The organism is Mesorhizobium ciceri biovar biserrulae, from assembly GCF_001618845.1.
Classification (GTDB): Bacteria; Pseudomonadota; Alphaproteobacteria; order Rhizobiales; family Rhizobiaceae; genus Mesorhizobium; species Mesorhizobium ciceri.
Genome location: NZ_CP015064.1, coordinates 1,141,705 through 1,372,390 on the forward strand (window position 1 = coordinate 1,141,705; position 230,686 = coordinate 1,372,390).

The 230,686-nt window shown below is 60.5% G+C and carries 194 protein-coding genes, 17 pseudogenes and 1 riboswitch (1 of these 212 cut by a window edge); of the genes and pseudogenes, 113 read left to right on the forward strand and 98 right to left on the reverse strand.

The genetic code is table 11. From position 1 onward, the window contains the following. The first annotated feature begins 184 nt into the window (after positions 1-184). A complete protein-coding gene (locus tag A4R29_RS05070) occupies positions 185-943 on the forward strand; it encodes a class I SAM-dependent methyltransferase (protein WP_063171355.1) in 759 nt (252 codons plus the stop codon). Between the two features lie 862 nt (positions 944-1,805). Here A4R29_RS05070 and A4R29_RS05075 read toward each other — a convergent pair. From A4R29_RS05075 to A4R29_RS05100, 6 genes are all read right to left on the reverse strand, one after another. Continuing rightward, positions 1,806-3,530: a CocE/NonD family hydrolase gene (locus A4R29_RS05075; RefSeq protein WP_244506900.1), complete on the reverse strand. Its 1,725-nt coding sequence runs from the start codon at positions 3,528-3,530 to the stop codon at positions 1,806-1,808. Between the two features lie 72 nt (positions 3,531-3,602). Beyond that, entirely contained in the window at positions 3,603-4,622 is a 1,020-nt protein-coding gene (locus tag A4R29_RS05080) for an ABC transporter ATP-binding protein (RefSeq protein WP_063171357.1), read from the reverse strand. Continuing rightward, positions 4,619-5,632 carry an ABC transporter ATP-binding protein gene (locus A4R29_RS05085; RefSeq protein ID WP_063171358.1) on the reverse strand — a complete coding sequence of 338 codons (1,014 nt, stop codon included), beginning with the start codon at positions 5,630-5,632 and terminating at the stop codon, positions 4,619-4,621. Before A4R29_RS05085 ends, A4R29_RS05080 begins: the two co-directional genes overlap by 4 nt. Then, entirely contained in the window at positions 5,629-6,522 is an 894-nt protein-coding gene (locus A4R29_RS05090) for an ABC transporter permease (protein WP_082827319.1), read from the reverse strand. Before A4R29_RS05090 ends, A4R29_RS05085 begins: the two co-directional genes overlap by 4 nt. A gap of 1 nt (position 6,523) precedes the next feature. Beyond that, complete coding sequence (locus tag A4R29_RS05095) at positions 6,524-7,462, reverse strand: ABC transporter permease (protein ID WP_063171359.1); 939 nt, start codon at positions 7,460-7,462, stop codon at positions 6,524-6,526. Positions 7,463-7,482: 20 nt separating this feature from the next. Next, positions 7,483-9,066: an ABC transporter substrate-binding protein gene (locus A4R29_RS05100; protein WP_063171360.1), complete on the reverse strand. Its 1,584-nt coding sequence runs from the start codon at positions 9,064-9,066 to the stop codon at positions 7,483-7,485. 733 nt (positions 9,067-9,799) lie between these two features. Here A4R29_RS05100 and A4R29_RS32725 point away from each other — a divergent pair. From A4R29_RS32725 to A4R29_RS35575, 10 genes and pseudogenes are all read left to right on the forward strand, one after another. Then, positions 9,800-10,707 (forward strand): annotated as a pseudogene (locus tag A4R29_RS32725) (transposase); the annotation flags it as partial. A 1,050-nt stretch (positions 10,708-11,757) separates the two neighbouring features. Further along, complete coding sequence (locus tag A4R29_RS05115) at positions 11,758-13,092, forward strand: NAD(P)-dependent oxidoreductase (protein WP_063173584.1); 1,335 nt, start codon at positions 11,758-11,760, stop codon at positions 13,090-13,092. Next, positions 13,089-13,796 carry a class I SAM-dependent DNA methyltransferase gene (locus tag A4R29_RS05120; RefSeq protein WP_063171363.1) on the forward strand — a complete coding sequence of 236 codons (708 nt, stop codon included), beginning with the start codon at positions 13,089-13,091 and terminating at the stop codon, positions 13,794-13,796. The genes A4R29_RS05115 and A4R29_RS05120 overlap by 4 nt, the downstream gene beginning before the upstream one ends. Then, a complete protein-coding gene (locus A4R29_RS05125) occupies positions 13,793-14,722 on the forward strand; it encodes a 2-oxoglutarate and iron-dependent oxygenase domain-containing protein (protein ID WP_063171364.1) in 930 nt (309 codons plus the stop codon). The genes A4R29_RS05120 and A4R29_RS05125 overlap by 4 nt, the downstream gene beginning before the upstream one ends. A 257-nt stretch (positions 14,723-14,979) precedes the next feature. Beyond that, positions 14,980-16,083, forward strand: coding sequence for a mandelate racemase/muconate lactonizing enzyme family protein (locus A4R29_RS05130; RefSeq protein ID WP_063171365.1), 1,104 nt, complete (start codon positions 14,980-14,982; stop codon positions 16,081-16,083). A gap of 308 nt (positions 16,084-16,391) precedes the next feature. Continuing rightward, positions 16,392-16,934, forward strand: a complete 543-nt coding sequence (locus A4R29_RS05135; protein WP_244506902.1) for an ATP-binding cassette domain-containing protein — start codon at positions 16,392-16,394, stop codon at positions 16,932-16,934. A 134-nt stretch (positions 16,935-17,068) separates the two neighbouring features. Then, positions 17,069-17,212 (forward strand): hypothetical protein, encoded by a 144-nt coding sequence (locus A4R29_RS34905; protein WP_244506903.1) that lies wholly within the window; start codon positions 17,069-17,071, stop codon positions 17,210-17,212. 15 nt (positions 17,213-17,227) lie between these two features. Next, positions 17,228-17,413 (forward strand): annotated as a pseudogene (locus A4R29_RS34910) (DMT family transporter); the annotation flags it as partial. A gap of 311 nt (positions 17,414-17,724) precedes the next feature. Beyond that, a pseudogene (locus tag A4R29_RS05145) lies at positions 17,725-18,063 on the forward strand (IS110 family transposase); the annotation flags it as partial. 331 nt (positions 18,064-18,394) lie between these two features. Continuing rightward, positions 18,395-19,595: pseudogene (locus A4R29_RS35575) on the forward strand (IS110 family RNA-guided transposase). Here A4R29_RS35575 and A4R29_RS35580 read toward each other — a convergent pair. Beyond that, a pseudogene (locus A4R29_RS35580) lies at positions 19,590-20,641 on the reverse strand (IS256 family transposase). The pseudogenes A4R29_RS35575 and A4R29_RS35580 sit on opposite strands and share 6 nt — an antisense overlap. Before the next feature lie 396 nt (positions 20,642-21,037). Here A4R29_RS35580 and A4R29_RS05160 point away from each other — a divergent pair. Next, positions 21,038-22,264 carry an ATP-grasp domain-containing protein gene (locus tag A4R29_RS05160; RefSeq protein WP_063173585.1) on the forward strand — a complete coding sequence of 409 codons (1,227 nt, stop codon included), beginning with the start codon at positions 21,038-21,040 and terminating at the stop codon, positions 22,262-22,264. A gap of 319 nt (positions 22,265-22,583) precedes the next feature. On the opposite strand, the pseudogene A4R29_RS34925 reads toward A4R29_RS05160, so the two are convergent. Then, a pseudogene (locus A4R29_RS34925) lies at positions 22,584-22,791 on the reverse strand (IS110 family RNA-guided transposase); the annotation flags it as partial. Positions 22,792-23,104: 313 nt separating this feature from the next. On the opposite strand from A4R29_RS34925, the pseudogene A4R29_RS05165 reads away from it, so the two are divergent. After that, positions 23,105-24,043 (forward strand): annotated as a pseudogene (locus A4R29_RS05165) (IS481 family transposase). A 500-nt stretch (positions 24,044-24,543) separates the two neighbouring features. Here A4R29_RS05165 and A4R29_RS34775 read toward each other — a convergent pair. From A4R29_RS34775 to A4R29_RS05170, 3 genes are all read right to left on the reverse strand, one after another. Then, complete coding sequence (locus A4R29_RS34775) at positions 24,544-24,711, reverse strand: hypothetical protein (RefSeq protein ID WP_174564959.1); 168 nt, start codon at positions 24,709-24,711, stop codon at positions 24,544-24,546. Beyond that, positions 24,708-24,884, reverse strand: coding sequence for a hypothetical protein (locus A4R29_RS34780; protein ID WP_174564960.1), 177 nt, complete (start codon positions 24,882-24,884; stop codon positions 24,708-24,710). Before A4R29_RS34780 ends, A4R29_RS34775 begins: the two co-directional genes overlap by 4 nt. A gap of 1,112 nt (positions 24,885-25,996) precedes the next feature. Beyond that, complete coding sequence (locus A4R29_RS05170; RefSeq protein WP_338039854.1) at positions 25,997-26,317, reverse strand: DNA -binding domain-containing protein; 321 nt, start codon at positions 26,315-26,317, stop codon at positions 25,997-25,999. 77 nt (positions 26,318-26,394) lie between these two features. Between A4R29_RS05170 and A4R29_RS05175 the strand changes: the two genes are divergently transcribed. Continuing rightward, positions 26,395-26,628 (forward strand): helix-turn-helix domain-containing protein, encoded by a 234-nt coding sequence (locus A4R29_RS05175; protein WP_063171367.1) that lies wholly within the window; start codon positions 26,395-26,397, stop codon positions 26,626-26,628. A 567-nt stretch (positions 26,629-27,195) separates the two neighbouring features. Here the strand turns inward: A4R29_RS05175 and A4R29_RS35585 are convergent. The 7 genes from A4R29_RS35585 to A4R29_RS05190 form a co-directional block, all read right to left on the reverse strand. After that, positions 27,196-27,384 (reverse strand): prolyl oligopeptidase family serine peptidase, encoded by a 189-nt coding sequence (locus A4R29_RS35585; RefSeq protein ID WP_395316757.1) that lies wholly within the window; start codon positions 27,382-27,384, stop codon positions 27,196-27,198. Positions 27,385-27,425: 41 nt separating this feature from the next. Then, on the reverse strand, positions 27,426-27,668 hold the full coding sequence (locus A4R29_RS35590) for a prolyl oligopeptidase family serine peptidase (protein WP_395316755.1): 243 nt from the start codon (positions 27,666-27,668) through the stop codon (positions 27,426-27,428). A gap of 247 nt (positions 27,669-27,915) precedes the next feature. After that, positions 27,916-28,290 (reverse strand): DPP IV N-terminal domain-containing protein, encoded by a 375-nt coding sequence (locus A4R29_RS35595; RefSeq protein WP_395316753.1) that lies wholly within the window; start codon positions 28,288-28,290, stop codon positions 27,916-27,918. Positions 28,291-28,363: 73 nt separating this feature from the next. Next, complete coding sequence (locus A4R29_RS35600; RefSeq protein WP_395387729.1) at positions 28,364-28,795, reverse strand: DPP IV N-terminal domain-containing protein; 432 nt, start codon at positions 28,793-28,795, stop codon at positions 28,364-28,366. 554 nt (positions 28,796-29,349) lie between these two features. Next, complete coding sequence (locus A4R29_RS34030; RefSeq protein ID WP_145923737.1) at positions 29,350-29,583, reverse strand: hypothetical protein; 234 nt, start codon at positions 29,581-29,583, stop codon at positions 29,350-29,352. A gap of 351 nt (positions 29,584-29,934) precedes the next feature. Beyond that, a complete protein-coding gene (locus A4R29_RS05185; RefSeq protein ID WP_063171368.1) occupies positions 29,935-30,630 on the reverse strand; it encodes an OmpW/AlkL family protein in 696 nt (231 codons plus the stop codon). Positions 30,631-30,775: 145 nt separating this feature from the next. Continuing rightward, positions 30,776-32,899, reverse strand: coding sequence for a prolyl oligopeptidase family serine peptidase (locus A4R29_RS05190; RefSeq protein WP_063171369.1), 2,124 nt, complete (start codon positions 32,897-32,899; stop codon positions 30,776-30,778). A 1,038-nt stretch (positions 32,900-33,937) separates the two neighbouring features. On the opposite strand from A4R29_RS05190, the gene A4R29_RS34940 reads away from it, so the two are divergent. Next, positions 33,938-34,501, forward strand: coding sequence for a transcriptional regulator domain-containing protein (locus A4R29_RS34940; RefSeq protein ID WP_244506906.1), 564 nt, complete (start codon positions 33,938-33,940; stop codon positions 34,499-34,501). Further along, positions 34,494-34,745 carry a DUF2285 domain-containing protein gene (locus A4R29_RS34945; protein ID WP_244506907.1) on the forward strand — a complete coding sequence of 84 codons (252 nt, stop codon included), beginning with the start codon at positions 34,494-34,496 and terminating at the stop codon, positions 34,743-34,745. Before A4R29_RS34940 ends, A4R29_RS34945 begins: the two co-directional genes overlap by 8 nt. Before the next feature lie 1,449 nt (positions 34,746-36,194). Here A4R29_RS34945 and A4R29_RS05195 read toward each other — a convergent pair. The 4 genes from A4R29_RS05195 to A4R29_RS05210 form a co-directional block, all read right to left on the reverse strand. After that, positions 36,195-36,968, reverse strand: coding sequence for an HAD-IIA family hydrolase (locus A4R29_RS05195; protein ID WP_063171370.1), 774 nt, complete (start codon positions 36,966-36,968; stop codon positions 36,195-36,197). A 477-nt stretch (positions 36,969-37,445) separates the two neighbouring features. Then, the gene (locus A4R29_RS05200) at positions 37,446-38,921 is read right to left on the reverse strand and encodes an NAD-dependent succinate-semialdehyde dehydrogenase (RefSeq protein WP_063171371.1); all 1,476 of its coding nucleotides are present in this window, start codon (positions 38,919-38,921) and stop codon (positions 37,446-37,448) included. A 966-nt stretch (positions 38,922-39,887) separates the two neighbouring features. After that, complete coding sequence (locus A4R29_RS05205; protein WP_063171372.1) at positions 39,888-41,273, reverse strand: M16 family metallopeptidase; 1,386 nt, start codon at positions 41,271-41,273, stop codon at positions 39,888-39,890. A gap of 1 nt (position 41,274) precedes the next feature. Continuing rightward, the gene (locus A4R29_RS05210; protein ID WP_063171373.1) at positions 41,275-42,579 is read right to left on the reverse strand and encodes a M16 family metallopeptidase; all 1,305 of its coding nucleotides are present in this window, start codon (positions 42,577-42,579) and stop codon (positions 41,275-41,277) included. Positions 42,580-43,340: 761 nt separating this feature from the next. Between A4R29_RS05210 and A4R29_RS05215 the strand changes: the two genes are divergently transcribed. The 3 genes and pseudogenes from A4R29_RS05215 (at position 43,341) to A4R29_RS35610 (ending at position 44,649) form a co-directional block, all read left to right on the forward strand. Next, positions 43,341-43,553 (forward strand): cold-shock protein, encoded by a 213-nt coding sequence (locus tag A4R29_RS05215; RefSeq protein WP_008874821.1) that lies wholly within the window; start codon positions 43,341-43,343, stop codon positions 43,551-43,553. A 510-nt stretch (positions 43,554-44,063) separates the two neighbouring features. Continuing rightward, positions 44,064-44,279: pseudogene (locus A4R29_RS35605) on the forward strand (prephenate dehydratase domain-containing protein); the annotation flags it as partial. After that, positions 44,230-44,649: a prephenate dehydratase domain-containing protein gene (locus tag A4R29_RS35610; RefSeq protein ID WP_366212697.1), complete on the forward strand. Its 420-nt coding sequence runs from the start codon at positions 44,230-44,232 to the stop codon at positions 44,647-44,649. The pseudogene A4R29_RS35605 and the gene A4R29_RS35610, both read left to right, overlap by 50 nt. A gap of 474 nt (positions 44,650-45,123) precedes the next feature. Here the strand turns inward: A4R29_RS35610 and hemN (A4R29_RS05230) are convergent, their stop codons facing one another. Both hemN (A4R29_RS05230) and A4R29_RS05235 read right to left on the reverse strand, forming a co-directional pair. Further along, on the reverse strand, positions 45,124-46,461 hold the full coding sequence (gene hemN / locus A4R29_RS05230; RefSeq protein WP_063171376.1) for an oxygen-independent coproporphyrinogen III oxidase: 1,338 nt from the start codon (positions 46,459-46,461) through the stop codon (positions 45,124-45,126). Between the two features lie 204 nt (positions 46,462-46,665). Continuing rightward, the gene (locus A4R29_RS05235) at positions 46,666-47,133 is read right to left on the reverse strand and encodes a Ros/MucR family transcriptional regulator (protein WP_063171377.1); all 468 of its coding nucleotides are present in this window, start codon (positions 47,131-47,133) and stop codon (positions 46,666-46,668) included. 534 nt (positions 47,134-47,667) lie between these two features. On the opposite strand from A4R29_RS05235, the gene A4R29_RS05240 reads away from it, so the two are divergent. Beyond that, positions 47,668-48,705: a cytochrome-c peroxidase gene (locus A4R29_RS05240; protein ID WP_063171378.1), complete on the forward strand. Its 1,038-nt coding sequence runs from the start codon at positions 47,668-47,670 to the stop codon at positions 48,703-48,705. Between the two features lie 227 nt (positions 48,706-48,932). Here A4R29_RS05240 and tdh read toward each other — a convergent pair whose 3' ends face one another. From tdh to A4R29_RS05265, 5 genes are all read right to left on the reverse strand, one after another. Continuing rightward, the gene (tdh, locus tag A4R29_RS05245; protein WP_063171379.1) at positions 48,933-49,967 is read right to left on the reverse strand and encodes an L-threonine 3-dehydrogenase; all 1,035 of its coding nucleotides are present in this window, start codon (positions 49,965-49,967) and stop codon (positions 48,933-48,935) included. Between the two features lie 663 nt (positions 49,968-50,630). Beyond that, on the reverse strand, positions 50,631-52,976 hold the full coding sequence (gene metE, locus A4R29_RS05250) for a 5-methyltetrahydropteroyltriglutamate--homocysteine S-methyltransferase (RefSeq protein ID WP_063173587.1): 2,346 nt from the start codon (positions 52,974-52,976) through the stop codon (positions 50,631-50,633). Between the two features lie 115 nt (positions 52,977-53,091). Next, positions 53,092-53,291: riboswitch (cobalamin riboswitch) on the reverse strand. Between the two features lie 393 nt (positions 53,292-53,684). Further along, a complete protein-coding gene (locus A4R29_RS05255; RefSeq protein WP_063171380.1) occupies positions 53,685-54,677 on the reverse strand; it encodes an adenosine kinase in 993 nt (330 codons plus the stop codon). A 107-nt stretch (positions 54,678-54,784) separates the two neighbouring features. Beyond that, the gene (metK, locus tag A4R29_RS05260; RefSeq protein ID WP_063171381.1) at positions 54,785-55,963 is read right to left on the reverse strand and encodes a methionine adenosyltransferase; all 1,179 of its coding nucleotides are present in this window, start codon (positions 55,961-55,963) and stop codon (positions 54,785-54,787) included. Positions 55,964-56,017: 54 nt separating this feature from the next. Next, positions 56,018-57,355 carry a serine hydroxymethyltransferase gene (locus A4R29_RS05265; protein ID WP_063173588.1) on the reverse strand — a complete coding sequence of 446 codons (1,338 nt, stop codon included), beginning with the start codon at positions 57,353-57,355 and terminating at the stop codon, positions 56,018-56,020. A gap of 102 nt (positions 57,356-57,457) precedes the next feature. On the opposite strand from A4R29_RS05265, the gene A4R29_RS34950 reads away from it, so the two are divergent. From A4R29_RS34950 to A4R29_RS34960, 4 genes and pseudogenes are all read left to right on the forward strand, one after another. Continuing rightward, positions 57,458-57,640 (forward strand): hypothetical protein, encoded by a 183-nt coding sequence (locus A4R29_RS34950; protein WP_244506908.1) that lies wholly within the window; start codon positions 57,458-57,460, stop codon positions 57,638-57,640. 377 nt (positions 57,641-58,017) lie between these two features. Continuing rightward, positions 58,018-58,221 (forward strand): hypothetical protein, encoded by a 204-nt coding sequence (locus tag A4R29_RS05275; protein WP_063171383.1) that lies wholly within the window; start codon positions 58,018-58,020, stop codon positions 58,219-58,221. Between the two features lie 65 nt (positions 58,222-58,286). Further along, positions 58,287-58,821, forward strand: a pseudogene (locus A4R29_RS34955) (type IV toxin-antitoxin system AbiEi family antitoxin domain-containing protein). Further along, a pseudogene (locus A4R29_RS34960) lies at positions 58,814-59,118 on the forward strand (nucleotidyl transferase AbiEii/AbiGii toxin family protein); the annotation flags it as partial. The pseudogenes A4R29_RS34955 and A4R29_RS34960, both read left to right, overlap by 8 nt. On the opposite strand, the pseudogene A4R29_RS34965 reads toward A4R29_RS34960, so the two are convergent. The 6 genes and pseudogenes from A4R29_RS34965 to A4R29_RS05305 form a co-directional block, all read right to left on the reverse strand. After that, a pseudogene (locus A4R29_RS34965) lies at positions 59,119-59,225 on the reverse strand (DUF5131 family protein); the annotation flags it as partial. Between the two features lie 33 nt (positions 59,226-59,258). After that, positions 59,259-59,690 carry a PIN domain-containing protein gene (locus A4R29_RS05290; RefSeq protein ID WP_063171384.1) on the reverse strand — a complete coding sequence of 144 codons (432 nt, stop codon included), beginning with the start codon at positions 59,688-59,690 and terminating at the stop codon, positions 59,259-59,261. After that, positions 59,687-59,986 (reverse strand): hypothetical protein, encoded by a 300-nt coding sequence (locus A4R29_RS32760; RefSeq protein ID WP_082827325.1) that lies wholly within the window; start codon positions 59,984-59,986, stop codon positions 59,687-59,689. Before A4R29_RS32760 ends, A4R29_RS05290 begins: the two co-directional genes overlap by 4 nt. A gap of 49 nt (positions 59,987-60,035) precedes the next feature. After that, positions 60,036-60,290 carry a hypothetical protein gene (locus A4R29_RS34035; RefSeq protein WP_145923738.1) on the reverse strand — a complete coding sequence of 85 codons (255 nt, stop codon included), beginning with the start codon at positions 60,288-60,290 and terminating at the stop codon, positions 60,036-60,038. 278 nt (positions 60,291-60,568) lie between these two features. Beyond that, positions 60,569-60,896 (reverse strand): annotated as a pseudogene (locus A4R29_RS05300) (hypothetical protein). Positions 60,897-61,354: 458 nt separating this feature from the next. Further along, positions 61,355-62,263, reverse strand: a complete 909-nt coding sequence (locus A4R29_RS05305) for a BRCT domain-containing protein (RefSeq protein WP_063171386.1) — start codon at positions 62,261-62,263, stop codon at positions 61,355-61,357. A 611-nt stretch (positions 62,264-62,874) separates the two neighbouring features. On the opposite strand from A4R29_RS05305, the gene A4R29_RS05310 reads away from it, so the two are divergent. Beyond that, a complete protein-coding gene (locus A4R29_RS05310) occupies positions 62,875-63,168 on the forward strand; it encodes a hypothetical protein (RefSeq protein ID WP_063171387.1) in 294 nt (97 codons plus the stop codon). Between the two features lie 376 nt (positions 63,169-63,544). On the opposite strand, the gene A4R29_RS05320 is transcribed toward A4R29_RS05310, so the two are convergent. Together A4R29_RS05320 and A4R29_RS34785 are read right to left on the reverse strand one after the other, a co-directional pair. Continuing rightward, positions 63,545-64,066 (reverse strand): helix-turn-helix domain-containing protein, encoded by a 522-nt coding sequence (locus A4R29_RS05320; RefSeq protein ID WP_063171389.1) that lies wholly within the window; start codon positions 64,064-64,066, stop codon positions 63,545-63,547. A gap of 473 nt (positions 64,067-64,539) precedes the next feature. Next, on the reverse strand, positions 64,540-65,088 hold the full coding sequence (locus tag A4R29_RS34785) for a hypothetical protein (protein ID WP_174564961.1): 549 nt from the start codon (positions 65,086-65,088) through the stop codon (positions 64,540-64,542). Here A4R29_RS34785 and A4R29_RS34585 point away from each other — a divergent pair. Next, on the forward strand, positions 65,072-65,926 hold the full coding sequence (locus A4R29_RS34585; RefSeq protein WP_063171390.1) for a DUF6088 family protein: 855 nt from the start codon (positions 65,072-65,074) through the stop codon (positions 65,924-65,926). The two genes, A4R29_RS34785 and A4R29_RS34585, sit on opposite strands and share 17 nt — an antisense overlap. Beyond that, on the forward strand, positions 65,916-66,953 hold the full coding sequence (locus tag A4R29_RS05335) for a nucleotidyl transferase AbiEii/AbiGii toxin family protein (protein WP_082827326.1): 1,038 nt from the start codon (positions 65,916-65,918) through the stop codon (positions 66,951-66,953). The genes A4R29_RS34585 and A4R29_RS05335 overlap by 11 nt, the downstream gene beginning before the upstream one ends. Positions 66,954-67,495: 542 nt before the next feature. On the opposite strand, the gene A4R29_RS34050 is transcribed toward A4R29_RS05335, so the two are convergent. Further along, the gene (locus A4R29_RS34050) at positions 67,496-67,588 is read right to left on the reverse strand and encodes a twin-arginine translocation signal domain-containing protein (RefSeq protein WP_145923739.1); all 93 of its coding nucleotides are present in this window, start codon (positions 67,586-67,588) and stop codon (positions 67,496-67,498) included. 1,867 nt (positions 67,589-69,455) lie between these two features. Between A4R29_RS34050 and A4R29_RS05345 the strand changes: the two genes are divergently transcribed. The 3 genes from A4R29_RS05345 (at position 69,456) to A4R29_RS34790 (ending at position 73,649) form a co-directional block, all read left to right on the forward strand. Beyond that, complete coding sequence (locus A4R29_RS05345) at positions 69,456-70,325, forward strand: hypothetical protein (RefSeq protein WP_063171392.1); 870 nt, start codon at positions 69,456-69,458, stop codon at positions 70,323-70,325. Positions 70,326-70,564: 239 nt separating this feature from the next. Then, a complete protein-coding gene (gene virD4 / locus A4R29_RS05350; protein ID WP_063171393.1) occupies positions 70,565-72,256 on the forward strand; it encodes a type IV secretion system ATPase VirD4 in 1,692 nt (563 codons plus the stop codon). A gap of 352 nt (positions 72,257-72,608) precedes the next feature. After that, entirely contained in the window at positions 72,609-73,649 is a 1,041-nt protein-coding gene (locus A4R29_RS34790; RefSeq protein WP_174564962.1) for a type III secretion protein, read from the forward strand. A gap of 629 nt (positions 73,650-74,278) precedes the next feature. On the opposite strand, the gene A4R29_RS05360 is transcribed toward A4R29_RS34790, so the two are convergent. After that, positions 74,279-74,698 carry a winged helix-turn-helix transcriptional regulator gene (locus A4R29_RS05360; RefSeq protein WP_082827327.1) on the reverse strand — a complete coding sequence of 140 codons (420 nt, stop codon included), beginning with the start codon at positions 74,696-74,698 and terminating at the stop codon, positions 74,279-74,281. Positions 74,699-75,006: 308 nt separating this feature from the next. On the opposite strand from A4R29_RS05360, the gene A4R29_RS05365 reads away from it, so the two are divergent. Further along, positions 75,007-75,510 (forward strand): hypothetical protein, encoded by a 504-nt coding sequence (locus tag A4R29_RS05365; protein WP_063171395.1) that lies wholly within the window; start codon positions 75,007-75,009, stop codon positions 75,508-75,510. Between the two features lie 594 nt (positions 75,511-76,104). Here A4R29_RS05365 and A4R29_RS34970 read toward each other — a convergent pair. Next, positions 76,105-76,290, reverse strand: a complete 186-nt coding sequence (locus A4R29_RS34970; protein WP_027163082.1) for a hypothetical protein — start codon at positions 76,288-76,290, stop codon at positions 76,105-76,107. A gap of 100 nt (positions 76,291-76,390) precedes the next feature. Between A4R29_RS34970 and A4R29_RS05375 the strand changes: the two genes are divergently transcribed. Next, positions 76,391-76,636, forward strand: a complete 246-nt coding sequence (locus A4R29_RS05375) for a hypothetical protein (RefSeq protein WP_063171396.1) — start codon at positions 76,391-76,393, stop codon at positions 76,634-76,636. A 45-nt stretch (positions 76,637-76,681) separates the two neighbouring features. Next, positions 76,682-77,959, forward strand: a complete 1,278-nt coding sequence (gene sbmA, locus A4R29_RS05380; protein WP_063171397.1) for a peptide antibiotic transporter SbmA — start codon at positions 76,682-76,684, stop codon at positions 77,957-77,959. Between the two features lie 26 nt (positions 77,960-77,985). Here sbmA and A4R29_RS32780 read toward each other — a convergent pair. After that, positions 77,986-78,323 (reverse strand): annotated as a pseudogene (locus A4R29_RS32780) (polysaccharide deacetylase family protein); the annotation flags it as partial. A 1,442-nt stretch (positions 78,324-79,765) separates the two neighbouring features. Here A4R29_RS32780 and A4R29_RS05395 point away from each other — a divergent pair. Together A4R29_RS05395 and A4R29_RS05400 are read left to right on the forward strand one after the other, a co-directional pair. Next, a complete protein-coding gene (locus A4R29_RS05395; protein WP_244506909.1) occupies positions 79,766-84,019 on the forward strand; it encodes a Ulp1 family isopeptidase in 4,254 nt (1,417 codons plus the stop codon). A 140-nt stretch (positions 84,020-84,159) separates the two neighbouring features. Continuing rightward, positions 84,160-84,648, forward strand: a pseudogene (locus tag A4R29_RS05400) (IS66 family transposase); the annotation flags it as partial. Between the two features lie 42 nt (positions 84,649-84,690). On the opposite strand, the gene virG reads toward A4R29_RS05400, so the two are convergent. After that, on the reverse strand, positions 84,691-85,416 hold the full coding sequence (virG, locus tag A4R29_RS05405; RefSeq protein WP_027163086.1) for a two-component system response regulator VirG: 726 nt from the start codon (positions 85,414-85,416) through the stop codon (positions 84,691-84,693). A 1,243-nt stretch (positions 85,417-86,659) separates the two neighbouring features. Between virG and A4R29_RS05410 the strand changes: the two genes are divergently transcribed. The 11 genes from A4R29_RS05410 (at position 86,660) to virB11 (ending at position 96,090) form a co-directional block, all read left to right on the forward strand. Beyond that, positions 86,660-87,442: a type IV secretion system lytic transglycosylase VirB1 gene (locus tag A4R29_RS05410; protein ID WP_027163087.1), complete on the forward strand. Its 783-nt coding sequence runs from the start codon at positions 86,660-86,662 to the stop codon at positions 87,440-87,442. A gap of 74 nt (positions 87,443-87,516) precedes the next feature. Beyond that, positions 87,517-87,822, forward strand: a complete 306-nt coding sequence (gene virB2, locus A4R29_RS05415; RefSeq protein WP_395316758.1) for a pilin major subunit VirB2 — start codon at positions 87,517-87,519, stop codon at positions 87,820-87,822. Beyond that, the gene (locus A4R29_RS05420; RefSeq protein WP_027163089.1) at positions 87,822-88,148 is read left to right on the forward strand and encodes a type IV secretion system protein VirB3; all 327 of its coding nucleotides are present in this window, start codon (positions 87,822-87,824) and stop codon (positions 88,146-88,148) included. Before virB2 ends, A4R29_RS05420 begins: the two co-directional genes overlap by 1 nt. Further along, entirely contained in the window at positions 88,148-90,517 is a 2,370-nt protein-coding gene (locus tag A4R29_RS05425; protein WP_027163090.1) for a VirB4 family type IV secretion/conjugal transfer ATPase, read from the forward strand. Before A4R29_RS05420 ends, A4R29_RS05425 begins: the two co-directional genes overlap by 1 nt. A gap of 13 nt (positions 90,518-90,530) precedes the next feature. Beyond that, on the forward strand, positions 90,531-91,211 hold the full coding sequence (locus tag A4R29_RS05430) for a TrbJ/VirB5 family protein (RefSeq protein ID WP_027163091.1): 681 nt from the start codon (positions 90,531-90,533) through the stop codon (positions 91,209-91,211). A gap of 58 nt (positions 91,212-91,269) precedes the next feature. Further along, on the forward strand, positions 91,270-92,154 hold the full coding sequence (locus A4R29_RS05435) for a type IV secretion system protein (RefSeq protein ID WP_063171402.1): 885 nt from the start codon (positions 91,270-91,272) through the stop codon (positions 92,152-92,154). Between the two features lie 26 nt (positions 92,155-92,180). After that, entirely contained in the window at positions 92,181-92,339 is a 159-nt protein-coding gene (locus A4R29_RS32785) for a type IV secretion system lipoprotein VirB7 (protein ID WP_082827328.1), read from the forward strand. Next, positions 92,336-93,049: a type IV secretion system protein VirB8 gene (locus A4R29_RS05440; RefSeq protein ID WP_027163093.1), complete on the forward strand. Its 714-nt coding sequence runs from the start codon at positions 92,336-92,338 to the stop codon at positions 93,047-93,049. Before A4R29_RS32785 ends, A4R29_RS05440 begins: the two co-directional genes overlap by 4 nt. After that, positions 93,046-93,927 carry a TrbG/VirB9 family P-type conjugative transfer protein gene (locus tag A4R29_RS05445; protein ID WP_063171403.1) on the forward strand — a complete coding sequence of 294 codons (882 nt, stop codon included), beginning with the start codon at positions 93,046-93,048 and terminating at the stop codon, positions 93,925-93,927. The genes A4R29_RS05440 and A4R29_RS05445 overlap by 4 nt, the downstream gene beginning before the upstream one ends. After that, positions 93,924-95,066, forward strand: a complete 1,143-nt coding sequence (gene virB10 / locus A4R29_RS05450) for a type IV secretion system protein VirB10 (protein ID WP_063171404.1) — start codon at positions 93,924-93,926, stop codon at positions 95,064-95,066. The genes A4R29_RS05445 and virB10 overlap by 4 nt, the downstream gene beginning before the upstream one ends. After that, entirely contained in the window at positions 95,050-96,090 is a 1,041-nt protein-coding gene (virB11, locus tag A4R29_RS05455; protein WP_063171405.1) for a P-type DNA transfer ATPase VirB11, read from the forward strand. The genes virB10 and virB11 overlap by 17 nt, the downstream gene beginning before the upstream one ends. 120 nt (positions 96,091-96,210) lie before the next feature. Here virB11 and A4R29_RS05460 read toward each other — a convergent pair whose 3' ends face one another. From A4R29_RS05460 to A4R29_RS05470, 3 genes are all read right to left on the reverse strand, one after another. Continuing rightward, positions 96,211-98,682 carry a two-component system VirA-like sensor kinase gene (locus tag A4R29_RS05460; protein WP_244506910.1) on the reverse strand — a complete coding sequence of 824 codons (2,472 nt, stop codon included), beginning with the start codon at positions 98,680-98,682 and terminating at the stop codon, positions 96,211-96,213. Between the two features lie 241 nt (positions 98,683-98,923). Next, positions 98,924-99,676, reverse strand: a complete 753-nt coding sequence (locus A4R29_RS05465; RefSeq protein ID WP_063171407.1) for a carbonic anhydrase — start codon at positions 99,674-99,676, stop codon at positions 98,924-98,926. A 934-nt stretch (positions 99,677-100,610) separates the two neighbouring features. Next, positions 100,611-101,765, reverse strand: coding sequence for a porin (locus A4R29_RS05470; protein ID WP_063171408.1), 1,155 nt, complete (start codon positions 101,763-101,765; stop codon positions 100,611-100,613). 632 nt (positions 101,766-102,397) lie between these two features. Here A4R29_RS05470 and A4R29_RS05475 point away from each other — a divergent pair. Beyond that, positions 102,398-102,730, forward strand: a complete 333-nt coding sequence (locus A4R29_RS05475) for a helix-turn-helix transcriptional regulator (protein ID WP_063171409.1) — start codon at positions 102,398-102,400, stop codon at positions 102,728-102,730. Continuing rightward, positions 102,727-104,013 (forward strand): type II toxin-antitoxin system HipA family toxin, encoded by a 1,287-nt coding sequence (locus A4R29_RS05480; protein ID WP_063171410.1) that lies wholly within the window; start codon positions 102,727-102,729, stop codon positions 104,011-104,013. The genes A4R29_RS05475 and A4R29_RS05480 overlap by 4 nt, the downstream gene beginning before the upstream one ends. Before the next feature lie 442 nt (positions 104,014-104,455). On the opposite strand, the gene A4R29_RS05485 is transcribed toward A4R29_RS05480, so the two are convergent. The 10 genes from A4R29_RS05485 to A4R29_RS05535 all read right to left on the reverse strand — a co-directional run bounded on the left by A4R29_RS05485 (position 104,456) and on the right by A4R29_RS05535 (position 116,068). Further along, positions 104,456-106,102 carry an MFS transporter gene (locus tag A4R29_RS05485; protein WP_063173589.1) on the reverse strand — a complete coding sequence of 549 codons (1,647 nt, stop codon included), beginning with the start codon at positions 106,100-106,102 and terminating at the stop codon, positions 104,456-104,458. 330 nt (positions 106,103-106,432) lie between these two features. Next, positions 106,433-107,416 (reverse strand): beta-ketoacyl-ACP synthase III, encoded by a 984-nt coding sequence (locus A4R29_RS05495; protein ID WP_063171412.1) that lies wholly within the window; start codon positions 107,414-107,416, stop codon positions 106,433-106,435. Next, the gene (locus tag A4R29_RS05500; protein WP_063171413.1) at positions 107,413-108,678 is read right to left on the reverse strand and encodes an adenosylmethionine--8-amino-7-oxononanoate transaminase; all 1,266 of its coding nucleotides are present in this window, start codon (positions 108,676-108,678) and stop codon (positions 107,413-107,415) included. Before A4R29_RS05500 ends, A4R29_RS05495 begins: the two co-directional genes overlap by 4 nt. After that, on the reverse strand, positions 108,678-109,313 hold the full coding sequence (bioD, locus tag A4R29_RS05505; RefSeq protein WP_063171414.1) for a dethiobiotin synthase: 636 nt from the start codon (positions 109,311-109,313) through the stop codon (positions 108,678-108,680). The genes A4R29_RS05500 and bioD overlap by 1 nt, the downstream gene beginning before the upstream one ends. Further along, a complete protein-coding gene (locus tag A4R29_RS05510; protein ID WP_063171415.1) occupies positions 109,310-110,449 on the reverse strand; it encodes an 8-amino-7-oxononanoate synthase in 1,140 nt (379 codons plus the stop codon). The genes bioD and A4R29_RS05510 overlap by 4 nt, the downstream gene beginning before the upstream one ends. Continuing rightward, a complete protein-coding gene (bioB, locus tag A4R29_RS05515; RefSeq protein ID WP_027163108.1) occupies positions 110,446-111,456 on the reverse strand; it encodes a biotin synthase BioB in 1,011 nt (336 codons plus the stop codon). Before bioB ends, A4R29_RS05510 begins: the two co-directional genes overlap by 4 nt. 191 nt (positions 111,457-111,647) lie before the next feature. Next, complete coding sequence (nadC, locus tag A4R29_RS05520) at positions 111,648-112,529, reverse strand: carboxylating nicotinate-nucleotide diphosphorylase (protein ID WP_063171416.1); 882 nt, start codon at positions 112,527-112,529, stop codon at positions 111,648-111,650. Next, the gene (locus tag A4R29_RS05525) at positions 112,526-114,073 is read right to left on the reverse strand and encodes an L-aspartate oxidase (RefSeq protein WP_063171417.1); all 1,548 of its coding nucleotides are present in this window, start codon (positions 114,071-114,073) and stop codon (positions 112,526-112,528) included. Before A4R29_RS05525 ends, nadC begins: the two co-directional genes overlap by 4 nt. Further along, on the reverse strand, positions 114,070-115,044 hold the full coding sequence (gene nadA, locus A4R29_RS05530) for a quinolinate synthase NadA (RefSeq protein ID WP_063171418.1): 975 nt from the start codon (positions 115,042-115,044) through the stop codon (positions 114,070-114,072). Before nadA ends, A4R29_RS05525 begins: the two co-directional genes overlap by 4 nt. Positions 115,045-115,108: 64 nt before the next feature. Continuing rightward, positions 115,109-116,068, reverse strand: coding sequence for an NUDIX hydrolase (locus A4R29_RS05535; RefSeq protein ID WP_027163112.1), 960 nt, complete (start codon positions 116,066-116,068; stop codon positions 115,109-115,111). Positions 116,069-116,243: 175 nt separating this feature from the next. On the opposite strand from A4R29_RS05535, the gene panB reads away from it, so the two are divergent. From panB to A4R29_RS05555, 4 genes are all read left to right on the forward strand, one after another. Further along, positions 116,244-117,080 carry a 3-methyl-2-oxobutanoate hydroxymethyltransferase gene (gene panB, locus A4R29_RS05540; RefSeq protein WP_063171419.1) on the forward strand — a complete coding sequence of 279 codons (837 nt, stop codon included), beginning with the start codon at positions 116,244-116,246 and terminating at the stop codon, positions 117,078-117,080. Next, a complete protein-coding gene (gene panC, locus A4R29_RS05545) occupies positions 117,077-117,940 on the forward strand; it encodes a pantoate--beta-alanine ligase (protein ID WP_027163114.1) in 864 nt (287 codons plus the stop codon). The genes panB and panC overlap by 4 nt, the downstream gene beginning before the upstream one ends. Positions 117,941-118,109: 169 nt before the next feature. Beyond that, positions 118,110-118,835, forward strand: coding sequence for a LuxR family transcriptional regulator (locus A4R29_RS05550; protein WP_063171420.1), 726 nt, complete (start codon positions 118,110-118,112; stop codon positions 118,833-118,835). Positions 118,836-118,929: 94 nt separating this feature from the next. After that, positions 118,930-119,559 carry an acyl-homoserine-lactone synthase gene (locus tag A4R29_RS05555; RefSeq protein ID WP_027163116.1) on the forward strand — a complete coding sequence of 210 codons (630 nt, stop codon included), beginning with the start codon at positions 118,930-118,932 and terminating at the stop codon, positions 119,557-119,559. Between the two features lie 518 nt (positions 119,560-120,077). Here A4R29_RS05555 and A4R29_RS05560 read toward each other — a convergent pair. From A4R29_RS05560 to A4R29_RS05600, 6 genes are all read right to left on the reverse strand, one after another. After that, positions 120,078-121,220: a nucleotidyltransferase-like protein gene (locus tag A4R29_RS05560; RefSeq protein WP_063171421.1), complete on the reverse strand. Its 1,143-nt coding sequence runs from the start codon at positions 121,218-121,220 to the stop codon at positions 120,078-120,080. Between the two features lie 2 nt (positions 121,221-121,222). Further along, on the reverse strand, positions 121,223-121,849 hold the full coding sequence (locus tag A4R29_RS05565; RefSeq protein ID WP_027163118.1) for a Cap15 family cyclic dinucleotide receptor domain-containing protein: 627 nt from the start codon (positions 121,847-121,849) through the stop codon (positions 121,223-121,225). 856 nt (positions 121,850-122,705) lie between these two features. After that, entirely contained in the window at positions 122,706-123,197 is a 492-nt protein-coding gene (locus A4R29_RS05575) for a hypothetical protein (RefSeq protein WP_063171423.1), read from the reverse strand. Positions 123,198-123,767: 570 nt separating this feature from the next. Next, positions 123,768-124,013, reverse strand: coding sequence for a hypothetical protein (locus tag A4R29_RS05590; protein ID WP_027163121.1), 246 nt, complete (start codon positions 124,011-124,013; stop codon positions 123,768-123,770). 147 nt (positions 124,014-124,160) lie between these two features. Continuing rightward, a complete protein-coding gene (locus A4R29_RS05595; RefSeq protein WP_338039859.1) occupies positions 124,161-124,796 on the reverse strand; it encodes a Crp/Fnr family transcriptional regulator in 636 nt (211 codons plus the stop codon). A gap of 394 nt (positions 124,797-125,190) precedes the next feature. Further along, complete coding sequence (locus tag A4R29_RS05600; RefSeq protein WP_082827329.1) at positions 125,191-126,261, reverse strand: GlxA family transcriptional regulator; 1,071 nt, start codon at positions 126,259-126,261, stop codon at positions 125,191-125,193. 98 nt (positions 126,262-126,359) lie between these two features. Between A4R29_RS05600 and A4R29_RS34055 the strand changes: the two genes are divergently transcribed. Beyond that, the gene (locus tag A4R29_RS34055) at positions 126,360-127,436 is read left to right on the forward strand and encodes a GlxA family transcriptional regulator (RefSeq protein ID WP_050596326.1); all 1,077 of its coding nucleotides are present in this window, start codon (positions 126,360-126,362) and stop codon (positions 127,434-127,436) included. 34 nt (positions 127,437-127,470) lie between these two features. Here the strand turns inward: A4R29_RS34055 and A4R29_RS05615 are convergent, their stop codons facing one another. The 3 genes from A4R29_RS05615 to A4R29_RS05625 form a co-directional block, all read right to left on the reverse strand. Beyond that, positions 127,471-128,397, reverse strand: a complete 927-nt coding sequence (locus A4R29_RS05615; RefSeq protein ID WP_050596327.1) for a 2-hydroxyacid dehydrogenase — start codon at positions 128,395-128,397, stop codon at positions 127,471-127,473. 136 nt (positions 128,398-128,533) lie between these two features. Further along, entirely contained in the window at positions 128,534-129,307 is a 774-nt protein-coding gene (locus A4R29_RS05620; protein ID WP_027163123.1) for a class II aldolase/adducin family protein, read from the reverse strand. A 23-nt stretch (positions 129,308-129,330) separates the two neighbouring features. Beyond that, positions 129,331-130,239, reverse strand: coding sequence for an NAD(P)-dependent oxidoreductase (locus A4R29_RS05625; protein WP_063171426.1), 909 nt, complete (start codon positions 130,237-130,239; stop codon positions 129,331-129,333). 144 nt (positions 130,240-130,383) lie between these two features. Between A4R29_RS05625 and A4R29_RS05630 the strand changes: the two genes are divergently transcribed. The 6 genes from A4R29_RS05630 to A4R29_RS05655 all read left to right on the forward strand — a co-directional run bounded on the left by A4R29_RS05630 (position 130,384) and on the right by A4R29_RS05655 (position 136,201). Beyond that, positions 130,384-131,229, forward strand: a complete 846-nt coding sequence (locus A4R29_RS05630) for a LysR family transcriptional regulator (protein WP_063171427.1) — start codon at positions 130,384-130,386, stop codon at positions 131,227-131,229. Positions 131,230-131,255: 26 nt separating this feature from the next. After that, positions 131,256-132,341 carry a mandelate racemase/muconate lactonizing enzyme family protein gene (locus A4R29_RS05635; RefSeq protein ID WP_027163125.1) on the forward strand — a complete coding sequence of 362 codons (1,086 nt, stop codon included), beginning with the start codon at positions 131,256-131,258 and terminating at the stop codon, positions 132,339-132,341. Between the two features lie 145 nt (positions 132,342-132,486). Next, the gene (locus tag A4R29_RS05640) at positions 132,487-133,458 is read left to right on the forward strand and encodes an ABC transporter substrate-binding protein (RefSeq protein WP_063173590.1); all 972 of its coding nucleotides are present in this window, start codon (positions 132,487-132,489) and stop codon (positions 133,456-133,458) included. A 175-nt stretch (positions 133,459-133,633) separates the two neighbouring features. Further along, entirely contained in the window at positions 133,634-134,668 is a 1,035-nt protein-coding gene (locus A4R29_RS05645) for an ABC transporter permease (protein WP_063171428.1), read from the forward strand. Further along, on the forward strand, positions 134,665-135,720 hold the full coding sequence (locus A4R29_RS05650; protein ID WP_201787931.1) for a quaternary amine ABC transporter ATP-binding protein: 1,056 nt from the start codon (positions 134,665-134,667) through the stop codon (positions 135,718-135,720). Before A4R29_RS05645 ends, A4R29_RS05650 begins: the two co-directional genes overlap by 4 nt. 136 nt (positions 135,721-135,856) lie before the next feature. Continuing rightward, positions 135,857-136,201, forward strand: a complete 345-nt coding sequence (locus tag A4R29_RS05655) for a DMT family transporter (protein WP_063171430.1) — start codon at positions 135,857-135,859, stop codon at positions 136,199-136,201. A 403-nt stretch (positions 136,202-136,604) separates the two neighbouring features. On the opposite strand, the gene A4R29_RS05660 is transcribed toward A4R29_RS05655, so the two are convergent. The 5 genes and pseudogenes from A4R29_RS05660 to A4R29_RS05680 all read right to left on the reverse strand — a co-directional run bounded on the left by A4R29_RS05660 (position 136,605) and on the right by A4R29_RS05680 (position 141,284). Continuing rightward, positions 136,605-137,534: an isopenicillin N synthase family dioxygenase gene (locus A4R29_RS05660; protein WP_063171431.1), complete on the reverse strand. Its 930-nt coding sequence runs from the start codon at positions 137,532-137,534 to the stop codon at positions 136,605-136,607. Further along, on the reverse strand, positions 137,531-138,238 hold the full coding sequence (locus A4R29_RS05665) for a class I SAM-dependent DNA methyltransferase (protein WP_027163131.1): 708 nt from the start codon (positions 138,236-138,238) through the stop codon (positions 137,531-137,533). The genes A4R29_RS05660 and A4R29_RS05665 overlap by 4 nt, the downstream gene beginning before the upstream one ends. Then, positions 138,235-139,584, reverse strand: a complete 1,350-nt coding sequence (locus tag A4R29_RS05670; RefSeq protein WP_063171432.1) for an NAD(P)-dependent oxidoreductase — start codon at positions 139,582-139,584, stop codon at positions 138,235-138,237. Before A4R29_RS05670 ends, A4R29_RS05665 begins: the two co-directional genes overlap by 4 nt. A gap of 1,012 nt (positions 139,585-140,596) precedes the next feature. Beyond that, positions 140,597-140,850, reverse strand: a pseudogene (gene groEL / locus A4R29_RS05675) (chaperonin GroEL); the annotation flags it as partial. A gap of 44 nt (positions 140,851-140,894) precedes the next feature. Then, on the reverse strand, positions 140,895-141,284 hold the full coding sequence (locus A4R29_RS05680; RefSeq protein WP_027163134.1) for a hypothetical protein: 390 nt from the start codon (positions 141,282-141,284) through the stop codon (positions 140,895-140,897). Positions 141,285-141,729: 445 nt separating this feature from the next. On the opposite strand from A4R29_RS05680, the gene queC reads away from it, so the two are divergent. The 26 genes from queC (at position 141,730) to A4R29_RS05805 (ending at position 168,109) form a co-directional block, all read left to right on the forward strand. After that, positions 141,730-142,428 carry a 7-cyano-7-deazaguanine synthase QueC gene (gene queC / locus A4R29_RS05685; RefSeq protein WP_063171433.1) on the forward strand — a complete coding sequence of 233 codons (699 nt, stop codon included), beginning with the start codon at positions 141,730-141,732 and terminating at the stop codon, positions 142,426-142,428. Beyond that, positions 142,428-142,784, forward strand: a complete 357-nt coding sequence (gene queD, locus A4R29_RS05690; RefSeq protein WP_063171434.1) for a 6-carboxytetrahydropterin synthase QueD — start codon at positions 142,428-142,430, stop codon at positions 142,782-142,784. The genes queC and queD overlap by 1 nt, the downstream gene beginning before the upstream one ends. Next, positions 142,781-143,515, forward strand: coding sequence for a 7-carboxy-7-deazaguanine synthase QueE (queE, locus tag A4R29_RS05695; protein WP_063171435.1), 735 nt, complete (start codon positions 142,781-142,783; stop codon positions 143,513-143,515). Before queD ends, queE begins: the two co-directional genes overlap by 4 nt. Before the next feature lie 561 nt (positions 143,516-144,076). Beyond that, positions 144,077-144,784 (forward strand): DsbA family protein, encoded by a 708-nt coding sequence (locus tag A4R29_RS05700; RefSeq protein ID WP_063171436.1) that lies wholly within the window; start codon positions 144,077-144,079, stop codon positions 144,782-144,784. A 666-nt stretch (positions 144,785-145,450) separates the two neighbouring features. Then, positions 145,451-146,413 (forward strand): ArdC family protein, encoded by a 963-nt coding sequence (locus tag A4R29_RS05705; RefSeq protein WP_063171437.1) that lies wholly within the window; start codon positions 145,451-145,453, stop codon positions 146,411-146,413. Next, the gene (locus tag A4R29_RS35345; protein ID WP_276327770.1) at positions 146,410-146,544 is read left to right on the forward strand and encodes a hypothetical protein; all 135 of its coding nucleotides are present in this window, start codon (positions 146,410-146,412) and stop codon (positions 146,542-146,544) included. Before A4R29_RS05705 ends, A4R29_RS35345 begins: the two co-directional genes overlap by 4 nt. Then, entirely contained in the window at positions 146,541-146,951 is a 411-nt protein-coding gene (locus A4R29_RS05710) for a DUF2958 domain-containing protein (RefSeq protein WP_063171438.1), read from the forward strand. The genes A4R29_RS35345 and A4R29_RS05710 overlap by 4 nt, the downstream gene beginning before the upstream one ends. An 85-nt stretch (positions 146,952-147,036) precedes the next feature. Continuing rightward, the gene (locus A4R29_RS05715) at positions 147,037-148,764 is read left to right on the forward strand and encodes a ParB/RepB/Spo0J family partition protein (RefSeq protein WP_063171439.1); all 1,728 of its coding nucleotides are present in this window, start codon (positions 147,037-147,039) and stop codon (positions 148,762-148,764) included. A 523-nt stretch (positions 148,765-149,287) separates the two neighbouring features. Further along, complete coding sequence (locus A4R29_RS05720; RefSeq protein WP_013533279.1) at positions 149,288-149,611, forward strand: DUF736 domain-containing protein; 324 nt, start codon at positions 149,288-149,290, stop codon at positions 149,609-149,611. A gap of 150 nt (positions 149,612-149,761) precedes the next feature. Further along, positions 149,762-149,998, forward strand: a complete 237-nt coding sequence (locus tag A4R29_RS05725) for a helix-turn-helix transcriptional regulator (RefSeq protein ID WP_027164081.1) — start codon at positions 149,762-149,764, stop codon at positions 149,996-149,998. Beyond that, positions 149,995-150,543, forward strand: coding sequence for a S26 family signal peptidase (locus tag A4R29_RS05730; protein WP_063171440.1), 549 nt, complete (start codon positions 149,995-149,997; stop codon positions 150,541-150,543). The genes A4R29_RS05725 and A4R29_RS05730 overlap by 4 nt, the downstream gene beginning before the upstream one ends. Further along, entirely contained in the window at positions 150,531-151,214 is a 684-nt protein-coding gene (locus A4R29_RS05735) for a lytic transglycosylase domain-containing protein (RefSeq protein WP_063171441.1), read from the forward strand. Before A4R29_RS05730 ends, A4R29_RS05735 begins: the two co-directional genes overlap by 13 nt. 180 nt (positions 151,215-151,394) lie before the next feature. Further along, on the forward strand, positions 151,395-153,365 hold the full coding sequence (gene rlxS, locus A4R29_RS05740) for a relaxase/mobilization nuclease RlxS (RefSeq protein ID WP_063171442.1): 1,971 nt from the start codon (positions 151,395-151,397) through the stop codon (positions 153,363-153,365). Positions 153,366-154,045: 680 nt separating this feature from the next. Then, on the forward strand, positions 154,046-155,869 hold the full coding sequence (gene glmS / locus A4R29_RS05745; protein WP_063171443.1) for a glutamine--fructose-6-phosphate transaminase (isomerizing): 1,824 nt from the start codon (positions 154,046-154,048) through the stop codon (positions 155,867-155,869). Positions 155,870-156,215: 346 nt separating this feature from the next. Continuing rightward, positions 156,216-158,246, forward strand: coding sequence for a conjugal transfer protein TraG (locus A4R29_RS05750; protein WP_063171444.1), 2,031 nt, complete (start codon positions 156,216-156,218; stop codon positions 158,244-158,246). 117 nt (positions 158,247-158,363) lie between these two features. Then, positions 158,364-158,777 carry a hypothetical protein gene (locus A4R29_RS05755; RefSeq protein WP_063173591.1) on the forward strand — a complete coding sequence of 138 codons (414 nt, stop codon included), beginning with the start codon at positions 158,364-158,366 and terminating at the stop codon, positions 158,775-158,777. Beyond that, on the forward strand, positions 158,774-159,742 hold the full coding sequence (gene trbB, locus A4R29_RS05760) for a P-type conjugative transfer ATPase TrbB (protein WP_063171445.1): 969 nt from the start codon (positions 158,774-158,776) through the stop codon (positions 159,740-159,742). Before A4R29_RS05755 ends, trbB begins: the two co-directional genes overlap by 4 nt. A gap of 11 nt (positions 159,743-159,753) precedes the next feature. Next, entirely contained in the window at positions 159,754-160,062 is a 309-nt protein-coding gene (locus A4R29_RS05765) for a TrbC/VirB2 family type IV secretion system protein (protein ID WP_027164073.1), read from the forward strand. Then, positions 160,062-160,331 carry a VirB3 family type IV secretion system protein gene (locus tag A4R29_RS05770; RefSeq protein ID WP_027164072.1) on the forward strand — a complete coding sequence of 90 codons (270 nt, stop codon included), beginning with the start codon at positions 160,062-160,064 and terminating at the stop codon, positions 160,329-160,331. Before A4R29_RS05765 ends, A4R29_RS05770 begins: the two co-directional genes overlap by 1 nt. After that, positions 160,325-162,775 carry a conjugal transfer protein TrbE gene (trbE, locus tag A4R29_RS05775; protein WP_063171446.1) on the forward strand — a complete coding sequence of 817 codons (2,451 nt, stop codon included), beginning with the start codon at positions 160,325-160,327 and terminating at the stop codon, positions 162,773-162,775. Before A4R29_RS05770 ends, trbE begins: the two co-directional genes overlap by 7 nt. Next, positions 162,772-163,497 carry a P-type conjugative transfer protein TrbJ gene (gene trbJ / locus A4R29_RS05780; protein ID WP_063171447.1) on the forward strand — a complete coding sequence of 242 codons (726 nt, stop codon included), beginning with the start codon at positions 162,772-162,774 and terminating at the stop codon, positions 163,495-163,497. Before trbE ends, trbJ begins: the two co-directional genes overlap by 4 nt. A 30-nt stretch (positions 163,498-163,527) precedes the next feature. Further along, positions 163,528-164,850: a P-type conjugative transfer protein TrbL gene (trbL, locus tag A4R29_RS05785; RefSeq protein WP_063171448.1), complete on the forward strand. Its 1,323-nt coding sequence runs from the start codon at positions 163,528-163,530 to the stop codon at positions 164,848-164,850. Continuing rightward, positions 164,851-165,582 (forward strand): conjugal transfer protein TrbF, encoded by a 732-nt coding sequence (gene trbF, locus A4R29_RS05790; RefSeq protein ID WP_063171449.1) that lies wholly within the window; start codon positions 164,851-164,853, stop codon positions 165,580-165,582. After that, positions 165,572-166,600, forward strand: a complete 1,029-nt coding sequence (trbG, locus tag A4R29_RS05795) for a P-type conjugative transfer protein TrbG (RefSeq protein ID WP_063171450.1) — start codon at positions 165,572-165,574, stop codon at positions 166,598-166,600. The genes trbF and trbG overlap by 11 nt, the downstream gene beginning before the upstream one ends. Before the next feature lie 13 nt (positions 166,601-166,613). Continuing rightward, complete coding sequence (locus tag A4R29_RS05800) at positions 166,614-167,834, forward strand: TraB/TrbI/VirB10 family type IV secretion system protein (protein ID WP_063171451.1); 1,221 nt, start codon at positions 166,614-166,616, stop codon at positions 167,832-167,834. Between the two features lie 2 nt (positions 167,835-167,836). Continuing rightward, complete coding sequence (locus A4R29_RS05805) at positions 167,837-168,109, forward strand: DUF2274 domain-containing protein (protein ID WP_063171452.1); 273 nt, start codon at positions 167,837-167,839, stop codon at positions 168,107-168,109. A 320-nt stretch (positions 168,110-168,429) separates the two neighbouring features. On the opposite strand, the gene hemN (A4R29_RS05810) is transcribed toward A4R29_RS05805, so the two are convergent. Beyond that, positions 168,430-169,779 carry an oxygen-independent coproporphyrinogen III oxidase gene (gene hemN / locus A4R29_RS05810; RefSeq protein WP_063171453.1) on the reverse strand — a complete coding sequence of 450 codons (1,350 nt, stop codon included), beginning with the start codon at positions 169,777-169,779 and terminating at the stop codon, positions 168,430-168,432. A gap of 155 nt (positions 169,780-169,934) precedes the next feature. On the opposite strand from hemN (A4R29_RS05810), the gene A4R29_RS05815 reads away from it, so the two are divergent. From A4R29_RS05815 to A4R29_RS32810, 23 genes and pseudogenes are all read left to right on the forward strand, one after another. After that, positions 169,935-170,684: a Crp/Fnr family transcriptional regulator gene (locus A4R29_RS05815; protein ID WP_063171454.1), complete on the forward strand. Its 750-nt coding sequence runs from the start codon at positions 169,935-169,937 to the stop codon at positions 170,682-170,684. A gap of 505 nt (positions 170,685-171,189) precedes the next feature. After that, complete coding sequence (gene ccoN, locus A4R29_RS05820; RefSeq protein WP_063171455.1) at positions 171,190-172,818, forward strand: cytochrome-c oxidase, cbb3-type subunit I; 1,629 nt, start codon at positions 171,190-171,192, stop codon at positions 172,816-172,818. Continuing rightward, positions 172,809-173,540 (forward strand): cytochrome-c oxidase, cbb3-type subunit II, encoded by a 732-nt coding sequence (gene ccoO / locus A4R29_RS05825; protein ID WP_027164060.1) that lies wholly within the window; start codon positions 172,809-172,811, stop codon positions 173,538-173,540. The genes ccoN and ccoO overlap by 10 nt, the downstream gene beginning before the upstream one ends. Positions 173,541-173,552: 12 nt before the next feature. Next, positions 173,553-173,702: a CcoQ/FixQ family Cbb3-type cytochrome c oxidase assembly chaperone gene (locus tag A4R29_RS05830; RefSeq protein ID WP_027164059.1), complete on the forward strand. Its 150-nt coding sequence runs from the start codon at positions 173,553-173,555 to the stop codon at positions 173,700-173,702. Between the two features lie 2 nt (positions 173,703-173,704). Next, positions 173,705-174,568 carry a cytochrome-c oxidase, cbb3-type subunit III gene (gene ccoP, locus A4R29_RS05835; RefSeq protein ID WP_027164058.1) on the forward strand — a complete coding sequence of 288 codons (864 nt, stop codon included), beginning with the start codon at positions 173,705-173,707 and terminating at the stop codon, positions 174,566-174,568. Between the two features lie 176 nt (positions 174,569-174,744). After that, on the forward strand, positions 174,745-176,262 hold the full coding sequence (ccoG, locus tag A4R29_RS05840) for a cytochrome c oxidase accessory protein CcoG (RefSeq protein ID WP_063171456.1): 1,518 nt from the start codon (positions 174,745-174,747) through the stop codon (positions 176,260-176,262). Beyond that, the gene (locus tag A4R29_RS05845) at positions 176,259-176,756 is read left to right on the forward strand and encodes a FixH family protein (RefSeq protein WP_063171457.1); all 498 of its coding nucleotides are present in this window, start codon (positions 176,259-176,261) and stop codon (positions 176,754-176,756) included. Before ccoG ends, A4R29_RS05845 begins: the two co-directional genes overlap by 4 nt. Continuing rightward, positions 176,753-179,041 (forward strand): cation-translocating P-type ATPase, encoded by a 2,289-nt coding sequence (locus A4R29_RS05850; protein ID WP_063171458.1) that lies wholly within the window; start codon positions 176,753-176,755, stop codon positions 179,039-179,041. The genes A4R29_RS05845 and A4R29_RS05850 overlap by 4 nt, the downstream gene beginning before the upstream one ends. Further along, complete coding sequence (gene ccoS / locus A4R29_RS05855) at positions 179,038-179,193, forward strand: cbb3-type cytochrome oxidase assembly protein CcoS (RefSeq protein WP_063171459.1); 156 nt, start codon at positions 179,038-179,040, stop codon at positions 179,191-179,193. Before A4R29_RS05850 ends, ccoS begins: the two co-directional genes overlap by 4 nt. Positions 179,194-179,940: 747 nt before the next feature. Continuing rightward, on the forward strand, positions 179,941-181,122 hold the full coding sequence (gene ubiM, locus A4R29_RS05860) for a 5-demethoxyubiquinol-8 5-hydroxylase UbiM (RefSeq protein ID WP_063171460.1): 1,182 nt from the start codon (positions 179,941-179,943) through the stop codon (positions 181,120-181,122). Positions 181,123-181,233: 111 nt separating this feature from the next. Then, positions 181,234-181,943 (forward strand): annotated as a pseudogene (locus A4R29_RS35615) (isopentenyl transferase family protein). Positions 181,944-182,761: 818 nt separating this feature from the next. After that, entirely contained in the window at positions 182,762-183,964 is a 1,203-nt protein-coding gene (locus tag A4R29_RS05870) for a cytochrome P450 (protein WP_063171462.1), read from the forward strand. A gap of 88 nt (positions 183,965-184,052) precedes the next feature. Next, complete coding sequence (locus tag A4R29_RS05875) at positions 184,053-185,342, forward strand: cytochrome P450 (protein WP_063171463.1); 1,290 nt, start codon at positions 184,053-184,055, stop codon at positions 185,340-185,342. Between the two features lies 1 nt (position 185,343). After that, positions 185,344-185,652, forward strand: coding sequence for a ferredoxin (locus A4R29_RS05880; RefSeq protein WP_063173592.1), 309 nt, complete (start codon positions 185,344-185,346; stop codon positions 185,650-185,652). Next, positions 185,639-186,484 carry an SDR family oxidoreductase gene (locus tag A4R29_RS05885; protein ID WP_027164048.1) on the forward strand — a complete coding sequence of 282 codons (846 nt, stop codon included), beginning with the start codon at positions 185,639-185,641 and terminating at the stop codon, positions 186,482-186,484. Before A4R29_RS05880 ends, A4R29_RS05885 begins: the two co-directional genes overlap by 14 nt. Further along, the gene (locus tag A4R29_RS05890) at positions 186,484-187,827 is read left to right on the forward strand and encodes a cytochrome P450 (RefSeq protein ID WP_027164047.1); all 1,344 of its coding nucleotides are present in this window, start codon (positions 186,484-186,486) and stop codon (positions 187,825-187,827) included. Before A4R29_RS05885 ends, A4R29_RS05890 begins: the two co-directional genes overlap by 1 nt. A 107-nt stretch (positions 187,828-187,934) precedes the next feature. Beyond that, on the forward strand, positions 187,935-188,933 hold the full coding sequence (locus A4R29_RS05895; RefSeq protein ID WP_063173593.1) for a polyprenyl synthetase family protein: 999 nt from the start codon (positions 187,935-187,937) through the stop codon (positions 188,931-188,933). 294 nt (positions 188,934-189,227) lie between these two features. Next, positions 189,228-190,775: a hypothetical protein gene (locus A4R29_RS05905; RefSeq protein WP_063171465.1), complete on the forward strand. Its 1,548-nt coding sequence runs from the start codon at positions 189,228-189,230 to the stop codon at positions 190,773-190,775. Beyond that, positions 190,772-191,665 carry a terpene synthase family protein gene (locus A4R29_RS05910; protein ID WP_063171466.1) on the forward strand — a complete coding sequence of 298 codons (894 nt, stop codon included), beginning with the start codon at positions 190,772-190,774 and terminating at the stop codon, positions 191,663-191,665. The genes A4R29_RS05905 and A4R29_RS05910 overlap by 4 nt, the downstream gene beginning before the upstream one ends. 88 nt (positions 191,666-191,753) lie before the next feature. After that, on the forward strand, positions 191,754-192,803 hold the full coding sequence (gene fni, locus A4R29_RS05915; protein WP_063173594.1) for a type 2 isopentenyl-diphosphate Delta-isomerase: 1,050 nt from the start codon (positions 191,754-191,756) through the stop codon (positions 192,801-192,803). Between the two features lie 1,124 nt (positions 192,804-193,927). Next, a complete protein-coding gene (locus A4R29_RS05920; RefSeq protein ID WP_013533227.1) occupies positions 193,928-194,131 on the forward strand; it encodes a CsbD family protein in 204 nt (67 codons plus the stop codon). A gap of 538 nt (positions 194,132-194,669) precedes the next feature. Then, positions 194,670-194,993: a hypothetical protein gene (locus tag A4R29_RS32805; protein WP_013533226.1), complete on the forward strand. Its 324-nt coding sequence runs from the start codon at positions 194,670-194,672 to the stop codon at positions 194,991-194,993. A 70-nt stretch (positions 194,994-195,063) separates the two neighbouring features. After that, positions 195,064-195,489, forward strand: coding sequence for a c-type cytochrome (locus A4R29_RS32810; RefSeq protein WP_082827331.1), 426 nt, complete (start codon positions 195,064-195,066; stop codon positions 195,487-195,489). Here A4R29_RS32810 and A4R29_RS05930 read toward each other — a convergent pair. From A4R29_RS05930 to A4R29_RS05965, 8 genes and pseudogenes are all read right to left on the reverse strand, one after another. Further along, on the reverse strand, positions 195,461-196,912 hold the full coding sequence (locus A4R29_RS05930) for a c-type cytochrome (protein WP_167355169.1): 1,452 nt from the start codon (positions 196,910-196,912) through the stop codon (positions 195,461-195,463). The genes A4R29_RS32810 and A4R29_RS05930 overlap by 29 nt on opposite strands. A 20-nt stretch (positions 196,913-196,932) precedes the next feature. Next, complete coding sequence (locus A4R29_RS05935; protein ID WP_063171469.1) at positions 196,933-197,274, reverse strand: hypothetical protein; 342 nt, start codon at positions 197,272-197,274, stop codon at positions 196,933-196,935. Between the two features lies 1 nt (position 197,275). Beyond that, on the reverse strand, positions 197,276-197,878 hold the full coding sequence (locus A4R29_RS05940; RefSeq protein ID WP_063171470.1) for a cytochrome c oxidase subunit 3: 603 nt from the start codon (positions 197,876-197,878) through the stop codon (positions 197,276-197,278). Next, positions 197,875-199,815, reverse strand: coding sequence for a cytochrome c oxidase subunit I (gene ctaD / locus A4R29_RS05945; RefSeq protein ID WP_063171471.1), 1,941 nt, complete (start codon positions 199,813-199,815; stop codon positions 197,875-197,877). The genes A4R29_RS05940 and ctaD overlap by 4 nt, the downstream gene beginning before the upstream one ends. After that, a complete protein-coding gene (gene coxB / locus A4R29_RS05950) occupies positions 199,812-200,888 on the reverse strand; it encodes a cytochrome c oxidase subunit II (RefSeq protein ID WP_420891091.1) in 1,077 nt (358 codons plus the stop codon). Before coxB ends, ctaD begins: the two co-directional genes overlap by 4 nt. A gap of 152 nt (positions 200,889-201,040) precedes the next feature. Continuing rightward, positions 201,041-201,922: a cytochrome c oxidase assembly protein gene (locus A4R29_RS05955; protein WP_063173595.1), complete on the reverse strand. Its 882-nt coding sequence runs from the start codon at positions 201,920-201,922 to the stop codon at positions 201,041-201,043. A 94-nt stretch (positions 201,923-202,016) separates the two neighbouring features. After that, positions 202,017-203,773 (reverse strand): annotated as a pseudogene (locus A4R29_RS05960) (thiamine pyrophosphate-dependent enzyme). Between the two features lie 106 nt (positions 203,774-203,879). After that, positions 203,880-204,890 carry an ATP-dependent DNA ligase gene (locus A4R29_RS05965; RefSeq protein ID WP_024502350.1) on the reverse strand — a complete coding sequence of 337 codons (1,011 nt, stop codon included), beginning with the start codon at positions 204,888-204,890 and terminating at the stop codon, positions 203,880-203,882. 223 nt (positions 204,891-205,113) lie between these two features. Between A4R29_RS05965 and A4R29_RS05970 the strand changes: the two genes are divergently transcribed. From A4R29_RS05970 to A4R29_RS05980, 3 genes are all read left to right on the forward strand, one after another. Continuing rightward, complete coding sequence (locus tag A4R29_RS05970; protein ID WP_127368134.1) at positions 205,114-205,704, forward strand: LysE family translocator; 591 nt, start codon at positions 205,114-205,116, stop codon at positions 205,702-205,704. Positions 205,705-205,948: 244 nt separating this feature from the next. After that, on the forward strand, positions 205,949-207,244 hold the full coding sequence (locus A4R29_RS05975; RefSeq protein WP_063171473.1) for an Nramp family divalent metal transporter: 1,296 nt from the start codon (positions 205,949-205,951) through the stop codon (positions 207,242-207,244). Positions 207,245-207,331: 87 nt separating this feature from the next. Then, positions 207,332-207,826, forward strand: a complete 495-nt coding sequence (locus tag A4R29_RS05980; protein WP_013533214.1) for a hypothetical protein — start codon at positions 207,332-207,334, stop codon at positions 207,824-207,826. 74 nt (positions 207,827-207,900) lie between these two features. On the opposite strand, the gene katE is transcribed toward A4R29_RS05980, so the two are convergent. Further along, a complete protein-coding gene (gene katE / locus A4R29_RS05985; protein WP_063171474.1) occupies positions 207,901-210,012 on the reverse strand; it encodes a catalase in 2,112 nt (703 codons plus the stop codon). Between the two features lie 290 nt (positions 210,013-210,302). Here katE and A4R29_RS05990 point away from each other — a divergent pair, with 290 nt between their 5' ends. Then, complete coding sequence (locus A4R29_RS05990; protein WP_013533212.1) at positions 210,303-210,866, forward strand: sigma-70 family RNA polymerase sigma factor; 564 nt, start codon at positions 210,303-210,305, stop codon at positions 210,864-210,866. Here A4R29_RS05990 and A4R29_RS32815 read toward each other — a convergent pair whose 3' ends face one another. From A4R29_RS32815 to A4R29_RS06035, 10 genes are all read right to left on the reverse strand, one after another. Further along, the gene (locus A4R29_RS32815; protein WP_013533211.1) at positions 210,867-211,043 is read right to left on the reverse strand and encodes a hypothetical protein; all 177 of its coding nucleotides are present in this window, start codon (positions 211,041-211,043) and stop codon (positions 210,867-210,869) included. It lies immediately after the preceding gene. Between the two features lie 305 nt (positions 211,044-211,348). Further along, positions 211,349-212,263 (reverse strand): class I SAM-dependent methyltransferase, encoded by a 915-nt coding sequence (locus A4R29_RS05995; RefSeq protein WP_063171475.1) that lies wholly within the window; start codon positions 212,261-212,263, stop codon positions 211,349-211,351. 3 nt (positions 212,264-212,266) lie between these two features. Then, entirely contained in the window at positions 212,267-213,253 is a 987-nt protein-coding gene (locus A4R29_RS06000) for a GNAT family N-acetyltransferase (protein ID WP_063171476.1), read from the reverse strand. After that, positions 213,250-214,398: a glycosyltransferase gene (locus A4R29_RS06005; RefSeq protein ID WP_082827333.1), complete on the reverse strand. Its 1,149-nt coding sequence runs from the start codon at positions 214,396-214,398 to the stop codon at positions 213,250-213,252. The genes A4R29_RS06000 and A4R29_RS06005 overlap by 4 nt, the downstream gene beginning before the upstream one ends. Positions 214,399-214,405: 7 nt before the next feature. Continuing rightward, positions 214,406-215,338, reverse strand: coding sequence for a glycoside hydrolase 5 family protein (locus A4R29_RS06010; RefSeq protein ID WP_013533207.1), 933 nt, complete (start codon positions 215,336-215,338; stop codon positions 214,406-214,408). After that, positions 215,331-216,092 (reverse strand): TIGR04290 family methyltransferase, encoded by a 762-nt coding sequence (locus A4R29_RS06015; RefSeq protein ID WP_013533206.1) that lies wholly within the window; start codon positions 216,090-216,092, stop codon positions 215,331-215,333. Before A4R29_RS06015 ends, A4R29_RS06010 begins: the two co-directional genes overlap by 8 nt. A 2-nt stretch (positions 216,093-216,094) precedes the next feature. Next, a complete protein-coding gene (locus A4R29_RS06020) occupies positions 216,095-216,898 on the reverse strand; it encodes a sugar phosphate nucleotidyltransferase (protein WP_024502357.1) in 804 nt (267 codons plus the stop codon). Beyond that, on the reverse strand, positions 216,898-217,998 hold the full coding sequence (locus tag A4R29_RS06025) for a CgeB family protein (protein WP_063170150.1): 1,101 nt from the start codon (positions 217,996-217,998) through the stop codon (positions 216,898-216,900). The genes A4R29_RS06020 and A4R29_RS06025 overlap by 1 nt, the downstream gene beginning before the upstream one ends. A gap of 14 nt (positions 217,999-218,012) precedes the next feature. After that, on the reverse strand, positions 218,013-218,609 hold the full coding sequence (locus A4R29_RS06030) for a histidine phosphatase family protein (protein ID WP_013533203.1): 597 nt from the start codon (positions 218,607-218,609) through the stop codon (positions 218,013-218,015). After that, entirely contained in the window at positions 218,606-219,709 is a 1,104-nt protein-coding gene (locus A4R29_RS06035; protein ID WP_013533202.1) for an inositol-3-phosphate synthase, read from the reverse strand. The genes A4R29_RS06030 and A4R29_RS06035 overlap by 4 nt, the downstream gene beginning before the upstream one ends. Before the next feature lie 155 nt (positions 219,710-219,864). Between A4R29_RS06035 and A4R29_RS06040 the strand changes: the two genes are divergently transcribed. Continuing rightward, positions 219,865-221,607, forward strand: a complete 1,743-nt coding sequence (locus A4R29_RS06040) for a hypothetical protein (RefSeq protein ID WP_063173597.1) — start codon at positions 219,865-219,867, stop codon at positions 221,605-221,607. A 9-nt stretch (positions 221,608-221,616) separates the two neighbouring features. Here the strand turns inward: A4R29_RS06040 and A4R29_RS06045 are convergent, their stop codons facing one another. The 9 genes from A4R29_RS06045 to A4R29_RS06085 form a co-directional block, all read right to left on the reverse strand. After that, complete coding sequence (locus tag A4R29_RS06045) at positions 221,617-221,802, reverse strand: hypothetical protein (protein ID WP_013533200.1); 186 nt, start codon at positions 221,800-221,802, stop codon at positions 221,617-221,619. 93 nt (positions 221,803-221,895) lie between these two features. Next, positions 221,896-222,942, reverse strand: coding sequence for a UDP-glucuronic acid decarboxylase family protein (locus tag A4R29_RS06050; RefSeq protein ID WP_013533199.1), 1,047 nt, complete (start codon positions 222,940-222,942; stop codon positions 221,896-221,898). A 23-nt stretch (positions 222,943-222,965) separates the two neighbouring features. Then, entirely contained in the window at positions 222,966-224,069 is a 1,104-nt protein-coding gene (locus tag A4R29_RS06055; protein WP_063171477.1) for a CgeB family protein, read from the reverse strand. Continuing rightward, complete coding sequence (locus A4R29_RS06060) at positions 224,066-225,160, reverse strand: CgeB family protein (RefSeq protein WP_013533197.1); 1,095 nt, start codon at positions 225,158-225,160, stop codon at positions 224,066-224,068. The genes A4R29_RS06055 and A4R29_RS06060 overlap by 4 nt, the downstream gene beginning before the upstream one ends. After that, the gene (locus A4R29_RS06065; RefSeq protein ID WP_063171478.1) at positions 225,157-226,287 is read right to left on the reverse strand and encodes a CgeB family protein; all 1,131 of its coding nucleotides are present in this window, start codon (positions 226,285-226,287) and stop codon (positions 225,157-225,159) included. Before A4R29_RS06065 ends, A4R29_RS06060 begins: the two co-directional genes overlap by 4 nt. Before the next feature lie 2 nt (positions 226,288-226,289). After that, a complete protein-coding gene (locus tag A4R29_RS06070; protein WP_063171479.1) occupies positions 226,290-227,390 on the reverse strand; it encodes a glycosyltransferase family 4 protein in 1,101 nt (366 codons plus the stop codon). Beyond that, positions 227,375-228,667 (reverse strand): TIGR04295 family B12-binding domain-containing radical SAM protein, encoded by a 1,293-nt coding sequence (locus A4R29_RS06075; protein WP_013533194.1) that lies wholly within the window; start codon positions 228,665-228,667, stop codon positions 227,375-227,377. The genes A4R29_RS06070 and A4R29_RS06075 overlap by 16 nt, the downstream gene beginning before the upstream one ends. Further along, entirely contained in the window at positions 228,664-229,737 is a 1,074-nt protein-coding gene (locus tag A4R29_RS06080) for an NAD-dependent epimerase/dehydratase family protein (RefSeq protein WP_063171480.1), read from the reverse strand. Before A4R29_RS06080 ends, A4R29_RS06075 begins: the two co-directional genes overlap by 4 nt. After that, on the reverse strand, positions 229,734-230,686 hold the 3' portion of the coding sequence (locus A4R29_RS06085; RefSeq protein ID WP_024502367.1) for an NAD-dependent epimerase/dehydratase family protein. 154 nt of this gene lie beyond the right edge of the window; the window shows 953 of its 1,107 coding nt (coding positions 155-1,107); its start codon lies off the right edge, out of view — the gene reads right to left on this strand; the stop codon is at positions 229,734-229,736. Before A4R29_RS06085 ends, A4R29_RS06080 begins: the two co-directional genes overlap by 4 nt.

Here is a 230,686-nt window from a genome sequence, read left to right on the forward strand (position 1 = left end):
GAAAGCTAAACCTTCACCGACGTTTACTATCTATTTCTGCGTATTGCAAAACTTAACGAAACATTAACAAATATTTTCTTTCAACATATCCGGTTACATGCCAAAACAATGCAGGCATTCAAGATATCCTCTTTCGCAGATCGAATAATCCAAACGAAGCACAACGCCAACAGGGACTACTCAAATGGACGATGCCGCAGCGCTACATGCCCCATCTGAACTTGAAACGTACTTCAGTGAAGATTATTTGCATTTCGCCGACCTCGTCAATCCGCCTGAGAAAAGCGACCGGGAAGCAGGAGCGATCTGGAAGCTTCTTTCACTTGGACATGGCAGCCCAGTTCTTGAACTCGGATGCGGGTATGGGCGGATTACCAATCGGTTGGCGGAAAAAGGCGCGCGAGTAACGGGCTTGGATACCTCGCCGATTTTGCTGAAAAAAGCGGAAGCGGATGCGGCTGAACGGAACGTGGATGTTGAGTATGTTCTTGGCGACATGCGCTCACTCCCCTGGCGGGATCGGTTTGACGCCGCCTTTCTGTGGTATTCGACGTTTGGCTATTTCGATGAAGCTGATAATGAGAGAGTCCTTTATGAAGCCGCTGCTTCACTTCGAAAGGGCGGTCGTCTGCTGATCGATCAGATCAATCGCTACTCTTTGCTGCGCAAGCAGTCGCCTAGCTATGCCATACTGCAGCGCGACGATGATCTAAGAATTGACACAGACAACAACGACCCGCTGACCGATCGTCTAAACTGCGAAAGGATCGTCGTCCGTGGTGGTTCCGTGAGACGTATGCGTCTTTCTGTCAGACAATATGGGTATTCCGAATGCGTTCGTATGTTGCAAAGCGCGGGGCTCGATTCTGTTGAAGTCTATGGACAGGAAGGCGCAGAGTTTACACCCTATGGCCCGCGTCTTGTCGTAATCGCGTATAAGTAGATGGCTGCGAGCCGTGCTGCTTGCCGGCCGAAGGCGCCGGCCAGCCACGACCTGCCGTTTCCGGTCTGACGCGGAGCACAGCTTCAACAGCCGCTTCCCGCTCGGGGCGCGGCCTATACACACGTTTTACTAAGGGCGAAGAGCTTAAGTATTGTTACGTGAGGCAATATGCACTCTCACGTTGATTGCCGCGCCGCACTTGCGCGATGAGCTCTTGAACAAGAAATTGTTCCTCGGCCTGGATTACGCCCGCAGTTGCTAAATGGATGGAGGACTTCAACACTGCGAGGCCTCGCTAAGCCACCAGACCCCGGCAGCCTATGCCGAGGTCATCACCGCAACCGGCTCCGACGCTGCGCTGATCGAAGGTCCGCATTTCGCCGGACTCAACTCAACCCGCTCCCCTATCTCGAAACCCGGACTCAACTCAACCCGCTCCCCTATCTCGAAACAAAGTCAGTGCCATCTCTCATGGGCAGATAGGCGAAGGTGATCAACCTCGGGTCCTGCGGCCGCACAACCATGGCTTCGCGAAAATCCGCTTTATTCCACCGCTTTCCGATTGCCTTTCCAGGAACGTCTCGAAGACAATTTTCATGTTTGCATATCCGACGTCATGACTTGAACTCAATGTGTATCTGTGGACTGGAGAAGAGCGTGATTGCGCTGTGCCGGATCGGGAGGCGGCCACGACGGTCAATCAGTATGATCGCCTTTTTGCAGAACTTTCCCCACACAACCACATCATGCGCTGTGATGGTAGCCGGATCACCACGACGGGTGGCAAAAGCAGGTCGGCTCACCGTATATTGCTATCTTGCCGGTTGGGAGCCTACTAATCCGCTCCAGGACGAGGGGTTGCCTACATCGAAGGCCACGGAATCGGCAGCCCTCCGTGGACAAACCGCATGCCCTTTCGAAAGGGCTGGCCTTGCAGGGTGCCGCATTCGGGTGCAGGCGCTTGCGCCTTCGCCGAGGGTATGATGGGAAGGAGGATCCTTGAGGTATACTTCTCCGAGTGATAGACTTTGTTAACCGAAACGTCGCCTGCAGGAATGCTGGCTGCTTCCCGGTGCGGAATCGGATTTGGTGCGCCGATAGTCAGTTCGAGACTGTGGCCTCGGCGGACGACGTGAGCGATTGGCGAAAGCAAAGACATCCGAATCTCATAGATTTCGCCGGGTACGAGCTTTTCGCTCTGGGTAAATAAGTGAACAACTTCGTCCTCGTACGTCCGCTCTTTGTCGATGGCGCGCAGCGAAGCACGTAGCAGGCCCGATTGCAGGAAGAGTTGGTTGCCTTCGGGGTCGATATCTTTCAGTGTCAATTCGAAGTCGGCGTCATCTCCGTTATCGATGCTGACATAGAGAGTGACCTCCGGGTTTCCAAGCAAGACTATATCTGAGGTGGCCGGGGCCATCCGGTAGTTCAATACTCCTGTCTGATGGGGTCGAACCTGGAATTTTTGGCTGTCTCCGTGAATGTCTCCGTAACCGAGGAGTTCCACACCCGTCGGATAGAGGTACGCTCGGAAGCCAGCGTTGGGGCTACCACAAGGCATGTCAGGAGAAATCTTGGCGTCAGCCGTGAGGTAGAAGGGACGGCGCTCGACCGCCGGTTCTGGCCAGGTGTTGTGATGTGTAACCCACCCCGCAACCGACTTCTTAGGATCGCCACCGGCCATCTGTACCTCCCAATAGACGGTCACTGGCGGCTCGTTTTCTATACCATTCTTGACACCCTTTACCCAACGGTCCAGCCACTTCATCCGTTCGGCATCTATAATGCTATAGCTGTTATAGCCGTTAAGCGTAGTGGCTGAGTGGTCGCCGTTCGCCATGACAAGTCGTTTGTGGGGCACGTCCCGCATGAGCTGAGTAAATATCCGGGCACTTTGCCGAGCGGCTGCGCCCCATTCGTCTTGTGACGCCGCCATCATTAGCGTGGGGACATTGACCCTGCCGGCGACATCCTTGCAGGCCACAGAAACTGATTCCCACCATTCATCCTTCAGGGGGTGCCTTCGCATCTCCTCAAAAAATGAATGCTTAACGACCTGCCTTTTGCTTCCGCGGATTGCAGAACACTCCGTATCGCCCAGAATGATCCGCTGCTGTGCGCCGTTCGGACCCTCGACTAACTCAGTGGTGATGGCCCAATCCATCATGCCCAGCATCATCATACCACCGACGTAGGTCATATCCTCATAGCCGTCGCCGATGCCCCCCGGCGTGATGGCCCTTAAGTGAGGGGGACGCTCTGCCGCGACTTTAAACTGAGAGACGCCGCCGAATGAGTTGCCGACCATCCCCACATTGCCGTCGCTCCAGGGCTGTTTGGCGATCCATTCGACCACTTCGGCGCCTGACTCTCCAACTTTGCGGTCATACCACGTGTCGATGAGACCTTCCGAGCAACCCGTCCCGGGAAAATTGGCTCCGACGAAAGCATAGCCTGCGTCCAAAAAGTGCTTCGCGAGGTCGAACGGTCGTATACTTGACGAATACGGAGTATACTCAAAAACCGTCGGATAGCAGCTGGCTTTCGGTCGATATGAAACGTAAGCAATGCGCATTCCGTCCTTCATGGGCACGTAGCCAATATCGCACGCGACGTCAGGCTCACCAACGCTGCAGCTAACTACCATTTGCGGATCCTCCTATTTATTTGTCGTTGCTCCCAGCGGCGCTGTTTCGCCCCCGAGGGGGAAATGGCATTTGAAGCTGTGATGCGTGTCATCGGGGTTTGTTGATGGTTCGGGGAAGACGCGGCTGCAGATATCCTGCGCGTAACGGCAACGGGTGTGGAACTCGCAGCCGGATGGCCGTCGCATCAGGCTCGGCACCTCACCCTTGAGCTCTATTCGGTTCAGCACCGCGTCCGGATCAGGCTCGGGATTGGCCGCAAGCAACGCCTCGGTGTAGGGATGACGCGGGTGCTCAAAGATCCGCTCGGTTGAGCCAACCTCAATAAACCGGCCGAGATACATGATTGCCATTCGATCGGTCATATGGCGCACGACGTTGAGATTGTGCGTGATAATCAGGATCGCCATGCCGAGTTCGCCCTGAAGCCGCGAGAGAAGATTGAGCACCTCGCCCTGCACTGACACGTCGAGGCCCGCCGTCGGCTCATCGGCAATGATCAAGTCCGGATTCAGCGCAAGAGCACGCGCGATGCCGATGCGCCTAGCCTGACCACCGGAAAGCTGATAGGGATAGCGGCGAGCGAAATCCGCCGGCAAGCCGACCATCCGAAGCAGACGCTCGGCTTCGGCTCCGGCATTGCGATCCTTTAATCCATGGATCCGGAAAGGCTCGGTCAGCAGCGATCGAACCGTCAGCCTAGGCGAAAGTGAGCCGACCGGATCCTGGAACATCATCGCCATGCGGCGCAAGTAGGGCTTGCGTTCGGCCGCGCTGAGCGCCTCAATTTCCTGCCCGTCGAAGCTGATGCTGCCGCTCACAGCCCGCTGCAAGCCGATGATCGTGCGCGCAATCGTAGATTTGCCTGAACCGCTTTCACCGACAAGTGCCAGTGTCTCGCCCTTGCGGATTTCAAACGACACACCGCATACTGCGTCGATGAAAGGGGCTTTGGTGCCGGAAGCGAGCGCTTTCAGCGGACCCATAGTGCGGAAGCGGACGCGCAGGTCCTCAACCCGAAGCAGCGCTCTCATGCCGAAGCCGACCTTCCTTGGTCGAGGAGATGGCATTGGGCGACTTGGTCCACGCCGATGCGGTACTCGACCGGATTATCTTGCACACAGCGATTGAACGCTTGCCCGCAACGTGAGCGAAAGAGGCAGCCTTGTTTGCTGCCCAGCAGATTGGGCACCTCGCCGGGTATGGTCGGCAAAGTGCGTGTGCTTTTTTTTAAACGCCCGGGATCGCACTCAAGCAGCGCGCGCGTGTAGGGGTGACCGGGATTGTGGAAGATGTCCCGTACGGACCCCTGCTCAACCACTTCGCCCGCATACATAACAGCGACCCGGTCGCACAGCTCAGCCACCGCGCCGAGATGGTGGGATACGAAAAGGACCGAACAACCGATCTCTTTTTGCAAGTCTTTGAGAAGGTGAATGATCTGCACTTCCAGCGTTGCATCGAGCGCAGTGGTTGGCTCGTCGGCGACGAGGATCGCTGGTTTCACAAGAAGCGCCATGGCAATGCAAACGCGCTGACGCATGCCGCCAGAGAAGTGATGCGGATAGGCGCCGATACGGCTTTGGGGATCGGGAATTCCGACCCGGTGAAGCATCTCGATGGCACGAGCGCGCTTTTCGCTGCGGCTTCCTTGTTCGTGGTGCTGGATATCGATCATCTGACTCTCGACGGTCCGCACGGGATTGAGCGCGGTCATCGGGTCCTGGAAAATCATCGAAAGTCTATCGCCGAGCAGGCTCCGGCGCTCCTGAGTGGGAATTTTGAGCAGATCTTTACCTTCGAACAGAATGCTGCCGGCTGTCACATCTGCATTTTCGGAAAGGAGGCCCATCACTGTATATGCGAGCGTCGATTTTCCAGATCCACTCTCACCGACTATCCCAACCACCTGGGCGGCAGGGACGTCGAGCGAAACGTTACGCAGGGCATGGACACGCCCACGCGGCGTACCGAACTCGAGATTCAAGCCACGGATCTCAAGAAGCGGTCGGCACGTATACCGTATCAGATCGTCGCGTCTCATAGGTCTTTCCGCAATTTGGGATCGAATATGTCGCGCAGCGCCTCGCCTAGGAATGTGAAGCCAAGCGTGGCGACGACGATCGGAATGCCGCCGGCGATGACCAGCCAGGGCGTCGCATTGATGTAGTTATAACCATCGTTGAGGATAGCTCCCCAATCAGGGGTCGGCGGGCGCACGCCCATGCCGAGAAAGCTAAGACCCGCCTCCACGGCGATGACGGCCGGCACGTCCATGCTCACCAGAATGAGAAGCGGGCCGAGGACATTGGGCAGTACGTGCACGGCCAGGATGCGCGTCGTGCCGGCGCCCATGCTGCGCTCTGCGGCGATGTACTCACTGCTACGTAGCGCTTCTGTCTGGGTGCGTACGACACGCGCATAAATGGGCATGGACGTGATTGCGATGACTAGAACGACGCTCCCCAGGCTTGGTCCCAGGAGCGCGATCATGGCCAGCGCGAAAATGATACTTGGAAACGAGCGGATTGTATCGAAGAAAAGCAGGAGCAAATTGTCGAGCCAGCGAGGACCGAACCCTGCAAGCAAACCGAGGACTAGGCCGACCGCCAGTGAACTGCCGAGAGAGGCGAAAGCAACGAGCAGCGGGATGCGGCCGCCCATAACCATTCGCGAGAATGTGTCTCGACCGAGCTGATCCGTGCCGAGCAAAAAATCCAGTGAAGGTGCGGAAAGACGGGGTCCGACCATGATCCGGATCGGATCATGCGTGATCATCAGCGGAGCGAAGATCGCGCTTGCTGCTATGAGTATGACAAGCACTGCTCCGAGCATGCCCAAAGGGTTTTTGCGAAATTGCTGGAAAAAGGAGCGAAAGGCGCCGGTAGCCATTGCATCGTTGGGTTCGGGACGGATGGCTTCAACCCTTACCATGTCAAAGCTTTTCCCGGGTTCGCGGATCGAGAAATGCGTTGACCAGATCGGAGAGCGTCGTAGCGGCAAGGATAAGGAACGTGCTGACGAGCACTGTGCCCATCACTATCGGATAGTTTCGCGTATTGACCGCATTCACGATTAACGCGCCGATGCCGGGTCTCGCGAAGACCACCTCGATAAAGACAGCGGACGAAAGCAGCCACGCTATGCCTACCCCGAGTATGGTGACGGTCGGCAGGATGGCGAGCGGCAGTGCATAACGCGCAGCGATGCGCCATTCCGAAATCCCGAATGAGCGGGCCATTCGTATGTGGTTTTCACCCATCACCTCAAGCATCGACGCGCGCACCAGTCGGGAAATGTAGCCGACCCAGCCAATCCCTATGGCGAAGCCTGGCAGGATGAGATGGACAAGCCCATCGCAGATGCCATTGCCGGCTCCGATGGCTGGCAACCAGCGCAGAGTCACGGCAAAAATCAGCAGCGCGTAGACCGCCACCACGAAGGAAGGAATTGCGATCGAGGCGACTGTAATAATCCCGGCCACCTGGTCTACCAAAGAGTTGCGCCGCATCGCCGAGTAGCAGCCGAGCGGCACAGCTACTACGACCGCCCAGAAGATCGAGACCAAAATCAGTTCTATCGTATAGGGCAGTTGCTCGAATACGATGTCGGCCACAGGTCTACGGCTGAATACGTCGAAGCCGAGATCGCCGTGGAGCAGCCCGCCGAAGAAAGTAGCGATCTGCACGATAAAGGGCTTGTCCAGTCCCATCTGCTGATGAAGCTGCGCCTTCATTTCGAGCGTCGCGCGCGGACCGAGCATAACCGCGGCAGGATCGCCGGGCACTGCCCTGATCATCAGGAACAGTAACATCACCGCAATCGCAATAATTGCGACCGCGAGGACGATCCTTTTGAGGAGGTAGAGCCACATATTTCCTAGGTCGCTTGGAGCTAAGCCGGCTTGAACTCGAGGAACAGGGGGTACCCGTCCGGACGAGTTGCGGCCTGCATCTGCGTGGTGCGATACATCACCGGATATCCACCATGGGTCAGGAACCGGTAGGCGCCCGATTCCTCCATGAGATCCTGCATCTCATAGTAAAGCTTCGCTCGCTCGTTCGGATCGCTGACCGTGACTGCCTTAGCGCTGAGCTCGTCAAAACGCTCGCTGCGGAAGCGCTCCCAGTTCCATACGCCGACCTGCTCTCGCACGAACCAGGCGGTAAAATAATATGGGTCAGGCAGACTGGAGCCGCCAGTGACGAAGAGCTGCAAATCCTTCCAGCGCTCGCCTTCCGATTCCATGCCGAGAGTCCAAAACGAGCCGGACTCCTGGACCCTGATCTCAGTTGCGATGCCGATCTGCGACAATTGCGCCTGCACAGTCTGAGCCACGGTCGAAGAAGAGCTCTCGTTCAGGCAATCGATGGTCAAGCTCAGATCACTCGCACCGGCCTTTGACAGGAATTCCTTAGCTTTCATGAGATCGCCTTCCGGTGGGACGAGCGCCTTCTCGCGGTGTCCCACAATGCCCGGAGGAATGATGCCAGTTGCAACCTCCGCTTGTCCCGAATATGCAGCATCCAGGATCTGCGGCACATTGATCGCCCATTGGATCGCCTTGCGGACATTGATGTCCTTCAGCTTCGGATGATCCAGATTCATGCCGATCCAGTTGTAAGAGAGCGAGGGATGTTCCTCGACCTTCGTGTCGGCGGGCGGATTGCTCTTGAACGTCGCGAGCGAATCCAGACTGATAAGAGTGAAATCGATGTCGCCCGCCTGATAGGCGCGTTCCGCCGTCTTGTCGTCGTTAATCGGAATAATGCGGATTTCGTCAAAGCCCGGCTTTGGCCCCGACCAGTCCGGATTGCGTATTAAGATCGCATGCTGGCTTGGCTTGATGTCGGCGAGCACATATGGCCCGGAGAAAGCCGGCGGCTTCATGCCGAAATCACCACCGTCCTTGCTCGCCTTCATGACCGCCTCCTCGGAAAGGACGTGGCCAACCCCATAGGGAAGTGCAATGTTCCAAACGGGCATGAACGGCGTCTTGAATACGATCACGCCAGTATAGTCGTCCTCGATCTCGACACGGTCCAACGAACCCCAATCGGGTTTTACCGGCGAATTGTGCTGGATCACGCGCTCGAAGGAGAATTTGACGTCTTTGGCGGTCATCTCGCCGTAACTGCCGGTGAACTTGATACCTTTCTTCAGACGGAACCGAATATGGGTGGGGTCGACCTGCTCGATTTTTTCTGCCGCCTCCAATTCCCAGCCCCATCCGGCACCCGGTTTATAGCGTGTGAGCTTCGAATAGATGCAGTTCATCACTTCGACATCCGGTGGACCCTGGTAGAAGCCCGGATCAAGTTTGGCGATGTCACGGGCGGCGCGCGCCTTGAGCACCTTGCCCTCGGCAGCCCAGATAGCCTGTGAGAGCGGCATACCGGCGGCTACCATCCCACCACCGAACACGGCGCCGGTCTTAAGAACGGCACGGCGGCTCACCCTGCCTACGGTGTCATTCATGATCTGTTCCTCCCCTTTCCTTCCGCGGTACCCCCCACAGATCCCATCCTGATTTTCTGCGATCGCTGCCGTGGAGGTTCACACAGAGAGAATTATAGCAACAGCCGGCATTTAACTAACGAATTTAATTCAAGGCTCACATCGGCTTTCTCGATGCCACGTTGCTTCTTGCAATTTGCCAATGGCACCGCAACTATGGATCCGCCCGCCGATAAACACATGAATCATTGTGCCTTTTTCTTCAGTCGAATGGAGCACGGCGTACGTGCTGCGGGAGTCCAGCTTTGCCAATTCTACGAGCCCGTGCCCAGTGGGCCAGACGGTGGTGTCAGAATTACTTACCGCTCGCGATTTCGCGACGGCGGGCTCCCCCGAATTGACATTTGCATCGCCGCAGCCGAATAGGCGGTAGAACGAATAGAGTAGCTGTCCCGCATCTTTCGCGGCCAGACTGAAAATCGGCTGCCCAGCGTAACCCGATCCGGGATGGGGTTGTTCTGGGTAAGGGCTATCACCAGCATCTGACGGCCGTCATGGGAGGAAGCCGCCTAGAGCGCCTCATCGGGGACAGACCTGGGCGACAATCCTGATCGCCCTGCCGCAGCCGCCTACATGCCGCCGTTATGACGCTCAGTTTCGATAGACTCCAGCAGGATCTTGAAAAAGTCGCTCGCCCTTGGTCGCGGTTGTGATTCATTTTCTCTGAAGAGATTCGGGGGATGAATCGTGCGCGCTGTCGGCGCTGGCGGAGGATTTCGCGGCGCTGTATTTGCCAATCGGGCGACCTTCGATTCTGCCGGAGAAGCTCTTGAGGGCGATGCTTCTGCAGGCATCTACCCGATCCGCTCGGAACGGCTGCTGATGGAGCGGCTGGAATATGATCTCCTGTTTCGCTGGTTTGTCGGCATCCGCCTCGACGATCCGGCCTTGGGACCATTCGGAGTTCTCGAGATTGTGGCAAAGCTTTCGAGTGATCACTTCTCGGTCGACGGTACCCCTGATCCAGCCGTGTGCCTCGATGAAGAGCGTCTAGGGTGAGCCACCTACAGACGGCGGGCGCAATGTTGAAGCGGACTGCGACGGGCAGAAACGGTCCACGACGCCTGCTTCAACCACCGATCTCGACACCTGGCTCTACCGCAAGGGACGCGGCAAGGAAGCAAAGCTTGTTTCATGGGGCATGGGCTGATGGAGAACCGCCACGGCCTTTTGGACGACGCCGCCTGACATTCGCCGACGGCCATGCTGAGCGGGTGGCGGCACTGCACATGATTGAGCCGCACGACCGGCCGCAAGCGATCACGCTCGGTGCCGATAAGGCCGATGATGCGGAAGCAATGGACTGCGCTCGATGAAGGTGACGCCGCACGGGCGCGGAACACAGGCGGGCGCAGTTCGGCAATCGACGGCCTCCCGCGCGTGGATGATCGGCGTGTGCCGAACGGCATTTTCTGGATCGCGACGCGCCTCTTCTCGGTGGGACAGCGGGATCGGGTTGACATGGTGGCGACATATTTCAGCATCGCGAGGGGCGGAATGTCGGCTGCTGCCAGCGCCGACCTGGATGTCGCATCACGCAAAGCTGAATGGCGGAGCCGAGCTTATTGTGCTCGCCGCGGGCGCAGGTCAATCTCGAGGTGATTAGCCGCGGACAATGACTGCCGGAGCGCTGCGGACCGCGCACCACCTTTTAAGAACGCTTCGTCGTCATTGCTCAACTCCGCACAAACCAACCGTCGCTGTTGCCGCTGGCAAGGCGCAAGATTCTGAAGGGTCGGACCGGAGCTTTTCGGTTCCGGCTGATAGGACTACATTGCGTGCCCATGATCTGTTTTGACCTCAGAAGCTAGACAGCTCGGATCTTCGCGCCGCGCTCTTGTCGGCAATGGACGCGGCCGCAATGTCCGACAGGCGCTTGGATTGTGAATGCCATCGTTACCGCGCTGCGAGAACTCGGAGGGGCTCCATAAGGTGCTCGAGCTTAATGCGGCGATCGGTCAGACCCGCCTCCATGGCCTGCAGTCGGTGCCGGAAGCGCCTGCGGCTTCAAATCGGATTGGTTGACCGTGCGAATGGCATTCCTGCGCACACTCGGGATCGATCCTGTTTTACGGGCGCGCGGCTTCCGGGCCTCCACGAACCGTACCGCACCGTGTGAGTGACGAATTGGTAAAGGTGCCTGCCTTCCCATCCCATCGCGACCTGAAGGAGCTAATGATACTCGCGTAGCGTGATCGACGAGAGAACCCAACCCTGCACCACCTGATCGGGTTCACGCTCGCAGCCAGATCCGAAATCGCAGGATGAAAATCTCATCCTTCGAGGCTGCCTCTCCGCCAGTTTTCGTCGCTGCCCGTTTGCCCTCCCATTACGCCGGCCCTGTCGAAATTTAACGGTGACGACATACTTCGTTCCAGTCCGCCTCACAAGTCCTCATGCGCCCGAAGCCCGACTACTTGCCACCCTTTGTCAAAGAGGCGCTATCAACAAAATTACCTCCCTAATTCCGCCCTTACTCGACGCTCAATTGTGAAATTTTTCCACCCACGAAATTAAATCCTTAAATTAACCGCAACAAAAATGTAAATTGTCTTTACATATATTATATTGCTTCTACCGTAATTTCGGTATCTATTTCATATTTAATGCTGTTGAGGGTAAGGCGCATCTCTACTGGTGAAAGGAAGCATAGTGTCTGCTGCAGGGGCTGTAAGCGCCGCTCATTTCCGCAACGTCGAACGCATCGGATTCATTGGTACCGGCAGCATGGGGCGGCCAATGATCGCCAAGCTCCTGCAAGCCGGCTTTCAAGTGCACGTCTATGATATCAATGCCGCAGCATCGACAGACGTGCTCGAAAAGGGAGCCCGGTGGCATGACACACCCAGCGAAGCGGCTCGCGATTGCGAAATTGTCATCACCTGCCTGCCGCTGCCACATGACGTCTTTGACAACATGACAGGCGAGCGGGGCGCGTTGGCCGGAATGACACCGGGCAGCGTGTGGATCGATATGTCCACCACCGACTACCACAACACGGTCGAGATCGCCCGTCGGGCGGCAGCAATTGGCGTCGATTCGCTAGAAGCACCCGCGAGTAACTTGTCCCACATGGGGGTCGATTTCGCCAATGTCAGCTTCTTCGTCGGCGGGCCATCGGAGGCCTATGTGCGTTCCGAGACGGTGTTGCAAACCATCGGAGCTGTCCCCTTCCATGTCGGAGACATCGGTCAGGGCCAGTCAGCCAAATTGCTGACGAACCTGCTCTTTTACACTGCAGCCGTGGCGAGCGGCCACGCACTCTGCCAAAGCGTGCGAGAGGGCGTTCCAGCGCAGCAGGCGTGGCATAAGTTTGTCGCGTCGTCCGCAAACTCCGTTGCAATCGAGCAGTTCGTCCCGTTTCTCCTGGATGGCAGCTACGATCGCTCGTGCACTCTGGAGATCGCGGTGAAGGATATGGGCTTGACGGTCCAACTGGCGGACGAACTCGGCGTGGAATTGCCGATCGGGCGCGCGGTCGAAAGGCGCTATAGCGAGGCGGGACGGAAGTTCGACCGACACGACAGCCATCTGCGAGTCGTCGCGCTGGCGGAGATGGTCTTCGGCGTTCGACTGCAAGTGCCGGGCTATCGCGCGCCATCCAGGTACGGTGCTGACCCCAGGCATCCGCCAGACCAAGAATTCCTGACCGATCACATCGGAAGGATCAAACCCAAGCGTGAGCATGTGTTCCCGCTCGACGACGTCCCACTCACTGACATCCAGATCCGCTTGCTCAAGTCTCTGGTCGACGAGCTCACCCACGTCAATCGCCTGATCCTTGACGAGGCGTTTGATCTTGGACGCGGCATGGGCCTGAGCGATGTCTTGATCCACGACGTTATCACTTGGAGCGTGGGCGCCTCCGCATGGTCGGATAGCCATGCTCAGCAATACGGCAGCGAGCGGCTTGTGCATCTAGCCGGTGCCATTTCGCCGCTGACGATGCCGCATCTCATTTGCCCCCGAATGGAGGAACTGTCATGACCACCCTCGATCAGCAGACGGCATTGGCGCAAGCCGCGCGAAAGCGCATCAAGGATTCCCATACCCTCGATGGCGATGCCGGTAACTTGGTCCACTTCTATCGCGGATGGGCCAATTCTTACGAGTTGGATGTCGGTCGCGATGGATACTGCGGGCCGACGATCGTTGCGGAATTGGCGGGCACCGTGCAGACAGCGTATTTGGCCAATAAGCGAGCAGCCATCGCAATCCTGGACGCTGGGTGCGGAACAGGTCTCGTTGGCGTGGAACTGAAACGCCTCGGCTTCCAGTTGATTGACGGGATCGACCTCTCCGAGGAGATGGCCGAAAAGGCCCGGAAAACCCGCGCCTACCGGCACATCCAAGCCAAGGTCGACCTTAACGGGCCGCTCTCCGACTGCTCCAGTGCGACCTACGATATCACGGTTTGCTGCGGCGTCTTCACGGTCGGTCACATCCGACCGGACGCACTGCGCGAACTGGCTCGCGTCACGCGTCCCAACGGATTCATCATCGTAAGCACCCGCAAGAGCTATGCGGAGGCTTCGTCCTTTGAAGGTGAGGTGCGTCGTCTGGAGGATGCGGGCGTGCTTGTGACGACCCAGCGTCTAAACGATGGCAAATACATCGCGGAGGAGGGCGCACACTACTGGGTCTTCCAGGTACCCGATAAAGCCACAGCACCAACGGAGAAACAGCTATGACTACACTACCGCAAATCTCACTGGCGAAACTGACAGCCGATGCAACGCGAAACGAAGAGCGCGAACGCCTGCGCCTGGCCTGCGAAGAGTATGGGTTCTTCTATCTTGAGCACGGAATCCCGAAGGAACAGATCGCAAATGCGATCTACGCTTCCCGGCGGTTCTTCGCGTTGCCACAGTCCACAAAGGAACGTTACGGTCACTCCGCCCAATACGTGTACCCCGCCACCGCCCGTGGATACAGTCCATTGTATGGCGAGGCTCTACATCCCGAGGCCGGCCCTGATCCAAAGGAGATGTTCGACCTCGGAATCGAGAATGAAGGTGACCGGCGTCCGTTTGCTGGTCGCACGCGCCTTCCGGATGACGCATTGGCTCCTGGTTTCGCTCGAAGCCTGCTAGCTTTGCAGGCGACCGTGGTTAACGAGGTTGTGCCGCAGCTCGGGACCGCACTTGCTGACTTGCTCGATATGGGAGAGGGCTGGTTCCAGCGCTATTTCAGCCCACCGACGGTACTCCAGCGTGTGATCCGATATCCATCCGCTGGTGGCACAGCCGGAAAGCATACCGACAACGGGTTCTTTACGTTGCTGCTGCAGGAGGAACTCCCCACGCGCTCCTTGCAGGTGTGGTTCGGGGGACGCTGGGTGCCGGCGCCGAGCTTGCCCGACTGTCTCGTTGTGAATCTGGGCGACATGCTTCAGGCTTTGAGCGATGACCAATTCAAGAGCACGCCCCATCAGGTCGTGCACACCGGTCCAGCCGAACGAATTTCCCTTCCGTTCTTTATCTATCCCGACATTGACGCTCGCCTGACTTCCCAGCAAGGGAAGCACACCTTTAGCGTCGCGGAAGTGATGCTGCGCAACTTCGACTCGATCTGGCAAACCGGAAACGGCGCCGGACGGGCGCGAGAGTTGCGGTAGGCGTCTGGTTTTCTCAGAATAAATTGCGACACAGGCAAAGCAATGCCTAACGATTTAGTCGTGAAGAGCCTGAGTTCACCCGGGGAGAGGACGGACAAAGTCGACGACTTGCAGCGTCGTGGCCGTGGCATGATCTGCCATCTCACGCAAACTGCTGGTGCGCCAATGCTACCAGGGATCTACCTCTGGCGCGGCGAACTTGTAGAAAAACAATCAATGTTAGGTCTCTATAGCGGGTGATATGCGAGGTAATTTAAATGAGAATCACACGAATTGTGGTTTGGCAAGTGCCATTGACCAGCCGTGTTCCGTATCACATGGCGGGTGGAAAGACCTGCGATGCCGTGACCTCAATATTGCTTCGCGTCGATACCGACGAGAGTATCTCCGGGTGGGGTGAGGTTTGTCCGATTCCTCACTATCTGCCGGCCTATGCTGAAGGCGTCCGTCCTGCACTGGAATATCTTGCACCTGAAATCATTGGAGCTGATCCAATCGGGCCGGAAGCGTTAATGGGCCGGATTGACAGTTGGCTGCAGGGGCATGTCTACGCAAAATCTGCCCTTGACCTGGCTCTTTGGGACATCACAGGCAAAGTAGCGAAGCTGCCTCTTTATAAGCTTCTCGGTGGTCGCCAGATGGCTCGGATACCAGTCTACCACTCGATAACCTGTATTGCACCCCATGAAATGGCCGTCATCGCTAGAGAGGCGCAGGCAGAGGGTCTGGCGCAGTTTCAGGTCAAGTTAGGTGCCGACAACAACTGGGAGGCCGACGTCGCCCGGCTACGACTAGTACGAGAGGCTGTTGGGAAGGGGCCGCTCGTTTATGGCGACTGGAACTGCGGGGCTTCTCGCCTTGATGCAACGCGTGTTGGCAAGTACGTAGCAGCCTATGACATCATGCTGGAGCAACCCTGTGCAACACTTGAAGAGTGTGCCGCTGTTCGTGTGGCGACCGGGCTGCCGATGAAGATCGACGAGAACGCGCACGATACGGCTTCGCTGCTTAGGGCGTATGAGCTTGGTTGCATGGATGCCGTCGCCCTAAAGCTCTCCAAATCAGGAGGACTCAGTGCGATCCGGCGACTTCGCGATCTGTGTCTGCATCTCGGCCCCCGGATGTGCATTGAAGATACGTGGGGGACTGATGTTACCACGGGAGCATTCCTCCACTTGGCAGCATCGACCCCGCAAAACCGAATAATGAATACATGCGATCTGTCCGGTTATGTTGCTCCGCGACTCGATCCCTACGCTCCATCTCGCAGCAGTGGCCACATCGCGCCGCCTGAAGGCCCAGGCATTGGAATCAATCCAGATTCTGGAGTGCTTGGCCAACCCGTTGCCATCATAGACTAGCTCCGGTCCATACGCAGAAGCGTTGATTTACTTTCTTGGATCATGTCACTGCTTCGCTTCCAAAGCCTGCCACCGCTGCAGACCTCGGCGTTCTCACCGCGCACACAGAACCGCGGGTAAGCAGTTACCATACCAATTCAGTGGTCATGTGTAAGTCCAAGTTGTCTTGGCAGGACATTGATAGCTTGAAAAGAGGGCAAACTACATCAAGATCTTCTGCCCCGCCGACGGATGAACCGACGGACCGTTAAGTCCGCCGCATTGCGCGGGCGTTGAACGACCCACCAGAGGGCCGGGAAACAGTTTCTATGCAGCAGCGCATTGGCCTCGCCCGGGCTCTGACGTCGAACTCCGAGCTGATGCTCATGGACGAAGCCTATTCAGCGCTGGACCCGCTCATCCGGTCGAGCATGCAGGACCTTCTCCTCGAGCTGCAGAAGGACCTTCAGAAGACCGTCGTATTCATCACCCATGACCTCGATGAGGCTCTCAAGCTTGCGGACCACCTGGTGATCCTGAAGGACGGCGAGATCGTGCAGCAGGGGGAGCCGCAATACATCCTCCTCAACCCGGCCGACCCTTACATTGAAGACTTCGTCAGTGATATCAACCGCGCACGCGTCCTGCGCGTCCGATCGGTAATGGAGAAGACGATCACGGAGGACGATGGCTATGAGATCCTCGACGGGGACGAGACCCTGGAACGGGCGATCCTGCGATCCCACGGCGCCGCCGACAAATTCTTCGCGGTGCACTCGGACGGAGTTCGGGTGGGCACGCTCAACATGACGGACGTTCTTAAGGCGCTTGTACCCACTGCCTCGACAGGGCGGAACCACAGCAACATGTAGTTAGGACACGACAATGGGATTCCCATGGCGCTCCCCAACCGAATGGACCTCACTGTTGCCGCGAAAATGCCGTACGCCTTGGCTGCGGACCTTTCTGGAGAGGCTTGTCAGGCGTTGCTCGGGAAGGTGACTTCATGAACCCTCTGGTCATAGCTTACAGCGCCCTGGTGCTGGGCATTGTATCCGAAGTCATCGATTCATCGCTGTTGCCCGAAACACGGCAATTCACGAAGCTTGGACCTACTGCAGCTGCCATCGCCAGCTTCGTCGTCGCGTAGTTCTTTCTCTCCCATGCCCTCAAATTGATTCCCCTGGGTGTCACATACGCAATCTGGTGCGGCGTCGGCATCGTGCTGACAACCATAGTGAGCGTTCAGGTCTATAGGACGCCACTTGATCTGCCTGCGGTATTGGGGATCATCCTGATTATTTGCGGCGTCGTAGTGATCAACGTTTTCTCCAAGACTGTTGGTCACTGATCACGAGTTTTCGTTTGGTCGCCTTGGCGGTCGAGCGTAGGAACGTTTGGCCGAACTCATATCCGGTATGTATCTGTGGTGCCCTTTCGTCCTGCTGTTCTTGTTTTGGAACGGTCTTATGGTGAGCCCATCCGGGATGTGGGGCACCGGGAGCACGAAAGTGCGGGCAGGCCGTCTTAGACCGTGGGCTGAGAGCCCGAGCTCGTTACATGGCCCGCCCCTCGCGACTTTCCCGGACGCGCTGCGAGCGCGGATTGTCGTGTTGCCCGTCAGCTCCCGTCTTTCACCGAGCCAGGAAGGAGGGAATACGCATGCGCATCGTGGGACTGGATATCCATCGCGACTTCGCCGAGGCGGTGGCATGGGAGGACGGCAAGCTCAGGCGGCTGGGTCGTGTCGACATGCGGCGCGATCTGCTGGACGCCTTCGCCGCAAATCTGTCGCCGAGCGATATCGTCGTGATCGAGGCCACTGGCAACGCGTCCTCGGCCGCCGCAGTTGTCGCGCCGCACGTGGAGAAAGTGGTGATCGCAAACCCGATGCAGGTGCACATCTTTGCCTATGCCAAGATCAAGACGGACACGATCGATGCCGGCGTTCTGGCGCAGCTCTATGCCAGCGGCTTCCTGCCGGAAGTCTTGCCGGACGATCTGATTGCGCCGCGTCACCTGCCGGCGCAGAGTCTGTGTCGGTTCGTCCGGAATCCAGGATGGCGTTGGTAACCGGTATGATCATGACGGTGCCATCCGATCCCCGCTGGAGATGATCGGTTTTCGGCGTATGGTGCGACCATCCGGGACAGGGGCACCGGGAGCACGCCAAGTGCGGGCAGGCCGATCTATTCGATGAGCTGCGAGCTCGCGTTAGTAGCTGGCCCCCCCGCGACCTGCCCGGTTGCGCCGAGAGCACGGATCCGTAGGTGTCGCGTCGCCCGCCGGCTCCCGACTGTTTGAGGAGGAGCCGATGAGACGCTTGATTGGAATGGACATCCACCGCACCTTTGCGGAGGTGGTGGTTTGGGAAGATGGCCAACTGCGCCATCACCGATGGGTCGACATGACCCGGTCGGGACTGGAAGGGTTCGGCCGCAGTTTGCGAAGGACTGATGAGAGTGTCGTCGAGGCAACGGCAACGCCATGGCGGTGGTGCGGGTTCTGTCGCCCTATGTCGGCCGGGTGATCGTCGCCAACCCGATGCAGGTGAAGGCGATCGCCCATGCCAGGATCAAGACCGACAAGATCGATGCCGGGGTTCTGGCGCAGCTCCATACCAGCGGCATTCTGCCGGAGGCCTGGGTTCCCGATAAGGAGACTGAGCGGCTTCGCCGCCTCGTCCGTCGTGCGGCATCGCACGCGCGTGAAGAACGAGTGCATGGCATCCTGCAGGCGCACCTCGTGCCGAAGTGCCCGCATGCCGATCTATTCAACCGTCGGGGTCGCGCCTGGCTCGAGCGGCAGGTGCTTCCCGACGACGAGCGGGCCGCTATCGCCCGCCACATCCGCGAGATCGACCGCCTGGCCGAGGATCTGGCTGACCTCGATCGGGAGATCGCCCGGGAAGCGGTTGATGACGTGCAAATCCGGCGACTTCAGACCATCACCGGCGTCGACGCCATCGTCGCGAGCGGTATATCGCCGCCGTCGGCGACATCCGGCGGTTCCGCGAAGCGCAGAAACTGGTGAGCTACTTCGGCCTCAATCCGCCTGTGCGCCAGTCGGGACTTGGCATAGCTCAGTACGGTCGGATCAGCAAACATGAGCATTCCCATGCCCGCGCCATTGCTGGTCGAGGCCGCCTGGGCGGCGGCGAAGGCGCCCGGATCGCTCAGGGCCTTCTTCCTGCGCATCCGCAACGAGCGCGGCCATCAGGTCGCAGCCGTGGTGCTCGCCCGCAAGCTCGCCGTGTTGATCTGGCATCTGCTCACAAAGGAGCAGGACTACTTCTGGGCTCGCCCGGCGCTGGTGGCGGCAAAGCAGAGGCAGCTCGCTCTCAAGGCTGGCGCGCCAGGCGAGCGCAGTGTCGGTCGCCGCGGTTCGGCTTACGCCTACAACGTGAAGGAGTTGCGAAACAGCGAGAAGCCGCGGCCGAGAATGCCGAACGTACCTACGAGCTGATGGTTCGGCATTGGCGGTCACGAGGGCCTAAGCGGCGCACGGACGCCACAAACGAGGAACGACTATAACGGCTGCGTGGCGGCACTCTCATCCTCTCCCACCACTCTTTGCCACGTGGTCGTCCGTGCCGGACAAATATAGCACAAGGAAATGTGGCGGCACGACCGACGCCTCGGTCCGCTCCAGAATGGCGCCGTGCTCGACGCCATCAAGGCGTGGCCTGGAGACCTCGCAGCCGCCCGTGGCGCCAATCGCACCGGCCAGCCTTGACTGCGTCTCGACATGCTCGCACGGGAAATCCTGTAGGCGGGGGCGAAAAAACAGCTCACCTGAAGCCGAACAAAGAAACGCACAGGAGAGCCGAAATCACGCTTGTCGATGTCATCCGTGGTGTAGATGATGCGGCGCACGCTTTCAGGGAAGGCGAAGAACGGCACAACGTGCTGCCAGTTGCGTCGCCAGCTCTGCGTGATGACCGGATATATCTGGCCCCAATAGCCGGCGTCGAACGCATCGAGTGCGGCCAGGCCGGCTTCCACGTCCTTGGCCCGGTAGATAGCGCGCAGCCGTCGTCGGGCTTGCGGTCCTTCCACGACACGAACTCGAGCGAATGACGGATCAGATGCACGATACAGGTCTGGACTACGGTTTGAGGGAAGACGGTGTTGATCGCCTTGGGGAAGCCCTTCAGCCCGTCGGCGACGGCGATCAGGATGTCGCCGGCGCTACGGCTCTTCAGTTCGTTCATGACGCGCAGCCAGAACTTGGCGCCCTCGGTCTGCTCGATCCAAATGCCGAGAATCTCCTTGGTGCCATCGGGCAGGATGCCGAGCGCGATGTAGATGGCTTTGTTGCGAACGAAGCCATTGTCCCTGATCTTGACCCGGATGGCATCGAAGAAGACCAGTGGATAGCAGATGTCGAGCGGCCGGTTCTGCCATTCGGCCACTCGTCCAGGACAGCATCGCTGATGGCCGAGATCAGGTCCGGCGACACCCTCGGTGCCATAGAGCTCTTCGAGATGACCACGGATCTCGCGAACGGTCATGCCGCGCGTACGTAGAGATGATCTTGTCGTCGAAGTCCGGAATCGGCGCTTGTATTTGACAATCAACTTCGGATCGAATGTTCGTTGGCCAACAATCCACTACAGCGCCCTTGTCGAGCATGTCTTCGCCCAGAAATCCAAATGTCCCTGTGCGTGCGGACCATCGGTATCACGCCATCCTCGACGAAGAATGGCATGGCCATCTCGCCAGCTATGTCTGGCACGCTGAGCGAACTCGCGTTGTTGAACATCGCAACCCCCACAATTCGTTGAGACACCCTTTGCCACAGCCGGGAACTACGGCGTGCAACAGATCCTTCAACTAAGATCACAGACTGTTTGCAACCGCAGAGCGCCGACGATGGTACCTTCATCGCAAGTCTGAGGGAGGGCACGGCTAAAAAGCTAAGCCGATCTATACACTCTGACCACCAACAACTCGCAACAGAAGGTCTACAGCAGATGAAAACAAGAGCGCTCATCCTGGTTGAAGGCGGTCCATGGGGTTGTGGTCAGCTATGTGTCCAAGCAGCCCAGCGTCTTGGACTTCATCCAATTACTCTTTCGGCTGATCCAACTGGCAACCGATATCTCGTGACGGAAGGGAGTGAGGCAATCCGTGTCGATACAAGCAACCTCGATGCGCTGATCAGCGAATGTTCCCGGCTACGTGCGATCTACGATATTGCTGGGATTATGGGCAGATCAGTATTCTATGCGACAGTCGGCAAGCTCTGCCGGCACTTCGATCTACCGGGACCGAACCCTGCATCCATTGAACGATGCGAAGACAAATTCACTCAACGTCAGCTCCTTGCGGAGGCCGGTGTTCCAATGCCGGCCTATCGCTTGGCGACGAATGCGCGCGATGCTGCAAGCTCTGCCGCGGAGATCGGCCTGCCGGTGATTCTTAAGCCAGCGGTAGACGGCGGCAGCATCGGAGTCCGATTGTGCCGCAACGTCGACGAGGTAGCCGAACATACGGCCTATCTGTTGGGCGGGGAGTACATATGGCAGTCCTCGCCAAGGATACTTGTCGAAGAATTCGCACAGGGTCCTTACTACGAAGCTGACATAATGGGAAAGGACGTCATTGCGATTGGCGCCGGGGACTTCGGCCCTCCACCGCACTTCGTCTATCGCGAGTACATCTATCCGGCGCCTCTGACTGATGAGGAGTATACCTGTATCGCTGATATTTCGTTGAGCTGTCTGCGAGCTCTCGACCTCGGCTTTGGGGCGATATGCATTGAATTCCGCTGGACGAAGCGTGGCCCAGTTGTCATTGAAGTCAATCCGCGTATGGCTGGCACGCCCGCTCCCCAACTGGTTCATCTTGCTTACGGTATCGATTTAATCGCCGAGCACATCAAGCTATTCACCGGCGACAAATGCGATTTGCGCAGAAGGCACTCCCATATAGCGGCCGCGCGGTTCCTGGTTGCTGATCGCGATGGTGTCCTCGATTGGATCGGTGACGAAAGGCGAGCGGCTGCTGTGTCAGGTGTCGCCGAGGTTAAATTCTACGTCGAACCAAAAACGCCGATCATCAGGAAAGGTGATTTCCGAGACACGATCGGACATGTAATCGCGGCTTCATCCAGCCGTGCTCAGACCGAGGCAACACTGCAGCGTGCCGTCGACATGGTCGATTGGTCGATCACACCATTTCCTACCCTTGGCGAATAGGAACGATCTGCCCTGTTACCTTGGGGCGCCAAGTGGCGGCGCCCCTTTGCGTGAATGCCAGCCGTTTTGCAACGAAGAACCTGAAGCATTGGGCATGTGATCGAGTGCGGTCATGTGTCAGGCCTTGATTTGCGGCCATTCCATATGCCGCGGGCCGGTATGGTTATGCGCGGATCAGGTCCAAATCAACAAAGCGAGCTTGCGTAGGCTCTCAACTTGTCTCTGGTTTACCTGACCCCGATCTGGTCGACCATTTGTCCATGCAGTTCATGCCTTCGTCACATCCCCAACGTCCTGGTCTCAGGTGCGTTGTTGGACGTCACGCAGGCACCGTCGCCGGATCCCGGTAGTCCTCCTGTTTCGTCAGCATGGCCCAGATGCCACGCGCCATCTTGTTGGCCAGCGCGATTGCCACCAGCGTGCGGGGTTTCTTCAACATCAAGCGGGCAAGGCCAGGAACTGTCGGGCGCGCGCCTCCGAGACGCCCATCGAACCACGGCCATGACGCCGACGATGGGCAACCGCCGAAATCGTAAACGGATCCTCCCCGGTGTCCAATGCAATTTGCGAACCAACGAAGAGGCTGTGCGAGTAATATAGAAAACAGTGTGTTTCGCCCGTTACGCGGAACATTTGCGCGCCAGCGTCTCAGGCACCGAACATATACGTCTTCAACCGCACACTTCACGCGACTGTCGTCTCTCGGCACCTTCGAGCAGAAATTCGACTTCGGGACGATCAATCCCGATGACTCTTTGCTGAGCTTTCGGGAGGTTGTCCATTCGGATCGAACCGAGGAGACTGGAGTTACCAGGCTTCAGCACTCAACGGAGGGTCCGAATGAACATCCACAAGAATTCCCGTCTCACGCCGCTGCATCGAGAGGAGATGGCGCTGTCGGTGACAGAAGGCGTCTTAGCCCATGCGGCGCGTGTCTACGGCGTGTCGGCCAAGATCGTGGCGCGCTGGTTCGAGCGCTATAAGGCCGAAGGGCGTGCAGGCATGATCGACCGTTCCTCGCGGCCCGCCCATATGCCACAGGCCACCGCTGCGTCGATCGCCGAGCGCATCGTTGCGTTGCGGCGGCAACGCTGGACCGGCAAGCACATCGCTCATGAGGTCGGCGTCTCGCCCGCTACCGTCAGCCGGGTTCTCAAGCGTGCCGGACTGTCGCGGCTGAGCGACATCGAACCGGCCGAGCCGATCCGACGCTACGAGCGCGAGCATCCCGGCGAGATGATCCATATCGACATCAAGAAGCTCGGTCGCTTCAGCCAGGTCGGCCATCGCATCACCGGCGATCCGCAAAAGGGCAAGTCCCGTGGCGCTGGCTGGGAGTCCGTCCATGTCTGCATCGACGACGCCTCCCGCATCGCCTTCTCGCAGATCCTGCCCGACGAGAAAAAGAGAGCGCCATCTTCCTCAAGGCGGCGGTTGCCTATTACCCAAGCCTCGGCGTCGCGATCGCCCGCGTCATGACCGACAACGGCTCCTGCTACAGATCGAAGGCCTTCGCCACCAGGGCCTGCTATCTCGGTCTCAAGCACGTCAGAGGCCCTATATGCCCAAGACCAATGGCAAGGCCGACGCTTCATCCAAACGGCGCTGCGCGAATGGGCCTATGCCGTCGCCTATCCAACTTCAGATCACCGCGCCGCCGAACTGCCTGTCTGGCTGCACAGATACAATTGGCATCGCCCACACGGCAGCCTAAAGTCCAAACCACCCATCAGTCGCCTCGGATCGACCGAGGACAACCTGTTGAGGCTCCACACTTAGCCCAGGCGCCGGCTCTTCTGGTTGCGCCGTCTTAGCCACCGCAGCGGTCTCCGGCGCACTGCCGATTTCAGCGCTGGATAGTTGAGTTGGCAGCCGTAGAGTCAAAGCAAAACGGCGGCGAACCACCTGTGCTGCGCTTGTGCGGCCGTCCGTGAGCCGATTCGGCCCGGTTGCCACCAATGCCGAACCATCAACTTCTAGTCACGCTTAGCATTCTCGGCCGCGGCTTTCTCGCTTTTTCGCAACTCGTTCACGTTGTAGCGTAAGCTGAACCGCAGCGACCGACACCGCGCTCGCCCGGCGCGCCAGCTGAGCGAGCTACCTCCGCTTTGCCGCCACCAGCGCCGGGCTGGCCCGGAAGTAGTTCTGCTCTTTTGGTCAGCACGTGCCAAATCAACTCTGCGAGCCTGCCGGCGACCGCCACATCTGCGACCTGCGCCAGCTGACCTCGATCGCGACATCGCCCGGGAAGCGGTTGATGATGTGCAAGTCCGGCGGCTTCAGACGATCACCGGCGTCAATGCCATCGTTGAGATGTAGCGGGCGATAGCAGCCCGCTCGTCGTCGGGAAGCACCTGCCGCTCGAGCCAGGCACGACCCCGACGGTTGAATAGATCGGCATGCGGGCACTTCGGCACGAGGTGCGCCTGCAGCACCTCGTCCTTCACCCGCGTGCGATGCCGCACGACCTGGCGCGCCGCGCGACGAGGCGGCGAAGCCGGTCGGTCCCCTCATCGGGAACCCAGACCTCCGGCAGAAAGCCGCTCGCATGAGCTGCACAGAACGCCGCATCGATCTTGTCGGTCTTGATCCTGGCATGGGCGATCGCGCTCACCTGCATCGGGTTGGCGACAATCCCCGGTCGACATAGGGCGACAGAACCCGCACCAACGCCATGGCGTTGCCCGTAGCCTCGACGACAATCCCTTCCGTTCGTCGCAATCTGCGACCGAACCCCTCCAGCCCCGAGCGGGTCATGTCGACCGTCGTGATGGGCGCAGCCGCCATCTTCCCAAACTACCACCTCCGCAAAGGTGCGGATGTCTATTCCAATCACATGTCTCATCGCATCCCTACTCAAACAGTTGTGAGCCGGCGAGCGACGCGACACCTGCGGATCCGCGCTCTCGTCGCAACCGTACAGGCGCCGGCCGGGGCGGCCAGCTACTAACTCCAGCTAGCAGCTTATCGATTGATCCCGCCGGCCCGCACTTAGCTGGGAACGGAGGGCACCGTCATGATCACACCGGTTACTAGACCGCTCAGCTGACTCTGCGCGGGAGGGCCTGGGAGTTCTTGCGGCGCAATCCGGCATTCCAGCCTGATCTGGTCCGGCAGTTAAAATTCGCCGCCCGGAACTTCCGTCGAGGTGATCGCGTCGGCTGGCGAGCTGTCGAGCTGACTTGTTTCGCTGAATCCCAGGCGGCGCGGCGGCGCCTCTGGTGGGCGCCGGTGCGCTCAAGTGCTCCCGTCATTGCGGACCAGCCGTCCTCGTCGTCGACGGCGTCGCCGTTCGAACTTGCGACATTGCCTTGTCGTGCCGCAGTCGTGCCGAGGCCCGACAACAGCCAGCATGTCCTTCTTGGCAATGCGCAGCGCAGCGTCCAGATCGCTGTTACCGGTGCGGACATCCTGCAGCCAGTTCACCTGTGCCGATGCGGTGGCCCGCGGCGGCGTTGGAGAATCGCCTGAGGGCGCTCGAGTGCCTCTTACGGCGAATTTGCCTCCTGCTTGTTTCCGCAAAAAACGCGGCCACGATTGAACATCGTTCTTCAGGTCCCGACCGATTGCTCGCCGGACCTTCACAATCGCCAGATCGCATCCGCGCCGACTGGATGGATCCTGGCGATCACCTCCGCGACCGCATTCGGCGCGCGTCTCTCGGGTCCTGCGCTCAGGAATGGGGACTGTCGTGAGTTCCCTGCCGGAAAACGTGACAGACCGAGCCGTGCGTCAGCCAGCGAACAGTTCCTTGTAGCCTGACGTCACCATCCAGTTCGCCCGATCGATATGGCTGCGAGCCGCATTGAGGGCGCGTACCGGTTCAAGGACGGGGTCGATGTCGAGAATGAGTTCGGCCACTTCCTCTACGCTGGCATTGTCGGCGCAGGCGTCGAGGATGCGCAGGTAGATGGTCGAATTCTGCCTGTCGTAGCTCGTGATGCTGTCTGACCAGGGGACCTCGTCGCGCAGTGTTGAGCTTTGAGACCCATCTGTTCCCGTTGGCCGATTCATGTCTGCCGCGAACCTCGCCATGTTGATCGCTGGATTCAAGACAGCATATCCCAAAATGGGATAATCCGGAACCGGGATTAGTGGCTGAGCCGATCTTTACCTGACCGGTTCGCTAAATGCCCAAATCTCTTCGATCTGTCCGCCACCATAGGTTTCTGGCCCAGTTGATATCGCTGCGCAAGGCCAAGGGCATGACCCAGGCGCAGGTAGCCGAGAAGCTTGGCCGGCCGCAATCCTTCGTGGCCAAGTATGAAGGTGGAGAGCGGCGCCTCGATGTCTTTGAGTTTCTCGATGTAACTGCAGTGCTTGACACCGACCCTTGTGAGATTCTGTCCGGCCTGCGTTCATAGCTGGCGCCGGCGGACCAGCCGCTTTTCTTCTTTTTGGCCCCCCGGCGGAGCTTAGGGTAGGCGGCACTCCTTTCTAGGCCTGCCGCGGCATCCCGCAAACCCTTCGCTCTCGCTTCGGGTCCTTCTCTTCGTTCCGTTCCTTCGGATAGCGTCCACCTGGAAGGCGGTCCTTCCGATCGCAGCTCGCCGCCCACCCCAGCTTCCGTGCTTCCGGGCAAAGCCGCGATAGGCGAGCGGAGGCAAACGAAGCATGCCGGACCGAAGCGTACCGTCATTGAATAAGCAGGCAGAGGACGGGCGCCCTGTCCTCAATTCCGCTTTGCGGCCGTCGAGCGTCGGAATCGTTCCTGTTTCCGTCTAGCTTAGGCCGGTTGCGCAGGAATCGGCGCAGGTCCTCGTCCGACCGGTTCTCCGCTCGCTCGCTATCAGGATGCGAGGATTGCCACAGGCAGAAGCTGCCGAAGCGATCATCGTGACGATTTGTTTTTTCAGCTCGGTTCGTTCAGCGTCCCAGTCGGGTGGGGTCTGACCGAGAATGTTGCGAACGAAGAAGTCCGGGATTTGCGCTCAGTATAGATACTTTGGCGCGCCGTGATCGGCACCAGGCACATAGACCATGTCGAAATCTTTTCCCGCCTTGATGAGTCGGTCGGCAAGCTCGAGCGAGGAGGACGGGTCGACATCGTGGTCCATTTCGCCGACGACGATCATCAGCGTGCCCCGCAGCCTGTAAGCATTGTCGCGGAGGATTGGCAATATTCAATGCTGACTGGCCACCCCATCCACTGTTCGTTCCACTAAATCTTGTCTATTCGGTTGTCATAGCAGCCGCTGTTGGCCACCGCGATTTTATAGAATTCGGGATGGAAGAGCAGCGCGCCCACCGCGCTCTGACCGCCTCCCGACCAGCCGAAAATGCCGACATTGGAGATATCGTACCACGGATACCTCGCGGCGGCCGCCCTGTGCCATAGGATGCGATCGGGAAAGCCTGCGTCCTTGAGATTTTTCCAGGCAAACGTCATAAAAGGCGCGAGCATTGTTGGTCCCCATGCGATCGATCTGGACAACGACGAAGCCCAGCTGCATGAGCGGCTCTGTCCGCCTTGAGAAGGATTTTGGGACGAAGGAGCCCAGGGGTCCGGCATAGATATTCTCGCCACTCAGCTTCCATGCCAAGGGGCGCGACGGCGAGACCGATAGCTGGGGCGTGATCCACCTGCCCGCCAATTTCGATCCGAAGAAGAAGTACCCGGTCGTGGAGATTGTCGCTGGCGCGGTAGAGTATCAGTTGAGGCGGCAGATCGATGCGTGACCATAGATCGACATAATAGCGACCGTGGGAAGAGAACTTGACATGGTGTTGGCCGGCTCGGGCGTGAGCTCGGTCAGCCCCTCACCATCGAAGCCGATGCCGTACGCATGGACGAAATACGGGTCCTCCCCCAGGTTCCTCCCGCTCGCTTCGAACCAGATCTGGCGCTCGACCGGATCGACATAGTTGACCGCCCGGACGACCCACTCACCGCTGGTGATCCGCCCGCCCGTCTGGCCGTCAAACAGATACAGGTGCTCGTGCCCATCGCGCTCGGATGCCCGGATGATCTCCTTCCCTTCGTCGACATCGTAACGAAAGATTTTCCCGGTATCTTCCTGATGCATCACCAGACGCTGGTAGTCTACAAATGTCTTGCTGGTCTCGTCGATGATCAGCGGGCACGGGCCGTGGCGGCCTCTACCTCGACCAGCCGATAGAGCTGATGCCCGCGTTGGTTATATTCGAAGTGAAGCGGCGACCGTCCGCCCACCACCGGAGAGGAGAAAGTTCGAAGGGATTGGAAAACAGAGCGTTGTCGATAACGATCTGCGGCGGCGCGGCATTTAGATCGAACAGGACCGGCTGGGGCCACGGAAGGACATCGCCCGGCTTGGGATAGACCAGTGTTGAAGGTTCGCGCTGCAACTGGTCCGTCGACGAATTGAGGTATTGGAGCTCCCGCTTGAAGCCGGGGCGAACACGGTAAGCCGCGAGACGGCGCGAGTCGGGCGACCAGCTCAGTGTCGAAAAGACGTAGTAATTTCCCTCGGATCCATCCCGGCTCAGCGCAACGTCCTGCGATCCGTCCTTGCTGAGCAGGAAAACATTGTAGTTCCTTATATAGACGATCCATTTGCCGTCGGGCGAGACGCTCCTCTGGTCTTATTCTCAGCCGGTGGCGTGTAGTGGTGGCTGAGCTGAAAGTCCGGGGCGTCCACATCCAGTTGTGTGCTGGTGCAGGCATAGCTTGCAAGATCGCAGCTCACCGGACCTCCAACCAGGAAGTCGAGCCTGCGACCATCCTCGGTCAGTTCGAAACGCTCGAAGGGAAGATCGTCGGCCTGATAGCTCGTGTGGCTCGGTTCATTTAGCGCCGCCAGACGGGCCTGATCAAGGCGGCCCGTTACAAGCCCGTGGCAGCATCGACCCGCATGAACTGCTGCTCGCCGTGGGTAGTCCGGCGGTATGTGAACACGTTGGCTCCAGTCAGCCAGAACGCCCTTCGGGGACATTTACGGTGAGCCCGCAGTAGCGATCGTCGATCGTCAGTGCCGCTCCAAATCGTTCAGCGCTAGCGGTGGATGCGCACCGTTCGAATTGTTGGCCAGCGCCCGAGGTCGCCGATCCCGATGCCTCTTGAATTGATAAGCGAGCACGAAAGCGCCGATCTTAAACATATCTGTTCACCTCTTTCGGTTTTCGGAAAACGCTTTGTTGGAGTCTGGCTTTTCATCCCCGGCGTGCAGCAGCGTTGAGTGTTGCTTGAAGGAGTCAGCACGTGGGTCCAGCCGGCAGTCACCATGACTCATATCCAGGAACTGGCCGGGTGAACCAGACTGAAGAGTTGGCATCCGAGCCAGCAGGGTATTTTCCGTCTCCACAATGATGGAATATTCAAAGCCCGATGACGCTTGCACTCATTCGTCCTTCTTTTTTCTGAAGCTAGAAGCGCCGGAATTGCGCCCGGCACAAAGCGTTGGCTTTTCGACATTCTCTGCATGGCTGTCGTCGGTCCGTTGATCCGTGTCTGCATGAACGATGCAATATCCCCGCCAAAGGAAATCCTTTAAATCAAGGCGATCGATCGGACCGGCTGTGTCGGATGACCACATTAACGTCGCATATCCGACAGCTCGGACACCCCAAGTCACATTGACCTTGGGCTATATCGGGTTGACAAGAGTAGAAGTCGGAGCCGACGGCAAAAGGGCGCACGAGGCGCCCTTCATTCGACTCGGCTGTGAGTAAGCCGCGTTCGCCTTCCGTTGTCAGAAACGGTAGGTGACGCCTGCGCCTATTAGCCACGGATCGAGCGCCGCTTTCCCGGCCAGCTTGCCGCCGGCCACCGTAACATCGAAGTCTGGCTTGAGGAATAGCTTCTTCACGTCGAAATTGACGCCCCAGTGTTGGTCCACCATGTAGTCGAACCCGACCTGCAGTGCGGTGCCGAACGTGTTCTTCACCTTTAGATCATCGGCGCTGCCGGCTTCCTGATGATAGAAGATCGTATAGTTCACGCCGGCGCCGACATAGGGCTTGAAAGCACCGAAATCGGTAAAATGGTACTGCAATGTCAGCGTCGGCGGCAGCAGCCAAACCTTGCCGATATTGCCCAGCCCACCGATCGAACCCTGGCCCGTGATATTGGCATAGGTGGTGCCGAGGATAAGCTCGGCGGCGACGTTGTCCGTGAAGAAGTACGAGATGTCGAGCTCCGGCGTCACGGTGTTCGAATAGGAAAGACCAGAGCCGGGCACCGCATCAACGTAGCCCGAATCCTCAGTGATGACCCCCAAGGCGCGCAGGCGGATCTGCCAAGGGCTAGCCGATTCCCGCACCCAGGCACCCTCGTCGGGGTCGCACGGGACCTCTGGAACGTCAGCCGCAGCCGCCTGCTCTCCGACCAGGATCAGCGTGATGGCCGCTATTAGCCCCCGCGCAACGTTCAATTGCCTTGTTGCCATCGTATTCTCTCCTTGCTCTTCAGAAATGTGGACTGAACGTATGGTCAGGCTGTATTGACCGAGAGCGACAGAGCGATGGCGCATTTTGCGCAAGCAGTGCTCGCATTTGTAGCTTTGCCGCAGCCGTGAACCTGCACTCACTCGCTCACTGTAGTTTGCTCTTATCTGGCTCCCCGCCGTTTACGACGCTGTCAGCGTGCCAGCCGATCGCGTTGCGAAGAAAATTGATGCCAAGACTGATGAACGCTGCTCGCTCGCGATTGTCCTTGCCGTAGCCGTGCCCACCGGCGCTGGGCTCGTAAAAGTAAGCGGCATAGCCAAGCGCTTGCAGTTTTGCGGCCATCTTACGCGCATGGCCCGGATGGACGCGGTCGTCGCGTTTCATACTGGCGAGTAGGATAGGCGGATACGGCTGTCCCGGAGTGGCAGTGTGATAGGCGGAGATTTCCTTCAGGAAAGCCCAATCGTCAGCCTTGTCGGGATCGCCATATTCGTCGATCCAGCTCGCGCCTGCCAGGAGCTTGCTGTACCGTCGCATGTCGATAAGGGGAACTGTGCAGAACAGCGCGCCGAATTGCTCGGGATAGCGCGTTAGCATGTTGGCGATCAGAAGGCCGCCGTTCGAGCCGCCCTGCGCGGCAATGCGCCTCGACAGTGTAATGCCCCTTCGTACCAAGTCGGCGGCAACGGCGGCGAAATCGTCATGGGCGAGACGTTTGCCCTGCCTGCGCCCGGCATCGTGCCAGCGGGTGCCGAACTCGCCGCCCCCGCGGATGTTCGCCACCACACAGGTGCCGCCGCGTTCGAGCCACAGCTTGCCGAGCGAGGAGTTGTAGGAGGGCAGGAGCGATACGCCGAATCCACCATAGGCGGAAAGGTGAACCGGGGCATCACCCTTCCCGTTCCGCGGACCGACCTGCGTGTAGGGGATCATCTCGCCATCGATCGACACTGCCTCATGGCGCGTGACCACCAGTCCGGATGCGTCGAAATTCTCCGGGCTGCGCTTTAGGATTACCTGAGCGCTGACATGCGGCGCGGCTTCGAGATCTAACAGGGAAAGCTGGGGCGGAGTGGTCGGGTCCTGGGCCAAGACCAGAAGCTCTCCATTGCTCTCGTGAACCGCGGCATCGAGTGACCAGAGGTGAACAGTCCCTTGCGCTGGCACGGTGTCCAGCACTCGGCGCGTCCATTCCTGCGGACCTGGGATAAACATCTCAAATTTTCGGCCGAGGTTCGCCAGGTAGGTGATGATGAGCTTTCCATCAGTCCAGAAGAATGATTGCAGGCAGCGCCGCTCGGCCGGTTCAAACAGGGTACGAAAACGTCGCTCGCCGGCGATGAAAGAGGAAAGCGACATGCCGATCAGCACGTCGGCGCAATAGGTCGTCCCTGCAACCGTCCATGCTTTGCGCGGCTTTACCGCGAGCCAATCGCCAAAGTTAACCCACCTGGCATCCTTGGGAAGGTCGATCTCAATCTTCGGGCCGCTTCTGTCGCCAATGCGTACCAGCTTCTCGAAGCAGCCCAGTTGCTCGACGAACCATAGGCGCTCGGTCGCGGCGGTGCGGTCCAGATGGCCAGACACACCGAGGTTTTCGTAACCGGTCTTGAAGATTACCGGCGCGGTGAGGGGATCCGCGCCACGCTTCCACAGCCGCACGGTGCGCGCATAGCCGGAGCGAGTTGCCATGCCCTGACCAAGCGCGCTGGAAAGCAGAAGGGTGTTGGGGTCGAGCCAATGAACGCCGCCCTTGGCTTCGGGAAGATTGAAGCCGTCGGCGACAAAGCTCAGAGAGCTCAGGTCGAATTCACGATGCACGACTGCGTCGCCGCCGCCGCGCGACAAGCGCAGAATGGCTCTTTCCCGTACCTCCGGCTCGATCGACGCGCCGCCCCAGATCCAGTCCTCTGCGTCGGTAGCAGCGAGGGCGTCAAGGTCGAGCAGCAGCTCCCATCGGGGATCCGCCTCCATATAGACAGAAAGGGTGGTCCGGCGCCACAGCCCGCGCGGATTTCCGGCATCCTGCCAAAAATTGTACAGGTACTGACCGCGGCGCGTGATTAGGGGCATCCGATCTGGGTGGTCAAAAATCACTGTCAGCGCCGCCCGGTCGCGCTCAAACTGCCCTCCACCGAAATGCTTCAGGGTCTTTGCCGACTGGCCCACCGTCCACGCAAGTGCCCGTTCGCCTTCTACATCTTCAAGCCAAAGGTGGGGGTCATCGTCGGGTGCATTCACAGTTGGCCGGAAATCGAATTCGGTCATGTCCCGATAACCGGACGATTAAAAGCGCAATGGTTTCGGTCTGCTCGGGAATGCTCAGTGTTGGCTGGCGCGCCAGCATCTTCGAAAAGCGTGATCATCAGAGGGTTCTTCTCAGTTGGCGGCGCCAGAGTGCTCTTGCGCACAGGACTGCATCTGTCGTGCCAACTGTGAAATCGTTCAAAACAATGGGATGACTCTAGTTGCGCTATGTCACATGGCCGACATAGTCGAGAATCCGACAGCGAGCGCACCCGTAGTCGCCGGATCAAGCTACGCCGGCGAGTTCGGCGACACAGTCAGAACTCAGGCGCCTCAAAATGACTTGGCTGGACCGCAACATCTTCGCGTCGGAACGCTTAAACGCTTCCGGATCCAATTGGCAAACGACACCACGACTCGATGGCCGCCATGGAGGAACGAATCGTCTGTGGGTCTAGAGACCAGAGCGGTAAAAAAATCGAAGTCCAGGGCTCGTTCCGCTGGCTTTGATGGTTGGTCAAGCCCCTGCCACCGCGCGCATCCCGACCGCGTGCTCCAGGTGCAAGCCGCTCCCAAAGGCCCGGCGTGAGCACCACCTGAAAGGAATTGCCCACCTCGCCGTTCGTGTTTTGCGGTCGGCTCAACAGTCAGCTTACCTGTACACCTATACAGGCTGCCATAGCCTGGAACTTGGCCTCCAATGGCGGGAGCTTCCCCTAGGAGACCTCCCATGACTACGCTTACAACGCCCGCACTTCGACGACCGTCGCACAATCAACGCACCCACCGCCGCAGCACGGGATCTTCAAGGAACGTTAGGAAAGCGGCGAAGGAGCCGACCACTGGCCTCGAGCCAACCCACTTGGCCTGCTCGGGCCGTGCTGGCTGCGCTGGTTCGATCAAGTCGCCGCTATTTGCCTGCGTGTTCTGCCCCGAACGGTGCCGACCTCACACGCTTCGACGAAACACATCCATCGAGGGCTGGTGGCCCGGGCGCCGGTGCTTCGCTAGCTGGCGTGATGTTTCGACTTGCCTGGGGGCGGGCAGGGGAGCACAACAATGCCTGCAGTTCTCGTGAAAGGCGCAGACGAGGCGGATTGGCGCGATGAAAGATCATACGATTACACTGCTGGTCTGACGCCGCGCGAGTGGGCCTGGGAGTTCTTACGTCGCAATCCAGCATTCCAGCGCGACGTGATCGCTGCAAGCCAGCACGCCAGTACTTTGTCCTACGGACCCTCTCTCGACGTAGTCTCGTCGACCGGTAACCTGTCACGGTGGGGCGTCCTGTTTCGCCGAGTCTTACGGGCGCAATTCGGTCGTATTCTGGTCTCCGCTATGGTGCGCTTACGTGCTGCCGGTGATTGCAGAACAGCTGTCTGCTCGGTCGGCGACAAGGCCGCTCGAGCTCTCGGCATTGCCATGCCGTGCGGCGGTCCTGCTGGCGCCAGACAAGGGCCAGCATGTTCTTCTTCGCAACGCAGAGCATACGCTCCAGCTCGCCGTCTCTGGCGCGGATATCCTGCACCCCGTTTGCCTCCGGACCGAGGCCATTTGGCCCGCGACCCTTTCGAAGCACCGCCTGAGGGCGCTCAAGTGCCTCAATGCCCTAAACTTGGGTGAGCACCTGCCCGCCCGCTTGTTTCCGCCGGAAAAACGGGGTCTCCGTTTGACCTTCGTTCTTCGTGCGCTCGACGGATCGCTTGCTGGGGCGTCACATCGCGAGCTCGCTGAAGCGCTGATTGGTCAACGGCGCGTCCATGCCGACTGGAGGGATCCTCGCGATCATCTGCGCGACCGCATTCGCCGCGCTGTCACTCGTGGCCGCGCCCTCATGCATGGAGGGTACAGGGATTTCCTTCTTTGAAAAGGGATAGTCCGACTTGTACATCAGCCGGCGAACAGTTCGAAGCTACAACTGGTCACCGCCAGTTCGTCAGTCGACTTGGAGAGGAACGGCCTTAAGAGGTGCGCTCTGGTTCAGGCGTCGGTCGATGCTGAGAGGCACGTTAGACATTGTCCGATAGGTGACAATGTCGAGTACGCAACAGAGAAAAAACCTATCGCGTCGGGTCTTTTAAAACGATTTTTGCCTTGGCACGGAACATGCGCGCTAGCAAAACGCGCGGACTGAGTGGTTCCCCCCTCCACGAAGGTCGCGGACTTACGCCACCTCCCAAGGCGTACCCGGCCCGGCAGCGAGCTCAGTCTCCTGCCGGGCATGCGGGTTCAGCCGTGCTTGCGTTCAGGACTTTAAAATCAGACACGCAATGTTTCGCTTCCGACTATGCGGGCTTGGTGCCGAAAGTTGAGGTGGCGGAACGTGGCGCTGCGTCTGACATGATTACGTGAATGAAGCGCAAGGCCTGAATAAATTGTCAGACTTCGAGCGCGGTCGTTGTGGCTCTGTGTTCACGGCAGCGACTATTTTGGCCGTTGCCAACCCGAGATCCGCCTTTGAAGTAAATGCGGAAAGGCTCACTCGCAGCGTAGTCTTGGCACCTCATAGCTGATCCTCGTCAGCACACGCGACGGAGCGTGAGCGCGGCAGGCGAACCTGTGGAGAGACAGGTTTCGCGATCGCATCGGTGTCACACCATGAATTGGTCAAGGAGCACGTATTTGGAAGGCGCGATGCTTGAACCCAATACATGCGGCAGGCGATTGCTCAATTGAAAGTTGTCTTGAAGCGCTTCGATGCCGCTCACTACCCGCAGCCGCCGAGCCGCCTATTCCTCGGCAGTCCGTCGGCTGCTGCGCTATTCAGCAGCCGCGCTGTTGCCCGTCCTGTTCACCACAAAAGTGAGGCGCAACCACTCCCTAATGAGCAACGCGCCCACGCCTTACGGGCTGTGGAATTTATGCGCCAATGGGTGAGCAGATCGACTTCGACAAACTCGTCTCTCAAAGCGATGCGATACGACCAACAACCTGCGTCCACGTATAGGATCGCCTCCGAAAGCACGCGGCGAAGAAAATGGGTCAAAATCCAGTGGTTGAATGACTCCCTTCTTGTTGTTTGAAGCCACGACAGCGGACGGGCGTGAGTTTCGCAGCGAACGCATCTGGTTCGATCCAACCTGACGCATTCGCTGGACGCAGCCTACTTCGGCGCATGCGGCTCTTCGGTCGAAGACTGCTTGCTTCATAGAGACCAGAAACGGCCTGCATTGGACTACATGGGTGTACTTCAACTAGGTTGTCTCGCTTATCACTTTCTTTGCGGCCAGCTGTTGCTCCAGAAAATGCCCAGGCTGAACGGCCGTCATTCGGAATGTAGCGGGAGCGTTCAGTTTTCGTGTAGTGGTCGTTGGGCTTATTGTTTCGCTACGATCTGGCCCAGATCGGCAAGGCGCTCGACCACGTAGTCCGGTCTGAATGGAAACCGCTCTATGTCAGCCCGTTTGGTCACCCCCGTAAGCACAAGGGCTGTTTTCAGGCCCGATTCCAGCCCTGCAAGCACGTCGGTGTCCATGCGGTCACCGACCATGATCGCATCGACAGCTCGTACTCCCAGCCGATCGAGCGCGTTGCGCATCATGAACGGGTTCGGCTTGCCAACGAAGTAGGGCTGACGGCCGGTGGCCTTCTCGATTAGTGCTGCGACTGCCCCGCACGCCGGATGGGAGCCCCGCTCGGTCGGGCCAGTCGCATCCGGATTGGTGGCGAGAAAACGCGCGCCCCTGGCCACAAGCTCGGCGCCAGTTGCGATCTGCTCGTAATGGTACGAAATCGTGTCCCCGAGGACCACGAATTCGGGGGCAACCTCCGTTATCCGGCAGCCTGCCTGCCGCAGGGCCTCGACGAGACCGTGGTCGCCGATGACATAGGCAGATGATTCCTGCTTTTGCAGTTCCATGAACCGCGCCGTGGCGAGCGCCGAGGTGTAGATGTGCTCTGGCTGCACGGCGAAGCCGACCGCTCTTAGACGCTCGGCATGATCTTCGGGCGTGAAGCGCGAGTTATTGGTGAAGATCTGAAACGGCTCACCCCTGGCGATTAGCGCGGCGACATAGCCGACGGAGCCAGCAATCGGTTGACCGCCCCGGACCAGGACCCCGTCCATGTCGAGCAGATGCGCTTTAATCATTGGATCTCAACCCTCAATGTCTTTCGTGCATGCACGGCCTGGGCACGTCTTGTGTCACTGAATCTTCTCCAGGCGAGAATGCCGGCGACTGTACCGAATGAGAGCGATGCGCGAAGGGCGCTCAATTGGCCGTGCGGCAATAGGGAGGCTGCGGCGTAAACGTATCGGTGGCATCCGCGGACCCTGCGGACGCCATGCACCGTCGGCTGATGACAATCGCGTTCTATTTTCTGTGAACCACTAGCCTGGCGAGACGTGCCGCGCTTGCATAGGATGAGCAACCTGCAGTCTGCTAGCGGCGCCTTGCCTCCTCGCCGTAGAGGGGGTTCAAGGTAGCTGGGCGTCTAGATCTCACTTAAGGCGCACAGGCCGCGGGTCGCGGTGAACGACCCCGAAACCAGCCAATAGAAGGTTCGCCAAAGCGCTCGCTCATGCCTTTGGTTCATTTTGCGCCTGAGGTATCCATCCACATAGAGATCAGATGCCGCCCATGCAGAGGTATTTCATTTCGAGGTAGTCTTCGAGCCCGTGGCGGGATCCTTCTCGCCCAATGCCGGACTGCTTCATGCCGCCAAAGGGCGCCGCTTCCGAAGACATACGCCCGGTGTTGATGCCAACCATGCCGTATTCCAATGCCTCGGCAACGCGCCAAACACGCTTCAGATTCGAGGCATAGAAATAAGCGGCGAGACCGTAGATCGTGTCGTTGGCCTCACGCACAACCTGATCCGCATCATGGAAGCGAATGATCGGGGCGAGCGGCCCGAAAGTCTCCTCTTGCGCAACCGCCATAATGCTGGTGATTTCAGTGAGGACTGTGGGTTTGAAGAAGGTCCCATCCTTGCCGATGCGTTCCCCACCGCATCGAATTGCGCCACCCTTGGCAACGGCATCTGCGATGTGGGACTCGATCTTTGCCAAAGCATGCACGTCGATGAGCGGTCCGACGTCCACTGCCGGAGCGAAGCCGTCGCCAACCGACAAAGACCGGACTTTCTCCACGAATTTTTCAACGAACTCATCGTGAACGCTCGATTGGACGTAAAGACGGTTCGCTGAAACACAGGTCTGCCCGGCGTTGCGGAACTTCGCCTGGATCGCGCCGTCAACCGCAGCGTCGATATCGGCGTCGTCAAAGACGATGAACGGCGCATTGCCGCCGAGCTCGAGGCTGACCTTCTTGATCTGGTCCGAACACCGGCGCATGAGCAGCCTGCCAACCTCGGTCGAGCCTGTAAAGCTGATCTTTCGGACCTTCGGGTTGGAGCAAAGTTCACGTCCGACGCCATCACCTTCAGACGCATAAATTAGATTCACCACGCCGTCGGGAAAGCCGGCTTGGTGGGCGAGGGCGAACATTGCACCTGCCACGAGCGGCGTCTGTTCAGCAGGCTTAAGCACGATCGTGCAGCCCGCCGCCAGGGCCGGCGAGATCTTGCGCGCCACCATCGAGGCCGGGAAATTCCATGGCGTAATCGTGCCGACCACACCGATGGGCTGCTTGATCACCAGCATGCGACGGTCTGTCGACGGTGCGGAGATCGTCTCGCCATAGATGCGATTGGCTTCTTCGGCGTACCATTGCAAATACGCTGCCGCGTGCGAAACCTCCGACTTGGCTTCGGCAAACGGCTTGCCCATCTCTGCAGTGAGTATCGCGGCAAGATCATTGGCGTGGTCAATGATCAGCTCATGCCATCGCCACAAAACGTCACTGCGTTCTCGGGCGGTCAGCCCCGCCCATCGAGGCTGCGCTACACAGGCCCTGTCGATCGCAGCGCGTGTCTCCTCCACACCCATGTCGGGAAGTGCCGCCAGGACTTCACCGCTCGACGGATTGAGGACCTCGAATGTCCGCTCGCTAATCGGCGTGCCGAGCGCCGGCAAGCGATCAATGGCGCCAAACAGGTCCGGGGATTTCAAGTGGCGGATCATCGGCAGGCACAGGGGCAATACCGGATTCCTCTCAAATTCGGCTGATATGTATGTCGACAGGGCGTCGATTGGTACGCCGCACCTTCGGGTTGCTTATAGGGCCTCGGCCAGACGGCTGGTAGACCATTGCACTCAGCTCACCGCTAGAATTTTCTATTCTTCTGTCGATGACTCGCGGTTCACGAGAGGTGCGAGCTGAACAACAGGCATCGGCTTCCCCACCGCGGCCAGCGCTGCGGATCAAGATCGGAGTCCTCGGGCCAATGCTAAGGTGAGGCTGATTGTATAACGATCACTGAACAAAAAATTGGGGTCTGGAGCTTCCTTCCAAAAAGTTGCTCTGCACGCTTCTTCCAAGCTTCTTCTGGGCACCGGTTGAGGCTCGTGTGGAAAGATCGATCGGTCCGGCAGCCCTAGTAAAGTCGCGACTCCGAACGGAAGTCGGCGCCGCCGCCGCTTGTGCGAACAGGGCACTAGCCTAGATCGCGCATTACGTTGAATCAGTGAGAGAAACGGCTATACCCAATAGGTGGCTCCATAAAATGCTCAAAAGAAACGAACCTGGTTGCGGAGTATGTCGGATACTCTGGCAGGCTCACCGAACCGCAAGGGTGCGCTTCGGCCACAGCAGGTGACGATCCCGAGTTGGAAAACAGCACTTCTCGTCGGGGGCCGTGGAGTCCCGTGTCCCGCCATCTGCGTGTGGCACTTCGCCGGCTGCCGTCTTGACCGATCTTGTCATTGCAGCCGGCCCGTGTCTCGGCCCTTTGCCTGGGCGCAAGCGCTGACGCTCATTGGGCTACTTCTTTTCCCTGCCAAGAGCTCCTTCGATCTCCCGACCGGCTCCCACGTAAACAGAGATCCCAACTTCGCGTCTTACGGGAAAGTTGGAATCCCTTGCTTGCCAATGGTTAGCCACTCGGCATTTACGCAGTTCCGAAGACGATCAGCGCGGACCCTGGCAGAGCGCGAGACTGCTGGTCGTCACGGGGCTGGGGCAAGCCCCGGGCCAATGCCCAAAATGGCGGGCTCGGCCGAAAGCATTTTCTTCGCCGCCGCCCTGACCTGGTCGATCGTCACTTGTTGGATGAGGGCCTGGCGCCGTTGAATGTAGTCTATGCCGCGCTTGTCAAGTTGCAACGCGAGAAGCGTGGCTGAAATAGATCTGGAGGAACCCAGATGGTCGATAGTAAAGGCGCCGATCAGATGCTTCTTGCTCGCATCGAGCTCGGCCGCTGTTGGGCCCGTGTCCGCCAGCTCCTTGATTATCTGTCTTATCAGGCCGAGCGTCTCGGCCGCCCTGTCGGCGCGCGTCGATGTGGCCACGACAAGCGTGTTGGAATGCTGGTGGCTTCCCAAGCTAGAGGAGACACCATAGGCAAGGCCACGCTGTTCGCGTACTTCCCGGTACAGCCGTGAGGTAGATGACCCACCTAATATATCGTTTATCAGCTGCGCAGCATAGAATTCCGGCTCGGTGCGCCCGATGCCGGGAAAAGCCAGCCGGAGCGAAGTCTGGGGCAGGGCGTATGCGACCCAGGTCAACCGGCCGAGCTTCGGCGTGACATCAGGCACCGGCGCAAGCGTCTGGTTCGGGGGCAAATCGCCGAACAACTCGTCGAGCCTTGCGCTCAGGGACTTGGCATCTATGTCGCCCACGACCGCGACGTGCAGCCCGCCGCGGGCGAAAGCGGCCTTGTGGAAGGCGCTTAGATCGGTGGGCGTAATGCGGGTCAGGCTTTCCTTGGTGCCCTCGGGCGGCCTCGAATACGGGTGCGTGCCATAGATACTGCGCCGCCAGGCATCCTCGCCGATAGCGTGAGGTTCGCGCTCGTTGGCGATGATGCCGGAGAGAAGCTGAGCGCGGATTCGATCAAAGGGTTCCTGATCGAAGCGGGGCCTGTTCAACGCGAGCCTGATGAGATCGAAAGCGGCGTCCTGGCGCAGGGAAAGCATGCGCACCGAGCCATGAATGCCATCACGCCCCGCGTGGAAGCCCATCTCAGCGCCGGCATCATCGAGCCGCACCTGAAAGGAGTCGCCGCCGTAATCGCCTGCGCCCTCGTCGAACAAGCCCGCCATCAATTCGGCAAGCCCCTCCTTACCGGCCGGGTCTTGACTTGTGCCGCCGTCGAACACGAACTGGAGCGTGATGATCGGCAGCGTATGGTCTTCCACCAGCCAGGCGGTGATCCCCTGTTCAGATTTCACCTCCTGGATGTTCAGGGCAGCACGCGCGGTAAGTGCCGGGAGAGTGAGGAACAAAATGGCAAGGCAAAGCACAGCCAGCGAAGAGGCGAGGCGCCAGCCTTGTCCAAAAGGAGAGGGCAATGCCTGTGGAATGGCCCTGCGGTAGAGGTTCGTCATCATGTCAATTTTCCTTGGGCAGGAGATAGCCGGTTGTCGAATGGTCAGACACGAGGTAGCGGGCCGCCACGGCCTTAACCTGATCGGCCGTGACCTTGCGGATGCGGTCCGGCCATTCCTCGACGTCTTTCACATTGCCGCCCGTGGCAAGCGTGGCGCCATACAAGCGGGCGACGGTGCCCTGCTCGTCATGGCCGAAGATGAACGAGCGGATATAGCGGTTTTTCGTCTGCTCCAGTTCGTCGTTGGTGACGCCGTTGCTGGCGATGCGCGCTATCTCGGCGTCGACGGCAGCCTCGACATCCGCAAGCTCGGCGTCGCCGCGCGGCCAGCCTCGGATGCTGAACTTGCCAGCATCCAGCATGTTGCCTTGGAAATCAGCGTAGGCCGCGGCGGCTATGCCTTGCTCCACAACGAGCTCCTGGTAAAGCCGGCTTCGGTTGCCGCCGCCGAGGATCTCCGCCAAGAGGTCCAGCGCTTCGGCTTCGCCAGGCTCGGCGGTGCGATAGGACGGCACGACCCAATGTCTGGAGAAGAGGGGGACCAAAACGCGGTCGTCGCTCAGCGTCAATACGCGCTTGGTGTTCTGCACCGGCTCAGAGGCGCGCTCACGCGTCGGCAGCTCAGGTCCACGTGGGAGCTTGCCATAGATCCTCTCGGCAAGCGCCCTCACGCTCTCCGGTTCGACATCGCCCGCCACCACCAGCACGGCATTGTTCGGCCAGTAGTGTTTGTAATAAAACGTGATGGCGTCGCTGCGATTCAACTTCTCGATCTCATGCATCCAGCCGATCACCGGGATGCGGTAAGGTTGGCTCTGCCAAAGCGTCGTGACGACCTCCTCATCGAGAAGCGCCTGCGGATTGTTGTCGACCCTCAGGCGACGCTCCTCGCGGACCACGTCCCGCTCGGCGTCGATGACGTCATCTGTGAGGGTGAGATTGCGCATGCGATCAGCCTCGTAGCTCATCATCTGCTCCAGTGCCGAAGGCGGCACTATTTCGTAGAAGGCAGTATAATCGTAAGAGGTGAAGGCGTTGAGCGAGCCCCCGATCTCGGCCACCGCGCGGTCCAACTCGCCGGCGCCGTGATCGGCCGTCTCTTTGAACATCAGATGCTCGAAGAAATGCGCGATGCCGGATTTGCCCGGAGGCTCGTCGGCGCTGCCGACCTTGTACCACAGCATATGTTTGACGATGGGCGCGCGGTGATCGGGTATGACGACAACCTCCATGCCATTTTCGAGCAGGAAATTCGTTGCCTTGATGCCATTGGCAGCCGCCGCAGGCTCGGTCGTCAGAAATGCCATAGCGGTCGCAAAAAGTGCCCCCCGCAGCCATGCAGACGGTCGCTTCGGTTTTGGTGACGGGGCGATGGACAAGGCTCGAACGGAAGTGAGTTGTCCGTCATTTTCAAGGTGCTGCGTCCCTGGCGCCCTCACGGGGAGAAGGCGGATCGGTGGGCAGCGCCGGTCCAGACGAGCCCTGACAATGCTGCCAGGCCCCGCTCGGGTGTCAATTTTGAGTAGGTCGGCGAAAGGTGGGACGGCATTTTTCTGTTTGGGGATCATGGGACGTCTCTCCTGCGCGTTTGCATAAACCCGCGCACGAGCCGTGCCAGATGAGGAAAGCCGTTTCGGCGATGCGATCCACCGGAATCTGTGTTGCGGTACCCCTGACATTGTCCGACGTCAGACACCGCCTGGGAGTTTAAGAGTTGCTAGGTGCATCCTTCGCAGAGGGGCGCGAATATGGTGACGTTAGCGCGCAGTTGCTGGTCGTCAGCGTGCTCTTGCTAACATCGGCCGATCGGTGGTCCCCTAACACGGCTCCGAACCGGCGATAGACGCGGTTCTTGAATTTACCGGAGCGTTGCAGAACTTGTGTTTGCCATTCGGAGCGCCAGCGGGAGACGCTGTCTGCGACAGGCGGTCACGATGGAGCTCTCGAGCCGATTTGCGATTTGACCGGGGCTTTTGCTATTTTCGCTTTTGCTGTCCCTAAAATCTCGGATATGAAGCGGACCTGGCTTATAGCCTGTCTACATTGGATGGTTACAAAGGAATACGTTATGGCGACTGGAACGGTGAAGTGGTTCAACAGCACCAAGGGATTCGGTTTTATCCAGCCTGACAACGGAGGTCAGGACGTTTTCGTACACATTTCCGCTGTCGAACGAGCGGGCCTTTCGACCCTCAATGAGGGCCAGAAGATTAACTACGAGGTCGAACAGGACCGCCGTACCGGCAAGTCCTCCGCAGGCAGTCTCAGCAAAGCTGGCTGATCTTTTTCTGCTTCTGCCCGGCAAGAGCCGGGCAGAAGGGCCACTGACCGCGCCATATGAGCGGGCAAGAACACGGATCTCCCGCTGACCGGGCGGGGGATTGCGGCAATCTGCTAAGTTCTGCTGAAACAGATTTTTGCAAGCGAAGAGAGCGGGTCCCAGCCCTCTTATTGTCTACAATAGTTCTTACGTAGCAGATGCCGACGGCGACCGCGCGTATCAGAACAAATGAGATCAAGCTGCGGGCTTCTTGTGGGCCGGGTCGCCTCACACCAATCACTGCTATATGTTCGGTCATGAACCCCGTGCGTGTGATTTCATGAATGAGGGCTCTGACGCATTCTCGATCGATCGTGCCGAGGAAATGAAGGAGCAATTCAGCCAGCCTCCAGCCATCGACACCTCCGCAATCAAGAGGGCAGGGTACATTGGCCCTGAGGGGACCTGGTCCCATCAATCCTCGCTGGACCTCTTGGTGACCGAGTTGAACTCATCCCGTTCGGCGACGGATTGTTCGAAGCGTATGAGAATGGCTGCGTCGACGTCGTATGCGTCCCAGCTATGACCTCTCTGGTCGGAGCCACTCCCTACTTCGACCAAGTTCTGCGCTTGACGTCTCCCAGGATCATAGCCGAGTACACGAAGATCCTGAGCTACAGCCTGATGGCCAGCAGAGATGCGAGTTTCTCGATGGCCACTAAGGTGGTCGGCCACCCCGTGGCCCTGCAGGAGGTGGCCGGGGTGGCTCGACGAGAACATGCCCCACGTCGAGCGAGAGAGCCGTGGGGGAGCGACATGTTTCCTGGCTGAGCAAAACTCTCCCTCGATAGCGGCATGCGGTCCTGCTCTTGGTGCCGAGCTCTACAATCTGCAGATATTGCGAGCAGGAATTGAAGAAGGCCTGCATAACGTTGAGCGTTGGTGGGTGCTCGGGCGCAGGAGCCCTGCGCCAACAGGATTTGACCGGACAAAACTTCACCTCCGCGTTTCAGAGCAAAATCTCAGTTGTGTCCTGCCCAGGTTCTCGAAGCACAATTTAGCCGTGCTCAATGTCTACCAGCGTCCGATATGCGAGCTGCTGGACAGCCATCAATAGGTCCTCGATGTCGCAGGCCACGTTTTGCCGCACCCGGCGCTGGCCGCATTGGCGGAGATTGGTGGCCTGAGAATTCTCGGATCCTACCACGTCGCTATTAGCTGGCTTAGGCTAGTTTCCGCCCATAGTCCCAAAACTGTTGATCCTCATTACTGACGAACAGGGGACCGCCGCATCGAAGTTTCATGCGATGTGCACGAGCGTGCCTCGGGAAGTGGACGAGATCATCGCGCCGACGATCTTTCGTCGACCCAATTTCTTGCCTGCGAAACAGTGGTATTCATAGGCACGGATGTCGACCCATCGGGCGCGAACCAGTCACCGTTGTCACACTATGATCCTACGGCAAGCTCGCCCATTCGGGAACGTCAAACGCTTAATCCGCGCAGGGCGCCGTGACGGGGGCCTGCGGCGGCTTTACGAGAAGGCCGTTTGGCACGAGCTATCGCTTTGGCCCCCTCATGCTTGGCTGTGCTATGGGACAGCCCGGTCGAGAAAAGCATCGAATGCGGCAGCAACAGCGCGAATTACGAAGCGATGTTCCTGACGCACCCGGATGAAACCCTTTTCGATGTCCATTATCCCATCCTCGGCCAGCTTCGCCAGGCGTTCAGCAGCCGAATCGAGAAGGCGAGTTGGATCGAATCCATAGGCCGCACAAATTGCCGGCACATCGGCCTGCAAATCGCACATCAGCCGCTCGATGATTGTGGCTCGCGCGCGGTCTTCATCTGTGAGTCGGTAGCCTTTTGACGTTGCCAGACGGCCAACTGCTATGTGCCGGATGTAGGACTCACGTGTCACCTCGTTCTGGACGTAGCCCTCGCCGACCCGCCCGATAGAGGACGCGCCGAAGCCGATCAGGGTTCTGCAGGTGTCGGCCGAGTAACCCAGCGAGTTACGCCGTAGGCGACCGCTGGTCTGCGCCAGCGAAAGTTCGTCGTCCGGCAAGGCGAAATGGTCGAGGCCGATTTCACGGTAGCCGGCCGCAACCAGCGTCTCTGCCACGGCGGCAGCCTGTTCGGCGCAGGCGACGCTGTCCGGCAGCGCAGTCTTCTCGATCAGGCGCTGATTTCTTATCACCGATGGAATGTGGGAGTAGGCGAACACCGCAAGTCGGCTTGGACGCATGGCGACAGTCGCCGCCGCAGTCTGGACGCAGGACTCTAGCGTCTGGTTCGGGAGACCGAAAATGAGATCGAAGTTGATGCCGCTCACGCCGTGCCGGCGCAGCTTTTCGACGGCAGCGGCCGTCTGCGCCTCGCTCTGGACCCGGTTGATCGCTTTTTGAACGATCGGATCAAAGCTCTGCACCCCCAGACTCGCGCGGCTTACGTTCGCTGCTCCCAACGCTTCGGCGATCTCGGCTGTGAAGGTGCGCGGATCAATTTCGACGGCGATCGTGGCGGCTTCCCTGAACGCGAAGCGGTGGCGCAGGAGTTCTATAGTGGCCAGGAACTCGGCTGCCCCGATCAGGGTCGGGGTTCCACCGCCAAAATGCACGTCGTTAACCACGAGCCCCTGCTGCACTTTCTCCGAGACCAAACGGATCTCGTTACGCAGAATCTCCACATAGTTGAGGATCGGCCCCTGATTGCGGGCAATCGTGGTCGGGAAGCCGCAAAACCAGCAAATCGATTGGCAGAATGGAATGTGGAGATAGAGCGACACCGAATCGTCAGCAGGCAGACCTCTTAGCCAATCCTCATAGCTTTCGGCCCCGACGCTGGCGGTGAACTCCGCTACAGTCGGATAGATGGTGTACCAAGGCAGGAGAGCCTCGCGATATTCTTTCAGGATAGAGGTCTGCAACGGTTTCCGTCCCAAGCTGAAAAGTTGGTCCTTTTACCGCTGCGGTCTCCTGTGTCTCTGCGCTATGTCAGTTCCATTCCGGTTCGCGGCATGTCATCACACCGTGCACGGAAAAAGGCGGGATCTTGATCCCGCCTTTCGAGTGTTTCGCTCACATCTTGCTGATCGAGCCGCCAGCCCCACAACGGGTCTGGATTGGGGAAGTCACGCTGGTACCTTCTTTCTAGACCGCTTCTCGGGCGTCGAGACCTCAGGCTCTTTCGGTTTGCGGCCGAGTCCCATTGTCTTGGCCAACGCAGAGCGCGCAGCCGAGTAGTTCGACGCGACCATGGGATAGTCTGATGGCAGACCCCATTTGGCGCGATACTCGTTGGGGGTCAGCCCGTAATGGGTCGCCAGATGACGCTTTAACGATTTGAATTTCTTGCCGTCCTCAAGGGAGACAATGTAGTCCGGTGTCACCGATTTCCTGATCGGGACGGCCGGCGTCAACACCGTCGGCTCTTGTGGCGAGACGCGACCAGATGCCGTGCGTTTCAAAGCTTCGTGCACTTGGCCGATCAGGGTAGACAGTTCGCCCACCGGCACGGGATTGTTGGAAACATAGGCTGAGACAACATCCGCGGTAAGGTCGATGAGGTTGTTGGCGTTTTCAAAGTCTTCTTCTGGCATGAAACTCTCCGGTGGATTGGTCTGCGGAGCGGTCGCTTCTAGTGGTGATTTCTGATGAAAGCAACAAATCTCGCGACAGGATTGTTCGTTGCTCGGCCAGGATTGAGGTCTATAGCGCCACTTCACGCTGTCGTGACACTGATCGGCGCGTCAACCGCTGTCCATAACTGCGCCCATATCCGCCATTCAGTCCCGATCGCGTCGGTCTGAATTGCAAACGCAAGACGCAGAAACCTTAAAAGCACTATGAGCCGTGCATGCCCTGGGGGCAGAAACCTTGCGCGTATGAACAGGTTGGCGTTGCGGCAGCATGTGGCGACGGGACACGGAACCGACCAAACCTCAGGCGAACACAGCGATTGCGCGCGCGCTCACCATTGGAATCCGCCGTCGGGGCGATGAATCGCAGTCACTGTCCCGGCGCTCGATCGGCTTGGTCGCAGGCACGATTCCCTCGATCCGCTGATCTAGCGCAGGGCGTTCCCGGGCCGCATGTGGAGAGTGGTTTCCGTGCACATCGTAAGGACTCCATTTATGAAAATTCTATTTCCTGCGGGGGCTGTTGCGTTGGCGGCAGCCACAGCTTTTGCTGCGCAGTCCATTCCGCCAGACCTCAGAGAAACGGCACTGGCCATGTTCAAGCCCTTGCCATTCATCCCGGAGGTCACCAACAACCCGAGCATGCCGGAGAGGATTGCCCTCGGCAAGGCCCTGTTCTTCGATCCACGCCTCTCGTCCTCAGGCGTTTTCTCCTGCAACTCGTGCCACAACCTGGCCACCGGGGGCGACGACAATCGTGAAACTTCGATTGGCCATGGTTGGCAGAAGGGGCAGCGCAACGCGCCGACGGTGTTTAACTCTGTCTTCAACAAATCGCAGTTCTGGGACGGTCGCGCCGAAGACCTGAAAGCTCAGGCCAAAGGGCCGATACAGGCCGGTGCCGAGATGGCCAACACATCGCACCAAGTGGTCGAGACGTTCAAATCGATGCCGCAATATGTGGAGTGGTTCCGTTCAGCTTTCCCGCGGGAGGCCGACCCCCTCACCTTCGATAACCTAGCCACCGCACTCGCAGATTATGAGGCGACGCTGGTCACGCCGGCCCCCTTCGACGCCTACCTCAATGGCGATGACACCGCCATCGGCCCCGAAGCGAAACAGGGCCTGGCCCTTTTCATCGAAAAGGGCTGCTCGTCCTGCCATTCCGGTGTCAATCTTGGTGGGGATGGTTATTATCCATTCGGCCTCGTTGAGAAGCCTAGCGCCGACATTCTGCCGGAGAACGACAAGGGACGATTTGCCGTCACCAGCGTACCAGAGGATTCCTATGTTTTCCGCGTGCCGTCGCTGCGCAACGTAGCAATCACCGCGCCATACTTTCATTCGGGCAAGGTCTGGGACCTGAGAGAGGCGGTCGCTATTATGGGCACCACCCAGCTTGGCCAAGAGCTAACGCATATCGAAATCGATCAGATCGTTGCGTACCTTCATTCGCTGACCGGCAAGCGACCGGAGATCACATATCCCATCTTACCGCCTGAAACGCCCGGGACACCTCGGCCTCGATCCTAGGCATGGGGGAAGAAGACGATCACGTCGGGGCCGTCACCATTTGTTGCCCGATTTGGGCGACCTGCCACGAGCGTGGTCGGATAGGGCCGCGATACGCCCCCCACGGTTGAGCGGCGCACGTTGGAGGGGTGCCATTGCGTTGCACCAGCCATGCTCCCGCGCGAGGAGATCGTCGGCAGGCGAAGGTGTCCCGTCACCACCTTCGCAAAATCACGCCGGCCATCGCCCTACCAGTCCATCACCACCTTGCCGGAACTGCCGCTGCGCATCGCATCGAAGCCGGCCTGAAAATCGTCGATGCCGATGCGGTGCGTAATCAACCCGGAAACGTCGAGCGGACCTTGCACCAGGGCGATCATCTTGTACCAGGTCTCGAACATCTCGCGGCCGTAGATGCCCTTGAGATGCAGCATCTTGAAGATGACCTTGTTCCAGTCGATCTCGAAACCGGTCGGCGCGATGCCCAGGATGGCGATCTTGCCGCCATTGTTCATGGTGTCGATCATGTCGCGAAAAGCGGGGGCGGCGCCTGACATTTCGAGGCCGACATCAAAACCCTCGGTCATGCCGAGCGCCGGCATGACGTCGCGCAGTTTTTCCTTCGAGGCGTCGACAACATGCTGGACGCCGAGTTTTTTGGCCAGCGCCAGCCGCACCGGGTTGATGTCGGTGATGACGACTTTTCGCGCGCCCACACATTGCGCCACCAGCGCGCCCATGATCCCGATCGGCCCGGCGCCGGTAACCAGCACGTCCTCGCCGACCAGATCGAAGGAGAGTGCCGTGTGCACGGCATTGCCCAACGGATCGAAGATCGCCGCGATCTCGTCGGGCACATCATCGGGGATCGGCATGACATTGTGCTGCGGGATCGCCAGATACTCGCCGAAGGCGCCGGGCCGGTTGACTCCGACGCCGAGCGTGTTGCGGCACAGATGCCCTCGCCCGGCGCGACAGTTGCGGCAATGGCCGCAGACGATGTGGCCTTCGCCAGACACGCGCTGGCCGACCTTGTATTCGGTGACCGCTGCGCCGAAATCCGCGACCGTGCCGACGAATTCATGGCCGGTGACCATCGGCACCGGCACCGTCTTCTGCGCCCACTGGTCCCAATTGTAGATGTGCACGTCGGTGCCGCAGATCGCCGTCTTCTTGATCTTGATCAGCATGTCGTTAGGGCCGATCTCCGGCACCGGCACCTCTTCCATCCAGATGCCCGGTTCGGCCTTGGCCTTCACCAGTGCCTTCATCATGTTAGACATCAGGTGCTCCTTACAACTTGGTTGGTTCCACTCCTCCCGACTGCTCGGGTAGCCTGCATGACGGAAAGATAGGCTCGGAGGAGCACAGCTGAATTCTTGGACCGATCGTAATGTCCACGGGGGCGTTTGTGTCGAAGCAACACACCACCGCGAGCCGTGCGCGCGTGAAAAGCTCTGTCCTAGCGGAACTTCAGCAGGAGCGGAGCACACGCCGTGCCAGATGCAGCCGGCTTCAATTCAAACGATGAGGAATGGTCGCAGCTTGCGGCTGGGCGGTATGGCTATTTTGTCGATGTCCGCCACATGCGACGCAGTCAAATCGACACCGACGCTCTTGATGGGTCGACCTCGCCGCCGATATCTCGATAGTGCCAGTGCCCAGGCGGCATCTGCAAGCGTTGATCCCTCGCGTCTGTCGGCCGCTGGCCCTGTGAGGCAGAAGCTCACGGACAAAACCGCCTTCCTCCATTTCGTGGCCGAAATCATCCGTCCTCGGACCAGAATCGGCGTCCCAAATCCTGCCCCGCCGCTCAGCCGTCCAGCGGCCTTCGGCTGGACGACAAGGGTGGACTCGCACGCGTCGACCGACGTCTTCGCGGCTTTTCGATGCCGTCCTTTCTGCTTCAAATTATCCGCGAGGCCCGCGGGTCACATGTTTGCCGGTCACAGTGGCCCAGCGGCCTGCGCCTGCACCTTCTCCCGCAGCGCGCAGGCTGCAGCGATCATGTTGATGAGGGCAGGGCGGACCTCTTCCCATTTCCTTGTCTTGAGGCCGCAGTCCGGATTCACCCACAGCTGGCTGTCCGACAGTCGCTCGCGAGCAAGTTGGGCGAGATGCAAAATCTCGCCGACCTCTGGGACACGTGGTGAGTGAATATCGTAGACGCCGGGACCGATTTCGTTCGGATATTTGGACTTGGTGAAGGCGTCCAGCAGTTCCATTTTGGAGCGCGACGTCTCTATTGAAATCACGTCCGCGTCCAGTTCAGCGATCGAGTCGATGATTTCATTGAACTCCGAATAGCACATGTGGGTGTGAATTTGAGTCGCGTCCTCTACACCCGTCGAGGCGAGCCGGAAGCATTCGACAGCCCAGCCGAGATAATGTTTCCAATCGGACTTCCGCAGGGGCAAGCCTTCGCGAAACGCGGCCTCATCGATCTGGATCACCCTTGCGCCAGCTTTTTCGAGGTCGGCCACTTCATCGCGGATGGCGAATGCGATCTGGCGGCAGACCTCGGCACGGGGTACGTCGTCGCGCACAAAAGACCAGTTAAGAATCGTCACTGGGCCAGTGAGCATGCCCTTCACCGGCTTTTTCGTCAGCGACTGGGCAAATTGCCACCAGAGAACCGTCATCGGATTGGGCCGCGATACGTCGCCGAAGATGATGGGAGGGCGCACGAGCCGGGAGCCGTAACTTTGCACCCAGCCATGCTGGGTGAAGGCGAGGCCGGACAACTGCTCGCCAAAATGCTGCACCATGTCGTTTCGTTCGAACTCGCCATGTACCAGCACGTCGAGCCCGATCTCCTCCTGCCAACGGACGGCCCACTCAGTCTCCTTCTTCAGGAAGGTCTGATAGTCGATATAGCTCAGCCGACCCTTCGCATGAGCGGAGCGTGCCCTGCGCACCTCGGGCGTCTGCGGGAAGGACCCGATGGTCGTCGTCGGGAACAACGGCAGGGCGAGCGTGTCAGCCTGGACTCTCGAGCGCTTGGCAAATGCGCTCTTTCGTTGCTTCATGGCGCCGTCAATGCTGCTGACTCGCCCGCGGACGAGCGGATCATGGGCCTTTGTCGACATTGCGCGCGCGGCGGCCGCCTCATCAGAAGCCTTCAGCCCGCCTGTTACGGCCTCCCAGCCTTCGGACAAGGCTTGGGCCAGCACGAGCAGCTCTTCAGTCTTCTGGGCGGCGAATGCCAGCCACGAACGGACGTCTACATCGAGCGCGGTCTCCATCCGCAGGTCCATCGGCACGTGAAGCAGCGAGCAGGAAGGCGCAATTTCGACGCGGTCCAGCGGCCAACCGGCGATGACCGGCTTGATGCGGTCGAGAATGGCGGTCAGGTTCGCGCGCCAGACATTGCGGCCATCAATCAGGCCAAGTGAGAGCACCAGATCCTTCGGTGCGAGCCGACCAATCGTCTCCAATTGCTCGGGAGCGCGCACGAGGTCGAGATGCAGGCCCGCCAGGCGCAGCGAAAGCGCGGTCTCGAGATTGTCTCCCAGCGGCCCGAAATAGGTAGCCAGCATAATTTTCAACTTGGGCGCGGCTTTCGACAGCTGCCCGTAGGTGAATTCGAAGGCAGCTCTTTCGTTCGGGTTGAGATCGAGCACAAGCGCCGGCTCGTCAATTTGCACCCAGTCGGCCCCCGAGAGCTCCAGCCTCTGCAGCAGTTGCTCGTAGACGGGCAGCAGCCGCGGTAGCAGCGCTATGGGATTAAAGCCCTGATCGGGAGACTTCGCCAGCTTGAGGAAGGTCACCGGTCCAAGGATGACCGGGCGTGTATGGATGCCGAGCTCTTTTGCCTCCAGAAAGTGATCGACTGGTTTGGTTGACGAGAGGGCGAATGTCTGATCGTCGCCCAGCTCCGGCACGATGTAGTGGTAGTTCGTGTCGAACCATTTGGTCATTTCCATCGCGGTTACGCGCTGCCCCTGAACTGCATGCCCGTGACTGGCCTGTCCGCAACCCGCGGTATCGCCTTGCGTGCCGCGCGCCATCGCGAAGTAGATGTCGAGCGGGACCTCGCCGCCCGTCCAGCCGTAACGAGCTGGCACGGCGCCGACCATTGCCGCGGTGTCGAGCACATGGTCATAAAGTGAGAAATCGTTCGACGGGATTTTCGACACGCCGCGGTCGTGCTGCTCGCTCCAACTGGCGGCACGCAGTGCCTTCGCCGTCGCCAGAAGGTTGGCAGCAGACGATTTTCCGGACCAGTAGCTTTCGAGCGCGAATTTCAGTTCTCGCCGGCGACCGATACGCGGCACGCCAAGCGTTGCTATGGGAACTTGCCGGGAGACATTCATTCCATACCCCGATGGTTGGGGCGGGGACAAGGAAGGCGCTAGCAGGCCGGCATCGACGCCGAGCTGCCGCGGCCACCAGACACCCCGCCTGTGGACGTTGTTTACCGAGGCAGGTCTCCTGGCTCGCGGGTCACAGCCTCTGCCCCGTCTTCCCGGGGCAGTTCGCCCCAGTGACATTGATGGGTTTGGCTCGCCGCTTACAGTTGCGGGGCAGCGCCGGCATTGCACCGGCTTCCCACTTAGCTCCGCTACGGCAACACCTTGCGGAGAACCACGACATGCGGACAATCGCAGTAGCCCACTTTCTTGTCAATGCCGTATAAAGAAATGTTTATGTCTTTATGTGAATTGTTAGCCTGCGGCGTGCTTCCAAATTCCATGTCGCCGTCGAGCTGAGCCTTCTGCGCGACTCTCCGGTGTGTGCAGACTGTGGCTGGCCCCTCGGGCGATCTGCCTTTTGTACGATCCCGTCTCAAAACGATTTCATCAAAAACGGCGCGTGTTGGCATTCATGATGGGGCGGTAGTACTGGACCGAAGTGCGACAACGTTCCTCAGCCTCAACAATTAGAAATTGGGAGAAAAACCGGCATCCTTCTCGAACTGGTACGCGTTCGATTTAAACGCGCTTGTCTGGACAGCCTGCACAACGGGAAGGTGGGCAATACGTGGCCGAAAAGCTGCCCTACAACAGCCCCGCCTGCTCAGCCTCGCGGCGCAGATTCTGCCGGGGCCTCGGGCCGATCTGCTGGATCACCAATCCGGCGGCCAGCGAGCCAAGGTCGCCGCAGGTCTGCAGATCGCGGCCTTGCGTGTAGCCATGCAAGAAGCCGGCAGCATAGAGATCGCCGGCACCCGTTGTGTCGACCAGTTCATTGATGGCGGTCGCCTTGATCACCACGGTCTCGTCGCCGCGCACGATCACCGAACCTTTTTCCGAGCGGGTCACGGCGGCGATGCGGCAATCCTTGCGGATCTGCGCCAGCGCCTCGTCGAACGAGGATGTCTGGTAGAGCGATTTGATCTCGTGGCTGTTGGCAAAGACGATGTCGACCGTGCCCGAACGCATCAGCTCGAGGAATTCGTCGCGGTAGCGGTCGACGCAGAACGAATCCGACAGGGTCATCGACACTTCGCGGCCCGCCGCGTGCGCCAGCTTTGCCGTCTGCCGGATCGCCTCCTTGGCGCGCGGCGGATCCCACAGATAGCCTTCGAAATAGGTGACCTTGGCGCCCGAGGCCTTGTCGGCCTCGACGTCTTCCGGGCCGAGCTCGACGCAGGCGCCGAGATAGGTGTTCATCGAACGCTCGCCATCGGGGGTGACGAAGATCATCGAGCGCGCCGTCGGCGGCTCGCCCTTGAGCGGCTTGGTGTCGAAGGCAACACCCTGGGCATGGATGTCATGGGCATAGATTTCGCCGAGCGGATCGTTGGACACCTTGCCGAAGAAGGCGGCACGGCCGCCGAAACTGGCGACACCGGCTGCGGTGTTGCCGGCGCTGCCGCCGGACGCTTCGATCGCCGGCCCCATGCGGCTGTAGAGCAGTTCGGCGCGCCTTGTGTCGATCAGGTTCATCGCGCCCTTGATGATGCCGTTCGTCTCCAGGAACGCCTCGTCGCACTGGGCGATGATGTCGACAATGGCATTACCGATACAAAGCACGTCATAGCTCGGCATCAAAATCTCCGCCAAACACCCGAGCCGGCTTCTTGCCACGCCTTAGCGGGTGTTTCTTACGAGTGTGGAATGGGTCGCCCTATGCCGACGGATCCGATAACCGTGCATCACGCAGCTGCCGGTCCTGCCTCTCGCAACAGCTCGTCAGCTCTGTCCGTCTTTTCCCAGGTGAACTCCGGCTCTTCGCGGCCGAAGTGTCCGTATGTCGCGGTCTTGCGGTAAATCGGCCGTAAGAGATCAAGCGCCTTGATGATGCCTTTCGGCCGGAGATCGAAAAGCTCAAGGACGGCGCGCTCGATCCTTTTTTCATCAACCTTTGCGGTTCCGAATGTATTGACGAGGACTGACACCGGTGCGGCGACACCGATCGCATAAGCAAGCTGAACCTCGCACACCTCCGCAAGGCCGCTGGCAACGACGTTTTTTGCGACGTACCGCGCCGCATAGGCAGCAGATCGATCGACCTTCGACGGATCCTTGCCCGAAAAGGCGCCACCGCCGTGACGCCCCATCCCGCCGTAGGTATCGACGATGATCTTGCGTCCGGTGAGCCCGCAGTCGCCGCGCGGCCCACCGACCACGAACCGGCCTGTTGGATTGACCAGGAACCTTATCCTCGTCGTATCCAGGTCGTCGTGAGGCAAGACCGGCCTTATGATCTCCTCAATGACGCCTTCGCGGACCGTGGCTTGTGAGACCTCCTCGTCATGCTGCGTCGACAGGACTATGGTATCAAGCGCTACCGGGCGCAAACCCTCATAGCGGACGGAGACTTGAGATTTAACGTCCGGGCGAAGCCAGCCAAGGCGTCCGGTTTGGCGCACCTCTGCCTGTTTTTTTGTCAAATCGTGAGCAAGTTGGATTGGCAACGGCATCAATGTTTCGGTCTCGTTGCACGCGTACCCGAACATGAGGCCCTGATCCCCTGCTCCCTGATCGAGATCCTGCCCTCGTCCCTCGTCGACGCCCTGGCTGATGTCGGGCGACTGCTCGGTCAAGGCCAAAATCACGGCGCAACGACGGCCGTCAAAGCCGATCGCATCGTCGTCATATCCAATGTCCAAAATGATATCGCGGGCAACTTGGCTGTAATCGATCTGCGTGTGGCTGGTGATCTCGCCAGCCAGAACGACCATCCCTGACTTCACCAACGCTTCACAAGCAACTCGGGCCTTAGGATCCTTGCGAAGGATCGCATCAAGCACGCCATCTGAGATATTGTCGGCCATCTTGTCGGGATGTCCCGCGCCGACGGATTCGGAAGAGAACACGAATTGTCTGGTCATGGAATGTCCTCGCTTCAAACGTTGGAATTGGATGTGACAGTTGATCCGGCCGCCTTACCTGTCGGAGATGCCAGGCACGTCGAACGCAGCGCAGAAATCGGCAACGTCTCTGCGGACGCGGGCATGGACGTCCGAATCATCGGGCTGGCGGCAAACCAGGTCGATGAAGGCTGCGATCTGCACCATCTCCGCCTCGCGCATGCCCACAGACGTTACTGCTGGCGTGCCTAAGCGTATGCCGCTGGTGAGCGCGGGATGGCGCCGGTCGCCCGGCACCATGTTGAAGTTCGTAATGATCCCTGCTTGCGACAATCGCTCGGCATAGTCTTTCCCAGACAGCGGCCGGTCCCTAAGATCAAGGATCAGCATGTGATTGTCAGTGCCCCCAGTGACGAGTTCATAACCTCGCTCCAGAAGCGCCTGGGCCAGAGCCTTGGCGTTGTTGACGATCTGCTGACCGTACACACGGAAGGATGCATTGCCTGCTTCGTGCAGAGCGACAGCAAGCGCGGCAATCGTATTCATGTGCGGTCCGCCCTGGAGGAGAGGGAACACGGCACGGTCTATGCGTTTGGCCAGATTGTGTTTGCTCTTGGAATGGTAGAGCGCTTGATAGCGGTCTTCATTCCTTGACAAGATGAAGCCACCGCGAGGGCCGCGGAGCGATTTGTGAGAGGTGCTGGTGACAACATCGCAACGGCCAACAGGGTTTGGATGCACTCCTGCGACAACGAGACCGCTGATGTGGGCGATGTCGGCCACCAGATAGGCGTTCACCTCCGAAGCGATTTCGGCCATTGCCTCATAGTCAAAGATACGCGGATAAGCAGTTCCGCCGACCCAAATGAGCTTCGGTCGTTCCCGTTTGGCCGTCTCGCGCAAGCGGTCATGGTCAATCTGCTGCGTCTTTTCGTCCAGCCCGTACGGAACTCGCTGATAGTCAGTGCCGGAGAAGTTCACGGCCCAACCGTGCGTCAGATGCCCTCCGCCGGGGAGGGTCAAGCCCATCATCTTGTCTCCCGGACACAACAGCGCTCGACAGACAGCCTGATTGGCCGGCGAGCCGGAATAAGGCTGCACGTTGGCGTGTTCACAGCCGAACAGCGCCTTCAATCGCTCTATGGCGAGGTTTTCAAGCTCATCGACAATCTCGTTTCCGGCGTAGTAGCGCGCGCCGGGATATCCCTCGGCATACTTGTTGGTGAAAATAGACCCGGTCGCTTCCAGCACCGCGGAGGACGCGAAGTTCTCCGAGGCGATAAGTTTGAGGGTCGTCCGCTCCTGGCGCTCCTGTCTTAAAAGCAGCTCGTGAACGCGAGAATCTGCGACAGCCAGGTGAGGCCACTCGCAAGTGTCAAGCTCCGCGATCGCGCCGCCAGTCGAATTGTTCATATCAGCTTCGCGCTCCATTGAGACTAAGTTTCAGGACAAGCAGGCGGCCACCTTGGACCGCGCGCCCTGTATCGCCTCCAGGCGCTGTAGGTCTTGTCTGTGATGGCCATCGCCGTGCGGCAGGAGATCAACCAACAATTGAACCAAGCCGCCGTCCGCGCCTCCTGCTTCGAGGTGGTACGAAGGCCAAGGACGCTGTTCGTTGCCGAGAAGAAAGCCGGCTCTGGCGAGCTGGCGGACGTGTGCGACCACGTGCTCGCGAGACAGACTCAGAACTTCTGCTAGCTCGCAGACGGTCAGGTCCGCATGCGCACAAAGTCCCAGGATTCGAAGTCGATCAAGATGAGCCGCGGCCTTTAGGCGCCTGACCAGTGTCATCATCGGCCGGCACTCCTTATATTGACTTCCTCCATTTGGCTCCTCCCACTCTTTCAGAGGCAATCTTGCCATCCGACGAGGTCAATACGCCTGACCGCATCGTAGATCGTTTCCAATACGTCACGGTCTCGACCCGCAGCCCAAATGGTAGGCTCAACGTACATATTCTCAGCGCTTTAGAGTGCTAAAAGTCCGCGATTTTCTTTGAAGGATCTGTTGCGGCACGTGCATACCGGATGCGCCCCAGCACAACGGCGGCTGCGCGGTAAGGCCGGCTTGCGAAGATGCGGCGTGCAGCCGAGGCGCTTCATGCGCCGGTCGCCGCGCGATGGGACGCTCAGCATCGCGGGGATGAAATCCATCTTGTCCATGGCTCCGATCTCTATTCCGATGGACCACCTCCCAAGGAAACCGATATCCTGCTCGAAGGCGTCGCCGTCCACGGCGAGCTCAAAGCATGGCTGCGGCGCAAGGCTCAATGCGGCTGACGATTGGCTTCCATTGATTCTCAAAGGTGATACAAATCCTCAGACTGTAACCCCTTAGTTCCGAGATGTCGTATCAGCCAGAGCCCGCTGCCCAGCGCCAAATCGCCCACGCAGTTCTGACAGTGCGCGAACTCGCCCGTCTCGCGGAGCTGCGCAACGCCGGCGTAACAGCGGCCACGATGAGTCGCATGGAACGGGATGGGGAGGTGCTCCGGCTCGCACGCGGCCTCCACCAACTCTCCGATGCGCCGCTCGACGCTAATCATAGCCTAGCCGAGGCTGCCAAGCGCGTACCCAAAGGCGTTGTCTGCCTTGTGTCAGCCCTGGCATTCCACCAGCTGACAGATCAGCTGTCCGAGACAGGTATGGTGGCCATCGGCCAGAAAGACTGGGCTCCCAAACCCGAGGCACACCCATTCGCATCGTGCGTCTTACCGAAATCTGCTCAACGACAGCGTCGAAACTCATGTTGTCGAGGGCGTGACCGCAAAGGTCTTTGGGGTTGTCGAAACAATCGGCGAAATTGCCAGGCAGGCTGAGCGTGGCGGTGTCGCCACGGTCATCCGGCCGTATATCGAGGCGCTGACTGCCAATGGCTAAAGAGATCAAGAACATCGGCGCCTCAGTGCGCGCACGTCTGCTGCAACTCGCCAAGGCAAGTGGCCAGACCTCGATCTGGTTCTGACCCGCTTCGCCCTCGAGCGGCTGCTTTCCCGGCTTAGCCAGTCACCCCACGCTGACCGCTTCGTGCTGAAGGGCGCGATGCTGATGATGAGCTGTTCGAATGATCCGCACCGCGGCACACGCGACCTTGACCTGCTCGGTTTTGGCGATCCGAGCGCGGAGACGATGCTGGCGACGTTTCGGGAGGTCCTGGCGCAGGACGCTGGCGATGGCGCGTTTGGCCATCTCCATTGCATAACAATGGGCGCAGCCTGCCGTAACGATCGAGCATCCTGCGACTGAGTTCCAAGCGGAGTCCACTCTATCTGAGTTTCAGCCATACCGTCCCGAGCATTCCTGGACCCGCCGCCGCATCAGACCGCTCCGCGTATCGGATTGACGACCTCGAGCCCGGCAAAGTGTTTTTCGTTATCCGTTACCAGCACGCACTCGTTCGCTCCGGCGACAGCGGCGATGATCATGTCGAGCCCGCTGCGCGGCTTGCCAGCCGCTTTTCCTCCTGCCATCAGCCGCGCCCAGATCAGCCCGGCCTTGTCGTCGAACGAGAGGATGCGGCCCGCAAACAGCGCCTGCGGCCCCTCAGGCCCAGAGAACCATTTGTCGAGTGCGTCGCGTTTTTTCCCGCGCGGCTTCTCCAGAACGCCGCGAAGAATTTCCGCAACGGTCAGCGAAGCGATAAACAAATCCTCGTCACGCTGACTCGACATCCATGCCAGGAGCGATTCCGACGGCTGCGATTTGACGACATTGCTGATGATGTTGGTATCGAGGAGGTAGCGTGTCACAGGTCGATCTTCCGTCCCTCTTCATGGGAGCGGGAAAGATCGAGGTCGGCTCCCACCAGCGGCGAACGACGCAATGCGGCGAGGATCCCGCCAGGCTTGGGTGGCTCGCCCGCGATGGTCTGGCTGACAGCAGCGCGCAGGCTAGAGGCATCCGGCCCATCTTCGGCCAGGCGGCGAGCCAAAGATCGAATAAGGTCGCGATCGGCATCGCGGCCAAGCACTTCGAAGCGCGCCAAGCCGCGCTCGCTAAGGCGAGATCGATAGCTTTGAATGGCGCGTCTTTGCGAGCTGCCCATAGTTGCCTCCGACATATTTCCAGTAATATAACCAGAACGCAGGGTTTGATCAAGGCGCTGGCAGTCCGGCCGGTACCCCCTTACGGTTGGATGGCATCGGTCTAGGACGCACGATATATGTTGGGCGACGGTATTTTTTGACGAGCGTCGAGCAGGCCGCCGGGCGGCCGCGAGGTGCAAAATCGTCCAGCCGGTCGCGATAGTTGACGAAACCTCCAAATATTTTTTCGGCGATTTTCCCTAAAATCAAAAGCGTGACTTTTTGACGCCTCAGGGTCGGAATGTTCTCGTTGCCAGAAAACATTTGGCAGTAACTTCAATGCGTCGTTGTTTTAACAACCGCGTGACCTTCGTTGAGGGGCTTCGATCCGGCTCCTGTTCCGAGCGGAGGACTATCCCCGCTGACATGCGCCCGACGTGTGGGCTGAGCGCTGCAATCACGGCGCAGGCAAGAGCCGGCCTCCGGCGAGAAGCGGTCCGGATCCTCAAGCCATGCACCGTCATGCTCGAAGAGAATGGTCTCGTTGATCCTCGCCAGTCCGATCGGCGTGTGCGGCCGTCCAAACGATATGGGCCTCGAAGTCAGCCATTGCTGGACGAGCCGGTTGGCCGCTTGAGGTGGACATGCTTGGGCAGGTCGGCGCTGGCGAGCGCCTGACCGAGCTGTCGTTGCTGATGTCGGCTACCTGGCTCAGGCCGTCGAGGAGACCGAGCGCTTGCAGAACGCCGGCATAAATGCCGACGCTGACGTTGGTTTCTCCGGACTCGACCCTTTGCAGCGTCGAGCGAGACGTGAAGGCGCGGTCGACCGCCATAGGCAGCCGCGGCGTCGACGGGCATCATGGATGTCCGCCCCAAGCTTGCGCAGCGCGTGCCGCACCGCAGCAGGAGGACTGTGTGGAGTGGGCATTCTCTCACCTTGGTGCTACAGATTCACCCATTATGTAGCACGAAGATTACAAATCTAGCCTTGAGGCCCCATCTCAATAAAGAACCAAGGTTCTATCTTACCGCCGTCGTGACGGCTCGATCGGGACCTCCGGACGTCGGCGATCGCGGCGACCGTGGTTTTCACGTCAGCGGAGCTCGCTGGGCCGACCGTCGACGTGAGTGAAAGGGCCGTCTGTCTCCGTCAGTATCCGATCGATGGGCAAGTCGCACACGAGAGAGCGGCCACGATCCGAACGGTCATCTCGGCATTGACGGAGGAATAGCACGTCGAGCCAGTTTTGCTTAAAAGTGTGGCGAGCGCCCAGAGCCCCGTATCACGATTCACTAAGGCTCAGGTGTTCAGGCTCCGCGCTTCCGACCAGGCTCTGAAGCTGCACCTCCAAGACAATTGGGTTTCCCTTTGCCGTATGGAGGCGGTCAAAAACCCAACGCTTTGGCCAGCATCGGTTCAAGAACCAGATCCGGCCGACCTCCCTTTTCGCGAAGCTCCATTGCCCTGATGATCTTCGTGCCTTCGTGGCTGTGCTTCCAGTCCCGAGACGCTTCGGCCGCGACGACGAGGTAGTCGGTCTGGCCGCAGACGGTGTCCTTCCAATCACCGCCGCGTTCGCAAATCATCGCAGCGATTGCCTTTCGCGGGCCGATGGCGAATTTTCCCGTGAGGACGAACATCCGGCTCGGAATCACGAACTGGCTTGCATCCTCCAAGGCACCGGCAATGACACCCACATTGCCGAAGGTAGGCAGCCCCGTGTCTGTCGCGCTGTCGCCGACAAGACGGGCAATCCACCCGCATATGTCTTCTGCCTCCTCGGCGGTTATGCGACCGTCAGCAAAAGACCTTCTGGCAGTTTCTCCGAGAGATGCCACGCGGCTGTCTCTGCGCAGGACCACACTCGAGTCCAACCTGGACAGCAGTTTTTCGACCTCTGCTGGCGTGATGGAGTTGTCGCAGGCGATGCCGGCACAGAATCCGTAGAACTCGTTTACTTCGTCCTTGTCGTCAGCGGCGATCAACTCCCGTGAGCGTATGCCGATTATTGTTTCAAGGACCGCGTAGATCTCTTCGGGCGCGTTACCCCAAATATCCAGATCGCGGATGAGCTCGGCAGCATCATCGTCGTGAAGAAGGGACAGGAACTGCTCAGCTTCGACCCTGAGTGGCGGCATCTCCGCCCGCTCCACCTGCTCGCTGGCCATCACGCCCTTCAAGAACCCGAGCCAGTACCCCAACGCCTTGCGGTGATTTGCCTGCGCATGGACTCTACCGAGCGCGGCCCCTTCGTGCTCGAGTTTACCGCTCCTTCCGCGGAACACTTCAACCATTGTCGCCCCCCTCGACTCTACTTCTCGATTGTAGCAGACATCACAACACTCATCTATCCGCCGACTAGACAAGGCGTGCCGAGACCGGAAGGCTTAATCCCCTTAGCTCCTTGCTTTCGAAATGGTAAGGCCAGGTTGCCACCGCCAGAAACGGCGTTTCGCCCGAGCGGCCGACCAAAGAAGGCTCTGGACTCACCAAGGATCAGGCGGCCTGAACCCGCTCCGCCTCCGACGCGCTCTGTCCCTCGCGCAGCCGTGCTCGTCCTCAAGGGAACGCTCCGCTCAAGCCCTTGCGGAGTGCGCGCGCCTGCGCTTGACGAGACGCGCGACGGCGGCTCCGGGGATCAGGCTTGGTTCCAGACCGCTTCGCGCGGGAACCTTAAGCTCGCAGACCGCTTTCGCCCACTATGCCGACACTGTTCTGTCCCTGGCGCAGCCGTGCTTGTCACCTTTGATTGCATCTGCCGAATTCTCGCGTATCCTGCGGCTGCGCATGTGAGCACAAGGTGGCGCCTGGCGCTTCGACGAGCCACCCCAGCAAGAACCAGCGTCGGCATGGCGACCGAAAATGCTGAGGCAAGAGAAGGCCACTCCAGAAGGAAACGTTCGTCATGGATTCCCATGCCGTTATTGCGTCCCTGCCAGTCGCCGGGGCCGACCGTAACTTGCTTATCGATGCCGCCAACACCGCGTTCGAAAGGGTCATTGAGCGGATTGAGCCGGCCAACGGGAAGCTGACTCGGACCCTTTGGGACGCCGAGTCCTATATCGATAATGAAATCACGGCAGACATGTTGCCTATTTCCTGGGACGAGGCTGCGTACCTCGTCGATGTGTTCGCGGTGCATCATGTCATCGGACTAGCTGTCGCAGCAGACGAGGAGGCCGCTGAACCCCGGCCGTGAACCTCCCCGGAGGCAGCTGGATCTGCCTGCAACAATCTCGCGGGCAGCGCGATCAATGCAGTGACCTTTGCCACAACTCTTCAAGGGTGGCGGTTTGGCGTTTTATTTGCGAGGCGGTGGCGGCCAGTTCCGGGCCGTAGCGGTGGCGAGATATTCCCGGTTCTGGCTAAGGGACTGGAGATGCTTGGCCGTCTTCGCGCGAAGGCGCAGGCCCGCCTCCAGGGCGTGCTCCGTGCGTCTCGACAGGTCGTGCTGGATCTGATTGGGATTATGCCCACCATGGGGCAAAGCGCGGTCGGGCTAGAGTTCATTGGCATGCCGAGTAGCCGCGCGATGGAGGGGCCGTTCCGACGGCCCTCTTCCCAGACTTAGATTACTAGGGAGACGGCGCCGCCACTTCGTCCTCCATGTCGAGCGATTTTTCGACTGCCTCCGGATTCCGGGCGATGGTCCAAAGCAGAGTATTCGCCGCTGCATCCGGTTCCGAGCGACCTTGCTCCCAGTTTCGAAGCGTTGCCAGATCGAGGCCATACCTCACGGAGAACGCCTCCTGGGACAGCTTGGTGCTATCCCGAACTTCGCGAACGCTTATCGGCCGCGGCGCATGAACCTTCGCGATCACTCCTGCGGACGAGAGTTCGTCCTTCAGTGCCCGCAGGTCGTCGACGCAAGGAACAGTCACGAACGCCTTGCCCTGATCGACCATCTCCGTGAGGACCGCATGGGCCGTCCTCAGCGGCAGCTGTCTCCTGACGAGAACCCGAGCAGCCTCAGGAGTATTCGCGCCGTGTAGAAAGCTGAGGCTCAGCCGGACGGGAGAGCCTGACGACACCTGGACGACGTCCCGGGTTCGCACCCGTTGTCCGAACCGCTCCATGAACTTCGATGTAGTCGACATTAAGCTTCTCCGCGATCACTCGACCGAGCTTGCGCAATTTGGACCAACCCCATTGGACCTGCGCATCGCCCCCAATATGGAGGTCACGGACAACAATGGTTGCTGCCCATCTCCACATCCCCCAATAGCTGAAGCACGCCATCGGGCGTGACGACATCAAAGAGGAGGCATGGGTCCTCCGAAATTTCAACGTCCACAATGAGTTCGATATCATCGGGCTGCACACGCGTTCCCTACGCAAATTGCTTATGGAAAGTATGTCGGGTGCTGGCGAGGGTCAAGGCCTCACCGGTCTTCGAATTGGCGCGATGCTAGCAACTCCCGAATCGTGTCAACTTGGGGCTGCCGGGCCGCCCGGATGAGGTGAAAACTCACAGCTGCGAGCTTGGCCCGGGAGCGCCTACGACCTGATGCTTCGAGAAGACTCCGCCATCGGTCGCTTGCAGCCCTGACATCCCTCCTTTTGGAGACCTTCAGCAACGCAACCTCCAGGGCTGCCAACGACCGCTTTTATTTCGGGTTGAAAAATTCACGTGCCTGCGATGTTGTCTAAAATCGATAAACGGGACCTGCGAGGAACCCCGATGACGAAGACAGCTGTACGTATGCGTCGCGGCCAAGGATCCGTGGGCAAGCGAACGAGAACCGTTCTCAAATTGGCTGAGAAATTGCAGATGCGTCGCTTGGCCAGGATTAACGCCGTCCTGCAGAGGGCGGAAGAATCCGGCCTGCGCGCTGAGAAGGACCGCAGGATTGCGGGACGGGTGAGTGCTGAGCTCATTAAGAAGGCCAAAGCTCGAACCGGATTGATATCTGATGCCGAGCTCCGTCGAATTTGCGTTGGCCAATGTGGCTTTGGAAGACGACTTCGCCGAGACCTTCAGGAAAACCGGGGAACTGTGGATGCGGCGCTGAAGCTCGGATTCTGATTGGCCGATTTCGACTTGGTGCGGCCGTAAGATGGTCGCGATTTGATTCCAAAAAACCTTGAGCCCCGGCCCCGACATGGAGCTGCCGATCATCGGCAACCTCGTCGGGCCTGAAGTTCCGGGCGAAGGCGGCAATGATCCAGCGATCTTCGGCAGTCGCCTGACCCGGGATGCCTCATTGGTCCACGCAGGAAGGCTCAAAGACCTGCTAATTTGGTGGGATATAGCGCCCAGATTTGGCCATAGCTCCATCTTGAACTGTTTCTTTGCAATCAATATGATAAGAGCCAATTCGGTCAGAAACTCGAATCTTCTCTCTGACAGGAGCTATGCCATGGAAGAGGTCACGCGAGCGGTTCAAATGCGTGCGAAAAGAGCCAAGGAAGGTGCTTTGCTCACTTCCAAGGAATTCGTTGGCTCTGGAAACCGTGCGGCAGCCGATCAAGCTCTGAGCAGACTTGCGAAAAAGGGCGAACTGGCGCGCGTCTACAGGGGAATGTACACGCCCTCCAGGAAAACGCCGTATGGATATGTGCTGCCGGAAGCGGAAGCCGTCGTGAAGTCGTACGCTTCGTTGTCAGGTGAGAAGGTCGTCAATTCCGGTGCTACGGCGGCGAACCAGCTGGGCCTGACGACACAAGTTCCGGTTCAAAAAGTCTTTCTCACAACCGGAAAGTCGAAGAACCTGAAACTTGGCCGCCGCACAATACGCCTCAAGCACGCGCCCGCTTGGATCACGAGCCTGCCAAAAAACAGGTCGGGCGAAGCCATCCGGGCAATCGCGCACCTTGGCCGGGCTAACGGTGTCCACTACGCGAAATTGCTCAAGAACAGACTGACCCCCGAGGAATGGACTCGCGTAGTCGCTCTCAAGGCGAAAGTGCCCGCTTGGGTACATGCGGCGATCTCGAAAGCAGAAAATGAGCGGTGAATCCTTCTTCGATTTGAAACGTAGCCAGCAAAGAGACGCTCTTCTGGCCGCTTCGGAAACATTGGGACGCGAGCCGCATATCCTTGAAAAGGATATCATGGTCGTCGCGACGCTTGACGCTATCTACACATCCGCAGTCAGGGACCTCCTGTATTTCAAAGGGGGAACATCGCTTTCCAAAGTCTATCGGCTGATCGACAGATTCTCTGAGGACTTGGATCTGACCTATGACATGACAAAGTTCCTTGAGGGTGGGAACTTTGACGAGGACGGCATTCCTCCGAGCGGATCGCAGGCGAGCAAGCTAACTGAGATGGTCAGGAAGCGCTTGCCGGAGTGGATCAAAGACGAATTCGCTCCGATGATGGAGAAATCCATGGCCGACAAGGGCATCAAGGTTACCCTGGCCTATAATTCCTCGGAAACGCTCAATGTCGATTTTGAGAGTCGTTTCGATGGTCACTCTTACGTTCGCTCATCGGTTCTCTTGGAGTTCGGCGCTCGGTCCACGGGGCGGCCCGCCGAAGAACACGCAATAGCTTGCGATGCGGCTCAGGCGAACACGGGTCTCGTGTTTCCGACGGCGTCAGTCCACGCGATGGCGGTGGAGCGCACCTTCTGGGAGAAGGCGACAGCGGCTCACGTTTATTGTCTTCAGCAGAACCTCAAGAAAGACCGCTTCTCGAGGCACTGGCATGATCTCCATTATATCTACAAGTCGAAACATTGGGCGTCTGCGCTCGAAGACGCGGAGCTCGCGAGGAAGGTCGCGCGCCACAAGTCATTTTTCTTCAAGGAGAAGGACAAGGACGGCCAGATCGTGGACTACGGCAAGGCGGTCTCCGGCGAGATCGTTATGGTACCTTCTGGCACCGCCTTGAAAGAACTGGAGAAGGACTACCGCGTCATGCAGGAAAGCGGCATCACAGCCGCAGACGCGCCGGATTTCGGGGCGGTCGTGCAGAGCTGCAAGGAGATGGAAGTTGCCATCAACAGTGCCTTGGGTTCGGCGGGAAAGAAGGCGTGAACTGTGCGGGTTGCCTGCTACTCCTTGTATGAACGCGCCGGTCAGTGGCATTGTCGGGAAAAGCATCTAGCGCACGCAACTTTAAACGCTGGTCGGCAATCCTGAAGCGCCGTTTCATCCCGATGATCCGCTGTTGCTCGACGCGCGCGCTATCGCGACACCTTGGTGTCAGCTGAAGCCGCCAAGCTTCCAACGCTGCCGTCGGAAGGGCATCTTTGGGATCGCGCGGTAACACTGATCGATGTCAGCATTTTTCTATGGCCCAGTCGGCCAGTAAACAAGACTTTACCAGGCACACCGACAGCAAGCGTAATGAACCGCGATGCGAGGCGTGCCGCGCAAGCGCAGGCACGGACGAGAACCAGTTGACCGTATGTGGCAACCAAAGGGGACAGGTCTGGGCCCGGAAACAGAGCGCCCGTATTGGCTGCACGCGACCTGATGCATGCCGCAGGCCAAATATCCAGAACGCCTCATCGCCGGACCTCAACCCTTTACCAGGCCGGGCGTGCTCAGGATCACGTGACGGACCGCAATAGCGGCTATGCGGGCCGGCCCAGAAAACCGATCTTGACCGCGATCCCCGCGCCAGCCGCCGCTGCGATGAACTGGCGCCGCGAAACCCTGCCGTTCATGCCGTCTTCCCCAACGGTCTATAGCCCGATCCCACACTCGGCCGGCTCGCCTCATCTGCATAGTCCCGACTTGGGCCGGTTCCGTCATTCCGGCATCGGCAACAAACGGGACGGCCTTGCCCGGTCACGAAAATCGGCGAGCCTTTTGCATCAGCCCGCAAGATTGAAGCGAATGACTTCTGCTTCGGATGCCAATGTCCTGATACACCCATCCTCGTTGTGAGCCCTTCCGAAGGAGATGGTCGAGCTGGATGTGGTCGCGCAACGCCGGCTGGCGTGAGTTGGTGAGACGTCCGGCGCCCCGCGGAAACAACAGCCGCCCACCTGCAGAGCTCCCGACAAAGCCCAGCAGCGCCCCGCGGTTTCCGAAACGTCCAGTCACGTTTGCAATACGCGTGTTGGAAACGGTGAATCTGGGACACATTGCCGCCACGATTTGGCCGCGGGGATGCCACACGTTCCGACGACATAGCCGGCGTTGCCCAGACGGTTCGGTTCGGCACCGGCTCAACAAGCCCCCCGCCCTAGGGTCAGTGCCGGACCGAACCACTCTCATCTTGAGGGACTCAGGTCCGAACCGTGAATGCGCTCAGCAGAAGCAAGCTGATTCACTTCATTGACGCGCGGTCTCCTAAATCGCACAGGGCTGCAAACACCTGCACAGGTTTGAGGCGCGCCTCGGCTTCAGGCAAGAGGCACCTAGGCCGGCTCTACGACCCTCAGTGTGAGAGGCTCCTTCAAGTAGCAACTGACGCTTAGTCGCTAAGCACGCCTGCATACCGGTGGCCGCTCCCGATGCTCCCCTCATGGTTGGTATCCTCAACCGTGCCTGCTGATCCAACGATCTCGTCGATTTGATCCTGGTAGATCTCGGTCACTGTGCCTGGGCTCTGGCTGCAGATTAGCTCCCTGTTCCCGTAGGTCGTGTTCGAAAAAAGTTGGAACCGCGTCAGACTCATGCACAGTTGGCCCCGGACAGGAGCGCGATAAACTGACCGTTTTGGTGAATGAAGTTTTCCGTGAGTCCTGCATCGTCAAGAGCGTGGAAGGCGAGGGGATGTTGCAGCAAAGGATGTTAGTCGGCGCCTGCATCAATGCGGTAGGGCGCAAAGCTGCGCGGCAATTGCAGCCGGTCATGTTGCTGCGGAACTGGTGCTGAATATACCGTCCCGTTCCAAGATGGCGGCGCCAGGCGACTCCCGTTGAGAAAAGCCGGGCACAAAGGGATTGGAGACGTCGCGATCGCCCAGCCGGCGGTTGGCTCGCCAGCGGCTGGTGCGACGACGGCGGCACTCACATCGACAGGCGGCGGTCGAGGACGGGGTGGCATTGCCGTGCAATCCGCCCGCGCGATCTTTCCCGTCGAACCTTTGCTCCTCGACTGGCGCCGGCTGCGACAGGAGATTGCCGCCGCCTTCAGTAGGAATGCCTTGGTCGTGGCACGCTACAGCGGTGGCATTGGCGCGGTGCTGCGCAAATTGCCGATCAGGTCCGACTGATTTCCCTTTCAGACGACACGACAGCTCGGCCGCGCTGATCAGCCGGAGTAAGCGATCCCCGTCATCGAGACCTCGAGCATGCAAGCCTGCGCTCAAAGGAAAAGCTGCTGCGCGCGATATCATGCCTCTGCAAGGATCGGAGCAGTAGGCGAGAGGCGGCATCGGCGTGCCACGCGTGCCGTCGGGCTGCGAAACACGCATCGCCTTTGAGGCCAACTTCATACTTGTTTGGATAGATGGGCTCTCGGCGTGGCCCGGAGAGCTGGGAGAAGCCTCTGCAAGACTACAAGTGTAACACCATATTGGTTTAGCAGATCAAGCTTCGGTGGTAACCACCATGAAGTGGAAAACGCCTTGGAGGCCGAGCAATGGATCGCGATAGCAAACGTGCAGCTGGAAGTTCATCCCGCGAGGGGAGGAGGGCCGACCGGCGCAACCACGATGGCCTTCCGGGCGGGCCACTGACCAATATTGCAGAACGGCTAGTAACTGCTAACCCGCGCGACACAGGACGCGATCTTGGGAGCTTCAAATCCACCGAGAGGCAAATGCGACGTGCCGTTCAGGACATGGCACCCGGGCAAGAATCTGACCTCAGCAGATTTGATAGGCGCAACAACCAGCTCGGAGGATCAGCCAACGTTCTGGCCGACAGATTGACGGCCGGATTGGGGTTCAACTCGGCTGATTTTGCATTGTTCCAAGTCCAATCTGCTAGTAATGTAGCCCATTTTTTGGGACCCCAGAAGCAGACTGCTCTTATTAATCGCATTGGCGACATGGACCCAATGGAGAAAGCTCTAGGGGTCATGTTTGTGTCGCAAAACTTCAGTAAGTTTAATGATGAAAATAAATCTCGCATTTTTGACCAGGCGATTGAATTGGCTGCTGATCCTCATCAGCACCAAATGGTCAAGGCGACCGCCCAAAATGCTATTGTCGCTGTGTATCACCAGTTAGACGCAAATCAACAAGCGCAAGCTAACTCACTTCCCCACCTGCATGGCCTGTTGCAGAACATGCCTCCGCCGCAACATGCAGCGGAGGAACGGAATGCGAATCTGGACGGCCACATAGCAGGTCTTGAAGCTGAAGTCCGTGAGACAGTAGGCCCGCCAACCTCCCGTCAACAGCTGCGGCGGGGTGGTGAAATCGGGCAGTCCCTAAGTCACGCCTATAATCACGCCCGCGAGGATCTGATGGCTGCCTCCAGAAGCAGAGATCGCTCCGGCCGTTGAGGTCTCGGGCATGGTAGTGACGCCTTCTCCCCGAATTCCGTTCGGCCTTGCCATTTCCAATGCGCTGGCCGTGGATGTACCTGCCTTTCGGTAACTTTCAGAAACACGTCTGCCGGGTGGTGCGATGCAAGCATCGCATCACCCGCTGAGGCATCGATCTGTGGAGCGCGACATCGCGCGACGTCGGTTCGGTGTCTGAGAAAGCGCAGCATTAGCTACGCTAATCCGGCAATGGAACAATGCCTTCAACAAAAACGACGCCCCCCAACATAGCCATTAGCATCGCGTGCTCACTCGCCTTGGGCTTCTGCGCGGCAAGTCTGTACGCAACGTTTCGCCATGGTGGTAGCGGCGAGGCTTTGATGACGTTTGACATCCGTGCCTTTTGGTTCGAGACGCCGTTCTATCTGGGTTTCGCAACTCCTGTCTTCTATCGGGGCGTAGCTATCGTGCTCGCCACGTCGGCGGTCGTCTTGCTGATTCAGCAGATCGTATTGCGGCGCAAACTCGAACATCACGGGACGGCGCGCTGGGCGCGAGTGGATGAGATGCGACGAACCGGATATCTGCGACGATATCGTGGCGTGACAGGGCCGGTATTTGGGAAGACAAGTGGCCCTTTCTGGCCTGGCTACTACCTGACCAATGGCGAGCAGCCTCACAGCCTCATCGTTGCACCGACCCGCGCCGGCAAGGGCGTCGGCATAGTCATTCCAACGCTACTTACATTCAAAGGTTCGGTGATAGCTCTGGACGTCAAGGGGGAGCTCTTTGAGCTTACCTCGAGGGCGCGCAAAGCCGCAGGCGACAACGTGTTCAAATTCGCGCCGCTGGATTCGGAGCGGCGCACCAACTGCTACAATCCGCTGTTGGATCTTATAGCGCTGCCTCCACAGCTGCAATTCACCGAAGCCCGCCGCTTGGCCGCAAACCTGATCACGGCCAAGGGGGAGGGCGCGGAAGGTTTCGTCAGCGGCGCGCGAGATATCTTTGTCGCGGGGATTCTTACCTGTATCGAGCGGGGCACGCCAACAATCGGCGCCGTCTATGACCTCTTCGCCCAGCCGGGGGAGAAGTTCAAGCTCTTCGCGCAACTTGCCATGGAGACCCGGAACAAAGAGGCACAACGCATCTTCGACGACATGGCGGGGAACGATACAAAAATCCTGACCTCCTACACGTCCGTCCTCGGCGATGGCGGGCTCAATCTGTGGGCGGATCCGGCTGTAAAGGCAGCTACAAGTCGCTCGGACTTTTCGGTCTATGATCTTCGCCGTCGCAGAACGTGCATCTATCTGTGCGTGGGTCCGAACGACCTTGAGGTGATCGCGCCTTTGGTACGCCTGTTCTTTCAGCAAATCGTTTCAATCCTACAGCGGTCGCTGCCCCGCCAAGATGAAAAGAACGAGGTTCTCTTTCTGCTCGACGAGTTCAAGCACTTGGGTAAGTTGGAGGCGATCGAGACCGCAATTACGACCATCGCGGGCTACAAGGGCCGTTTCATGCTCATCATCCAAAGCCTTTCGGCACTGACGGGGGCTTATGGAGAGGCTGGCAAGCAGAATTTTCTCAGCAATACCGGCCTGCAAGTGTTTATGGCCACTGCCGATGACGAGACCCCAACCTACATTTCTAAAGCCATCGGTGAATACACGTTTGAAGCCAAGTCGATTTCCTACAGCCAGGCGCGAACGTTCGATTGGAACATTCAGAATTCGCATCAAGGTGCACCCCTGTTGCGTCCCGAACAGGTTCGGCTGCTCGATGAAGACTACGAGATTGTTCTCATCAAAGGCCTGCCACCATTGCAATTGAGGAAGGTGCGATATTTTTCGGACCGCATCCTTAAACGCATCTTCGAAAGCCAGACAGGCGCCCTCCCGGAGCCGGCACCCTTGATGGAAGCTCATCCAGATGACACTGACGGTTAATCGCCCGTTCGCGTATCCCGTCCTCGGCGATCAGAAACTCCACAACAGGTGAACGGCTATGGGAATTTGCATCTCCAAATCCTCCGGATCGACTCGACATGCCACACATGACACGGAAGAGTCCCCGCGAGAATCCACGGCAGCGCTGAGGGTCTCCCTGGGCACACCTGCCGACAGGTTGCGACGGGGCGGAGATGCGCCTCTGGAGCCACATCAGGTCCAGCAGGCCGCCTACCATATGGGAGCGTGTGTCGTCGGTGACGAGGTCACCAGCCCGACAAGACTCGCGACAGCGGGGCAAACAGTTCACGACGTTCGCGTGCTGCTCAAGCATGGCCGGGGAAACGTTAAGGTGGACGACATTCCCTCTCACGGCCACAACAGCATCGGATCGGCGGTTGCAATGGTGGGAGCAGACGCCAACATTAAGGTTGCATTGGCCGTAGTCATGGGAGCGGCGTGCTGCAATCAGACCGCTCCCCTTTCCGCTATCGTCCACGCCCCACACATGGCGGCCGACGAGCGGAGTGTGACCTCTAGTGCTTCCGTGTCAATGAAAGAGATAACCCACGAAGGTGATGAGATCCCAGTCAAGACGGGTCACATTTGGAACGAACTGCGGCGCGGAAGCCGCGACCCGAGGTCGACCGTGGTTATGGATGCCTGGGCCAACGGTCCCGCTGTTCGGTTGAAAGACAGCGCATGGAGTGGAGTGCCGGTCAAGGAAGGTCATTGGTCGATGGACAAAAGCGACGCCGAATTCCTGAAAAACCGTGTTGAGGGGTTGATTCCGTTCGTGCATCCGGACACAAATGAACAGACTGCCCACGATTTGCGCCGGAAGCAAAACGCACCCGTATCATGGGAAAAATATGCAGAAGTACAAGTGATCTCACCCGAGTTCGCTGATAGTGTACGCAACGCATTGTCCCGTATTCCTGGAGACCATCAAAAGGAAATCGCATCACTGATGATTCAGGAATCCTACGGAATGGATCCTTCCTCGCGCACGCACCAAGACGCAGTGGAATCAGTTCTGGTGGCCGTCAACCAACTGGACTCGCTGCCCCGGCCTCCTGTCGAGCCGCCGCAATTGGCGGCGTATCACCAGTTCGACGCAAATCAACAGGCCCAAGCTTACGCAGTTCCCGGCATGCAAGATGTCTTGCCGCACATGCCTCCGCCGCAGCATGCAGCAGAGGAACGGAATGCGAATCTGGACGGCCACATAGCAGATATTGCAGCTTCATTCCGTGATACAGTAGGCCCGCAAACCTCCCATCGACAGCTGCGGCGGGGTGGTGAAATCGGGCAGTCCCTAAGTCACGCCTATAATCACGCCCGCGAGGATCTAATGGCTGCCTCCAGAAGCAGAGATCGCTCAGGCCGTTGAGGTCTCGGCCATGGTAAGTGACGCCTTCTCCCCGAATTCCGTTCACGGCCTTGCCCTTTCCAATGCGCTGGCCGTTGATGTACCTGCCTTAGGGTAACTTTCAGAAACACGTCTGCCGCTGGTGCGATGCAGCATCGCACCACACGCTCCGGCATCGATCTGTGGAGCGGCGACAGCGCGGGGCGTCGCTCCGGTGTCAGAGAATGGCTAATCCGGCACTGGAACGCTAATCCGGCACTGGAACAATGCCTTCAACAAAAAATGACGCCCTCCAACATAGCTTTTTGAGCTTTTCACCGGCACGGACAACTGGCCGGGTTCTTCAGCACCCTCGGTCGCACGGTTGTCCAGGACGACCGCGGTACGGAGCGGGTCGTCGATGCCTACAACGGCGAGGATTCAGGATCTCGATCGGCTAGCCAACGTTTGTTGAACCATTCGATGTTCCAACGTTGGCAGTGGTGCCCTCTTTGATGAATCGTGAACGGTGAGCCGATCAACTCAGGCTCCAAGACGATATAACGCCGGCAGACCACCCTCAGGCGGTGCCGCGCTCTTAGGGTGGTGGAGGCACGAAGCTGGCCTTGGGAGATGCACCCGAACCGACAATGGCATTTGGCCTCGATCCTCTACGAGCGCCTTGACGATGTGTGATCCCGATCGGCGGATGCACGCGGTCGGGCGACCTCAAGTGCTTCGCCGTCAGGCCCGCAAACAAGGCCGTTTGGGGCGGCAAACGCCTCGCCCCACTCCTTCATCGCGTTCAGGACCGGCGCGAGCGTCTTCCCGAACTCTGTGAGAGAGTACTCCATGCGGGGCGGCACTTCGGCAAAGACCTGGCGTTCGACCACGCCGTCGGTTTCGAGTTGTCGGAGTTGCATCGTGATGGAGCGCTGGCTCGGCTCGCCCACCATGCCCCGGAGTTCACCACGTCGTGGGCCGTTGAGGAGTTCGTAGATGATCAGCGGTTTCCACTTTCCGCCGGCCACGTCGACCGTCACCTCCACGGCACAGTTGTAGGCGAAGCTCCAATAATGTACTTTATACACCTATAGGCAAATATTGCCTACAAGAACACTTGTGGCATCGATATCCCTTTGGTCATTGGCAATTGTCAGGAGACCGAGAATGAGAGCTGCTTTCTACTACGGGCGGGGTTCCGCGAAGGGCGTCCTCCAGATAGGTTCTCTTCCTGATTCCGAGCCCAATTCGGCGAGGTCCGGGTCAAGGTGGCCGTCTCCGGCCTGAACCCCTCGGATGTCAAGACAAGAACGGGCTTAGGCGGCAGGCCGATCCCCTTTCCCCGTGTGGTTCCCCATCAGGTGCGGCCGGGATCATCGACAAGGTTGGGCCGGGCATGTCCGAGGAGCGGATCGGCGAACGGGTCTGCGTTTTCAAGGCTCAGACAGGCCAGGCGTTCGGATCCGCGGACGAGTTCGTGTTGGTTCCTTCCTCCCATGCGCCCCCTCTTCCCGAGAATGCGTCGTTTGATGTCTGGGCATCGCGGCCATCACCGCCCATCGCTGCCTCTTCGCAGATGGTGATCTGCGCGGAAAGCGCGTTCTCGTCCAAGGCGGCGCGGGAGCCGTCGGCACGGCGGCCATCGTCCTCGCCAAATGGGCGGGAGGATCCGACCGTCAGGTTGTCGATGCCGTTCCTATCGACGATGTTCGGGGGCTATGCCTTCCGCTTCATATTCTTCTACACGATCCCTGAGGATGCGTTCCGCCAAGCAGAAGAGGACTCCGCCTGCGGGGCGGCTGGGGCCTACTGGACGCAGATCGCGATGAAGCTGCCGCTCGACCGCTTGCCGAAGCGCATGAGGCACAGGAGAGGGGCAAGGCAGTCGGCAAGATCCTGATCGAAATCTGATCTGATCTTGCATTTTGGCGACGGAGCGTGCCACCCATCCCTCACTCGGAGTCGGGGCACATTTGCTGATTTCCTGCACGGCCTAAAAGCAGTCGTTCAGAAGATCGTCAACGGGCGGCTTCGAAAGCGCCGCCGGTTAGTCGTTGGGCGTCAAGCCGACGATCCGGACCATGTCGGGATACGAGACCCAGTAGGTGCTGGGAGGATGACCTCGTCGCTTTCGCCGACGGGTGCCATCAAGGCGTTGTAGATGACCTGCTTCGATCCCACCCGTCACCTGATCGAGGTCGCAACGGGGCTTTGCGATGATGGCTGGCGCAGCGCCGGCGCATCGTTCACGGGCGTCTACCGCGTCTTGCCTGCTGCGAGGCGGCCAGGACCGCATCCTTGGGCCTCCTGTTGGCGCACGAGCGCCGTCGGCTGGGTAGCCAGCATCGCCCGCCGCCACCGAGACCGGCAACTGCTACGCAGAAGGACGAAGCCGATGCCACACATCCATTCCGCAAATCTTTCTATCTAACAATTCGATTTCCCCGATTATCTGATGAGGAATATGAGGGCGCCAGGTGGCGTGGTGGGAGGCTCATCGGCCGATCACGAGGATTGGATGGCGGGTGACGAGGGCAATGACCGGCTTGAGCGTCGTCGCGGCAATGACAAGATCGAAGGTGGCGATGGCGATGATCACGGCATCGGCTGCGAGGGAAATGACTGAATCTGGGGCGGAACGGGCGACGACTATCTTCGCGGCGACAACGGCCGCTTCCAACGCGTCTCGTCGGCGAGGATCATGACAAGCTCTTCGGCGGTCCCGGCTACGATCTGCTCTCGTGGGTGACGCCAATGACAATTTGACCGGGGGGCCGGCAATGACACGTTTCTGTTCCAGTTCACAATTCGATCCACGGAGTAGTCGTAGGGACGGCGGACATTACCACTACAGCGATTTCAACGCGAAGGAGGACACTTTCGCCTTCGATGCGGTGGGCCGCTGCGACGACAGTTTTGGCGCGAACTTCGTCAACAAAGCCGCCGCAAAGTCTGGCAGCCCGTCTGCGGGTGCGAAGGGCAAGCATGTGGTGGTGATCACTGACCCGTATGTCACCTCCCGCTGACAGCAACGCTGCTGATTTGCGCTTCAACCGAGGAGTTACCTCAACGTGTTCGTATCCTTCTTCCCGCAGCCGAAGCCTTTTTTCATCTCGGCCGCCGTCTGGAGCCTTCTGCTCGTCCTCCTGTGGTTTTTCGGCGGCGAACACCTTGGCACGATGCTCGGCATGCCGCCGGTCGATCCGCAGGCAGAACTCGTCATCAGCCCAATCAGATTCCTGACGCCGGCATTCCTCTGGTTTTACGGATATTTCTTCGTCGGTATAGGCGTATTCTACCTTTTCTGGGCGCTGTATTCCCCGCATCACTGGCAGAACTGGTCGATCCTTGGCTCTGGTTTGATCATTTTCGTCACCAATTTCATCGTCCAGCTCAGCGTGGCGCTCAATGACTGGCGCGGCATGTTTTACGACATGGTGCAGAGGGCACTCACCACACCGGGCTCCGTTTCCGCTGCCGAGCTTTACTACGGCGTATGGCAGTTTCTGTCCTTGGCTCTGGTCTATATGAGCATTGCCGTTCTGAACGTCTTTTTTGTCAGGCACTATGTGTTTCGCTGGCGCACCGCGATGAACAATTATTTTACCGCCTACTGGCCGCGGCTGCGCCATCTCGAAGGGGCGTCGCAGCGCGTTCAGGACGACACGATGCGCTTCTCCGGCACAATGCAGGGGCTCGGAGTGAACTTCATCGACTCCATCATGACCCTGATTGCATTCCTGCCTTTGCTGGCCTCCCTGTCCCTCCATGTCTCAACGCTTCCAATCGTCGGCGCAATCCCTTATCCACTGGTCATCGCGGCGGTCGGGTGGTCGCTGTTTGGCACCGGCTTGCTGGCAATCGTCGGCATCAAGCTTCCCGGCCTGGAATTTCGCAATCAGCGCGTTGAAGCCGCTCTGCGCAAGGAACTTGTCCTCGGCGAGGACGATACGGCACGCGCGCAGCCACCAACGCTGGCCGAGCTTTTCAGAAATGTTCGGAAGAACTATTTCACGTTATACACTCATTATGTCTACTTCGACATGGTCCGCTATCTCTATCTCCAAGTCGACAACGTTTTTGCTACCTTTCTTCTTGTTCCGACCTTAGCTCTTGGCAAGATAACATTTGGCGTTTTCCAGCAAATTGTCACCGCGTTTTCCCAAGTCGCCAGTTCGTTCCAATATCTCGTGAATTCCTGGCCGACCATCGTCGAGCTGATATCCATCTACAAACGCCTGCGCGCCTTCGAGGCGACGCTTGAAGGGGCGCCGCTAACGGAAATCGACCAAGACTATTTGGCGCGAGAGCGGGCCGGCTTGCGCCTTGAGGATCAGCCGGTAAGCTGAGCGTGGCGGGCGGCGGGCGCTTCTCGTCAGCCACCCACCGACGTCTGCTTTTCGCCGTCACGTCGCCGTGAAACATAGTCGCAATAGCTGATGCACTCGACATCGGGCTTAATGCAGACCTCGCCGGCAAAGCGCTCCAGCGCATGCCAGTAGGCGCTGTCATTCATCAGCGTGAAATTGGACCGAGTTCCAACGGAATGCGTTTGTCCTGGTACTGCATATCGAAGGCGGTGCGGAAGGGTCTGTCCGGTCGGCGAATTCGTCCGCCTTGCTCGGCCGCTCGAAGCCGCCGGAATAAGAGGTAATCCATCGCGATCACCCGCGTTGTGTCGGGAGCTTCCGGAATCTGCGGCAGCGAGAAGCGCTCCCCCGGCTGGGCAAAGAGGGCCCCGATAGCGGACAGGAGTTGCGAAACCCAGATAGAACGGCGTCTCGAACCAAAAGGCACGGATGTCAAACGTCATCAAAGCCTCGCCGCTACCCCCCTGGCGGAACGTTGCGTACAGACTTGCCGCGCAGAAGCCCAAGGCGAGTGAGCACGCGATGCTAAAAGCCGCGCCGCATCTGCGTTGCCGGTTTGCGCCTCCAGTTCCAGAGCAGCGGCGATCGCCGAGAACTTGATGCCTTCGTTCGACTTGTCTTCTTTCGCCGTATGGTGAAGCGCTACGAGCTCCGTCATTCATTGCCGCCGCGCCCTAACTGCCCGCCTCGGTGTCCGACTGATATTGGACGACCTGGGTGTTTTGGAGCACCACCGTGTTATTGCGGATCGCGACTTCCTTAAGGCGTCCGGCCAGACCCTTGATGCCCAGTCCGCAGCGCTCTTGGGCACGAGGCCGGCGTCGGGCCACCCACCGTTTGCTGCTCGTGCGAAAGATTTGCGCTAATCTGCCATCTGGTGCCCCGAACCAGAAGTGATGTGCAACCTATAATCGTCGGAAACGACGGAATGTTACCGTTGTGCAGACGGTCGGCCAAACCGCTGCGTCGGCTTGGACTATCCCCAGGTAGCGCCGGCTGCGGCAACCTCATCGCCGTTCCTTTCGGGGTTCATGGGCGTGTCTCGCAGACCTGGCTGTGGCCGTCAAAGTCGATGGCGATGATCTGGCGCCGCCGCGAGAGGAGACCAGTGACCTGCGCCATAGCAGCAATCGGCATTGAACTTACGGGCAAGAACGACGATGGGTTTGTCCTCGCCGAAGGACTCACGATGCCCTTCGGCCGACAGGGCTCACGCTCATCCGACGTCGCGTCCCAAGTTGGAGTACCGCGTCGGACCCACCAGCGGTCTGTATCTTGTCTTGGATTCCGTAGAATTTGAGCGGAGGCTTTGTAGTGTTGTTTTGTGTTTAATCGCCCAAAAGTGGCATAAGATTGCAGTGAGGAACGCCGGTCTACAGATTTGTTCCCCTGAGGGGCGCGAACCTTGTGCTCACCTGTTCTCGGTCACGGCTCTCGGCGTGACCCAGAGAGCTGCGAGAAGTCTCTGCGAGACTACAAGTGTAACACCATATTGGTTTAGCGGATCAAGCTTCGGGGGTAACCTCATGGGGTAGAGATACGACTCCTGGAAGCCGAGCAATGGATCGCGATAGCACACGGACACGTGCAGCTGGAAGTTCATCCCGCGACGGGAGGAGGGCCGAGCAACGGCGCACCGCTGCGCGGATTGGCGCAGAATATGACGATACAGTTTGATGTGAGGCTAGTGTGAACCCGCGAAATAGTAACCCATCCCGTGTAACAGCTTTGTCGCAGGTGCAGGGCGCCGGCTTGGGAGAGGGGCAGGCGGACCAGGCCCGGCAAGTGGGCTATAACCAGCACCTTGCCGAGGCCCGCAGGCTGTTGGATCAAGCTGACGAGTCGCCAACGAATCCAGAAGAGGTTCTGCGACTTGAACAGGGCTTCCGCGAAGTGCTTCAGCTACGGCAGCATGATCAAGCCGCCTCGTCCTTTTTCAGCGACCCAGGGATGCCCGCTCGACGGGGTGACCTAAACAGCATCGTTGCCGACGCTTTCGCAGCCACCGGCTCTGGGCACGCCGGAGTTGAGGCCGCTGCCCCGCCGCCGTTAGCTGCCAGCCAACAGCAGACTCGGCCCTGGCCGGAAGCGCTTGACCAGAGCAATCGCCTGCTACCCGAGTGGGTGATCATCAACGACGAACATTACACAGCGCTGGTGCGGCCAGCCGAGAGGCAGAGGGTCCTGAATACGCCGCAAGCCGCCGCCATTCAGCCGCCGCGGAGCGAAATCGGCAATTCAGGCGGCCGCGTGCCGATGCAGCCCCTCGTGCAGCAATTGGGTGAATTGCCATTGGAAGCGGTACCCGTTCAAGGGAGAGGGTCCGAGCACACCCGAAGGCTGCATGCAGAGGCCGCGCCCTTCGCAAGGTCTGAGGCGCCCCCCGCTGCCATCGAGTACTCCATCAACGTCTCATTCGCCGTGCCCAAAGACTTCTCCCACGGGATTCAACGCGTCCCAGACGCAATGCTCTCTTTCGTGGACCGCCATGACCCCTTGCCGAATGCGGGCCGGACCCGGCAAGCGAGACTTGAGCAGCACGTGGCCGAGCCGCGCCGAGCGAGCGGCGACCCTGCTACCCGCTATCCCCATCTGTCCGACGAACATCGGGACGTGATTGATAAGGCGATCGCCGATGCTGAGGCTCAGCAACACCATAGCGCGGGGACGCTCCGAATATACTCGGCTGCGCTTCGCCGATTGGCGAATGATCTCGGCGCTCGTGGCCAAGCGACTGATCTAAAAAATCACCAGTCCCTGGTCGATCACGTAGATGCTTTCCTTCCGAAAAACGGTGATATAAAGACGGCTTTGAACTTCCTACGTGCATATCATGAGCCGGGCTATTCGGCGCCTGGCCGGCGGCCAGTGCCGTCGAAGGCAGACGCGCATCTCTTGGAACAAGTGGCCAATGACAGCAGGTTGGCCCCAGGCAGCCGTGCTGTCTATGGTCGTAAGCTTCGCAGATTTTCTGAGGCGCTGGAGAGTCAGGGTCGGACGATCTCTGGGCTGGATCATGATTCGCGGATCGAATTCGCCGAGAGGTTGTTTCCAGGCAACCGCAATCTGCTCTCCGCGCTGCAACGGGTTAGCGATACGGAACCCGCGTCAGACAGGATCATGGCGGACGCTTTCGCAGCGGCCGGCTTTGGACACGCCGGAGTTGAGGCCGCCGCCCCGCCAACGTTAGCTGCCAGCCAACACCGGCCCTGGCCGGATGCGCTTGATCAGGGCAACCACCTGCCACCCGAGCGGGTCATCATCAACGACGAACATTACACAGCGCTGGTGCGGCCAGCGGAGACGCAGAGGGCCCTGAATACGCCGCAAGCCGCCGCCATTCAGCAGCCGCCGAGCGAAATCGGCATTTCAGGCGGCCGCGTGCCGATGCAGCCCCCCATGCAGCAGCTGGGTGAATTGCCATTGGAAGCGGTACCCGTTCAAGGGACAGGGTCCGAATACACCCGAAGGCTGCATGCAGAGGCCGCGCCCTCCGCAAGGTATGAGGCACTCCCCGCTGCGATCGAGGACTCCATAAACGTCTCATTTGCTGTCCCCAAAGGCTTCTATCATGGGACTCAACCCGTCCCAGACGCGATGCTCCCTTTCGTGGGCCGCAACGACCCCTTGCCTGATGCGGGCCAGGCCCGGCAAGCGGGCTTTGAGCCGCACGTGGCCGAGCCGCGCCGAGGCGGACCTGTCGCGAGTGGCGCCCGTGCCACCGGCTATCCCCATCTGTCCGACGAACACCGGGATCTTATCGATAAGGCGATCGCCCACGCTGCGGCTCAGCAAAAATTGAGCGTGAGAACCCTCCAAAATTATAGGCGTACACTTCGCCGATTGGCGAATGATCTCGGCGCTCGTGGCCAAGCGACTGATCTAAAAAATCACCAATCCCTGGTCGATCACGTCGATGCTTTCTTTCCGAAAAACGATGAAATGAAGCCGGCGTTGAGCGTTCTGCGTGCGTATCATGAGCCGGGCTATTCGGCTACTCGCGGGTGGCGAGTGCCGGTGCCCTCAAAGGCAGACGTGCATCTCTTGGAACAAGTGGCCAATGACAGCAGGTTGGCTCCAAGCAGCCGTGCTGTCTATGGTAGTATTCTTCGCAGATTTTCTGAGGTGCTGGAGAGTCAGGGTCTGACGATCTCTGGGCTGGATCATGATTCGCGGATCGAATTCGCCGAGAGGTTGTTTCCAGGCTACCGCAATCTGCTCTCCGCGCTGCAACGGGTTGGCGATGCGGAACCCGCGTCAGACAGGATCATGGCGGACGCTTTCGCAGCGGCCGGCTCTGGACACGCCGGAGTTGAGGCCGCCGCCCCGCCAACGTTAGCTGCCAGCCAACACCGGCCCTGGCCGGACGCGCTTGATCAGGGCAACCACCTGCCACCCGAGCGGTTCATCATCAACAATGAACATGACACAGCGCCGTTGCGGCCGACGGAGAGGCAGTGGGCCCTGAATCCGCTGCAAGCCGCCGCCATTCAGCAGCCGCTGAGCGAAGGCGGCCGCGTTCCGATGCAGCCCCCCATGCAGCACTTGGGTGAATTGCCATTGGCAGGGGTACCTGTTCAAGGCACAGGGTCCGAACACATTGGAAGCCTGCATGCGGAGGCCGGGTCCTTTGCAAGGTCTGACGCACCCCCCGCTGCGGTCGAGGACTTCATCAACATCCCATTCGCCGTCCCTGAAGGCTTCTCCCATGGGACTCAACGCGTCCCAGACGCGATGCTCTCTTCCTTGTACCATCATGGCCTCTTGCCGGACGCAGACCAGCCGGAATGGAACTATGAGATTAAAGGTCAGGGCTACACCGCCCGGAGGCCAGAGGGAGGCAACGACGTTTGGCTTGTCCATCGCGGTGCGATGAGGGAAGCTGCAGCCGCAGCAGTACTGGCAAGGGCTCCAGGACACGCCTTGCCTGCGACCGCCATGCTGTCAGACACCTATCGCGGTGTTCCGTTCGTCGATCTGACCAGCTCTTCCGATGCACGGATCGGAGCTTCTCCGTCAGGCTCGTCCAACCTCCCCGAGGGGGCGGTGCTCGGCGCCGACCTGCTGGGCGACGCCCATATCCACAGAGATTACCGGTTGCTGGAGCAGGACCTGCAGGTGGCCCACCCAGCGCTCGCCGCCCGAACGCGGTTGGTGGATCCGTTGGTCTCCCAGCAACTGCGCCGTCACGACCGGGACGCGCAACTTACATTGCTGTCCATCTATCATCACAGCGACGTCGCAGCCGACTTCGTGTTCCTGCCGGTGAACAGTGGCAATCCTTTGGCTACGGGGGAGAATCAGGGACGCACTGAGCATTGGTCGCTGCTGCTCGTTGATCGCCGCGACCCGGAAAGAGCGGTCGCCTATCACTACGACTCCATCCATCAGCGCGATGGACGGGGATACAATGACGCGCCTGCACGAGAGCTCGCAGCAAGACTGGACGCGACCGCCCTGGTGACACCCGAAATGGCCCGGCAGAACAACGGTGTTGATTGCGGCGTCTTCATGTTGGACGGCACGCGCGCGCTGGTTCAGAGATTGGCGAACCAAGAGTGGCCGGAACGGCAGCGGCCGCTGCACCTCGACAAGCTCGTCGCCGATCGGCAGGCGCTGCAAAACCGACTGAGGCAGGGCCGCTTGCCGCACGAGCTTGCCGCAATCCCCGCGGAAGCCTTGGGAGCAGCCGGGTCGCAGGTGCAACACGCCGTGTTGCAAGAGCAGCAAGCCCGACAAGTCGCGCCAGCGCCGTTTGACCAGCACTTGAGCAAGTCGCGCGAGGCCCCTAACGAGCTGCCGAGCCCACCTGACGGCAGCAACCGCGTGAACAGCGGGGGCGTCATCATCAACACTGAACATTACACAGCGCTGGTGAGACCGGCGAAGAGGCAGAGGACAGAGAATCCGCAAAGCCTCGCCATGGGGCGCCAGGCGAGCGAAGCAGACACGTCTTCCATCAGGCGTGACTCCGATCAAGCCCGAGCGGACCTCATGGCTTCCTCCAGAAGCCGAGAGCGCTCCGACGCAGGGCGTTGAGCTCGATGGCCAGGATGAAGTAGAACAGCTCTTTTGGCGACGGAGAGGCTGATGGGATCCCCGGACCGGTAGCTGTCGCCGCAATTGATCAGGCTGCCATTGCCACGTGATTGTAGACCTGGAAACGCGCCGATCGCCGCCAGGCGCTGAGACGGATCGCCGACCTCTACAGGATCGAGCCAGCGAACGACCGGCCGATAGACGCGGTGCGACGCGTCAGGAAAATAGCCGCTCTATTGTTGCCGACCTTGAACCTTTGGCTGCACGAAAGCTCGGCCTGATCGGTCACAAGACAAAGCTCGCCCGGTCAATACACGCTCTCACGTTGGGAAGGCGTTCCGCGCTTCATTAATGAAGGCCGCATCGAGATCGACAGCAACACCGTCGAGCGCTCAATCCGTCCGATTCGCGTTCAACCGCAAGAACGCGCTCTTCGCTGGCTCGAACGGCGGTGTCGAACACTGGGGCAGTCATGCATCGCTGAACGAAACCCGCAAGCATAATCGTGTCGAGCCACTCGGCTATCTCGCCGACGTCCTCAGCAGCATCGTCGACAGCCATCCAAGCAGCCAAATCCACGATCTGCGCCTGCCTACACCCGGGCGCCCGAGCTGAAGCCTGTGGCCTGAGAACGCTGCTTTCGCTTGATCAGCCTCGTCTGCTAGCTCCTGTCACGCGGCCAAGCTGCCTCCGTAGCTGACGTCAACGTCAGCGTTGAAGAAGTACCCCGCACCACGACACGTCTTGACCAGGCGAGGATTGGCCGCATCAGCCTCGAGCTTTCGGCGCAAGCGCAAGATCAGGACATCGATACTTCGATCGTAGACCTCTTCTCCACGCACACGGCTCGCGAGCAAAAGCCGTTCTCTGGATAGTACGCTGCGGGGGTTCTCCAGGAACGCGATCAAGAGATTGAACTCACATGCGGTAAGCTTGACCTCGCCACGCTCTGCACAGATCAGCCGCCGCTGCTTGACGCTGAGCTTCCAGGCTCCAAACCGGAACGAGCGATGATCTTTCGTTCGCGGACTGGCAAGGCGCTGGCGTAGCGCTACGCGAATGCGGGCCAGAAACTCGCGCAGCCCGAAAGGCTTGGGAATGAAATCGGTTGCGCCGAGCTCCAGTGCAACGACTTTTTCCGCCTCATCAAGCCGGTCCCCGCTGATCACTATGATGGGTAAATCCGATTTTGTCGCCAGATTGCGGACGATCGCAAGCCCATCCTCCCGGCCTAGATTGAGGTCAACCACCACGAGGTCGACAGGCTCATGGGATAGAACGTAGTTAAACTGCTTGCTATCGTTGACTGCGGTCACCTTCAAGGCATGCATCATGAGATACTCGGCGATGAGGCGTCGCATTGCGGCATCATCGTCAATGACAAGAACATGTTTCAACGGCTCACCTTCAATTTTGAATCCTGTCTAAAGCTGTTGCCGAGCAACCCTGGGGCGCCCACGCAGAACAGCTGCCCCTTGCTACCACTCGCCGTGGCGTGCGGCCAATGTGAGGCCGTGCTCGTCTTGGTCTTCTCATCCACAGCCAATTGACCGCACCAAGGCAGCCCGTGGCGACCAGAGGGTTCCAAGCGCCGGCATGACCCTGCCGTGGGCCCATTCGCTTTGTCGCTTCGAGCTCGAATGCAGGCCTGTCAAACCACTCGACTTCGTCGGCACGGAGGCCCAGCTGTTTGCCATGTCCTTGCGTCGTCGCGGTTCTGACGCTTGCGGAGCTGGATCATCTCGAAACAAAACCCGGTCGCGTGTCCGGCTCCGACGGCGGTGGAGCAGCGCGGCGTTTGATTGATTGTAGAGGCGGCGGGCGCAAGAATGGCCGTCTCTGCTATAGTGGCCTTGGCCAATGGAATGTTTCCCGCCCACGGCGGGTTCTTACGATGCGGCCGGCGGCGCCAAGCCCGGTGCGCGCGACCGGCAGGTCGGTGCGGCTACCATCCGAGCTAACATTTCTCTGTTGAATGCACACACTCCCTTTGAGCCAGTCACTATGCCTGCCGGTTGCGCCGTCGGACGCCGCCGATGGCGTGCGGTCATGTGCCGGTGGACTGTACATGATCCCCTGTGGCGGCCGGCCGAACAGCTGAATCAGGCTCGCACCAGGCTGGGCACCCGACGTCTTCCGATTGACCATCGCGCCGGGGATTTGCGCCTAGCTTCGCGGATGAGCTCGCGGTGTCGATGACCTGACCATGCAAGGCCGCGCATGACCATCCCCTTAAAGCAAATCGCAGCATACGCAACGTTGGGCAGCTTGGCGCCTCTCGGTTCTCCCATTCGATTGACCCACGGCACCCGCAGCCCGAATAAGCCGCCGAGCTTCCATTTGCTTTTGACCAGGCGCCCGTAGACGACCCCATCACCATCCATGACGCCGAAGCCGCGGCTTACGGTTCAGGAGCAACGGACCGTCGGTACGGGCCAAAATGCCTTGGATGTAGCCGGCTGATCGCGCCCGCGCCACCCACGCATGGGCAAGACTCACCACGCGGAGACCAACACGCACTTTCCTTCAAATGAAACCGAAAAGCTGAACTTGAACATCACGCAGTAACAAACCTCCCCGATAAGCGCGTGCCGGACAGGGCCAGAACCCGCCGCGGCTCGGAAAAGGGAGGTGTAGGAAATGTTTATTGCAGCTTGGCCGCTGGCCATTGTCCTGTTGACATCCATCTCACTCCCAGCCGAGCCCGCGCCACTTTCGCCCCGTGAGTTCCACAGCCTATCGCGCAAATGCGCTCCCTGGGTTGCGCCGTCCACCCTCGCAGCGATTGCCAAGATTGAAAGTGGCTTTGAAACGCTGGTGGCCCATGACAACACCACAGGTGAGCAGCTTCGCTGGATAGATCACCTGCAAGCCACGCGGGGCATCAAGGACCGTCTCGAAGCACAACATTCTGTCGACGTTGGATTGATGCAGATAAACAGCAAGAATTTTCCCAGGCTCAATCTCACGCCGGAAAAGGCTTTCGAGCCCTGCGCCTCGCTTTCGGCTGCCGCTCATTTGCTTGAGAGCCGGTATGCCGGCGGCACGACTGCTCCAGCGCAGCAACTGGCGCTTCGCCGTGCCATCTCGGCCTACAACACCGGCGACGTCACGCGTGGCTTCGCCAACGGTTACGTACGCAAGGTCGAGTCGGCCGCGAAGGACGTCTCAGGTCACCTTGGAACAACGCAGGAGCCGACCACTCAACCTGCGCCACACGATGAGGCACCCGGGCGGAAAGCCGTGCCGCCTCTGCTCCAACAGGGCCAACAGGCCAGTAGAAAGCAGCCCAACCAAAATTCCTGGGACATCTGGGGCTCCTATCAGCCAAACCGCTCCGGGGCCGATCCCTCCGGTCCGACCGGCAGCCAGGCTGCGCAAGAGCGGGAACCCTCGAACCCGAACAAACTCGTATTCGATTGAATCATGGAGATACAATGATGAAGCCACTCAAAATACTTCGTGCGCTTAAAACGCGTGTTCCTTCGCCTTTGTCCATGCTGCGCATGGCGGCTGAATATGTACCGGCCGCTGCTGCGGGCGTCGCATGGACGGTCTTCTCCGGCGGGCCAGCCGCGGCCCAGGTGACCGGAGGGACGGATCCTGCCAAGATGATCCAGAATATCAGCACCTTCATACTTGGCCCCTTCGGACAATCGCTTGCCGTGCTCGGACTCGTGGCCATCGGCATCTCGTGGATGTTCGGTCGTGCTTCACTTGGTCTGGTTGCGGGTGTCGTTGGAGGAATCGTCATCATGTTTGGCGCCAGCTTCCTGGGCAAGGCGCTCATAGGCGGCGGCTGATGAGCGACCGGTTGGAAGTGAGCACCCTCTATGTGGCGGCGACACGCCCCGCACTGTTTCTGGGGGTGCCGCTGACGCTGGCCGGAGCGCTCATGATGTTGGCGGGGCTCGTCATCATCATCCTTAAGAACCCGCTTTATGAAGTCGTGCTCGTGCCACTCTGGTTCGGAGCACGGCTGATTGTTGAGCGTGACTATAACGCCGCAAGCGTCGTGTTCCTCTATTTGCAGACCGCCGGCAGAAGCGTGGACGGACAGGTCTGGGGCGGCGCGAGCGTCAGCGCCAATCCGATTAGAGTGCCAAAACGCGGAAGAGGAATGGTGTAATGTTTGGCGCCAGTGGCCGGACCGAGAGATCTGGCGAGATCTACCTTCCGTATGTCGGTCATCTAAGCGATCAGGTTGTCCTTCTGGAGGACGGATCGATCATGGCCATGGCACATTTGAACGGACTGCCGTTTGATTTGGAAGACGCTGAGATGCGCAACTCGCGCTGCCGCGCGTTCAACACTCTCTTGCGCAACATAGCCGACGACAATGTCACGCTATACGCACACCTTGTGCGAAACAACGATGTGCCGGAGCCGGTATCGCGCCAGTTTCAAAGCGCATTCGCTGGCAGTCTGAGCGAGGCCTATGAGAGCCGTGTGCTGTCGGGCAAGCTGTTTCGCAACGATCACTTCCTCACTGTCATCGTGTTCCCCCGCACCGCCATCGGCAAGATCGGCTGGCGCATTGCCAAATCCCCCAGACGCGATGACAACGATCTGACCACACAAATGCGAAGCTTGGAGGACCTCTGGCAGATCATTTCTGGGTCACTCGGCGGCTACGGTCTGCGCCGGTTGGGTATTCGTGAGAAAGGCGACGTGCTCTTCACGGAAATCGGTGAGGCGCTTCGGCTGATAATGACGTGCCGGTTTCTTCCGGTTCCGATGGTTACCGGCTCACTTGGTGCCGCGATCTACACTGACCAGGTCATCTGCGGTAAGCGGGCGCTTGAGATTCGAAGACCCGGGGGTGGCTCCGTGGGATCATTGTTTTCGTTGCGTGAATATCCGGCGACCACGCGGCCAGGCATGCTAAATCCGTTGCTGTCCGCCAACTTCCCGCTTGTCCTTAGCCAGAGCTTTTCCTTCCTCACTCGGCCACAAGCTCATGCGAAGCTTAGCCTTAAGTCCAGCCAGATGACGAGCGCCGGCGACAAGGCTCTCACCCAGATCAATGAACTTGCCGAAGCAGAGGACGCACTGGCAAGCAACGAGTTCGTCATGGGTTCACATCATTTGAGCCTGTGCGTCTATGCCGACAGCCTCAACAGCCTTGGAGATCGCGCAGCAAATGCCCGCGCAAGGCTGGCCGACACGGGCGCCGTTATCGTCCAAGAGGGGATCGGCATGGAGGCCGCGTACTGGTCCCAGCTTCCGGGAAACAACAGGTGGCGAACACGCCCCGGGGCGATCACCTCGCACAATTTTGCCGGGCTTGTCTCCTTTGAGAACTTCCCAAGCGGTTCCACTTCCGGCCACTGGGGCAAAGCTCTTGCGCGCTTTCGCACGAACGGTGGAACTTCTTTCGACTACATCCCCCATGAGAACGACGTCGGCATGACGGCGATATTCGGGCCCGTCGGCAAAGGCAAGACGACGCTGATGACCTTTATCCTCGCGATGCTTGAGCAAAGCGTAGTCGACCGCGATGGTGCCATCGTCTTTTTCGATAAGGACCGGGGTGGTGAACTGCTGGTGCGAGCCACGGGAGGGACATATCTGGCGTTGCGCAGAGGCGCTCCGAGCGGCTTGGCCCCTCTGCGTGGACTGGACAACACCTCCGCCTCGTTGGACTTTCTGCGCGAATGGTTGATGGCTCTAATCGAGAGTGACGGCCGTGGCCCGATCTCGCCGGAGGAAAGCCGTCGACTGGAGCGTGGCATTGTTCGTCAACTTTCGTTCGAACCCGTCATGCGCTCAATTGCGGGCCTGCGCGAATTCCTGCTGCACGGCCCCTCCGAGGGCGCTGGAGCGCGGCTGCAGCGGTGGTGTAGAGGGAATGCACTTGGATGGGCCTTTGACGGCGATGTCGACGAAGTAAGGCTGGATGCCTGCATTACCGGCTTCGACATGACGCAGCTCCTGGAATTTGAGGAGGTCTGTGCGCCCGCCGCCGCGTATCTTCTGCATCGCGTGGGCGCTGTTGTCGATGGGCGTCGGTTCGTCATGAGCTGCGACGAATTTCGCTTCTATCTGCTCAACCCCCAGTTCTCGGCTGTTATCGACAAGTTCTTGCTCACCGTCCGCAAGAATAATGGGATGTTGATACTCGCAACGCAGCAGCCTGAACACGTGCTTGAATCGCCTCTCGGAGCCAGTCTCGTTGCACAATGCATGACGAAGATTTTCTACCCATCACCGACGGCGGATCGGGCTGCGTATGTCGATGGCTTGAAGTGCACCACGCAGGAGTTCGAGGCAATCCGCCAGGGAATGGCAATTGGCAGCCGCAAATTTCTGCTTAAGCGCGACAGTGGGAGTGTTGTTTGCGAATTCGACCTTGGCCAGATGCGCGAGTACGTAGCCGTACTGTCGGGGCGGGCCAACAGCGTGCGCTTTGCCGACCAGCTTCGTGACCAGCACGGAGATGCCCCAAGTGGGTGGCTCGATAAGTTCATGGCTCGTTACCACGAAGTTCAAGACTGACGGAGGAATATTCATGAGATTTGCCAAGCTTGGAGCGACGACGCTCGCTGCTTCCCTTCTGCTTAGCACACAGGCCCGGTCACAATTTGTTGTCAGCGACCCGATAACAGAAGCACAATCGATCTTAACAGCGGGTTCCACTGCGGCGATCCTTGTAAAGTCAATTGAGACGCTCGCTTTCACGATGGAAATGGTGCAGGTGCTAACGTCGTCATTCGGTGTCACGGGACTGTTGGGCGCACTTAACCAAGGAAATCACTACCCGTCGAGCAATAAGCTGGAGGGGCAGATGTTTGATGCACGGGCGCCAGTTTCGATCATGGCGCGTAACATTGCGCAAGACCCAACTCGGATAGTCACCGGCACCGATGCAGAAGGGAAACTGTTAGAGGGGCAAATCGCTGGTGCCGCCAATACCGCAGGTCTTGCAGCCGACACTCTGGACGTAATGGACAAGCGCCTTAAGGCGAACGACAACACGCTTGGTCAGCTTTCCAGTTCGAGAAATATTGTGCAGGCCACGGTGACCAACGGTCTGGTCCTCAAGCAGATTCACGATGCAATCATCCAAAATGTCCAGGCCACCAGTCTGCTGACGATGGCCACTGCACAAGGGAGCCTTCACGCAGTGGAGGAGGCCGCCACGCAGCGTCGGGAACGCCAGGACACCGCCAAGATGTTCAGCCTGCCGTGAACCACGCAGAGTTCATCCGGCTCAGTTCCGCTGATCAGGGACAAATCAGGCTCATGCCATGAGTTTCAGGATTCCCGCGCCATTCACGGCCATACACACGGTCTTTCATGTGGCTTTCACGTCAGGGCTGCACAACGTGCTTGAAAAGATCCAAGAGGCGATCAGCGCACCTTTGGTTGCGTGTGTGACGCTTTGGATAATAATCCAAGGCTGTCTGGTCATGCGTGGTCAAGTCGATGCGCGTGGAGGTATCTCTCGCGTAATCATGGTGTCGATTGTCGTCGGCCTTATCTTAGGGCAGGCCAACTACCAGAAATACATTGAAACGGTGTTCGACGACACGATTCCAAGGCTTGCTCACCAGATGAGTAGCAGCGACTTGCCCTTCATCGATATTCCCCGGAAGCTCGACTGGATGTTTGCTTCAACTCAGTATGCCTTTCAGATGATTGCATCCGAAATTGGGCCTATGAACGGCCAGGACACACTGGCATTCGAAGGAGCGCAATGGATTTTCTACGGCTCGCTGTGGACAGCGTTCGAAATCTATGATGCCGTTGGAATTTTGACGAAAGTACTCTTGGCGATCGGCCCCCTGGTTCTTGTCGGCTACCTTTTTGATCACACTCGAGACATGGCTACCAGATGGATCGGCCAACTGCTCTCGTACGGGCTGCTGCTTCTCCTTCTCAACATCGTTGCGACGATAGTTATCGCGGCCGAAGCAGCCTCGCTGGTGCTCATGCTTGGTATAATCAAATACTCGAGCACGACAGCAGCCAAGATCATCGGGCTTTACGAGATCGACATGCTTTTCCTGGCTGGCGACGCTCTGATCGTCGCACTTCCGACGATCGCCAGCAGCATCGGCGGCTCTTGGGCAGGGGCGAACCGAGCTCCAAACAACCTCAATCGCTACTTTGCCAAAACGGGACGTGGTTAATCAATAACAAGCGAGGTGTCAAAAACATGAAACGCTATCTACTGTTGTCAATCCTCGCTTTGGCGGCCTGCAAGACAACCGATCGGCTTGCGACCTGTACGGGTACGCCATTCCAGCTGAACGCGGGACAATGGGAAACCACACCTGAGGATCTTCAGGTTGAGTGTACGGAAGAGCCCAAGTGAAATTTCCTGAACATGCCCTTCTGGTGGAGAGAGAAACGCTAGCCGCTCACTACAAGAAGGTGGAAGCGTTTCAAACTTCACGAGCGAAGTCTGCGCGGCGCTTGTCAAAGGCCCTTATAGCCTTTGCGGCAGCGGCGGTCCTCGGAAATGTTGCCCAGGCATTTACCATCGCTGCCATGGTCCCGTTGGCCAAGCTCGTACCTGTGTTCCTCTGGGTACGGCCGGACGGGACCGTAGACAGCGAAGTGTCAATCTCTCGACTGCCCGCAACCCAAGACCGAGCCGTCATAAATGCTTCGCTATGGGAATATGTACGCCTGCGTGAGGGCTACACAGCAGATACAGCCCAATACGCCTATGACCTCGTGTCCAGTTTCAGCGCACCGACCGTGCAACAGCAATATCAAGATTTCTTCAACTATCCCAATCCCACCTCGCCGCAAGTCACGGTCGGCAAGCGCGGCAAGCTCGAAGTCGGGCATATCTCCTCAAACGACCTCAGTCCCGACGTTCAGCAGATCCGATACAAACGTATGCTTGTTATCGATGGGCAGACGCCGATAGTTACCACCTGGACAGCTACCATCCGCTACGAGCGCCTGACGGCTCTGCCGGGGCAATCGAGGCTCACCAATCCGGGCGGTCTACTCGTCACGTCCTATCAAGCCTCGGAAGATACCGTATCGAACCTGGGCAACGTGCAGCCATGACAAAAAGAGCATTTCTCGCCCTGGCCTGTTCACTCTTCCTAACGATGGGAGCGTGCGCGGAAGACACGCCACTTGCCGGCAAGCACGATGCGCGGATGCGCTACCTGGCCTACCGCCCCGACGAAGTGGTGCGCCTGTCGACTGCAGTGGGGGCAACGCTGGTTGTCACATTCGCGGCCAACGAGACTGTCGCAGCCGTGGCCGTTTCCAATAGCAAAGACCTGGCTGCGCTCCCGCGCGCCAACTATCTCTTTTTCAAGGCTAGCCGGATGCTGTCGCCACAGCCGGTCATCGTGCTGGCCGAGAGCGAGTCCGGTACACGCAGATACGTCTTCAGTATTTCAACCAAGCCGATGCCCAAACTTGATGAGAAGCAACCAGACCTATACTACAGTGTCCAGTTCACCTATCCAGGTGATGAGGCTGCTGCTCAGAGAAAGGAAGCAGAAAGACGCTCGTTTCTTGGCCAGGCCCGGGCGAAAGTGCTGCAAGACGAGAGAGTTCAGGATTTGTTGAATCGCCCCGCCGCAACTGCCAGTCGGGACGAAGGCAATTTTCATTACGTCGCAAAGGGCGATCGATCGCTGGCGCCGCTGGAAGTTTTCGATAACGGCTTTACGACCGTATTTGGCTTCGCAAGCAATTCCCGCATACCTTCCCTCTACGTTATCAATCCCGACGGCAAGGAAGCCGCTGCCAATTACACGGTCAAAGGCGACTATGTTGAAGTATCCGCAGTCGCTCGGGAATGGCGTCTGAGAGATGGCAACACGGTCTTGTCCATTTTCAACAGGGCTTATGACCCTGTGGGACGAGCGCCAGGGACCGGTACGGTGACACCCAACGTGTGGCGCGTTTTGAAAGGCTCGGGACGATGAATGAAACCGGCCCACAGGCGGGACATGATGTCCATGCATCCGGATCGCTGGTCTCGGAGCCGGCCCGCCGGCATGTTTCGGGATCGCAGAAGTTGGCCGTCGCTGCTCTTGTTCTCATCTCGTCTTTATCGCTCATCTGGCTCGGAGGTCGTTCCAGCACACAAGACGAGCCACCTCAGCCAAAACCGCCAATTGTCGACAACGCCGAGCCATTCCGCCCCGTGCCGATCGAGATTGCTCCTGAACCTCCAGCACCCGTACAGGCGGCGCAGGCGGCAGATCCTGCGCCATCCACGCCGCCCCAAACGGCGCCAGCTGAAACGCCACCGGAGGAAACACCAATTTTCGCCTACAGTGGCAGCGGTCAAATGCCCAATGACGATCAGCGGAGCGAAGACAAGCATAAGGATGCTCCGGCGACCGCGGATGAGATTTCAAACGGTGGCGATCTGTCAGGCCGATTGAAGCCAGACATACAGGAGCCGAGCCGGGCCACACTTTTGCCGCACCCTGATCTCGTGATTACTCAAGGAACGATCATTCCCTGCATTTTGCAAACGGCGGTCGACACAAATCTACCCGGGTATGTGAAGTGCGTCTTACCCAAAGCCGTCCGCGGCGCCACCAACAATGTCGTGCTCTTGGATCGCGGGACGACCGTGATTGGCGAGATCCAGCGCGGTCTCCAGCAGGGGGATGCGCGTGTCTTCGTGCTGTGGACGCGCATCGAAACACCTGACCATGCCCTCGTTTCGATAGCATCGCCGGGCGCTGACGAGCTCGGCCGCTCCGGAATGCCTGGCACGGTGGACAATCATTTCCGGGAACGCTTTGGCGGCGCGATTCTCATGAGCGTGATCCAAGGCGCGTTTCAGGCGGCTGGTCAATATGCGGCCAGCTCTGGCGGAGGAAGCGGCATCAACAGCTTCCAAAGCAATGGTGGACAAGCCGTCGAGACGACATTGAGAGCGACGATCAACCTTCCCCCCACCCTGAAGAAAAACCAGGGAGATGCCGTATCCATCTTTGTGGCTCGGGACCTCGACTTCTCGGATGTATACGATCTTAGAGCGACTGCCGTGGCGCCACCCCCCCAACATCGTGGACGCCGGAGAGACAACAATGCAATCGGAGGCTGATCCTCAATTGCGGTTGCTTCTCGAGCCCGTTCTGAAATGGCTTGAGGAGCCAACAACCGAAGAGGTCGCGATCAACCGACCTGGGGAAGCCTTTGTCCGACAGGCCGGCGTTTTCACGAAACACCCGCTGCCACTGTCTTATGACGATCTTGAGGACATCGCGATCCTCGCTGGAGCGCTGCGCAAGCAAGATGTCGGACCTCAAAGCCCCCTATGTGCGACTGAGTTGCCGAACGGAGAGCGGCTGCAGATCTGTTTGCCACCCGCTGTACCCTCAGGAACAATAAGCCTGACGATACGGCGTCCCTCAAGTCGTGTTAGCGAACTCAAGGAAGTTTCTTCTCGCTACGAATACTCGCGTTGGAATCAATGGCGCTCACGAAAAGAGCGCCAAGAGCGGCAGGACGAAACGATTCTACAGCACTACGACCATGGTGACTTGGAGCAATTTTTGCGAGCCTGCGTCTGCGGGCGGCTCACCATGCTGCTTTGCGGAGCTACTGGAAGCGGCAAAACGACAATGAGCAAGACTTTGATCGACGCTATACCCCCGCAAGAGAGGTTGATCAGTATCGAGGACACGCTCGAACTTGCAATCCCGCACGAGAACCATGTCCGGCTACTCTATCCGAAGGACCGAGCAGGCGCAGGTGCGGTGACGGCCGAGCAACTGTTGCAAGCCAGCTTGCGCATGCGCCCCGATCGGATTTTGCTTGGCGAGATGCGCGATGATGCCGCTTGGGCCTACCTTAGCGAAGTCGTTTCCGGCCATGCGGGATCGATATCAACGATTCATGGGGCTGATCCAGTACAAGGTTTCAAAAAGCTCTTTTCACTCGTCAAGAGCAGCGCGCAAGGAGCCGCTGTGGAAGACCGCACGCTTCTTGACATGCTCTCGGCTGCTATTGACGTCATCGTACCGTTCCGTACCCAAGGCGACGTGTATGAGGTGGGAGAGGTATGGCTCGCCGCCGATGCCCGGCGACGGGGAGAGACAGTGGCCGACCTTCTCGACAAGCACTAAGGCTGGAACAACTTCTGGGGATCGATAAGTTGGTGAACGTGACGCGTCATTTTGTTCTGCTTCGATGTCTTTTGACGGGCTTTCTCGGAATGCTTGGATAGCCCGAGCGTGTCGGCGGCATCATGTCATCATCATCGTACGAACCGCATGCTCCATTGTCCGGGACGAGACCGGCTTCGCTAGCCACAGGACGAAAGCCGGATTAGCCGATGTGACGGGCATGGGGTCAATTTCACCGACGACTATGACAGGCACCGTCATGAGGGTGGGGCATGCGGACTCTGCCTGTTCCCGCTGGAGGAAAGGCATTTTACCCAAGATCAGCAGGTCAGCTGCCTTCCCGCTCTCGATCCAGCCGCAAAGATTTTGGAAGGTCGCGAAGCCGACTGGCTTGTAGCCCAGCGCGGCGACCTTGTTCTTGTAGATCTCCAACTCTGCTGAATCGGGCTCCACGACTGCAACGATTTCTCCGTTGCCAGGTGATCCGTCGTATGGGCCGAAAGCGATGTCAGCGTTGACTGGCTCCTCCTCGCAGGCCGGTAAGTAGATATCAAAGCGCGTCCCTCGGCCAACAGCCGAGGTGACGTCAAGGCAGCCTGCGAGCGCGCTCACGTGCCTGTCCACCGCGGCAAGACCCAGCCCGGTCCCGCCGACGCGAGAGCGCGTGGTAAAAAAGGGCTCAAAGACATGCGGAAGGATCGAACTTGCGATTCCTGTGCCATCGTCGCTGATGGAGAGGAGAACGTAATCTCCAGGTCTCAAGGTTCCCTGAGCCAGCGGCCTTGTTTGGCACACCTGGGCGCGAGAAACGCTAACCTCGACACGGCCCTCCTTCAAGACAGCTTCCGACGCGTTCTTGCACAGATTCATGAGGATCTGCTGTATTTCGGTTGGGCTGCCCTCGATCACCGTTTGCCACTCGTTGATCTTGAAGTTCAACTGAACATCCGCACGAACTGTAAGCCGCAGCAATGGCGCAAGATCCATAACAATTTCGGAGACATTGAAAGGCACTGGCACGCGCTTTCGGTTTCGGCTGAGGGACAAGATCTGGTCAACGATCAGCTTGGCTCGGTGGCCAGCTAAGATGATTTGGTCGATGTGGTTCCGAATTCGAGAGGGGCGACGCACCAGACTTTGGGCAATTTCTGAATATCCGATTATTGCGCCTAAAATATTGTTGAACTCATGTGTGGCGCCGCTTGCAATCGTGCCGACAGTCCTCAGCCTTTCCACATGCTCCCATCGACTCACCAGAATGTCGCGTTCGTCATTTACACGTTGCATTTCAAGATGGTTGCTCAAACGCACAATGGCACTGGCAAGAACTCGCAGGTCGTCTGCTGAGGGGAGTGAGCGATCTCGTTCAAAAACAAGGATGCAAACCACAGCCTGCTGATCGGAGGCCCTGCAAGCTACAATTTGACAAAAGCCGGTCGTGCCTGGTGCGATCCGAACGATTTCAGCCGCCGGAACAACGTGAAACACTGGTCGTCCGGCGCGGACAAGTGAAACGACTTCATCAATAAGCGAGAGGTTCCAGACGGGTATGCACGTGTTCGCCACAAAGCACTCGGTCTGCCTGCTGAGACTCGGATCCACCAGAGCGAGCGCGCATTGATGCGAATCGAAAACGCGTTGAACGAGTCTAAGCGCTGCTTCGGTGGAAAGGCGCGCCGAGGCATTCTTTGCCTTACTATCGTTGAAGCGAGATTCGATCTCACGCATTGCCTCTTCAAGCTCCAACCGCCTTTTCAGCCGGTTCATCCGCAGATGCTGCCTGGAGGACCGAAGGATCGCAAACATGCAGAGGCATATGGACAGCAAGCCAAGGAAAAATCGCGTACGCTGCGCTTGCGCGCTGGCCAAAGCGTAGCCTTTCAAATGCTCTCGCTCCAGTTCGGCGGCCTTGGAGGATGTGTCGAGGGATGCGATCTGATTGGCAGCTTGGTCCCACCTCCACAATGAAGACGCGGCAGCGCCGGCCTTGCCTACAACATCCGCGGCAGCCCGGGCCTGGCTCGGAGCAAATCGGTCGGGAGGCTGATCCATCTGTGATGCGAGGGCGAGCCCCGGTTCGGCCGAACTCGCGATCAGCTTGGAAAGTACAACCCTGCGTGACGGTGCCCCCCCAAGGCGACCAAGCGAGCGAGCGAGATCAGCGAGACAGTTTTGCAAAAGCTGATCTTGCTTGACCAAGGCTGAGACGGCAGCCTCCTTGTCTTCGATCGAGTTTATGAGCTGCGCGCGCAATCTGGCTTGCCCAGAGCTCTCATCGGGCGAAACCCCGGGAGAGCGTTGCAAGTTTTCACGATTCCTTTGCAATGCCTGTCCGGCAGAAGCAACCGACCGGGAGTCCAATGCCATATCCGTCCGAGCGCGGGCGACGTCGCGCCGGAGCAATGCATCGTTGATCTGAATCGGTCGCAGTTGACTTAGGATCGCATCGTTGATCTGCGGGGGCTGCCCCTGCGTCCCGACCAAGAGCGCAACCGAGGCGGCTAGGGCGATTACAATTGCTTTGTCGGAGCTGAGCCGTGTTTCCCAAGGAAACGGCGTTTGATCCGCGGTGCACGCCTTGCGAAGGTCCAACCTGAAGTCCAGCTCGCCAGGCGTTCGGTATGCGGCCGGATGCTGCTGGAATAGGAAAGCCACGCCTACCTCTCACCCTTACGAGGACGGTTCAACACCGTCGCCAAACTTGGTTTTCGGTCACTTCCAGAACGAGAATGAGCGTCCAAAGGACCCCCGCGATGCGGAGCACATCGTTGCGTGGAAGCAGATGAATACAACGCGCAGGCGGTGCTTCGACCCTTCGCGGCTTCAGGGGTCCTCAGCTGAGGCCCAGGATGAAGCGCCGATTGGGTGAACGGATAGGGCGCGCGTTTCGGGGATACAGCGAGGTAAATCGCTCCATGTCTGCTGGGTCGACCTCAACCGGTTCCCTCGCCACCATCCAGTCGACGTTTTCCGTGCATGGTGGTGTTGTCAAAGATCCTTCATATGTCCAGTAGCCAAGCGAAGCCGGCAGAAGCTCGTTCGGATCGACGTCGTCGACCGTTGCCTCATCGCCTGACGTTGCTGGAAAAGCTGCAGCAAGCCTGGCAAAACTGGCATTTGTCGCGCCTGGTGTCAGAAACACGCCCAGCACACCCAAAGTATCGCTGTCGCGGTCCTTATGGACGAAATGCGCTTCCATCGGGAAACTCTTGCCTGCGACGTGGTGCTCGCTTGGCGCATGGAAGTGGAACTGTAGCAACTCACTGACGCGATCCCCTCGAGTGAGCGTGCTGCCTTGTTGCAGGTTGATTTGAATGGTGTGGCCGTTGTTCACCATCCTGCCGCCGCCCCTGTGCCAGCCTATGGCAATGCGCGGAATATCCGCTTTGACCGCGCCCTTGATATCGACCGGCGATTGCTGCATGCCCGCCGAGCAGACCAAATTCCTCTTGTCCAGATGCCCCCATTGTTCGGGTCCGACCGGGCCGGCATATCCCCATTCGGTGCTGGCCGTCCGCGCGGCTTCAGCGCAAATAGGACACGCGCCCAGTACAATGAACCCCTTGATCAGATTACGACGGTGCATATGCTTTGGCTCCTACTGAACACGTCAATTTGGCGCTGGCACGGGGGGACTGCAGGCGCAGCTGTGATGTGGGCGACGTCGTCGCATTTTGCGGTCCGAACAGTTCGGTACGCTACCATCGCGGACTTCAGCTCGGCCGACATGCGGTGTGATCAGTTATTTTCACCCGGCAGATGGTCCCTGCTACTTGAAAGCCATTGTCTCCACGACGGCCAATTGCCGTTGGGTCGCAGATCATATGGTCGACCCCTCCGAAGATCGCCTCGGCACCCTGGCCGCACTGGACAAGCGATTCCATGCAACGACTCCGACGGCGCCCACCACGCCAAGTGCTTCATATTCATCATTGGACAGCCAGAAAAATCGATTGCTTCGATAAGAACATCCATGACGTGGATGCATTGATGCCCGATTTGCGGTGCTGCTGAGGACACCGGCTCCACATCGGAGCGTCCGCCATATGTCGGCGACAATGACGCGGCGGAGAACTAGGCAAGGCAGCAAGAACGCGGAGCAAAGTGACTTATGCTGTCACGGTCCGCTGCGACTCAGACACGAATTGAATTGCCCTTGAAGATGGCCCGACCAGAACAAGATTCTTGGTGAATAGAACTGATTTTGCAACGACGCCCGCCGAAAACTGATCCTGAACCACTGAGGAAACTTGACGAGTGCCTGGACGGAGCGTCCAGGTGTCTACCGTTCTTGCCGTGCTGCCGAAGCTCTCGATATCGAGCAGCTCATCGCAATGGGGGTAGCACAAGTGGGATACAGATGGACGCACCCGGTGCTGAGCGCTCTATGCGAGCCTCGCTGAGCAGGCTATGAAGTCCACCAACACGTCGGGGCATGATCTTCCAAGACAACATCTTGAACGTCGCAAGGTCAGATCCCGAGGCCACCTGTCGGCCCTCTGACATTCAGATTCGTTGCGTTAGAATGAGCTTTGGAATCGCAGTACGCCGCCGAGGCTGTCCGCTTTGCCGACGTGAATCGGATTCATGCCGGCACGGTCGACGGCAGCGAACTTGGCATAATGGACATAGTCGACTTCGGCTGTGACTGTGAAACCTGGAATGGCCATATACGCGACGTTTGCAGCCAGTCCGGAGTTCCGGAGCTGATCACCGGAGACCTGGAAATTCAACGCCGTTTTCTCGTCGAGCGTATAGGTGGCGCCCACCCACAAAGCCCAATCGCCGCTCCAATTCTTGTAAAAGCCGCGACCATGAGCGGCGACAGCGTTGGTTGGGTCGTCGTTGAGATTGCCAATGGAGCCGTAGCCGAACATACCGAATAGCGACAGGTCATCTGTGACATTGACGTCGATGCGGACCTTGCCGGCCAAAGCGTCGTAGTTGCTGTCACGAGCGATTACGCCGGTGATCGCGCCGCCGGCCTGCGTCTGTCTCACGCCTAGTACAACGTGGGGAACATGGCTGTCGAGAGAACCGACCTCACTTACCCCTTGTTCAAGTGAAACCAGAGCTGAAAAGCCACTGGCGGAATCCAGATAGTACTGAACCACGTTGGTATCGAAGTCGCCATACGGAACAAGTGCGTTATTGAGGATGTTCCCGGCGTATCCGATAAATGTGTCGAAGGCCGATTCGTCCTTCCCGACTCGGAGACCACCAAGCTGGATCCAGGCGGAAGTCAACTTGGTGCCGCTGTTGAAGGCATGGTTCTGAGCGCTGTCCGGACCCGGATAAGGGTTGCGGTTGCCGAAGTTCAGGCGGCTTTCAGTATAGGTCTTCAGGGGTCCGATTTCGGTTTCCTGGCGCGTCCAAGTCTTGAACGTGAAACGCGTGTTGTTTCGCCAGGTGCCCTGAGCCTCCCCGGTTCTCGCACTGGATGTTCTTGCCCCCTCATGCGAACGGACACCGCCGATGCCGACGTCGTATCGGATGTAGCCGCCGATGCGCAGGCAGGTGTCGGTGTTGGGGACATGGAAGTAGCCCGGACCGTAGACGTCGCAGATCTGGACGTATTCGGTCCGGTCCGACGCGGGAATTTCGTCCGCCGCGCGAGCCACCGAAACGGAGATCAGGGCCGCAACCGAGCCGGGAAGAAGGCTGCTTACGTTCATTCTGGATCTCCATTCAAAAGGGGATCGCATTCTTCTTTGCAATCTGAGGAATGCGGAATACCCGCTGAGCAGGGGCACAGGGGAGGGGCAGCCCTTGTGAATCAATCGCCATTATTATCTCCGCTGTTCGTGGGCTAGCAGTGTGCGTTCCATGCGGAGCAGCAAGCGACGTGCCATTCCGACGAACCGGCTCCGCGACATTCAAATTGGCGGCTGCTGCTCGTGGCGCTCTCTTGTCGGCGCAGGCTGAGCACGAGAACCAGACGTTGGGACAACTTCGTATGTTTGGAATGTGACACTTTCGCTCGATGCCGACAGCCTTTGCTCGCTATGAAGGGTGGGGTCGAAAGAGCGTGCGTGGCTGCTCTGTGCTTCCGGCGCGCAACCGGAATCGAGTCAAGCATGGCCCGTTCCGTTTTGCAGCGGCGAATTCCGGGGCAAAGTTGACACCCTGTGCAGCTTATCTGGCGAATGCGGATTGGGTGGATGCATGCTCACGAGATTGGCGCGTCTGGTGGCAGCGCCAATACCCTTTTGGGACCGACAGTTATCTGGCCTACTCTCGACAGATCCCAGGTTTGGGTTTATATAAAAGACCTAAAATAAGTTAAGGTCGTTTTTATGAGACAAAGATGCGCTCGACGGTGACCGACACATTGCCCCCCAGAGTCAAGCGGGCGCTTGGCAAGCTGGGCACCGACATTGCGCTCGCCCGCAAAAAACGCAGCCTGACGGTGATGATGATGGCGGAACGACTGGGCATCGCAAAGAGCACCTATCTGAAGATCGAAAAAGGAGACCCGACAGTTGCTATGGGTGCTTACGCCATGACCTTTTTTGTTCTGGGCTTTGACGAGGCTCTGACTAAGATCGTCGACCCCCAGCGCGACGAACAAGGCCTGCTCCTCGATGCCGAACGTTTGCCCAAAAGGGTAAGGGTGCGTAGGCCGCCCGGTGCAATATGAGACGTTCTATTGCTGTTCACCTCGGCGAGGAAGCGACGCCACTGGGCACGTTGCGCTATGATCAGCAGGGTGCGCGTGAAAGCGCTGCCTTTGAATACGATGCAGGTTGGCTGAGAGCAGCGGAAGGCTTCTCGATCGAACCCGGTCTGCCACTCGTTACCGGCCCTCAGTTCCATCGAAAGACCGGCGACGGATCGGTGTTCCACAACGCGATCGCCGACACCGAGCCGGACGGATGGGGCCGGCGTGTCATCCAGCGCGACCACGCCAAGCGTCGCCAAGAGGCGCGCCGGGCTGGGAATGTCGCTGAAACGCCGCCTCTGAACGCTATGGATTACCTCTTGGCAGTGGACGACATGAGCCGCATTGGTGCGCTCCGGTTGAAGGACGAAGCAGGGCGTTATCAAAGAACGACCGAGGAGGGTCGACGCACCACGCCGCCGCTCATTGAAGTCGGTCAACTCCTCGCGGCCACACACGCCGTCGAGACGAACACCGAAACGGCAGCGGATCTCGCCTATTTGCGTGGACGTGGCACGTCCCTTGGGGGACTTCGTCCGAAATGCTCTGTCGTCGATGATGACGGACGCCTCGCTATCGGTAAGTTTCCGAGCATTGCCGATGATCGATCTGTCACAAAAGGCGAAGTGCTCGCCATGATTCTGGCCAGAAAAGCCGGCGTGGAGGCTGCCGAGACACGTTTGCTCGACAGCGACGGCGCTCCAGTCGCGCTCATCCGGCGCTTCGATCGGACCCCAAACGGAAATCGGCTTATGTATGTCTCCGCCGCCACCATGATCGCCGCCGAGTCAGGCGACGCGGGCGAGCATAGCTATACTGAACTCGTGGATGTGCTCCGTCAGCACGGCAGCCAGCCAGCGGCCAATATAGCAGAACTTTGGCGGCGCATCGCCTTCTCAATCCTTATCACTAATGTCGATGACCACCTCCACAATCACGGCTTTATCCATGTGCATCGCGGGCAATGGCGCTTGGCGCCTGCCTTCGACATCAACCCGTTCCCAGAGCAGGTGCGAGAACTGAAAACCTGGGTATCGGAGGAAACCGGACCGGAAGCGACGATCGACGCGTTGATGTCCGTCACTGCCTATTTCCGGATCAAGACCGATCGAGCGAAGACGATCCTCGCAGAAGTCGAGAGGGCGGTCGCCACATGGCGTGAGGAGGGGCGCGCGCTTGGGATGACCCACCAAGAACTCGATAGCTTCACCGACGCGTTCGAACATCGCGAAAGGCAAGCCGCCCAAAGAGCGCAGCAATGATACTGAACGCGTTCTCGTTCCGCGGGGCCACCCTTCAAGGGCGTCAAATCTCTGTCTGGCCACCATCTCCGGCGCTGAAAGCTCGAGGCCATGCGTGCGCCAATTCGAAACGCTTGGGCTCGAACAGCCCCCGGTTCTGGCTGGCCAGCGCCTGCCTGGAGCGAGTCAGATCCTCTTGCCGGCCATCCGGGCCGCATAACTGGCTGAACTGCCCGCCGAAGGGCGCCGCCGGCGATCACCACCACTCAAGACTCATGCGCTTCTTGCCGTCTCGCGCCGCCTGGCGGAACGACCAGAGCGCAGTTCCCCGGCCTCGACACGCGGGGCAATTCTCAAGAGAGCGCCGGCCGCATCAGCTCGTGTACTGCCTGGGACCTTCACGGTCCTCGAACTCGACTGGCGCCACAGATCCAATGCCGGATGCGATCGCTCTTGTATCACGTCATCTCGGAGGGCGAGAAAAAAGTGTCGGGGAACGGGTACGAGCTGCCTCAGTCGTGCGTTCGATGGAAAGCACTGTGTGAGGCGGACGCTCCCCATCATGCAGTGACAGGAGATGATCACCGATTTCCTTATCCGCTGCCGTGAGCCGATGATTGAGGCGAAGAAAATCCATCCAGGTTGGAGTGCGGAATGTCTCTGTCCAAATTGATGGCGTTTGAAGATTTCGCTGCAGTGTCCAGTTTCGCGCACCGGCACGGCTCTGAACATGCCGCCTTGCGCGCATGTAGCCCAGAAAGGTCTCGATATTCTTTTCGGATATACGATATTCCACCTTCACCACTATGGGTCCACTTCTGGCCTTCAAGTCGAGTGCCAGCTCCGGCGGCCGAAAATCCGAACTTTCCTGATCCGTTTCCTCCCATGGACCGACCGGAAACAGCATTCCCGCAGCTGCAACCAGCAACAGAGCGCCTGCGGCACCCTGCAAAGCCCAGCCTAAGGAGTAGTTCTGTGCGACAGTGCCCCAGATCCAGCTGCCAGCCGCCATCCCGCCTGCGCTCAAGGCGTAGTAGATCGACAGGGTGCGGCCGACCACCCATCTGGGGCTTGCCAGCTGCACCGAAACGTCGATGCCAGTCCAGGTGATAAGCCAACCCGCGCCGCCAAGTGCCAGCGAAACGGCCGCCACGGGGACCGACGACGTGAGTGCAAGCGAAAGGCAACATGCCGCACAAGCAACAGAGGCGAAGGACACCAGCCTGTTTTGAGACGTGGCCCGCCTTAGAAAGCTATTGCTCATGCCCGCGATGAAAGCCCCCATGCCAAAGCCGGCCAGCAAGATGCCGTAGATGATAGGTCCGCTTTTCAGCTGATCCCGGACGACCAAAGGGAGCAGCGCAAGGATGGAGATGCTTGCCAGGCCGAAAAGGGTTGCACGGGCAATCGCTGCCCTGATCTCCAAGGACATTACGGTGAAGCGCACTCCGTCATGAATTGCCATCGTCATGCGCTCACGAGGGAGAGGGGACGTGCGGACATTCCATCGAGTGCGCCATATTGCGGTTAGTGGCGCCAGATCACTCAGCGCTGCCAACGCGAAAGCGGCCAGCGGTCCAAGGAATGCCAAGACCACGCCCCCCAAAGCCGGACCTACGCTGCGCACAATGTTGTATCCGACAGACATAAGCGTCACCGCAGCCGGGATGTCGCGCTTGTGAAGAATATCGCCGACAGAAGCGTGCCAGGCCGGATCATTCAAGGCAAAGCCGCAGCCGGCCAGGAAACCCAATCCGAGAATTAGCCACGGACTGGCAAATCCCAGACCCACAGAAATCATCAGCGTCGTTGACGCCAAGGCTATCAGGCAGTGTCCCGCAAACATCACCCATCGGCGGCTGAAGTTGTCGGCAATGGCTCCTGCCAGGATCGAAAGGAGAAATACCGGCAAGGTGGATGCAGCCTGCACGAGTGCAACCATCAGATCCGAAGCGGAAATCGTGGCCATCAGCCAGCTGATGGCGACCGTTTGCACGAGCCAGCCGAGGCTGGATATTTGTGTAGCCGTCCAGATCGAGCGAAACACCGGATTTCGAAAGGGAGCGAGCGTTGTTGAGGAAGGCAGATGGGTATTGTTTTCGGACTGCATGATGATGCCTTCGAGGGGCCTCTTATTCAAATTCTCGGCTGCACTGCTGCCGCTACAATGTTGATCTATGCATCAGAAGGACCTGCCTATCGACCAGGATGACTCGTCGAACGAGGAAGCTGTCTATGAGCCGCTCCGCTCCCAGGCTGGCGCCGACAACCCTTGCGGCAAGATAACATTGCCGATTGTGCTGATCGACAGAATCGCCTGCAACTTTGATCGCTCTGGCGTCACCGCGCCAGCGCCCGTGAAGCTTGCCGGCGACCGTTTTTTGGCAGGCCCGTTTGCTCGTGTCATCCCTGACCACTCCTGTGCACGACCGCCGTGCGGCTAAATTCCTATGATGAGGGCGCCTCCGCTGAGACCGGCACCGGCTGCCGCAAGAAGAATCTTTTCACCGGGCCGAAACGGCTGTGCCTGATGCGAAAGCGAGAGCGAGAGCGGGATGGTCGCGGCGGAAGAGTTGCCGTAGTCCGCGATCGTCTTGACGATCGCTTCATCTTTTATTCCGAGAACCCTGCCGACCGCATCGAAAATCCGCGCATTGGCCTGGTGTGGCACGAACCGCTCGATCTCTTGCGATCCCATTCGGGCAGCCGAGAGGGCATCCTGCGAGCAGCGAGACATCATCTCCACGGCCTTGGCGAACACTTCGCGGCCGTCGGCGATCGTCATCCAGGTCTGCTCGAGCTCCAGCCCGTCGTGGAACGGTGTGTTGCTTCCGCCGGCGGGAATCTTTATCAGTCCGTGGCGCGAGCCGTCCGAGGCCAGCGCGGCGCCGAGGATGCCTCGATCCGGCTCTTCGCTCGGGACAACCACCAGGGCGCCCGCGGCATCGGCAAACAGAACCGCGCTTGCGCGCTCGGCCGGATTGATGCGGCGGCTGAGGATGTTGGCGGCAATGACCAGGCTCGCTTTGCCATGCAGGCGGGTGTATCCGTCCGCGAACATCAGGGCATAGATGAAGCCGGCGCAGGCGCCTGTCAGGTCAACCGCACCGGCGCGGTCGAGTCCCAGCCGGTGTGCCACCAGCGGCGCGCTCGGCGGCAGAAGATGGTCGGGCGTCGACGTCGCGAGCACCAGCAGGCCGATATCGTCACGGTCGACACCGGCATTTGCCAGCGCCATGTCGCCGGCCCGCGCGGCAAGGCCAGACAATGTATCTTCGCCCGTTGCCCAGAAGCGCGAGCGGATTCCGGTGCGCCGCTCGATCCAGCCGGGTTCGAGCCCGAGACGATCTTCGATTTCCGCGTTCTCGACCTTGCGCGCCGGCGCATGATGACCGAAGCCCAGTATGCGCGACGACCGGCTCATGACCGCGAGCCGAAGCGTTCGCCGGCCTCCTCGATGGCGTCATGGAGCCCGTCCAGCTCGTCTCCGGTGATGCAATAGGGCGGGAGAAGATAAAGGACATTGCCGAGCGGGCGCACGAGCAGGCCGCGCTCGAGGAAAAAAGCGCGCAGCTTCGGCCCGATCTCGGCAAGATAACCGGCTGAGCCGGTGCGCAGATCGAGGGCCGCGATCGTGCCGGTCGCCCGGCTGTCGGCGAAATATGGATTGTCCCGGAAGCGGTGAAGCCCGGCCGCCTGCTTCGTGCTCAAGGCGGCGATCCGCTCGGCCACCGGCTCGTCACGCCAGATCTCGACATTGGCAAGTGCCGCCGCACAGGCAATCGGATTGGCGGTGTAGGAACTTGAGTGGAAAAACGTCTTCTTGCGGTCCTCGGAATAGTGGGCCTGGAAGATGGCATCGGTGGCAAGCGTGGCCGCCAGCGGGACGGCACCGCCGGTCAAGCCCTTCGAGGTGCACAGGATATCCGGAGAGATGGACGCCTGCTCGCAGGCGAACATGGTTCCGGTGCGTCCCCAGCCGGTCATCACCTCGTCGGCGATCAAGAGCGTGCCGTAGGCCTCAGCGATCCTCTTCAATTCGGTCAGAACCCAGGCCGGATACATCAGCATGCCGCCGGCGCCAAGCACAAGCGGCTCGATGATCAGCGCGGCGGCGCGGCGGTCGCGAGACAAGGCCTCGAAACGATCCAGCGTTTCCTGCTCGCGCCCCGCGGCCGGAAAAGGAATGGTGTCGACCTCGAACAACAGTGGTTCATAGGCGGCATTGAACACGCCCCGGGCGCCGACGCTCATCGTGCCGATCGTGTCGCCATGATAGCTGTGTTCCATCGCGACGATGCCCGAGCGCGGCGCGCCGATGTTGCGGAAATAGCCGAGCGCCATCTTCAGCGCCACTTCAACGCAGGTAGAGCCGCTGTCGGAGTAAAAGACCCAGTCGAGGCCTGGCGGCACCATTTCGATCAGCGCAGAGGCCAATTGCTCAGCCGGCTGATGGGTCAGGCCGGCGAAGATCACCTGGTCAAGCATCTCGGTCGCAATCCGGATCGCTTCCATGATCCGCGGTTGGCGGTGGCCGTGAGTGACCACCCACCAGGAGGAGATTGCATCGAGGATATGCCTTCCGTCATTCGTCTGGAGCCAAGCTCCCTCGGTGCGGATAACGGCCGGCATGGGCGGCTCGATCGCATGCTGGGTGAATGGATGCCACACGCGCGACCCCGACATCACTCGCCTTCGGCAATCTGGGCGAGGTCGAAGCCGGCAATCATCGCCCTTCGCAGAGTTTCGCGCGTGAGCGGAGCGAGAAGTGGCAGTCTGCCGAGCTGACGCACCGCGCCCAATTCGGTGATTGTCCTTTGCGTATCGGCCGCCTCTTCACCGACGAAGGCAACGCCGATCAGCGGGATGGAGCGAACCCGCAGGGCTTCGATGGACAGCAAAGTGTGGTTGATCGTGCCAAGCTCGGTGCGGGCGCATAGGATCACCGGCAGCCGCCATTCAGCGAAGATGTCGATGAATCTTGTCTGTCGGTTGATCGGCACCATCAGTCCGCCAGCGCCTTCGATGACGAGCGGTGTGGGCAGGACCGGAAAAGCAAGATCGGCAGCCTCGATCGAGACACCGTCGATTTCGGCTGAACGGTGCGGCGACAGCGGGCTTTTCAAGCGGTGGGCCTCCGGCAGCACGCGCCCGGATGGCAGGCCAGCGAGCCGTTCGACCACCTCACTGTCGGTCTCCTCATCGAGACCCGATTGCACCGGCTTCCAGTAGAAGCCGTCGAGCAGGCCTGCCAGCCCCGCGGCAAAAACCGTTTTGCCAATTCCCGTATCTGTTCCGGTGACGACGATGCGCTTGCTCATGCCGTGGCCGACACTTCGGCAAGCGTCTCGACCATGGCCGAAATGTCAGCCTTGCCGACATTGAGCGTCAGCGAAATGCGCAGGCGTGAGCTACCTTCCGGCACGGTCGGCGGTCGAATGCCCCGTATATCAAAGCCGCGGGCCTGCAGAGCCGCCGCGATCGCCATGGTGTGCGTCACCTCCCCAATGACAAAGGGCTGGATCTGCGAACCGCTGGGCCTGGATCCGCAACGCTCGGCCAGTTGCCGGCTTGCGAAGGCAACGTGCTCGTGCAACTGAACGCGGCGCATCGGCTCGTCGACCAGCATTGCGAGCGCTTCGCGCGCCGCCACTGCCATGAGCGGCGATGGCGCGGTGGCGTAGATGAACGGCCGGCAGCGATTGACAATATAGTCGCACAGCACTCCCGGCCCGGTGACGAGCGCGCCGGATGCACCGAGCGCCTTGCCGCATGTGTGGAGAGCCAGGATGTTGTCGCGGCCCTCGAACGCCGCGGCCAGCCCGCGGCCCGCCGGTCCCCAGACCCCGGTGGCATGTGCCTCGTCAACCAGTATGAATGCATCGCGCCGATCGGCAAGCTCGATCAGGCTCTCCATTGGCGCGCGGTCGCCATCCATGCTGTACAGGCTCTCGACCCCGATCCAGATCCGCCCGATGCCGCCTTCGGCGCGCCAGCGCCTGATCGCGTCCTCAAAAGCATCAATGTCATTGTGCGCCACCATCCTGAACTCGGCGCGTCCAGCCCGCGCCCCTTCATGCATGCTGGCATGCGCCAGTTCATCGAGGATCAGCAGGTCGCCTTTTTTCACCAGGGTGCTCAGCAGGGCGAAGTTGGCGACATAGCCGCTGCTGAAGAACAGCGCCCGTTCGGCCCCGAAGAACGCCGCCGCATCTGCCTCCAATTGCTCATGCTCCGGCGCGTTGCCGCGCAGAAGCCGCGATCCGGTAGCGCCGACCGGGGTGCCCCGCTGGATTGCGGCCGCGACTGCGTCGCCAAGTCTCTTCGAGGCGGCAAACCCGAGATAGTCGTTGGAGGAGAAGTCCAACCCGACCCGCGGCGACAATGTGCGCAGCCGGTCCTTGCGCGCCAGCCCCTGCAAGGTGGCTTCATAGCGGGCGAGCGGTGGCTCGTTCATTTCGCCTCGCATTGCATCGGTTCGATGCCGAGACGTCTAAATAAACGAGTATCCTTGTCCTCGCCTGGATTGTCCGCTGTCAGCAGCGTGTCGCCAACAAACACGGAATTCGCCCCGGCAAAGAAGCACAGCGCCTGGGTCTCGTCGCTCATCGCCGTCCTGCCGGCGGAGAGCCTTACAGAGGACTTCGGCATCATGATGCGGGCGAGCGCAATGGTGCGGACGAAATCGATCGGTTCGATGGGCTCGGCATCGGCAAGCGGCGTCCCCCTGATGGGGATCAGCATGTTGATGGGCACGCTTTCCGGCGGCTCGGGCAGGTTCGCCAGCGTTACCAGCATGTCGATGCGATCGGCCTTTTCCTCTCCCATCCCGACAATGCCGCCGCAGCAGACCTTGATCCCAGCCTCGCGCACCCGCCCAAGCGTTTCGAGCCGGTCGGCAAAGGTCCTGGTCGAAACGACCTTGCCGTAATAGCGCGCGGACGTGTCGAGGTTGTGGTTGTAGTAGTCGAGACCAGCCGCTTTCAGGCGTTGCGCCTGGCTGAGGTCGAGCATGCCGAGCGTCATGCAGGTCTCCATGCCAAGCGCCTTCACGCCTTCGATCATGGCGAGCACAGCGTCCATGTCGCGGTCCCTCGGACTGCGCCAGGCAGCACCCATGCAATAGCGGGTTGCGCCAGCATCTCGTGCCTTGGTCGCCTCCTCGATGACATGTTTGACCTCCATCAGCTTCGATGCCTTCAGGCCGGTTTCGTGATGCGCAGACTGGCTGCAATAGCCGCAATCCTCCGGGCATCCGCCGGTCTTGATGCTGAGCAGCCGCGACAGCTGCACCCGGTTGCGATCGAAGTTCTGGCGATGGATGGTCTGGGCCAGGAAGAGCAGATCGTTGAACGGCATGCCGTATATAGCCTCGGCCTCTTTGCGGTTCCATCGGGGCAGTGCTGCCTCCATCGACTGCGTGGCACAGTTCGAGCCGCACTCCTCGTTCATTCCCGTCGTCATCGTCAAAAAACCTCTGTTGCTGATCAGCGAGCGCACTCAGGAGTCCGTCCAGTGGCGAGCCCCTTCCGATGGGCTCGTCGGTGAGCGCAATACCGGGATCCGGGTATGGAGGTGAGCCGCATGAAGCGTGCTTTTCCAGCGTCTCGTCTGCGCATGCAGCCGCGCGCGCGTTGCTCCTCATTGTGTTTCCCTTAGTTCAAATGAGTGCTGATGTTCCCGCGACACGGCATGTCCAGGCCAATGTCGAGAATGGGCGCGCTGTGTGTCAGCCATCCAACCGAGATGAGGTCAACTCCTGTCGCGGCGATCGCGGGAGCCATTTTCGGTGTCACCCGGCCGGAAGCCTCGGTGATGGCGCGGCCACCGACGATTGCCACGGCGCGGGTAAGATCCTCAACCGACATATTGTCGAGCAGCACTGCGTCGACTCCCAGCGTGAGCGCTGTATCGAGCTGCTCAAGCGTCTCGACCTCGACCTCGATCTTCACCATGTGCCCTGCGGCGGCGCGCGCCCGCTCTATTGCCGTGCGAATGTCGCCAGCGATCGCGATGTGGTTGTCCTTGATCAGCACGGCGTCGTCGAGCCCGAACCGGTGATTGGCGCCGCCGCCGACGCGTACCGCATATTTCTCCAAAGCTCGCAGGCCGGGCGTCGTCTTTCGCGTGCACACGATCCTCGCCTTGTGGCCACGCACGGCTTCGACCATCGCCGCCGTGGCCGTGGCAATGCCGCTCAGACGGCACAGAAAATTGAGTGCCGTGCGTTCGGCCGTGAGCAGGCCTCGCGCCGGTCCGCACAGCATGGCGATAGTTTCGCCACCCGCGACATCGCTGCCGTCAGCGCGCCAGATTTGCATGTCGATCGCAGGTTCGACGAGCATGAAGGCGAAGGCGGCCAGATCGAGCCCGGCAACGATCCCCGTCTGTCGCGACTTGAGCACCAACGTGGCCGTGCGATCACGCGGGATCACGGCGTCGCTGGTCAGATCGCCGCATCTGCCCAGGTCTTCGAGAAGAGCACCGCGTACGATCGGCTCGATCAGGGTTGAGGGAAGGGGTGAGAATGATCTCATGTCATGGTGCTCCGTATCGGTGCCCGCCAGCTGAGTGCGACGGCGGTCTGTATCGCGCTGCGCAGTGTCAGCCGTGACTGGCGCGCGTGCGCATCGCGTCCGGGGAAATCGGAACGACAGTGCGAGCCGCGGCTCTCTTCGCGCCGCAGCGCCGCAATGGCGATCATCAGCGCGACCAAGGCGGGGTCGGAGGCAGCGCTGTCGTGAGCTGCAATCGGCAACAGAGTCGCGACCACGTCGCGTAGCTTCTCGCCATCGCGGATGATGCCGAGTGCAGCGGAAACGATTGGGCGGATGCCGGAGGCATCTGGCCGTTTGGGCACGAATGCGGAACACACGCGCGGTCGCCGGGTGTGTGATACGTTGGCGACGCTTTCAGCAACCCAGCTCGCTGTGACCGCCGCTTCCATAAGCGAGTTGCTGGCGAGTCGGTTCGCGCCGTGCAGACCGGTGCATGCGACCTCGCCACATGCCCACAGTCCCTCGATGGAGCTGCGGCCGGCAGCGTCTACAGCAACACCGCCCATGTGATAATGTGCCGCCGGACGCACCGGGATCAGGTCGGTCGCGGGATCAATGCCGGCCTGGCGGCACAAATCGGCGATTGCCGGAAAGCGTTTGTCAAATCTGGGGCCCAGACATTGCCTTGCGTCCAGGAACACACGGCGTCCGACAGCGAGTTGGTGCCAAACCGCGCGCGCAACCACGTCGCGAGGCGCAAGCTCGCCCCCTGCGGTTTCAGCGAGGAAACGCTCTCCTTGCTCGTCGACGAGCACAGCACCCTCGCCACGCACCGCTTCGCTCACCAGCGGCATCGGCCGCCGCGGACCCTCGAGTGCGGTCGGGTGGAACTGCACGAATTCCAGGTCGGCAAACTCCGCCCCGGCACAGGCGGCGAGGGCGAGTCCCTGTCCACATGAGCCAGGCGGGTTTGTCGTATCGTTAAACAGGCCGCCGATGCCGCCGGTCGCCAGAACCGCCCGGCGCGTTGGCAAGGCGATTGCGCCCGTGCACCCAGCCGCGACCACGGCGATGATCGCCCCGTCTTCCACGATAAGCCGGCGGGCCTCCACGTTCTCCAGGATAGTGATGGAGGCTGTGCGCCTTGCCGCGGCGATTAGCGCGCGGACCAACTCGCGACCCGTGGCATCGCCCGCCGCATGCACGATCCGCCGCTGCGAGTGCGCCGCTTCAAGTCCGAGCCGCAACGCGCCGTCAGCGCGTCGGTCGAATGCCACACCGAAGCGTTCTAGAGTCCTGATCGCTTCGGGTGCAGCTTGGACCGTTCGCCGCACCGTCGTCACGTCGCAGAGGCCGTCGCCGGCTGCGAGGGTGTCACAAAGATGTAGTTCGGAACTGTCCTCGCCGCCGACACTTGCCGCAAGACCACCTTGGGCGAGTTCGCTGCAGGCTCCGGTACCCAGCCCCGCATTGGACAGAAGCACAACCGGTTCCGGCGCTAGATGAAGCGCCGTCATCAGGCCTGCCAAACCGGCGCCGATGATGACCGGCGCCCCGCCGATGTCATGAACGTCGAGGCTCATATGGAAAGCATACGCTCGACCGAGCGGCGCGCGCGCCCTGCAATCCCGGGATCGATCCGAACCTCATGCCGGTTCTGCTCGAGTGCGACGCGAATGTTAGCCAGTGTGATGCGCTTCATATGCGGACACAGATTGCAGGGGCGGACGAACTCGACCTCGGGATGCGCGACCGCGACATTGTCGCTCATCGAACATTCCGTTAGCAGGACGACGCGCGGCGGTTTCTCCCGCTCGACATATTTCACCATGGCCGCGGTCGAGCCGGAGAATTCCGCCTCTGCGACAATCTCTGGCGGGCATTCGGGATGGGCGAGCACGATGACCCCTGGATGCGCATCGCGCAGTTCTCGGATGTCGGCCGACGTGAATCGCTCATGCACTTCGCAGTGGCCCTTCCAGGCGATGATCTCGACCTCCGTCTGCGCCGCCACGTTTTTCGCCAGATACTCATCGGGCACCATGATCACACGCGGCACGCCGAGCGATTCCACAACCGCCCTGGCGTTGCCCGAGGTGCAGCAGATGTCCGACTCCGCTTTTACAGCCGCCGAAGTGTTGACGTAGGTGACCACCGGCACCCCTGGATAGCGCTGTCGCATCAGCCGCACGTCTTGTGCCGTTATCGAATCGGCCAGCGAGCAACCGGCGCCGAGATCCGGGATGAGGACGATCTTGTTCGGATTGAGCAGCTTGGCCGTCTCGGCCATGAAATGCACGCCGGCAACCACGATGATTTGCGCCTCGACCGTAGCCGCCTTGCGGGCCAGTGCGAGGCTGTCGCCGACAATGTCGGCCACGCAGTGGAAGATCTCCGGCGTTTGGTAATTGTGCGCAAGGATGACCGCATTGCGATCACGCTTCAGCGCCAGGATGGCTTCAATGTCGCTGGTGAAGGCCAGCCATTCGACCGGCGGGATCACCCGCCGGACGCGCTCGTACAGGGACGCAGCCATAGGTAACGCCCCAGTCATCAGCGCCTCCGATTATATTCGATCTGACAATAAGGGGAATATGTCTACCTTGACTATAAGTATGTCAAGCCCGCGCGAGCGGCAATTTTGTCCCGGCCACAGCCCTGTCGTCGAGAACGGCATGGCGGAACCGATAGAGCTTTGCCGGCCGCCCGCCCGTCTCGAGGGAGGTCTCGCCAGTTTCCTCGACCAGCTCTTGCTGCTCGACAAGTCTTCGGAAGTTCGGCTTGTTGATGAGCCTCCCGGCGAGCGCCTCCACGGTCCGCTGCAGCTGAAGCAGCGTGAACGACGGCCTCATGAGCTCGAACACCACCGGCCGGTACTTGATCTTAGAACGTAGCCGCGCAATGCCGGTCGCCAGGATCCGCCGATGGTCGGCGATCATTGCCTTGCCAGATACCGCAGGCGCGACATCCCGTCCGCCACCAGCCTCTTCGATCAGGGCAGATTCATAGAGCAACTCATAGCGTTGAAGCGTGAGTTCCTCGTTCCAATTGCGGTCGTCGAAAGCGAAGGCAATCGCGGCGCGCTGCCGGCGTTCGCGTCGCGTAGTCGCGTCGCTGGCTCCGTCAGCCCACTCGATCAGGCGTGGTCGTAAAATCTCGAGCACCACGGGCGTGCCGGAGCGATGGTCCTCCCAGGGAAAATACTCGTACCAACTCCGCCACCCACAGTTGGTGGAGCCCGTTGCCTGGTCCTTCCGAGTGAGTGCCAGATAGCTGATTGAGATGGCGCGTTCCTGGCGCTCGGCCCCTATGCGGTCCCGATCGGCGAAGGTGTAGAGCTGCTCGATGTACCCCAGCGGGTGGCCGGTCTGTTGCTCCACCCAGCCCCTCAGACCGGATTGCAGCGATCGATGCTCTAGCGCATATGGTCCGGACGGAAGCGTGTCCGCGTTCCCGATGGTGAGAAGACAGGGTTCACTGTCGTTTACCGCGACGACAACGGCGATCAGGTCCACTTTTGCTTCGTCGGCCTTGACCGCAGCTCGGCCTTTTCTGGTTCCTTTTGCCTGATGGTCCATGTTCGCGATAATGAGTCGGCCCCAAATGCAGGGTGATTGAATCGATTGAATTTAAGCGTTGCTGCACGAACGTCAACACCGCACAGCTGGACGTCTTTTTTAGCTCTTCGCACTCGCACAAAAATATGCCAAACGCGACACCCGCGGCGGGTAACGCTAGGGAAGGATGCGTCGAGTGAGCGCAACTGGTGAGACAAAGGCGATGACACCGCCGGATGTTCGAATGCGGAAGGGCCAGACTCCACTCGTCTGCCTAACGGCCTATACGACGCCGATCGCCAGATTGGTTGATCCCCACTGCGACATCGTTCTCGTTGGCGACAGCGTCGGCATGGTACTGCACGGCCTCTGGTCGACCCTGGGTGTCACTCTCGACATGATGATCATGCACGGTCGGGCGGTGCGCCGCGGTCTGGTACGGTCGTTAATGGTTGTAGACCTGCCATTCGGTTCCTATGAAGAGAGCCCCGAGCAGGCCTTCCGCAACGCTGCGCGCCTGATGGCGCAGACTGGTTGTGCAGCTGTGAAGCTCGAAGGCGGTGAGAAAATGGCCGAGACCATTCGCTTCCTCGGCGCCCGCGGCGTCCCTGTCATGGCCCATGTCGGTCTAACGCCGCAGGCGGTCAATACTTTCGGTGGCTACCGCGTCCAGGGGCGGGGAGACGATGCTGAGCGCATCAGGCGCGATGCCAGTGCGGTTACGGAGGCCGGCGCCTTCTGCGTGGTGCTGGAGAAAGTGCCCGAGCCCCTCGCAAAGCGCATCACTGCGGAGATCGCCGTCCCAACCATTGGCATCGGCGCCTCACTCGCCTGCGACGGCCAGATTCTGGTGAGCGACGATATGCTCGGGCTTTTCAGCTCCTTCCGGCCGAAATTCGTCAAGCGCTACGCCGAACTAGGCGAACAGGCCGATGCAGCGATTGCGGCTTATGCCGCTGACGTGAGGAGACGGTGCTTTCCGGCGGCGCAACATCTCTACACCAACGACCCGAAGACCGGAGACGTCATATGAGCGTGCCGATCGTTCGAACCGTTGCCGAGCTCCGCGCTGTTGCCGCGCGATGGCGTCGCTCAGGCGCCAGTATCGCCCTTGTGCCGACCATGGGGGCCTTTCATGAAGGCCATCTGAGTCTCGTGCGTGCGGCGCTTCAGAAGGCCGATCGGGTCGTGGTGACGCTGTTCGTCAACCCCAAGCAATTCAACAGTGCAGCCGACCTCGCAGCCTATCCTCGTACGGAAAACGAAGATGCTGCAAAGCTCGCTCCGCTGGGCGCGCATTTGCTCTATGTGCCGGATGCTCAGCAGATGTATCCGCCAGGCTTCGCCACGACCGTTTCGGTGTCCGGCATCAGCGAGGGCCTGTGCGGCGGCTTCCGGCCGGGCCATTTCGATGGCGTGGCGACGGTGGTTGCCAAGCTCTTCCTGCAGTCCGGCGCTGACTTGGCCTGTTTTGGCGAAAAGGACTTTCAGCAGCTTCAGCTGGTCAGGCGCGTGGTTCGGGACCTGGACATTCCAATCACCGTCCTGGCCTGTCCGACAGTCCGCGAAGCCGATGGTCTTGCACTATCCTCGCGCAATCTTCGGCTCTCGCCAGCACAGCGCGCCATTGCCCCAAAGTTGGTAGCGGTCTTGCTCGGGGTGGCGCACCGGCTTGCGCGCGGCTCTCCTGTCCTGCCCATTCTAGCCGAAGCGCGCGCTGCAATTCTGGCTGCAGGCTATCGCGAAGTCGAATATCTGGAACTTCGCGACGAGGCGGATCTGCAACCGCTGACGAGCCTTGACCGACCAGCACGCTTGCTCGTCGCGGCATGGCTCGGCGACATACGGCTGATCGACAACATAGGAATGTCACCAATTGGTGCAACAAATTAGACGCTCGCGGCGCTGAGTCGCCACACAAACAGCCTCATCAACCAAAATAGCAGAGCAATGCCGGCGATCAAACTGACGAGCTCGCACACGTTTTCTCGATCGCCAAGCATTTAAACCAAAGGTCTCCGCCTGCGATCGAGCAACGGCACGGAGGTTATGCAAAGCGCAGATGCATCGCGTGTTTGAAGATTTCCTCGAGCAACTCTCCGAAAGCGTCGATGCTGTCGATCTGTGTGAGGCAATGGCCTCTGCCGCGGCCGCATTCGACTTTCCGCTCTTCGCCTATTTCAGTTGCCCGTCGGCCTCCTGCCAGAAGCCGCGCTTGATTTCAAATTATCCGTCCTCCTGGACATCTCGCTATATGCAATTGCGCTACCACAGCCATGATCCGGTCATCCTGCGCGGGCTCCAAGGCTGGGACACCTTTGATTGGGGTGTGGATCGGCCTCGGCAACATCTCGCGGCTTCACAGCAACGAGTTCTGGAAGAAGCAGCTCGATTTGGCATTCGTGGCGGATTGACCATGTCGATGCACGACCATCGCGGCCGCTTTGCTGCGCTGACCTTCGCTTCCGACCAGTCCTGTCCGCCTCTCTTGCGGTCATTGACACGTTACGAAAAAGCATTGCAGCTGGTGGCGATCAGCTTTCATATATATGCCCGGCGCAGGCTCGCCGAAGACTGCGCGGTGGATGGCGTAGTCCTGACCCCCCGAGAATTCGAATGCTTGAAATGGGCGGCGGACGGCAAGTCGGCCTGGGATATCAGCCAGATTCTCAGCGTTTCCAAACGCACCGTGACCTTCCATCTGGAAAACGCCAAGGCAAAACTTGGTGTGAGAACCATCAACCAGGCTGTAGCACGGCTGGCTGCTTCCCGTCAGTCGAGATCGTGATTCCTTTCTTTGGATACCTGTAAAGGTCTACAGGCTGCATCAGTGTCGGCTTTGCTCTTCGATGACGGAAACACATCTCGCACGGAGGCGACAAATGATGCAGCTAATTACACCTGAGCTCTACGATGAGTTTTCAAGCGAGCTCAAGGAAATGTACGGACTGAGGCATCGGGTTTTTAAGGAAAGGCTGGAATGGGATGTTCAGACCGCAGAGGAGATGGAGACAGACGCATATGACGGCCTCAACCCCGTCTATCTCCTTCTCAAAGGATCCGACTGGCGCATTCGCGGTTGCGTCCGTTTTTTGCCGACAACGGGGCCGACAATGTTGCGCGACACCTTTCCGATGCTGCTAGGTGAGACCGCAGCGCCAGCGAGTACCCGCGTGTGGGAGAGCAGTCGTTTCGCACTGGATCTGCCTGCATCAACACCCAAGGCTGGCGGGCTAGCCCAAGCAACCTACGAGCTCTTCGCTGGCATGATCGAATTCGGCTTGGCCAACGAACTCGATCGGATTGTGACAGTGACGGATACGCGCATGGAGCGGATCCTGCGTCTCGCAACGTGGCCGTTGGCCCGCATCGGGCAGCCGAAGGCGGTCGGCACCACGGAGGCGGTCGCCGGTTCTCTCGAGGTTTCCCACGCCAGCCTCATGCGCGTCCGCTGGAGGGGACGTTTGAACGGACCCGTGTTGTGGCAGCCGGTTCTCGGCCTGTCGGCATAGTGCTTGAGGATGCTCGGCCTGACCACTCCTCTGCCCGCGGGTGGCGATGGTGACTGCCGCGAACCTCAACGCCGCGATCGCCCCCCATGAACCGGCCGAGAACGCATTGCAAATGCCGTCGCAATCGGTGGGGCTGGAGATGCGCCTCTGTGGACGCCGGAGGGAGCCTTCCTCGCACGCCTGTCGAAAGCCGACATCTACGAACTGATGCGGGATGACGATGCCAGGGCGAAAGCTGTAGAACGCGCTTTCCAAACTTTGCCGGCATTCGCAGCGCAGCGGGATTTCTTCTCGGCGTGCAAGACGCGTTCAGGTTTCGGGGCGAAAAGCTTGGCAATCGCCGTCGAGTAGGTGCGGACCGCCATCTAAGGTCGGGGCGGCGATGCCACAGGCTTTTTGCGTCCGGAATGTCCTTCAGGGTATCGACCCGGCCATGGCCAAGCGAGAGAGGCGCTGCCCCGCCCCTCGCGCTCCCCGTCCACCCAAGAAGCGCCCTTGGCGGAACGGCTATACTCTCTCTAGCCTGGGACAAAGACGCCTGAGATTGCTTTTCGGCTGTCTTCCAATGGGATCGACTCTTGATACCGCAAGGTGAGGTTTTGCTCACGCGCGACTTGGCGCGCAAGTTCATTCACCTCCAACGAAAGCGTAAGAAGCCCGCCGAACTTGCTTTCGCTGTCAAAAATACGGCGCGACCCATCTGGCACGGATAACGTTCGTGCAAAGGTTTTGTCCTGCCACAATCTGTCCAAAAACCGCTGCGTTTCGGCAAGTACAGCGAGCTCGTAGAACACGCCTGTACGCAAGGCTGCCTGGTCCGCATGGTACATGATTGCCGCTATGTCGAAGCTCGGAAGATTGACCGTCTTACCATCCTCTATGGCGTCATTTTTGACATTCTTACATAGACGGATAGCCTTCTTCAGGCCGCCATGAGCCTCATTTTGATCCCGGTCGTGCACGCGGCCAATATGCAAAAATGGCAAGTTGTCGATCGTCTCGGGAACTTTTTTGTTCAAAATCGTCACGCCGCGATCGCGCTCGATGTTTGACGACTGGTAGTCAATTGTGTCGACCCAATGCGACGGTACGACGTCGACTGGCCGCGCAAGCGAGCCGCCGGAAATCGCGATGGCTTTGCCGCCGGAGACGTCAACGTCGGCGGCTGGGTAGGCGGCAATAAGGATCTTTTCGGCCTCTTTGCGCAAACGCAACAAGCGGTCAACGGACTTGTCTTGGCTTGGAGATGTGTAATGACCAGATCGCGCTTTGAGGCCTGCCACATAGTACGAGAAAAAGCCGAGTTCGAGATTCAGCAGATCGACATCGCTGACGCCCCTGATGTGGACGTTCAGGGGGACAGAGCCTTGGAGTCGGAATTCCACAGTCCAACCGGCAGCGCTCAGCTTCTCATCCAACTGCTTTCCGACACGCTCTGCAGTTTCGATGCTGATCCTGGTGTATTCGGGTCCGACCTCTTCCATGGCGCCAAGCGCATACCGAGTAAACGGCTGGCTCGCCGCTCTGGTCTGCCATTTCTCGTCACCGAAGCTTTTAGCGACAATGGCTGACTGGGCAGCCTCACTCAGCCGACCCAGCCGGTCGGTCCCGCGTCGGCGCGTCTTCAGTTGGGCTAGTCGTTTGTTGATATCAGTGGGCATGTTTAGAGCCTCGTGAGGTTCATCTGGCCGAACGTGTAGCGGCCATATCCGTTGAAGTATTCGCCCTTACCGGATCGCAGATCCTTGCCGAAAGTAATCTCGGCCGAGCCGCGGTGACTTTTCAGCTCGATCTCGCCAATGTTCGGGTCGTTCTTGTAGCCATAGAAAAGCCGATAGCCGTCGGCCTCGTCATGAATGAGCGCTGCGCTGGTGCTGTTCGATCCAGACTGCGCAGTCTTCAGGCGGACACGGATTCTGTCCCAACTCTGGATGATCGTTATCTTAGCTTTCCATTGGATGCCGGGCGTGCCATCGGGATTGAGTGTCTGACCATCGCAATCCCAATCGCCCGAAAGATTGGGAACTTTGAGAACATTGGATAGCAGGCCCCACCGCCAGGCAAAGCGATCAAGAACCCAATAGAGAACGATGAAAACAGTGCCAGCGCCTAGCAAGGAAAGCACCGATGGCGGCACGTTGGGGGAGATGCCGAATGTTTTGGCGAGATCGACCGCCCACAGGAAAACAAACACTACTCCTGCAGAAACGATGCTGGACATGACGCCCAGATAATGCCCAATGCGCGCACGGCTCACCCCGCCGAGCACGGTATATTCATGTTCAAGCATGGAATGCCCTTTGATCGCTGGAGGGCGACGGCCGGAGCCGCCGCCCAAGACCTTACCTAGTTTTCGTAGGGTCGGTCAGCCGGTACTTCTGACCCGACTCCAGGGGAGGGGGCAGAGGCTCGCCCTTGGTCACGGTACGTTCAATGCCCGTACCACCACCGCGGGGCCCGGTGATCTCGTATTGCCCCGATGTGGGAGCCTTTTCACCGGGGTTGTACAGCTCGTCATTAGACATGGGAGAATGTCCAGGTGGTTGCCAATAGACCCATCTGGCACTAGATTCCGACTTGTTGAGGGTTCGGACTAGCGGTCTGAAGGCGCCCTACGGCACCACACAGACCGCAGTTCACAACCAAACGATGGCAGGTGACGAAGACGTCACCTGCCATTTGTTTAGGCATATTTGATATTAGATGTAAATAGCGCTCCGATGTGCCAACATTGAAAATACTGTTGATTGTCAATCTATCGAAAGTAACCGCGGCTAGGCATTGGTATAAATTGTCTTCGTGGCCGTAGAGCCGAATGCAGGTCTCGAAGCACAGGTGGAGGCAAATCGATTGAAATCGAGATAGCGACGAGCAAAAGTTGACGCCATGGCAGCCAGTATCTGCGAGGGGTTGGAGAGCGCCTAGAGACGTCACAACAGAATCGATGGGGGCTGGCCATCCAACGGTTCAATGCGGCGCTGCCCCGGCCAGCAATTACCGACAACCGTTCGCCGTCATCCATCGGGCTCGGTCGCGGGTGCCTATTAGTCGATGTATTCCTGGGTCACCATGTCATTGGCTTGTCGGATGAGGCCGACAAGGATGCCGCCAAACCGCAGCGCTGAACCATGCAGTCGGTAATCGGGTCAGGCCTTGCCAGCTACGGTCGCGGCTGGCTGTGGATCCGTTCTTGAGGACGACGCGATCAAAAGGGTAACCTTCACCGCCACCTCTTCGAGGGTGGCGGTGAGCCGGTTGATCTGCGAGGCGGTTGCGGCCATTTCCGGGCCGTAGCGGATGATCAGATATTCCCGGTTCTGGCTGAGGGACTGAAGATGATTGGCGGTTTTTGCGCGAAGACGCAGTCCTGCTTCGACAGTGTGCTTCGCCCGAGCCGCCAAGTCGTGATGCATCTTGCGGATTTGATCGGGTTCGTGCCCTCGGTGGAGCAAAAGCGCGGTCAGATAAAGTTCGATCGCGTGGATGGCGGACAGTCTAAACGGCGCTCGGCTAAGCGGCTTGCCTGATCGGCCAAGCGGAACGAGCAGGGCTGCCGCTTTGCGATACTCTTCCGCCAGTTCATGGATCTGCTGCGCGGAGGCGAGCTCTCCCGGATATTTGCGCTTAGTCATCGCCATTCGTGCATTGCCGTTTGCGATATTATGCCTCGCTCGCTTGCGGCTATGCCCACCCGACGTGATCCCTTTTTGAAAGTTTCAGAAACAGATTGAACCAGAATCGGTATTCGAGACCTTTGTCATTGCCAGACGCTTCGAAGGCGCAATAGGCCGCCGAGGTTGTAGGGTCCATACCATGACGGTCGCGGCTTCTATCGCCTCGTCCTCAGCTAATACCTGCCATCCTTCAACAACGCTGCCGTGATTTCCCACACCGAAGTCCTCAAGCCGTTCGGCAAACATATACCTGATCTGGCTCGGCACAACCCACGGGCTTGCCGGCAACTTGGCCTTCAGCTTACGGTGCCGCGGCATCGAATTCGATCGCAAATCTCGCGTCGATTGCACTTCGCGCAATGAGATCGTCAAGTTTCCAATCCGTGAGGTCGCAAGGCGAAAACATTCGTCTCACGGCGTGACGAACCTCGGACACCGAAATAGCACGGGCTGCCGACGTTATCGATCAGATGGCGGACCGTCGCTTGGCGAACTCCGATAAGGTGTGGGACTGCACAGGCGCCGGCGTCGTCGCTACGAGTGGAGCCGCGGTTCTGCGGCTTCCGCCGTTCTTGCGTCGAAAGCGACGCGGACACCGTGAATGATCGATGCCGCCGCCAGCAACTCCTCCAATTCGCGGTCGGTCGCCTTGCATGCGGGCATGAGTGTTCGGATGGCGCGGATCGCCTGTGCGATGGAGAGGAACCGGGCCTTGCCCCTGGAAAGGACATAGGCTTCGGCTGCTCGTTCAATCGTGACCGAGTGACAAGCGTTGGTCATCGAGAATTTCCTCCCTGAAACCCTGACCAACGACTTAGGGCCGGAATTCCGCAGCTTGCAAGGCTCTGTCTGATTCCGGACAATCACACGGAACCGAGCCGAAATGGCGTTGCTCCTCCTCGCCATAAGCGCCGTGCGTGAGCCTTATCATTCCGGCGCGGTCGACGATCGTGATTTCACCCCGCGTGGCGCGGACCAGTCCCCGGTATCGAGCATTTGGAGGGCGGTCGTGACGCCGGGCCGACGAGCGCCAAGCATGGTCGCCAGAAATTCATGCGTCAGGTAAATCTTGTCTCCGTCACCGCGATCGTGGACCATCAGCAACCAGCGGGCCAGGCGTTCCTCGATTTTCGAGTGGCCGTTAACCAGTGCCGTCCGGGACGACTGGACAAGGAACGCATGGGCATAGCGCAGCAGTGACTCGCGAAGGGTCAGGCTTATCGCGATCGCGCCGCGAAGGCTCTTGACCGACAGGATCCAGCCTTGGCCGGCGACTTGGATATAGGTCTCATTGGGAGACCTGTCCTGGCCGAGTATAACCGCAATGCCGGTCATGCCGTCGTAGCCGATGAGGCCGACCTCACTTTTGCGACCGCCCGTCATTGTGGCGACCACCGAGGCAATACCCGTCTCCGGAAAATAGACACTCGCGATCGGCTGATATGCGACCTCCAGCTGGCTTTTGATGGCCAGTTCGACCTGATGCAGCGATGGCTGCAAAAGTGCAAAATCCTCCGAGGATAGCGCGTTCAAAAGCTGGTTGCGAAGAAGGGATTGGGGCATGGCGCTCTCCCGTACGGGCAAGAGCGAGTACCCTCTTACAGTCGGCCGTGTCCGATGCAAATCGCTGCCGATAAGGCAAGCATAGTCTTCAAATGTGCGGGTGGCAAAGGCTCTGCTTCAAAGCTGGCTTTTCGAGGCTTGCGATGTGGCAGCGTTGAGCGAATTGATTTGGCTACAATTGGCGAATAGTCGAATGTCAACAGGAGGCAGTCATGGCAAAACTTCCGATGTGAGCTCATCGACGACAAGAAGAAGGACGATTGGGTCTCGCGCCAGGAAAGTGCGGAGAGAACCCGCAGATTTGACACCAAGGAAGATCCCAGGCGAATCGGATATCGACGAATGACCATTCCCTCGCCGACCGTAGCCTGGCTCGGACGGCTAAAACACTCGTTCAGGCCGGTTTCGATGTCTTTGTTTCGCACCCATCCGCCAGAACTGCTCGCTGCGAACGAAACTCTTGAGGAGTCCGCAGATAATTGGCGCGGAAAATCCGGTTCAGATGCGAGCCGTCGCAAAATCCGCACTCAAGTGCAATCTCGGAAATAGACTTGTCCGTTGTCAGCAAAAGATGGCACGAATGATCAAGCCTAATCTGCGTGTAGACGGCTCGAGGTGAGCTGCGGAGCTCCGACCGAAAGTGGCGTTCAACTATTCGTTTGCTTATGCCGAGCTTGTCGGCTAAGCGGCCGATAGTCAGCGGGACTTCCAGGTGATGTTGCATCACCAGCACCGCTCGTTTCACAATTTCGTCCCGGACGACGACCTGCAGGCTTCCAGTTGGCTGGGCGGTCTCGCCCTTTGCTACCTCGTTGAACATCATGATCCGCAAGCTTTTGGCGGCCGGGGCCTTACCAAGGTGCCTCTCGATCAGAAAGGCTGCGAGATGTGCCGCGCTGGCTCCCCCCGAACAGGTCAGTCGGTCTCGATCGACGACGAAGATCTGGTCTGACACGGCCTGTAGTCCCTCGCAAAGCCGCAAGAAATCTGAATTGTGGAACCAACTGACGCAACACTTGTAGCCGTGCATGAGGCCGGCGCGGTGCAAGATAAATGAGCCGGTACACAGGCCCACGAGCGGTATGCCTGCCTCGGCAGCATGCCGCAGATGGTTGTCGAACCTCTCGTCGACCAAGAGGCTTTCCTCTCCAAGAACCCCGCCGACAACCACTAGGTAATCGAAGCGTCGAAGGTCTCCGATCCTTTCGTGGGGAGAGATAGCAACGCCGCAGCTGGACAGGATTGGCGACATGTCAGGCGAGATAATCCGCCATTGACAGCGGATTGGGCGGCTGCGGTCCCCTTCGTCGGCGGCCAGACGCAGCACGTCAACGAAATTGGCAAACGCCCCTAGGGTAAACCGATGGAGCAGGAGAAAACCGACAGAGAGCGGGGCAAGGGCTCGGCGTACTTTTTGTGCCGGCTTCGCTGATGAACCGGGGCATTGTCGCAAATCTACTGTCATGCCGACGCAAACGTCCTTTCGCCTATTGTCCGCCTCACTCAAATAGGGCGCGAGCCGGTTATCTGGTGTCGCTGAGAGAACACGGCGGAGAGTCTGACATGGTCCACCACTGGTCCCGCGACGCTTGGGCGTCCGTTTCCGCCAATGAGCCAGTTACCGTCACCCTTTACTTGGCGCACGGGTTCGAACTCCTCGCTCTGTCGTCTGCCCTGGACGTCTTTCGCCTCGCCAACAAAGCGGCCGGACGGGAAGCCTTTCGTTGGCGTATGGTTTCCCACTTGGGCGAAGCCGTGCGGGCCAGTTGCGGTATTGTTGTCGCGGCTGACGCCGACCTGGCCCAAGAACGCAGGTATCTGCAGCAGCCTGAACGACCCGCACTGGCTCTCGTCTGCGGCGATGAGCCTGATGAAGGTCGTGAAACCAAGGTGCTGAGCGCGTGGTTGCGCGAATGCCGGCAGCGCCGCATTGACACGGGCGCATTCGGGAGTGGTGTCGCTGCTTTGGCGAAAGCTGGTCTGCTCAATGAGCGCAAGTGCGCCGTCCATTGGGAGGCCCTGCCGGGATTCGAAGAGCGGTTTATGCGCGTCGAGGCGGAGGCGACCGTCTACAAGGTCGACAACGATATCTGGAGCTGCGCAGGCGGCACGGGAGCCTTCGATATGATGATCGAGCTTGTGAAACATCATTGCGGCGAACCTGTTGCGGTAAGCGTTGCGGAGTTGGCCGTCGCCGGCCGTGTCCGCACGGGCGATGAGCGCCAGCGAGTGCCGCTGCTGCGTCAGCATGGCAGGCTCAACCCGATCGTCGTGAAACTGATCGAATTGATGCAGAGGAATCTGGCCGCCCCGCTGACCATGACGGACCTTGCGGCGGCTGCGGGGCTGTCGCGGCGGCAGGTGGAGCGTCTGTTTCGCAATGATATCGGTCGCTCTCCCTGCCGCTACTTCCGAGAATTGCGATTGGAACACGCGAAGCTCCTGCTGGCCCAGTCGGCCATGCCGATTCTTGAAATTGCGGTATGCTGCGGCTTCGTGTCGGCGTCCCACTTTTCGAGGTGTTTTCGAGAGGCGCACCAGATCGCCCCTCACGAAGCCCGCAACCTTCCGGCCGGACGGTTCTTGAACGTGTCGACGCAGCAGCGTGCCACGACTGCGGGCCTGTCGGAGCGGCGGTGATGCAAAGGAAGAGCTTGGCCGCATGCCGGCAGCGTCAATAGCCTGCTTCCCGGTTGAACAGCGGAAAGACTTCAAATCCGCGCTCAAGCCTGCGCACATTGTCGGCTATCACGGCAACTGCGCTCGACGCAAATGTTGCACCGGACATATGAGGCGTAACGAACACTTGGGGATGCGACCAGTAGCGATGCTCGGGAGGAAGCGGTTCCTGGGCGAATGCATCTAGGGCGGCGCCGGAAAGGTGCCCCCGGTCAAGGGCGTCTAGCAAGGCTTCATCATGGACAACCGCTCCCCGGCTGATGTTGATGAAAAACCCACCTGGGCGCATCGCCGCGAAAATCTTGCCATCGAGGAAGTGGCGGGTTTTCGGGGACAAGGGGAGGGCATTAATGACCACATCGTTGCGGCCCAGGAACTCAGCAAGCGAGTTCTTTCCGGAATAGCAGTCGATACCCTCGATCTGTCGAGCGCTGCGGTCCCAACCGCTCACGGCATATCCAAAATCACGAATGCGGCTGGCGACCTCTGTGCCGATGCGGCCCAGGCCGAATACACCAGCGCGAAACTCTCTTGTGGGGACGATCTGCTTACGATGCCAGATCCGGTCTTGCTGCTGCGATCGGTAGTCCGCGTACCGCCGGTGGAACGTTAGTACCCAGTAGAGGGCATGGGCAGCCATGTCGCGGGCGACGGCCGGATCCGCGAGCAGAATTACCGGGACGTCCGGCAAGCTTGCATCTGCTACGAAATGCTCGGCACCGGCGCCGAGCGAGAAGATTGCCTTGAGATTCGGATAGCGATTGAGATCGCCGGCAGGGTGGTTCCAGACCATCGCATATACGACTTCGTTGGGGTCGATGGGTTCACCGAACACTTTGACGGGCAATTCAGGAAGCTGGCGGCTTATTTCCCTTCGCCAACTTTCGTTATCGTAGCCATGGTTGTTCAACAGGATGGTCATGGGTTTGGGCGCCCCTTGGAGGAGAATAGGCCCGCACGGAGGGAACGGCTGGCCATTCGACCTCCGCGTAAGGCTTCTGCAGACAGTAGGCGCTGGAAAGCCCGGCCAGTCGCCGCCGGGGGTTCAAGCTATTCGATTAATAGCGATACGAAGGATCGACCCGGTCGCACTGGCGCAACAGCGCCGGCCACTCATATTTGCCGAGCGGGAAATCGTCGTATTGGCGGTGCGCCAGCCGCCAGATGTCCTCACTGCTCTTGTCGAGCTTCAGGCCGGTGGAATAGGCATCGATCAGTACACGGCACGCGCGGACGGTGTAATAAAGGTTCATGAACGCTTCGCCAGCGTTCGCCCCGACTGCAAGGAACCCGTGGTTTTTCATGATCAGGCATTTCTTGCCTTCGATGTTCTTGGCGAGACGATCCCGCTCCTCGAGGGTCAGCGACAGGCCTTCCCAGTCGTGATAGCCGATGTCGCCCCAAAGCATCGAGCCGTCCTGCGTCAGGAACTCCAGCCCATCCTGTAGCGCCGTGATGGCGAGACCCGCCGGCGCGTGGCTATGGAACACGACCTTCATGTCGTGATGGGTGTTATGGATTGCTGAATGGATGACGAACCCTGCGGTGTTGACGTCCGGCGGGCCGTAAAGGACCTTTCCCTGCTCGTCGACCTTGATCAGGTTCGACGCCGTCACCTCATTATAAAGCAGACCGAAGCGGTTCAGAAGGAACTGGTGATCGGTGCCTGGGACACGCATGGTGATGTGGTTCCAGATAAGATCGTCATAGCCATACATGTTGGCGAGGCGGTACAGAGCAGCGAGGTCGACGCGCGCTTCCCATTCTTCCTTGGAGATGTTCGCATGGCCGCCCTGGACGCTGAAGTCCTCGGCTTTCATCTCATGTGCCATTGGTTGTCCTTTCGATCGTATTGTCAGATGGAGCGGAGGAATGTGCCATTCTGCTCTTCCAAGAGCTTCACGGCCATGAGGTGGTTCTGGTCAAACCCGTACTGGTCGACAGCTTTTTTGTAGATTGCCTCAACCTGTTCACACATGGGCAACGTGGCGCCAACCGTCCTTGCCAGCTCCAGGGTCAGGACCAAATCTTTATGTGCAAGACCGAGCGCAAAGCCAGGATCGTAGCTTCCGTCAAGAATAGCCGGACCGTATCGGTCCGCGACATAGCTCGCTCCAGTGCTGCCTTGAATGATCCCAAGCATCGTCGCGGCAGGAACCCCGCCCATCACTCCCAGCATCAGGGCTTCACTCAGCGCGACCGAGTTGAGGTAGCAAAGCACCACCTGCGAAATCTTGGCCACGTAGCCAGCTCCATGAGGGCCAAGATGCATGATCCGGTTGCCAATCTTTTCCAGAACTGGCTTGCACCGCGCAAATACATGCTTGTCGCCGCCAACCATGATCATCAGAGTACCGGCAGCTGCTCCTTCAATCCCGCCAGTTACCGGTGCGTCAAGAAACGCAATCTCCCGGTCGGTGGCAGCAGCGCGGATGCGTCGTTCGCACTCCAGATTGTTGGTTGAAAGGTCAATCCAGACGGCGGCTTTCGGCAGCCCGGCGAGAATGCCCTGTTCGGACAGCGCCACGGCCTCGATGATCTTCGGGTTTGGCAGCGATGTGAAGGCTATGTCGGCTCCGGCGGCCGCCTCCGCAGCGGTGGGGGCGGACGAGATTGCTCGGTTGCCGGCCGCTGCGCCAGTCGCCCGCACGGCCTCGACCTTATTTGAATCCAGGTCGAAAAGGGCAAGCTCGTACCCGGCACGCGCCAGATTGCTGGCCATTGGCCCGCCCATGTTGCCCAACCCGATGAATGCAATCCGCATAAATGTCTCCGTTGGCCAGCCAAAGTTTGCTCCGTCACGCCGGCGCTTTTTCTACCCGCCCACTCTTCCTCACTCTGGTTGACGTGGCAAACGAATATAATTACCGACTCATATCGAGGAATTCGATTTAAGGGGGTTTCCTTCGTGAACATCGAGCACATCAAGGCTTTTTTGGAAGTCGCCACGACGGGCAGCTTCCAGCATGCCGCCGACCAACTCAATGTCACCCAGTCGACCATCAGCGCCCGGATAAAGGCGCTTGAACGCCGACTGAACCGCCAACTGTTTCACCGTAAGCGCAACGGAGTGGCGCTTACGACGGGCGGTCATCAATTCCACGCAAGCGCAGTGAATATCGTGCGTTCCTGGGAGCGGGGTCAGCAAGTTGCGACGCTACCGGAAGGCCTGAATGCCTTTGTCACGCTGGGTGTTGAAGACAATCATTGGCCGCGCGTCGTGCCGGGCTGGCTGGAACGAATGGCAAAGGCGCTGCCCGACGGAGTCGCGAGCGCCATCAGCGAGCGCTCGGACATTCTCATGGAGAAACTGCGCGCCGGCCTGCTTGACATTGCCGTCCTTTATGATCCGCGCCATTGCGCGGAAGCACGGATTGAGCCGCTCATCAGCGAAGAACTCGTGATGGTCTCGTCGAAGCCGCGTCCGGTGGAGAGCGGGGTTGTCCCGGGGTACGTGTTCGTGGATTGGGGCGAGACGTTCCGGGCTCAGCACAGCATGCATTTTCCGGGCGTTTTCAGCCACAAACTCACAATCCGCAGTTCCGCGGTAGCCATGGATCATATCCTGGCCAACAACGGCTCCGGGTATTTTCTCGCCGAATCCGTGGCGTCTCAGGTCAGGTCCGGACGCCTGCATGTCGTCGAGGGAGCACCACGGTTTCAACGGACAGTCTTCGTCGCCGTTCGTATTGACGTCATTGCGCCGGAATTTATCGAAACCGCTGTGCAGGCCCTGCGCGACACAATCACCTGAATTCCAGTCCCTTGCCGGAGAATGACATGAAAATCACAGCGTTGAAGACACGACTGACCGACGTACCTTTTGTTAAGCCGATCACGACCGCCATTCATAACATGCGATCGGTCGGATGCCTGCTTGTATACTTAGAAACCGACACCGGACTGGTTGGCCAAAGCTATATCTTCACGTTGAATTCAGTCCGGCTCAAATCGTTCGACGAAATGGTCCGCGGCTTTTCGCATCGCATTGTCGGCCAGGATCCCCACTACGTGGCGGCGATCAATTCGGCCATCTGGTCTGAAATCAATCCGACCGGTTATGCGGGCGTCACGATCTCCGCGCTCTCCGCGCTCGACACGGCCTGCTGGGATCTGGTCGGCAAAAGTGCTGACCGGCCGCTGCACCATCTGTTCGGAGCGTGCAGGGATCGCATCCGCACATATGCCAGTGGCGGGCTCTGGTTGTCCCAGAGCATTGACGAGCTGGTCGATGAAGCGGCGACCTTCCTGGACCAGGGTTTCCGGGCGATGAAGGTTCGGGTCGGCAAAGAAAACCCTCGAGAGGATTTTGAGCGCGTCAGGGCTGTCCGCGAGGCGGTTGGACCCTCAATCGAACTCCTCGCGGACGCCAACCAGGCGCTCAGGCCGAAGCAGGCGATCCGCCTAGGCCGGATGCTCGAGGAACTCGACGTCGGCTGGCTCGAAGAACCGGTTTCCGTCCACGACCTCATCGGCCAGGCCGAGGTCCGGAATGCGCTCCACATTGCGATTGCCTCGGGTGAAACGGAGTGGACCCGCTTCGGCATCCGCAACACGATCGAAGCACGCGCCGCCGATGTGCTGATGCCGGACCTCCAAAGGATTGGTGGGCTCACCGAAATGCGCCGGGTGGCAGCCTTGGCGGAGGCGTATTGCCTGCCCATTTCCACCCATATTTTCACGGAGCACAGCCTTTGCATTGCCGGCTCAGCCGCCAATTGTATCTCCGTCGAGCATATGCCGTGGTACGCCCCACTTTTTCGCGAAGAGATGGAGATCGTGAATGGCGACATCCTGATTCCCACCCGTCCCGGGACAGGTTTTACCTTCGACGAGGCCGCAGTGACTCGCTTCGCCGCCGATTGAGCATCGAATAACTCGATGTCAGGGTCGAATTATATTCGTTAGTTAAATGCTAGGTGATCCTATAATTGACGACGTGGGGGAACCGGCCCGGTAGCGCAGGCTGCCGAGGACATCGCCTGGAATGGAAAACCGACAGGAGAAGGCAATGCTCTCACGCACGTTGAAACTCAGCGCCGCTGTATTCATCGCAACGCTCGCGGCGACCGCGGCCGAAGCAAAATGCGGCGACGTCACGATCACCGAGATGAACTGGGCCTCGGGCTCGATCGTCACTGCCGTTTCCAAGTTCCTGATGGAGCAGGGATACGGCTGCAAGGTCACGGTGGTCCCATCGGCCACGGCTACGGCAGTCACCTCCGTTGCTGAGACCGGCCGCCCCGACATTGTCACCGAACTCTGGCTCAATGGCGCGCCGGCTTATCCAGGATTGGTGGCCGCCGGCAAAGTCAAGACGCTGGGCCATGTCCTCACCCCCGGCGGCATTGATGCATGGTGGGTTCCGCAATACCTCGTGGATGAACATCCGGAACTTGCGAAGATCGACGGCATTCTGGCGCACCCCGACTGGGTGGGCGGCAAATTCCACAATTGCCCGGAAGGCTGGGGTTGTAAGATAACCAACGACCATTTGGCTGAGGCTTTCGATCTTAAAGGCCACGGCATAGAAGTTTTCAATCACGGCTCCGGAGAGACATTGGCAGCCGCGATAGCTGCGGCCAACGAGAATAAGCAGCCTTGGTTCGGTTACTATTGGGGTCCGACGTCCGTTCTCGGCAAGTACAAGATGGTCAAGGTCGACATTGGCCCGTACGTCCCCGAGATTCACGCCTGCAACGCGGTAGAAGCCTGCAAGACACCCGGCAAGTCGGCCTATCCGCCGGCAGAGGTGGTGACGGCAGCGACGACGGATTTCGAGAAGCGCGAGCCGGAGATTGCAGCGCTCATGTCCAAGGTGACCTTCACAAATGAGCAGATGAGCGAGACACTGGCCTGGCAGGATAGCAAGAAGGCTTCGGCCGACGAATCGGCGGTCCACTTTCTGACCACCTACAAAACGATTTGGGCGGACTGGCTCAGCCCCGAAGCCAAGGAAAAGCTCGCGGCAGTCCTCAAGTGAGATCCGTCATTCACCTGGGCTCCGCACCCAACGGAGGTGATCGACCTTTTGAGTGAATTTGGCAAGGCGCGAAGGCTTGGCGGCACCTCAAACGTCGACAAGCAAATCTCCTCCAGTTCCGGTGGCCACGCTCTGATGAGCGTGGCTGCCGGATTCCCGCGATATAAGGCGATCCATGACAGCGTACGAAAGAGCTTTTGACTCGCTTGGACTGCGGTTCTGGTGCGATGCCGGCGCCATCGGCGGTCCCATGTCGATGGACGATCTACTTGCCAAGGCTGGCGCGGCGGGGACCGACCAAGCCGAATCTTTCCCGTTTCCATCCCTGGACGTCCTTCACAAGGCCTGCGGCGCCATCCCGCGCACCCGCGACATGACAGCCGGGTTGGAACGCCTGTTCCTTGATGTGAAAGACCCCGTGAAAGTCGTTCTGGACCCGGTTACCCAGCCATTGAGTTGGGCGCTGCGCAACGCCATCGACCTGATGCAGTCTCTTCCATGGTGGGCGGCGATCATAATCCTGGTCGCCATCGCCCATTTTGCCGGGCGCCGCATCGGCGTGACGATCTTCGTACTGGCGGCATTTTTAGCCCTGGCGTTCATTGATCACTTTGGCTACGCCATGCAGACCCTCGCCATCATCATGGTCTGTACCTTCATCTGTGTCCTGTTAGGGGTGCCGATCGGCATAGCGATGTCACGCAGCAACCGCCTGGAGCGTTGGCTGACGCCTTTTCTCGACCTGCTACAGACGCTGCCCACCTTCGTCTATCTTATCCCGCTGATCTTCCTGTTCAGCGTTACGGAGCCGAAGCTCTACGGCATCGCAATCATTTTCTATGCGATCGTCCCATCTATCAGGCTTACCAATCTGGGCATCCGGTTGGTGGACAAGGACGTTCTGGAAGCGGGGGAGGCGTTTGGCATGACCTCCTCGCAAAAGCTCTATCGCGTCCAGTTGCCACTCGCTTTGCCGAACATTATGGCGGGCATCAACCAGACCATCATGCTGTCTTTATCCATGGTCGTCATCGCTTCGCTAGTGTCTGCGCCTGGCTTGGGAACGCTTGTCCTGCGCGGTATCAACAAACTTGAACTCGGCGTCGGCCTCGTCGCAGGCCTCGGCATTGTTCTCCTGGCCATTGTGCTTGACCGAGTCAGCCGGGCGGCCCTCCAGCGCGTCAACAAGATGCACCAGCCGCGGACATGAGCATGACCGAGAGCTTCGTATCAATCCGCAACCTCTACAAGATCTTCGGCAACAATGCGTCAGCCATGGTGTCTTACGCGAAGGCGGGGATGCATAAGAAGGACATGCTGCAGACCCACGGCCATGTGCTCGGGCTACGCGACATCAACGTCGAGATCAAAAAGGGCGAAATCACTGTGATCATGGGCCTCTCGGGCTCGGGAAAATCAACCCTGATCCGTCACCTCAACCGCCTCGTCGACCCCACAGCGGGTGAGATTATCGTTAATGGTACAGACATCATGAAGCTCGACCGGGCCAGACTCCAGCAACTGCGCCGGACCCAGATGTCGATGGTCTTTCAGAAGTTTGCGTTGCTTCCGCATGAGACGGTGCTGCGAAACGCCGGCATGCCATGCTCGGTCCGCGGAGACGGACGGGCCAAAACTGATGAAACGGCCCGCAAGTGGCTGAGCAGGGTCGGCCTCGCGGGCTCGGAGGCGCTCTATCCCCATCAGCTCTCGGGGGGCATGCAGCAGCGCGTTGGCCTCGCCCGGGCTCTAACGTCGAACTCTGAGCTGATGCTCATGGACGAAGCCTATTCAGCGCTGGACCCGCTCATCCGGTCGAGCATGCAGGACCTTCTCCTCGAGCTGCAGAAGGACCTTCAGAAGACCGTCGTATTCATCACTCATGACCTCGATGAGGCTCTCAAGCTTGCGGATCACCTGGTCATCTTGAAGGACGGCGAGATCGTGCAGCAGGGAGAGCCGCAATACATCCTCCTCAACCCGGCCGACATTTACATTGAAGACTTCGTCAGCGATATCAATCGCGCCCGCGTCCTGCGCGTCCGATCGGTAATGGAGAAGACGATCACTGACGACGACGGCTATGAAGTCCTCGACGGGGACGAGACCTTGGAGCGGGCGATCCTGCGATCCCAGGGAGCTGCTGACAAATTCTTTGCAGTGCACTCGGACGGAGCCCGCGTGGGCACGCTCAGGATGACGGACGTTTTGAAAGCGCTTGTACCCACAGCCTCGACCGGGCGGCACCACAGCAACATATAGGTAAGGACCATGACAATGGGATTCCCATGGCGCTCGTCGACCGAATGGACCTCACTGTTGCCGCGAAAATGCCGTACGCCTTGGCTGCGCACCCTTCTGGAGAGGCTTGTCAGGCGTCGCTCGGGGAGGTGACTTCATGAACCCTCTGGTCATAGCTTACAGCGCCCTGGTGCTGGGCATTGTATCCGAGGTCATCGGTTCATCGCTGTTGCCCGAAACACGGCAATTCACGAAGCCTGGACCTACTGCAGCTGCCATCGCCAGCTTCGTCGTCGCATTGTTCTTTCTCTCCCATGCCCTCAAATTGATTCCCCTGGGTGTCACATACGCAATCTGGTGCGGCGTCGGCATCGTGCTGACAACCATAGTGAGCGTTCAGGTCTATAGGACGCCACTTGATCTGCCTGCGGTATTGGGGATCATCCTGATTATTTGCGGCGTCGCAGTGATCAACGTTTTCTCCAAGACTGTTGGTCACTGATCGCGGGTTTTCGTTTGGTCGCCTTGGCGGTCGAGGGCATGAACGTTTGGCCGAGCTCGCCGTGACTGTGGGAATGCATCGGAGAAAGCGCTGATTGCCGGGAGCAGATACAGACCGCTAAGTTCAAGCCCAAATCCACTGCCAACGTGACCGCGGTAGATCGACCAGTTGGCTCTGACGTTCGAGGATATGAAAGACGACCCAAAGAAGATCGGACTGTCAGCAGGACGGGGCGCAGCAACGACGATGATGGCCCAGGCGCAGCACGATAATAGCTTTCGCAGCGCTGAGCTACCCCGATCAGCCATATGGCGCTGCTTAAATTCGCGAGGTGTCCGCTGGCGAACGTGAGGGGTGTGCCGTCACCGATTTGGGCACCTCAAGAAAACCGAGCCAAACCCGCCTACCGCAACTCTCGCGCCCGTCCGGCGCCGTTTCCGGTTTGCCAGATCGATTCGAAGTTGCGCAGCATCACTTCCGCGACGCTAAAGGTGTGCTTCCCTTGCCGGGAAGTCAGGCGAGCGTCAATGTCGGGATAGATAAAGAAGGGAAGGGAAATTCGTTCGGCAGGACCGGTGTGCACGACCTGATGGGGCGTGCTCTTGAATTGGTCATCGCTCAAGGCCTGAAGCATGTCGCCCAGATTCACAACGAGACTGTCGGGCAAGCTGGGCGCCGGCACCCAGCGTCCCCCGAACCACACCTGCAAGGAGCGCGTGGGGAGTTCCTCCTGCAGCAGCAGCGTAAAGAACCCGTTGTCGGTATGCTTTCCGGCCGTGCCACCAGCGGATGGATATCGGATCACACGCTGGAGTACCGTCGGTGGGCTGAAATGGCGCCGGAACCAGTCCTCTTCCATATCGAGCAAGTCGGCAAGCGCGGTCCCGAGCTGCGGCACAACCTCGTTGACCACAGTCGCCTGCAAAGCTTGCAGGCTTCGAGCGAAACCAGGAGCCACCGCGTTATCCGGAAGGCGTGTGCGGCCAGCAAACGGACGTCGGTCACCTTCATTCTCGATTCCGAGGTCAAACATCTCCTTTGGATCAGGGCCGGCCTCGGGATGTAGCGTTTCGCCGTTTAACGGACTGTATCCGCGGGCGGTGGCGGGGTACACGTATTGGGCGGTGTGACCGTAGCGCTCCTTGACAGCCTGCGGCAGCGCGAAGAACCGCCGGGAAGCCTGGATCGCTTCTGCGATCTGTTCCTTCGGGATTCCGTGCTCAAGATAGAAGAACCCATACTCTTCACAGGCCAGGCGCAGGCGCTCGCGCTCTGCGTTTCTCGTTGCATCGGCTGTCAGTTTCGCCAGTGAGATTTGCGGCAGCGTGGTCATAGCTGTTTCTCCGTTGGTGCTGTGGCTCTATCGGGTACCTGGAAGACCCAGTAGTGTGCGCCCTCCTCCGCGATGTATTTGCCATCGTTTAGACGCTGGGTCGTCACAAGCACGCCCGCATCCTCCAGACGACGCACCTCACCTTCAAAGGACGAAGCCTCCGCATAGCTCTTGCGGGTGCTTACGATGATGAATCCGTTGGGACGCGTGACGCGAGCCAGTTCGCGCAGTGCGTCCGGTCGGATGTGACCGACCGTGAAGACGCCGCAGCAAACCGTGATATCGTAGGTCGCACTGGAGCAGTCGGAGAGCGGCCCGTTAAGGTCGATCTTGGCTTGGATGTGCCGGTAGGCGCGGGTTTTCCGGGCCTTTTCCGCCATATCCTCGGAGAGGTCGATCCCGTCAATCAATTGGAAGCCGAGGCGTTTCAGTTCCACGCCAACCAGACCTGTTCCGCACCCAGCGTCCAGGATTGCGATGGCTGCTCGCTTATTGGCCAAATACGCTGTCTGCACGGTGCCCGCCAATTCCGCAACGATCGTCGGCCCGCAGTATCCATCGCGACCGACATCCAACTCGTAGGAATTGGCCCATCCGCGATAGAAGTGGACCAAGTTACCGGCATCGCCATCGAGGGTATGGGAATCCTTGATGCGCTTTCGCGCGGCTTGCGCCAATGCCGTCTGCTGATCGAGGGTGGTCATGACAGTTCCTCCATTCGGGGGCAAATGAGATGCGGCATCGTCAGCGGCGAAATGGCACCGGCTAGATGCACAAGCCGCTCGCTGCCGTATTGCTGAGCATGGCTATCCGACCATGCGGAGGCGCCCACGCTCCAAGTGATAACGTCGTGGATCAAGACATCGCTCAGGCCCATGCCGCGTCCAAGATCAAACGCCTCGTCAAGGATCAGGCGATTGACGTGGGTGAGCTCGTCGACCAGAGACTTGAGCAAGCGGATCTGGATGTCAGTGAGTGGGACGTCGTCGAGCGGGAACACATGCTCACGCTTGGGTTTGATCCTTCCGATGTGATCGGTCAGGAATTCTTGGTCTGGCGGATGCCTGGGGTCAGCACCGTACCTGGATGGCGCGCGATAGCCCGGCACTTGCAGTCGAACGCCGAAGACCATCTCCGCCAGCGCGACGACTCGCAGATGGCTGTCGTGTCGGTCGAACTTCCGTCCCGCCTCGCTATAGCGCCTTTCGACCGCGCGCCCGATCGGCAATTCCACGCCGAGTTCGTCCGCCAGTTGGACCGTCAAGCCCATATCCTTCACCGCGATCTCCAGAGTGCACGAGCGATCGTAGCTGCCATCCAGGAGAAACGGGACGAACTGCTCGATTGCAACGGAGTTTGCGGACGACGCGACAAACTTATGCCACGCCTGCTGCGCTGGAACGCCCTCTCGCACGCTTTGGCAGAGTGCGTGGCCGCTCGCCACGGCTGCAGTGTAAAAGAGCAGGTTCGTCAGCAATTTGGCTGACTGTCCCTGACCGATGTCTCCGACATGGAAGGGGACAGCTCCGATGGTTTGCAACACCGTCTCGGAACGCACATAGGCCTCCGATGGCCCCCCGACGAAGAAGCTGACATTGGCGAAATCGACCCCCATGTGGGACAAGTTGCTCGCGGGTGCTTCTAGCGAATCGACGCCAATTGCTGCCGCCCGACGGGCGATCTCGACCGTGTTGTGATAGTCGGTCGTGGACGTATCGATCCACACGCTGCCCGGTGTCATTCCGGCCAACGCGCCTTGCTCGCCTGTCATGTTGTCAAAGACGTCATGTGGCAGCGGCAGGCAGGTGATGACAATTTCGCAATCGCGGGCCGCTCCGCGTGGTGCGTCATGCCACCGGGCTCCTTTTTCGACCACGTCTTCCGCGGCTGCGGGATCGATATCGTAGACGTTCACCAGATAGCCGGCTTGCAGGAGCTTGGCGATCATCGGTCTTCCCATGCTGCCGGTACCAATGAATCCGATGCGTTCGACATTGCGGAAATGAGCGGCGCTTACAGCCCCTGCGGCAGACACTGGGTTCCCTTTCATAGATGCAGTCGCGCGCTTCTCTTAATGGTACGCCGAATAGTAGTAAATAGACACCGGCATAGCGATGGGAGCAACGGGAAATGTGTGAAAACAATTGGCGTTTATGTTGCAAATTTACTGGCGATTGTTAAATTGTGGTTGGAAAAAAATGCAATTGTGCTTTGCCGTGGAGTTAGAGAGTCTTTCATCCGGGTCGACCGACCGATCATCGATCATGGTGATCGCTCGCAGGCTAAGATGTGAGTCTGACTGGGTCGAAGGCTTGCTAATGGGCGAGCGCTTCGCCGCCTGGCTCAGGAACATGGCTTGTCGAAGGCGAGGGTGCGCCAAATCATCGAGAGGGCCGTGCGGCCGCAAGCTGAACGTTCAAGCCCAAGTCCGCCCCGATTACATGGTCGAGCGTCCATAGGTGTGGAAGCTGGCGGAGCTGCATGGACTCGGAAGCGTCACGCCGCACCACTTCTCTACGGAGCCGGAACGCGGGATCACTGGAGCGGTTGGTCGACAAAAAGGGAGTATTTTTCCGAGCCGCGCACAGGCAACACGTGAGCTGGCGCGCCTCGCCTGGCAAAAGGAGAAGCGCGAGAGACCATGGCCTGCAATGGAGCGATTAAGCATGGCGGTAGTGCAACCAAGCTGCCCGGCTGACGATCCGGTCCGCGGCCTTCGGTGCAACTCGCCTTGGAACCGGCCTCCAGAATTGAGCGCAGCGAAAACCGGTTGAACCCAGGAGGCGCAGGCCGGCCGGACACACGAGGAAATCACCATACGTTTCGAGAGACCGCGCATGACCGAGATCTCGCCTCGGGCCAGTTCCGGCGAGGGGATACTTTGCTTTCTCTCGGGATATGAGTGAGTGTTGAGGGGCGCTCGACAGACCCCCCGCCAAGCCCGCGTCGCGCATGTCAAAAGACGGGTGTGGACATCTCAATAAGCTCCCGACAGGCTAGACGCCCGTGCGGTTATGAGGGCAGTGCCGGTCCAGCTGACACCTGGCATGTGTGCTGAACTTTATCGCGTGCTCCGCCAAGTCGACCTGATGCGGGTGACCGAAGTCCGGTGCCTTGACCGCGGCGATCTTCATTCCACCGCGCAGCTTGTTGACGACCAGTGTGGCCAGGGCCTCCTTGACGTCTTCCGAGATGATGAGCAGCGGCTTGGAGGTTTGCACGACGGCTTCAAGAACTGGCAGCATGGCCTGCAGGTTGGAGAGTTTCTTCTCGTGGAGATGTAGGCGTCCTCGAGATCGGCAACCCCTCTGGCAGGCTGCGGTCGGGCGGACGCAAAATCACACATCCATTGCGGTCGCGCTAACCGCCAAGCATATGACCGGCATTTCGTAAGGCGCCGAGGAAGAGACCGGCATGGACGGTAACATCGATCTTGGCTTGCATCGCCAGGGGCAAGCTGGTCCAGTTCTCCAACGGCGCCATCAGATCTGCGAAAGTGCTGTTCACCATGCAATAGTGGGTAACAAGGCCTTGTCTGTCCAACGCCACCACGCCAGTCCGTTCGGCTCGATACCGGATGGCTGCGACCCTCTGCACCTGCGCGTCACCGTACACCCGCACGTCGAAAACCAAGGTACCCTGGCTCCTCGCCGCTATCTCCACGGCTCTTTCGTTGAAGCTTAGCGAGAGGGAGCGGACGCTTTCGACCGCCATCTGGAAAATCGCCCAATCCAGTTCATCCGAGGCCATGGCGGCAATAGCGCGCAACGGAGGGGTGATTGCAACGACGCACACGGCTTGTTCACAGATGTCGGCTGACGACCAATCCTTAGCGGTCTTGCCGCCCCGCCACCGGCTGACCGCGATGTCCGGTCGGACCGATGCTGAAGCGGGGGGCACGCCTACCGCCGCTAAACCTGGACCTGGCGCACTCGCGTCCACTCCCTTCCGCATCGCCTTGCCAAGCAGCGCGTGGCCTCCACAGCCCATGGCGCGAGGACGCGCCGCATTTGTGCTCCTGAACATGTGCCCGGGGTAGAACATCCAGCAACGAGGCTCAGTCCCCCCGTTCGCGACCCTACAGCACCCCGGGTCAGCGCATCAGCCAGGGTTCACAAAGTTGGCTGGCCGGGGTAGGGGAAGCGCAGAGAAATCTCCGGTCGCAGCCTTACCCGGTCAAAACAAGGATACCATGATGAAGACTCTCGTCGTCTGCTCCGGCGGATTGGACTCTGTTTCCCTTGCCCACAAAGTGGCGTCGGAGCACGAACTCACCGGGCTCCTGTCCTTCGACTACGGCCAGCGGCACAGGCAAGAATTGAGATTCGCCACACTGTGCGCGGAGCGACTGAACGTTGCGCATCAGATCATCGACATCCGCCAAATCGGCCGCGGCCTTCGCGGCTCGGCGCTGACCGACAGTGTCGACGTGCCCGACGGCCACTACGCAGAAGACACCATGAAGATCACGGTGGTGCCGAACAGGAACGCCATCATGCTGGCAATCGCGTTTGGTCTTGCCGCCGCGCATAAGGCGGAAGCGGTGGCGATGGCCGCTCATGGCGGGGACCATTTCATCTATCCAGACTGCCGTCCCGCCTTCATCGAAGCTTTCCAGACGATGCAGGACCGAGCGCTCGACGGCGACGCGCAGATCCGCCTTTACACGCCCTATGTGAACCTCACAAAGGCGGACATCGTTGGCGATGGAGCAGGATACGGAACCCCATTTGCGCAGACCTGGTCCTGCTACAAGGGCGGCGAGCGTCACTGCGGACGGTGCGGGACCTGCGTCGAGCGACGCGAGGCGTTTCATCTCGCACAGCACACCGATCCGACCGAGTATGAGGACACCGATTTCTGGCTTGAGGCGCTGCGGAGGCGGAGCGCCTGATGTTCCGCATCACCAAGGAATTCCACTTCTCGGCCTCGCATCAGCTCACCTCCTTGCCACCCGAACATCAGTGCGCGCGGCTGCACGGGCATAACTACATCGTCCAAGTGGAGCTCTCGGCCGAGGAGCTGAACGCGCACGGCTTCGTGCGCGACTATCACGATCTGGCGCCGCTCAAACGCTATATCGACGAGAGCTTGGACCACCGGCACCTCAACGACGCGTTGGTACATGAGCAGGTCACGGCGGAATACTTGGCCAGGCATTTCTATGAATGGTGCAAGGCACGGCTGCCGGAAACCGCGGCCGTGAGGGTGAGCGAAACCCCGAAAACCTGGGCGGAGTACCGGCCGTGACAGATACGCAGCCGGCGATCCGGGTCAGCGAGATATTTGGGCCGACGATCCAGGGCGAGGGCGTGCTCATCGGTTTGCCGACCGTCTTCATCAGAACCGGCGGCTGTGACTACCGCTGTTCCTGGTGCGACAGCCTCCATGCGGTGGACAACCGGTTCCGCCATGAATGGAAGATGATGCCGGTGGATGCGGTGTGGCAAAGCGTGGTTGCGCTTTCCGGCGGCCGGCCAGTGATGGTGTCGCTGTCGGGCGGCAACCCCGCCATTCAGCCCTTTGGCGGGCTGATTCAGCGAGGCCATGGCGAAGGCTACCGCTTTGCGCTGGAAACCCAGGGTTCGGTGGTCAAGGACTGGTTTGCCGAGCTTGATGTGCTGGTCCTCAGCCCAAAGCCGCCGTCGAGCGAAATGCGGCCCGACTGGGCCGCCGTGGAGGCGTGCATCGAAGCGGCGCGGGAGAAGCCGCAAGTCGTGCTCAAGCTCGTCGTTTTCGACGAGAGTGACTATGCCTTCGCCAAAGACGCCGCCGCGCGATTTCCACGTCTCCCGGTCTATCTGCAACCTGGCAATCACACGCCACCGCGCCTTGGCGATGAAGACGCACCTGTCGACCTTGACGGAATCATGAGACGCATGGAGTGGCTGATCGACAAGGTGACGCGAGACGGGTGGTTCGAAGCCCGCGTGTTGCCGCAGCTGCACGTTCTGCTCTGGGGCAACAGGAGGGCCGTCTAGCTCCTACTTGCCCGTGGGCGCAGCACCCGTCGGATCTTCGGCTGACGGACTCACGCGGATGTGACAGCGCTGCCGGCGCAACCGCGCGCTGCTCAACGCGGAGATCAACCAGGCGCTTGCAAAGCGAGCGCGAACCGGAGGGGCTTAGCTGTCGCTCCGGCTTTGTGACCACGCGCGTGTGAAACCTCACAAAACCATTTTCTACAAAGTGCCGAGACAGAAGCGCCAACAAATCCCCGAATGGGCATGAATGGTTCCCGACTTTGCGTCGCAAATCCTTCGCATGTTCCGCCGTTTCATGGTGCGCCGGACCAAAGCCGTCGCGCGTGGCCACGCCGTGTTCGTGTCCGCTGCGTAAGCCAAACGGCGATCGCGCCAATGTCCTAGCCGGCCTTTTCGCAGCGCAGCGCTCACCTGCGTTCCTGCCCCCACTGGCACGCTATTTGCGGCACCGGGGTGCGGCGCTTGACCGGAGCGCGGCGACGGGAGAAGCGCGGCCACACGGCGGGAGCCGGTGCTGCGGGCGTCCTGTCCTGCCGTTTATGTTTGATGGAGCCACCCATGTCCCGATTAAATGCCGCGCTTGTCTCGGCGATCGCTCTCTTGGTGTTCGCGCTGGGAGTGTTGAAACATCGTCAGGATGCGGCCGAGTACCTGCAGCGTCTGGAAGACCAGCGCCAGATAGCGGCTGACTTGCGCATACGCATTCCGCAGCGGCGCGACGCCCTCCTCAACGACCCAGCCTCGCCAATCGCCGGCAATCCCTTGGGCGATATCGCTGTTGTCTCGTTCTTCGACTACAACTGCGGCTATTGCCGGGCGGCAGCCCTCCACCTCATTCAAGCCCTCAGGGATGATCCCAATGTGAAGCTTGTGTTCAAGGACTTCCCAATCCTGGGGCCAGGTTCCAGATTCGCAGCCCACGCAGCGCTCGCCTCGCACAAACAGGGGAAGTACGAGGCGTTCCACCTCGCCCTCATGGCTTTCCCCGGCTCCATCAACGAGCGCAGCGCCTTGACCGTTGCAGAGCGTGTGGGCCTCGATCTCGAGCAACTGAAGCGGGACATGCAAGACCCGGCCATCACAGATGCCATCACACGCAATTTCGCACTCGCCAAAGATTTGTATATCGACGGCACACCTGCGTTGGTGATCGGCGACGAAGTGATCCCAGGGGAAATCGGGATGGCCAGACTGCAACGCTCCATCGCTGAAGCGCGCGCGAAGGCAAAGGTACAATCTTCGACAGCTGCAAAATCGGCATCTTGACATACTGTCGGCAAATGCTGTGGTCGCCGGTTCGTTTGTCGGAGTGGTTTTGATGTGCTCCTGAGCGCCTTTTTCGTGGTTGGCTTGACCGCATCGTGACGCCGGCGGGCGCGACGCCGAACATGGCACCGTCTCCCGGTGTGCGGCTACATCAAACGAACATTCGCGGCGGCTGCGACCTCGCTTCCTGGACGCTGTGATCCAGCAAGGGGCGCCGAGGCGTGAGATTCGCGGCCCTGCGACATCGGCTCAAAGGATCCGATGGTGATGACCATCAGCGGGGTCCCGACCACCAGTCCTGAATCCCGCGCGACCTGAAGGCGCGCGCCGGGTGCTCGTGCACCGAGCCCGCTTTTTCCTCGGCAGGCTCGGGCGGTCTCGGCCATCCGGCTTCGCCCCCTGGCTCGGGCAGCCTGGCGGCTGCTGACGGCCGCCGGCCGATTGGCCGGCGTGGTTTTCATGGTGGCCTTCCCCGGTGGCGCGCGGTGGGCGGCTCTCCCTTCTAGGCCCGCCGCGGCGTCCCGCAACCCTTCGCTGCGCTTCGGGTCCTCCTCTCCGTTCCGGTCCTTCGGATGCGGTTCGCCTTTCACGGCGGGCCTTTCCGGTCGTTTTCGCCGCCCACCCCGCTTCCGGGGGAGGGCGCGATTGCGAGCGGAGGACCAGGGCATGCGTTCAAACAACAAGCGTTCCGGCAGCCGAAAGGCTGGCACAAGCAGGGGCGGGCGCTCAGGCGCCAGCCTTTATCAGGAGATCACGGACCGCATCATTGCCGAGCTCGAGCGCGGTATCGTGCCATGGGTCAAGCCCTGGGGAAGCGCAAAGGCAGGCCTTGGCCTGCCCAGGAATGCGGCCACCGAGCGCCGCTATTCCGGCATCAATATCCTGATCCTCTGGGGCGCGGTCATCGAGCGCAGCTATGCCAGCCAGAACTGGCTGACCTTTCGGCAGGCGCTTGCCCTTGGCGGCAATGTCAGGAAAGGCGAGCGCGGCACGACCATCGTTCACGCCGACCGCTTTGTCCCGAAAAACGAAAAGCAACGCGCCAAGGCCGATGGCGACGAACCACAGGCGGTGCCTTACCTGAAGCGCTTCACCGTCTTCAATGTCGCGCAGTGCGAAAACCTGCCCGAACATCTCCATGCCGCCGCCGATCCGCTGCCGCAGCGCCAGATCATCCCGCAGGCCGAGGCGCTCATTCGCGCAACCGGCGCGGATGTCCGCATCGGCGGCGATCGCGCTTTCTACACGCCGGGCAGCGACTTCATTCAGGTGCCGCCGCAACCGGCCTTCTTTCAGCAGATCAATTATTACCGCACCTGCTTTCACGAGCTTGGCCACTGGACTGGCCACCCGACGCGCCTTGCGCGCGACCTCTCCGGCTCGTTCGGCTGCAAGGCCTATGCGCGCGAGGAACTGGTCGCTGAAATCTGCGCAGCCTTCGTCTGCAGCACTATCGGCATCGAGCCGACCGTGCGCCATGCCGATTATATCGGCTCATGGCTAACGGTCCTGCGCGAGGACAATCGCGCCATCTTCCGCGCCGCCAGCCACGCCTCGAAAGCCGCCGATCTCCTGCTCGGCTTCAATGCCGACGTCGAAGGCCAGGCGCATGCCGAAATCGCCGCATGAGCGCGCCCGACAGGCTTGCGCTTGTGATGGCGCGCGATGCGGCCGCGCCGCGCACAAGCCGCTCGATATCGGCGGGTTTGTCTCAGCCGCTCTCAATCAGCACCAACCGTTTTGAAGGAACGCCGCAATGATCCTGATCACCGACGAACTGCGCCTTCTTCTGCTCGCCAATGGCGCTGCCGAGACCGAAACCGACCATGTTCCGGTCGTGAAACTGTTCAATCCGGTGGGCGCCGCCACCTGGCTTCTGAGCGAGCTCGACGCCGATGGCGATACACTCTTCGGCCTTTGTGATCTCGGTTTCGGCTTCCCTGAACTGGGCAGCGTCAGCCTTGCCGAGCTCCAGGCAGTCAAGGGACCGCTTGGCCTCGGCATCGAGCGCGACCTGTATTTCAAGGCGCGGTTTCCGCTCTCTGTCTATGCCGAAGCCGCTCGGCTATGCGGCCACATCACCGAGGCCGAACGGCTCTTGCGGCAGGCCGCCGCCGCCCTCTCGCTTTCCTCTCCCGAGCTTCCGCCCGACCGGGCGGAACAATAGCGCCATCCGGCGCAAAACCGTCGCGCCGCTCGGCCTGCGGCCTCGCGGTTTAGGCACTTTCAGGCCACAGCAAAGGAGAAAGACCATGCAGCTTGCCCACGTTTCCATCGACCAATTGAGCGTCGCCGCCGCCAACATGCGACATTCCAAACGCGCGCCCGACATCTCCGACATCCTGCCGTCGGTGCGTGCGCGCGGCGTCCTCGTTCCGCTACTGGTGCGGCCCAACGGCTCGCCCGAAACGTTCGAGATCGTCGCCGGACGGCGACGCTATTTCGCCGCCAAGACCGTCGCCGACGAACGCGGCGAGGCCGAGCCGCTGCCATGCGCCATCATGGAGGATGGTGACGACGCCGACGCGCTCGAAGCCTCCCTGATCGAAAACATCGCCCGCCTCGATCCCGACGAGGTCTCGCAATGGGAAACCTTTACCCGCCTCATCAGGGAAGGTCGCACCATTGCCGATATCGCGGCCACTTTCGGCCTCACCCAGCATCAGGTGAAGCGCATTCTGGCGCTCGGCGAGCTTCTGCCTAGGATTCGCGAAGCCTATCGCCGCGAGGAAATCGACACCGAGACGGTGCGCCATCTCACCATGGCCTCGAAGGCGCAGCAGAAGGACTGGCTGGCGCTCTTTGCCGACCCCGACAGCCGCGCGCCGCGCGGCTGGCAATTGAAGCAATGGCTGTTCGGCGGCCAGTCGATCTCGACCAAGGTGGCGCTGTTTGCCATCGAGGATTATCGCGGCCTGATCGTCTCCGATCTGTTCGGCGAGGAAAGCTATTTTGCCGACGCCGACCTGTTCTGGCTCAAGCAGAACGAGGCCATCGCCGCCAGACGCGATGCTTATCGTGAGGCCGGATGGAGCGACGTGATCGTGCTCGAGCCGGGTCAGCATTTCCACGCATGGGACTACGAAAAGACGCCGAAGAAGAAAGGCGGCAAGGTCTTCATATCAGTCTCGCATCGCGGCGAGGTGGGGTGTCACGAGGGCTGGCTATCGCACAAGGAAGCCCGCCGCGCCCGCGCCAATGGCGAGGCCGCTGAGGCCGAGACCCCGGACAAACCCTCGCGGCCCGAACTCACCGGACCGATGCAGAACTATGTCGATCTGCACCGCCATGCCGCCGTGCGCTTGGCGCTCCTCGACCATCCGGCCGCAGCGCTTCGCCTGATGGTGGCGCATGCGATCGCCGGCTCAAGCCTGTGGCAGGTGCGGACAGAGCCGCAGCGCGCCGCCAACGAGACAGTTGCCGCGAGCCTCGCAGCCTGCAAGGCCGAGGCCGCCTTCGCGAATAAGCGGCGTGCGGTCCTGGCGCTGCTTGGACGATCCGACGAGGATGGCACAATCGCTGGCGGCAATGGCGGCGACATCGGCACGGCAACCCTGTTTGCGCATCTGCTGACGCTGTCCGACGACGATGTCCTGCGCCTCCTTGGCATCGTCATGGCCGAGACGCTTGCAGCCGGCAGCGCCGTCATCGAGGCGCTCGGCAATCATCTGAATGTCGACCTCGCCGCTTGCTGGCAACCGGACGACGCCTTCTTCGACCTGTTGCGCGACAAGGAAATTGCCAATTCCATGCTAGCCGAACTCGGCGGCAAGCATGTCGCGGACGGCAATGTCGCCGAGAAGGTGAAGACGCAAAAGACGATCATCCGCGACTTTCTTTCCGGCGAGAACGGCCGCGAGAAGGTGGGAAGCTGGCTGCCGCGCTGGATGAAATTCCCGGTCGAAAGCTACACGCAGCGAGGCGGCTTGCGCACCGCCGATCAATGGGCCCGGGTCCGCTCCCTGTTCGGCTGCCAATAGACGTCAGGCTGGGCGGCGGCCTCCAAAGTGGCCGCCGCTCGGCATCGTACCCCGGTCGCAATGGCCGCATGTTCGTGACCTTTGCCCCGTCTCACGCGGCACGGTCCAAACCGCCTTGATCCCGCGCATCGATCAGACCGTCGGATGCCTGTTCTGGCGCCCGACCCGTAGGCACGATCTCTTGTCGGCATGGCGCGGCATCAGCCGCAGTCCTCCGATCCCGGCCCTTCCTGGTTGGCTGCAGCGACCGCGCTTGCCACGAACTCCATGCTCGTTGCCAGGACCATCCCCTGCGGCTGGCTTGTTGACCTATGGACGGGTCCGGCCGCCCGAAACCCTCGCCAGCAGCTTTTTTCCCCGCCGCCTGCGGCGGCTTCCTCGCGCCGCTCCGCTGCAAAAAAGCTGCCTGCTCGGGTCCTCCGCTGGCGCTTCGGCCCTGTCGGGTTCAGGCGCTCCGGACGCGTCCATCACGGTCCGCCATCGCAGGGGATGGTCCCCAGCGACTTGAAAAGGAGACTTCGAAATGACCGCGATCGGTTACGTCAACAAGCAGGAAAACGGCGCCTACAAGGGCCAGCTCAAGACGCTCAGCGTCCGCGCCGACATCGACATCATCCCCAACCAGGCCAAGAGCGCCGACAACCATCCCGACTACCGGGTGCTGACGCAAGGGGTCGAAGTTGGCGCCGGCTGGATCCGCACCGGCGAGACGTCCGGCAAGGATTATGTGAGCCTGTCGATTGCAGCGCCGGAGTTCGGGCCGCGCAAGCTCTACGCCAATCTGGGCCGCGCCGCCGGCCAGGACGATGACGACACCTACGCCATCATCTGGAACCCGGCCGATTGATCCGATCGGCCCCGAGCCTCGCGCCGCAACCGGCGCGGGGCTCTTCCCAAGGAGCGGCGAAAACTCGCCCCCCACTCTTCGCCCGTCCCCGGGGCGACCTCGTTCGCCCATCCTCGCCGTCGCTTCTCCTTAAGCGACACGAGGACAATTATGGATGACGAAAACGAACGCGCCGCCCGCGCCAAGAAGGGCAGTCCGTTTCTCAACACAGCCCAAGCCGCCTTCTACATAGGGCTCTCCCAGCGCACGCTGGAAAAGATGCGGCTCATCGGCGGCGGCCCGAAATTCCGCAAGCATGGCCGTTATGTGCGCTACCACATCGACGAACTCGACGAGTGGTCGAAAGGCCAGAAGGTAACCGGTTCCGGGGATGGGGGCCGCCCATGAGCCGGCGTCCCTCCATCCGTCTGACCGGCAGCCGCCTGCGTCGCGTTCGCGCGACAAGGGCGATCGCCGCGACCGCGATTGCCCTGGGCCTGATTGCCTTTGGCCCCCTTGCAAACCCGTCCCCCTGGCTGATCTGGAACGCCTCGGCGAGCGCGCCGGTCGGCCTCTATCGCGTCGTGGCGGGACCGCCCGCACGCGGCGACCTGGTGCTCACAGACGCACCCGAAGCCATCGCCGGCCTCGCTGCCGAACGCGGCTATCTCCCGCACCGCGTTCCCCTTGTAAAGCACATTGCCGCGCTGCCGCACGAACGTGTCTGCGCCTTCAACGAGGCGATCATCATCGGCGGCAAGATCGTTGCGCGTCGGCTCGCAACCGACACCCAAGGCCGTCCGCTGCCCTGGTGGAGCGGCTGCCGCGCGCTCGCCTGCGACGAATTCTTCGTGCTGAACGGCGAGGCGCCGCGCTCTTTCGACAGCCGCTATTTCGGGCCGGTGCCGGCCGCGAATGTCATCGGGAGGCTCGTGCCGCTATGGACCGAGTGACCCTCCTGATGCTTGGCATGATCGCTGTCGCGCCATGCGCCTGTTCCGCCTCGACCGGCGCTGAGCCGGTCGCCATCTCCCAAAATCCGCAGCTTGGAAAATGGCAGCACTTCGTTGCCGAAGCAAGCAAGCGTTTCCGTATTCCCCAGGCCTGGATTTACGCGGTGATCGATGCCGAAAGCAGGGGCAGGACGATGCTCGACGGCCGGCCAATCACCTCGCGCGCCGGCGCCATGGGCCTCATGCAGCTGATGCCGGAAACGTATGAGGACATGCGCATGGCCCATGGTCTCGGCCCAAATCCACACGATCCGCGCGACAACATTCTGGCCGGCACGGCCTATCTCCGCGCCATGTATGAGCGCTTCGGGTTCCCCGGCCTGTTTGCCGCTTACAACGCCGGCCCCGAGCGCTACGAGGCGCGTCTGAAGCGCGGCAAGCCGCTGCCGAAAGAGACCGTCGACTATCTCAAGCAACTCGCGGCGGCCGGGATTTCGGCCACCGACATGAAGAAATCCAACGCCCAATCTGTCGCTCCAGGCAGGCAAAATGCGCCCTCGGGGCGCTCGCTGTTTTTCCTGCAAAACGGTGTTCGCGCCGGCGCGCGAAACGGCGATCTCTTCGTGCCGCTGGGCACGGACGTCGCACAGGTCAAGCAGCCGGACCGCTAGCCAGGGGCGGGCCGGACGCGTCCGAAGGGGCAGGGCGCGTAAGGCAAGATAAAGGCACCGCCTCCATGAGGCGGCGAAGTGTTTGTCTGCACATCTTTTTTGCCGGAGGCAGCCTCCAGCGCCAGGAGAGCTTCGGAGCGCAAATGGCTAATCCGACTCTGTAAAACGCGGAGGCTAAGCATGCAGGATGACGAGTTCAGACCCAAGCTCGGGAAGATAGGCTCCCGTGGTTCGAAGGCAGGCAAACGCTTTGCCGGCCAGGTCCGGGCGGCGATCAATCGAGCCGGTGGCCGGCCCCAGCATGGTGGCCGCTTCGTGGGAAGCCGGACGGGCCGCGGCGGGGCGACGGCCGCGCTGCTGAAGTCACGCGATCGCCATGCAGCCTTCCGCCAGCGCCGGGTAGTCGTCAAGGCGCGTGTCATCAAGCTGGCCGGCAAGAGCGCGGACGGGGCGCGTGCTCATCTGCGCTACATCCAGCGCGACGGCGTCACCCGGGACGGCGCGCCTGGCGAGCTCTACGGCGCCGACAGCGACCGCGTCGCCGGCAAGGACTTCCTCGATCGTGCCGATGGCGATCGCCATCAATTCCGCATCATCGTCGCACCCGAGGACGGCATTGAATTCGACGACCTCAAGCCACTGACGCGGCGGCTCATGGCACAGATGGAGGAGGATCTCGGCACGAAGCTCGACTGGGTTGCCGTGGATCATTTCAACACCGGCCATCCGCACACCCACATCATCGTGCGTGGCAAGGACGATCTCGGCGAGAATCTCGTCATAGCGCGCGAATACATCTCCAGCGGCATCCGCGAGCGCGCCGCCGAGCTGGTCAGCCTCGATCTCGGTCCGCGCACCGACCACGAGATCGAGCACCGCCTGCGTCAGGAAATGGAGCAGGAACGGTTCACCAGCATCGACCGGCGCCTGCTGCAACGGCGTGACGACAGTGGGCTCGTTTCGCCGGATAGTCGCGACGCGTTTCGGCAAACCTTGGAGCAGGGGCGCCTGCGCAAGCTCGAGCGGATGCATCTGGCCGAAGAGATCAGCTCGGGTCGCTGGCGCCTCGATGACGGGCTAGAAGCGACGCTGCGCCGCATGGGGGAACGCGGCGACATCATCAAGACCATGCATCGCGAGCTGACGGGCAGAGGGATCTCCCGCAATGCCGCCGACTGGTTGATCCATGATCGATCCGGCGAGCCGGTCGACCCTGTCGTCGGCCGTGTTGTCGCGCGCGGGCTGGCCGACGAGCTCACCGACCGGCATTACCTGATCGTCGACGGTGTTGACGGCAAGACCCGATACATCGACATCGGCAAAGGCGAGGCGACAGAGCCGACGCCCGACGGCTGCATCGTGCGTGTCGCGCCGAGGAACACAGAACCAAGGCAGGTTGACCGCACAGTGGCCGAAATCGCGGCTGCACATGACGGCCACTACGACATCGACATTCACCTGAAGCACGATCCGACCGCCAACGACCGCTTCGCCGAAACGCATGTCCGTCGGCTGGAGGCGATCCGGCGCGCTACCGGCGGCGTGGAGCGCCAGCCCGACGGCACCTGGATCATCGCGCCGGATCATCTCCATCGTGTCACCGCCTACGAGCGCCAGCAGGCGAGGACCCAACCTGTCACGGTCGACAAGCTCTCTTCCATGCCTCTGCAGCGGCAGGTTGGCTTTGACGGCGCCACCTGGCTCGACAGCCAGCTGGTCTCCGATGGATCAGAGAGGTTGCGCAATTCGGGCTTCGGCCGTGAAGCCCAGGAGGCGCGGAGCCGCCGACAGCAGTGGCTGATCGCGCAAGGCCTTGCCCATGAGGAGCAGGATCGGATCGTCTATCGCGCCAATTTGATCGCGATTCTCCGCCAGCGCGAGCTGAACCGTGTTGCCGGTCAGCTCTCGGAAGAGCTAGGTCTATCTTATGCTGAAACGCGACCCGGAGACCGGGTAGAGGGCACGCTCCGCCGCTCAGTTGAGCTCGCCAGCGGCAAATATGCCGTTATCGAGAAATCGCGCGAGTTCGTGCTCGTCCCGTGGCGGCCGGTGCTCGAGCGGCATATCGGCAAAGAGGTTTCTGGCCTTGTGCAGCGCGAGGGTATCTCTTGGAACATCGGTCGGCAAAGGAGTGGGCCAAGCGTTTCGTGACTTTCATGGCAGCCATGCGCAGGCGCGGTCTTAGGGCTGTCTGCCGTGGATGCGCTCCACATACCATGAGGCATAAGGTGGCACGACGCGTCCGCCCGCTTGCATGGGCAGCCAAAATTGAGGCTAATAGCGCCCCATTCGAATCGGCATCGATCTCTGATGCACGATCCATCGACCAACGCGGAAGACGGGAATGCGCTGGGCAGCAGAGGAAAGTAGCATTGCAAATGATTCTTAGGGCCATCGGCAGGGCCTGGCATTCCGCTTTGTATAAGATCGACACAGCCCGGTTGCGATGGCAGCGCAGGCAACTCCGCGACTGAGTCGGCCACCGGACCATCCTCCCCGCTACCCGCGGCGGTGCCCACGAGGGACAGCTTGCAGGGACGATTTGCGCGGCCGGCTCGGTCGAAAGCCCGCAAATCGCGACAGTTGGTGGCGAATTTGACGGCTTCTCACTCTCTGAGACGGGTGAAGCTGAGGTCAGGAGACCTGTTTAGCCGAGGTCAAAGCTCCTCTCGCCGGGTCGTCAAACACGTTTCCCGATTATCCGCTAGGTGGATGGCAGCTATCCCAACAATCGATTTTACCTCTTTCGCCGAATTCCACTAGGGGCTGAGCGGTGGCGGGTTTCCTTCGCGCCGACTGAGGCTACCGGGAAGAAGAGTTCGGAGACGATCATGTGCGGGATTGTTGGCATCGTTGGGCATCAGCCAGTGTCGGAGCGGTTGGTTGACGCGTTGAAGCGGCTCGAATATCGCGGCTATGACTCAGCCGGCGTTGCCACCCTTTGCGAGGGCTCGTTGAACTGCCGGCGCGCCAAGGGCAAGCTTGTCAATCTCGAGAGAAGATTGAAGGAAGAGCCGCTGAGTGGCTTCATCGGCATCGCACACACGCGTTGGGCAACCCATGGGGCACCCACTGAGCGCAACGCGCACCCGCACATTGCGGAGGGTGTGGCCGTGGTTCACAACGGCATCATCGAGAATTTCGCCGAGTTGAAGGACGAACTGGCGGCGACGGGCGCCGAGTTCCAGACCGATACCGACACCGAAGTCGTCGTTCATCTCTTGGCAAGATATCGCCGGGAGGGCATGGGGCGGGGCGAGGCAATGCACGCCATGCTGAAGCGCATCAGCGGTGCCTACGCGCTTGCCGTTCTCTTTGAGGATGATCCGTCGACCATCATGGCGGCGCGCAATGGACCCCCATTGGCGATCGGTCACGGCGACGGCGAGATGTTCATGGGCTCCGACGCCATCGCGCTTGCGCCCTTCACAAATGCAATCACCTATCTCGTCGACGGCGACTGGGCCGTTATCAGCAAGACAGGAGCTGATATCTTCAATTTCGATGGCCATCCCGTCGAGCGTCCACTCCAGACTTCCCTTGCCGGGGCATACCTGGCCGATAAGGGCAATTATCGCCATTTCATGGAGAAGGAAATTCATGAGCAGCCCGAGGTTGTCGCCCGTGCGCTCGCTCATCACATCAATTCCGAAGAGAATCCCATCGACACGGCTTCTTGCATAGATTTTGCCAGCATCCCGAGCCTGGCGATCTCGGCTTGCGGCACAGCGTATCTGGCTGGACTGATCGCAAAATACTGGTTCGAGCGCTATGCGCGCCTGCCGGTCGAAATCGACGTCGCGTCCGAATTCCGCTACCGGGAGATCCCATTGCCGCCGCACTCGGCGGCTCTTTTCATTTCGCAGTCCGGTGAAACCGCCGACACGCTCGCATCTCTGAGATACTGCAAGGGGCGTGGGCTGACGACCGGCGCTGTCGTCAACAGCCGGGAATCGACCATCGCGCGGGAGGCCGACGCGGTCTTCCCAATCCTTGCGGGGCCGGAGATCGGCGTCGCCTCCACCAAGGCTTTCACCTGCCAGCTTGTGGTTCTTGCCACACTCGCCATTGGTGCTGCCAGGGCCCGTGGAACGGTAACCGAAGCTGAGGCGAGGGCGTTCGTCGCGAGTCTTGCCGAAATGCCGCGCATCATGCGCCAGGTCCTGAACAGCATAAAGCCAGATGTCGAGCTCCTGGCGCGCGAACTGTCAAAGTGCCATGACGTCCTGTATCTCGGCCGCGGCACCAGTTTCCCACTGGCCATGGAAGGTGCGCTGAAGCTCAAGGAGATTTCCTACATCCATGCCGAGGGATATGCGGCTGGTGAATTGAAGCATGGTCCGCTCGCATTGGTCGACGAAAACATGCCAGTGATCGTCATCGCGCCACATGATCGCTTTTTCGATAAGACTGTCTCCAACATGGAGGAAGCGGCCGCCAGGGGAGGACGGATTATCCTCATCACTGATGAGAAGGGGGCCGCTGCTTCGAAACTCAAAACGATGCACACGATTGTGCTGCCGACCGTCGACGAGATTATCGCGCCAATGATCTTTGCCCTGCCGATACAGCTTCTTGCCTACGACACGGCTGTCTTCATGGGCAAAGATGTCGACCAACCGCGCAATCTCGCAAAATCGGTTACCGTCGAATGATTTGTGATGGCCCGTCCGTACGAAACACGCCGGAGCAAAGCGCGTCATCGGCCACTTGGATGTCGAGGAGATGCCGATCCGTTGAGCTGCCTGTGGGTCGTATCTCGCGCTAAACGCATGCCTGCGTTTTGATGAGACGAAGCAAAAACACAGAATAGGTCGCGATCGCCGAGGGCGGCCATAACCGCTGACCCAGTCTGCGGCGCGGGCTCCAGGGACGTAAAAGGCTGCTCTGTGAGCGATCCGGCCCGTTCCCCATCGCACCTGGTCGTGCGTAGTGTGCATTTCAGTTCACATCGCGCTGCGCGATGCTTGCCCCCGACGTTCAGAACAGCGGAGCAAGCCAATGACGCCCACGAAGTTGCTGATTTGGCAGATCGCCGTCGTATTCGCAATCGTCATCCTCGGGGTGTGGGCGGCCACGCAGTGGTGCGCCCACATGCTGGGTCATCAGCCGTCACTCGGCACGCCGTGGTTTGTCGTGGCTGGCTGGCCGATGTACGAGCCGTGGAAACTGTTCGAATGGTGGTACCATTTCGACGCCTATGCGCCCGAGGTCTTCGATAAGGCCGGTGCGCTCGCCGGCGCCAGTGGGTTCGTGGGCTGTGCTGCAGCCATCGTGGGCTCGCTCTGGCGCGCGCGACAGCTCGGATCAGTGACGACCTATGGCTCGTCAAGGTGGGCAACAACTCAGGAGATCGAGAGGGCAGGCCTGTTTCGACCGGGCGGCGTTTTCCTCGGCAAGCTGAAGGATCGCTATCTGCGACATGACGGACCCGAGCACGTCATGGCCTTTGCCCCAACACGATCAGGCAAGGGCGTCGGACTGGTTGTTCCAACGCTTCTGTCCTGGACCGGGTCGGCCGTCATTCACGATATCAAAGGCGAGAATTGGCAATTGACCTCCGGCTGGCGGTCGAAATTCTCCTATTGTCTTCTCTTCAATCCGACAGATCCCAGGTCGGCGCGCTATAACCCGTTGCTTGAGGTGCGAAAGGGTCCGCAAGAGGTCCGCGACGTCCAGAACATCGCCGACATCCTGGTAGATCCGGAAGGTGCGCTGGATCGCCGGAACCACTGGGAGAAGACAAGTCATTCCCTCCTCGTCGGCGCCGTTTTGCACGTTCTCTATGCCGAAGAGGAAAAGACGCTTGCCCGCGTCGCCACTTTCCTGTCGGACCCGCAACGTTCCTTTTCCGCGACGCTGCAGCGGATGATGACCACCAACCACCTGGGCACGCCTGACCAGCCTGAGGTCCATCCGGTGGTGGCCTCGGCGGCACGCGAGGTGCTGAACAAATCGGAAAACGAGCGTTCGGGTGTTTTATCGACCGCCATGTCGTTCCTCGGCCTCTATCGCGACCCGACGGTTGCGTCGGCAACATCGGCCTGCGACTGGCGCCTTGTCGATCTCATGGACGCCGAGCGACCGATGTCGCTCTATCTGGTCGTGCCGCCGTCGGACATCTCGCGCACCAAGCCTTTGGTGCGACTGATCCTGAACCAGATCGGCAGACGCCTGACGGAGCGCCTTGAGGGCGACCCTAAGAAGGGTCGCAAACATCGGCTCCTCATGATGCTCGACGAATTCCCGGCGCTCGGTCGGTTAGATTTCTTCGAGACCGCGCTCGCCTTCATGGCCGGCTACGGCATTCGCGCTTACTTGATCGCGCAATCCTTGAACCAGATATCCAAGGCCTACGGCGAGAACAGTGCCATTCTCGACAACTGCCATGTGCGCATTGCTTTTTCCTCAAATGACGACCGCACGGCCAAGCGCATCTCCGACGCGCTCGGCACGGCGACGGAACTGAGATCCATGCGCAACTATGCCGGCCATCGTCTGGCCCCCTGGCTGTCGCACGTCATGGTCAGCCGCCAGGAAACGGCCCGACCGCTGCTGACTCCTGGCGAGGTGATGCAGCTGCCCCAGAACGACGAGCTGGTGCTGATTTCAGGGCTGCCGCCATTGCGCGCGCAGAAGCTGCGCTACTACCAGGATCGGAATTTCACGGAACGCGTGCTACCGTCCCCGGTGCTGCGGGACGGCACTTACGCCGACTGTCCCGCTTCGCGCCCGGACGATTGGACTGGACAGGTCCGCGGCGTTGACAGCCGTCTGGCTGCAGGCGACGAGATTGCCGACGCGGCGATCGGGGACGAGGGCGGCGTCCAGCAGCAGCGACATCCAGCTCTGCCAGATAATCAAGTCGTGCTTTCTCAAGAAGCTGACCAGGGCGATCTCTTCAAGTCTGTTGACGATGATAGCGAGCCGGTCGCCGACAAGCGTGTCATGGATCGGATTTCGACGGCTGCCCGCGCCTACGGCATCAACGAGGGAAGAGGCGACGACAAAGACATCGTGCCCGGCTTCTGAACGCCGCTTCCTGACGGCGTATTTCGGCGTAGATAACGGCGATAAGCTTTCTTGGGCATCTGGCGGATGCTTGTTCCCGTCGCCGGCGCGCCGGCGCTGGCAGCTGGAACAAGCCACATGAAGCCCCGCCGCATTCGTCACCAGTTTCTGCTTGAGTTTGAGCTGAGCGAGAAGTTGGACAAACTCAGTCGTGATCCTTCGACCACCAAATCGGCGATTGTCGCAAAGGCGGTGGAAACCTTCATCGAGCGCCGTGGCGAAAATGAGCTAGACAAACGCTACGGCGTACGGCTCGACCGTCTTTCTCGCGACCTCGCTTATGTCAGGCGCGACGTCGAGATGATGCTGGAGAGCCTGGCGCTCTTCATCCGCTTTTCGATCACGCTTCACGCCCACACGCCGATCCCGGACAGGGCAACGCAAGCCGTTGGCCAGGAGCGCTTCGACAAATTTGTCGAGCAGGTGGGTCGGCAGATCGCTTCCGGGAAGCGATCGCTTGGCAAAGACAATGACGTGGGAGGGGAAGGGTGAATTCTCATCCGGAAGCCGACCACCGCCGCAGCGCCATGCTGCGCACCGCCATGGGTCCGGCGATCACCAAAGCGCTCTCCGATCCATTGATCATCGAGGTGATGGTCAATCCCGACGGAGCACTGCGCCTCGATCGGCTCGGAGAAGGCCTGGTCGACACAGGCGTGCACATCCATCCTACCGAGGCGGAGCGCATCGTCCGCCTCGTCGCTTCCCATGTGCGCGCCGAAGCGCATGCGGATAATCCGATCGTCAGCGCCGAACTGCCGTCGGGCGAGCGGTTCGAAGGCCTGCTGCCACCCGTGGTGCTGGCGCCATGCTTTGCTATCCGTAAGCCTGCCGCAAAACTCTACACCCTGGCCGATTATGTCGCCGACCGCGTCATGCTGCCGCTGCAGGCCGATGCGTTGAAGGGAGCCGTCCGCGAACGGCGCAACATCCTGATCGCAGGCGGCACGTCCTCGGGCAAGACAACCCTTGCCAATGCGCTGCTGGCCGTCGTCGCCGACTGCGACGAGCGGGTGATCCTGATCGAGGATACGCGCGAACTTCAATGCGCAGCAAAAGATCGCGTTGCCCTGAGGACGAGGCGGGGTTCGGTCACGCTCGCCGATCTCGTGCGTTCGACACTGCGCCTCAGACCCGATCGCATCATCGTCGGCGAGATCAGAGGCGCCGAAGCGCTTGACATGCTGAAGGCTTGGAACACCGGTCATCCAGGCGGCATTGCCACGGTTCATGCCAACTCGGCGCGGTCTGCCCTCTACCGCATCGAGCAGCTCGCACAGGAAGCCGTGGTCGCCGTTCCCCGCCGGCTCATCGCTGAGGCGATAGATCTGATCGTCTTCATCGCTGGCCGCGGATCCTCACGCCGCATCGAGGCGATCGCCGAGGTCACTGGTCTCGACAGCAGTGGCGACTACGCCGTCACCCAGCTCACGCTTCCGCAACTCCAGCAACTCTGAAAGGTCATTTCATGCGCAAGAAGCTTCGCTTTCTCTGGGCCACCGCGCTCGCTTTTCTACTCACGTTTCCGGCATACGCCGCCGGCTCCGGCATGCCTTGGGAGCAGCCGCTGCAGCAAATCTTGGAATCGGTGCAGGGTCCGGTCGCCAAGATCATCGCGGTCATCATCATCATCACCACCGGCCTGACACTCGCCTTTGGCGACACGGCAGGTGGGTTCCGTCGGCTCATCCAGATTGTCTTCGGTCTGTCGATCGCCTTTGCCGCATCGAGCTTCTTCCTCTCCTTCTTCTCCTTTGGCGGCGGGGCACTCGTCTGATGCTGGCCGGAGAGCACATAGAAGGCTTCGAGGTTCCGGTTCACCGGGCACTGACCGAACCGATCCTGCTCGGCGGCGCGCCGCGAGCGGTGGCGATCCTCAATGGCACCGTTGCCGCGGCGATCGGGCTTGGCTTGCAGCAGTGGATTGCCGGACTGGTGCTGTGGATCTGCGGGCACACTGTGGCTGTCTTCGCGGCCCGCCGCGACCCGGACTTCGCCGGCGTGCTCGTCCGCCACCTTCGCCTGAGGGGGTGGCTTGCATGCTGAATCTTTCGGAATATCGGGGCAAGGCCGACCGGCTTGCCGATCATCTGCCTTGGGCCGCACTGATAGCACCAGGCATCGTGCTCAACAAGGACGGCAGCTTCCAGCGCACATTCGCATTCCGCGGCCCTGATCTCGAGAGTGCAACAGAAGCCGAACTCATCGGCATCTGCGCGCGAGCCAACAATGCGCTCAGACGCCTCGGCTCTGGCTGGGCATTGTTCTTCGAGGCCGAGCGGATCGAGGCGCTGGGCTATCCAGACTCGCGCTTCCCCGACGCTGCGTCATGGCTGGTCGACGAAGAACGGCGCGCGGCCTTTCAAGGCAAGGTCGCGCACTACGAGAGCCGCTACCACCTGACGCTGGCGTTCATGCCGCCGCCGGATAGCCAGGCGCGGGCGCAAAGCGCTCTCGTCGACTCGCATCATTCACAAGGCGAGAGAGAGTGGCGCCAGGAACTGGCGCGGTTCCGGGACGAGACCGGCCGCGTGCAGGATCTCCTGTCGGGCTTGATGCCCGAAATACGCGCACTGGATGATGCCGAGACGCTGACTTACCTCCACGGCACGATCTCGACCAGCCGCCATCCCGTCGCCGTGCCGGAAACGCCGATCTATCTCGACGGCATCCTGGTCGATGCGCCGCTTACTGGCGGATTGGAGCCGGTGCTTGGCGACCAACATCTGCGCACGCTCACCATTCTCGGTTTTCCGAATGTCACACGGCCCGGAATTCTCGACGCGCTCAACCACCAGGATTTCGCCTATCGCTGGATGACACGCTTCATTCCGCTCGACAAGACGGAGGCCGCCAAGACGCTGACACGGTTGCGGCGGCAGTGGTTTGCCAAGCGCAAGTCGATCGCGGCCATCCTGCGCGAGGTGGTGACCAGTGAACCTGTCCCGCTCGTCGACAGCGACGCCGAAAACAAGGCGCTCGATGCCGACGCCGCACTCCAGGCGTTAGGCGGCGATCATGTCGGGTTTGGCTATCTGACGACGACGGTGACGGTATGGGACGAGGACCATCAAGCCGCCGCGGCCAAACTTCGCGCGGTCGAGCGCGTCGTCAATGGCCTCGGCTTCGCCACGATCCGTGAAGGCGTGAATGCGGTCGAGGCCTGGCTCGGCTCGTTGCCCGGCCATGTTTACGCGAATGTGCGCCAGCCGCTCGTTCACACATTGAACCTCGCCCACTTGATGCCGCTTTCCTCGGTGTGGGCCGGCCCGGCGGCGAACGAGCATCTCGCCAAGGCAATCCAGGCAGAGGCCCCGCCGCTTCTCTTCGCCTCAACCAGCGGGTCGACACCGTTCCGGCTCTCCACCCACGTCGACGATGTCGGCCACATGCTGATCGTGGGACCGACTGGTGCCGGCAAGTCGGTTCTCGTTGCCCTCTTCGCGCTGCAGTTCCGACGCTATGCCGGCGCGCAGGTCTATGTCTTCGACAAAGGCAATTCAGCCCGCGCCGCAATTCTTGCCATGGGTGGAGAGCACCACGCGCTGCGTGCGCACGGTGCGCTTGCCTTCCAGCCGCTGCGCAAGGTTGATGATCCGGCCATCCGCAGCTGGGCGGCCGAATGGATCGCCGGACTCATCGCTCATGAGAACGTCACCGTCACCCCAGAGGCGAAAGAGGCAATCTGGTCGGCGCTCACCAGTCTTGCAACCGCGCCGGCACAGGAACGCACACTCACCGGCTTGTCGCTCTTGCTTCAGTCCAACGCGCTGAAGTCCGCATTGATGCCCTACACGCTCGACGGCCCCTTCGGCCGATTGCTCGACGCGGATGACGATCGGCTGGCCTTGTCGGATGTGCAGTGCTTCGAGACCGAAGAGCTGATGCACAGCCAAGGCGCTGTTCTGCCGGTGCTCACCAATCTTTTCCATCGCCTAGAAGCGCGGTTCGATGGGCGACCGACCTTGCTCATGCTCGACGAGGCTTGGCTCTATCTCGACAATCCGCTCTTTGCCGCCCGCCTGCGCGAATGGCTGAAGGTACTGCGCAAGAAGAACGTCTCCGTCATTTTCGCCACGCAGTCACTGGCCGACATCGCCGGCTCTGCAATCGCACCGGCTATCATCGAGAGCTGCCCGCAGCGCATCTTTCTTCCCAACGATCGTGCCGTGGAACCGCAGGCACGGGAAGCCTACGAGCGTTTCGGCCTGAACGAGCGGCAGATCGAACTGGTCGCGCGCGCCACGCCGAAGCGGCACTACTATCTGCAATCGCGCCGCGGCAATCGTCTGTTCGACCTGGGCTTGGGCGTCATCGCGCTTGCGCTATGCGGTGCCTCCGATCCCGCCAGCCAGACCCTGATCGACAGGATCCTGTCGGAGCACGGGCAGGACGGCTTTGCCTCCCACTTCCTAAATGCCCGCGGTCACGAGTGGGCCGCCGAGCTTCTCCGCCAATTCCCTCAACCAGACATGGAGCAATCGTCATGATGCGGCGCCGTTTCCTTTCCGGCCTGATCACCCTTTCCCTCCTCGCCAAACCGATGGCCGACTATGTCCAGCCAGCCTATGCGCTCATTGTCTTCGATCCGTCGAACTATACCCAGAACGTGCTGACGGCGGCGCGCTCGCTGGAGCAGATCAACAACCAGATCCAGTCGCTCCAGAACCAGGCGACCATGCTGCAGAACATGGCGCGCAACCTTCAGAGGCTGGATTTTTCTTCGGTGGGCCAGCTCACCGGTTCGCTGCAGCGAATCGACGGCCTCATGGACCAGGCGAGTGGCCTGAGTTTTGATCTGGGCAAGCTGCAGGACCAGTGGCGCAATCAATATCCCGAAAGCTACGACGCTACGATCAAGGTCAGCGATGTGGCAACCGCAGCGCGCGAGCGCTGGCAGAGCGCCATGCAGGCGTTCCGGCAGACGATGGGTGTCCAGTCGCAGATCCTCGCGAACGTCCGCGGCGATCGCGACCTGCTTGCTGATCTCGTCAACCGCAGCCAGGGTGCTGCCGGTGCGCTTGAGGCAAGCCAGGCCACCAACCAACTGATCGCGCTGTCAACCAAGCAGCAGATGCAGATCCAGACGCTGCTCGCGACGCAGTTTCGCGCTGAGGCGGAGGACGCGGCTCGCAAGGCGCAGTCTGAAGAAGCCGCCCGCCAGACGACAAAGCGATTCCTCGGCACCGGCACGGCCTATCCCGCCAACTGATCACCAGTTCTTTCACGAGGGGAAGGCGGAATGAACGACCTCGGGGTCATCGATCGCTTCATGGAGACTTTCATCCGCTATATCGACAGCGGGTTCGGTCTGCTGTCGGGCGATGTCGCCTTCCTCACCACGACGCTGATCGGCATCGACATAACGTTAGCCGGGCTCGCTTGGGCATTCGCCGGCGAGCCCAACATTCTGGGCCGCCTCGTCCGCAAGGTGCTCTATGTCGGCGTTTTCGCTTTCATCCTGAACAATTTCAAGAACCTCGCCGACATTATATACCGCTCTTTTGCCGGGCTGGGCATCAACGCTTCTGCCGACAATCTTTCCCCCGACAATCTCCTGCGGCCCGGACGTATTGCCGCCACAGGCTTTGAGGGCGCCTGGCCGCTGCTCGATCAGGCGAGCCAGCTTCTTGGCTTTCCTGAAATCTTCGGCAACGCGCTCACCATTTTCGTGCTGCTCGTGGCCTGGTTCCTGGTCATCATCGCCTTCTTCATTCTTTCCATCCAGCTCTTCATCACCATTCTGGAGTTCAAGCTCACCACTCTCGCCGGATTCGTTCTGGTGCCCTTCGCACTCTGGAACCGGTCGGCGTTCCTGGCCGAGCGTGTGCTCGGCAACGTGATCTCGTCGGGCATCAAGGTGATGGTGCTTGGCGTCGTCGTCGGCATCGGATCCACACTGTTCGGCGAGTTCGCTTCCGCGCTGCAAGGCAAGGAGCCGGATTTGGCCGCAGCCATGTCGCAGGTGTTGGGCGCGTTGGCGCTTCTTGGGCTAGGGATCTTCGGGCCTGGAATAGCATCCGGTCTCGTCTCCGGCGCCCCGCAGCTTGGTGCGGGCGCCGCCCTGGGTACGGCCGCGGCCGCGGCCGGTGCATCACTCGTTGCCGGAGGTGCCGCGGTCGCTGGCGCGCGCGTGGCAGCTGATGGCGGACTTGCCGCAATTCGAGCCGGCACGACCATCGGTTCGGCAGCTTCCTCAGCATGGCAGTTGGGGCGTGCAACCTCGCCTGAATCCGGCCTGTCCGGTGTGGCTGCTGGGATGCAGGGCGTGGCAGGTGCCGCCAGTGGCGCCGCGATGCGAGCGGCACGATCTGCCGCGGGAACCTTCGGACGCAGCGCCGATGCCGGGCGCCAAGCCGCATGGACCGCGACCGGCGGGTCGTCTTTCGCGTCGATGACTGAAAGTGCTGCGGGTTCGACCGCCGATGCGGCCCCTGGCTGGGCCAGGCGCCTGCGTTCCCAGCAGTCTGCGCGAGCCCACCGCCACGCCGCCATACAGGCCGTGCGTGATGGTGACAGACCGGGCGGTAGCGCCAATCCCTCTCTCAACGACAAGGACGACTAGATGCTCTTCAAGCGACCCGTTCAACGCTACGGCAAGACACCCGAGCCCATTACACCGTACCAGAGGGCGGGCCACCTGTGGGATGAGCGCATCGGCTCATCGCGGGTGCAGGCCCGCAATTGGCGGCTGATGGCTCTTGGCTGCCTGGCGTTGGCAACCGGGCTCTCGGGCGGGCTCATTTGGCAGTCGATGCAGAGCCGGGTTGTGCCATACGTCGTCGAGGTCGACCGCTTTGGCGAGGCGCGCGCCGTAGCCCCGGCAATCCAGGACTACGAGCCAACGGATGCCCAGATCGCATGGCATCTTGGCCGCTTCATCCAGAATATCCGTTCCGTTTCCACCGATCCGGTGTTGGTGCGGCAGAACTGGTTGGCGGCCTATGACTTTGCCACCGACCGCGCCGCGCACTTTCTCAACGAATATGCCAAGGCGAACGACCCTTTCGGTCAGATCGGCACGCGCAGCGTGTCCGTCCAGGTGACCAGCGTGGTGCGGGCTTCCGACAGCTCGTTCCAGGTCAAATGGACCGAGCAGGTATTTGAGCGCGGCAGCCTTGCCAGCACGACCCGCTGGACGGCGATCCTCACGGTCATGATCCGGCCGCCAAGCAATGCGGACCAACTGCGCAAGAATCCGCTCGGCGTCTTCATCAACGCCATCGATTGGTCGCGCGAGCTCGACAGCGCCGCGCCGTCATTCGTTTCCCCCAAGGAGCCCGCCAATGACAAATAGAGCCCCATCGCTCCGTGCCGCGCTGATCCTGTCGGCCTCAGCCGCGGTACTGTCGGCCTGCGCATCCAAGCCGGTGCCACCGCCCGAGATTTCCTATGACGCTGCCGACTTCAAAGCAGCGTCGATCGAGAAGCCGCCGGAGCAACCGGTCAAGATCGTCGAGGTGCCAAAGCCGCTACCGCTTCCCGGCCAGTTGCAGCCTGACCCGGTCAAGGTCGCCGAAGACAAGCGCTCACCTGAAGAACGCGTTGCCGATGCCAACAAGGCCGCAACCCGGCAGCCAACCAGGTATGGCTATGTCAACGCGGTCCAGATCTATCCCTTCACCGACGGTGCGCTTTATCAGCTCTTTGCCGCGCCGGAGCGCGTCACCGATATCGCTCTGCAGCCGGGCGAGAAGCTGACAGCCGTGTCCGCCGGGGACACGGTCCGGTGGGTCATAGGCGATACCGTCAGTGGCACCGGTGACAGTCAGCGCACCCATGTTTTGGTGAAGCCGTTTGCGCCCGAGCTTACCACAAATCTGGTGATCACCACGGATCGACGCACCTATCACTTGCAGCTCCAAAGCACGGAGAAGACCGCAATGGCGGCCATCTCTTGGACTTACAGCGAAGACCAGATCCTAGCGCTGCGCCGGCGAAACGTTCAGGCCGAGGCTGCTACGCCGGTCGCGTCGAATGTTGCGCTCGAAAATATCCGATTCCGCTATTCAATAGCCGGCGACACACCGCCCTGGAGACCGACACGGGCCTTTGACGACGGCAGCAAGGTCTATATCGAATTCCCGCGCCGCATCGATCAGGGCGAGGCGCCGCCGCTCTTCATCGTCGGTGCTGACGGCGGCAATCAGCTGGTCAACTACCGCATGCGCGGCAACTACTACATCGTCGATCGCCTGTTCGCCGCGGCCGAACTGCGCCTCGGCGCCAAGCCGCAGCAGGTCGTGCGCATCACAAGGATTGACGGTCGGCAATTGCCGCGTCGGATGCCACTCTTTGCCGGTTTTGGCAGGTGAGGGGACAAGGCTCATGACTACGTCCCACTCCAATGCGCCGCCGAAACTTGATCCCGACCAGCTCCAGCTGCGCGCCTCACCCCGCGCGGCTGTGCGCTTCAGGCGAGGTGTAATTGTCGCGATCGCTGCCGCCGGATGCGGTGCCATTTTGGGCGTCATGATGATTGCGCTTCAGGGACCGGCATTGCGATTCAAAGGGCATGCGGAAGACCTCTACCATCCTGACCACAAGCCCACCGCCGAGGGACTCGACGGGCTGCCCAGGGATTATTCCGGCGTCAAGTCTAAGGCCCCGGTGCTTGGACCGCCGCTACCGGGTGATCTCGGCCGCCCCATCCTCGAGCGGCAGCGCCAACTCGGCATCGCGCCGGGACAGGAGGTCTCCGCCGAGGATCAACGCCTTGCCCAGCAGGCGATCGAAGCGCGCGAGTCGCAAGTGTTGTTCCGAATCGACAATCGACCGAGACCGACAGATCTCGCCGGCGGCGGGGAGAGTGTACAGCAGCGGCCTGAAGCGGTTCCGCAACCGGGAGCGACAGGCGCGTCGGCTTCCGTCGCTCCAGCCGAGGGCGATCAGAACAACCAACAGCGCAAGCTGGATTTTGTCAGTCAGCGGAGCACAAGCGGGATCTACAATCCGCATGCGCTGCAGACGTCTGCTTCGCCCTACCAGCTGATGGCTGGCAGCGTGATCGCGGCTAGCCTGATCACCGGCATCAATTCCGACCTACCCGGCCTTGTCGTCGCGCAGGTCACAGAGAATGTCCAAGACACAGTCACGGGCAGCATCTTGCTCATTCCACAAGGTTCACGGCTGATCGGCGCCTATGACAGCGTGGTGGCGTTTGGGCAAAGGCGCGCATTGCTGGTCTGGCAGCGAATAGTCCTGCCGGACGGTTCCTCGATCGAAATCGACAATCTGCCGGCAACAGACAGCGCCGGATATGCAGGGCTTGAGGACAAGGTGGATTTCCACACCTGGCAGCTGATCAGGGGGGTCGCGCTTGCGACCTTGCTTGGCGTGGGCACCGAATTGAGCCTCGGAGACAATGAAAGCGATCTGGTCAAGGCGATCCGCGAATCCGCCCAGCAGAATGTTAGTCGAGCCGGCCAGCGCATAATTGAGAAGAATCTCAATGTTCAGCCCACCATCACTATCCGGCCAGGCTGGCCGCTGCGCGTCATCGTGCACAAGGACCTTTTGCTGCGGCCGTACAAAGTTGAACGGGAGTGATTATGGCCAATTTGAAACTTGGTAAGCTTCCAGATCGAACGCCTTTGAAGATCACCATCACCGTGAGCGCGGAGTTGAGCCAAGAACTCAATGCGTATGCTGCGCTCTATCGTCAGACCTACGGCGAGTCTGAAACGGTGGCGGAACTCATCCCTTTCATGCTGGCGGGATTTCTGGAAGGCGACCGAGCGTTTGCCAAGGCCAGAAAAGAAGGTATGGCGACGGCCAGCGTCCCGGGCAAGTCGCGGTCTCAGCCAGCTTCAGATTCCAAATGACCGCAGCAGAGAGTTGGTCAAGTGCAATGGTGGCGCACCGCCCGCTCGGCGGGTCCATCCATATGAGGCCGAGCCGTCGCCAAGCGATGGTCCATCGCCATCATGCGGCAGCCGATCTCGACCGGGAAGACAACCACTAAGGCGGCAGCGTCGTGTGGAGGCAGCGTGGATGCAGCGCGTCAGCTTAGGTTTTTCCGATGCGATTCGTATGCGTGCGTGCTTGTCATTGATTCTTCAACGAGAGGGGTGCGCTGACAACATCGTGGCATGGCGAAAGGTCACCGATGATGGACCCTGCCCGGTCTGCGACGCGCTCTGGCTCAAACTGCCACCGAGTGCCTAGCCTTTCCGCTTTCGAGATATTTGTCGAACTTCGCAGCGACGCTCCTGACAAAGGGACGACTTTCCACCGGCACGACGAAACGGTCGCCATCGAGTTCAAGCAATCGGACGGGGTTGTCGAGGGCCACGGTACTCGACCGGAGAAGGAGCTTCTGGCCGGCTTTGCCGAAGCGTTCCACCAAATCGACTGCCGAGAAGCCGAAATCGCACATCAGCCGCTCGATGATCCAGCCGCGAGCGCGGTCGTCGTTGGAAAAAAGAATTCCGCGGACCGAAGCCAACCCACCCTGATCCACCATGCGGCTATATTCGGCGGTTGTAGGCATGTTCTGGACGTAGCCTTGCTTGAATTGGCTGATGGACGAGGGGCCGAGGCCGATTAAAGTTTCGCAGCGATCCTCGGTATAGCCCTGAAAGTTGCGACGCAGGGTCCCGGCGCGCGCCGCCAGGGCCAGCGCATCGTTCGGTTTGGCGAAATGGTCGAGCCCGATTGCTTCGTATCCTTGGTCGAGGATGACGCGTGCTGCCAGTTGCGATTGGGCAAGCCGCTCCTCCGGGCCTGGCAACCAGGCCTCGTCGATCATGGTCTGATGTTTCTTGAACCATGGCACATGGGCGTAGCCAAAAAGGGCGATCCGGTCGGGCGCGAGCGTCAGCGCCTGCATGACTGTGGACAGGACTCCCTCCCTGGTCTGGTGCGGCAAGCCGTAGAGCAGGTCCAGGTTGACCGATTCGACGCCGCGGGACCGAACGCCGTCGACAACTGTTTTGGTCTGCAAGAAGGTCTGCTCGCGATTGATGGCCTTTTGCACCTTCGGATCGAAATCCTGCACGCCGAGGCTCGCCCTCGTCATGCCGATTTCGGCAAGCGCGTCGAGGCGGGCTTCGTTCATATCGTTGGGTTCGATTTCGACGCTGATCTTGGCGCCGGGAAGAAATGTGAAGCTGTTGCGCAGGACGGTTGCCAAGGCCACCATATCTTCGGGTTTGAGCATCGTCGGCGAACCGCCGCCGAAATGGATAGTACGCACGCGGCCCATGCCTGCGACAAGACTGGCGACGGTGGCGATCTCAGCATGCAATGACCGCAGATAGGTAGTAACCGGTTCGTAGTGGCGTGTCTGCTTTGTGTGGCACGCACAGAACCAGCAAAGTTTGTCGCAATATGGGATGTGCACGTAGAGCGATATCTCATCGTCCCCGCCGAGCGCCTCCAGCCAGCCACGATAAGCCCCAGCATCGACGCCCTCATGGAAATGCGGTGCCGTCGGATAGCTGGTGTAGCGAGGGACGTTTTCGACAATCCAGGCAGCTACTTTCGACTGCATGTCGTGGTCACCATGTTTGCATCGCTGGAACTGTTGACTGATTGGCCGGCCAACGCCCTGATTTCGATCAAGTGCAGCTCGGACAAACTGCCGCAAGGATTTTTCTACCCTGGATTGCTATCCTGTCGGTGCTTGGGAGAGGGTAGAGCGAGCGCATGACATTACGGCAAGACATTCACAGTTCCGGCATTCCCGTTCTTTGCCGCTCTTGCGAGGGAAGGCGTCGTGGTATTTGCGGTGCGCTCGATCCAGAGCGTTTGGTTTGGCTCGCCAAGACTTCGTCGCGGCACAAGATCGAGCCAGGAGTCGAACTGATCGGCGACTGCGAGGCTGTCGGCAGCTATTCGAATGTGCTTTCAGGCGTGGTGAAGCTGACGAAGAGCCTTTCGGACGGGCGCCAGCAGGTCGTAGCTCTCCAGTTTGCACCGGATTTTCTGGGGCGACCCTTCAAGGTGGAGAGTGAGATCAGTGCGGAAGCGGCAACTGTTGTCACGCTGTGTTCGTTCCCCAAGCCAGCCCTCGAACGGATGATGAAGGATTCACCGGAACTCGAGCGCCGCCTGCTCAAGCAGACGCTGGACGAACTTGACGCAGCACGCGAATGGATGGTGACGCTCGGACGCAAGACGGCATCGGAAAAGGTGGCGAGTTTTCTTCTCATGATCGCCCTGAATATCGATACCAATGTTAATCCGACTGCCAGCTCGGCGTCCTTCGATCTGCCGCTGACTCGTGCCGACATCTCTGATTTCCTTGGACTGACGAATGAGACCGTGAGCCGGCAGCTGACTCGATTGCGAGCTGAAGGCGTGATCCGGATCGAGAACAAACGCCATGTGATGGTGGAGAGCGTCGGCCGGCTGGAGCAGCGTTGCGGCGGCCGAAGGCCGCGGCAGTTTGAATAACCCCAAGCGGCGGGGTCTGCGCCGCCAACTCCGAAGCCGCGGCAGGACATGCTGCGTTCGAACGGTCGCTGCAGCCTTCGAGCCTCCGGTAGCATGGACACGAGAGCATCCGCGACCCTTATCGGATAAGCTAGCCACCCGCCATGAGTGTTTCGCTCGCCGATGAAGCATTGATCGTTGAGGTCCTCGTACCCGCAATGGTAGTGACGATGTCGCCATTTACGTCGTGCCCGAGCCGTTCCAAGCGACGCTAGCAGCAGTACTTCCAAGTCGCGGAGGGCACGACTCGACATATCGCCCGCCTCGACGTTCGCTCGACTTCAATCCACTTGTCGTGAGCGGGGCAGGCCCGTCGCGCGCTTCCGTATGCCACCTTCTGATTTGCGCGAACTCGATTCTACCGAACAAACCTGGCGCCTGACATGGATCAGGGCGAGCAGAGGGCAGCTGCGCAATTGATGCACAGCGGATTGGGCGTCCGCGCGATTCGGGATCAGGATTTGCTATGAAATTCGGGACAGCGATCGTCGTGGTGGGCTTGTTTGCTTTTGCAGCCCTGGTGGCTGCCGGCTTCGGCATTGACGGACCTTTCCGCCAGCACATGTGGGTGCTGTTTTTTGCCCTTACTGCCTTCACCGGGATCTTGTTGCGCAACACGGAGTTCAAGCCGGCAACTCCGATCGACCGATCCGCTTATATGGATGATCCGATCCGCTACGGCGCCATCGCCACCATGTTCTGGGGCGTCATTGGCATGCTGATCGGCGTGGTCATCGCGCTGCAGCTGGCCTATCCCGATCTCAACATTCAGCCTTGGTTCAATTTCGGACGCCTGCGGCCGCTGCATACGTCCGGCGTCGTCTTCGCCTTCGGCGGCAACGCGCTGCTATGCACGTCGTTGTACGTCGTTCAACGCACCTGTCGCGCCCGCCTGTTCGGCGGTGATCTCGCCTGGTTCGTCTTCTGGGGCTATCAGCTTTTCATCTTCATGGCCGCGACCGGCTATCTGCTCGGCATCACGGAAAGCCGCGAATACGCCGAACCCGAATGGTATGTCGACATCTGGCTGACCATCGTCTGGCTCGCCTATCTCATCCTGTTCCTTGGCACGATCCTGAAGCGCAAGGAACCGCACATCTACGTCGCCAACTGGTTCTATCTGTCCTTCATCGTGACCATCGCGATGCTGCACGTGATTAACAACCTGTCGATGCCGGCCTCTTTCCTCGGTTCCAAGAGTTACTCCGCCTTTTCCGGGGTCCAGGACGCCCTGACGCAATGGTGGTACGGCCACAACGCCGTGGGCTTCTTCCTCACCGCGGGCTTCCTCGGCATGATGTACTATTTTGTGCCGAAGCAGGCGAACCGCCCGGTCTATTCCTACCGACTGTCGATCATCCACTTCTGGGCACTGATCTTCCTTTACATCTGGGCCGGGCCGCATCACCTGCATTTCACCGCTCTGCCCGACTGGGCGCAGACGCTCGGCATGGTGTTCTCGATCATGCTGTGGATGCCGTCATGGGGCGGCATGATCAACGGCTTGATGACGCTATCCGGCGCCTGGGACAAGCTGCGCACCGATCCGATCATCCGCATGATGGTGATGGCCGTCGCCTTCTACGGCATGTCGACCTTCGAAGGCCCGGTGATGGCTATCAAGGCGGTTAACTCGCTGTCGCATTATACCGACTGGACCATCGGTCACGTGCACTCCGGCGCGCTCGGCTGGGTTGGCATGATTTCTTTCGGCGCGATCTACTACATGGTTCCGAAGCTCTGGAACCGCGACAGGCTCTATTCGCTGCGGCTGGTCACCTGGCACTTCTGGCTGGCGACGCTCGGCATCGTCGTCTACGCCGCGGTCATGTGGGTGTCCGGCATCATGCAGGGTCTGATGTGGCGCGAATACGACGAGCAGGGCTTCCTGGTCTACTCCTTCGCCGAAACCGTCGCCGCCATGCACCCCTACTATGTCATGCGCGCCATTGGCGGGGCGATGTACCTCTCCGGCGCCCTGATCATGGCCTGGAACGTCGCCATGACAATCCTCGGCCACCAGCGTGAGGAGAGGCCCATGTCGGGTGCCGCGCCTGTCCTGCAGCCTGCCAGGGAGCCAAACCGATGGGCTTGATGGACAAACATGCCATTATCGAGAAGAACGCCACGCTTCTTCTCGTAGGCTCTCTTCTTGTGGTGACCGTCGGCGGCATCGTCGAGATCGCACCCCTCTTCTACCTCGACAACACGATCGAGAAAGTCGAAGGCATGCGGCCCTACTCGCCGCTCGAACTTGCCGGACGCAACATCTATGTGCGCGAGGGCTGCTATGTCTGCCACAGCCAGATGATCAGGCCGTTCCGCGACGAAGTCGAGCGCTACGGCCACTACAGCCTGGCCGTCGAGTCGATGTACGATCACCCCTTCCAATGGGGATCGAAGCGGACGGGGCCAGATCTGGCCCGGGTCGGTGACCGCTACTCCAATGCATGGCATGTCGCGCATCTTTCGGATCCGCGTTCCGTGGTGCCGGAATCGGTCATGCCGAGCTATGCCTTCCTGAAGGACGCACCGATCGAGGTGAAGGACTTCTCGACACATCTGGTTGCGAATGCGCGCGTCGGTGTCCCCTATTCGGATGACATGATTGCCAACGCCAATGCCGATCTGAAAGCGCAGGCTGACCCGAATGCCGACACCTCCGGCCTCGAGAAGCGCTATCCGAAAGCAAAGGTGGGCGACTTCGATGGCAATCCGCAACAAGTCACCGAAATGGACGCCCTCGTCGCCTATCTGCAGATGCTCGGCACGTTGGTCGATTTCAAGAACTACGACGAAGCCGCCGGCTACCGCTGAGGAGTGTTTTCCATGGATTACAATTTGATGCGGGAGTTTGCGGATAGCTGGGGTCTGCTTGCCATGGCGCTTTTCTTTGCGGGGGCAAGTGTCTTCGCGCTCCGCCCCGGAAGCCGCGCTCTGGCCGACGAAGCTGCCCGAATTCCGCTTCAGGACGAGTGATCATGAGCGAGGAGCATATCGATGAAACCTCTGGGGTCCCAACCACCGGCCACGAATGGGATGGCATCCGGGAGTTGAACAACCCGCTTCCGCGTTGGTGGATCACCATCTTCTACGTCACCATCGTCTGGGCGATCGGCTACACGATCGCCTATCCGGCATGGCCGCTGCTGCACTCGGCGACGACGGGTGTTCTCGGCTATTCGAGCCGCAATGACGTCAAGCACGAGCTGGCGGATGCGGAAGCAGCGAAGGGCAAATACCTCGCGGCGGTGGAGTCGAAAAGTGTCTGGGAAATCGTCTCGGATGATGCCCTGCGCGAATTCGCCATTGCCGCCGGTAGCGCCGCCTTCAAGATCAATTGCGTCCAATGTCATGGCTCCGGCGCCCAAGGTTCCAAGGGCATTCCCAATCTCAACGACGACGACTGGCTATGGGGCGGCAAGGCCGAGCAGATCCAGCAGACAATTACGCACGGGATCCGCTTCGCGTCCGATCCGGACACGCGCCTGTCGGAAATGCCTGCCTTTGGCGACATCATAGCCGCTGACCAGATCGCTCAGGTCAGCGCCTACGTCGCCAGCCTTTCCGGCGAGGTCCAGGACGCAAGTCTGATCGAGCCCGGCGCCAAGGTCTTTGCTGAAAATTGCGTGGGCTGTCATGGCGACAATGCAAAGGGCAACAAGGAACTCGGCGCCCCCGACCTGACCGATGCGATCTGGCTCTATGGGTCCGGCGAGGCAGCCATCGCCGCGCAGGTCCGTGCACCGAAACAGGGAGTCATGCCGGCCTGGGTCGGCCGTCTCGGCGAGATCAAAGTCAAGGAACTTGCGGTCTATGTCCATTCGCTTGGCGGCGGAGAATAGGAAGGAAAGCCCTATTCTCGGCCTCCCCCTGCCAAGCGACGAGGCCCGGCGCGAGCCGGGCCTCGACACCATTTCGGCTGCGCCGCATCATCAATGCGGCACGCTTCGGACATTGGCTGGGAGTGGAGACGCATGTGTGCAGTAGGACGCGAATAGAACGGCTCGAAGCCTCGGCCATGAATTCCCCCAATCCGCGCCAGCCGCATTATGCCAGACGCGAGAAAATCTTCCCCAAGCGCGCCTCAGGCAGCTTTCGCCGCTTCAAATGGCTGGTGATGGCGATCACCCTTGGCATCTACTACCTGACACCGTGGTTGCGATGGGATCGAGGTCCATTTGCCCCAGACCAAGCCGTGCTCCTCGACCTCGCCAACCGGCGCTTCCACTTCTTCTTCATCGAGATCTGGCCGCAGGAATTCTACTATGTGGCCGGCCTTCTGGTCATGGCCGGCGTCGGTCTTTTCCTGATTACCTCGACTGTCGGGCGTGCCTGGTGCGGCTATACATGTCCGCAGACGGTATGGGTCGATCTGTTTCTGGTCGTCGAACGTGCGATCGAGGGGGACCGCAACGCCCGCATGAAACTTGATGCCGGTCCCTGGACCGCCCGCAAGCTGATGCTGCGCGTATCGAAGCACGCCGTCTGGCTGGTCATTGGGGTGGCGACCGGCGGCGCCTGGATCTTCTATTTTGCCGATGCGCCGACGCTGGTTGGCGAACTCTTCACCGGCACCGCCGCACCCGTCGCCTACATCACCGTCGCCGTCCTGACGGCTACCACCTACACGTTCGGCGGTCTGATGCGCGAACAGGTCTGCACCTATATGTGCCCGTGGCCCCGCATCCAGGCGGCGATGCTCGACGAAAACTCTCTCACCGTCACCTACAACGACTGGCGCGGCGAACCGCGTTCGCGTCATGCCAAGAAGGTGCAAGCCGCGGGACAGTCGGTCGGCGACTGCGTCGACTGCAATGCCTGTGTCGCGGTCTGCCCGATGGGGATCGACATTCGCGACGGCCAGCAGCTCGAATGCATCACCTGCGCGCTTTGCATCGACGCCTGCGACGGCGTCATGGGCAAGCTCGGCAGGGAACGCGGACTGATTTCCTACGCGACGCTCTCCGATTACAACGCCAACATGATGCTGGCGACCGCGGGCGGCTCCAGTTCAGTCAACCCGTCGCTGGTCAGGACCGCTGATGGCCTGTTCTCCGACAAGGTGGCGCATTTCCATGTCAGCAAGATCTTCCGGCCACGCACCTACGTCTACATGGGTCTGTGGTCGCTGATCGGCCTGGGTCTGCTCTATTCGCTGCTGACGCGCGACAGGCTCGAAGTCAATGTGCTGCACGACCGCAATCCGCAATTCGTACCGTTGTCCGACGGCTCGATCCGCAACGGCTACACCGTCAAACTGCTCAACATGATCCCCGAGCCGCGGATCATTGTTGTCACCATGCAGGGCTTGCAAGGAGGCGAAATGAGCGTGGTTGGGGATGACATCAAGGCGGGCCGCTCCTTTGCCATCCCGGTCGAGCCCGATCGCCTGAAAATGCTGAAGGTCTTCGTGCGCCAGCCGGCCGACCAAATCCGTGGCGCAGCGCAAACCTTCACGTTCCGTGTCGAGGACAAGTCGAGCTTCGAGGCGGACGAATACACCGCCACCTTCAACGCGCCGGAGATCGCCAGATGACCGCTAACGCTGAAAAAACCCGCGAATTCACCGGCAGGCACATGCTGTTCACCATCCTTGCCTTCTTCGGCGTGGTCATCGCGGTCAATCTGACGATGGCCACGCTCGCCAACACCAGTTGGACCGGCCTTGTCGTCGAGAACACCTATGTGGCGAGCCAGCAATTCAACAAGAAGGCCGAGGAGGGGCGCGCGCAGGCAGCCCTTGGCTGGATCGGCAAGCTGACCATTGCATGGGGCGAAGTTCGCTATGGCCTCACCGACGCCGCCGGCAAGCCGGTTCCCTTGCATGGCGTCAAGGTGCTGTTTCGCCGCCCCGCCTACGAGAAAGAGGACAAGTCGGTCATCCTCGCGCCCGCCTCGGACCAGGAATTCGCAGCCCAGCACATGCCGAAGGACGGCGTCTGGATTGTGGAAGTCGACGCCGACGCCGGTCTGGAAAAGCCGTATCGCGACGTCCGCAGGATCATGATTTCCAATGGAGCGCTGCAATGAGTTGTTGTGCACCGGGCGCCGAAATGGCGCTTGATCTGGTCAACACCGGATCGGTCCTGCCGTCCAGCCAGGAGATAAGGCTGGCGAGCCGATCGCTCGGCGATGATCTCCGCCAGACCGATCTTTCAGTCCCCACGGTTCATTGCGCGGCCTGCATCGAGGCGATCGAGACGGCATTGGGAATGCTCGATCAAGTGGAGAGCACTCGGGTCAACCTGTCGACGAAGCGGGTCGCGGTCCGCTGGCGTGGAAACCAGGTGCCACCGTTCGTCGCCGCGCTGGGACGGCTAGGCTACGAGGCGCATCTGTTCGACCCCGAGGTCGACAACAAGGACAAAACGCTTTCGGAGCTGATCCGCGCCGTTGCTGTCGCCGGCTTTGCGGCGGGCAACATCATGCTGCTTTCAGTGTCGGTCTGGTCTGGCGCCGAAGGCGCAACGCGGGACCTGTTTCATTGGCTCTCGGCGCTGATCGCGATCCCGGCACTTGCCTTCGCGGGCGGCATCTTCTTCCGCTCGGCCTGGAACGCGCTGCGTCACGGCCGCATGAACATGGACGTGCCGATCGCGGTCGGGGTGTCCCTCGCCTACGCCATGAGCCTCTACGAGACGATCAACCATGGCGACCACGCCTATTTCGATGCGTCGGTGTCGCTGCTGTTCTTCCTGTTGATCGGCCGCACGTTGGATCACGTGATGCGCGAACGTGCCCGGACCGCCGTGAAAGGCCTGTCCCAGTTGGCCGTACGTGGCGCCATGGTGCTGCGCGGCGACGGCGCACGCGACTATCTGCCGGTTGGCGAGATCGAACCCGGCATGCTGCTGTTGATCGCAGCCGGTGAAAGGATACCCGTTGACGGCAAGGTCTCTCGAGGGACGTCGGACCTGGACTGTTCGCTTGTCTCGGGCGAGAGCACGCCCCGAAGCGTAGCGCCAGGCGAAGCCGTACAGGCTGGAGTCCTCAACCTGACCGGCCCGCTGACGATTGAGGCGACAGCCGCCGCGAAAGATTCGTTTCTGGCGGAAATGGTTCGGCTCATGGAAGCCGCTGAGGGCGGTCGCGCGCATTATCGCCGGATCGCCGATCGCGTTTCAGCGCTCTATGCTCCGGTGGTTCATCTCACCGCCTTCGTGACTTTCCTTGGCTGGATGGCGGCGACGGGCGACTGGCACCGGGCGACAACCATCGCCATTGCCGTTCTGATCATCACCTGCCCGTGCGCGCTCGGCCTCGCCGTGCCGATCGTGCAGGTGGTCGCGGCGCGGCGCCTGTTCGAGAACGGCATCATGGTCAAGGACGGTTCGGCCATGGAGCGCCTGGCGACGATTGATACAGCAGTGTTCGACAAGACCGGGACCCTCACGCTCGGCCAGCCCCGGCTGGTCAATGCGGGCTCGATGGATCCGGGCATGCTGGCAGTCGCGGGAGACATGGCCGCGCATTCCCGCCATCCGTTTTCAAGGGCCATAGCCGGCTTTGCCGCTCCTGGCGCGCGGCACAAATTCGATACCGTGACCGAGCATCCAGGGTTTGGCATCGAAGCCACCGACGCCGGAAGCACTTGGCGGCTAGGTCGACGCGGATGGGCTGGATGGAAGGCCCGGACCGGTGGTGAAGGCAAACATGGCTATGGCGGAACGGTGCTGACAAAAGACGGGCTCATTGTCGCGACCTTCAATTTCGAGGATGCGCTGCGCGCCGACGCCGGCGCGGCGATCAAGCGATTGAGCGACGCCGGGGTGTCGGTGCAGATGCTGTCGGGCGATACTGGGGGCGCATGCGCCGAAGTTGCAGAAATGCTGGGTGTCGACAACTTCGCTCCGTGCCTGCTGCCGTCAGGCAAGGTCGAAGGCATCGAGACCTTGGCCAAAGACGGACACAAGGTTCTGATGGTTGGTGACGGCCTCAACGACACGCCTGCACTGAGCGCGGCGCATGTCTCGATCGCACCGGCCACCGCCGCCGACATTGGCCGCAATGCGGCCGACTTCGTATTCCTACGCGAAAGTCTTCTAGCAGTGCCGCTCGCGCTGGACGTCTCGCGCAAGGCGGGGCACCTGATCCGCCAGAACATAGCCATTGCGATCGTCTACAACGCCGTCGCCGTGCCGATCGCCATCCTGGGCCACGCCACGCCTCTTATCGCGGCGATCGCGATGTCCGCTTCATCGCTGCTCGTGATCGGGAACGCGTTGCGTCTGCAAGGCTTTGCGCCGAACCGGATGACGAGAGTTTCTTCGACAGCCGCTGGTTCCGGCATTCATGCATCGGCGCAGCCGTCGTGACGACGCTTGTCTATCTCATTCCGGTGGCTTTGCTTCTCGGCGCGCTGGGGCTGTCTGGCGTTGTGTGGGCCTTGAGCAGTGGTCAATATCAGGATCTCGACGGCGCCGCCGAGCGGATCCTCATCGACCATGATGACGATCTGGAACGCTGAATGAAGCCGCTGTCCATGTTCTGGAACAAGGTGCGGATGCTCAGCAGCTTGCAATTCCCAGGCCCGACTTGACGTTGATTGTGAAAAAGCCTCTCTCAGACAGTGATTGCGTTGCCCAGTCCACGTGCGGAGTTGGCAGCGTACGGGTTGCGAGTGCGAGATCGCGATCACCAGTGGAGCGGGAGCCCGCGCTACCTTCCAACGCGTCTGGCTGATCCAGATCAGGACTATCTCCTCATTACCGTGGTTTATCGGCCCTGCAAGGGAGAACGAATGCTCAGTGGAGTTTGGTCGCCAGTGTCACCGTCTCGACGGTTTTGGCTTTTCACCGTAGTGGTCGGCTCTGCTGCTTCGACGAGCCGCGGCCGAAGACCTATGCGCGCTTTCGATCAAAACGGCCGCGAAGAATGAGCAGAGCCAGATTAGGCGATGTGGGAGCGCGGGCGGCGGCCAGATCATTCCGCGGGTCTGGACTGACGCGCGCCGACCCTGTGCGCAGCGTAATTGTGGCGCTTCGCCCACCAATAGCCGGCACTGTGAGAAACTCGCTTGATGGCTGGCCTTACGCTTGGTTGCGAGGAGACTATGACTGGTGCAATGATGCGCGTCCGCAGTTGAACCGATGGTATGCTTCGGGTTTTACTGCCCTGCGCCTTAGGGCGATGCAGCCGCCCGTTGGCGGCGCACAGCACCGGTCCGAGCGTAACCTGCATCTGCCCTGCACAATCTACCCATGGCGGTACGGTGATGTGCAGCGCTAACCATAGCTTCGATATTGTTGTCGTGGGAGCCGGGCCGGTCGGCCTTTCATTCGCCGCTTCGCTCGCCCAAAGCCAACTCAAGGTGGCAGTTGTTGAACAGAACTCCATCGACCGTCTCGCGAATGCGCCTTTCGATGGCCGCGAAATCGCTCTGACTTCCGCCTCCATCAGAATCCTTCGCCAGCTCGGCGCTTGGGATACGATCCCAGCTTCGGAGAAATCGCCGCTTTATGGCGCGCGCGTGCTCAACGGTTCGAGCGCTTTCGCACTGCGTTTTGACGCTCCCATAGCGTCTGGAGAACCCCTCGGAATCTTGGTCCCGAACTGCCGCATTCGCGATGCGTTGTTCAAAGTTGTTCGGCTGCGCGATGAGCCACTTCTGCTGTGCGGCCACCCGGTTGTCCGTGCAACGACCAGCCACAAAGGAGCAGTGATAACGCTTTCTGACGGCATGCAGTTGAGCGCCAGGCTTGTTGTTGCCGCGGATTCGCGCCTGTCGCCCACGCGTGATCTGCTCGGCATCGGCGCCGACATTAATCGGCTTGGCCACTCGATGCTGATCTGCCGGGTGCGACATGCGGGCGCCCATCACCAGGTGGCAACCGAATGGTTCGATCATCATCAAACGATAGCGATGTTGCCTGTCGGGGAGGGGATGTCCTCGTTGCTGCTCACTCTGCCCTCAAGCGAGGCCGACAGACTGCTTGCCTTCAACGACGATTTGTTCCTCTTGGAATTGACGAACCGGTGTCGAGGCCGTCTCGGGAAGATGGAATTGGCAAGCAACCGCCACACCTATCCGCTGGTTACCACGTGGGCGCACAAATTTAAGGCTCCGAGCGCGGCACTCATCGGGGACGCTGCTATCGGAATGCATCCAGTGACTGCGCATGGCTTCAACATCGGTCTCAGCAGCCAAAAGCAACTTGCCGATGCAATCTTAACTGCAAGTCGCCACGGCCGTGATATTGCCGATCCCGCCATGCTGCACAGATACGAAAGGGGGCTGCGCCTGTCCGCGGCGCCTCTCTACCATGCTACGAATATACTCGTCGGCCTCTACTCGAGCGAGCAACCGGTGGCACGGCTTGCACGCCATGCGGGGCTTCGGTTCGCCCAACATGTTCCCCTCGTCCGGCATGTCATCTCGGCCATGCTCAAACGATGAAAGCACCAGATTGGAAATCCTTCTTCTGAGTGAGAAACCTTCCGAGTTTACTCCTTGGCTACAATACGCGTTTGCGCACGTCCGGAATCATCGTCTTGCTGCTGCGCTGTCATGAGTCCGCGACTGCACCTCATTATTGGACCGACGACGGCCGGCAAAACCGTCGCGTCCCTCGAACTCGCTCAGCGTACGGGCGCGCCGGTGCTCGTTCTAGACCGAATTCAATGCTATCCCGAACTCGCTGTCGGAAGCGGCCGACCCTCAAACGCCGAACTGCGGTTCACCCGTAGAATCTACCTTGCTCAAAGGCCAGTTATTGCTGGAGAGATCTATGCCGCAGAGGCGAACTCCCTGTTGCACGATCATGTAGCGCAATTTGATCAGCACGTGCCGTTGCTTATCTTGGAAGGCGGCTCGGTTTCACTCCTGCGGGCAATGGTCGCCGATCAGAAATGGAAAGCGCACCGCTGGACCTACGAACGCCTTCACTTGAAGACACGCGCGGACTACATTGCCAAAGCGAGGTCGCGCGTCCGTGAAATGTTAGCTCCCGTAAATGGTTGCCGCTCGATGCTTAACGAGATTGCTCATTGTGGCCTGACCCGCGCTCGCATGTGTTCCTGCGAGGCCTCGCGGGCTACCGTACAGTCGTAGCGTATGCCGAAACCCTAGGAATCGCACTGGGCGACCTCCCGCGTGCGATCCAGCCAACTCAGATCGTCTACCTTTCTCAGGCAATCGCGCTTGAGTATCTGGCGCATGCTCGCTGGCAGGAACGTGAATTTCCCTGCATTCCTGCGGCGTGGAAGAGCGGCAGGTGAAGAGTGTCGGCCTGGGCCGCAGTTGAAACGAATTCAGAAATATAAAACCACGTCAATGAGCTCGCCGGCGACGCCCATTAATTGCTGCTGCGGCAGAGGCCGCGCTAGCGAATCTCCATCGATACTTTGCCAGTCATACGATCCTTCAGCAGATCATCTGCAGGACATCCGAAATGGGACCCGCGAGGCAGGCGTTGTCATCGAGCAGGCCTCGTTCGCCAGATGACTACATCGAGAGGTGGCCCATGGTTCAAAAAGGTCAGGCGGCCTGCCATCATTCCAGGACAGACAACTCATGAAGTCGCCAGTCTGGTGTGTGACGACCGCTTTCCGACCTGTTCTGTCGCCTTTTGTCGGGTCCGCGACGCCGGCCTATTTCGGCGAGCTGTCTGGCCTCAGGCTAACTCGCTGAAAACAATCACAATATTTTTTCCTCTGCTGGGTCGCCAAATTGGCACGAGTTTTGAAACTCCTTCGTTGCAAGCCGGAGCCGCCGACCGACGGTCTTTTTGTGGACGACGTCGCGATCAACTGAACGAAGAAAGAAAAGTAAAATGTCAAACCCGCATCAGACAGCATTCTATGGGAAGGGAGCCCCGGCGAAGCCGCCGCTACCACAGGCTGCCCCCCTTTTCGACCCTTGCGCACGAAATGTTGATGGCCGGCTACGACGCAAAGGCCGGCCTACTACACTCACCTTGTTCTGAATTCGAAGGCGCAGGATAAGTCTGCGCTGCGGGACGTCTACATGCCGTCTTACGTCATTGGCTGCCGCAGCGCCTTTCGCCCTTCCATAGGTTAGAGACTGAAGTGCCACGATGTCCCAACAACCACTGCCGACGCTGCCGATGTGGCGCGTCGATCACATCGAGCCCTCGCCCGAGATGTTGGCGCTACGCGCCAACGGTCCGATCCACCGCGTGCGCTTCCCGTCAGGGCACGAAGGCTGGTGGGTGACAGGCTACGACGAGGCCAAGGCAGCGCTGTCCGACGCGGCGTTCCGCCCCGCGGGAATGCCGCCGGCGGCATTCACCCCGGATTCAGTAATTCTCGGTTCGCCGGGATGGCTGGTCTCGCACGAGGGGGGCGAGCACGACCGGTTACGCACGATCGTGGCGCCGGCCTTAAGCAACCGCAGGGTGAAGCTGCTCGCGCAGCAGGTCGAGGCGATCGCCGCGCAGTTGTTCGAGACGCTGGCCGCCCAGCCCCAGCCTGCCGATCTGAGGCGCTATCTCTCCTTTCCGCTTCCGGCCATGGTCATCAGCGCGCTGATTGGCGTGCCCTATGAGGATCACGCCTTTTTCGCCGGACTGTCCGACGAGGTGATGACGCACCAGCATGAAAGCGGTCCGCGCAGCGCGTCTCGCCTGGCCTGGGAAGAACTGCGCGCCTACATTCGCGGCAAGATGAGAGACAAGCGCCAGGATCCGGGCGACAATCTGCTGACGGATCTGCTCGCGGCGGTCGACCAGGGCAAGGCGTCCGAGGAAGAGGCGATCGGCCTGGCGGCGGGCATGCTGGTGGCGGGGCATGAGAGCACCGTTGCGCAGATCGAATTCGGCCTGCTGGCCATGCTCCGCCATCCGCAACAGCGCGAACGCCTGGTCGGCGATCCATCCTTGGTGGACAAGGCGGTGGAGGAAATCCTGCGCATGTACCCGCCGGGCGCGGGCTGGGACGGCGTCATGCGCTATCCGAGGACCGACGTGACTATCGCGGGCGTGCATATTCCCGCGGAGAGCAAGGTGCTCGTCGGCCTGCCGGCGACGTCGTTCGATCCGCGCCATTTCGATGACCCGGAAATCTTCGATATCGGACGCGACGAAAACCCCCACCTGGCGTTCTCCCACGGGTCGCACTACTGCATTGGCATGGCGCTGGCCAGGCTGGAACTCAAGGTGGTGGTCGGTTCGATCTTTCAGCGCTTTCCCGCGCTGCGCCTGGCCGTGGCGCCCGAAGCGCTCAAGTTGCGCAAAGAGATCATCACTGGCGGGTTCGAGGAGTTCCCGGTGCTCTGGTGATGTGCGGACGCCGCCCGGAATCGCGATCTTCTCTGCAATTTGCCGGCGCGCCTAGAACGCGCCGATCAGATCAGCTAGCCAACAGGTAATCAAGATGGACGAAACCACGGCAGCATGCCGGGATGCCTTCGCCGAACTGGCGTCGCTAGCGTGTATCCACGACCCCTATCCGTTCATGCGGTGGTTGCGCGAGCACGATCCGGTGCATCGCGCGGCGTCGGGCCTCTATCTGTTGAGCCGCCACGTCGATATTTACTGGGTGCTCAAGGCCACGGGCGATGCGTTTCGGGGACCAGCGCCGGGCGAACTGGCGCGCTATTTCCCGCGTGCGGCGACCAGCCTGTCGCTCAGTCTGCTGGCGTCCACGCTAGCGATGAAGGAACCACCGACGCATACGCGTCTGCGCCGGCTGATCTCGCGCGATTTCACTATGCGCGAGATCGACAACCTGCGGCCGAGCATCGCGCGCATCGTCGCAGAGCGCCTGGACTGCATGGCGTCCGCGCTTGAGCGGGGGGAGGCGGTGGACCTGCATCGGGAATTCGCGCTGGCCTTGCCCATGCTGGTCTTCGCCGAACTGTTCGGCATGCCCCAGGACGACATGTTCGGGCTCGCCACTGGCATCGGCGCCATTCTGGAAGGCCTGAGCCCGCACGCCAGTGATCCCCAGCTCGCCGCGGCGGACGCGGCCAGCGCCAGGGTGCAGGCCTACTTCGGCGACCTCATACAGCGCAAACGCACCGATCCCCGCCACGACATCGTGTCGATGCTAGTCGGCGCGCACGACGACGATGCCGACACGCTGTCGGATGCGGAGTTGATTAGCATGCTGTGGGGCATGCTGCTGGGCGGCTTCGCCACCACTGCTGCGAGCATCGACCATGGGGTCTTGGCGATGCTGGCGTTTCCCGAACAGCGGCACTGGCTTCAGGGGGACGCCGTGGGAGTGAAGGCATTCGTCGAAGAGGTCCTGCGCTGCGACGCGCCCGCCATGTTCAGCTCCATTCCGCGTATCGCCCAACGCGACATCCAACTGGGCGGCGTGGTAATCCCGAAGAACGCGGACGTGCGCGTGCTGATCGCGGCCGGCAATCGCGACCCGGACGCCTTCGCCGATCCCGACCGCTTCGATCCCGCGCGGTTCTACGGCACCAGTCCTGGCATGTCGAGCGACGGGAAGATCATGCTGAGCTTTGGCCACGGCATCCACTTCTGCCTCGGTGCGCAATTGGCCCGGGTGCAGTTGGCCGAGAGCCTGCCGCGGATCCAGGCGCGCTTTCCCACGCTGGCGTTGGCCGAGCAGCCGACCAGGGAGCCCTCCGCGTTCCTTAGGACGTTCCGCGCGCTGCCGGTGCGGCTGCATGCGCAGGGGGGCTGAGATGCGCGTCTTGGTCGACCAGGATCTGTGCGGAACCACTGGGCAGTGCGCGCTGACGCTGCCGGGCACCTTTCGCCAGCGCGAACCGGACGGAGTGGCCGAATTATGCGTGGCGACGGTCCCGCAGGCGCTGCACGCCGCCGTGCGGATGGCGGCCAGCCAGTGCCCGGTCGCCGCCATTCGGGTCATCGAAAGCGACGCTAGCGATGACGAGCGCGCCGGCGCCGACCCTGCGCCTTCTCCGGCGGAGGCTGAGCAGCACGCCGCGAAAGACCAAGGCAACCCAGGAGGACACGGTGGGACGGTTTGAAGGCAAGGTGGCCGTGGTGACCGGCGCCGGCGCCGGCATCGGCAAGGCATGCGCCCTCGCCATCGCCCGAGAGGGCGGCAGAGTGGTGGTGGCCGACATTGATGCCCCGGCGGCCATCGCCTGCGCCGCGCAGATCGCGGCCGAAGCGGGCCACGGGCTGGCCCTGGCCACGGACATCGCCGATGCGCAGGCGGTGGCAGCGCTGTTCGAGACGGCCGAGCGGCACTTCGGTGGGGTCGACCTGCTGGTGAACAACGCCAGCGCCATGCATCTGACCCCATGCGACTGCGCGATCCTCGACCTGGACCTGGCGGTCTGGGATGAGACTATGGCGACCAATCTGCGCGGCACGCTGCTCTGCTGCCGACAGGCCATCCCACGGATGATCGCCCGCGGCGGTGGCGCGATCGTCAACATGTCGTCGTGCCAGGGGCTCAGCGGTGACACCGCGCAGACGTCCTACGCCGCGTCGAAGGCGGCGATGAACATGTTGTCGGCCTCGCTCGCCACCCAGTACGGTCATGCGCAGATTCGCTGCAACGCTGTTGCGCCGGGTCTCATCATGTCCGAGCGTCTCCTCGCCAAGCTGGACGAGTGCATGCAACGGCATCTGCGCCGGCACCAGCTCCTGCCGCGCGTCGGCCGCCCCGAGGACGTGGCCGCGCTGGTGGCGTTCCTGCTCTCTGGCGATGCTGCGTTCATTACCGGCCAGGTCGTGTGCGTCGACGGCGGCCTGCTGGCGCATGTGCCGACGTTCGCCGACGGTGGCAACAGCCCCGCAGCGCGGCCTGCCGGCGGCATCACCGAAGCGGCCGCGGCGCCGCGCTGCTGATGGACATGCTGCTCAACCCGCTGGACCGTCGGCACCGGCTGCGGCACGACATTCCGGTCATGCCCGGCGCTTTCCCCCTGATCGGGCATCTTCCCGCGATCGTCTGCGACCTGCCGCGCCTGCTGCGGCGCGGGGAACGGACGCTGGGCAGCCACTTCTGGCTGGATTTCGGCCCTGCCGGACACCTGATGACCTGCGTGGATCCGGATGCGTTCGCACTGCTCCGGCACAAGGACGTGTCCTCGGCGCTGATCGAAGAGATCGCGCCCGAATTGCTTGGCGGAACGTTGGTAGCCCAGGACGGCGGCGCGCACCGCCAGGCGCGCGATGCGATCAAGGCGGCGTTCCTGCCCAAGGGGCTGACCCAGGCCGGCATTGGCAACCTGTTCGCGCCCGTCATCCGAGCGCGGGTGCAGGCGTGGCGCGACCGCGGCGACGTAACCATCCTGCGCGAAACCGGCGACCTGATGCTCAAGCTCATCTTCAGCCTCATGGGAATCCCCGCGCAGGATCTGCCGGGATGGCATCGAAAGTACCGGCAACTGCTGCAGTTGATCGTCGCGCCCCCGATCGACCTTCCCGGACTGCCCTTGCGGCGCGGCCGCGCCGCCCGCGACTGGATCGATGCGCAGTTGCGCCAGTTCGTCCGCGACGCGCGCGCGCATGCCGCGCGCACCGGGTTGATCAACGACATGGTGAGCGCCTTCGATCACAGTGACGATGTGCTCTCCGATGACGTACTGGTTGCCAATATCCGCTTGCTGCTACTTGCCGGTCACGACACCACCGCCTCGACGATGGCCTGGATGGTGATCGAGTTGGCTCGGCAGCCTGTGCTGTGGGACGCCCTGGTCGAGGAGGCGCAACGCGTGGGCGCGGTGCCGACCCGGCACGCGGACCTGGCGCAGTGTCCGGTCGCCGAGGCGCTGTTCCGCGAGACGCTGCGCATGCATCCGGCGACCACGCTCCTGCCGCGTCGCGCGCTGCAGGAATTGCAACTCGGCCAACGACGCATTCCGGCGGGCACCCATCTGTGCATCCCGCTGCTGCATTTCTCGACCTCGGCGCTGCTGCACGAGTCGCCTGATCAATTCCAGCTGGCGCGGTGGCTGCAACGCACAGAGCCGATCCGGCCGGTGGACATGCTGCAGTTCGGTACCGGCCCACACGTCTGCATCGGCTACCACTTGGTATGGCTGGAAATGGTGCAGTTCTGCATCGCTTTGGCGCTGACCATGCACGGGGCCGGGGTGAGGCCGCGGCTGCTGAGCGGTGTCGAAAAAGGCCGACGCTATTACCCGACCGCACATCCGTCCATGGCAGTCCGCATCGGATTCTCATGAGCTGGCATCGGCGCCGGAAAGGCGCGCTGCACTCAGTGCGACACCGGCAATACCGCGGCGGTTAGGAGCTCGCAGTGGCCGTGTCAGGTACAAGGACTATGAACAACATGCAGACCGGTTCCACACTACACAACGACCGAACTGGCGTTTCCGCGCCCGGCGAATTGGGCGCTCAGGCGCGCGGCGCATCCGGCAGGCTGCTGCCGGAGATCTGGATGCAGGACGGCGCAAAGCGGGTCGAACAGGCGCTGGCGCGTCTTCTCTGCGCCGAAAATGACGGTGAGACCGATTTGATGGCGGCCATGCGCTATGCCAGCTTGCACGGCGGGAAGCGCACCCGCGCCTTGCTCTGTCTGGCTGCTGGCGCACTGGCCGACACGCCGGCGCACATGCTCGACGACGTCGGCGCAGCCATCGAGATGATGCACGCCTGTAGCCTGGTCCACGACGACCTGCCCTCGATGGATGACGACGTGCTTCGCCGCGGCCTTCCGACCGTGCACGTTAAGTTCGGCGAAGCCACTGCGATCCTGGTTGGCGATGCGCTGCAGGCGCACTCCTTTCTGGCCCTGGCGAGGTTGGATGCGCCGGGCAACAACCGTATAGCGCTCGTGCGCGAACTGGCGCAGGCGGTGTCCGCCGAGGGTGCCGCAGGCGGTCAAGCCATGGATCTGTCGCTGGTCGGAAAGGACGTCGAGCTAGACAGGATCGTGGCGATGCACCGGATGAAGAGCGGAGCGCTAGTGCGCGCGTCCGTACGCATGGGCGCGCTATGCGCCATCGCGGAGGATGCCGCGCACGCTGCGCTGTACTGTGCGCTCGATCGCTACAGCGCCTGTTTCGGCCTGGCGTTGCAGGTGGTCGACGACGTTCTCGACGCGACAGCGGATACCGCGACGCTGGGCAAGACCCCCGGCAAGGACGCCGCAGCGCAGAAGCCGACCTGCGCCTCGATCATGGGGCTACAGGCAGCGCGCCAGTTCGCGCTGGATCTATTGCGCGACGCCGGGGAGGCCATCGCCCCGCTGGGACCGCGTGCGGAACGGTTGGGGCAGATGCTGCAGCGGGCAAAAGCGTATCTCTTCAATCACACGCCCTGCGCATGAGCTCGCCCGTCCGCATGGGCCCTGTGCCGCAGCGATCGGCCGGCGGCAGCGGTGCATGCTGCGCTGTGTCCGAGTCCGCGGCGATGATCAGCGTTGCCCAGCGCGGCCGCGGCGCACGGCGCGCTGCGCGCAAGCCTATTCGGCGGACCGGCGCCGGCATTGGCGCGCGTCCCCGCGCCGGAGCAGGGCTGCCGTCCGGGCTGCACATGCGCCGGGCCGCGACGGCTGCGACGAGGTGCGCGGCGTCTGCCCGATCCTGATTCTCGTCAACTGCCTGCAGAAGGAACATCCCGCGTGAGCGCGCTATCCGAACAGATCCTTTCCGAACTGCGCCATCTGCTGAGCGAGATGAGCGACGGCGGCAGCGTCGGTCCGTCCGTCTACGACACGGCGCGAGTTCTGCAGTTCCACGGCAACGTCACCGGTCGGCAGGATGCCTACGCGTGGCTCATCGCGCAGCAACAAGCCGATGGCGGATGGGGAAGCTCGGACTTCCCCCTGTTCCGCCATGCGCCCACCTGGGCGGCGTTGCTGGCATTGCAGCGTGCCGATCTTCTTCCCGGGGCTGCCGATGCAGTCCAGACTGCAACTCGGTTCCTCGAGCGCCAGCCCGATCCTTATGCGCATGCGGTGCCGGAAGACGCGCCGATCGGCGCGGAGCTGATTCTTCCGCAGTTGTGCAGCGAGGCCGCATCCTTGCTGGGCGGCGTGGCGTTTCCGCGCCACCCGGCGCTGTTGCCGTTGCGGCAAGCGCGCCTGGTCAAGCTAGGTGCGGTGGCGACGTTGCCGAGCGGCCATCCGTTGCTGCACTCCTGGGAAGCCTGGGGCACCTCGTCGGCCGCCGCATGCCCGGATGACGACGGCAGCATCGGCATCAGTCCGGCGGCCACCGCCGCGTGGCGTGCGCACGCCGCCACACAGGGGAGCACGCTGCAGGTCGGGCGCGCCGACGCGTATCTGCAGGCTGCATCGCGTGCGACGTGCACCGGCATCGAAGGTGTCCTTCCCAACGTCTGGCCGATCAATGTATTCGAGCCATGCTGGTCGCTGTACTCCCTGCATCTGGCCGGGCTGTTCGCGCATCCCGCGCTCGCCGAGGCGGTGCGCGTGATCGTCCTGGAGCTCGACGCCCGCCTGGGCGTGCGCGGTTTGGGTCCGGCCTTGCACTTCGCGGCCGATGCGGACGACACCGCCGTTGCGTTGTGCGTCCTGCGCCTTGGAGGCCGGGACGTGTCTGTCGACGCGTTGCGCCATTTCGAAATCGGCGAGCTATTCGTCACCTTCCCCGGCGAGCGCAACGCATCGGTGTCGACCAACATCCACGCCCTGCATGCGTTGCGCATGTTGGGAAAGCCCGCCGCCGGCACCACCGCCTACGTCGAGGCCAATCGCAATCCGCACGGTCTATGGGACAACGAAAAATGGCACGTTTCCTGGCTGTATCCTACCGCGCATGCGGTCGCTGCGCTGGCGCAAGGCAAGCCCCAGTGGCGCGACGAACGCGCGCTGGCAGCGCTGCTGCAGGCGCAGCGCAGCGACGGCGGCTGGGGCGCCGGTCGCGTGTCCACATTCGAGGAAACCGCCTATGCGGTGTTCGCGTTGCACGTGATGGACGGAAGCGAAGAGCCGACAATCCGGTGCATCGCGCAGGCGGTGGGGCGTGCACTGAAGTGGATGCTCGCCCGCTATACGGCGCATGCGTTGCCGCAGACGCAGCTGTGGATCGGCAAGGAACTGTATTGCCCCACTCGGGTCGTGCGCGTGGCCGAACTCGCCGGATTATGGCTGGCGCTTCATTGGGGGCGCCGCGTTCTAGCCGAGGGGCGAGGAGTGGCACCATGATCCAGCCCGAACGCGCGCTGTCGCAGGTGCTTGAGTGGGGACGTTCCCTGACCGGGTTCGCCGACGAGCATGCCGTCGAAGCGGTCAGGGGCGGCCGGTACATCCTGCAGCAAATTCGCCCGAGCCTGTACGACACCGGCGCCCGCACTGGCCGCGATCCGCAGGACGAAACTCTGATCGTGGCATTCTATCGCGAACTGGCGCTGCTGTTTTGGCTCGATGATTGCAACGACCTTCGCCTGATCGCGCCGGAGCAGCTCGCTGCGGTCGAGCAGGCGCTGGGGCAGGGCGTGCCGTGTGCACTCCCCGGATTCGAGGGCTGCGCTGTGCTCCGTGCTTCGCTGGCCGCGCTCGCCTATGATTATCGCGACTATACTCAGCTTCTCGACGATACCCGGTGCTACTGCGCGGCGCTGCGCGCCGGAGACGCGCAGACGGCAGGGGCGGAACGCTGGTCCTACGCCGAGTACCTGCACAACGGCATCGATTCGATCGCCTACAGCAACGTGTTGTGCTGCCTGTCGTTGTTGTGGGGGCTGGACATGGCGACCTTGCGCTCTCGTCCGGCGTTTCGCCAGGTCCTGCGGCTCATTTCTGTGATAGGGCGCCTGCAGAACGATCTGCATGGACGCGACAAGGACAGGTTGGCCGGCGAGGCCGACAACGCCGCGATCCTGCTGCTGCAGCGCTATCCGGCTATGCCTGTGTTGGAGTTCCTCAACGACGAGCTGGCGGGCCATACGCGCATGCTGCACCGGGTGATGGCGGAAGCACGCTTACCCGTGCCATGGGAACCGTTGATCGAGACCATGGCGGCTATCCGCGCGCAGTACTATCAGACCTCGGCTAACCGCTACCGCAGCGACGCAGGCCAGCATGGGCCGTTCTGAACGCGCGGGAGGCGGCGGCGTGCGCGCGCTGCCGTCGGTCCGATCCAACGACGCAACGCCATCGCCCGATGCGACTGACGAAGCGAGCATAAACGACACCGCCCTGAGCCAGCGCAAGGACGACCATCTTGACATCCTGCTGGATCCCCGAACGGCGCCGGCCACCGTCGCCGCCGGCTGGGAGGACATCCGTTTCGCACACTGCGCATTGCCCGAGTTGGACCTTACGCAGATCGACCTGCGCGCCTCGCTGCTGGGCAAGACCATGCGCGCGCCGCTGCTGATCAGCTCCATGACCGGCGGCATGCCGCGCGCCGAGACGATCAACCGGCATCTGAGCGAGGCAGCGCAAGCCTTGGGGATCGCCATGTGCGTAGGCTCGCAGCGCGTGAGCCTGCAATCCCGCAACTCCCAGGGGCTGACGCGCAAGTTGCGCCGCGTGGCCCCAGACATTCCCTTGCTGGCCAATATCGGCGCCGCGCAACTGCGCGAGGCCGACGGGCTGGACCTGGCGCGCCGGGCGGTGGATGCGCTGGAGGCGGATGGACTCATAGTCCATCTCAATCCGCTGCAGGAGGCGGTACAGCCGGAGGGCGACCGCGACTGGCGCGGCGTCCTGGCGCAGATCGCTCGCGCCGCGCGCAGCGTGGGGGTGCCCGTTGTGGCCAAGGAAGTGGGGTCCGGCCTGTCCGAGTCGGTAGCTTCTGCGCTCGTCGAGGCGGGCGTGGCGGTGATCGATGTCGCCGGCGTCGGCGGCACCAGCTGGGCCGCGGTGGAGGGCGAGCGCGCCCGCGATGCCGCCGATCGTGCAGTGGCGATGGCGTTCGCCAATTGGGGGATTCCGACCCCGGCCAGCGTGCAGGCGGTACGTCAGGCGCTGCCAGCGGTGAAGCTGATCGCGTCGGGCGGAATCCGCGACGGCGTCGACGTGGCCAAGGCCATCCGCCTGGGCGCGGACATCGCCGGGCAGGCGGCCGGCGTGCTGCGCGCGGCGACGGTGTCCACCGAGGCGGTTGTCGCGCATTTCGAGATCATCATCCGCCAGTTGGCCGTCGCCTGCTTCTGCACCGGCTCGGCTGATCTGGCGGCGTTGCGTCAGGCGCGCTTGTTGCCCTTTGCGCGTCCGCCCGCTGGTTGATGCCGGCATCAACCGTACATTACGGCGGGCGCCGAGGCGCTAACACGGTACCTTAATGGTGAGAGGTCTCGGCGCACCTAGAGCAGACGATGCACCTATTCTCACGTGTTCGACGACTGTCTTGCAGTCAGCCATGTGCGGTTACAATCGCGCTTCTTCGAAGACCGAAGCTCAGGCCGCAAGTCTTTCCCTTGGTGCGCCACTCATGCCCATGTTTCCCGTCTTTGAAACAAGGGGTCCGCAAAAACTCTCCTGGCATGCCGGTTGCAAAGATACCGCAGAGGACCCACACGACCACGGCGATCTCGCAGTCCTTACGCCACGGAGTTCGAGACGATCAAATCGATGCAACAGGCCTGCCCGTTCAGTTCATCCCCTGACCTTCGTTCGCGTCGCTTGGAAGCACCGAGCGGGACCGTTCATGCTTAAGCCGTGCTCGGCAAGCTGGCCAGCTTGCCGACGACCGATCGCTGCGTGCAAAGTCGCCGAACCGTTTCCCCAGACCCGGCTCTGCAGCACCGACGGAGCGTACCGGGACCTCGAATTCGGAGCCGGCGTGCGGACCATGGCCGTCGCGGCTCATTCGTGAAATCTTGCGAGATGAGCCGGCTGGGGTACGCGCAACGCGGCGATAAATGATGCAGTCAAAAGTGTGCATGCCGCACGAGCGGCCACATTGTTATAGCCTTTTCAACAGCGTAGGAATCAGGCGGTATTTTAGGCGGTATTTTGGAAAATGTAGACAAATTTCAGCTGTAAAATCAGTTTGTTAGAGTTCCAGTTGATGATTGAGTGGGAGTAGGGGGATTAGGCGGCGATGGTGTGTTGTCGCCTCCGCTGGAGTTAGCGCTGATTGCCTGACAGCACTCAAACGTGATCGGGCACGAATGTAAAGCATCGTCGGAGCCGTTTAGAGCCTTGGCATATGACGTGCAATACGCGGGTTTGAGCGAGCGACGATGGCTCGGCTGAAAGTTGGCTCGAACGTACTTTGCGGACCGCAAGGGGCGATAACTTCTGGCAACCGATTCGGCATCGGGCAGCGCGTTGGCTGTTTCCAGGAACATCCTTGACTGGATTGCGTTTCCTATTCCGGACCTTTCCAAAACAGGGAGAACGGTGTCATGGACTGGAACCGCGTGGAAGGAAACTGGAAACAGGTGAAAGGCAAGGTCAAGGAGCAGTGGGGCAAACTCACCGATGACGACCTTGACCGCATCGCCGGCAAGCGCGATCAACTCGAAGGCAAGATCCAGGAGCGTTACGGCATCGAAAAGGACCGCGTGCGGCGCGATGTCGACGATTGGTACGGGCGGCAGGGTTGGTAGGCATGTGAGCCCCGGCTGTGGCCATTCCAGGACGCGGCCCAACAGTCCGGCAGGACCATGCGGGCGCTGAGCCTTGTCGTCGGTTGAGTTTTGCAGCAAGGATTTCGTAGTGTGGCTGAAAATATCTCTCGCAAGCAGGAGCAACGGGGGACAAGAAGAATTGTCACGTGGGCGATCGCAGTTATCGCCGTGATTTTTCTTGCTCTACTGGCTATATTCGTGCTCGGCCCGTTGCTATGACTTTCATGGCGATGATTGAGCTGTCTCCGATCCGGGGATGATCGGGCATTGGTCGGGGACGCGGGCAGCGGCCACCAGTGAGCAACTATGCTTCAGGCGAGGGCATGCGGCCAGCGCTGCTTCCGCGGCCGGACGACGCCAAGGCGGCGCACCTATATCGACCGCCGTCGCGCGGCTAGCCGGTCTGCAGTGCCGGCACAAAACCTGTTTCACAAGAATTTTGCTGAACACGATTTCGCCGGGAACATATCAGGAAAGGATTGGTTTGGTGGCGGTACACCCAACCAGGAGATCCACCATGATCGTCAAACTTCTGTCCGCCGCTGTGCTCGCGCTCACATTGGCCACATCGGCAGTGGCACAGTCGAACAGTTCCGGCTCCAACAGCGGTTCGGGCTCGAACGACGGCACCGGGGCTACGTCTGGAAATACCGGCGGCAACAGCGGCACCGGCTCTGGAACGTCCGTGAATCCTTCCGATCCGAGCACTACAAATTCGACAAATTCCACAACGAAATCAGGTGGCATGACTGACCGCTGCAAAGATTCGGCAGGCAACGACATCGACAACAACACCGCGACCGGCACGACAACATCGAATGTGCAGAACTGTAATAAATGAGCCGGCTCCTCAATCCGTTGCCGGACCAGTGCTTCGGCAGCGCATTGAGCGCTGAGAGCGGTAAGCGCAGATGAACCGGCAGGCCGCCAAGCAAGCGCCGCCCCGATTCTGGTGGTTGGCAGGAGCATCGGCGGCTGTCGTCATCGGTTTTGCCGTCTTTGCCAGCGGTTTGGTTCGCAGCAACAGTCTGCGAGAAACCACGCTTGTGCAGGCGATCGGCGGCGACCCTCAACGAGCCATCCCGGCCATGATCCGCAACGGCTGTGGCGGATGTCACGAAATCCCGGGGGTGCCCGGCGCCCGTGGTACCGTCGGTCCCTCCCTGCGGGGCGTCGTCGAAAGAGGATATATCGGGGCATCGCGAGCCAGCCCGGATGCGATGATGCGCTGGATCAGCAGAGCGCGGGACGTAGACCCGAACACGGCCATGCCCAATACAAATCTGTCGCCTCAAGAGGCACGCGACATCACCGCCTATCTCTATGCGCGGACATGAGGCGCACTGAACTGGTCCGACGGCGCAGGCGCCTTGCCAGCAGAAGCAGCAGCCCAGGCATCAACACGGCGGCGCACGCCACAAGTGATTGAGCCGCCAGAACCATGATTGTCTGGCCTGTTGTCGAGCCGGCCCGCATCTGGCGTATATCGGCCGCGGTAACGCTGACGTCGGGATTTCCGAACCGAGCGGTGACGTAATTTGCAAGGGCTGCCACCTGGCCATCGTCCAGCCAGCCGCCGAAGGCCGCCATCGACTTACGCCCCGCCACGTCGCCAGCTTTGACGCCTTCAAGGATGGTCATGGCGACATCCTCGGGCGTGGCCGCGCCGGGGGTGCTGTTGCGGGTCAAGGACGGATAGGATCCGTCTGACGATCCGCCTCCGTTCGCCCCATGGCACGTCGAACAGAGCGATCGATAGAGATCATCGCCGGCTGCGGTCCCGCTGCCTTGCGTCATCCCTTCGGTTCCAGCATCGCCGTCGGCCGTGGCCGCGTTACCCCATGAGAACCGCGGCTGCTTTTCGTCTCCCGATTGGGCGGGCACGTCCCTGAGATAAGCGACGATGGCCTGGATATCGTCATCGGAAAGATGTTGCAGGCTGTTCATGACCGTTTCCGCCATCGGCCCGCCCGCATAAGCCTTCCCGGGAACGGCGCCGGTTTTGAGAAATCGAGACAGCTCTTCGTTGCTCCAGCCGCCGACGCCTGCGATCTTGTCGCTGGTAATGTTGAAGGCCTGCCAGATGCCGGCGGTGCCGCCGGCAAGCTTGTGGTCTTCATCCATGCCGAACGTCGCATTCCTTGGCGTGTGGCAGGCACCGCAGTGGCCGAGCACCTCGACCAGGTAGGCTCCCCTGTTCCATGCGGCGGTCCGGTTCCGATCGGGCGTGAAACTGCCGGTATGCAGGTTCGCGAGCTTCCACAGCGCAACTGTCCAGCGCTGGTTGAATGGAAAAGGCAGGATGTTTCGCGGCTGCGGCTGCGAGATCGGCGGCTGCGCCAGGAGGTAGGTCCGGATCGCAAGCACGTCCTCGCGGCTCATCGCGGCGAAGCTGTCATAGGGCATGGCGGGATAGAGATCGGCTCCGTCGCGCCTGACACCTTTCTGCACGGCCCGCACGAACTCGTCCGCGGAGTAGCGTCCAATGCCCGTGTCAGGATCAGGTGTGATGTTGGTCGAGTATACGTCGCCGAAGGGTGTCGGCACGCGATAGCCTCCAGCGAACGGGCGGCTCGGATTGGACGTGTGGCAGCCGATGCAGTCGGCCGCTCGGGTAAGGTATTCACCCTTCTGGATTTCGCTCGCCCGCAGCTCAGTGCAAAGCGCCAACGATGCCAAGACGAGCGCGACCGCCCGGGAGGTGACGGCCGGGAATGGAATGCCCGCGGCAGGCCAAGGCGCGCACCGGCGGACGGCCAATCTCCGGGCCTTTGACCTCGTCACAGTTCGCACCCGCTGAAGATCAGCCCTGCCATCAGCTGCGCCAGCAAGATGAGCGTGAACAGCACCCCGATGCCCACGGAAGTCCTTGCAAGGAATGCGCGCGTGCGCGCCTTCCGGGGCGGGACCGTACCATGTCCGCGGTCATGAACGGCGTGCCACGACAGCAGCGCGCCTGCCAGGGCGACAGCGGCGCCTGTCAACGAGAACAAGGCAGTGGGACGAAAGCCGGCGTGGCATTGCCAGGATGCAATCGAATAATCGAGCTGCAGCGTTATTGCCCACGCAACTGGTCCGCTGACCAGGCCTGCCCAGGAAACGCCGGTACGGATCGCCTGCATCTCACATCCTCGGAGCCCAATAGATAACAAGATAGAGCACGACCCATGAGACGACGACGAAGTCCCAGTAGAAGGCGTTGTCCGAGACGTCGCTGAAGCGGCGGCCTGCCTTGCCTTTTTGCGTGAACATGAGAACCGCCAGGACGATCGTGTCGCCGACATCGGTAAGGAGATGCGTCGTATGCAGCCCGAGCAGGAACCAGACGATCGATCCGTAAGCGTTCTGATCCCAGGAAATCCGCAGAGCCGGAAATTCCCAGATGCGAACGATCAGCGGAAGAATGCCGACGGTCGACATGACGACCATGCCAAGGCGAACTTTCGCCAGGTCCTGGCGACGTGCCCAAACCTCGATCATGTGGTTGGGCACGACGCTCGCAACCAGAATAACCAGTACTGCCGTCCCCGGCAGCAGATCTGGCGCAGGGGCCCCAATGGGCCAATGCCGGGCCAGCACGGCCAGATAGAAGTAAGTGCCTATCGCCAAGGCAAAACCGGTTGCCTCGAGAGCAATGAAGGCAAGGGTTCCCCACCACATCGGGCTCGCTGACCCGAAATCGTATGTGGGCAGGTGACTGACGTCGGCGACGGGGCGGTGCCTCATTCCTCGTCCTCCGGTTCGCCTTTCGGCCAGAACCAGCAGATGAAGCCGATCGAAACCGGGATCGCTCCCCAGACCACCGCCCACGGCGTGTATATCGAACCGAGAAATGCGCCGCCGACTGCGATGGCCGACAGCAACGGCCAGATCGAGTTGTCAGCCGATGGTACCCTTACTTGCGGCATCGCATCGGCGACCGTGCCGGCGAGCACCTCGCGGGCGTCGACACGCAGACCTTCGACCACTGGGAGCACATCGGGCTCGGCCCAAAGCGGTTCGCGGTGAGTTACCACGGGCAGCCGCGAAAAATCGTAGGAGGGCGGCGGCGACGTCGTCGCCCATTCGAGCGTGCTCGCGCGCCAGGGATTGTCTCCTGCAATGCGGCCGTTGCGGAGGCTGAGCAGGAGATTCAGGAAGAAAAGCGCAAAGCCCGCGAACACCACCAGCGAAGAGAGGCTGATGAAGAGGTTCATCTCTCCCCAGCCGCTCGCCGGCGGATACGTATAAACGCGGCGCGGCATGCCTTGCAGACCGAGAATATGCATGGGGAAGAAGGTGAGATTGAACCCGAGGAAGACCAGCCAGAAATTCCAGCGGCCGAGCCTCTCGGACAGCATGCGTCCGGTGATCTTGGGAAACCAGTAATAAACGGCGCCGAGCAGGGGGAAGACGGCGCCCCCGACCAGCACATAATGGAAATGGGCAACCACGAAATAGGTGTCGTGCACCTGCAGGTCGAGCGGCACCGAGGCGACCATGACGCCGGTCAGGCCGCCGATCACAAAGGTGAAGATGAAGCCGAGAACGAAAAGCATGGGCGTGGCGAAGATCGGCCGGCCGCCCCAGATCGTCGCAATCCAGCAGAAGATCTGAACGCCGCTCGGAATGGCGATCATCATCGAGGAAGCGGTGAAGAAGCTCTCGCCGAGTTGCGGCAGGCCGGTAGCGAACATGTGGTGCACCCACAGGCCGAAGGAAAGAAAACCGATCGCGATCAACGACAGCACGATCCCGAGATAGCCGAACACCGGGCGGCGAACGAAGGTCGGCAGGATCGCGGAAACGAAGCCGGTCGCCGGAATGAAGATGATATAAACCTCGGGATGGCCGAAGAACCAGAACAGATGCTGCCACAGCAGTGCATCGCCGCCTGCTGCGGGGTCGAAAAATTTTGTGCCGACCAGGCGGTCGAGGATCAGCATTGTGCTCGAGACCATCACGGCCGGCATGGCGAACAGGATGACGAAAGCCGTAACGAGGACGGACCAGACATAGAGCGGGATGCGGTCGAGCGACATGCCGGGGGCACGTTGTTTGAAAACTGTCGCGATGATCTCGACCGCTACCGCGAGGGCGGACACTTCGGTGTAGGTCACCATCTGCGCCCAGAAATCGGGGCGCTTGCCGATGCCATATTCGGGTCCGGCGAGCGGCACATAGGAAAACCAGCCGGCATCCGCACCGGTTTCGAAGGCGAAGGCGATCCAGATCATCAGCCCGCCGGAAAGATAGACCCAGTAGCTGAATGCATTGAGCCGCGGAAAGGCGACATTGCGAGTGCCGATCATCAGCGGCACCAGGTAAATGGCGAAAGCTTCCATCACCGGCACGGCAAACAGAAACATCATCGTCGTGCCGTGCATGGTGAACAACTGGTTGTAGAGATCGGGACCGATATGGCCGGCCTCAGGCTGGGCAAGCTGGAAGCGCATGGCGAGCGCTGATAGACCCGCAAGGATGAGAAACAGGAAAGCCGTCACGATATAGCGCCGTCCGATCAGCTTGTGATCGACCGTGACCAGCCAGCCGTAGAAGCCTTTCGGCGTTCGCCAGGCATGCGCCAGAAAGGCGCGCAGTCTCACCTCTTCGAGACCGGTGTCACGGATGCCTTTCAGGGCCTCCTGAGTGTGCTCGGCCGGCTTTCCCGCAAGGCCACTCATTCGAGGCTTCCGAGATAGGTGACGACCGCGTTGAGATCGTCGGCGCTAAGGGCAATGCGCGGCATCTTGGCGCCGGGCTTTATCGACTGTGGATCGGCGATCCAGGCGGCGAGCGCGCCAGGGGTCATGGCGAGCGTATCCGCGGCCAGTGCGCGTCGGCTGGCGAGATGAGTTAGGTCAGGTCCCACCGTTCCGCTGGCAGGCGTGCCTCTTATCGTGTGGCAGAGCGCACAGCCGGTGGACAGAAATGCCTGTTGGCCGCGGCGCTCTTCGTCGCCGCCAGGCGCGGATGCGACGGCGTTTTGCCTGGATTGCCATGCTTCGAACGCTTCGCGGCTTTCCGCGATGACGGTGATGGCCATATGGGCGTGCTGATAGCCGCAGAATTCGGCACACTGGGCACGATAGATGCCGGGCTTATCGGCGACGAGTGTGAGCTCACTCGGCCGGCCCGGAATGAGATCGCGCTTGCCGGCAAGGTTCGGCACCCAGAAGCTATGAATGACATCGAGCGAATCGAGTTCGACCTTGACCGGTTCGCCAACCGGGACATGGATTTCATTTGCCGTGACGATCGATTGGGACCGATCATCTCCGGGATACCGGACCTCCCACCACCATTGGTGCCCGGTGATGCGCACGGCAAGCGTTTCCGTTCCACTCAGCGAAGCAATGGATTTGCCGGCGAAAAAACTCGCTATCGTCATCATGACGAGCACCAGAACGGTCAACGCAATGGCGCTGCCGACAGCGCGGGTAAATCGGCGCTCCTGACGAGAATCGATCTCGAGCGGCGAGCGCGTTGTCTCGGACAGGCGACGACGCAAAAGCGCTGCCGCCAGGATCAACATGACAAGCAGCCACGTGGCCACTGCGATTGCGCTGAAAGACCAGATCAGATCAAGGATTCTCCGGGCATTCGCACCGTGTGCATGGAGGGCCGATTGCCTGTCGCCGCATCCTGCCAAGGCCAATATCGGCGCTGCGCTGATCGCCCTCAAACGCCGTTGCGCGGCCGTTCCATGAAAGGTGCCAGGCAAGATTTGCCTTGGACATGTGGGGGCAAGCGACATTCGCGGTCGTGTCAGCCTGCGAGAGCTGGCCAACGGACTCATGCACCTCGCCATGAAGGATCCACCATCGTTGCCAAGGCCATAACGCGGCTGACTGAAAAAGGATGCTTGGCAACACCGCCCGGCTGAAAACCGACGCGAAGCGGTGCGGGTTAGACGATGCGCAACTGCTGGAAAGCCTGTTGCCGCCGACCGCTCGTTTGAATCCAGAGAGCGACCAGGAGCAGTGCGGCCCCGCCATAGATCAGGCCGGCGGGAATCCACATGATCAAGCCTGCAAGTTGCTGGTCCTCGAGCGGGTTGAGCCCCCATAAATCCGAGCCGATCGCATTATCCGGATACCACAGCCTGGGCGAGACGACGAGCAACACCCCGAGCAGCCCGGTGTGGAGGGAGGTGAAGAAAAGATGCATCACGGCATTGCCGCAAGCCTGCTCGCGGCCAAGGCCAGGCAGCAGCACCCACCAGAACAAAAGCCCGCTACCGAGGAAACTCGCGTGCTGGGCATAATGCAGGAAGCCCTGCTGGAGGGCAGCCTCGAACAGCGCCGGGACATGCCAGATCCATATCGCGGCTCCGTGCAGGACGGTCGCGACCACAGGACGGCTGATGAACGCCCAGACCGCCCGAAGCGCATTTGCATGTCCGGCCGCTCCGAATATCTGGCGCAGCTGTACCGGCAGGGCCCACATCATCGCCGCCGTCGGGCGGGAGGCAACCAGCAGAGGCGCTGCGACCGCCATCAGCAATTCGTGCTCGATCATGTGCGCCGCAAACACATGTTCGCCCAATGCATGGATCGGGCTTACAAGGGCGAACGCCAGGACGGACCAGCCGGCAGCAAACAGCAAGGCCTGCCGCGATCGCAAGCGACGTCCACGTCCGCTCCGTCGCCACAGCCGGCCAGCGCCGGCAACATACAGCAAAAGGATTGCCGCCAGTGGCAATGTGATGGGTAGCGCCAGAGTCCAACCAGCCTGCGGAGCGCCGTTGCCATAGCAAATCGAGGTCGAAAAGAGCGTGTCGAAGCTCATGATCCGCATCCGTCATCCGGAAGAGCGCGGGTTCATCTGGAAAGATTCAGAATGAAGCCACTGAGGCGCGCTGTTCCACCTCCCTGCGCCGCCTCTAGGCATCCATCATCGATTTCGCCGGCTCACGGGCGATATTTTCTTCTATGCGTTCGTGTCCCGGCGTCCGCGGCAGGGCCTGGCGGAAGTTCTTGGCGTAGTCTGCCGGCATTTTGGGCGGCATCAGCGGCTCATAGGCATCTACCAGCGCTTCGATCACGACAGGGCCTTGCGTGGCGAAAGCCTGGTCGAGAACCGTCTCGATCTGATCGGGCCGCTCGATGCGAAAACCCTTTGCGCCCATTGCTTCTGCCGCCTTGGCAAAATCGATCGGCTGCAATTCGCAACCGAATTGCGGGTTGCCCAGAAACATCATCTGCTCCCAGGCGATCTGATTGAGCATGTTGTTCTTGATCACCAGAACCTTCAGCGGGATCTTGTAGCGCACCGCCGTCGAGAATTCGCCGAGCTGCATGGCAAAGCCGCCATCGCCGACGATGGCGGCAATCGGTCGACCGGGAAACGCTATGCCGGCAGCGATGGCGTAGGCCAGACCGCAAGCCATCGACGCCAGCGATCCGGACACCCCGAATGCCTGGCCGCTGCGAAGATCGACATGGCGGGCGGCCAGCTCCGTATTCTGACCGGAATCCGTGGCCAGCACTGTGTCGTCGGCCAATCTTTGTCCGAAAGCCCGGGCAATCGCTTGTGGCTTCAATGGTTGCGCCTGCATGTCTTCCGACTGCCGCATCATCTCGCGCCATTTTCTCATGGTCTCCTGGGAACGGCGCAGGAATTCATCCGAGGGCTTTTGCGTCAGGCGCTGGTTGAGCGCGCGCAATGTCTCTGCCGCGTCGCCGACAAGGCCGGCCTCGACCGGAAAGCGCAAGCCGATCCGTTGCGCATCGCAGTCGATCTGGACGCCACGGGCCTGTCCGGGCTTCGGGTAGTATTCGATGTAGGGAAAGGTCGAACCGATAATCAGCACACCGCGTCACAGTTCTCCATCGCCTCTTGCGAAGCCAGGGTTCCAAGAATGCCGATCCCGCCGGTGGTGTAGGGATGGTCGTCCGGCAGCACCGCCTTGCCCAGCAAAGCCTTCGCGACAGGCGCCTGCAGCAGGCGCGCCGTGTCTTCGAGTTCGGCGGCCGCGCCGATGGCGCCGCGCCCGGCCAGGATCGCAACCCGCGAAGCGTCATTGAGAATGGCGGCGGCTTTGTCGAGCTCAACGTCCAGCGGTACGCTGTGACCGGCGAACATATCCTGCGGCGTGTGCGCCGGGCGATTGCGCTTGGAGCGCTTCGACGGATCACGCTCCTGCTCCTGGATGTCGCTGGCAATCGAAAGATGGGCGACGCCCTTGCGCGCCAGCGCGGTTCGACAGGCAAGGCTGGCGACGTTTTCCATATGCGCGGCGTCGGCAACATGGGCGTTATAAACGGAGACATCGTTGAACACGCGCGTCAGATCGACATCCTGTTGCGTGAACGTCTCGATCAGATCGTGGAACTGCATGCCCGTAATCGCCAGCACTGGAGCCTGGTCGAGCTTGGCGTCATAGAGGCCGGTCAGAAGATGTGTTCCGCCGGGGCCGGACGTCGCAAGGCACACGCCCAGCTTTCCTGTCCACTTGGCATATGCACATGCCATGAAGGCAGCCGACTCTTCATGCCGGACCTGAACGAAGGCAATTTTGTCGCGCCGCGTCCGCAACGCTTCCATGACCCCGTTTATGCCGTCTCCCGGCAAGCCGAACACCACCTCCACGTCCCAGGCGACGAGTGTGTCGATCAGAATTTCTGCTGCATTCGGCATGTCAGGGTAGCTCCGGGTGGATGGTGTCCGAACCGGTGAATCCCGAGTTGGTTCCTTCGTCGCAATAAATCGTGACAGGTTTCTGGGGCGATCTTCCTGGGGCGGTCTATTCGATCTGCTCGAACGTGCATTGCCGTGGCGCCTTGTCGGGGCGCCAGCGCAGCAGTTTGGTGCCATGGCGAAACCGATTGCCGGTGACGTGGTCGAACCGGACCTCCACCACCAGTTCAGGTTCCAAAGGCTCCCATTGTCCGCTGCGCTCCGTGCTCCAGCGGCTCGGGCCGCCGGGCGCCTTGCCGGTGAATCCGGGCTCTGACCGCAGCCCTTCCAGCCGGCGCGTGAGCGCTCCTCTGTCGGTCCTGGCGATGGTCGACGTGAAGCCGACGTGATCGAGCTTGCCGTCGTCATTGTAGAGGCCGAGGAGCAGTGAGCCGACCTCACGGCTATCCGCGAGATAGCGGAAACCGCCGACAACGCAATCGGCGGTGCGCCTCGGCTTTACCTTCACCATCGCACGTTCGCCGCACAGATAATGCTCGTCGAGCACTTTGGCCACGATGCCGTCGGTCGATGCATGGCCGGCCCCGTTCAGCCATCGAGCCGCCGTCGCTGCATCATAAGTGCACTTCGACAGGCGAAGATCCGGACTGTTCGAGGAGGTCACGAAGTCCTCGATCGCTCGCCGCCTTTCGACAAGTGGTTTGCCCGTGATGACCTCGCCGCCCGGCCTGGCAAGCATGTCGAAGAGGATCAGACTGGCAGGCGTCTGCGAACTCAGTTTGCGGATTCTGCTTTGTGCCGGGTGAAGACGCATCTGCAGCGCCTCGAAGGAAAGCTCACCGTCCACCTCGATGACAATCTCGCCGTCGATGACGAAATGCCCGCGCTTGAGGTCACGCAGGATCTCCGTGATTTCCGGAAAATAGCGGCCGAGCGGCTTGCCGGATTTGGCGCGCAGGTCAACGGTGTCGTCGCTCTTGAAAGCAAGGCAGCGGAATCCGTCCCATTTAGGCTCGTACTGCCAGCGGTTCCCATCCCTTGGGATTGCATCGGCAAGCCTGGCCTCCATCGGAGACGTATCCAGCGGGAGCGGGAAGGCGTTTATCGGCTCATGCACGGATCAGGCCTCCAAAACCGGTTCAGGAACGGCTCCGGCTTTTCAACTTCCAGGACAGCACCGCGTTCCATCTGACGGGTTCATGGCAGGTCCTTCGCGATGGACATTTTCATTTGCCGCCGGAACCCGGTGACGGCTGGCCGCTTTGATGTCATCGGCGGCGCGAAAGGAGATGCCCATCGACCTCTCATTGTGGACAGCTTTTGTCGGAACCGTCATTCTGATGCAGGTGCCGCCAGGCCCCGACAGCATGCTGGTGATGGCCCGCGGCATCGGACACGGGCGCGGCGTGGCGTTGTTCACGGTACTCGGCATGACGCTGGGCGCCGGACTGGTGCAGCTTCCGCTGATTGCATTCGGCCTGTCTTCGCTTGTCCACGCCTCGCCGGTGGCGTTCAATCTGCTTCGATGGGCCGGGGCGGCCTATATCATGTGGCTGGGTTTCCGGCTGCTGCTTTCAGCCTCGGCAACCATTCCCACAGGTGACATCAAGGCCCTGCGGCCGCTCGCCGCCGCCCGGGAAGGAATGATCGCCAATCTGAGCAATCCCTGGCCTTTGATGTTCATGGTTGCGTTCCTGCCGCAATTTGTCGACCCGCATAGGGGCTCCGTCACGTTGCAACTGGTGCTGCTTGGCGCAACACAGAAGATAACCGGTGTGCTGGTGCTGGGAGCCTACGCCTTGGCATCGGGCGCGGTCGGCGCATGGGTCATGCGGCACCCTCGCGCAAGGCTTTGGCAGCAGCGGCTCGCCGGCTGTCTCATCATCGGCCTCGGCGTGCGGATGGTGATCGGCGGCAGTACGAGCCGCTGACTTCAAGAAATAGCTTTTGTGCCTGAAGGACTGGCTTTGACACATGCATTCTCTTCTTCAGGCAAACGGAGCATTCGCTTTGACGTCGGCTCCGCCGCCGTCGCGGGCCGGGACCGTGTCCAGGAACAAAAAACCTGACCGGAGGTTCGAACCTCGATCTCAATGCAGCTGCAACGCTTCATCGCCATCCGATTGGAATGTTCGTCATGATTTCTTGCGTGGCCTCGGTAAAGACGCGCCTTCAATGAACAAGCCGCCTGAGAATGCTGGCCAAAGGGAAAGCAGGCGAAAAGGGGGCGACGTCGTTCGGGCGCTTGGGCTTGGCCTGATCACCGGCGCGGCCGATGACGACTGCTCGGCCATCGGTACCTACGCCAGCGCCGGAGCGCGGTTCGGCCCCGACCTGCTGTGGACGGCACCTGTCACGCTGCCGATGATGTATCTCGTCGTCTACCTTTCATCCAAACTTGGCCAGGTTTCGGGTCGCGGGCTTTTCCAGGTCATATCGGACTTCTATCCGCGTTGGCTGCTATGGTTCGTGCTGGTGGGCGTGCTGATCGGCAACACGATCGAGGCAGCCGCCGACCTTGGCGCCATGTCGGCGGCTATTGTGCTGTTCGTTCCGCTGCCTGCTCCGTTGGTCGTCACTGCCGTTGCGGTCGTCATTTTTGCCCTGCAGGTGCTCGGGTCGTACAAATTGATCCGAAATGTGTTCCGGTGGCTGGCTCTGGCTCTGCTTGCCTATGTGGTCTCCGCAGTGCTTGCCAAACCGGATGCCGCTTCCGTCCTGCGTGGCACGCTGTTGCCACAAATCGAGTTCAGCCGAGAGTACCTGTCCATCCTCGTCGCCATCGTCGGGACCACTCTCTCCGCATACCTTTACACGTGGCAGTCCAATCAGGAGGTGGAGGAGGAGATCGCCAAGGGTCGAACGAGCCTCGAAGAGCGCAAAGGCGCCACCGAGGGTGAACTGCGCCGATCCCGCCGCGATATCCTGATCGGCATGACGTTCTCCAATCTGATCATGTATTTTATCATCCTTTCGACCGGGTCGACGCTCTACAAGGCCGGACACACGCAGATCGAGACAGCGGCACAGGCGGCCGAAGCGCTGCGGCCGCTTGCCGGCGACGCTGCCGGCATTCTCTTTGCGGCCGGTGTAATTGGCGTCGGCTTCCTGGCCGTGCCGATCATGACCGCTGGCGCTGCTTTCGATTTCGCCCAGGCGATGGGATGGAAGAATAGCCTGCATGCCAAACCCCGGCAGGCTCCCAAATTCTACATCGCGATCGGGGTCATAACGCTGGTGGCGGTGGGTCTCAATTTCTTCGGCTTCAACCCGATGAAAGCTCTCGTCTGGTCCGGCATCGTGCAAGGATTTTCAACGCCGCCGCTGCTGCTTCTCATCCTCATCATGACCAACAATCGCAAGATCATGGGCGACAAGGTCAACAGCACAAGCACGAACATCCTGGGCGGCGTGACGACCTTGGCGATTTTTGCGGCGTCGGCGGGATTGGTGGCAAGCTGGTTCTTGTAGCTCGCATGGCATGACAGATGTTCAGGCACGGTGGAACATCGGCGGTCAAATCCCGTTGAGACGCTTGTGGGAGAAAGGAGGTTGTCCATGTCAAAGTTGCAGGCCGCAACTCCGGACCGTTTAAGGCAACTCAGGCTTGAAGCTTCAGCACATTTCGCTCCGTTGATGCTGAACGAAGCCCTGTTGCGCCTTTCCCATGCCTGCGGAGGCGACAGCCTCGACCGCTTCGAGAAAGCCATGGTTGATCAAATCGAGGCTGCCAAGGACGATCGGGCCGATTTCGAAACGATCAAGGAACTCGCGATCGAGCAGCTTTACGCCCTGGTCCGGAACGCCAACGATTCGCCGAAAAAGAAACAGTCGCTGGAGAAGATCGACACGCGCAGAACGCCCGGCCGGTCCGAAGAACCACGCACGCTCGAGGACCAACTGCAGGCGGGGTTGGAGGATTCCTTTCCGGCGAGCGATCCGCCTTCGGTGGTGTCCACGACCATTTCAGGCGGAGCAAAGAAGCTGGTCGGGACCGACGAGGTCCTGGAGAAGCAGCGGCGACAAGCGTCCAGCAAGGAAGATCGCTCGTAGACCGCGGTGCCGGCTGGGTTGGCGGCAAACCAAAGAGTGCGGACGCGCCAACGGAAACAGCTGACGCCATCGCATCAAAGTTTGACAGCCGCCTCCCGCGCCCAGAGCCGCAGTTTGCGGCATGACTGCACAAACGCAGCTACCGAAGCTGCCGAATCCAGCCGCCTCAGCCCCTCATCGGCATCGGGAGCGACGCCTGCTTTGATCAGGAGCGGCTCGGCCCCGAAGGTGAAGCCGATGAACTTGCAATGCGCAAACGCATCAGACACGAAATCCTTCGCAGCGGCCTCCTTGACCAGTAGCCCGGCGCCCGCCTCGGAGAGGAGCAGCACCACCGCGTCGAACAAAACGGATGGACCGCCGTCGATCATGTGCCTTGCTTCGATGTGGGTGCCGTCGGCGGCTTCGACGCCGCCCACCTTGGGCGCAACCACCTCCATCACCGCGCCTTCCGCTTCGATGGCGGAACGAAGTTCCTCGAACAGCGCGACATCGGCTCCATCGCTGAGCATGACACCGACTTTGCGGCCTTCGAAACTGTCGGGCCCGTTTTGGATGATGCTGAGCGCCGGCGACGGCGGCAAGTCATCGCGCGGTGGAACGGCGGCTTCGGCAGGTTCGGGCATGTCACGGATGCCGAGCTTGTCGGCGACCGTGGTCGCCAGCGTTTCATCGATGTTCAACAAATGCGAAACCATGCGTTCGCGGATCGCCGGGGCCTGGACCTTGCTCAGTTCAAACGTCAGCGCCATTGCGATGTGACGCTGCTCCGGTGGTGTCTGGCTGTTGAAGAATTGCCGGGCCTGGCTGTAGTGATCGGCGAAGCTCTCCGCGCGCAGACGTACTTTCTGCCCTTCTTCGGCATCGGAGAAAGAACGGAAGCCACGCTGCGGATCCTCGCGCGGTCCCAGTCCCCATGAGTTCGGTTCATAGTTGGCGCGACCGGCCGGATTGCGCATGGCCATGTGCCCGTCCTGTTGAAAATGGGCGAACGGGCACTTCGGCGCATTGATCGGCAGATGGGTAAAGTTCGGACTGCCCAGCCGCTTCAATTGGGTATCGAGATAGGAGAAGTTGCGGCCCTGCAGAAGCGGATCGTTGGAGAAATCGATTCCGGGCGGCACATTCTGCGTCATGAATGCAACCTGCTCGGTCTCGGCGAAGAAATTATCCGGCATCCGGTCGAGCACCAGCCGACCGACCGGAATTGGTTCGAGAACCTCTTCGGGAATGATCTTCGTTGCGTCCAGGATATCGAAGTCAAAACTGTCGGCAAACGCCTGATCGAACAGTTGCACCGTCAACTCCCATTCCGGGAAATTGCCGGCCTGTATGGCCTCCCACAGATCGCGGCGATGGAAGTCGGGATCGGCGCCGTTGATCTTGACCGCCTCGTTCCAGACCACCGATTGCATGCCGAGCTTCGGTTTCCAGATGAACTTGACGAAGGTGGATTCGTCCTTGGCGTTGACGAGGCGGAACGTATGCACACCGAAGCCTTGCATGAAGCGGAAGGAACGCGGGATGGCGCGATCCGACATGATCCACATCACCATGTGCATCGATTCCGGCATCAGGCTGATGAAGTCCCAGAAATTGTCGTGCGCCGTCTGTGCCTGCGGAAAAGCACGGTCGGGCTCCTGTTTGGCGGCGTGGATCAGATCGGGAAACTTGATGGCGTCCTGGATGAAGAAGACCGGAATGTTGTTGCCGACCAAATCCCAATTGCCTTCCTTGGTGTAGAGCTTGACCGCAAAGCCGCGCACGTCGCGGGCGAGATCGAACGAGCCCTTGTTGCCGGCAACCGTCGAGAAACGAACGAATGCCGGCGTCTTTTCACCAGCTCGCTGGAAAATGTCGGCACGTGTGTATTTGGCCAGTGAGTCGTAGGTCTCGAAATAACCATGCGCGCCATAGCCGCGGGCATGGACGACCCGTTCCGGGATGCGTTCGTGGTCGAAGTGGAAAATCTTCTCGCGAAAGTGAAAGTCTTCGATCAGCGATGGTCCGCGTTCACCGATCCGCAATGTGTTTTGGTCGTCGGAGACAGGCGTTCCGAGCGCCGTGGTAAGGACAGGCGTGTCGTCTCCCGCGATCTGGTGCAACTCGCCGCCATTTCCGCGCGCGCTATTCTGATCCAGTCCACTTGCCGATTGGCGAGCGGAGGGGCGAGCGGATTTGGCCATGACAGGTCCTCGATCGATACTGGAAGGTTGAAGTGGCAAGCCATCAAACTGCCGGTGAACGGCTTTGTTCCCGTAAAAAAGCGGACGCTGTAGATACCACTGTCGAAGGAGGCGTCGCTGCTGCGGCGATGGTATGCGCCGATCGCATGACAGACATCTCCGCCCGCGAAGAATTGTGAAGAGTTGTCTCCAGCAAGAGGAACGAACCAAACTTCCATGCATTTAGCTGAGGCTGCGTTCACACACTCTTTCTTCTGGGAGCTGGACCATTGTCATCCGGAGGCTGCCTTTTGGCCGACCAGGAAACCAATGAAGTTTCCATCGTTGACCTGATACCCGCCCTGCGGGCATTCGCCCGCACCTTCTGCCGCGTCCCCGACGATGCTGACGATCTCGTGCAGGAGACACTGACCAAGGGTCTCGCCAACATCGACAAGTTCGAACCCGGTACGCGAATGAAGTCGTGGCTCTTCACCATCATGCGCAACACCTATTATACCCGGGTCAAGATCGCTGCCCGGGAGGCGCCAGGCCTGCTCGACTGCGCCTCTTCGAGACCAATTTCGGAAGCCACCCAGGAATGGACTGTTCAGAGCAGGGAAGTTCACGGCGCCATTCAAAGACTGCCTGAACACCAACGCGAGGTGCTGATGCTGATCGGCGTTTTGGGAGTGAGCTACGAGGAAACCGCCGATATATGCGGTTGCGCGGTCGGGACGGTCAAAAGCCGCCTGAACCGTGCGCGCGCCAACATCCTTGAACTCCTAGGGGAGAGTTCGCTGGAGACATTGATGGAGAGGAGAAACCAGCTGTCGGACGGTCAGCTCGACGTCGAGGTCGACAGCCGCAGATAGTCAGTTGTTCGCGTCGCGCCGACGTTTCTCGACGAGCGCGTTCTGCAATTCGATCGCCAGCTTGGTGAGGCGGTCCGGAATCTTTTCCTGCTCTATGGCTGCCAGCAGGGAGGCAATCTCCCGATCCACCGCCATCTCGACATGCGGATCCGCGGTATCGTCGCTCGAACGAGACATCACATTCTCTTGATAGCGGTCCCTTGATCGTAGTGTGGTGATAAGCGCCCGGCATTACAAGCCTGTGTCCACCGCCGAGAAGCTGACCGGCGGACCCTTGCACAGGTTTATTTCCTTGCTCCTTGGTCGCCCCGCGGACCACAGGCCCGCGCGGTGGCGTTCAGTCCTTCGGCAATCGATTAGCGGCGTAATCCTTCGGACTTGATCCGATTGCCGTCCAGCCCGCGCTCCTCCTTCGAATCGAGGACACTCGTTGGTGCCCTTTGCTCGACGTCCGAACTGGCATCGTGCTGTAATGTTCCGTCTCACCGAGCGAGCAAAAAAGCGTTGCCATCCCATGATCGAAACGGCTTCTCACCGTCGATGAGGACCCGCAATTGATGAGCTTGCGCCAGACGGCCGATATCGTCGCGGTCTGAGAAAAGCGATCCGCGATAGGAATAGTTCAGCAAGGCGAGCCAGCCCGGCCGTTTCAGAACGCGCGCAATTTCTTCGAAATGCCGCTCTGCCATGCCGGCCAGAACCAGATAGGGAAAGCTGTCGACCGCCAGCACGCAATCGAAACTGGCATCGTCGAAATCGGCCAGATCGAGACCGGAGGTTTGTCGTAACTCGACATTGCCGAGTGCGGCGCATTGCTCTGAGGCGATGGAGATCATTCGCGACGATATATCGATACCGACCATCCGCTTGAAGGATCTGCACAGCGCACGCTCGAAACGGCCGATGCCGCAACCGATGTCGAGAATGCTCCGTTCCCTTCCGGTGAATTCTCGGGCTTCCAGCCATGCGACGATTTCGTTGGTCGTGGCTGTGAGCCTTTCCACATCGCCGAGGGACGCCAGTTGGACACTCGCGGCTCCCGAAATCGCTGCCGCGGCATCGAAGCTGGACGCCAGCCGCATGACGACATCGGCATTCGTCTCGTCCTCATTGCGCTCATGGCGAACGGCGCCGCCCGTCGCTCGCAACATGGCAAAGACGTCTGGTTTGCAGCGCAGCAGTCCGGCGACCTTCCGCAATCTTGCCGCGTCGCCGGTATCCGCCGGACGGACTTTCAGCACGACCTCCGCCAATTCCGCTGCCCCAATTGTGGGCGGCAGGTGGAGCGCCAGCCTGACGAGAACACCTTCGGCGCAAATACCGTCGGCCATGCAGTCTTCAACCGCCAGCCTGACCGATGTCCGGCGCTGGGCGCCTTTCGGTGCGGTTACACTCATGGGTCAACTCCGCGTCCAGACCCTGCGCATCGTCCACCTGTCGGCGGCGCCCCAGCCATATTTGTAGGCCTCCTGGCCGCGCAGGAAATCGAACTCGCGCGCATCTTCGCGGATCGACTCCACGATTGCGTGGCCAATCAGGATCGCGCCCGGGCTCTCCTCGGCATAAGCAGGGTCGAACCCACCCAGATAAGCGTAGGCACGGCCGCGGTGGTGAAATCCGTAATAGGCACCGATGGTCCTGTCATCGATCGCGAGCAGCCAGCATCGCACCAGACCATGAGCATCGAGCAAGGGAAGCGAGAGCCGATGGAATTGCTCGACGGCGGGGTTGGCCAACACACCCCCTCCGTGTTCGGCCCATCGCACATTGTGCAGGCGGATCAATTGATCGAGGAAGGTTTGCGGACTGCCGTTTGCCGATGACAGCGCAATCCGGCCGCATCTTGATGCCGCCTGGCGCGCCCGACGCAACTGGCGTCTGCGTCTTGCGGGGACGCAGCCTGCCAGCGTTTCGTCGCCGGCGATGGCGAGCACGGGGCAGGCGGCATGGGCGGTCGGCCGATCCATCTCGGGATGCTTCATCGCAAGGGCGACGCTGTCCTGCGGCAAGTCCGACAAGATCCACTGCGCCCACCCGATCGAGAAGATCGACTCGGCGATAACGCCGACAACCTCGGCTTCGATCCCAGGGACAGCCAGGATGTCCAGATAATCGCTGAGCGAAATGCCGACCGGAAGCAGCTTCGAACCAGCCGTCCCATGCTCCAGGTAACACGGCGCCAGCCCGACCAGATCCCCGCCGTGCCAGACCGCGACTGTCGCCAGTTCACCGGGTGCGAATGCGTGCCACCATGGCACCAGCCAGGCGGGAGATTGAAACGGCGTCGCCGAGGGACTCTGCTGCCACAGTTTCCACCAGTGCGGCGTCAAGGCGTCGAACTGCGCGGGGTCACCGATGATTTCGCAGCGCAGCACCGCTTTGCTCACGGCGTCGCAGCCAAGCGCCGGCGACCAGTGCCAAGCTGTGCCAGCGCCTGATAGGCGTCCATGTAAGACGAGATCATCCGTTCCAGCGAAAACCGCCGTCGCGCCTCCGCCCTGCATGTCTCGGCATCCAAGCTGGGCGCCGCAAGAATGGCTTGGGCCATCTCGTCGACCGTGTCGACGAGAAAGCCCGTCCTGCCGTGCTCTACGACATCGGGAAGCGCACCATTTGGAAAGGCGACTACCGGGGTACCGCAGGCGAGGGCCTCCATGGCCACAAGCGAGCTGGTCTCGGCTGCGAGGCTCGGAATGACCAGACAGCGCGCTGCGTTGAGAAAGCGTCGCTTGGCGGTGAAGCCGAGCGGACCAAGGAAGCGGCGGCGGCCATCGAGGCGAGATTGGACCTCGTCGCGAAAGTACCGCGTATGTGTTTCGTAGGGATAGACCTTACCGCCGACGACCAGCGGAACGCCTGCTAGTTTGGCTGCATCGAGCGCCAGGTGAATGCCCTTCTCCGGGCAAACCCGGCTCAGAACCAGGGCAAAGTCGCGCTTCGGCTGCGGCAGGTTCAGTGCTTGGATGTCGACGCCGTTCGGAATCGGTGCCGTCAGCCTGGCGCCTGATGGCGCGGTTTTCTGCTGGCTGGGTGAGACCGCATGAAGCCAGAGGTCGCCACGCGTCGGGCGCAATGCCGCGGCCGGATACCAATCCAACGGCAGGTGGAGGGTCACCAAGGTCGGACCATCGTCGGGCAGATAAGCGTCGAAATCGATGCCGTGCAGATGAACCACATCGATGGGCCATCGGGCGCGGGCAGCGGCGATCGCTTTGCGATGGGCCTCTTGCGCGCGGCGCTTCGCCGCCTCGTCGAGCATGCCGTTTTCGGCCGGTATTTCCACAAGCGTGCCGCTCGTGCTGGAGCCACGGCAAGCAATGACGATAGATCGATGGCCGGCGTGAACCAATGCCCGATCGAGCATCGACAGAACCTGTTCGGCACCGCCGACAGCGTCGGGTCCGACGGGCGCGAGAGGGTAGGCGACATTGAGGACGGTGAGTGTCGCGGCCGGTTGCGTCCCGGTGCCCTGCGCCGCATCCCCACCTGTCAGTGGTGTTGCGAAGTCCGGCATCTGATGCATGGGCAGCATGACGATTTCACGCGGCCGAGGCCCGCCGCGTGGGGAGCGAGGCGGATGTCATGCCAGGCGCATAGCGGCGGATCATGGTTGAGCAGAATTCCGCGAACTCCTCCGGCACCAGTGGCGGGCTGGTGTGGTGGGGCATCATTCCGCGATGCTGAGGTGTGAAGCAGAAGGTGACCGTCACGTCGAAATCGGCGAGTGCTTCCATCTGCCGGTCGAACCAGTCCAGCGCATTCGGCCGAAAACTGTCCGCCCAGGAAAGCCCGGTACGCATATAGGTGACACCCAGCCGCTTCATCCAGGCGACAGCGTCGTCCAGCCGCGGATCTTCGAAATGAAACCACTGCACCAGTCCCATTGCGGGTGTATAGCGCAGGAATTCCTCCAGCGCGGGCTTTGGCGTGCCGTCCTGGCGCAGCAGCCCCATATGGAAATGACGGTAATAAGAGGAGCCTTCGGCTTCGCGGTGACGCGTCGTTGCTTCCCATTCACGCGGAAGATCGTAGAGGCTGTACCACTGGACGCGTGGTGCATTGCCGAGCAGCAATTCAGCTGTTCGCTTGAGCCCCCAGACCTGGATTTCCTCGGCGCCGAAGGTCGATACGCCGACTTCGCTGACCCAGATGGGAAGGTCGGTGACGGTCGCGATCTCGCCGATCTTCTGCGGCCATTCCTGGATTTGCCACAGGTTCCAGTCGAGCGGAAAGCCGTGCACGGCGACGGCGTCGACATGATCCAGCACGCCGAATTCCTTCATGCGGGTGATGAATCCCGGGTCTATCGGCGAGATGCCACCGAGCACTTTGGTCAAAGCCGGGTTTTCAGATGCGATTGCGTCCGCCGCCAGGATTGCCATCCTGGCGAAGCGGCTCCAGTCGGGGTCGAGCTCGGGATCCCAATGCGATTTGTTGTTGGGCTCGTTCCAGATCATCGCGGCTTCAATCATGGCGCTGTCCTTTCGAGGGGTAGACGGGACCGCCACTGGCCGGGTCGCCTGCGGCCCGGCAGAAATAGACCTCCTGCTCAGGGTGCAGAACGATCTCGAAACCGGCGCTGCGCAGCATCGCTTCGGTGCAGGCTCGATTGGGTATCCACCAGTTGGTCGGGTCGTCGGCATAGCGGTGCTCGATGAAATGGAGCTTGGGAAATTCCGGCCGGTCGAACAGGTCATGCGTCCAGAAATGATAGTTCTCTTCCATCTCGGGAAGATCGGTGCTGCCGCGCTGCATGGACTGGAAGATCATCAGATCACCGGCGACATGCTCACGGATAAGGTCGAGCGCAAGCAACGGGTGGCGCAAGTGATAAAGCACCCCCATGAACAGCACGATATCGAATGTTTCGCGCAGGGCGCCGACGTCGTAGACCGACAGTTTCTGGAATTCGATCTCGCAATTGGCGATCTCGGCGGCAAAGCGGGCCTGCGCCAGATAAGCCTCATCGAAATCAATGCCGAGGACACGGGCAGCACCTCGCCGTTTCATCTCGATGGAATAGAAGCCGGCATTGCAGCCGATATCCAACACCGTCTTGCCTGTCAGATCCGCGGGAATGGCCTCGGCGAATTTGCGCCATTTGATCAGCGGGTAATTGCCGAGAAAATGGTTGGGAGCGGTTTCGACACCGGCCAGTTCCATGTTGTGGAACCATGGGCCGAGAGCATCGATACGGCGGCGGATTTCGGCATGGGAATGCAGCATGGTCAGGCTCCTTCGCCGGGAACGACAGGCACATGCGGGTGTGCTCCACCCACAAGCATGGCGGTTTGGCGTTGTTCGGATGCGACGCCCTCTTCGAGCAGCCGAAGAGCCGTGCGATAGCCGTTGAAGGTGCCGACATCGACGTAGGAGACTCCGGCCCTGACACCGTAGGCTTCACCGCCGGCAGCCAGATAGGCATTGATCAGGGTGCCGATATATTCGTCACGCCGGTCCCGTTCACGCCAGAGTGCAGCGAGCTGGTGCAAGATCCGGCCCGGCATCTTGAACGCCCCCCAGATCCAGTTCGTGGCAGCGTCTTGCCGCTTGACCTGAATTTCCTTCACCCGATCTCCCTCGTCGAGAACCACGGCATCGAAAAATTCCGGGCGGTCCACCGGGAAGAGCAGAAACGATAGGGAACTATCCGGCAGGCAGGAGAAGCCGTCCTCGGGGAACCAGATCGTATCGGGCAAACCAATCAAAACCGTCTCGTCGGGCGCGACGAGAGGCGCTGCCCGAAAAATCGCATCGCAAAGTCCAACAGGGTTGGGCTGCACCACGAACAGAGCGGCAGCGTCACCATAGCCGGCGGCGTAATATTCGAGAATGTCGGATTTGCCCGATCCGATGATGAAACAGATCTTGTCGACGCCGGCGCGCACCATCCGCCGCACCAGGTACTCGCTCACCGCGCAGGGACGCTCCGTCTGTCCATCGATCCGACTGCCTACCGGCAGCAGCTCTTTCGAGAAGCCGAGCGGTTGAATGCGGCTGCCGCGCCCGGCAGCGGGCACAATGCCCAACATCAGACTGCTTCCATCATCGGTTCGCGGGGAGATCTTTGAAAGGCGTCGTTTAGAATGTGGTCCAGCTCCGCCGCGCGTCGGGCAGAAGTGTGTTCGTCCAGAACCCGTTCGCGCGCACGGGTTTTGATGGCATCGAGTTCATCTGCCGGCAAGGCGAGCGCCGCGACCACGTCATCGGTGTCGTGGGCCAGCAGGATCTCGCTGCCGGGTTCGAAGAAGCTGCTCAGGCCAGGCCAGGTGTCGGTTATGATCGGCACCCCGCATGCCGCCGCTTCGAACAACCGGCCCGAAGGACACCAGCCTTTTTGCACCATCGCCTCGCGGGTGACATTCAGCGTCAGTCGGGAGGATGAGAAAAACGCCGGATGATCGGCCGGTGGCAGATGCCTGACGAAGAAGATGTTGTCGCCCCACGGGAATTCCTGCGGATACTGTGCGCCGCCGATGATGAAGCGCTGATCCGGTAGACGCGCGGCGGTGCGGACCAGCAGCTTTTCGACGCCGGCCTGGCGATCCGCCGCGTAGGTCCCGAGATAGGACAGATCACCGGCGAATTCGGCCCGCTTCTCTGCCGGCCGGTGTTGGTCGGGATCGACGTGCCCATAGAGCGGCACCACATGGCGCGCACCCAGAACCGTCTTCAGCGCGTCGACCGCCGAGCCGCCGGTGTAACTCAGGACGAGGTCGAAATCGGCAAGACCCTCAGGGCCGAAATAGGGTGGACGCTCACCTTGTTCGATGCGGGCAAGCGTGACCGGCGTGTCCAGATCGTAGAACACACGCAGTCCGCGGCCTGCCTGCTGCGCCAACCGCGAGGCGTCCACGGCGTCGGGACAATAAGAGGTGACGATAACGACATCCGATTGCTTGACTGTTTGCTCCGCGACCCGGCGGATGTCCTCCCAGTCCGGGTAGAGCACGACGTTGCCGCCGTCCAGGCGATCAAGATCGCGCGCTCCGGCATAGTAGGGCGTGTCGCGTTCGAAGAAGGTAACGGACCAGCCGCGCCGGGCGAGGGCTCGGATCAGTCCCCTCCATAAGGTGGCATGGCCGTTGCCCCATGAAGACGTGACGGTAAGACCGAAAATGACCATCTGCATCCGGCAAATCCTCGTCAGGCAACTTCGTTCAATCGGATCAGCTTCGCCCCCCAGTCCCCCGACACGATCGTCGTGATCGAAGCGGGATCGATGTCGAAGCGAAAGCAGTCGCCGGCCGGCAAGCCAAGGACCTTGCAGACGGCGGCCTTGATCACATCGGCGTGGCTGACCAGGGCGACACACTGATTCGGATGCTGCTCGTGGACAGCATTCATCACCGCGACGACGCGCTGCTGGACATCGTGCATGGTCTCGCCACTCGGTGTCCTTGCCACTTGCCGCTGATCATTCCAGGCTCGCCAGCTGGCGTCGCCATTCAGCTCATCGAAAGTCTTTCCCGACCAGTCGCCGAAGTCGATCTCGTCAAGTTCGGCGCAGATCGCGATTTCTCCGACACCGCAGGCGAGCGCAACTGGCAGCGCCGTCTCTCGGGTACGCTCGCGCGGGCTGCACAAGATCGCGACGATGGGCTCCCGGGCCATGCGGCAGCCAAGCTGCGTTGCCTGCGCCTTACCGGCATCGCCGAGGCAAACGCCGTCCATACGGCCTGCCAGATAGGAGCCGACATTTTCGTGTGCCGCATGGCGGATCAGAAAGAAGGTCGTCGTCATTCTGCGGCATCGAGCAAAGGCTCGTCCTTGCCTGCGATAAAAGCGAGCGTGCGCTGCCGCGCTTCGGCGTCGGTGAACTGTTCGGGAGGCGACTTCATGAAATAGCTGCAGGGACCGGTCAGCGCGCCAGCTATGCCGCGATCGAGCGCCAGCTTGGCGCAGCGTACCGCATCGATCACCACGCCGGCCGAGTTGGGCGAATCCCAGACCTCCAGCTTGAGCTCGGCATTGAGCGGCACGCCGCCGAAGGTCGTGCCTTCGACCCTTATATAGGCCCACTTGCGATCGGTGAGCCAAGGCACATGGTCGCTCGGGCCGACATGGATGTTGCCCGGCTCCAGGGGAACATCGAACTGGCTGGCCACGGACTGTGTCTTGGAGATTTTCTTCGATTCCAGCCGCTCGCGTTCCAGCATGTTGAGAAAATCGGTGTTGCCGCCGAAATTCAGTTGATAGGTGCGGTCGATGCGTACGCCGCGTTCACGGAAGAGATTGGCTAGCAACCGATGCACGATGGTCGCGCCGACCTGGCTCTTGATGTCGTCGCCGACCAGCGGCAGCCCGCGCTGCTCAAAGCGCCGTCGCCATTCTGGACGTGAGGCGATAAAGACCGGTATGCAATTGACGAAGGCGCAGCCGGCCTCGAGTGCGCATTCGGCATAGAAGCAGGTCGCCTCCTCGGAACCCACCGGCAGGTAGGAAACCAGCACGTCAGCGCTGCTGTCACGCAGGATCTCGGTGACATTGGCAACCGGCTCGGGAGCTTCTTCAATCTCGTCGCGCAAATATTTGCCGATCCCGTCCAGCGTCGGTCCGCGCTCGACGCGAACGCCGGTTGTCATGGCGTCGGCAAAGCGGAACGTGTTGTTGGGGGCGGCGTAGATCGCTTCCGCGACGTCGAGGCCAACCTTGCTCTTGGCGACATCGAATGCGCAGACAATCTCGATGTCGTCGACATGGTAACCGCCGAGGTCGGCATGCATCAGCCCAGGGATTGGTTCGTTGCTTTTAGCGTGACGATAGAACGAGAGGCCCTGCACCAGGGAGGATGCGCAATTGCCGACCCCAACGATACCAACACGAACCTTTTTCGATCCCACGAAACCGCCACCCTATGTTGTTCAAAGGTAAGTTCCTGGCGCCGAACCATCAGCTTGCCGGAATGTTCCTCCGCCCATCGAAAAATTGCGCGAGACAGCATGGATCGAAGCCGCATCCGATGCGTTCCCGCACGGCAAGCATTGGAAACCGATCGATGATCGTCTACGGCGACCACAAGCGGACGCAGGACGCACAACAGCTTCGCGAAGCAGCAGGCGAAATGGCCGTAAGACTTGATCGGATGTCTCATGGCATCCGACGCCATGCTGCATTGGTCGGACTGTTCATCAGCGTGTCGGAGCTGGTTCAGGCGCTTGCCGACCTCGATTTCGGAACCTGCGGCATCGACATTTTTTCGCCACGGCAACAGCAAGGCGCCAGGCTGCTGGTCGGACTTGCGGCAGAGGTAGCGAAGTCGTGGCGAAGCGGTTTCAACGTTGGCGGTGGCATCGATCCGGGACTTCTTAAGCTGCTGGCCGGGCTCGACTGTCAGGCCGAGGTTCTGACCGGCTCCGCCGAGGGTTATGCGCATTATGCGCTTTATCCCGAAAGCTATTTGGACGCGGCGCAGAAGTCGGGGCTCGATGCGAACACATGCGTTATCGGTGTCCGCAGCATTGGCCTTGGGCTCGCAGCTATGGTGGCGGCCTCGATTGGCGCGCCGGCGCCATTCAGCGTTCGTCCGATCGGCCATCCCTTCCACAGGCACATCAACGCCGATCCGCGGTCGATCACCGCCTGGAAGAACAATCCATCGGCGCGTTTCGCCGTTGTCGACGAGGGTCCCGGCCTGTCCGGCAGTTCGATGCATGCCGTTGTCGTTTGGCTGCGTGAACTGGATGTCGATACGGACCGCATTCACCTGTTTCCCAGCCATTCAGGCGGCCCGGGCAGCGAAGCGTCGCCGGAGGCTCGGGAAACGTGGTCGCGCTGTCCGAAACATGTGGCGACGGCGTTTGAATGCACCTTCTCCGAAAGCTCGAAAATTCCCACGCTGCGCGATTGGGTGGCCGAGGCGGTCGGCAGGCCGGAATTAAACCTGACCGAACTATCTGGTGGCGAGTGGCGGGCCGCCCACTATGCCGACGAAGGACGCTGGCCGCCGAGCCCACGCGGTACCGAGCGGCGTAAATTCCTGGCGTCCGCAGGGCGTGACCGCTGGCTCGTCAAATTCGCCGGCCTCGGCGAAACCGGACTCCGCAAGAAACGAGCCGCGGCGATGTTGCATGAAGCCGGGTTCGGATCGCAAGTTGTCGCGCTTTGCCATGGCTTTCTGGTTGAACGGTGGATTGATGGCAGCACGATGGATCAGGCGCCGCTGCCCAGGGAAAAACTGATCGCGGAGCTCACAAACTACCTGACCTGGCGTGCGCTCAATCTTCGAACTTGCGAACCGGGTGCATCATTGCTTGCGCTCGCGGAGATGGCTGTTTCCAATGCCTCGGAAGCCTTGGGCGAGAAACGCGCAGCGACGTTGCGCGGTTGGCTCTCGAAACGGACCTCCGCGCATGTGCTGCAGCGCGTTGAAATCGACGGAAAGCTTCAACCGTGGGAGTTTCTCGTTCGTGCAGATGGCACGGTGCTCAAGACAGATGCTGTTGACCACTGCCGGGCACATGATTTGATCGGCTGCCAACCGATTGAGTGGGACATTGCCGGCGCCCGCGTCGAGTATGGACTGTCCGACAGCGATGTGAGGACCTTGGTCGAGGGAATGGAACTTGCCATCGACCGTGACCACATCGGCTTTTTCGAACCATGCTATTTGGCATTCCAACTCGGGCTCTGGAGCACGGCTGCGCAATCCGAAAACGGCGGGGAAAAAACAAGACTGGCCGAGATGGCAGACCGATATAGGATGCCGCTGATACGGTTCCTGGACGAATGCCGGATATGATCGTTCCGATCAGTCCAGCCTTCGCAGCATGTCTGCTTCCTGCTCGAGAATAGTGGCCACTTCCTCGCGCTGCAGATGCGTCATCATCAGGCTGACGCAGCACTCGAGATAGGTAATCGAGGCGCGCCGCAGATAGGCAGCGGTCTCGCGTTCGGCCATCTGGTCGATATCCCTCGAGGGGCGCTTGGGTTGCATGAGGGTGATCCTCCGTATCGGGTCCTCCTGCCAAACCACAAGCCTGGGCGGATGTTCCGCACGATCTCGGGAAAGGTTCGGTGCCATCTCGCATCACGCCGGAAGGTTCTGCAGCCCTCCGGGTGCGGGCCTCGCTCTTTTGGCAAAGCCCGTCATCTGATCGCCGATGCGGCTGCCTTCGAGAGCTGCGAAATAATCGATCGTCAGCTTGAGCCCTTCGTTGAGGGGCACCTTCGGCGTCCAGCCGAGCAGCGCTTTTGCGCGCGAAATATCGGGCTGCCTGCGCCGAGGATCGTCTTGCGGCAGCGGTAGAAATCTCAGATCCGATTTGGTACCCGTCATCGCCTTCACCAACGCAGCCAGTCGCACGATGGTGAATTCTCCGGGATTGCCCAGATTGACCGGCTTGCCTGGATTGGGATCGATATCCATCAGGCGCCTCAATCCATCGATCTGATCGGAGACATAGCAGAAGGATCGCGTCTGCAAGCCGTCGCCGAAGATCGTCAGGGGACGTTTCTCGAGCGCCTGCATGATCAGGTTCGAGACGATGCGGCCATCCGCCGGATCCATTCTCGGACCGTAGGTGTTGAAGATGCGCGCGACGCGCACGTCGGCTTTGCCGGCTCTCAGATAGTCGAAGCAAAGCGTTTCGGCGGTGCGTTTGCCCTCGTCGTAGCAGGCGCGCGGACCGGTGCAGTTCACGTGGCCGACATAATCCTCCCTCTGGGGATGCTGTTCCGGATCGCCATACACTTCGCTCGTCGAGGCCTGTAGCAGCCGCGCGTCATATCGGACAGCGAGTTCGAGCAGGTTGAGCGTTCCAATCACGCAGGTTCGCGTGGTGTGGATAGGGTCGGCCTGGTAACGCGGCGGCGAGGCAGCGCATGCCAGGTTGAAGATACGCTCCACGGGCTCGCCGAGATCCAATGGCCGGCAGATATCCTGCTCGATCAACCGGAAACCCGGATGGTCCATGATCGAGATGATGTTCTCCATGCGCCCAGTCAGAAAATTGTCGGCGCAGATCACGCGCCAGCCGTTGCGGAGCAATGTTTCGCAAAGATGCGAACCGAGGAATCCCGCACCGCCGGCAACAAGCACTGCCTTTGCCCTTCGCGCGTTTCGTGTTTGTCGCATCGCCGTTTTCTCCTGTCTGCTGGTCATGCTGCGCTTCCGATGTCGAAATCGAGGGCCGCCGCCCTTGGCTGTGTCAACGCCGCCACGAATTCGCGGGCCCTGGCCGCACCGGTGTGGGATGCGAGGACGCGTTCGCGGGCCCGGCGGGCCATGGCGAGGCGTGTGCGCTCGGGCTCGCCGAACAGGATCTCGACGACATCGTCCGTTTCCCCGGGGGTGTGGATCGCCGATGCAGGAAAGAAGCTGTCGAGCCCTGGCCAGCGATCGCTGATGATGGGCGTGCCGCAAGCCGCCGCTTCGAACAGGCGCACACTGGGCGACCATCCGGCAGCGATCATGGAACTGCGTGTGACGTTCAGCGTGTAACGCTGACGGCTGTAGAACGCGGCATGATCGGCGGGCGGCAGATGTTCGATACGTTCGACATTGTCCGGCCAGATGATGTCGGATGGGTACTGCGAGCCGGCCACGACGAAACGCCGGTCCGGCATATGCCGTGCGGGCTCGAGCAGCAGCGCGTTCAGCGTTGCCTGCCGGTCGGCACTGTAGGTGCCGAGATAGCCGAGATCCCAGCTGATCGGATCGCCGGTCCGGTGGTGCCGTTCCGGGTCGACCGAGCAGTAGAGCGGTTCGGCGCGGCGCGCGCCGAAGTCCTCCACCAGACGGCCAAGCATCGGCCCGCCGGTGAACGAGAAGTAGACGTCGAAGTAAGGAATCTGCCGCCAGCTCAGATAATCGCAATCGTCGGCTGAAAGCTGCGCCACGGTCACCGGCGTGTCGATGTCGTAAAAGCAGAAGCGCCCTTTGCAAAGTGAAGCGACGATGTCGATGACCACGCGCCCTTCCGGCACAAACGAGCCGATGACGACGATGTCGGCCTGCTCCAGGCACCGGGCGTAGTCGCGTTGCAACTCCGCAGTGGTTTCGTAGTAGCGCAAGGCGCAGAAATCCGGATCGCGCAGATCGCGGTGGTTTGCGTACCACGGCACCTCGCGCTCCAGAAAGGTCACGCGGTGGCCGAGTTCGTGCAGACCTTTCAGCAGGCCTCGAAACGTCGTGGCGTGGCCGTTTCCCCAGGACGAGGACAGCGACAGGCCAAGAAAGACGATGTCCAATTGCTTGGTCATTCCGCTGCCTCCACGGTCCCCTGCTCGAAGTGACGTTTGAAGACTGCATCGGCCACGTCCGCCCGCAACGCGTAGGTGTGATCAGCCAGCACGCGGCAAAGTGCGGCCTGGCCGATTGCCTTTGCCCGACTGGAGGTCAGCGAGCACATGATCTCGGCGACATCGCCGCCGTCGCGCGCCACCAGGATCTCCTCGCCTGGTTTCAGGAACAGTTCCACGCCCAGCCACGCATCGGTGATGAGGCAGGCGCCGGCGCCGGCCGCCTCGAAGACACGCGTGGCCGGTGAAAAACCGTTTACGGCCATGCTGTCGCGGCTGATGTTCAGAACCGCCTTGGGTGTGACGTTGAAGGCATTGTGATCCCGGGTGCCGACGTGACCGAGCCAGCCGACATTGGCGGGAAGCGGCTTGTCCCCCCAGCCCGATCCACCGAGCAGAAAACGCTGTTTCGGCAGCTGGCATGCGGGATCGAGGAAAAACGCTTCGACCCGTGCCTCACGATCCGGCAGCCTGTTGCCAAGGAACGCCAGATCGCAAGCGAAACGCGCATTGCTGGTGACCGGATAATGCGTTTGGGGATCGAGCGCATTGTAGATCGGCACGCATTCGTTCGCCCCCATGGCACGGTAGGCCCATACCACGGGGTCGCCGCCTCCATAGGTCAGCACAAGGTCGATTTCTTGCAGGGCGCTATGGAGCGGATGGTCCGGTTCGTCGCGCAACTGGGCAAGGGTTGCCGGAGCGTCCACGTCCCAGAATACCACCAGCGCGTCGCTGCGGGCGTGGTCGAGAACGGCGCGCAGCAGCGCCTCGTCCTCGAAACCGACGCCACTCGCCTTGACGACGATGTCGGCGCTGGCGGCACGTGCCGCGACCTGCATCAGCGCGTGCTGGGTCGCTTCATAAACGACGACAGTGCACCAGTCAGGCGCCTCGATGTCGCGATTCTTCTGCCGGTCGTAGACGTCGGGTTCATAGAAGGTGATTTCGTAGCCCAATTGGGAAAGCGCCTTCAGCAACCCGCGATAGTAAGTCGCGGCACCGTTCCAGTAGGACGACAAAAGACTCGATCCGTAGAATGCCATCTTCATGCGGCGGCTTCCTTTGCGGTGGTATTGTTGATGGTATGTTCGGTCGTGCATGCCGTGAGCACGCGGAACAGCTCGTCAACGCGGTGCTGGCAGGTATGCCGGGAGCGAATGGTCTCGAGGCCCGAAGTCACCAGGGAAGCCGCGAAATCCGCATCGGCCAATACCGCCCGCAAGTGTTGCCGCATCTGAGAGCCGTTCTCCGCAAACAGGAAGTCGACGCCGGGCCTGAACAACTGCTCGACATCGGACCAGGGTGCTGAAATCAGCGGAATGCCGCAGGCGAGCGCCTCGAACATCCGGATCGTCGGAATTCCAGGCAATCCCTCACGATAGGGGCGCCGTGGGATGTGAACGGTGACACGATGCGCAGCGAACGCCTTCGGCACATCGGCATTGGCGATCCATCCATCATAGCGCAGTCCGGCGGCGGCCAGGTCCGCAAGTGCGGGCTTGGGATAGCGTACGCCGTGAACAGTGGCCTCGAGACCGAGATCGTGTACTGGCTCGATCAGAAATTCCTTGAGTTCGGCAGTCCGCTCATCGTCGCCCCAGTTTCCAATCCAGACCAGATCGGACATGGGATGGATCTCTGGGTGCGGCTTGAACAGGCGATCGTCCGCGGCTTCATGCCAGGTGAAGACGCGCTTGCCCCAGCCGGCGCGCAGATAGCTCTCGCGCAAGGCCTCGCCAAAGGCGAGGACGCCGTCATAGTGCTCCAACCGTAGCGCCGAGATTGCCTCGGTTGCCGATACGGCCCGGTGATGGGTGTCATGAAACAGAAGGATGAAGTTGCCGCCAGCGGCCCGGGCACGGCCGATGCGTGCGACAAGCTCCGGATCCGTCCACTCATGAACGATCACAACGTCGGCCTCGGCGATCCAGGCCTCGTGATCGAACCCGGCATTGTAGGTCACCGGCATCAACTCTGGGAAATCCTTGCGGAAGCGTTCGATGGCGAAGGATCCCTTCTCGGCCAACAGGTTCGAACGGCTCCAGCCGTCGGACGGCTCCAGCGCGACTGCCTGGTGCTGGCGCGCGATCAGATCCCGCATGATACCGCGCAGGAAATGGGCATTGCCGTGGTTCCAGTCGGATACGACCGAGTGGGTGTAGAACAAAAAGCGCATGGTCAACGCCCCGCCATAGCCAGAGCCGCCTTGTCGTAGACGCCTCGCATGGCTGCCGCTTGCCTGGCCAGTGTAAACCGGCGGCTCCGTCGCATCGCTGCCTGGCCGAGCTCTCGCCTGAGTTCGGCATCGCTGGAAAGACGATTGAGGCCGGCAGCGAGGTCGTGCGGATTGCGCGCGTCAAAGAACATCGCGGCCCCGTCCCATAGTTCGCGATAGGTTGCGATGTCGGAAAGCACCAGGGGCGTCGCCGACATGGCAGCTTCCAGCGCGGCCAGACCGAATGGCTCATAGATCGACGGCGACACGAAAATGCCGGCGCGCGCCATCAAGGAGCGCACCTCGTGAGACGGCAGTGCTCCCAGAGGAACAGCATAGCTGAAGCTGGTACGCCCGCCGTTCGGACCGTGCATCGAACCGGCGGCAAAGACGGGCCATCGCGTCAGCGACGCGGCCTGGTCGATCACCGCCGCATTCTTCCCCTCGTCCCACCAGCGGGCAGCGGCGAAGACGAGCGGTTGGCGCTTTTCGGCCTTCGGCACCGGACTGGCACTATTTCCCACCACACTCAGACGCGCGATCGGGCCGTAGCAGGTCTCAAGCATGTCGGCGTGGCTGCGGCTCGGCACGATGACTGCGTCGGCCCTATTGAAGCCACGCCTGTTGCGCTCCTTCTGCCAGGCCCATGCGCCATCCACTGCCTGTTTCCTGACGGCGTGGAACCATGTCGTCACGCAGGAATGGGAGACCGCCACGGCTGGGCACGGCGCATCGAATCCCGCCGCCTGCGTCGGCGCGTTGAAATGGACTAGGTCGATGGCGTGGTCGCGCATGGGCGCAAGCAATTCTAGCGGTAGCGCATCCAGGTCGCCGCCGTTGTGGGTCATCCAATCCGGCGGCGTGTTCAACCAGATCAGCGTGGTGAAAGCCTCTGCCTCCGCAGCCTGCTGCCTCGTCGGCTGGGGACCGAGCCCGGCAAGCACCACACTGTCGCCGCCGTTCACAAGTTCCCTTGCCAGATCAAGCGCATAGCGCCATACGCCGCCCACGGCATCGACGGTCATCAGGATGCGCCGCGAGCGCGGCGTCAGTGTCCGCAACATGTCGCCTCCAGTTCCGCCAGCGGCCGGGGCCGCTTCTCCTGGATGTCACTGAATTTCTGGAAGGATGCGAGATAGTGGTCATGGGCGCGCTCCCAGGCAAGGTCGTCGGGTTCGCCCCAAAGCTCGCGATAGCTGGGCGAACTCGGATACGGATAAAGCGGAACAGGTTCATTGGCCCATACGCCGTGGTCGATCAGGTGGGTTCGCCAGTGCTCGACCAGGGCGGGATCATCCTCGACCACGCCGATCAGATTGGCTTGAACGAATGGAACGTGACGTCTAGCATCGACGAGCAGCGCGGCAAGTTCCTCGGTGCCCAGCCGGCAGCGCTTGGCCAGCATCGCCCGGCCTTCAACCGTCAGGCTTTCGAGCCCTGCTTCAATGGAGACGCAGCCTGCGGCGCCCAGCAATTCCAGCAGCTCGGGCTTCCACAGATCGATGCGGGTCTGCACGCCGAATTTCACATTGCGATCGACCAAGGCTTCCAGCAACGCTTTTTGCGGCAGGAAGATTTCGTCGATGAAGTAGATGTAGCCGACACCTTGGGCAATCAGCCGATCGATCTCCGCGACCACCGCTTCGTGGTTTCGACGGCGATAGGCATCACGGAAATCGATCTTGGCGCAGAAGCTGCAATTGTAGGGACAGCCGCGCGATGCCTCGACTTCCGCGCCGAACCCGACCTGATTGTCATCGAACCTGTGATGGTGGTGCGAATGGGCTGCGATCCAGTCCGCAGGCCATTCGAGGGGTGGATGATCGACAAACGAGCTGGCGTGGACGCCGCCGTTCGAAACCACCCTGGCATCCCGCAGATAAGCGGTTGAGGGCACTGCGCTCCAATCGTCGCGCCGGGCAAGTTGCTCGACGACTTCTTCGCATTCGCCGCGCACGACGATGTCGACGCCGAGCTTGCGCAAGGTTGGCGCCGGCGTGGCCGAGCCGTGCGGCCCGACGGCGACCGTGCGTCCACCGCGCCCGGCGAGAAGGTTGAGGAAATCGGCCGGCACGCGCAATTCCGGCGGTGCGCAGCGCCAAAACAGATAGGTCGGCGCGGTACTGACGACAGTCATTGCCGGGGCGAAATCGGCCACCCGCTCGCAAAGACCGGAATTGTCGAGCTTCTGCAACTGACCATCCAGCATCAGCACCTCATGTCCGGCGGCTTCGAGCAGGGCCTTCGAATAGCCGAGTTCCAGCGGCAGATGTGGTTGGCGGCAGCCGAAATAGATGCTGTCGTCGTAGGTCCAGAATGGGTTTACCAGAGCGATTTTCATGCGACGTACCTCACGGCTTCGGGGTGAGGCTCGAGCCGGTGGCGCTGCAGCCAGTCGGCCAGGTCGCGGACGCCTTCGCGCCATGAAACCTGGGCCATCCAGCCAAGCGCGGTTTTGATCTTGCGGGTGTCGGCGACGAAGAAGGGCTGGTCGCCGGTGCGTTCGCCATCATGGCGGATTGAAAGCTCATGGCCGGTCAGGCCACGGATCTCGCTCAACAGCGTGCGCAGGCTGAGCGCATTTTCCGGGCCGCCGCCAAGATTGAATGCCTGGCCTTTGGTCGTCTCGATGCGGTCGAGTACGGCCCTGTAGGCGGCGACGGCATCGGAAACATGCAGGATATCGCGCACTTGCCTGCCGTCACCGTAAATGGTGATGGGGCGTCCCGTCAGCGCGCTGAGCAGGAAGTGCGCGACCCAGCCCTGGTCCTCGGTTCCGAACTGGCGCGGTCCATAGATGCAGCTCATCCGCAGCACCGCCGTCGGCATGCCGTAGGATTTGGCGTAGTCGAGCACATACTGGTCCGCCGCGCCCTTGGAGCAACCGTAGGGCGTGCAGAAGTCCAGGCCCCGAGCCTCATCGATGCCGTTCGCCTGGATGACGCTGTCGCAAGGCACATAGCGGTCGCCGTCCTCGCGGACCGCGACGTCGGGCAGGCTGCCATAGACCTTGTTGGTGCTGGCGAAGACAACAGGAATACGCTCACCGCTCAGTCGCGCCGCCTCCAGTACGTTGAATGTTCCGCGAAGGTTGATGTCGAAATCCTCGCCCGGCTGGACCAGGCTTGTGGTGACGGCGGTTTGCGCGGCCAGATGGAAAATTGCCTTTGAACCCGTCAGAGCCGGCGCCAAGGCGTTGGCGTCCCGCACGTCGATGGTCTCCACCGTGAGGCGACTGGCGTGTTTTTGTGCCAGCCATTCAAGGTTCTGCTGGACGCCCGGACGGCTGAGATTGTCGATCACCAGCACCGGTTCGCCATCCGACAACAGGCTGTCGGCGAGGTTCGATCCTATGAAGCCGCTGCCGCCGACGATGGCGACCGGCGCGTCGCGTCGATTGCGTGTGTTCATGACACCAGCCCGCGTTCTTCGAGCTCGCGTTTCATGTCGGCGCCGCGGTCGACGGCGGACGTGTTACGCACCCAGGAAACGAAATCGCCGAGCGAATTCTCCAGTTGCCGCACTGGCTCGAAACCGAGCAGCTCACGGGCCTTGGAAATATCGGCGAAGCAGTTGCGGATATCGCCGGAGCGCGCTTTGCCGAGCAGTTCGGGCGAGCGGTTCGGTGTCCCCATGGCCTCGGCCAGCAATCGTGCGACTTCGCTGATCGCGTAGGCTCGGCCGCTGCCGATGTTGATGACATGACCCTTTGCCTGGCGTTGCTGCAGTGCAAGGCGAAAGGCGCGGGCGACGTCATGCACATGGACGAAATCGCGCTTCTGTTCGCCATCCTCGAAGATCATTGGCCGTTGGCCGTTGGCGAGACGCGAAGCGAAGTTGGCCAGCACGCCGGTATAGGGGTTCGACAATGCCTGGCCGGCGCCGAAGACATTGAACAGGCGCAACGCGACAGCATCGATGCCATAGGCTTCGCCGAAGATCAGCACAGCGCGTTCTTGTGCGTATTTTGTCAGCGCATAGATTGAGGCGAGATCGACCGGCTTTTCTTCGTCCGTCGGCAGCGGCGAGAGGGGGGCTCCCTCTGGCGATAGCGGATTCCATTGCCCGCTTTTGATGTCGCTCGCCTTGCGCCGGGCATTGTCGATGCGCCGGCCGTCTGGCGTTGCATAAAGCCCTTCGCCATAGACGCTCATCGACGAGGCGACGACGATCCGTTCGACCGGGTGCTTGATCAGTGCTTCAAGTAGCGTTGCGGTGCCGAGATCATTGGCGCCGACATAGCGCGCGATCTCGTACATCGATTGTCCGACGCCGACTTCCGCCGCCAGATGAATGACCGCGTCAACACCTTCCAGCGCACTGGCGACCGCCTCCCGGTCTCGGACATCACCCTTGATCA

Coding starts and splice junctions, on each gene's coding strand:
- A4R29_RS06020 (WP_024502357.1), bottom strand. CDS start 216,898: ATGTTGGGCATTGTGCCCGCTGCCGGGCGCGGCAGCCGCATTCAACCG.
- A4R29_RS05620 (WP_027163123.1), bottom strand. CDS start 129,307: ATGGCACATGAGATGAAAGCCGAGGACTTCAGCGTCCAGGGCGGCCAT.
- A4R29_RS05310 (WP_063171387.1), top strand. CDS start 62,875: ATGGATTCCCATGCCGTTATTGCGTCCCTGCCAGTCGCCGGGGCCGAC.
- A4R29_RS05475 (WP_063171409.1), top strand. CDS start 102,398: ATGCGCTCGACGGTGACCGACACATTGCCCCCCAGAGTCAAGCGGGCG.
- A4R29_RS05535 (WP_027163112.1), bottom strand. CDS start 116,068: ATGGACCATCAGGCAAAAGGAACCAGAAAAGGCCGAGCTGCGGTCAAG.
- A4R29_RS05070 (WP_063171355.1), top strand. CDS start 185: ATGGACGATGCCGCAGCGCTACATGCCCCATCTGAACTTGAAACGTAC.
- A4R29_RS05410 (WP_027163087.1), top strand. CDS start 86,660: ATGTTTATTGCAGCTTGGCCGCTGGCCATTGTCCTGTTGACATCCATC.
- A4R29_RS05750 (WP_063171444.1), top strand. CDS start 156,216: ATGACGCCCACGAAGTTGCTGATTTGGCAGATCGCCGTCGTATTCGCA.
- A4R29_RS06025 (WP_063170150.1), bottom strand. CDS start 217,998: ATGCAGATGGTCATTTTCGGTCTTACCGTCACGTCTTCATGGGGCAAC.
- A4R29_RS05215 (WP_008874821.1), top strand. CDS start 43,341: ATGGCGACTGGAACGGTGAAGTGGTTCAACAGCACCAAGGGATTCGGT.
- A4R29_RS05130 (WP_063171365.1), top strand. CDS start 14,980: ATGAGAATCACACGAATTGTGGTTTGGCAAGTGCCATTGACCAGCCGT.
- A4R29_RS32785 (WP_082827328.1), top strand. CDS start 92,181: ATGAAACGCTATCTACTGTTGTCAATCCTCGCTTTGGCGGCCTGCAAG.
- bioD (WP_063171414.1), bottom strand. CDS start 109,313: ATGAGCAAGCGCATCGTCGTCACCGGAACAGATACGGGAATTGGCAAA.
- A4R29_RS05670 (WP_063171432.1), bottom strand. CDS start 139,584: ATGAAAGGGAACCCAGTGTCTGCCGCAGGGGCTGTAAGCGCCGCTCAT.
- A4R29_RS06050 (WP_013533199.1), bottom strand. CDS start 222,942: ATGCGACAAACACGAAACGCGCGAAGGGCAAAGGCAGTGCTTGTTGCC.
- A4R29_RS05815 (WP_063171454.1), top strand. CDS start 169,935: ATGACATTACGGCAAGACATTCACAGTTCCGGCATTCCCGTTCTTTGC.
- A4R29_RS34035 (WP_145923738.1), bottom strand. CDS start 60,290: ATGTTTTCTGGCAACGAGAACATTCCGACCCTGAGGCGTCAAAAAGTC.
- A4R29_RS05175 (WP_063171367.1), top strand. CDS start 26,395: ATGCCCAAATCTCTTCGATCTGTCCGCCACCATAGGTTTCTGGCCCAG.
- A4R29_RS05755 (WP_063173591.1), top strand. CDS start 158,364: ATGAAGCCCCGCCGCATTCGTCACCAGTTTCTGCTTGAGTTTGAGCTG.
- panC (WP_027163114.1), top strand. CDS start 117,077: ATGAGCGTGCCGATCGTTCGAACCGTTGCCGAGCTCCGCGCTGTTGCC.
- A4R29_RS05485 (WP_063173589.1), bottom strand. CDS start 106,102: ATGCAGTCCGAAAACAATACCCATCTGCCTTCCTCAACAACGCTCGCT.
- A4R29_RS06075 (WP_013533194.1), bottom strand. CDS start 228,667: ATGAAAATCGCTCTGGTAAACCCATTCTGGACCTACGACGACAGCATC.
- A4R29_RS05655 (WP_063171430.1), top strand. CDS start 135,857: ATGAACCCTCTGGTCATAGCTTACAGCGCCCTGGTGCTGGGCATTGTA.
- A4R29_RS34055 (WP_050596326.1), top strand. CDS start 126,360: ATGGTCCACCACTGGTCCCGCGACGCTTGGGCGTCCGTTTCCGCCAAT.
- A4R29_RS05800 (WP_063171451.1), top strand. CDS start 166,614: ATGACTACGTCCCACTCCAATGCGCCGCCGAAACTTGATCCCGACCAG.
- coxB (WP_420891091.1), bottom strand. CDS start 200,888: ATGTCGCTTGCCCCCACATGTCCAAGGCAAATCTTGCCTGGCACCTTT.
- katE (WP_063171474.1), bottom strand. CDS start 210,012: ATGGCCAAATCCGCTCGCCCCTCCGCTCGCCAATCGGCAAGTGGACTG.
- A4R29_RS05510 (WP_063171415.1), bottom strand. CDS start 110,449: ATGAACGAGCCACCGCTCGCCCGCTATGAAGCCACCTTGCAGGGGCTG.
- A4R29_RS35610 (WP_366212697.1), top strand. CDS start 44,230: ATGCGAGTTTCTCGATGGCCACTAAGGTGGTCGGCCACCCCGTGGCCC.
- A4R29_RS05765 (WP_027164073.1), top strand. CDS start 159,754: ATGCGCAAGAAGCTTCGCTTTCTCTGGGCCACCGCGCTCGCTTTTCTA.
- A4R29_RS34780 (WP_174564960.1), bottom strand. CDS start 24,884: ATGCAGGTGAGCGCGATCGCCCATGCCAGGATCAAGACCGACAAGATC.
- A4R29_RS05680 (WP_027163134.1), bottom strand. CDS start 141,284: ATGGCCTCGGATGAACTGGATTGGGCGATTTTCCAGATGGCGGTCGAA.
- A4R29_RS05890 (WP_027164047.1), top strand. CDS start 186,484: ATGGACATGCTGCTCAACCCGCTGGACCGTCGGCACCGGCTGCGGCAC.
- trbF (WP_063171449.1), top strand. CDS start 164,851: ATGCTCTTCAAGCGACCCGTTCAACGCTACGGCAAGACACCCGAGCCC.
- A4R29_RS05275 (WP_063171383.1), top strand. CDS start 58,018: ATGCGGCGTGCAGCCGAGGCGCTTCATGCGCCGGTCGCCGCGCGATGG.
- A4R29_RS06055 (WP_063171477.1), bottom strand. CDS start 224,069: ATGACCAAGCAATTGGACATCGTCTTTCTTGGCCTGTCGCTGTCCTCG.
- A4R29_RS05700 (WP_063171436.1), top strand. CDS start 144,077: ATGTCCCGATTAAATGCCGCGCTTGTCTCGGCGATCGCTCTCTTGGTG.
- A4R29_RS06010 (WP_013533207.1), bottom strand. CDS start 215,338: ATGATTGAAGCCGCGATGATCTGGAACGAGCCCAACAACAAATCGCAT.
- A4R29_RS06080 (WP_063171480.1), bottom strand. CDS start 229,737: ATGAACACACGCAATCGACGCGACGCGCCGGTCGCCATCGTCGGCGGC.
- A4R29_RS35345 (WP_276327770.1), top strand. CDS start 146,410: ATGAGCGCGCCCGACAGGCTTGCGCTTGTGATGGCGCGCGATGCGGCC.
- A4R29_RS05555 (WP_027163116.1), top strand. CDS start 118,930: ATGATGCAGCTAATTACACCTGAGCTCTACGATGAGTTTTCAAGCGAG.
- ccoN (WP_063171455.1), top strand. CDS start 171,190: ATGAAATTCGGGACAGCGATCGTCGTGGTGGGCTTGTTTGCTTTTGCA.
- A4R29_RS05975 (WP_063171473.1), top strand. CDS start 205,949: ATGAACAAGCCGCCTGAGAATGCTGGCCAAAGGGAAAGCAGGCGAAAA.
- A4R29_RS05575 (WP_063171423.1), bottom strand. CDS start 123,197: ATGGCGATGACTAAGCGCAAATATCCGGGAGAGCTCGCCTCCGCGCAG.
- A4R29_RS05735 (WP_063171441.1), top strand. CDS start 150,531: ATGGACCGAGTGACCCTCCTGATGCTTGGCATGATCGCTGTCGCGCCA.
- A4R29_RS05895 (WP_063173593.1), top strand. CDS start 187,935: ATGCAGACCGGTTCCACACTACACAACGACCGAACTGGCGTTTCCGCG.
- A4R29_RS05660 (WP_063171431.1), bottom strand. CDS start 137,534: ATGACCACGCTGCCGCAAATCTCACTGGCGAAACTGACAGCCGATGCA.
- hemN (WP_063171453.1), bottom strand. CDS start 169,779: ATGCAGTCGAAAGTAGCTGCCTGGATTGTCGAAAACGTCCCTCGCTAC.
- A4R29_RS05205 (WP_063171372.1), bottom strand. CDS start 41,273: ATGATGACGAACCTCTACCGCAGGGCCATTCCACAGGCATTGCCCTCT.
- A4R29_RS05635 (WP_027163125.1), top strand. CDS start 131,256: ATGAAAATCACAGCGTTGAAGACACGACTGACCGACGTACCTTTTGTT.
- ctaD (WP_063171471.1), bottom strand. CDS start 199,815: ATGAGTGGCCTTGCGGGAAAGCCGGCCGAGCACACTCAGGAGGCCCTG.
- A4R29_RS05185 (WP_063171368.1), bottom strand. CDS start 30,630: ATGGCAACAAGGCAATTGAACGTTGCGCGGGGGCTAATAGCGGCCATC.
- ccoG (WP_063171456.1), top strand. CDS start 174,745: ATGAATTCCCCCAATCCGCGCCAGCCGCATTATGCCAGACGCGAGAAA.
- A4R29_RS05615 (WP_050596327.1), bottom strand. CDS start 128,397: ATGACCATCCTGTTGAACAACCATGGCTACGATAACGAAAGTTGGCGA.
- A4R29_RS32805 (WP_013533226.1), top strand. CDS start 194,670: ATGATCGTCAAACTTCTGTCCGCCGCTGTGCTCGCGCTCACATTGGCC.
- A4R29_RS05715 (WP_063171439.1), top strand. CDS start 147,037: ATGCAGCTTGCCCACGTTTCCATCGACCAATTGAGCGTCGCCGCCGCC.
- A4R29_RS06030 (WP_013533203.1), bottom strand. CDS start 218,609: ATGACGACGACCTTCTTTCTGATCCGCCATGCGGCACACGAAAATGTC.
- A4R29_RS05240 (WP_063171378.1), top strand. CDS start 47,668: ATGAAAATTCTATTTCCTGCGGGGGCTGTTGCGTTGGCGGCAGCCACA.
- trbJ (WP_063171447.1), top strand. CDS start 162,772: ATGATGCGGCGCCGTTTCCTTTCCGGCCTGATCACCCTTTCCCTCCTC.
- nadC (WP_063171416.1), bottom strand. CDS start 112,529: ATGAGATCATTCTCACCCCTTCCCTCAACCCTGATCGAGCCGATCGTA.
- A4R29_RS35590 (WP_395316755.1), bottom strand. CDS start 27,668: ATGCTCGCGCCTTTTATGACGTTTGCCTGGAAAAATCTCAAGGACGCA.
- tdh (WP_063171379.1), bottom strand. CDS start 49,967: ATGTCTAACATGATGAAGGCACTGGTGAAGGCCAAGGCCGAACCGGGC.
- A4R29_RS05305 (WP_063171386.1), bottom strand. CDS start 62,263: ATGGTTGAAGTGTTCCGCGGAAGGAGCGGTAAACTCGAGCACGAAGGG.
- A4R29_RS05435 (WP_063171402.1), top strand. CDS start 91,270: ATGAGTTTCAGGATTCCCGCGCCATTCACGGCCATACACACGGTCTTT.
- A4R29_RS05075 (WP_244506900.1), bottom strand. CDS start 3,530: ATGAAGGACGGAATGCGCATTGCTTACGTTTCATATCGACCGAAAGCC.
- A4R29_RS05445 (WP_063171403.1), top strand. CDS start 93,046: ATGACAAAAAGAGCATTTCTCGCCCTGGCCTGTTCACTCTTCCTAACG.
- A4R29_RS05910 (WP_063171466.1), top strand. CDS start 190,772: ATGATCCAGCCCGAACGCGCGCTGTCGCAGGTGCTTGAGTGGGGACGT.
- A4R29_RS05705 (WP_063171437.1), top strand. CDS start 145,451: ATGCGTTCAAACAACAAGCGTTCCGGCAGCCGAAAGGCTGGCACAAGC.
- A4R29_RS05090 (WP_082827319.1), bottom strand. CDS start 6,522: ATGGTAAGGGTTGAAGCCATCCGTCCCGAACCCAACGATGCAATGGCT.
- A4R29_RS32815 (WP_013533211.1), bottom strand. CDS start 211,043: ATGTCTCGTTCGAGCGACGATACCGCGGATCCGCATGTCGAGATGGCG.
- trbL (WP_063171448.1), top strand. CDS start 163,528: ATGAACGACCTCGGGGTCATCGATCGCTTCATGGAGACTTTCATCCGC.
- A4R29_RS05560 (WP_063171421.1), bottom strand. CDS start 121,220: ATGCCCACTGATATCAACAAACGACTAGCCCAACTGAAGACGCGCCGA.
- A4R29_RS05265 (WP_063173588.1), bottom strand. CDS start 57,355: ATGAACAATTCGACTGGCGGCGCGATCGCGGAGCTTGACACTTGCGAG.
- A4R29_RS05235 (WP_063171377.1), bottom strand. CDS start 47,133: ATGCCAGAAGAAGACTTTGAAAACGCCAACAACCTCATCGACCTTACC.
- A4R29_RS05730 (WP_063171440.1), top strand. CDS start 149,995: ATGAGCCGGCGTCCCTCCATCCGTCTGACCGGCAGCCGCCTGCGTCGC.
- A4R29_RS05525 (WP_063171417.1), bottom strand. CDS start 114,073: ATGAGCCTCGACGTTCATGACATCGGCGGGGCGCCGGTCATCATCGGC.
- A4R29_RS05365 (WP_063171395.1), top strand. CDS start 75,007: ATGTCCGAGGAGCGGATCGGCGAACGGGTCTGCGTTTTCAAGGCTCAG.
- A4R29_RS34785 (WP_174564961.1), bottom strand. CDS start 65,088: ATGATCGGCAGCTCCATGTCGGGGCCGGGGCTCAAGGTTTTTTGGAAT.
- A4R29_RS05645 (WP_063171428.1), top strand. CDS start 133,634: ATGACAGCGTACGAAAGAGCTTTTGACTCGCTTGGACTGCGGTTCTGG.
- ccoO (WP_027164060.1), top strand. CDS start 172,809: ATGGGCTTGATGGACAAACATGCCATTATCGAGAAGAACGCCACGCTT.
- A4R29_RS34585 (WP_063171390.1), top strand. CDS start 65,072: ATGGAGCTGCCGATCATCGGCAACCTCGTCGGGCCTGAAGTTCCGGGC.
- A4R29_RS05725 (WP_027164081.1), top strand. CDS start 149,762: ATGGATGACGAAAACGAACGCGCCGCCCGCGCCAAGAAGGGCAGTCCG.
- A4R29_RS05595 (WP_338039859.1), bottom strand. CDS start 124,796: ATGCCCCAATCCCTTCTTCGCAACCAGCTTTTGAACGCGCTATCCTCG.
- A4R29_RS06070 (WP_063171479.1), bottom strand. CDS start 227,390: ATGTTGCGGACACTGACGCCGCGCTCGCGGCGCATCCTGATGACCGTC.
- A4R29_RS35595 (WP_395316753.1), bottom strand. CDS start 28,290: ATGCATCAGGAAGATACCGGGAAAATCTTTCGTTACGATGTCGACGAA.
- A4R29_RS05665 (WP_027163131.1), bottom strand. CDS start 138,238: ATGACCACCCTCGATCAGCAGACGGCATTGGCGCAAGCCGCGCGAAAG.
- A4R29_RS05805 (WP_063171452.1), top strand. CDS start 167,837: ATGGCCAATTTGAAACTTGGTAAGCTTCCAGATCGAACGCCTTTGAAG.
- A4R29_RS05710 (WP_063171438.1), top strand. CDS start 146,541: ATGATCCTGATCACCGACGAACTGCGCCTTCTTCTGCTCGCCAATGGC.
- A4R29_RS05120 (WP_063171363.1), top strand. CDS start 13,089: ATGACCACCCTCGATCAGCAGACGGCATTGGCGCAAGCCGCGCGAAAG.
- A4R29_RS05135 (WP_244506902.1), top strand. CDS start 16,392: ATGCAGCAGCGCATTGGCCTCGCCCGGGCTCTGACGTCGAACTCCGAG.
- A4R29_RS05590 (WP_027163121.1), bottom strand. CDS start 124,013: ATGACCAACGCTTGTCACTCGGTCACGATTGAACGAGCAGCCGAAGCC.
- A4R29_RS05420 (WP_027163089.1), top strand. CDS start 87,822: ATGAGCGACCGGTTGGAAGTGAGCACCCTCTATGTGGCGGCGACACGC.
- nadA (WP_063171418.1), bottom strand. CDS start 115,044: ATGACTGGGGCGTTACCTATGGCTGCGTCCCTGTACGAGCGCGTCCGG.
- A4R29_RS05935 (WP_063171469.1), bottom strand. CDS start 197,274: ATGCAGGCGATCCGTACCGGCGTTTCCTGGGCAGGCCTGGTCAGCGGA.
- A4R29_RS05550 (WP_063171420.1), top strand. CDS start 118,110: ATGCATCGCGTGTTTGAAGATTTCCTCGAGCAACTCTCCGAAAGCGTC.
- trbG (WP_063171450.1), top strand. CDS start 165,572: ATGACAAATAGAGCCCCATCGCTCCGTGCCGCGCTGATCCTGTCGGCC.
- A4R29_RS05955 (WP_063173595.1), bottom strand. CDS start 201,922: ATGAGCTTCGACACGCTCTTTTCGACCTCGATTTGCTATGGCAACGGC.
- A4R29_RS06065 (WP_063171478.1), bottom strand. CDS start 226,287: ATGCGCTTTTTGTTCTACACCCACTCGGTCGTATCCGACTGGAACCAC.
- A4R29_RS05345 (WP_063171392.1), top strand. CDS start 69,456: ATGGATCGCGATAGCAAACGTGCAGCTGGAAGTTCATCCCGCGAGGGG.
- A4R29_RS05770 (WP_027164072.1), top strand. CDS start 160,062: ATGCTGGCCGGAGAGCACATAGAAGGCTTCGAGGTTCCGGTTCACCGG.
- A4R29_RS05495 (WP_063171412.1), bottom strand. CDS start 107,416: ATGAGCCGGTCGTCGCGCATACTGGGCTTCGGTCATCATGCGCCGGCG.
- ubiM (WP_063171460.1), top strand. CDS start 179,941: ATGTGCAGCGCTAACCATAGCTTCGATATTGTTGTCGTGGGAGCCGGG.
- virD4 (WP_063171393.1), top strand. CDS start 70,565: ATGCCTTCAACAAAAACGACGCCCCCCAACATAGCCATTAGCATCGCG.
- A4R29_RS05195 (WP_063171370.1), bottom strand. CDS start 36,968: ATGATTAAAGCGCATCTGCTCGACATGGACGGGGTCCTGGTCCGGGGC.
- A4R29_RS05125 (WP_063171364.1), top strand. CDS start 13,793: ATGACTACACTACCGCAAATCTCACTGGCGAAACTGACAGCCGATGCA.
- glmS (WP_063171443.1), top strand. CDS start 154,046: ATGTGCGGGATTGTTGGCATCGTTGGGCATCAGCCAGTGTCGGAGCGG.
- virB11 (WP_063171405.1), top strand. CDS start 95,050: ATGCAATCGGAGGCTGATCCTCAATTGCGGTTGCTTCTCGAGCCCGTT.
- A4R29_RS05210 (WP_063171373.1), bottom strand. CDS start 42,579: ATGGCATTTCTGACGACCGAGCCTGCGGCGGCTGCCAATGGCATCAAG.
- A4R29_RS05850 (WP_063171458.1), top strand. CDS start 176,753: ATGAGTTGTTGTGCACCGGGCGCCGAAATGGCGCTTGATCTGGTCAAC.
- A4R29_RS05880 (WP_063173592.1), top strand. CDS start 185,344: ATGCGCGTCTTGGTCGACCAGGATCTGTGCGGAACCACTGGGCAGTGC.
- A4R29_RS05465 (WP_063171407.1), bottom strand. CDS start 99,676: ATGCACCGTCGTAATCTGATCAAGGGGTTCATTGTACTGGGCGCGTGT.
- A4R29_RS05870 (WP_063171462.1), top strand. CDS start 182,762: ATGTCCCAACAACCACTGCCGACGCTGCCGATGTGGCGCGTCGATCAC.
- A4R29_RS06060 (WP_013533197.1), bottom strand. CDS start 225,160: ATGAAGATGGCATTCTACGGATCGAGTCTTTTGTCGTCCTACTGGAAC.
- A4R29_RS06045 (WP_013533200.1), bottom strand. CDS start 221,802: ATGCAACCCAAGCGCCCCTCGAGGGATATCGACCAGATGGCCGAACGC.
- A4R29_RS05470 (WP_063171408.1), bottom strand. CDS start 101,765: ATGAACGTAAGCAGCCTTCTTCCCGGCTCGGTTGCGGCCCTGATCTCC.
- A4R29_RS05335 (WP_082827326.1), top strand. CDS start 65,916: ATGAGCGGTGAATCCTTCTTCGATTTGAAACGTAGCCAGCAAAGAGAC.
- A4R29_RS05970 (WP_127368134.1), top strand. CDS start 205,114: ATGCAGGTGCCGCCAGGCCCCGACAGCATGCTGGTGATGGCCCGCGGC.
- A4R29_RS05995 (WP_063171475.1), bottom strand. CDS start 212,263: ATGAGTGTAACCGCACCGAAAGGCGCCCAGCGCCGGACATCGGTCAGG.
- A4R29_RS05080 (WP_063171357.1), bottom strand. CDS start 4,622: ATGAGAGCGCTGCTTCGGGTTGAGGACCTGCGCGTCCGCTTCCGCACT.
- A4R29_RS34940 (WP_244506906.1), top strand. CDS start 33,938: ATGCCTGCAGTTCTCGTGAAAGGCGCAGACGAGGCGGATTGGCGCGAT.
- virB2 (WP_395316758.1), top strand. CDS start 87,517: ATGCTGCGCATGGCGGCTGAATATGTACCGGCCGCTGCTGCGGGCGTC.
- trbE (WP_063171446.1), top strand. CDS start 160,325: ATGCTGAATCTTTCGGAATATCGGGGCAAGGCCGACCGGCTTGCCGAT.
- ccoP (WP_027164058.1), top strand. CDS start 173,705: ATGAGCGAGGAGCATATCGATGAAACCTCTGGGGTCCCAACCACCGGC.
- queC (WP_063171433.1), top strand. CDS start 141,730: ATGAAGACTCTCGTCGTCTGCTCCGGCGGATTGGACTCTGTTTCCCTT.
- A4R29_RS05190 (WP_063171369.1), bottom strand. CDS start 32,899: ATGACCGAATTCGATTTCCGGCCAACTGTGAATGCACCCGACGATGAC.
- A4R29_RS32760 (WP_082827325.1), bottom strand. CDS start 59,986: ATGGGCAGCTCGCAAAGACGCGCCATTCAAAGCTATCGATCTCGCCTT.
- A4R29_RS05650 (WP_201787931.1), top strand. CDS start 134,665: ATGAGCATGACCGAGAGCTTCGTATCAATCCGCAACCTCTACAAGATC.
- A4R29_RS05920 (WP_013533227.1), top strand. CDS start 193,928: ATGGACTGGAACCGCGTGGAAGGAAACTGGAAACAGGTGAAAGGCAAG.
- A4R29_RS05500 (WP_063171413.1), bottom strand. CDS start 108,678: ATGTCGGGGTCGCGCGTGTGGCATCCATTCACCCAGCATGCGATCGAG.
- A4R29_RS34050 (WP_145923739.1), bottom strand. CDS start 67,588: ATGAACGGCAGGGTTTCGCGGCGCCAGTTCATCGCAGCGGCGGCTGGC.
- A4R29_RS05085 (WP_063171358.1), bottom strand. CDS start 5,632: ATGAGACGCGACGATCTGATACGGTATACGTGCCGACCGCTTCTTGAG.
- A4R29_RS05255 (WP_063171380.1), bottom strand. CDS start 54,677: ATGCCGAGCTATGACGTGCTTTGTATCGGTAATGCCATTGTCGACATC.
- A4R29_RS05720 (WP_013533279.1), top strand. CDS start 149,288: ATGACCGCGATCGGTTACGTCAACAAGCAGGAAAACGGCGCCTACAAG.
- A4R29_RS05320 (WP_063171389.1), bottom strand. CDS start 64,066: ATGTCGACTACATCGAAGTTCATGGAGCGGTTCGGACAACGGGTGCGA.
- A4R29_RS05100 (WP_063171360.1), bottom strand. CDS start 9,066: ATGAATGACACCGTAGGCAGGGTGAGCCGCCGTGCCGTTCTTAAGACC.
- A4R29_RS05430 (WP_027163091.1), top strand. CDS start 90,531: ATGAGATTTGCCAAGCTTGGAGCGACGACGCTCGCTGCTTCCCTTCTG.
- A4R29_RS05980 (WP_013533214.1), top strand. CDS start 207,332: ATGTCAAAGTTGCAGGCCGCAACTCCGGACCGTTTAAGGCAACTCAGG.
- A4R29_RS05845 (WP_063171457.1), top strand. CDS start 176,259: ATGACCGCTAACGCTGAAAAAACCCGCGAATTCACCGGCAGGCACATG.
- queD (WP_063171434.1), top strand. CDS start 142,428: ATGTTCCGCATCACCAAGGAATTCCACTTCTCGGCCTCGCATCAGCTC.
- A4R29_RS06015 (WP_013533206.1), bottom strand. CDS start 216,092: ATGCTGCATTCCCATGCCGAAATCCGCCGCCGTATCGATGCTCTCGGC.
- A4R29_RS05480 (WP_063171410.1), top strand. CDS start 102,727: ATGAGACGTTCTATTGCTGTTCACCTCGGCGAGGAAGCGACGCCACTG.
- rlxS (WP_063171442.1), top strand. CDS start 151,395: ATGCAGGATGACGAGTTCAGACCCAAGCTCGGGAAGATAGGCTCCCGT.
- A4R29_RS05830 (WP_027164059.1), top strand. CDS start 173,553: ATGGATTACAATTTGATGCGGGAGTTTGCGGATAGCTGGGGTCTGCTT.
- A4R29_RS32810 (WP_082827331.1), top strand. CDS start 195,064: ATGAACCGGCAGGCCGCCAAGCAAGCGCCGCCCCGATTCTGGTGGTTG.
- A4R29_RS05940 (WP_063171470.1), bottom strand. CDS start 197,878: ATGAGGCACCGCCCCGTCGCCGACGTCAGTCACCTGCCCACATACGAT.
- bioB (WP_027163108.1), bottom strand. CDS start 111,456: ATGACGACGGGAATGAACGAGGAGTGCGGCTCGAACTGTGCCACGCAG.
- A4R29_RS05600 (WP_082827329.1), bottom strand. CDS start 126,261: ATGACAGTAGATTTGCGACAATGCCCCGGTTCATCAGCGAAGCCGGCA.
- A4R29_RS06005 (WP_082827333.1), bottom strand. CDS start 214,398: ATGCTGCCCATGCATCAGATGCCGGACTTCGCAACACCACTGACAGGT.
- A4R29_RS05375 (WP_063171396.1), top strand. CDS start 76,391: ATGACACGTTTCTGTTCCAGTTCACAATTCGATCCACGGAGTAGTCGT.
- A4R29_RS05425 (WP_027163090.1), top strand. CDS start 88,148: ATGTTTGGCGCCAGTGGCCGGACCGAGAGATCTGGCGAGATCTACCTT.
- A4R29_RS34905 (WP_244506903.1), top strand. CDS start 17,069: ATGAACCCTCTGGTCATAGCTTACAGCGCCCTGGTGCTGGGCATTGTA.
- A4R29_RS05640 (WP_063173590.1), top strand. CDS start 132,487: ATGCTCTCACGCACGTTGAAACTCAGCGCCGCTGTATTCATCGCAACG.
- A4R29_RS06040 (WP_063173597.1), top strand. CDS start 219,865: ATGATCGTCTACGGCGACCACAAGCGGACGCAGGACGCACAACAGCTT.
- virB10 (WP_063171404.1), top strand. CDS start 93,924: ATGAATGAAACCGGCCCACAGGCGGGACATGATGTCCATGCATCCGGA.
- A4R29_RS05095 (WP_063171359.1), bottom strand. CDS start 7,462: ATGTGGCTCTACCTCCTCAAAAGGATCGTCCTCGCGGTCGCAATTATT.
- A4R29_RS05565 (WP_027163118.1), bottom strand. CDS start 121,849: ATGCTTGAACATGAATATACCGTGCTCGGCGGGGTGAGCCGTGCGCGC.
- A4R29_RS34950 (WP_244506908.1), top strand. CDS start 57,458: ATGGCCATCGCCGTGCGGCAGGAGATCAACCAACAATTGAACCAAGCC.
- A4R29_RS05625 (WP_063171426.1), bottom strand. CDS start 130,239: ATGCGGATTGCATTCATCGGGTTGGGCAACATGGGCGGGCCAATGGCC.
- metK (WP_063171381.1), bottom strand. CDS start 55,963: ATGACCAGACAATTCGTGTTCTCTTCCGAATCCGTCGGCGCGGGACAT.
- A4R29_RS05160 (WP_063173585.1), top strand. CDS start 21,038: ATGAAAACAAGAGCGCTCATCCTGGTTGAAGGCGGTCCATGGGGTTGT.